General features: G+C 46.2%; 213 protein-coding genes, 2 tRNA genes, 2 rRNA genes, 3 pseudogenes and 3 riboswitches (1 of these 223 cut by a window edge). Of the genes and pseudogenes, 130 read left to right on the forward strand and 90 right to left on the reverse strand.

Annotation, left to right across the window (positions count from 1 at the left end; translation table 11 throughout):
* A 23S ribosomal RNA gene (locus BM358_RS14695) occupies positions 1–245 on the forward strand; the annotation flags it as partial.
* Positions 246–396: 151 nt separating this feature from the next.
* Positions 397–513, forward strand: a 5S ribosomal RNA gene (rrf, locus tag BM358_RS14700).
* Positions 514–692: 179 nt separating this feature from the next.
* Here the strand turns inward: rrf and BM358_RS26530 are convergent.
* Positions 693–851, reverse strand: a complete 159-nt coding sequence (locus BM358_RS26530; RefSeq protein ID WP_023986660.1) for a hypothetical protein — start codon at positions 849–851, stop codon at positions 693–695.
* A gap of 294 nt (positions 852–1,145) precedes the next feature.
* Here BM358_RS26530 and BM358_RS14705 point away from each other — a divergent pair, with 294 nt between their 5' ends.
* From BM358_RS14705 to BM358_RS14725, 5 genes are all read left to right on the forward strand, one after another.
* Positions 1,146–2,477: an extracellular solute-binding protein gene (locus tag BM358_RS14705; RefSeq protein WP_023986661.1), complete on the forward strand. Its 1,332-nt coding sequence runs from the start codon at positions 1,146–1,148 to the stop codon at positions 2,475–2,477.
* A 228-nt stretch (positions 2,478–2,705) separates the two neighbouring features.
* Entirely contained in the window at positions 2,706–3,596 is an 891-nt protein-coding gene (locus BM358_RS14710) for a carbohydrate ABC transporter permease (protein WP_023986662.1), read from the forward strand.
* A 5-nt stretch (positions 3,597–3,601) separates the two neighbouring features.
* Positions 3,602–4,435, forward strand: a complete 834-nt coding sequence (locus BM358_RS14715; protein ID WP_370671150.1) for a carbohydrate ABC transporter permease — start codon at positions 3,602–3,604, stop codon at positions 4,433–4,435.
* Between the two features lie 30 nt (positions 4,436–4,465).
* Positions 4,466–6,262, forward strand: coding sequence for a sensor histidine kinase (locus BM358_RS14720; RefSeq protein WP_028541243.1), 1,797 nt, complete (start codon positions 4,466–4,468; stop codon positions 6,260–6,262).
* Positions 6,243–7,427 carry a response regulator gene (locus BM358_RS14725; RefSeq protein WP_028541242.1) on the forward strand — a complete coding sequence of 395 codons (1,185 nt, stop codon included), beginning with the start codon at positions 6,243–6,245 and terminating at the stop codon, positions 7,425–7,427. The genes BM358_RS14720 and BM358_RS14725 overlap by 20 nt, the downstream gene beginning before the upstream one ends.
* A 72-nt stretch (positions 7,428–7,499) precedes the next feature.
* Here the strand turns inward: BM358_RS14725 and BM358_RS14730 are convergent, their stop codons facing one another.
* Positions 7,500–8,405: a LysR family transcriptional regulator gene (locus BM358_RS14730; RefSeq protein ID WP_028541241.1), complete on the reverse strand. Its 906-nt coding sequence runs from the start codon at positions 8,403–8,405 to the stop codon at positions 7,500–7,502.
* A gap of 160 nt (positions 8,406–8,565) precedes the next feature.
* Between BM358_RS14730 and BM358_RS14735 the strand changes: the two genes are divergently transcribed.
* The 6 genes from BM358_RS14735 (at position 8,566) to BM358_RS14760 (ending at position 15,279) form a co-directional block, all read left to right on the forward strand.
* A complete protein-coding gene (locus BM358_RS14735) occupies positions 8,566–9,156 on the forward strand; it encodes a flavin prenyltransferase UbiX (RefSeq protein ID WP_023986667.1) in 591 nt (196 codons plus the stop codon).
* 28 nt (positions 9,157–9,184) lie between these two features.
* Positions 9,185–10,603 (forward strand): non-oxidative hydroxyarylic acid decarboxylases subunit C, encoded by a 1,419-nt coding sequence (locus tag BM358_RS14740; protein ID WP_028541240.1) that lies wholly within the window; start codon positions 9,185–9,187, stop codon positions 10,601–10,603.
* Positions 10,604–10,644: 41 nt separating this feature from the next.
* Entirely contained in the window at positions 10,645–10,869 is a 225-nt protein-coding gene (locus BM358_RS14745; RefSeq protein WP_028541239.1) for a non-oxidative hydroxyarylic acid decarboxylases subunit D, read from the forward strand.
* Between the two features lie 71 nt (positions 10,870–10,940).
* Positions 10,941–11,402, forward strand: coding sequence for a pyridoxamine 5'-phosphate oxidase family protein (locus tag BM358_RS14750; RefSeq protein WP_028541238.1), 462 nt, complete (start codon positions 10,941–10,943; stop codon positions 11,400–11,402).
* Between the two features lie 164 nt (positions 11,403–11,566).
* Positions 11,567–12,727, forward strand: a complete 1,161-nt coding sequence (locus tag BM358_RS14755) for a serine hydrolase domain-containing protein (RefSeq protein ID WP_028541237.1) — start codon at positions 11,567–11,569, stop codon at positions 12,725–12,727.
* Positions 12,728–12,942: 215 nt separating this feature from the next.
* Complete coding sequence (locus tag BM358_RS14760) at positions 12,943–15,279, forward strand: Ig-like domain-containing protein (RefSeq protein WP_028541236.1); 2,337 nt, start codon at positions 12,943–12,945, stop codon at positions 15,277–15,279.
* A 70-nt stretch (positions 15,280–15,349) separates the two neighbouring features.
* Here BM358_RS14760 and sdaAA read toward each other — a convergent pair whose 3' ends face one another.
* Together sdaAA and sdaAB are read right to left on the reverse strand one after the other, a co-directional pair.
* Positions 15,350–16,249 carry an L-serine ammonia-lyase, iron-sulfur-dependent, subunit alpha gene (sdaAA, locus tag BM358_RS14765; RefSeq protein ID WP_013308429.1) on the reverse strand — a complete coding sequence of 300 codons (900 nt, stop codon included), beginning with the start codon at positions 16,247–16,249 and terminating at the stop codon, positions 15,350–15,352.
* Positions 16,239–16,928: an L-serine ammonia-lyase, iron-sulfur-dependent subunit beta gene (sdaAB, locus tag BM358_RS14770; protein WP_013308430.1), complete on the reverse strand. Its 690-nt coding sequence runs from the start codon at positions 16,926–16,928 to the stop codon at positions 16,239–16,241. The genes sdaAA and sdaAB overlap by 11 nt, the downstream gene beginning before the upstream one ends.
* Before the next feature lie 211 nt (positions 16,929–17,139).
* A riboswitch (glycine riboswitch) is annotated at positions 17,140–17,255 on the reverse strand.
* A 214-nt stretch (positions 17,256–17,469) separates the two neighbouring features.
* On the opposite strand from sdaAB, the gene BM358_RS14775 reads away from it, so the two are divergent.
* The 8 genes and pseudogenes from BM358_RS14775 (at position 17,470) to BM358_RS14805 (ending at position 26,105) form a co-directional block, all read left to right on the forward strand.
* Complete coding sequence (locus BM358_RS14775) at positions 17,470–19,059, forward strand: DUF6359 domain-containing protein (RefSeq protein ID WP_028541235.1); 1,590 nt, start codon at positions 17,470–17,472, stop codon at positions 19,057–19,059.
* A 325-nt stretch (positions 19,060–19,384) separates the two neighbouring features.
* Positions 19,385–20,416, forward strand: coding sequence for an ABC transporter ATP-binding protein (locus BM358_RS14780; protein WP_028541234.1), 1,032 nt, complete (start codon positions 19,385–19,387; stop codon positions 20,414–20,416).
* Positions 20,394–21,320, forward strand: a complete 927-nt coding sequence (locus BM358_RS14785; protein WP_028541233.1) for an ABC transporter ATP-binding protein — start codon at positions 20,394–20,396, stop codon at positions 21,318–21,320. The genes BM358_RS14780 and BM358_RS14785 overlap by 23 nt, the downstream gene beginning before the upstream one ends.
* Before the next feature lie 13 nt (positions 21,321–21,333).
* On the forward strand, positions 21,334–22,302 hold the full coding sequence (opp4B, locus tag BM358_RS14790) for an oligopeptide ABC transporter permease (RefSeq protein WP_023986675.1): 969 nt from the start codon (positions 21,334–21,336) through the stop codon (positions 22,300–22,302).
* 28 nt (positions 22,303–22,330) lie between these two features.
* On the forward strand, positions 22,331–23,239 hold the full coding sequence (locus tag BM358_RS14795; protein ID WP_023986676.1) for an ABC transporter permease: 909 nt from the start codon (positions 22,331–22,333) through the stop codon (positions 23,237–23,239).
* A 42-nt stretch (positions 23,240–23,281) separates the two neighbouring features.
* Positions 23,282–25,102, forward strand: coding sequence for an oligopeptide ABC transporter substrate-binding protein (opp4A, locus tag BM358_RS14800; RefSeq protein WP_028541232.1), 1,821 nt, complete (start codon positions 23,282–23,284; stop codon positions 25,100–25,102).
* Between the two features lie 160 nt (positions 25,103–25,262).
* A pseudogene (locus BM358_RS26895) lies at positions 25,263–25,343 on the forward strand (LysR family transcriptional regulator); the annotation flags it as partial.
* A 6-nt stretch (positions 25,344–25,349) separates the two neighbouring features.
* The gene (locus BM358_RS14805; RefSeq protein WP_231118728.1) at positions 25,350–26,105 is read left to right on the forward strand and encodes a LysR family transcriptional regulator substrate-binding protein; all 756 of its coding nucleotides are present in this window, start codon (positions 25,350–25,352) and stop codon (positions 26,103–26,105) included.
* A gap of 27 nt (positions 26,106–26,132) precedes the next feature.
* On the opposite strand, the gene BM358_RS14810 is transcribed toward BM358_RS14805, so the two are convergent.
* From BM358_RS14810 to BM358_RS14825, 4 genes are all read right to left on the reverse strand, one after another.
* Positions 26,133–26,783 (reverse strand): amino acid ABC transporter permease, encoded by a 651-nt coding sequence (locus BM358_RS14810; protein ID WP_028541230.1) that lies wholly within the window; start codon positions 26,781–26,783, stop codon positions 26,133–26,135.
* Positions 26,784–26,797: 14 nt separating this feature from the next.
* On the reverse strand, positions 26,798–27,457 hold the full coding sequence (locus BM358_RS14815; protein WP_023986681.1) for an amino acid ABC transporter permease: 660 nt from the start codon (positions 27,455–27,457) through the stop codon (positions 26,798–26,800).
* Positions 27,458–27,528: 71 nt separating this feature from the next.
* Complete coding sequence (locus BM358_RS14820) at positions 27,529–28,359, reverse strand: transporter substrate-binding domain-containing protein (protein WP_028541229.1); 831 nt, start codon at positions 28,357–28,359, stop codon at positions 27,529–27,531.
* A gap of 41 nt (positions 28,360–28,400) precedes the next feature.
* A complete protein-coding gene (locus tag BM358_RS14825; protein ID WP_028541228.1) occupies positions 28,401–29,138 on the reverse strand; it encodes an amino acid ABC transporter ATP-binding protein in 738 nt (245 codons plus the stop codon).
* 327 nt (positions 29,139–29,465) lie between these two features.
* On the opposite strand from BM358_RS14825, the gene BM358_RS14830 reads away from it, so the two are divergent.
* A complete protein-coding gene (locus BM358_RS14830; RefSeq protein ID WP_013308442.1) occupies positions 29,466–29,933 on the forward strand; it encodes a cupin domain-containing protein in 468 nt (155 codons plus the stop codon).
* A gap of 89 nt (positions 29,934–30,022) precedes the next feature.
* Here BM358_RS14830 and BM358_RS14835 read toward each other — a convergent pair whose 3' ends face one another.
* From BM358_RS14835 to BM358_RS14845, 3 genes are all read right to left on the reverse strand, one after another.
* Entirely contained in the window at positions 30,023–30,688 is a 666-nt protein-coding gene (locus BM358_RS14835; RefSeq protein WP_023986684.1) for a class D sortase, read from the reverse strand.
* 116 nt (positions 30,689–30,804) lie between these two features.
* Positions 30,805–34,320, reverse strand: coding sequence for a collagen binding domain-containing protein (locus BM358_RS14840; RefSeq protein WP_028541227.1), 3,516 nt, complete (start codon positions 34,318–34,320; stop codon positions 30,805–30,807).
* A 193-nt stretch (positions 34,321–34,513) separates the two neighbouring features.
* Positions 34,514–34,594: riboswitch (cyclic di-GMP riboswitch) on the reverse strand.
* A gap of 50 nt (positions 34,595–34,644) precedes the next feature.
* Positions 34,645–35,526 carry an AraC family transcriptional regulator gene (locus BM358_RS14845; RefSeq protein WP_028541226.1) on the reverse strand — a complete coding sequence of 294 codons (882 nt, stop codon included), beginning with the start codon at positions 35,524–35,526 and terminating at the stop codon, positions 34,645–34,647.
* 593 nt (positions 35,527–36,119) lie between these two features.
* Here BM358_RS14845 and BM358_RS14850 point away from each other — a divergent pair.
* Both BM358_RS14850 and BM358_RS14855 read left to right on the forward strand, forming a co-directional pair.
* Positions 36,120–37,376 carry a DUF445 domain-containing protein gene (locus tag BM358_RS14850; protein WP_028541225.1) on the forward strand — a complete coding sequence of 419 codons (1,257 nt, stop codon included), beginning with the start codon at positions 36,120–36,122 and terminating at the stop codon, positions 37,374–37,376.
* 33 nt (positions 37,377–37,409) lie between these two features.
* Positions 37,410–37,790 carry a TIGR02328 family protein gene (locus BM358_RS14855; RefSeq protein WP_023986688.1) on the forward strand — a complete coding sequence of 127 codons (381 nt, stop codon included), beginning with the start codon at positions 37,410–37,412 and terminating at the stop codon, positions 37,788–37,790.
* Between the two features lie 104 nt (positions 37,791–37,894).
* On the opposite strand, the gene BM358_RS14860 is transcribed toward BM358_RS14855, so the two are convergent.
* Positions 37,895–38,569, reverse strand: coding sequence for an NAD(P)H-dependent oxidoreductase (locus tag BM358_RS14860; protein WP_028541224.1), 675 nt, complete (start codon positions 38,567–38,569; stop codon positions 37,895–37,897).
* Positions 38,570–38,758: 189 nt separating this feature from the next.
* Between BM358_RS14860 and BM358_RS14865 the strand changes: the two genes are divergently transcribed.
* Positions 38,759–39,142, forward strand: coding sequence for a winged helix-turn-helix transcriptional regulator (locus BM358_RS14865; RefSeq protein ID WP_023986690.1), 384 nt, complete (start codon positions 38,759–38,761; stop codon positions 39,140–39,142).
* A gap of 98 nt (positions 39,143–39,240) precedes the next feature.
* Here the strand turns inward: BM358_RS14865 and BM358_RS14870 are convergent, their stop codons facing one another.
* The 5 genes from BM358_RS14870 to BM358_RS14890 form a co-directional block, all read right to left on the reverse strand.
* Positions 39,241–40,488 (reverse strand): stalk domain-containing protein, encoded by a 1,248-nt coding sequence (locus BM358_RS14870; RefSeq protein ID WP_028541223.1) that lies wholly within the window; start codon positions 40,486–40,488, stop codon positions 39,241–39,243.
* Between the two features lie 236 nt (positions 40,489–40,724).
* On the reverse strand, positions 40,725–41,468 hold the full coding sequence (locus tag BM358_RS14875; protein WP_028541222.1) for a YcnI family copper-binding membrane protein: 744 nt from the start codon (positions 41,466–41,468) through the stop codon (positions 40,725–40,727).
* 31 nt (positions 41,469–41,499) lie between these two features.
* Positions 41,500–43,218 (reverse strand): copper resistance CopC/CopD family protein, encoded by a 1,719-nt coding sequence (locus BM358_RS14880; protein WP_028541221.1) that lies wholly within the window; start codon positions 43,216–43,218, stop codon positions 41,500–41,502.
* Between the two features lie 254 nt (positions 43,219–43,472).
* Complete coding sequence (locus tag BM358_RS14885; protein WP_028541220.1) at positions 43,473–45,323, reverse strand: bifunctional diguanylate cyclase/phosphohydrolase; 1,851 nt, start codon at positions 45,321–45,323, stop codon at positions 43,473–43,475.
* A gap of 282 nt (positions 45,324–45,605) precedes the next feature.
* A complete protein-coding gene (locus BM358_RS14890) occupies positions 45,606–46,199 on the reverse strand; it encodes a DUF5317 domain-containing protein (protein WP_025723384.1) in 594 nt (197 codons plus the stop codon).
* A gap of 202 nt (positions 46,200–46,401) precedes the next feature.
* Here BM358_RS14890 and BM358_RS14895 point away from each other — a divergent pair, with 202 nt between their 5' ends.
* The 5 genes from BM358_RS14895 to nfsA all read left to right on the forward strand — a co-directional run bounded on the left by BM358_RS14895 (position 46,402) and on the right by nfsA (position 51,955).
* Positions 46,402–47,631 (forward strand): multidrug effflux MFS transporter, encoded by a 1,230-nt coding sequence (locus tag BM358_RS14895; protein ID WP_028541219.1) that lies wholly within the window; start codon positions 46,402–46,404, stop codon positions 47,629–47,631.
* Between the two features lie 116 nt (positions 47,632–47,747).
* Positions 47,748–48,098, forward strand: coding sequence for a metal-sensitive transcriptional regulator (locus tag BM358_RS14900; RefSeq protein ID WP_013308456.1), 351 nt, complete (start codon positions 47,748–47,750; stop codon positions 48,096–48,098).
* Between the two features lie 58 nt (positions 48,099–48,156).
* On the forward strand, positions 48,157–48,357 hold the full coding sequence (locus BM358_RS14905) for a copper ion binding protein (RefSeq protein ID WP_013308457.1): 201 nt from the start codon (positions 48,157–48,159) through the stop codon (positions 48,355–48,357).
* Positions 48,358–48,469: 112 nt separating this feature from the next.
* The gene (locus tag BM358_RS14910; protein WP_028541218.1) at positions 48,470–50,926 is read left to right on the forward strand and encodes a heavy metal translocating P-type ATPase; all 2,457 of its coding nucleotides are present in this window, start codon (positions 48,470–48,472) and stop codon (positions 50,924–50,926) included.
* A 285-nt stretch (positions 50,927–51,211) separates the two neighbouring features.
* The gene (gene nfsA, locus BM358_RS14920; protein ID WP_023986699.1) at positions 51,212–51,955 is read left to right on the forward strand and encodes an oxygen-insensitive NADPH nitroreductase; all 744 of its coding nucleotides are present in this window, start codon (positions 51,212–51,214) and stop codon (positions 51,953–51,955) included.
* A gap of 182 nt (positions 51,956–52,137) precedes the next feature.
* Here the strand turns inward: nfsA and BM358_RS14925 are convergent, their stop codons facing one another.
* Genes BM358_RS14925 through BM358_RS14940 form a run of 4 tightly spaced genes read right to left on the reverse strand, consistent with a single transcriptional unit; the run spans position 52,138 to position 55,064 of the window.
* Positions 52,138–53,010, reverse strand: a complete 873-nt coding sequence (locus BM358_RS14925) for a TatD family hydrolase (RefSeq protein WP_081819205.1) — start codon at positions 53,008–53,010, stop codon at positions 52,138–52,140.
* The gene (locus BM358_RS14930) at positions 53,003–53,953 is read right to left on the reverse strand and encodes an ABC transporter ATP-binding protein (protein ID WP_028541215.1); all 951 of its coding nucleotides are present in this window, start codon (positions 53,951–53,953) and stop codon (positions 53,003–53,005) included. Before BM358_RS14930 ends, BM358_RS14925 begins: the two co-directional genes overlap by 8 nt.
* 44 nt (positions 53,954–53,997) lie before the next feature.
* Positions 53,998–54,774, reverse strand: coding sequence for an ABC transporter permease (locus BM358_RS14935; protein ID WP_028541214.1), 777 nt, complete (start codon positions 54,772–54,774; stop codon positions 53,998–54,000).
* Complete coding sequence (locus BM358_RS14940; protein WP_028541213.1) at positions 54,771–55,064, reverse strand: MTH1187 family thiamine-binding protein; 294 nt, start codon at positions 55,062–55,064, stop codon at positions 54,771–54,773. Before BM358_RS14940 ends, BM358_RS14935 begins: the two co-directional genes overlap by 4 nt.
* 242 nt (positions 55,065–55,306) lie before the next feature.
* Between BM358_RS14940 and BM358_RS26280 the strand changes: the two genes are divergently transcribed.
* Positions 55,307–55,489 carry a hypothetical protein gene (locus BM358_RS26280; protein ID WP_143109560.1) on the forward strand — a complete coding sequence of 61 codons (183 nt, stop codon included), beginning with the start codon at positions 55,307–55,309 and terminating at the stop codon, positions 55,487–55,489.
* A gap of 7 nt (positions 55,490–55,496) precedes the next feature.
* On the opposite strand, the gene BM358_RS14950 is transcribed toward BM358_RS26280, so the two are convergent.
* Positions 55,497–56,540 carry an ABC transporter substrate-binding protein gene (locus tag BM358_RS14950; protein ID WP_023986704.1) on the reverse strand — a complete coding sequence of 348 codons (1,044 nt, stop codon included), beginning with the start codon at positions 56,538–56,540 and terminating at the stop codon, positions 55,497–55,499.
* A gap of 191 nt (positions 56,541–56,731) precedes the next feature.
* Positions 56,732–56,841, reverse strand: a riboswitch (TPP riboswitch).
* Positions 56,842–57,111: 270 nt separating this feature from the next.
* Here BM358_RS14950 and BM358_RS14955 point away from each other — a divergent pair.
* The 6 genes from BM358_RS14955 to BM358_RS14980 all read left to right on the forward strand — a co-directional run bounded on the left by BM358_RS14955 (position 57,112) and on the right by BM358_RS14980 (position 64,732).
* Positions 57,112–57,546 (forward strand): pyridoxamine 5'-phosphate oxidase family protein, encoded by a 435-nt coding sequence (locus tag BM358_RS14955; RefSeq protein ID WP_028541212.1) that lies wholly within the window; start codon positions 57,112–57,114, stop codon positions 57,544–57,546.
* Between the two features lie 219 nt (positions 57,547–57,765).
* Positions 57,766–59,868, forward strand: a complete 2,103-nt coding sequence (locus BM358_RS14960) for a bifunctional 2',3'-cyclic-nucleotide 2'-phosphodiesterase/3'-nucleotidase (protein WP_028541211.1) — start codon at positions 57,766–57,768, stop codon at positions 59,866–59,868.
* A 274-nt stretch (positions 59,869–60,142) separates the two neighbouring features.
* Complete coding sequence (locus BM358_RS14965; RefSeq protein ID WP_028541210.1) at positions 60,143–61,204, forward strand: EAL domain-containing protein; 1,062 nt, start codon at positions 60,143–60,145, stop codon at positions 61,202–61,204.
* A gap of 396 nt (positions 61,205–61,600) precedes the next feature.
* On the forward strand, positions 61,601–62,614 hold the full coding sequence (locus BM358_RS14970) for a zinc-dependent alcohol dehydrogenase family protein (RefSeq protein ID WP_028541209.1): 1,014 nt from the start codon (positions 61,601–61,603) through the stop codon (positions 62,612–62,614).
* Between the two features lie 153 nt (positions 62,615–62,767).
* Entirely contained in the window at positions 62,768–63,925 is a 1,158-nt protein-coding gene (locus BM358_RS14975; protein ID WP_023986709.1) for an SMP-30/gluconolactonase/LRE family protein, read from the forward strand.
* An 18-nt stretch (positions 63,926–63,943) separates the two neighbouring features.
* Positions 63,944–64,732: an SDR family oxidoreductase gene (locus BM358_RS14980; RefSeq protein WP_028541208.1), complete on the forward strand. Its 789-nt coding sequence runs from the start codon at positions 63,944–63,946 to the stop codon at positions 64,730–64,732.
* A gap of 309 nt (positions 64,733–65,041) precedes the next feature.
* On the opposite strand, the gene BM358_RS14985 is transcribed toward BM358_RS14980, so the two are convergent.
* Positions 65,042–66,133, reverse strand: a complete 1,092-nt coding sequence (locus tag BM358_RS14985) for a hypothetical protein (protein ID WP_028541207.1) — start codon at positions 66,131–66,133, stop codon at positions 65,042–65,044.
* 272 nt (positions 66,134–66,405) lie between these two features.
* Between BM358_RS14985 and BM358_RS14990 the strand changes: the two genes are divergently transcribed.
* Positions 66,406–68,103 (forward strand): glycoside hydrolase family 13 protein, encoded by a 1,698-nt coding sequence (locus BM358_RS14990; protein ID WP_028541206.1) that lies wholly within the window; start codon positions 66,406–66,408, stop codon positions 68,101–68,103.
* Between the two features lie 71 nt (positions 68,104–68,174).
* On the opposite strand, the gene BM358_RS14995 is transcribed toward BM358_RS14990, so the two are convergent.
* Positions 68,175–68,942, reverse strand: coding sequence for an HAD-IIB family hydrolase (locus BM358_RS14995; protein WP_028541205.1), 768 nt, complete (start codon positions 68,940–68,942; stop codon positions 68,175–68,177).
* Between the two features lie 162 nt (positions 68,943–69,104).
* Positions 69,105–69,902, reverse strand: a complete 798-nt coding sequence (pdaA, locus tag BM358_RS15000; protein WP_028541204.1) for a delta-lactam-biosynthetic de-N-acetylase — start codon at positions 69,900–69,902, stop codon at positions 69,105–69,107.
* 262 nt (positions 69,903–70,164) lie between these two features.
* On the opposite strand from pdaA, the gene BM358_RS15005 reads away from it, so the two are divergent.
* On the forward strand, positions 70,165–71,187 hold the full coding sequence (locus BM358_RS15005) for a methionine ABC transporter ATP-binding protein (RefSeq protein ID WP_023986715.1): 1,023 nt from the start codon (positions 70,165–70,167) through the stop codon (positions 71,185–71,187).
* Positions 71,184–71,849 carry a methionine ABC transporter permease gene (locus BM358_RS15010; RefSeq protein WP_023986716.1) on the forward strand — a complete coding sequence of 222 codons (666 nt, stop codon included), beginning with the start codon at positions 71,184–71,186 and terminating at the stop codon, positions 71,847–71,849. The genes BM358_RS15005 and BM358_RS15010 overlap by 4 nt, the downstream gene beginning before the upstream one ends.
* On the opposite strand, the gene BM358_RS15015 is transcribed toward BM358_RS15010, so the two are convergent.
* On the reverse strand, positions 71,846–72,220 hold the full coding sequence (locus BM358_RS15015) for a MerR family transcriptional regulator (protein ID WP_023986717.1): 375 nt from the start codon (positions 72,218–72,220) through the stop codon (positions 71,846–71,848). The two genes, BM358_RS15010 and BM358_RS15015, sit on opposite strands and share 4 nt — an antisense overlap.
* A 99-nt stretch (positions 72,221–72,319) precedes the next feature.
* On the reverse strand, positions 72,320–73,300 hold the full coding sequence (locus tag BM358_RS15020; RefSeq protein WP_028541203.1) for an aldo/keto reductase: 981 nt from the start codon (positions 73,298–73,300) through the stop codon (positions 72,320–72,322).
* A gap of 275 nt (positions 73,301–73,575) precedes the next feature.
* On the opposite strand from BM358_RS15020, the gene BM358_RS15025 reads away from it, so the two are divergent.
* The 5 genes from BM358_RS15025 (at position 73,576) to BM358_RS26535 (ending at position 81,998) form a co-directional block, all read left to right on the forward strand.
* A complete protein-coding gene (locus BM358_RS15025; RefSeq protein WP_028541202.1) occupies positions 73,576–76,992 on the forward strand; it encodes an S-layer homology domain-containing protein in 3,417 nt (1,138 codons plus the stop codon).
* 162 nt (positions 76,993–77,154) lie between these two features.
* Positions 77,155–79,929 carry an ATP-binding protein gene (locus BM358_RS15030; RefSeq protein WP_231517159.1) on the forward strand — a complete coding sequence of 925 codons (2,775 nt, stop codon included), beginning with the start codon at positions 77,155–77,157 and terminating at the stop codon, positions 79,927–79,929.
* Positions 79,887–80,297: a sensor histidine kinase gene (locus BM358_RS26900; protein ID WP_231517158.1), complete on the forward strand. Its 411-nt coding sequence runs from the start codon at positions 79,887–79,889 to the stop codon at positions 80,295–80,297. Before BM358_RS15030 ends, BM358_RS26900 begins: the two co-directional genes overlap by 43 nt.
* Before the next feature lie 156 nt (positions 80,298–80,453).
* A complete protein-coding gene (locus BM358_RS15035) occupies positions 80,454–81,605 on the forward strand; it encodes a response regulator (protein WP_023986721.1) in 1,152 nt (383 codons plus the stop codon).
* A 240-nt stretch (positions 81,606–81,845) separates the two neighbouring features.
* Positions 81,846–81,998, forward strand: coding sequence for a hypothetical protein (locus tag BM358_RS26535; protein ID WP_167348614.1), 153 nt, complete (start codon positions 81,846–81,848; stop codon positions 81,996–81,998).
* Between the two features lie 163 nt (positions 81,999–82,161).
* Here the strand turns inward: BM358_RS26535 and BM358_RS15040 are convergent, their stop codons facing one another.
* Positions 82,162–83,931 carry an alpha-glycosidase gene (locus tag BM358_RS15040; protein ID WP_028541201.1) on the reverse strand — a complete coding sequence of 590 codons (1,770 nt, stop codon included), beginning with the start codon at positions 83,929–83,931 and terminating at the stop codon, positions 82,162–82,164.
* Between the two features lie 151 nt (positions 83,932–84,082).
* Between BM358_RS15040 and BM358_RS15045 the strand changes: the two genes are divergently transcribed.
* From BM358_RS15045 to BM358_RS15065, 5 genes are read left to right on the forward strand one after another with little or no spacing between them, the layout of a single operon-like run.
* Positions 84,083–84,757: a response regulator transcription factor gene (locus tag BM358_RS15045; RefSeq protein ID WP_023986723.1), complete on the forward strand. Its 675-nt coding sequence runs from the start codon at positions 84,083–84,085 to the stop codon at positions 84,755–84,757.
* Complete coding sequence (locus BM358_RS15050; protein ID WP_028541200.1) at positions 84,757–86,187, forward strand: sensor histidine kinase; 1,431 nt, start codon at positions 84,757–84,759, stop codon at positions 86,185–86,187. Before BM358_RS15045 ends, BM358_RS15050 begins: the two co-directional genes overlap by 1 nt.
* Before the next feature lie 59 nt (positions 86,188–86,246).
* Complete coding sequence (locus BM358_RS15055) at positions 86,247–87,164, forward strand: ABC transporter ATP-binding protein (RefSeq protein WP_023986725.1); 918 nt, start codon at positions 86,247–86,249, stop codon at positions 87,162–87,164.
* Entirely contained in the window at positions 87,161–87,877 is a 717-nt protein-coding gene (locus BM358_RS15060) for an ABC transporter permease (protein WP_028541199.1), read from the forward strand. The genes BM358_RS15055 and BM358_RS15060 overlap by 4 nt, the downstream gene beginning before the upstream one ends.
* The gene (locus BM358_RS15065; protein ID WP_028541198.1) at positions 87,877–88,605 is read left to right on the forward strand and encodes an ABC transporter permease; all 729 of its coding nucleotides are present in this window, start codon (positions 87,877–87,879) and stop codon (positions 88,603–88,605) included. Before BM358_RS15060 ends, BM358_RS15065 begins: the two co-directional genes overlap by 1 nt.
* A gap of 72 nt (positions 88,606–88,677) precedes the next feature.
* Here BM358_RS15065 and BM358_RS15070 read toward each other — a convergent pair whose 3' ends face one another.
* A complete protein-coding gene (locus BM358_RS15070) occupies positions 88,678–89,634 on the reverse strand; it encodes an L-lactate dehydrogenase (RefSeq protein WP_028541197.1) in 957 nt (318 codons plus the stop codon).
* 536 nt (positions 89,635–90,170) lie between these two features.
* Between BM358_RS15070 and BM358_RS15075 the strand changes: the two genes are divergently transcribed.
* The 3 genes from BM358_RS15075 (at position 90,171) to BM358_RS26640 (ending at position 92,192) form a co-directional block, all read left to right on the forward strand.
* Positions 90,171–90,992, forward strand: coding sequence for a MerR family transcriptional regulator (locus BM358_RS15075; RefSeq protein ID WP_028541196.1), 822 nt, complete (start codon positions 90,171–90,173; stop codon positions 90,990–90,992).
* A gap of 144 nt (positions 90,993–91,136) precedes the next feature.
* Positions 91,137–91,958: a serine/threonine protein kinase gene (locus BM358_RS15080; protein WP_028541195.1), complete on the forward strand. Its 822-nt coding sequence runs from the start codon at positions 91,137–91,139 to the stop codon at positions 91,956–91,958.
* A 114-nt stretch (positions 91,959–92,072) separates the two neighbouring features.
* The gene (locus BM358_RS26640; protein ID WP_013369112.1) at positions 92,073–92,192 is read left to right on the forward strand and encodes a hypothetical protein; all 120 of its coding nucleotides are present in this window, start codon (positions 92,073–92,075) and stop codon (positions 92,190–92,192) included.
* A gap of 179 nt (positions 92,193–92,371) precedes the next feature.
* On the opposite strand, the gene BM358_RS15085 is transcribed toward BM358_RS26640, so the two are convergent.
* The 4 genes from BM358_RS15085 to BM358_RS15100 form a co-directional block, all read right to left on the reverse strand.
* Positions 92,372–92,557: a hypothetical protein gene (locus tag BM358_RS15085; protein ID WP_071559410.1), complete on the reverse strand. Its 186-nt coding sequence runs from the start codon at positions 92,555–92,557 to the stop codon at positions 92,372–92,374.
* Positions 92,558–92,649: 92 nt separating this feature from the next.
* Complete coding sequence (gene gntK / locus BM358_RS15090; protein WP_028541194.1) at positions 92,650–94,197, reverse strand: gluconokinase; 1,548 nt, start codon at positions 94,195–94,197, stop codon at positions 92,650–92,652.
* A gap of 41 nt (positions 94,198–94,238) precedes the next feature.
* Positions 94,239–95,600 carry a GntP family permease gene (locus BM358_RS15095; RefSeq protein ID WP_028541193.1) on the reverse strand — a complete coding sequence of 454 codons (1,362 nt, stop codon included), beginning with the start codon at positions 95,598–95,600 and terminating at the stop codon, positions 94,239–94,241.
* Between the two features lie 132 nt (positions 95,601–95,732).
* The gene (locus tag BM358_RS15100) at positions 95,733–96,428 is read right to left on the reverse strand and encodes a GntR family transcriptional regulator (protein WP_028541192.1); all 696 of its coding nucleotides are present in this window, start codon (positions 96,426–96,428) and stop codon (positions 95,733–95,735) included.
* A gap of 193 nt (positions 96,429–96,621) precedes the next feature.
* Between BM358_RS15100 and map (BM358_RS15105) the strand changes: the two genes are divergently transcribed.
* Positions 96,622–97,368 carry a type I methionyl aminopeptidase gene (map, locus tag BM358_RS15105; RefSeq protein WP_023986734.1) on the forward strand — a complete coding sequence of 249 codons (747 nt, stop codon included), beginning with the start codon at positions 96,622–96,624 and terminating at the stop codon, positions 97,366–97,368.
* Positions 97,369–97,685: 317 nt separating this feature from the next.
* Here the strand turns inward: map (BM358_RS15105) and BM358_RS15110 are convergent, their stop codons facing one another.
* The 3 genes from BM358_RS15110 to BM358_RS26540 form a co-directional block, all read right to left on the reverse strand.
* Positions 97,686–98,183 carry a CcdC family protein gene (locus BM358_RS15110; protein ID WP_023986735.1) on the reverse strand — a complete coding sequence of 166 codons (498 nt, stop codon included), beginning with the start codon at positions 98,181–98,183 and terminating at the stop codon, positions 97,686–97,688.
* 165 nt (positions 98,184–98,348) lie between these two features.
* Positions 98,349–98,825, reverse strand: coding sequence for a disulfide oxidoreductase (locus BM358_RS15115; RefSeq protein WP_023986736.1), 477 nt, complete (start codon positions 98,823–98,825; stop codon positions 98,349–98,351).
* Positions 98,809–98,961 (reverse strand): hypothetical protein, encoded by a 153-nt coding sequence (locus BM358_RS26540; protein ID WP_023986737.1) that lies wholly within the window; start codon positions 98,959–98,961, stop codon positions 98,809–98,811. The genes BM358_RS15115 and BM358_RS26540 overlap by 17 nt, the downstream gene beginning before the upstream one ends.
* 99 nt (positions 98,962–99,060) lie before the next feature.
* Here BM358_RS26540 and BM358_RS15120 point away from each other — a divergent pair, with 99 nt between their 5' ends.
* Positions 99,061–99,687, forward strand: coding sequence for a nitroreductase family protein (locus BM358_RS15120; protein ID WP_023986738.1), 627 nt, complete (start codon positions 99,061–99,063; stop codon positions 99,685–99,687).
* 105 nt (positions 99,688–99,792) lie between these two features.
* Here BM358_RS15120 and mprF read toward each other — a convergent pair whose 3' ends face one another.
* Positions 99,793–102,435 (reverse strand): bifunctional lysylphosphatidylglycerol flippase/synthetase MprF, encoded by a 2,643-nt coding sequence (gene mprF / locus BM358_RS15125; protein ID WP_023986739.1) that lies wholly within the window; start codon positions 102,433–102,435, stop codon positions 99,793–99,795.
* A 212-nt stretch (positions 102,436–102,647) separates the two neighbouring features.
* Between mprF and BM358_RS15130 the strand changes: the two genes are divergently transcribed.
* The 3 genes from BM358_RS15130 to BM358_RS15140 all read left to right on the forward strand — a co-directional run bounded on the left by BM358_RS15130 (position 102,648) and on the right by BM358_RS15140 (position 106,134).
* Entirely contained in the window at positions 102,648–103,409 is a 762-nt protein-coding gene (locus tag BM358_RS15130; protein WP_023986740.1) for an AAA family ATPase, read from the forward strand.
* A gap of 247 nt (positions 103,410–103,656) precedes the next feature.
* Positions 103,657–104,859, forward strand: coding sequence for an MFS transporter (locus BM358_RS15135; RefSeq protein ID WP_028541191.1), 1,203 nt, complete (start codon positions 103,657–103,659; stop codon positions 104,857–104,859).
* A gap of 222 nt (positions 104,860–105,081) precedes the next feature.
* Positions 105,082–106,134 (forward strand): lactonase family protein, encoded by a 1,053-nt coding sequence (locus tag BM358_RS15140; protein ID WP_023986742.1) that lies wholly within the window; start codon positions 105,082–105,084, stop codon positions 106,132–106,134.
* Between the two features lie 119 nt (positions 106,135–106,253).
* On the opposite strand, the gene BM358_RS15145 is transcribed toward BM358_RS15140, so the two are convergent.
* Positions 106,254–107,210, reverse strand: coding sequence for an ArsR/SmtB family transcription factor (locus BM358_RS15145; protein WP_023986743.1), 957 nt, complete (start codon positions 107,208–107,210; stop codon positions 106,254–106,256).
* Between the two features lie 271 nt (positions 107,211–107,481).
* Complete coding sequence (locus BM358_RS15150) at positions 107,482–108,447, reverse strand: hypothetical protein (RefSeq protein ID WP_028541190.1); 966 nt, start codon at positions 108,445–108,447, stop codon at positions 107,482–107,484.
* A gap of 273 nt (positions 108,448–108,720) precedes the next feature.
* On the opposite strand from BM358_RS15150, the gene BM358_RS15155 reads away from it, so the two are divergent.
* Both BM358_RS15155 and BM358_RS15160 read left to right on the forward strand, forming a co-directional pair.
* On the forward strand, positions 108,721–109,353 hold the full coding sequence (locus BM358_RS15155; RefSeq protein ID WP_023986745.1) for an NAD(P)-dependent oxidoreductase: 633 nt from the start codon (positions 108,721–108,723) through the stop codon (positions 109,351–109,353).
* 33 nt (positions 109,354–109,386) lie between these two features.
* Entirely contained in the window at positions 109,387–111,102 is a 1,716-nt protein-coding gene (locus BM358_RS15160) for a bifunctional ADP-dependent NAD(P)H-hydrate dehydratase/NAD(P)H-hydrate epimerase (RefSeq protein WP_028541189.1), read from the forward strand.
* On the opposite strand, the gene BM358_RS15165 is transcribed toward BM358_RS15160, so the two are convergent.
* Positions 111,086–111,580: a hypothetical protein gene (locus BM358_RS15165; protein ID WP_023986747.1), complete on the reverse strand. Its 495-nt coding sequence runs from the start codon at positions 111,578–111,580 to the stop codon at positions 111,086–111,088. The two genes, BM358_RS15160 and BM358_RS15165, sit on opposite strands and share 17 nt — an antisense overlap.
* A 170-nt stretch (positions 111,581–111,750) precedes the next feature.
* Here BM358_RS15165 and BM358_RS15170 point away from each other — a divergent pair, with 170 nt between their 5' ends.
* Complete coding sequence (locus tag BM358_RS15170; protein ID WP_023986748.1) at positions 111,751–112,587, forward strand: HAD hydrolase-like protein; 837 nt, start codon at positions 111,751–111,753, stop codon at positions 112,585–112,587.
* Between the two features lie 184 nt (positions 112,588–112,771).
* Here BM358_RS15170 and BM358_RS15175 read toward each other — a convergent pair whose 3' ends face one another.
* From BM358_RS15175 to BM358_RS15185, 3 genes are all read right to left on the reverse strand, one after another.
* Positions 112,772–114,523, reverse strand: a complete 1,752-nt coding sequence (locus tag BM358_RS15175) for a methyl-accepting chemotaxis protein (RefSeq protein WP_023986749.1) — start codon at positions 114,521–114,523, stop codon at positions 112,772–112,774.
* A gap of 166 nt (positions 114,524–114,689) precedes the next feature.
* Entirely contained in the window at positions 114,690–115,721 is a 1,032-nt protein-coding gene (locus BM358_RS15180) for a ribonucleotide-diphosphate reductase subunit beta (protein WP_023986750.1), read from the reverse strand.
* A gap of 20 nt (positions 115,722–115,741) precedes the next feature.
* Positions 115,742–118,075 carry a ribonucleoside-diphosphate reductase subunit alpha gene (locus tag BM358_RS15185; RefSeq protein ID WP_028541188.1) on the reverse strand — a complete coding sequence of 778 codons (2,334 nt, stop codon included), beginning with the start codon at positions 118,073–118,075 and terminating at the stop codon, positions 115,742–115,744.
* 525 nt (positions 118,076–118,600) lie between these two features.
* Here BM358_RS15185 and BM358_RS15190 point away from each other — a divergent pair.
* The 3 genes from BM358_RS15190 to BM358_RS15200 all read left to right on the forward strand — a co-directional run bounded on the left by BM358_RS15190 (position 118,601) and on the right by BM358_RS15200 (position 120,771).
* Positions 118,601–118,948, forward strand: coding sequence for an MTH1187 family thiamine-binding protein (locus BM358_RS15190; RefSeq protein WP_013308518.1), 348 nt, complete (start codon positions 118,601–118,603; stop codon positions 118,946–118,948).
* 73 nt (positions 118,949–119,021) lie between these two features.
* Positions 119,022–119,093, forward strand: a tRNA-Thr gene (locus tag BM358_RS15195).
* A 256-nt stretch (positions 119,094–119,349) separates the two neighbouring features.
* The gene (locus BM358_RS15200; protein ID WP_028541187.1) at positions 119,350–120,771 is read left to right on the forward strand and encodes a hypothetical protein; all 1,422 of its coding nucleotides are present in this window, start codon (positions 119,350–119,352) and stop codon (positions 120,769–120,771) included.
* A 318-nt stretch (positions 120,772–121,089) separates the two neighbouring features.
* Here the strand turns inward: BM358_RS15200 and BM358_RS15205 are convergent, their stop codons facing one another.
* Positions 121,090–122,265: an MFS transporter gene (locus BM358_RS15205; protein WP_028541186.1), complete on the reverse strand. Its 1,176-nt coding sequence runs from the start codon at positions 122,263–122,265 to the stop codon at positions 121,090–121,092.
* A 24-nt stretch (positions 122,266–122,289) separates the two neighbouring features.
* A complete protein-coding gene (locus BM358_RS15210) occupies positions 122,290–123,108 on the reverse strand; it encodes a MerR family transcriptional regulator (RefSeq protein WP_028541185.1) in 819 nt (272 codons plus the stop codon).
* Positions 123,109–123,519: 411 nt separating this feature from the next.
* Between BM358_RS15210 and BM358_RS26545 the strand changes: the two genes are divergently transcribed.
* Positions 123,520–123,580 (forward strand) — tRNA-Thr (locus tag BM358_RS26545).
* Between the two features lie 404 nt (positions 123,581–123,984).
* On the opposite strand, the gene BM358_RS15215 is transcribed toward BM358_RS26545, so the two are convergent.
* From BM358_RS15215 to BM358_RS15235, 5 genes are all read right to left on the reverse strand, one after another.
* Positions 123,985–125,448: an oligosaccharide flippase family protein gene (locus tag BM358_RS15215; protein ID WP_081819206.1), complete on the reverse strand. Its 1,464-nt coding sequence runs from the start codon at positions 125,446–125,448 to the stop codon at positions 123,985–123,987.
* 114 nt (positions 125,449–125,562) lie between these two features.
* Entirely contained in the window at positions 125,563–126,687 is a 1,125-nt protein-coding gene (locus BM358_RS15220) for an amidase domain-containing protein (RefSeq protein WP_028541183.1), read from the reverse strand.
* A gap of 24 nt (positions 126,688–126,711) precedes the next feature.
* Complete coding sequence (locus BM358_RS15225; protein ID WP_256253366.1) at positions 126,712–127,347, reverse strand: class F sortase; 636 nt, start codon at positions 127,345–127,347, stop codon at positions 126,712–126,714.
* A gap of 87 nt (positions 127,348–127,434) precedes the next feature.
* Positions 127,435–127,746: a hypothetical protein gene (locus BM358_RS15230; protein WP_028541181.1), complete on the reverse strand. Its 312-nt coding sequence runs from the start codon at positions 127,744–127,746 to the stop codon at positions 127,435–127,437.
* A gap of 113 nt (positions 127,747–127,859) precedes the next feature.
* A complete protein-coding gene (locus tag BM358_RS15235; RefSeq protein WP_028541180.1) occupies positions 127,860–128,642 on the reverse strand; it encodes a polysaccharide deacetylase family protein in 783 nt (260 codons plus the stop codon).
* A gap of 424 nt (positions 128,643–129,066) precedes the next feature.
* Between BM358_RS15235 and BM358_RS15240 the strand changes: the two genes are divergently transcribed.
* The 3 genes from BM358_RS15240 (at position 129,067) to BM358_RS26905 (ending at position 131,339) form a co-directional block, all read left to right on the forward strand.
* A complete protein-coding gene (locus BM358_RS15240; RefSeq protein WP_028541179.1) occupies positions 129,067–129,717 on the forward strand; it encodes a hypothetical protein in 651 nt (216 codons plus the stop codon).
* A 486-nt stretch (positions 129,718–130,203) separates the two neighbouring features.
* A complete protein-coding gene (locus BM358_RS15245) occupies positions 130,204–131,085 on the forward strand; it encodes a glycosyltransferase family 2 protein (protein ID WP_028541178.1) in 882 nt (293 codons plus the stop codon).
* A 146-nt stretch (positions 131,086–131,231) separates the two neighbouring features.
* Entirely contained in the window at positions 131,232–131,339 is a 108-nt protein-coding gene (locus BM358_RS26905; RefSeq protein ID WP_023986758.1) for a hypothetical protein, read from the forward strand.
* 277 nt (positions 131,340–131,616) lie between these two features.
* On the opposite strand, the gene BM358_RS15255 is transcribed toward BM358_RS26905, so the two are convergent.
* Together BM358_RS15255 and BM358_RS15260 are read right to left on the reverse strand one after the other, a co-directional pair.
* The gene (locus tag BM358_RS15255) at positions 131,617–132,738 is read right to left on the reverse strand and encodes an SPRY domain-containing protein (protein WP_028541177.1); all 1,122 of its coding nucleotides are present in this window, start codon (positions 132,736–132,738) and stop codon (positions 131,617–131,619) included.
* Positions 132,739–132,922: 184 nt separating this feature from the next.
* The gene (locus BM358_RS15260; RefSeq protein WP_023986760.1) at positions 132,923–133,564 is read right to left on the reverse strand and encodes a hypothetical protein; all 642 of its coding nucleotides are present in this window, start codon (positions 133,562–133,564) and stop codon (positions 132,923–132,925) included.
* Positions 133,565–133,987: 423 nt separating this feature from the next.
* Between BM358_RS15260 and BM358_RS15265 the strand changes: the two genes are divergently transcribed.
* A complete protein-coding gene (locus tag BM358_RS15265; protein ID WP_028541176.1) occupies positions 133,988–135,043 on the forward strand; it encodes an acyltransferase family protein in 1,056 nt (351 codons plus the stop codon).
* Between the two features lie 129 nt (positions 135,044–135,172).
* On the opposite strand, the gene BM358_RS15270 is transcribed toward BM358_RS15265, so the two are convergent.
* Positions 135,173–136,135 carry an SPRY domain-containing protein gene (locus BM358_RS15270; protein ID WP_028541175.1) on the reverse strand — a complete coding sequence of 321 codons (963 nt, stop codon included), beginning with the start codon at positions 136,133–136,135 and terminating at the stop codon, positions 135,173–135,175.
* 287 nt (positions 136,136–136,422) lie between these two features.
* Here BM358_RS15270 and BM358_RS15275 point away from each other — a divergent pair, with 287 nt between their 5' ends.
* A complete protein-coding gene (locus BM358_RS15275) occupies positions 136,423–136,656 on the forward strand; it encodes a hypothetical protein (RefSeq protein WP_028541174.1) in 234 nt (77 codons plus the stop codon).
* Between the two features lie 198 nt (positions 136,657–136,854).
* Positions 136,855–137,670, forward strand: coding sequence for a DUF2935 domain-containing protein (locus BM358_RS15280; RefSeq protein WP_028541173.1), 816 nt, complete (start codon positions 136,855–136,857; stop codon positions 137,668–137,670).
* 134 nt (positions 137,671–137,804) lie between these two features.
* On the opposite strand, the gene BM358_RS15285 is transcribed toward BM358_RS15280, so the two are convergent.
* The 3 genes from BM358_RS15285 to BM358_RS15295 all read right to left on the reverse strand — a co-directional run bounded on the left by BM358_RS15285 (position 137,805) and on the right by BM358_RS15295 (position 139,707).
* Complete coding sequence (locus BM358_RS15285; RefSeq protein WP_028541172.1) at positions 137,805–138,704, reverse strand: alpha/beta hydrolase family protein; 900 nt, start codon at positions 138,702–138,704, stop codon at positions 137,805–137,807.
* Positions 138,705–138,781: 77 nt separating this feature from the next.
* A complete protein-coding gene (locus BM358_RS15290; RefSeq protein WP_028541171.1) occupies positions 138,782–139,147 on the reverse strand; it encodes a cupin domain-containing protein in 366 nt (121 codons plus the stop codon).
* Between the two features lie 17 nt (positions 139,148–139,164).
* Positions 139,165–139,707, reverse strand: coding sequence for a GNAT family N-acetyltransferase (locus BM358_RS15295; RefSeq protein ID WP_028541170.1), 543 nt, complete (start codon positions 139,705–139,707; stop codon positions 139,165–139,167).
* Positions 139,708–139,868: 161 nt separating this feature from the next.
* On the opposite strand from BM358_RS15295, the gene BM358_RS15300 reads away from it, so the two are divergent.
* Genes BM358_RS15300 through BM358_RS15310 form a run of 3 tightly spaced genes read left to right on the forward strand, consistent with a single transcriptional unit; the run spans position 139,869 to position 142,513 of the window.
* A complete protein-coding gene (locus tag BM358_RS15300; protein WP_049828376.1) occupies positions 139,869–140,723 on the forward strand; it encodes an aminoglycoside 6-adenylyltransferase in 855 nt (284 codons plus the stop codon).
* Entirely contained in the window at positions 140,707–141,300 is a 594-nt protein-coding gene (locus BM358_RS15305) for a dienelactone hydrolase family protein (protein ID WP_028541168.1), read from the forward strand. Before BM358_RS15300 ends, BM358_RS15305 begins: the two co-directional genes overlap by 17 nt.
* A gap of 58 nt (positions 141,301–141,358) precedes the next feature.
* Positions 141,359–142,513, forward strand: coding sequence for a hypothetical protein (locus tag BM358_RS15310; protein ID WP_049828375.1), 1,155 nt, complete (start codon positions 141,359–141,361; stop codon positions 142,511–142,513).
* Between the two features lie 23 nt (positions 142,514–142,536).
* Here BM358_RS15310 and BM358_RS15315 read toward each other — a convergent pair whose 3' ends face one another.
* The gene (locus BM358_RS15315; RefSeq protein ID WP_028541166.1) at positions 142,537–143,226 is read right to left on the reverse strand and encodes an ArsR/SmtB family transcription factor; all 690 of its coding nucleotides are present in this window, start codon (positions 143,224–143,226) and stop codon (positions 142,537–142,539) included.
* Positions 143,227–143,324: 98 nt separating this feature from the next.
* Between BM358_RS15315 and BM358_RS15320 the strand changes: the two genes are divergently transcribed.
* The 4 genes from BM358_RS15320 to BM358_RS15330 all read left to right on the forward strand — a co-directional run bounded on the left by BM358_RS15320 (position 143,325) and on the right by BM358_RS15330 (position 145,681).
* Positions 143,325–143,954 carry a flavin reductase family protein gene (locus tag BM358_RS15320; protein WP_049828374.1) on the forward strand — a complete coding sequence of 210 codons (630 nt, stop codon included), beginning with the start codon at positions 143,325–143,327 and terminating at the stop codon, positions 143,952–143,954.
* Between the two features lie 651 nt (positions 143,955–144,605).
* Entirely contained in the window at positions 144,606–144,866 is a 261-nt protein-coding gene (locus tag BM358_RS27185; RefSeq protein WP_305953840.1) for a recombinase family protein, read from the forward strand.
* A gap of 108 nt (positions 144,867–144,974) precedes the next feature.
* The gene (locus tag BM358_RS27190; protein ID WP_305953841.1) at positions 144,975–145,127 is read left to right on the forward strand and encodes a hypothetical protein; all 153 of its coding nucleotides are present in this window, start codon (positions 144,975–144,977) and stop codon (positions 145,125–145,127) included.
* 194 nt (positions 145,128–145,321) lie between these two features.
* Entirely contained in the window at positions 145,322–145,681 is a 360-nt protein-coding gene (locus BM358_RS15330) for a hypothetical protein (RefSeq protein WP_028541164.1), read from the forward strand.
* Positions 145,682–145,706: 25 nt separating this feature from the next.
* Here the strand turns inward: BM358_RS15330 and BM358_RS15335 are convergent, their stop codons facing one another.
* The 3 genes from BM358_RS15335 to BM358_RS15345 form a co-directional block, all read right to left on the reverse strand.
* Complete coding sequence (locus BM358_RS15335; protein ID WP_028541163.1) at positions 145,707–146,105, reverse strand: hypothetical protein; 399 nt, start codon at positions 146,103–146,105, stop codon at positions 145,707–145,709.
* Between the two features lie 317 nt (positions 146,106–146,422).
* Positions 146,423–146,638, reverse strand: coding sequence for a helix-turn-helix domain-containing protein (locus BM358_RS15340; protein WP_237448909.1), 216 nt, complete (start codon positions 146,636–146,638; stop codon positions 146,423–146,425).
* A complete protein-coding gene (locus BM358_RS15345; protein ID WP_028541161.1) occupies positions 146,590–146,922 on the reverse strand; it encodes an RNA polymerase sigma factor in 333 nt (110 codons plus the stop codon). The genes BM358_RS15340 and BM358_RS15345 overlap by 49 nt, the downstream gene beginning before the upstream one ends.
* Before the next feature lie 256 nt (positions 146,923–147,178).
* Here BM358_RS15345 and BM358_RS15350 point away from each other — a divergent pair, with 256 nt between their 5' ends.
* Together BM358_RS15350 and BM358_RS15355 are read left to right on the forward strand one after the other, a co-directional pair.
* Positions 147,179–147,544, forward strand: coding sequence for a hypothetical protein (locus BM358_RS15350; protein WP_028541160.1), 366 nt, complete (start codon positions 147,179–147,181; stop codon positions 147,542–147,544).
* 277 nt (positions 147,545–147,821) lie between these two features.
* A complete protein-coding gene (locus tag BM358_RS15355; protein WP_028541159.1) occupies positions 147,822–148,280 on the forward strand; it encodes a DUF5301 domain-containing protein in 459 nt (152 codons plus the stop codon).
* Between the two features lie 66 nt (positions 148,281–148,346).
* Here the strand turns inward: BM358_RS15355 and BM358_RS15360 are convergent, their stop codons facing one another.
* On the reverse strand, positions 148,347–148,790 hold the full coding sequence (locus tag BM358_RS15360; RefSeq protein WP_049828373.1) for a hypothetical protein: 444 nt from the start codon (positions 148,788–148,790) through the stop codon (positions 148,347–148,349).
* 907 nt (positions 148,791–149,697) lie between these two features.
* A complete protein-coding gene (locus tag BM358_RS15370; RefSeq protein WP_028541157.1) occupies positions 149,698–149,949 on the reverse strand; it encodes an acetate and sugar kinases/Hsc70/actin family protein in 252 nt (83 codons plus the stop codon).
* A 201-nt stretch (positions 149,950–150,150) separates the two neighbouring features.
* Here BM358_RS15370 and BM358_RS15375 point away from each other — a divergent pair, with 201 nt between their 5' ends.
* The 8 genes from BM358_RS15375 to BM358_RS15405 all read left to right on the forward strand — a co-directional run bounded on the left by BM358_RS15375 (position 150,151) and on the right by BM358_RS15405 (position 159,296).
* Entirely contained in the window at positions 150,151–151,443 is a 1,293-nt protein-coding gene (locus tag BM358_RS15375; RefSeq protein WP_013308539.1) for a homocysteine synthase, read from the forward strand.
* 190 nt (positions 151,444–151,633) lie between these two features.
* On the forward strand, positions 151,634–153,286 hold the full coding sequence (locus tag BM358_RS15380) for a CoA-disulfide reductase (RefSeq protein WP_034094966.1): 1,653 nt from the start codon (positions 151,634–151,636) through the stop codon (positions 153,284–153,286).
* A gap of 137 nt (positions 153,287–153,423) precedes the next feature.
* Positions 153,424–153,753 carry a hypothetical protein gene (locus tag BM358_RS15385; protein ID WP_023986776.1) on the forward strand — a complete coding sequence of 110 codons (330 nt, stop codon included), beginning with the start codon at positions 153,424–153,426 and terminating at the stop codon, positions 153,751–153,753.
* Positions 153,754–154,092: 339 nt separating this feature from the next.
* Positions 154,093–154,215: a hypothetical protein gene (locus BM358_RS26910; protein WP_023986778.1), complete on the forward strand. Its 123-nt coding sequence runs from the start codon at positions 154,093–154,095 to the stop codon at positions 154,213–154,215.
* Between the two features lie 100 nt (positions 154,216–154,315).
* Positions 154,316–154,624, forward strand: coding sequence for a hypothetical protein (locus tag BM358_RS15390; RefSeq protein ID WP_023986779.1), 309 nt, complete (start codon positions 154,316–154,318; stop codon positions 154,622–154,624).
* 785 nt (positions 154,625–155,409) lie between these two features.
* Positions 155,410–156,912 (forward strand): HD-GYP domain-containing protein, encoded by a 1,503-nt coding sequence (locus BM358_RS15395; RefSeq protein ID WP_028541155.1) that lies wholly within the window; start codon positions 155,410–155,412, stop codon positions 156,910–156,912.
* Between the two features lie 172 nt (positions 156,913–157,084).
* Complete coding sequence (locus BM358_RS15400; protein ID WP_028541154.1) at positions 157,085–158,530, forward strand: ATP-binding protein; 1,446 nt, start codon at positions 157,085–157,087, stop codon at positions 158,528–158,530.
* A gap of 46 nt (positions 158,531–158,576) precedes the next feature.
* The gene (locus BM358_RS15405; protein WP_028541153.1) at positions 158,577–159,296 is read left to right on the forward strand and encodes an NAD(P)H-binding protein; all 720 of its coding nucleotides are present in this window, start codon (positions 158,577–158,579) and stop codon (positions 159,294–159,296) included.
* A gap of 75 nt (positions 159,297–159,371) precedes the next feature.
* Here the strand turns inward: BM358_RS15405 and BM358_RS15410 are convergent, their stop codons facing one another.
* Positions 159,372–160,646: a DUF4179 domain-containing protein gene (locus BM358_RS15410; RefSeq protein ID WP_028541152.1), complete on the reverse strand. Its 1,275-nt coding sequence runs from the start codon at positions 160,644–160,646 to the stop codon at positions 159,372–159,374.
* Positions 160,643–161,170 (reverse strand): sigma-70 family RNA polymerase sigma factor, encoded by a 528-nt coding sequence (locus BM358_RS15415; RefSeq protein WP_028541151.1) that lies wholly within the window; start codon positions 161,168–161,170, stop codon positions 160,643–160,645. The genes BM358_RS15410 and BM358_RS15415 overlap by 4 nt, the downstream gene beginning before the upstream one ends.
* A 261-nt stretch (positions 161,171–161,431) precedes the next feature.
* Here BM358_RS15415 and BM358_RS15420 point away from each other — a divergent pair, with 261 nt between their 5' ends.
* A complete protein-coding gene (locus BM358_RS15420; RefSeq protein ID WP_013308546.1) occupies positions 161,432–161,812 on the forward strand; it encodes a RidA family protein in 381 nt (126 codons plus the stop codon).
* Positions 161,813–161,936: 124 nt separating this feature from the next.
* Complete coding sequence (locus tag BM358_RS15425) at positions 161,937–163,001, forward strand: undecaprenyldiphospho-muramoylpentapeptide beta-N-acetylglucosaminyltransferase (RefSeq protein WP_023986783.1); 1,065 nt, start codon at positions 161,937–161,939, stop codon at positions 162,999–163,001.
* Between the two features lie 98 nt (positions 163,002–163,099).
* Here the strand turns inward: BM358_RS15425 and BM358_RS15430 are convergent, their stop codons facing one another.
* Positions 163,100–163,855: a tryptophan-rich sensory protein gene (locus BM358_RS15430; protein ID WP_028541150.1), complete on the reverse strand. Its 756-nt coding sequence runs from the start codon at positions 163,853–163,855 to the stop codon at positions 163,100–163,102.
* Between the two features lie 244 nt (positions 163,856–164,099).
* Between BM358_RS15430 and BM358_RS15435 the strand changes: the two genes are divergently transcribed.
* The 3 genes from BM358_RS15435 (at position 164,100) to BM358_RS15445 (ending at position 167,125) form a co-directional block, all read left to right on the forward strand.
* Positions 164,100–165,050, forward strand: a complete 951-nt coding sequence (locus BM358_RS15435) for a bile acid:sodium symporter family protein (protein WP_023986785.1) — start codon at positions 164,100–164,102, stop codon at positions 165,048–165,050.
* 250 nt (positions 165,051–165,300) lie between these two features.
* On the forward strand, positions 165,301–166,425 hold the full coding sequence (locus tag BM358_RS15440; RefSeq protein ID WP_023986786.1) for an NADH-dependent flavin oxidoreductase: 1,125 nt from the start codon (positions 165,301–165,303) through the stop codon (positions 166,423–166,425).
* 112 nt (positions 166,426–166,537) lie between these two features.
* Positions 166,538–167,125 (forward strand): GNAT family N-acetyltransferase, encoded by a 588-nt coding sequence (locus tag BM358_RS15445; protein ID WP_028541149.1) that lies wholly within the window; start codon positions 166,538–166,540, stop codon positions 167,123–167,125.
* Here the strand turns inward: BM358_RS15445 and BM358_RS15450 are convergent.
* Positions 167,055–168,725: a response regulator transcription factor gene (locus BM358_RS15450; protein WP_028541148.1), complete on the reverse strand. Its 1,671-nt coding sequence runs from the start codon at positions 168,723–168,725 to the stop codon at positions 167,055–167,057. The two genes, BM358_RS15445 and BM358_RS15450, sit on opposite strands and share 71 nt — an antisense overlap.
* Positions 168,726–168,732: 7 nt before the next feature.
* The gene (locus BM358_RS15455) at positions 168,733–170,547 is read right to left on the reverse strand and encodes a sensor histidine kinase (protein WP_028541147.1); all 1,815 of its coding nucleotides are present in this window, start codon (positions 170,545–170,547) and stop codon (positions 168,733–168,735) included.
* A 208-nt stretch (positions 170,548–170,755) separates the two neighbouring features.
* On the opposite strand from BM358_RS15455, the gene BM358_RS15460 reads away from it, so the two are divergent.
* From BM358_RS15460 to BM358_RS15470, 3 genes are all read left to right on the forward strand, one after another.
* A complete protein-coding gene (locus tag BM358_RS15460) occupies positions 170,756–171,637 on the forward strand; it encodes a carbohydrate ABC transporter permease (protein ID WP_028541146.1) in 882 nt (293 codons plus the stop codon).
* On the forward strand, positions 171,638–172,474 hold the full coding sequence (locus BM358_RS15465; protein ID WP_023986791.1) for a carbohydrate ABC transporter permease: 837 nt from the start codon (positions 171,638–171,640) through the stop codon (positions 172,472–172,474).
* A gap of 227 nt (positions 172,475–172,701) precedes the next feature.
* Positions 172,702–173,997: an ABC transporter substrate-binding protein gene (locus BM358_RS15470; protein ID WP_028541145.1), complete on the forward strand. Its 1,296-nt coding sequence runs from the start codon at positions 172,702–172,704 to the stop codon at positions 173,995–173,997.
* 82 nt (positions 173,998–174,079) lie between these two features.
* Here the strand turns inward: BM358_RS15470 and BM358_RS15475 are convergent, their stop codons facing one another.
* Entirely contained in the window at positions 174,080–174,619 is a 540-nt protein-coding gene (locus BM358_RS15475) for a dihydrofolate reductase family protein (protein WP_028541144.1), read from the reverse strand.
* Positions 174,620–174,725: 106 nt separating this feature from the next.
* Between BM358_RS15475 and BM358_RS15480 the strand changes: the two genes are divergently transcribed.
* The 9 genes from BM358_RS15480 (at position 174,726) to BM358_RS15520 (ending at position 185,000) form a co-directional block, all read left to right on the forward strand.
* Positions 174,726–175,658: a helix-turn-helix transcriptional regulator gene (locus tag BM358_RS15480; RefSeq protein ID WP_028541143.1), complete on the forward strand. Its 933-nt coding sequence runs from the start codon at positions 174,726–174,728 to the stop codon at positions 175,656–175,658.
* Between the two features lie 181 nt (positions 175,659–175,839).
* Positions 175,840–178,965, forward strand: a complete 3,126-nt coding sequence (locus BM358_RS15485) for a DEAD/DEAH box helicase (RefSeq protein WP_028541142.1) — start codon at positions 175,840–175,842, stop codon at positions 178,963–178,965.
* A gap of 20 nt (positions 178,966–178,985) precedes the next feature.
* Positions 178,986–179,711, forward strand: a complete 726-nt coding sequence (locus tag BM358_RS15490) for a hypothetical protein (protein WP_028541141.1) — start codon at positions 178,986–178,988, stop codon at positions 179,709–179,711.
* A gap of 151 nt (positions 179,712–179,862) precedes the next feature.
* Entirely contained in the window at positions 179,863–180,768 is a 906-nt protein-coding gene (locus tag BM358_RS15495; RefSeq protein ID WP_028541140.1) for a M15 family metallopeptidase, read from the forward strand.
* 90 nt (positions 180,769–180,858) lie between these two features.
* Positions 180,859–181,416: a hypothetical protein gene (locus tag BM358_RS26915; protein WP_226887799.1), complete on the forward strand. Its 558-nt coding sequence runs from the start codon at positions 180,859–180,861 to the stop codon at positions 181,414–181,416.
* Entirely contained in the window at positions 181,416–181,754 is a 339-nt protein-coding gene (locus tag BM358_RS15505) for a hypothetical protein (RefSeq protein ID WP_023986799.1), read from the forward strand. Before BM358_RS26915 ends, BM358_RS15505 begins: the two co-directional genes overlap by 1 nt.
* Before the next feature lies 1 nt (position 181,755).
* On the forward strand, positions 181,756–183,189 hold the full coding sequence (locus BM358_RS15510) for a glutathionylspermidine synthase family protein (RefSeq protein WP_028541139.1): 1,434 nt from the start codon (positions 181,756–181,758) through the stop codon (positions 183,187–183,189).
* 94 nt (positions 183,190–183,283) lie between these two features.
* Positions 183,284–183,697, forward strand: a complete 414-nt coding sequence (locus tag BM358_RS15515; RefSeq protein ID WP_023986801.1) for a DUF350 domain-containing protein — start codon at positions 183,284–183,286, stop codon at positions 183,695–183,697.
* Between the two features lie 226 nt (positions 183,698–183,923).
* Positions 183,924–185,000 (forward strand): Gfo/Idh/MocA family protein, encoded by a 1,077-nt coding sequence (locus BM358_RS15520; RefSeq protein ID WP_028541138.1) that lies wholly within the window; start codon positions 183,924–183,926, stop codon positions 184,998–185,000.
* Between the two features lie 168 nt (positions 185,001–185,168).
* On the opposite strand, the gene BM358_RS15525 is transcribed toward BM358_RS15520, so the two are convergent.
* Together BM358_RS15525 and BM358_RS15530 are read right to left on the reverse strand one after the other, a co-directional pair.
* Complete coding sequence (locus BM358_RS15525) at positions 185,169–185,669, reverse strand: NAD(+) diphosphatase (RefSeq protein WP_028541137.1); 501 nt, start codon at positions 185,667–185,669, stop codon at positions 185,169–185,171.
* A gap of 135 nt (positions 185,670–185,804) precedes the next feature.
* On the reverse strand, positions 185,805–187,274 hold the full coding sequence (locus tag BM358_RS15530) for an MFS transporter (RefSeq protein ID WP_028541136.1): 1,470 nt from the start codon (positions 187,272–187,274) through the stop codon (positions 185,805–185,807).
* 164 nt (positions 187,275–187,438) lie between these two features.
* Here BM358_RS15530 and BM358_RS15535 point away from each other — a divergent pair, with 164 nt between their 5' ends.
* Entirely contained in the window at positions 187,439–187,864 is a 426-nt protein-coding gene (locus BM358_RS15535) for a MarR family winged helix-turn-helix transcriptional regulator (RefSeq protein ID WP_023986805.1), read from the forward strand.
* A gap of 94 nt (positions 187,865–187,958) precedes the next feature.
* Here BM358_RS15535 and BM358_RS15540 read toward each other — a convergent pair whose 3' ends face one another.
* The gene (locus BM358_RS15540) at positions 187,959–188,537 is read right to left on the reverse strand and encodes a TetR/AcrR family transcriptional regulator (protein WP_028541135.1); all 579 of its coding nucleotides are present in this window, start codon (positions 188,535–188,537) and stop codon (positions 187,959–187,961) included.
* 188 nt (positions 188,538–188,725) lie between these two features.
* On the opposite strand from BM358_RS15540, the gene BM358_RS15545 reads away from it, so the two are divergent.
* On the forward strand, positions 188,726–189,949 hold the full coding sequence (locus tag BM358_RS15545) for an MFS transporter (RefSeq protein ID WP_023986807.1): 1,224 nt from the start codon (positions 188,726–188,728) through the stop codon (positions 189,947–189,949).
* A gap of 17 nt (positions 189,950–189,966) precedes the next feature.
* On the opposite strand, the gene BM358_RS15550 is transcribed toward BM358_RS15545, so the two are convergent.
* Positions 189,967–190,395, reverse strand: a complete 429-nt coding sequence (locus BM358_RS15550) for a DUF3995 domain-containing protein (protein WP_023986808.1) — start codon at positions 190,393–190,395, stop codon at positions 189,967–189,969.
* Positions 190,396–190,416: 21 nt separating this feature from the next.
* Complete coding sequence (locus tag BM358_RS15555; protein ID WP_028541134.1) at positions 190,417–190,971, reverse strand: TetR/AcrR family transcriptional regulator; 555 nt, start codon at positions 190,969–190,971, stop codon at positions 190,417–190,419.
* A 549-nt stretch (positions 190,972–191,520) separates the two neighbouring features.
* On the opposite strand from BM358_RS15555, the gene thrS reads away from it, so the two are divergent.
* The gene (gene thrS / locus BM358_RS15560; RefSeq protein ID WP_023986811.1) at positions 191,521–193,434 is read left to right on the forward strand and encodes a threonine--tRNA ligase; all 1,914 of its coding nucleotides are present in this window, start codon (positions 191,521–191,523) and stop codon (positions 193,432–193,434) included.
* A gap of 159 nt (positions 193,435–193,593) precedes the next feature.
* On the opposite strand, the gene BM358_RS15565 is transcribed toward thrS, so the two are convergent.
* Positions 193,594–194,394 (reverse strand): GTP pyrophosphokinase, encoded by an 801-nt coding sequence (locus BM358_RS15565; protein WP_023986812.1) that lies wholly within the window; start codon positions 194,392–194,394, stop codon positions 193,594–193,596.
* A 278-nt stretch (positions 194,395–194,672) separates the two neighbouring features.
* Between BM358_RS15565 and BM358_RS15570 the strand changes: the two genes are divergently transcribed.
* Genes BM358_RS15570 through BM358_RS15580 form a run of 3 tightly spaced genes read left to right on the forward strand, consistent with a single transcriptional unit; the run spans position 194,673 to position 196,824 of the window.
* Positions 194,673–195,134 (forward strand): S-ribosylhomocysteine lyase, encoded by a 462-nt coding sequence (locus BM358_RS15570; RefSeq protein ID WP_007428584.1) that lies wholly within the window; start codon positions 194,673–194,675, stop codon positions 195,132–195,134.
* 5 nt (positions 195,135–195,139) lie between these two features.
* The gene (locus BM358_RS15575) at positions 195,140–195,910 is read left to right on the forward strand and encodes an SDR family NAD(P)-dependent oxidoreductase (RefSeq protein WP_023986813.1); all 771 of its coding nucleotides are present in this window, start codon (positions 195,140–195,142) and stop codon (positions 195,908–195,910) included.
* Between the two features lie 29 nt (positions 195,911–195,939).
* On the forward strand, positions 195,940–196,824 hold the full coding sequence (locus tag BM358_RS15580; RefSeq protein WP_025719774.1) for a MetQ/NlpA family ABC transporter substrate-binding protein: 885 nt from the start codon (positions 195,940–195,942) through the stop codon (positions 196,822–196,824).
* Positions 196,825–196,992: 168 nt separating this feature from the next.
* On the opposite strand, the gene BM358_RS15585 is transcribed toward BM358_RS15580, so the two are convergent.
* Positions 196,993–197,832, reverse strand: coding sequence for an AraC family transcriptional regulator (locus tag BM358_RS15585; RefSeq protein ID WP_028541133.1), 840 nt, complete (start codon positions 197,830–197,832; stop codon positions 196,993–196,995).
* Between the two features lie 239 nt (positions 197,833–198,071).
* Between BM358_RS15585 and BM358_RS15590 the strand changes: the two genes are divergently transcribed.
* Complete coding sequence (locus tag BM358_RS15590) at positions 198,072–200,255, forward strand: alpha-galactosidase (protein WP_028541132.1); 2,184 nt, start codon at positions 198,072–198,074, stop codon at positions 200,253–200,255.
* Between the two features lie 240 nt (positions 200,256–200,495).
* On the opposite strand, the gene BM358_RS15595 is transcribed toward BM358_RS15590, so the two are convergent.
* Complete coding sequence (locus tag BM358_RS15595) at positions 200,496–201,389, reverse strand: AraC family transcriptional regulator (RefSeq protein WP_028541131.1); 894 nt, start codon at positions 201,387–201,389, stop codon at positions 200,496–200,498.
* 157 nt (positions 201,390–201,546) lie between these two features.
* Here BM358_RS15595 and BM358_RS15600 point away from each other — a divergent pair, with 157 nt between their 5' ends.
* Positions 201,547–202,452: a DMT family transporter gene (locus BM358_RS15600; RefSeq protein WP_049828372.1), complete on the forward strand. Its 906-nt coding sequence runs from the start codon at positions 201,547–201,549 to the stop codon at positions 202,450–202,452.
* 56 nt (positions 202,453–202,508) lie between these two features.
* The gene (gene csaA / locus BM358_RS15605) at positions 202,509–202,841 is read left to right on the forward strand and encodes a chaperone CsaA (protein ID WP_023986819.1); all 333 of its coding nucleotides are present in this window, start codon (positions 202,509–202,511) and stop codon (positions 202,839–202,841) included.
* Positions 202,842–203,109: 268 nt separating this feature from the next.
* Here csaA and BM358_RS15610 read toward each other — a convergent pair whose 3' ends face one another.
* The gene (locus BM358_RS15610) at positions 203,110–205,536 is read right to left on the reverse strand and encodes a UvrD-helicase domain-containing protein (RefSeq protein WP_028541129.1); all 2,427 of its coding nucleotides are present in this window, start codon (positions 205,534–205,536) and stop codon (positions 203,110–203,112) included.
* A gap of 311 nt (positions 205,537–205,847) precedes the next feature.
* Between BM358_RS15610 and BM358_RS15615 the strand changes: the two genes are divergently transcribed.
* Positions 205,848–206,699 (forward strand): zinc ribbon domain-containing protein, encoded by an 852-nt coding sequence (locus BM358_RS15615; RefSeq protein WP_028541128.1) that lies wholly within the window; start codon positions 205,848–205,850, stop codon positions 206,697–206,699.
* 65 nt (positions 206,700–206,764) lie between these two features.
* On the forward strand, positions 206,765–207,553 hold the full coding sequence (locus BM358_RS15620) for a TrmB family transcriptional regulator (RefSeq protein WP_028541127.1): 789 nt from the start codon (positions 206,765–206,767) through the stop codon (positions 207,551–207,553).
* Positions 207,554–207,560: 7 nt separating this feature from the next.
* On the opposite strand, the gene BM358_RS15625 is transcribed toward BM358_RS15620, so the two are convergent.
* Positions 207,561–208,193, reverse strand: coding sequence for an NUDIX hydrolase (locus tag BM358_RS15625; RefSeq protein ID WP_028541126.1), 633 nt, complete (start codon positions 208,191–208,193; stop codon positions 207,561–207,563).
* A gap of 172 nt (positions 208,194–208,365) precedes the next feature.
* Between BM358_RS15625 and BM358_RS15630 the strand changes: the two genes are divergently transcribed.
* Both BM358_RS15630 and BM358_RS15635 read left to right on the forward strand, forming a co-directional pair.
* Positions 208,366–208,659: a hypothetical protein gene (locus BM358_RS15630; RefSeq protein WP_023986824.1), complete on the forward strand. Its 294-nt coding sequence runs from the start codon at positions 208,366–208,368 to the stop codon at positions 208,657–208,659.
* Positions 208,660–208,731: 72 nt separating this feature from the next.
* On the forward strand, positions 208,732–209,433 hold the full coding sequence (locus BM358_RS15635) for a histidine phosphatase family protein (RefSeq protein ID WP_023986825.1): 702 nt from the start codon (positions 208,732–208,734) through the stop codon (positions 209,431–209,433).
* 85 nt (positions 209,434–209,518) lie between these two features.
* Here the strand turns inward: BM358_RS15635 and mscL are convergent, their stop codons facing one another.
* Positions 209,519–210,013 carry a large conductance mechanosensitive channel protein MscL gene (gene mscL / locus BM358_RS15640; protein WP_028541125.1) on the reverse strand — a complete coding sequence of 165 codons (495 nt, stop codon included), beginning with the start codon at positions 210,011–210,013 and terminating at the stop codon, positions 209,519–209,521.
* Between the two features lie 151 nt (positions 210,014–210,164).
* Between mscL and BM358_RS15645 the strand changes: the two genes are divergently transcribed.
* Together BM358_RS15645 and BM358_RS15650 are read left to right on the forward strand one after the other, a co-directional pair.
* Positions 210,165–210,608: a carboxymuconolactone decarboxylase family protein gene (locus tag BM358_RS15645; protein ID WP_023986827.1), complete on the forward strand. Its 444-nt coding sequence runs from the start codon at positions 210,165–210,167 to the stop codon at positions 210,606–210,608.
* 18 nt (positions 210,609–210,626) lie between these two features.
* Entirely contained in the window at positions 210,627–211,586 is a 960-nt protein-coding gene (locus BM358_RS15650; protein ID WP_028541124.1) for a sigma-70 family RNA polymerase sigma factor, read from the forward strand.
* A gap of 56 nt (positions 211,587–211,642) precedes the next feature.
* Here BM358_RS15650 and BM358_RS15655 read toward each other — a convergent pair whose 3' ends face one another.
* The 4 genes and pseudogenes from BM358_RS15655 to BM358_RS15670 form a co-directional block, all read right to left on the reverse strand.
* The gene (locus tag BM358_RS15655) at positions 211,643–211,981 is read right to left on the reverse strand and encodes a DUF4870 domain-containing protein (RefSeq protein ID WP_023986829.1); all 339 of its coding nucleotides are present in this window, start codon (positions 211,979–211,981) and stop codon (positions 211,643–211,645) included.
* A 348-nt stretch (positions 211,982–212,329) separates the two neighbouring features.
* Positions 212,330–212,611 carry a hypothetical protein gene (locus BM358_RS15660; protein WP_023986830.1) on the reverse strand — a complete coding sequence of 94 codons (282 nt, stop codon included), beginning with the start codon at positions 212,609–212,611 and terminating at the stop codon, positions 212,330–212,332.
* 31 nt (positions 212,612–212,642) lie between these two features.
* On the reverse strand, positions 212,643–213,794 hold the full coding sequence (locus BM358_RS15665; protein ID WP_028541123.1) for an MGDG synthase family glycosyltransferase: 1,152 nt from the start codon (positions 213,792–213,794) through the stop codon (positions 212,643–212,645).
* Between the two features lie 43 nt (positions 213,795–213,837).
* Positions 213,838–214,874, reverse strand: a pseudogene (locus BM358_RS15670) (serine hydrolase domain-containing protein).
* Positions 214,875–215,239: 365 nt separating this feature from the next.
* Here BM358_RS15670 and BM358_RS15675 point away from each other — a divergent pair.
* Both BM358_RS15675 and map (BM358_RS15680) read left to right on the forward strand, forming a co-directional pair.
* Positions 215,240–215,428 (forward strand): hypothetical protein, encoded by a 189-nt coding sequence (locus tag BM358_RS15675; RefSeq protein ID WP_007428354.1) that lies wholly within the window; start codon positions 215,240–215,242, stop codon positions 215,426–215,428.
* A gap of 105 nt (positions 215,429–215,533) precedes the next feature.
* The gene (gene map, locus BM358_RS15680; RefSeq protein WP_081365928.1) at positions 215,534–216,316 is read left to right on the forward strand and encodes a type I methionyl aminopeptidase; all 783 of its coding nucleotides are present in this window, start codon (positions 215,534–215,536) and stop codon (positions 216,314–216,316) included.
* A 66-nt stretch (positions 216,317–216,382) separates the two neighbouring features.
* Here the strand turns inward: map (BM358_RS15680) and BM358_RS15685 are convergent, their stop codons facing one another.
* Positions 216,383–217,669: a hypothetical protein gene (locus BM358_RS15685; protein ID WP_028541121.1), complete on the reverse strand. Its 1,287-nt coding sequence runs from the start codon at positions 217,667–217,669 to the stop codon at positions 216,383–216,385.
* Between the two features lie 147 nt (positions 217,670–217,816).
* Here BM358_RS15685 and BM358_RS15690 point away from each other — a divergent pair, with 147 nt between their 5' ends.
* Positions 217,817–218,329, forward strand: coding sequence for a GNAT family N-acetyltransferase (locus BM358_RS15690; protein ID WP_028541120.1), 513 nt, complete (start codon positions 217,817–217,819; stop codon positions 218,327–218,329).
* On the opposite strand, the gene BM358_RS15695 is transcribed toward BM358_RS15690, so the two are convergent.
* Complete coding sequence (locus tag BM358_RS15695; RefSeq protein WP_028541119.1) at positions 218,318–219,577, reverse strand: DUF438 domain-containing protein; 1,260 nt, start codon at positions 219,575–219,577, stop codon at positions 218,318–218,320. The genes BM358_RS15690 and BM358_RS15695 overlap by 12 nt on opposite strands.
* Before the next feature lie 14 nt (positions 219,578–219,591).
* Entirely contained in the window at positions 219,592–219,819 is a 228-nt protein-coding gene (locus BM358_RS15700; protein WP_028541118.1) for a DUF1858 domain-containing protein, read from the reverse strand.
* Positions 219,820–220,054: 235 nt separating this feature from the next.
* Here BM358_RS15700 and BM358_RS15705 point away from each other — a divergent pair, with 235 nt between their 5' ends.
* The 6 genes and pseudogenes from BM358_RS15705 to BM358_RS27195 form a co-directional block, all read left to right on the forward strand.
* Positions 220,055–220,774, forward strand: coding sequence for a hypothetical protein (locus BM358_RS15705; RefSeq protein ID WP_028541117.1), 720 nt, complete (start codon positions 220,055–220,057; stop codon positions 220,772–220,774).
* A 41-nt stretch (positions 220,775–220,815) separates the two neighbouring features.
* Entirely contained in the window at positions 220,816–221,217 is a 402-nt protein-coding gene (locus BM358_RS15710) for a GntR family transcriptional regulator (RefSeq protein ID WP_023986839.1), read from the forward strand.
* Between the two features lie 41 nt (positions 221,218–221,258).
* A complete protein-coding gene (locus BM358_RS15715) occupies positions 221,259–222,194 on the forward strand; it encodes an ATP-binding cassette domain-containing protein (protein ID WP_049828385.1) in 936 nt (311 codons plus the stop codon).
* A gap of 2 nt (positions 222,195–222,196) precedes the next feature.
* Positions 222,197–223,099: an ABC transporter ATP-binding protein gene (locus BM358_RS15720; RefSeq protein WP_023986841.1), complete on the forward strand. Its 903-nt coding sequence runs from the start codon at positions 222,197–222,199 to the stop codon at positions 223,097–223,099.
* The gene (locus BM358_RS15725; RefSeq protein WP_023986842.1) at positions 223,092–224,411 is read left to right on the forward strand and encodes an ABC transporter permease; all 1,320 of its coding nucleotides are present in this window, start codon (positions 223,092–223,094) and stop codon (positions 224,409–224,411) included. Before BM358_RS15720 ends, BM358_RS15725 begins: the two co-directional genes overlap by 8 nt.
* Before the next feature lie 185 nt (positions 224,412–224,596).
* Positions 224,597–225,060, forward strand: a pseudogene (locus tag BM358_RS27195) (recombinase family protein); the annotation flags it as partial.
* 260 nt (positions 225,061–225,320) lie between these two features.
* Here the strand turns inward: BM358_RS27195 and BM358_RS15735 are convergent.
* Genes BM358_RS15735 through BM358_RS15745 form a run of 3 tightly spaced genes read right to left on the reverse strand, consistent with a single transcriptional unit; the run spans position 225,321 to position 228,038 of the window.
* Positions 225,321–226,598: an MFS transporter gene (locus BM358_RS15735; RefSeq protein ID WP_028541115.1), complete on the reverse strand. Its 1,278-nt coding sequence runs from the start codon at positions 226,596–226,598 to the stop codon at positions 225,321–225,323.
* A 53-nt stretch (positions 226,599–226,651) separates the two neighbouring features.
* Positions 226,652–227,131: a GNAT family N-acetyltransferase gene (locus BM358_RS15740; RefSeq protein ID WP_028541114.1), complete on the reverse strand. Its 480-nt coding sequence runs from the start codon at positions 227,129–227,131 to the stop codon at positions 226,652–226,654.
* 55 nt (positions 227,132–227,186) lie between these two features.
* Positions 227,187–228,038 (reverse strand): MBL fold metallo-hydrolase, encoded by an 852-nt coding sequence (locus BM358_RS15745; protein WP_028541113.1) that lies wholly within the window; start codon positions 228,036–228,038, stop codon positions 227,187–227,189.
* A gap of 188 nt (positions 228,039–228,226) precedes the next feature.
* On the opposite strand from BM358_RS15745, the gene BM358_RS15750 reads away from it, so the two are divergent.
* Positions 228,227–229,156, forward strand: coding sequence for a LysR family transcriptional regulator (locus BM358_RS15750; RefSeq protein WP_231517152.1), 930 nt, complete (start codon positions 228,227–228,229; stop codon positions 229,154–229,156).
* A gap of 1,290 nt (positions 229,157–230,446) precedes the next feature.
* Here the strand turns inward: BM358_RS15750 and BM358_RS15755 are convergent.
* Positions 230,447–230,686: the final stretch of a helix-turn-helix domain-containing protein gene (locus BM358_RS15755; protein ID WP_028541111.1), read on the reverse strand. 2,289 nt of this gene lie beyond the right edge of the window; 240 of the gene's 2,529 nt are visible here — the last part of the coding sequence; the start codon falls outside the window, past its right edge; it ends in the stop codon at positions 230,447–230,449.

Genomic DNA, 230,686 nt, shown 5'->3' on the forward strand with positions numbered 1-230,686 from the left:
TGTCCTTAGTACGAGAGGACCGGGATGGACGTACCGCTGGTGTACCAGTTGTTCCGCCAGGAGCACCGCTGGGTAGCTATGTACGGAAGGGATAAGCGCTGAAAGCATCTAAGCGTGAAGCCCCCCTCAAGATGAGATTTCCCAATTAGTAAGACCCCTTGAAGACGACGAGGTAGATAGGTTGGGGGTGGAAGTGCAGTAATGCATGGAGCTGACCAATACTAATCGGTCGAGGGCTTATCCTAAGAATAAAACGCAATGAGTTTCGGATCCAGTTTTCAGGGTGTAACCTTGAAAGTATGTACAAGTGACATACAATAAGCGCATGGATATTCATTCACACGATAAGTGATGAACCGAATAACCGTACGGTAGAATTTGCACAGCAAATTCATGTTTGGTGGCGATAGCGGAGGGGTTCCACACGTACCCATCCCGAACACGACCGTTAAGCCCTCCAGCGCCGATGGTACTTGGACCGCAGGGTCCTGGGAGAGTAGGACGTCGCCAAGCAAGATAAAAGAGCACAGCCTTAACGGGCTGTGCTCTTTTTCCTATAACCGATTCATTTATCATTCACATGAAAGACCATTATCGTGGATTCGGTCAAAAGTTTTATGGTATTCTGGTTGTCCTTTGTATAGTGGTGCCTAGTCAGCTTTTTTAACTGAGGACAGTATTAACTGGGGAAATTAATCTATTTCAACCTGTTCTGTCTGAAGGACACTCAAGGTTTGAAGTTTACGGGTAATTTCTTTTTGCCACTTTGTATCTCCGACTTGTACGGCAAGATTGAGAAGATCCAAATAATCATCAATATGCAGGGAGGTTTTATTAAAAGTTTCTTTCACTGCGGTCCTGCCTCCTTTAAAGTCTATGTGTATTTATCATTTAATAATGATAATCATTATCAAACTATGATCTTATTCATATTATGCCTGTGTTCTAGATAAATTGCAAGTTATGATATGAATGAATTTTGAAGCACGCAAATGAGGGCTTGAAAAAACAAACCCTTCTCCTTAAGTTCACGCATTGTTCACGTCTTTTCTATGGAACATAATGAAAAGAACAAGCGGGCATTGAGTGTCCACCAATAAGGAGGGCAAATTGCGCAATGCTTCAACAAGAGGAGGAAAAAGACCATGAGCAGAACAAAAATGAAAGCGTTTGCCATTGTGATGGCGAGCGCCTTGGCATTGACGCTGGCAGCTTGTAATAACGGACAAAGCGCAAGTCCGGGAAATTCAGGAGAACCGAGCAGAGGCACCGCAACGAAAGATGTTACGATTACCTTTCAGAACATTAATCCTGATCCGAGCACCCCTTCGTACAAAATGATTAAGCAAATTGTAGGTCAATACGAGCAGGATCATCCTCATGTCAAAATTGAATTGGATTCGCTAAATACAGATCAACAAAAGCTTAAGCTGAAAACACAGGCAGCGGCGAAGGAAGTACCTGATATCACGATTGTAAACCCGGCTGCACAGATGAAGCCATTCGTAGATGCTGGGCTGCTGGCTCCATTAAACGATGTGGCTGATAAAGAGGGGTTAAAAGATACGTTTCAGAATGGACTTCTTAATTACTATAGCTTCGACGATAAGCTCTATGCTTTTCCGGACGGTAACAATATAGAAGTGGTGTTTTACAATAAAGAACTGTTCAAGCAGGCGGGAATCCAGAAGTTGCCGACCACCTTTGACGAGCTGATTACGACGGTCAAGACGTTGAAGGCGAAGGGAATTACTCCGATTGCCATTGGGGAAAAGGATTCATGGACGGGTTCCCTCCTTTTTATGAATATTTTGTTGCGTACAAATGAAGGGCCGAATTTTCTCAATGATGTACTGGACGGTAAAAAGACGTTTAACGACCCAGCTTTTGTGGAAGCGGTGGATGCATTTCAGGAATTGGTGCAGGCAGGAGCTTTCCCGGATGGAGCTACATCTATTGACTACAATGCAGGTGGTAATATTTTTAAAACAGGAAAAGCCGCGATGTATATCATGGGTACATGGGAAACGGGGTCTATTGATGCTTCTTCGGTAGCGGGTAAGGTAGGAGCGTTTCAATTCCCTACGGTGAATGGCAAGGGTGATGTGAATGAGTATGTAATTGCGCCGGGCAGCGCATTTGCGGTATCTGCGAACAGTGAACATTTACAGGAGACGAAGGATTTTCTGCACTATTTTATTACGGAGATGCCCAAAATTCAGTTTGATCTGAAAAATGCGATTGGCAGTGGTCAGAAAATGAAAGGTGATCTGAAGGAAGCGGGCTACTCCGAGTTAGCGATTAGTCTTAATGAGCTGTTCAAGAATGTAAAAGGGGGCGATCTCGCTTTTGATAATACGATGAATCCGGCTATTGCGCAGGCGCATCTGAGTAGCATTCAAAACCTGTTCGTGCAAAAAGAAGACTCTGCACAAGTTGCCAAGGAACATCAGAACACTTTTGAAGCGAATAAATAAGTGAGGATTTTGCAAAAATCCAATAAGCGACTCCCAATGAACAATATATAGATCGAAATGGCCTAGTTCGTCTAGATATTGCACTTTGGAGCGACTGGAATCGAATTTTGCAAAATCCTGAAGTAGCTGACACTAGGGAGGGGGCAGAGTGCTCCTTCCCTGATTGGAAATCATGTAGGTTGTGCATCCTCAGAAGATGTTCAGAATCAACACAAAGGAGATTAGAGCATGAATGTACTGAAGGTGCCAGCACGTACCATTGCCGTTTTCGTGCTACCCTGCCTGTTGTTGTATACCTGTATGGTATTTGTTCCGATTCTGGTGTCGGTGTATTGCGGATTGCTGGATTGGAACGGAATCGCCGAGGCAAAGTTCGTGGGGCTGGCTAATTTTGAACGGATTTTTACAGCAGATTCAGTGTTCTGGCCGTCCGTGAAACGGACTATGATGTTCGCTGTGTTTTCCATGCTGGAAATTCCGTTCTGTCTGTTGCTGGCGATCTTGCTTAATCGTTATGTGCGTAAGGCCAATACGCTGGTTACGATGTATTTTCTGCCGGTTATTCTATCGGTGGTCATTATCGGGCAGCTGTGGAAGACGATCTATAATCCAGCTTCGATGGGTGGAATGCTGAACGGTATTTTGCTGGCGATTGGGCTGGAAAGCTGGACGCGCTCATGGCTGACGGAACCGCAGATAGCGATGTACGCCCTCTATTTTGTATCGTTGTGGCAGTATTTTGGCTATCATTTGCTTATCCAGTTTACCGGGGTACAAAATATACCGAATGAGCTGTACGAAGCAGCTAAAATTGATGGAGCTGAAGGATTCAAAGCAGACCGCTATATTACGCTGCCGCTCATTGTACCTATTTTCAAGATATCAATTGTATTAGCATTTATCGGCTCCCTGCAATCGTTTGATTTGATCTGGGTGATGACGGGTGGAGGACCAGCTCATGCAACGGATACAGTATCTACGTATATGTACAATATGTCCTTTTTATCGATGAAATACGGATATGGCAGCGCATTAGCTTCAATTCTCGTAGTGATTTGCTTGTCATTTACAATTGTGATAAATTTTGTTTTCAAACGAATCGAAAATAAGGTAAGCTAAAGGAGATGGAACTGTTGAATGCCTTAAAAAAAACGGGAGTCTTTTCCTTATTGGCAATCTTAATTGTCACGCAGCTGTATCCACTCTTTTGGCTGCTGACCTATTCGTTGAAGACGAATGAAGAGATATTGAGCTCAAGCTTCTTTGCACTCCCTCAAGTGCCCCAGTGGCACAACTATCAGGAAGCCTATGAATCAGGGAGCTACTTGCGTTATTTAGGAAACAGTGTACTGGTGACTGGGGTTACGATGATTTTCGTCATTTTGTTAAGCTCAATGGCTGCTTATGCGATTACACGTTTTCGTTGGCGCTTCGGGGCTGTTGTGCTGACTTTGTTTCTGATCGGGATGATGATCCCGATGCAAGCTACGCTGCTGCCGCTGATGGTGATGTTTAAAAACGTCCATATTCTGAATACGTATTTCTCACTGATTTTACCCTACATTGCTTTTCAGACACCGATTGCGGTCTTCATCCTATCCGGCTTTATGCGGTCCATTCCCCACGAAATTGAAGAATCCGCTTACATTGACGGAGCAAGCATTTATCGTATTTTCCGCAGTGTAATCTTACCCATCTCGATTCCGCCTATCATGACGGTATGTATTTTAACTTTCATTAACATCTGGAATGAATACATTATGGCTGCCACCTTTATCTCGTCCGAGAAGCTCAAAACTCTCCCTTTCGGCGTATATACGTTCGTCAGCCAGTATTCTGTGAACTACGGTAATATTGGTGCTTTTCTAGTCATGGGTGCCTTACCGGTCATTATTATTTATTTTGTTCTGTCCGAAAATATCACCAAGGGCATGGTTGCGGGAGCGGTTAAAGGATAGGCGGCCGATGCGAAAGGAGCGCACGGAGGTATGCTGCGCCGTTTTCAATCCATTCAATACCGCTTGTTTGTTCTGTTCCTGTTGAGCATGTCCGGCATTGTGCTGGCGGTCAGTCTATTATTTTACAACCGTACTACGGTGCAGTTCCATGATAAGGTCAGCGAGCTGGCGCGTAAAAATGTATCCCAGACGGCAGGCCTGTTCGAATTGCTACTCGGCAGCTATAACAGTCTCTCCAAATCGATCAGCAACAATATGGATTTGGTTCGTCTGTTGACGACGGATAGTAGTGATTTACCTGCTGTCAATTACATCAACGAACGTACGATTACGAATATTCTGGGCGCTATCTATTATTCGCGTGAGGATCTGATTGGCATCCATGTCATCACAGACACAGGCAAGGTATATAACTATGGCAATTATATGAATGTCATTGATACTCATTACGAACATACGGAATGGTATAAGGAAATTCGAAAGTCGGCGGGCAAAATTGCATGGCTGGGCGTGTATCCTCACTCTGTCATTGATCAGGTGGAAACCAGACCCGTGTTTGCGTTTGGACGGCAGCTCTATGATCTGGATGAACACAAGCCGATTGGTATTGTCCTGTTTGAGGCTGAGCCGCGTTCTGTTTTGTCCGCTCTCCACAATTTGCGGTTAGGCACCAATAGTCAGGTATATTTGTTGGGTCATGAAAATCGAATTGTGTCGGCCACTTCCTCTGATCCGCCACCGGATTTGCAAAATCTAGAGCAGCAGGTACCGGAGGAGGATGTTATTGTAAATCGAAGTAATGAAAGAGTTGTAATCGCTTCCAAGTTGCCGTTTGCCGACTGGTCTGTGATTAGTGTGACACCTAGTGAGGATCTGAACGTGGAGTTGGTGCAAAATCAAAGGTACTTATTTATCGTGGCACCTATACTTATTATTGTGTCGGCGTTAATTGCATCTATCGTCTCCAGAGGCATTTCCCTTCCACTCAAGCGAGTCATTCGGGAAATGAAGCGGGTAGAGACAGGAAATTTCCGTCATACGGTAAACACCAAATCCTATGAAGAAATCAATCAACTAGCTACCTCTTTTAACCATATGGTAAGACGGATTGCAGAGCTAATCGAGCTGGTGCGTATATCATCGGTCAGTGAAAAAAATGCGGAGCTGCACGCGCTACAGACGCAGGTCAATCCACATTTTCTGTATAATACGCTGGATATGATCTATTGGATGCTGGATGAAAAGGGACAAGATCAGCTCGGAGAGGTGGTTCTCTCCTTATCCCATATGTTCCGTTACAGCAGCCATTGGGAAGAGGGGGCCGATGTAAGCCTTCGTGAAGAAGTGGAGCAGGTTGGGCACTATCTCACCATTATTCAAACTCGGCTGGAGGGTAGGGTATCTGTAGACATTAGCATTGATGAACGATGGATGGATATCCGCCTGCCGAAAATGACCTTACAGCCATTGATTGAAAATGCAGTGAAGCACGGACTGGAGCCTCTTCATGCGGATACAAGTGGCAAGCTGCTCGTCAGAGCGGAGGAATATGACGGTGTATTGAGCCTGCACATCATCGACAACGGTGCAGGGATGGAGTACGAACGATGGGAGGTGGTCCAGGTCGCTTTAGCAGAACCCGGCAAACAGGCGGGCAGCGGGCAGGCGGGAGGCATCGGCCTGCAAAACCTAAATTTACGGCTACGGCACATGTTCGGAGAAGAGTACGGCCTACGGATCTCTAGCGCACCTGGGGCCGGAACAACAGCCACTGTAAGTGTGCCTCTGCCACAGAAGGAGGAGAAACATGAATATTCTGATAGCTGACGATGAAAATATGATTCGGCAGGGGATTCGGCGTACCATTGGCCAAGCTCTACCAACCTGCGGCATTCATCTCGCTGCTTCCACCGAGGAGGCAGCAGGCATTCTGGCGGAGCATCCTGTAGATATTGTATTAACTGATATCCTGATGCCCGGTATGGATGGTCTGGAATTCATGCGTATTTCTAAGCGAAAGCATCCTCATCTGCAGTGGGTTGTCATCTCGGCCCATTCCGACTTCCAATATGCACAAAGAGCAGTAAAGCTGGGTGCCAAAGACTACCTGTTAAAGCCGATTGGTAAAAAAAAGCTGCTGGAGTGCATTGAAATACTGGCAGCCGAAGCGCTTGTGGCCTCGCAGCAGGCGAACGAGGGTAGACTTCTCAAATCCAATATGGTTTATTTGCGTGAAGCCGTTTTCCAACGCTATGCCCTTGGACTGGATACGGGCAAGCTGGATATACAGCCTTTTGTCGAAAATTATCCGGAATTCCATCTCTTCATGGTTCGCATGGAACCTGATCACAAGCAGACACATCTGGAGCATTTTATGATTGAAAATGTACTGTCCGAGCTCATTGAGGCAGGAGGCAGCGGCTTTGTCGTCAGTCTAGACCGCCATAGTCTGCTGGGCATTGCAAGGGTAAGAGATGAGGCAGAGGCCGCACGGCTAGAGACGTTGCTCGAATCCCATTTGAAGCGTTATGTGAAGGTGCCCCTACAAATTACACGTTCGGGTGTTCATCACAATTTTGCCTCCATACCTGAAGAGGTGGCGCGACTAAGACGTACGCCAGAGGAGATTGCAGCCGCAGCAGCGGATACAGGAGAATGTCTCCGCAAAGGAATGCATACGGTAGATGTGGCATTGCAATACATTCGGGCTCACTTTACAGAGGAGCTGTCGCTGGAGAAGGTGGCTTCAATCGTATTTTTGAATCCGGTGTATTTCAGCCAGTTATTCAAGCAAAAGACGGGACAAGGCTACAAGGATTACGTCATTTGCTTGCGTATGGAGGAGGCGAAGCGGCTGCTCAGTGATCCTCATCTGCGACTGGCTGATATTTCAGAGCGGATCGGCTATCAGGATATGAGGCATTTTACACAGGTATTCCGGCGCAAATGTGGAATGACTCCAACCGAGTATAGACATCAGGGAGTCAAATAAGGCGGTATCAACGACCGAATGAAGGAAGTTCTTCAAGCATCAGACTGTTTCAGGAGTAGAGCGGTAGAGCATCTACTCGGGAGCAGTCTTTTTCGTGTCTCCAGCTTGTAGCAGTTCAACAAATTTGCGAGCTGCATTGGATAAATAACGATCCTTGCGCCATACGACGGCAGGCCGTGTGAAGGGGAATGGCTCCTTAATGGAGAGTGTGCGAAATCTGTCCCCGTATTCTTGTCCCAAGCCAGCGTCTGGAATGATAGTAATTCCCATGCCTGTGGAAACGAGTGAGAGAATGGTCGATATTTCAGGACAGTCCAGTACGACGCGCGGAATAAGATGGTGTTCCTGAAATTTGCGGATGACGGTTTCGTATAGTCCGTGTCCTTCTGTTCGGCGTCCCAACAAGAGGTCATAGCTGGCAGCTTCCTGTAATGTAATTTCCCCACTGGGATGGCGATCTGCCCATTCACACGGAAGAACCGCAACAAAAGAAACGCCCTCCAGTTCAATCGTATGGTACGATTTGTCATCTACCGGAAGCAGCAGCAGGGCCAGATCCACTTTATTTTGGTGCAGCAGTTCTTCCAGATGATGTGTGTCTCCGTGTCCTATTTTAACGTATACCTCTGGAAAATCCTGATGAAAGCGGCTGAGTTGTTCAGTAATCAGAGACATACAGGCGGATGACGTGCCTATAGCAAGTGTGCCGGTTACTTTGTTTTCAAACTCCCCAATTTCTCTACAGGTGTCCTCCATTTCAGCCAATAATCGCTTGGCGCGTGTATACAGTGTATATCCGGCCTCGGTTACCTCCCACTTCTTTCCTTCACGGTAAATCAGCTTTACGCCAAGCTCGTCCTCCATATTTTTGAGTTGTTGACTCAGCGGAGGCTGGGCCATGTTGAGCGTTTTGGCGGCCTTGGTGATTTGCCCTTCCTCCACGATGACGCAAAAGTAATGCAGATGCTTCATGTCCATTGGGATTCCTCCTTATTTCTAAACAACGCTTCAATTTGAATACTTTTAAAGTATGTATTCCATATATTATATATATTTTTCGTGTGCAAGGAACGGGCGTATAATTTTTGACAGTAATGCATGGGTGAACATAAAACGATGGGATGGAAGGAGGGGACATATGAAGAAAATCATTGTAGGAATATCGGGAGCGACAGGGTCGATCTTTGGTATCCGTATATTACAACAATTACGAGAGGCTGGAGTCCAAAGCCATCTGGTGCTATCCCCGTGGGCTATTGCGAACATTCCCTATGAGACAGGCTACACGGTGAAGGAAGTGGAGGCAATGGCGGATGCAGTCTACTCGTATAAGGATCAGGCTGCGCGTATTTCCAGCGGCTCCTTTCGAGTAGACGGCATGGTCGTCGCTCCTTGCAGCATGAAGACCCTTGCCTCTATTCGTATAGGTATGGCGGACAACCTGCTTACCCGATCAGCGGATGTGATGCTGAAGGAGCGAAAGAAGCTGCTGCTCATGACCAGGGAAACACCATTAAGCAGTATCCATCTGGAAAATATGCTGGAGCTGTCACGTATGGGCGTGATGATCCTGCCGCCGATGCCTGCCTTTTATAATCATCCTGCAAGTATCGAGGAATTAGTGGATCATATTGTTTTTCGTGCATTGGATCAGTTCGGTATTGTCACAACCGCAGCCAAACGCTGGGATGGAATGAAGCAGAATGACTCCAGGCTGCACCAGAATTGAGAAATCGAAAGACGAAGGAGAATGAACAATGGCTTATAAAGACTTTCGCGATTTTCTACACACCTTGGAAAAGGAGGGACAATTACTCACGATCAGCGATGAGGTAAAGCCGGAGCCGGACCTCGCAGCAGCTAACAGAGCATTAAACAATCTTGGAGATAAGACGCCTGCTCTCTTTTTCAACAACATCTATGGATATACGGATGCTCGTATTGCAATGAATGTGATGGGCTCCTGGCCCAATCATGCCCTCATGATGGGAATGCCCAAAAACACGCCGCTCAAGGAGCAGTTTTTTGAATTTGCCAGACGCTATGAACAATTTCCGGTGCCCGTGAAGCGGGAAGAAACCGCTCCTTTTCATGAAGTCGAGATTACAGAGGATATTAATTTGTTTGATATTTTGCCGTTGTTTCGTTTGAATCAGGGGGACGGAGGGTTTTATCTGGATAAAGCAATTCTAGTTTCACGCGATCTGGATGACCCGGACACCTACGGTAAGCAAAATGTCGGTTTGTACCGGATGCAGGTAAAAGGCAAGAACCGTTTGGGCATCCAGCCTGTACCACAGCATGATATTGCGATCCATATCCGTCAGGCTGAGGAGCGCGGCGAAAATCTGAAGGTCGCTATTGCCCTCGGATGTGAGCCTGTGATTACAACGGCTGCTTCTACGCCGCTGCTGTACGATCAATCCGAATATGAGATGGCGGGCGCCATTCAGGGTGAGCCTTATCGTGTGGTCAAAGCGAAGAATGCAGATCTGGATCTGCCTTGGGGAGCCGAGGTCATTTTGGAAGGCGAAGTGTTAGCAGGTGAACGTGAGTATGAAGGTCCATTCGGTGAATTCACAGGTCACTATTCCGGCGGTCGCGCGATGCCAGTCATTCAGATTAATCGTGTATATCACCGCAAACAGCCTATCTTTGAGCATCTGTACATCGGGATGCCTTGGACGGAAACGGATTATATGATCGGTGTGAATACAAGTGTACCGTTGTTTCAGCAGCTTAAGGATGCTTTTCCTAATGAAATCGTAGCCGTTAATGCCATGTATACGCATGGGCTGGTCGCTATTATTTCCACGAAAACCCGGTATGGCGGCTTTGCAAAGGCTGTGGGAATGCGTGCGTTAACAACTCCGCATGGATTAGGGTATTGCAAGCTGGTCATTGTGGTGGATGAGGATGTCGATCCGTTCAATCTGCCGCAGGTCATGTGGGCTTTATCCACCAAGCTTCATCCAAAGCATGATGCTGTCATTGTTCCTGGCTTGTCTATTTTACCGCTTGACCCCGGCTCTGATCCGGCAGGTATGACGCACAAAATGATATTGGATGCGACGACACCTGTAGCACCGGATATTAGAGGACATTACTCGCAGTCGCTCGATTCCCCGTTGGGTGTAGCGGAATGGGAGAAAAAGTTGAGCCAAATGCTTCGCTGAATATTTTTAAAAATAAAGAAAGATTAAAGGAGTGCTGACAGATGCATATTTGTCCCCGTTGTGAATCTAATCGTTCAGAAGTTGTTACCCGCTCGCCAGTTAAAGGCGCCTGGGAGGTTTTGTTGTGCCCTGTATGCCTGTTCACATGGCGGACCTCAGAACCGGATAGCATTACTGATCCAGCAAAGTATAAATCGGCGTTCAAGGTAAACCCCCAAGATATTCCGAATGCTGCTCATGTTCCTCCTATTCCAGAGCGGATATAGGGTCGTTCGTAAGTAGCCGTAAATTATGGTACTTTGAAGTTATAGGCCAAAAGTAAAGGGGATTATACTTCATGCAGACACCAAGGATTGGTAAGGAACTGTTCACGCTACTGGACGGTAAGGGACTGGAGGACAAGCAGCATGAAGCAATGATGCTGCTGACGGTCACGGAAGATCAGTGGCCGCACATAGCGATGATTAGTGTGGGCGAGGTTGTAGCGCTGGACGAGGGGAATTTGCGTCTGGCACTATGGCCGGGTACGACCACGACAGGCAACATGATCCGTACTGGGAAGGCGACGCTTGCGGTGTTCACCGGGGGAAAGGCGCATTATGTGCGGTTGTCGCTGAAACATCTGCCTGCTTTGCCCGGAGCCAAGCACGTACGTGAGCGATTTGCGGCGCATGTTTTCTCAGCCAGAGAGGATTCGGCTCAATATGCGGATATTTTGACAGGTGTCACGGTTCGTCTCAAGGAACCGGAATCGGTGATCCATCGCTGGAAGGAAACGGTGGCTGAGCTGTTAATGTAATGCCATCTGATTATGACAAATAATCTATGTATTTACCAAGTTTACCGTTAAAATAAATGCGGGGAATAAGCGCTTACAAGGGATCGCGCTGAGCTTGTTGGAACAGGAAATTAGAGCGCGAGGGGAAGCCTGTTTCTTTTGAAGGAAAAATAGGAGGGATGAATATGTCTCGTTTTGACAAGGTAGATCAGCTATTGAAACATTTCGTAGCAAATGGACCGGCAGGTTGCGGTTGTGCCATTGCCCAGAATGGTCAAGTGTTGTATGAAGGGTATCATGGATATGCTGATCTGGAAGCCCGAAAACCAATCACTGAGGATACAGTGTATCGCTTGTTTTCCATGACAAAGGTTGTTGTCTGTGCGGCTGCACTTATGCTGTACGAACGTGGGCAATTTTTGTTGAATGAGCCCTTGTATGAATATTTCCCCGAATATCGTAATGCGCATGTATTCAAAACCGCTCCTAACGGATACACCTACGTGGATAAGGCGGAGAATCCCATTTTAATTAAGCATATATTCAATATGAGTGTGGGTCTTCCTTACGCTTCCGAGTCTTCAGAGACAGGACGGGCCATGCAAAAGGTCCTTAGAACGTTAAAGGAAAAGCAGGGGAAATATGATCTGCGCACAGAAATTAAAGCGCTTTCTGAGATTCCGCTTTCTTTTGAGCCGGGAACACGCTGGTTATACGGATATGGACATGACCTGGTTGCAGGTCTTATTGAAGTGATTTCAGGTAAATCAGTAGGGCAATTCCTAAAGGACGAAATATTTGATCCGCTTGGAATGAACAATACAGGTTACCGATATCGTGGAGATATTGAATCGCGAATGGCTTCCTTTTATCAACGGACAGACGCCGGAGAACTAGAGAAAATAGAGGGTTTCTTGGATGAATATCATCAGCCAGATGCTATATATGAAAGTGGAGGCGCAGGTCTGTATTCGACAGTTAAGGAGTACCTTACATTTTCACAAATGCTGTCAAATGGAGGTATGGTAGATGGTGTGAGGCTATTAGGGAGAAAAACCATTGATTTAATGCGCACCAATCATCTGAATACAGATCAATTATTGGATTTTACTAATTCTTATCATACAGGTTATGGTTACGGACTGGGCGTGCGCACGTTAATTGATAATGCGGCTGGGCATGCAAACAGTTCTATTGGAGAATTTGGCTGGACGGGAGCAGCGGGCACTTGGGTTTCTATAGATCCAAGTGAACAATTCTCTGTCGTTTATATGCACCAACTGGCTCCTAATATGGAAGAATACCATCATTTAAGAGTTCGCGCAGCAGCATATAGCTGTTTGTAAATGCGAGCTTGTGGATCTGTTGAGAAAACTCTTCACTATGGCTCTGAAGCTACACAAATTGTAATGTCTAATCTTTATCAGAAACGATCTAGTTAATAAGGACCAAATTTCCTTCGAAGCCTAAACTATTCTTTTCCATATGACGACATAAAACGTAGGTGTAAGGATTTTGCGAAATCCTTAATTTAAGTTTTGAAATGGGAGGGAATTAGATTTTGAAGAATAGATGGTCCGGTTTTCTGGCGTTGGTCATCCTGATTTCAAGTTTTACATCATATGCAGGATTTGCATCTGCTGCGGATGCGGTGCTTTCCAAGATTGTCCTTTCCTCTAACGAGGTAACTTTGCAGCAGGGAGATACGGCTGCGTTGACGGCTACTGCTGTTTTTAGTGATGGGACAACCTCGAATGTAACCGTAAGCACGGATTGGAAAAGTGATAATACAGCTATTGCTACTGTGTATAATGGTACAGTTTCGGCCAAGGGTGAAGGGGAAGCCACCGTGGTTGCGACCTATAAAGAGAAGGTGCAATCGGTTCAGGTACATGTAACGAAAAAGGTTAAGGCGCTGACATCCAGTGTACAAAGCCTGAACTTGCGTTCAAGCGGTACAGGACAGGTTGATCTGACAGCGACATACAGTGATAATACAACAGCTCAGGTTTCGGGTGATGCTACCTGGACCTCCGATAATCAAAAGGTAGCCACAGTAGTTAACGGATTGGTTACCGCTCAGGGAGCAGGTACAGCCAATATTAAGGCCGTATATGGTCAACAGACCGTAACCATTGCTGTGCAGGTGGAGCAGGTTAAACGTCTCGATGTCAGTTCATCAGAGGTTTCTCTTTTGCTGAAGGATACTGAGAAGGTTAAACTTACGGCGACGTTCCCGGATGGATCGGTACAGGACGTAACAGAGTCCGCTGAATGGAGCTCCAGCAATGCAGCTGTGGCGGATGTACTGAAAGGCACCATTACCGGCTACAGCGCGGGAAAGGCGACAATTACAGGTAAATATGGCACGATGTCCGCTACGATTTCGGTAGATGTCGATCAAACGAATAAGCTGAAAGCCAGCGAATCCAATATTTTTCTCCGTCTGGATGAATCTAAAAAAATACAAGTTTCTGCCGTTTATCCGGATGGGACGGTAACGGATATCACAGATAAAGCTACTTGGACATCAAGCGATGAAAAAATTGCGACTGTGAATAAGGGAACGATTATGGCCATTGGAGCGGGTTCGGCTACGGTGACCGCTAAGTATGGAGATAAGACTGTTTCGATCAAGACAGATGTCGAAACCTCCAGATATTTGGATTTGAGTGAGGACAAGCTGAGCCTGAATGCCAAGGAATCCAAAAAGCTCAAGCTGACCGCAACGTATGTAACAGGTACGGAAGAAGATATCACAAGTAAGGCAGAGTGGAAGTCCAGCAATGAAGATATCGCTTTTGTCAGTGCGGGAGAAGTCACGGGTTATAAAACAGGTGAGGCTACGATCACCGCTTCTTATGGTGGCAAAACAGTTACAGCTACGGTATCCGTAAATGTACCCGGTGATCTGTCTCTGTCCTCCAAAACGGCAACGATTGATATTGATGAGGACTATACTGCAACTTTGACGGCTACTTATGCGGATGGGCGTAAGGAAGATGTAACACAGGATGCAGAATGGGCTTCAAGCGCGGAAGATATTGCTTCTGTGTCCAAAGGAACGATTACGGGTAAATCCGCTGGTAAAGCGGTTATTACAGCGACCTATAATGGCAAAAAACTGACGATTAACGTACAAGTAGGCCTTGTAGATCGTCTGGAAACAGACTCGCGTGTAATTGCGCTTGGTGCTCAGGAAACGAAGCAGCTAAAAGTAACAGGAGTTAAGAGTGGCGGTACAAAAACAGATGTAACCAAGGACGCCACCTGGACAACTAGCAATGTAAAAGTGGTTGAAGTTAGCGAAGGTTTGATCAAAGCGAATGGTAGCGGTAAGGCAACGGTGACTGCTTCATATGGCAAGCAAAACATTACGTTTACGGTAGAAGTGGACGTAGCGCAAAAGATTGAAGCGGATGCAATCGCGCTATCGCTCAAATCTGGAGATCAAAAAACCATCGCGATTGTGGTTAAATCGAGTGATGGTAAAGAAAAGGACGTTACGACCCAAGCTGAATGGAAAACGTCTAATTATAAGGTAGCCACTGTTAAAAAGGGTCAGGTTACCGCGGTCAGCTACGGTAAAGCTAACATTCAGGCGAAGTTTGGCGGGAAGATAATCAGCGTACCCGTGGATGTTGATACGCTTAAATATCTGCAAACAGACGAAGTTGCTTTGAATTTGAAGGCAGGACAGCTGGCCAAGGTTACGGCTACAGCCACGTATAAGGATGAGTCGGAGAAGGATGTTTCCAAACCGGCTGTCTGGTCCTCGTCCAGAATTGTTGTTGCGACCGTCAAAGACGGTAACATTAAGGCACAGGGCAAGGGCAAAGCAGTAATTACTGTGAAATATGCAGGTAAAATGACGAAGATACAGGTAACCGTTCAGTAAAAAAGAGAGCAAGCATACGTCCAAGGACGACATGCTTGCTCTTTTTTTTAAGGAGGCTACCGCTTATAAATTATGACTTATCCTTCTTGGTCGGTGTGTTGCGTGTAAGTGATTCAGTCAAACGCTTGCCAGTCGGCGTCTGGGCCAAGCCGCCTTTGGCGGTCTCGCGGTGCTTCGACGGCATCGCACTGCCGACTTCAAGCATCACGTCAATGACTTCGTCAGACGGAATAGCGCTGCGCACACCCGCCAAAGCCATATCCGCTGCGGCAAGCGCAGTCACGGCTCCCAGCCCGTTGCGCACGATGCACGGAATCTCCACGAGTCCGGCGACGGGATCGCAAATCAGGCCGAGCGTGTTCTTAAGAGCGAGGCCCACGGCGTGAACAGCCTGTTCAGGCGTACCACCACGCAGCTCGACCATAGCGCCAGCAGCCATCCCGATAGCTGAACCAATCTCAGCCTGACAGCCTCCCTCCGCGCCAGAAATGAAGGAGTTGTTGGCGATCACGTAGCCAATGGCTCCAGCGGCGAACAGGCCGTTCACCATATGCTCATCATCCCAGCCGAACCGCTCCTGCGCACTGATGAACACACCAGGGATAACCCCACATGAGCCTGCGGTAGGCGTGGCGACAATGCGACCCATGGATGCATTAACCTCCGACACGGAGAGGGCATAAGCCATGGCGAGCGCGGAGGCATCACCGGAGCAGGTTTCCCCTGACCGCAGATACTCGGCTAGGCGCTTGCCGTCACCGCCTGTCAATCCACTGCGGGATACGGTGTCTTGTGTTTGACCGCGATGAACGGCTTCCTTCATGACTTCATAATAATCAGACATTTGGCGAAAGATTTCTTCCTCCGTTGTATTCGTCTCTTGTACCTGCTCTTGAATCATCAAGCGGCCAATTGTGGTGGATTCTTCAGCGCATAAAGCGCTGATTTCATGCAGATGGCTAAACCGCATCGGATTCAGCTCCTTTTTTCAAATTAATCATCTTAATTTCATACATATGAGGTAAAGAACGCAGTTCCGCAATCAGTTCAGCTGGAGCAGAACTGTCCGTTTCAATGGCGGTGAGTGCTTCACCATCCCGGCCTTTGCGATCTACGTGCATATAGGCAATGTTAATGTGGGCCGCGCCCAGCGCTGAAGTTATCGCGCCCAATGTACCGGGCTTATCCGAGTGGAGAAGCACCAGCGTAGGCAGCTCCCCGGTCAGATTGACCCGGAATTCGTTAAGCTGCTGGACATGGATGCTGCCGCCGCCGATGGAGGAGCCCAGCAGTGTGCGCTGATCCTCGCCCTTCCACAGCTCGAAACGGACAGTGTTCGGATGAGGCGCGGGGAGTCCGCTGACGGCGAATTCCACGGCCATCCCGGCTTGCTCTGCCCATTGCTCGGCATCCGGAATCCGGTGATCGTCCGTATCGTAATTAAGCAGCCCTGCGATGAGCGCCAGGTCTGTACCGTGTCCTTTATACGTGTCGGCAAAGGAGCCGTACAGCGTCATGCGGGCACGGTCAGGCTGCGTCCCGAGCCAGTGCCGGGCAACGCGTGCGAGCCGCACCGCGCCTGCGGTGTGTGAACTGGAAGGTCCGGTCATGGCCGGACCGATAATAGAAAATACATCTTTGAAACGCATGGTGTGGCCCCCTGTATGTTCTAATACCATACTATATGGTATTTCCGCGTCTTTGCGCGGTTATGACGGTTCCTAATGCTGACGCACAATGTGAGCACAAAAAAGGACAGGATAAGGAAGTTTCCCTTATCTCTGTCCTCGTTACCTGAGAGTTTCGTGCGGTGTTCTTACCGCCTTACCCCTTGGGTGGCTTGCGCTCTCTCCAGAGTTGCGTCAGATGACGATACATGGACCTGAGAGATTATCCGTCAGCCGGGTGCTGACGTCTTGCTCCTTCGGTGCCGCCAGAGTGTAGGCTCCCTGGACAGACTCTCCCGTCATCTTCATTCGCGTATACCGTTCTACATGTCTTCCTTAGCGTAATGTATGCCGTGCTCGGTGTCAATCACAGGTTTAATTTTTACATAAACAGGTGCGTTCCCAATAAAAAAGATTAAAATTTACATAATTATGGATGAAACCAGGAAGGAATTAGAAGATTGGCGGCTAATCTGATAAAGGACAAGTATATTTATGGAAATCATAGGAGGGATATTGACGTATGGTAAAAGGCTTGCGATTCACAGGTTCACGCTTAAAAGGGATGTTGCATCTAGCAGCGATCGTATCACTGCTGATTGGGATCTTCGTTCCATTCGGTCAGGTCAAGGCGGAGGGAGCATTGACAGTAGCCGAAGCACTTCAGCGCCAAAGCAGTGGAGGTACGGTGACGGTGGAAGGTTACATCGTCGGACATGCTACCGGATCGAAAACGGCTAACTTTTCTTCCCCGTTCGCGAATGATTTTAACGTACTGATTGCCGATCAGGCAAATGAACGTAATACGTCTAATCTGTTGGATGTACAGCTGACTTCAGCGTACAGAGGGCAATATGGGCTATCAGGCCATCCTGAGCTGATCGGCAGCAAAATTCGTGTGACGGGTACACTCGGCGCCTACAATAATTTTGGTGGAGTGAAAAGCCCAAGCGCTGTTGAACTGGTGAGCGGAAGCGAGCCGGGGGAACCAGGCGAACCTGGCAACCCGGGTCAACCCGGTACTACACTGCCGGATGGAAAAGGCAAAAAGGTGCTGTTCGATAATACGCACGCACAGACCGCTGGTGCAGCAGATTGGGTCATTGAAGGCGCCTTCTCCGACTTTGCCAATGGACTGCGTAATGTAGGCTTTACGGTAGACCAATTGAATCGTCCCATTCCTTTTACTTATGGAGAGCAGGCCATAACATATGACAAGCTGCGCCAATATGATGTGTTCATTATTGGTGAAGCGAATGTTGCCTTTAAGGCATCCGAGCAGGCTGCCCTGCTGCAATACGTGAATAGCGGGGGGAGCGTCTTCTTCATCTCCGATCATTATAATGCGGACCGTAACAAAAACCGTTGGGATTCCTCCGAGGTTATGAATGGTTACCGTCGTGGAGCCTATACTAATCCGGCCAAGGGCATGACTGCAGAAGAAGCTGCATCACCGGCGATGCAAGGATTAACAAGCTCCGATTGGCTGGCGGCCAACTTTGGCGTTCGTTTCCGTTACAATGCGCTGGGTGATGTGAATGCTACCGAAATTGTAGCCGCAGATCAATCTTTCGGCATTACCAAGGGTGTGCGCTCGATTGCAATGCATGCAGGATCTACGCTGGCTATTATTGATCCTACCAAGGCTAAAGGCATTGCTTATATCCCTTCAGGCACGAAAAAATGGGGTAATGCGGTAGACCAGGGAGTTTATAACGGCGGGGGCCGTGCGGAAGGACCTTATGCCGCTATCTCCAAGGTAGGTCAAGGCAAGGCAGCGTTCATCGGTGATTCTTCCCCTGTAGAAGATGCTACACCGAAATATGTGCGTGAGGAAAACGGACAGTCGAAGAAGACATATGATGGTTTTAAAGAAGTGGATGATTCCACCTTCCTGGTGCAGACGGTTCAATGGCTTGCATGGAAGCAGGACTACACGAAATTATCTGATGTGGCAGGTTTGACTCTGGATCAGCCAACGAAGCTTCTGCCATTTGAGGAGCCTGCGGCTTCCACAGAACCGCAGCCTGAGCCTTGGTCTGCTCCAGCAGCAGGCTACAAATGGTACGATCCTAGAACGTTCAAGTCTGGCTCCTATGGAGCGGCTTCGTAATTATCGCCAGAAGCTCAATGTGAGCTGGTATTAGTTAGTCGTTTGATCCCTGCAGAGGGATCAGGCGACTTTTTTTGTGATGAAAATTAACCTGTGGTTGGTTATTTCATTACATTTTGTGCCAGAAAGACCGCGCTACTGCTGGATCATTGATTTTTTAAATGATGTTGATAGCATAATCTTAATTGATATATCCATATACTGGTGATAGGATGTATTCAAATTATTCCGACAAAAACGGTATGTAATGTTCATGAGAGGTTTTAAACATCAAACATGGTGAGAATAAGCGGGACAAGACCATGGAGAATGGAGGAAGCGCGCATTGAATACCGGACCCGTGTTGGAAATTAAAGGATTATCCGTATCTTTTCGCATCAATGATCAATATCACCCCGCAGTCGACCATCTGGATCTGACGGTCAACCCCAATGAAGTGCTGGCTGTAGTCGGAGAATCCGGCTGTGGCAAAAGCGCGCTGGCGCTTTCGATCGCACAACTGCATGACATGGAACGCACGCGTGTAGAGGGAGAGGTCCTTTTTAAAGGCACGGACCTGAACCGTCTTTCTTCAGGGCAAATGAATAAAATCCGCGGAGCGGGCATTGGCATGATCTTTCAGGACCCGCTGACAGCACTCAACCCGTTAATGAGCATTGGTAAGCAGATTGAGGAAAATCTTGATTATCATACGTCACTATCTACGAAGCAAAAAAGGGAACGTGTGCTGGAGCTGCTGGAAAGCGTAGATATACCGAATCCTGTGCGTGTGTATGAGCAGTATCCGCATGAACTGTCAGGAGGGATGCGTCAGCGTGTGATGATCGCGATTGCCATAGCTTGCCGACCTTCTCTTATTATCGCAGATGAACCAACTACTGCGCTCGATGTAACGATCCAATCGCAAATTCTCGACTTGCTCAAACAGCTTCAACAGGAGAGTGGGAGCGGAATTATCTTGATTACGCATGATCTTGGTGTTGTGGCAGAAGTAGCCGACCGCGTGGTGGTCATGTATGCCGGAGAAATCGTGGAGAGCGCTGATGTTTTTGAATTATTCAGGCATCCACAGCATCCGTACACGCGTTCTTTGCTTGCTTCCATGCCGGGATCGCATACCAAGGGGGAATCACTGCATGTCATCGGCGGCATTGTTCCCTCATTACAAGATATTCCCCGCAATAGCTGTCGCTTTGCCCCGCGTATTCCCTGGATTCAGCAGGGAGTGCATGAAGACCATCCCCAACTAAATGAAATTTCCCCTGGACATTGGGTCCGTTGTACATGTTACCAGCATTTTCATTTTGAAGACGAGGCAAAGGGGGAAGCTGCTCATGGCACTACTGGAGTTAAATGATTTGAGGGTCCACTATCCGGTGCGCGGTGGTTTCTTCCAGCGTGTTATCGATCAGGTGAAAGCAGTGGATGGCGTGTCGATCAGCATTGAGGCAGGCCAGACATACGGGCTGGTGGGAGAATCCGGCTGTGGAAAAACGACGACAGGCAGGACGATCATCGGTCTAAATAAGCTGACGAGCGGACGGATTCTTTTTAAGGGAAAGGACCTTGCGGCTCTGAGCCGTAACAACCGTCATCCGCTGCGTAGAGACATTCAGATGATTTTTCAGGACCCCTACTCTTCGCTCAACCCGCGCAAGCGCGTATTGGATGTCATTGCTGAACCGCTGCGAAATTTTGAAAGGCTGAGCAGTGAGGAGGAACGGAGGAAAGTACAGACGTTGCTGGAAAAGGTCGGCTTGAACGCCGATGCAGCCTACAAATATCCGCATGAATTTTCCGGGGGGCAACGGCAACGGATCGGGATCGCGCGTGCGCTGACATTAAACCCCAAGCTGATCATTGCTGATGAGCCGGTGTCGGCACTGGACGTTTCCGTGCAGGCACAGGTGCTGAATTTTATGAAGGATGTGCAACGGGAATTTAATTTGACGTATTTGTTCATCAGTCATGACTTGGGTATTATCCGCCATATGTGCGACCAAATCGGTATTATGTATCGAGGCCGTCTAGTGGAGCAGGGGAGCGAGCAAGACATTTATGAGCGTCCACAGCATCTGTATACCCAGCGCCTCATTGCAACCATTCCCAATATTGATCCTACAAAACGGCTGGAAAATGCCCAAAAAAGGCGAATGCTCTTATCCTCCTACAAAACAGAGCTGCCCAAACATCTAGACGTGAGTGGAAAGCCGTTTGCACTAAAATCAGTAAGTCCATCCCATCAAGTCGCGCTACCATAAGGGGGGTACAGAAATGTGGAAATTTACACTGCGTCGGCTGCTGGTTATGATCCCTCAACTTTTTGCACTGAGCGTGCTTATATTTTTCCTGGCTAAGGCTATGCCGGGGGATGCACTGACAGGACTTATTACTTCGACACCCAATCTGAATCCGGCCGTACTGGAAGAACAGCGACAAAGACTGGGACTGAATGACCCGGTGTGGGTGCAGTATGGGAACTGGCTCGTCCAGCTTGCTCACGGGGATCTGGGCAAATCTTATGTACATAAAATTAGCGTTACCGATCTGATTGGCAGCCGTCTGGGAAACACGTTCTTTCTGGGCGTAGTAATTCTGGTTCTGACGTATCTGATCGCCATTCCGCTCGGCGTACTCAGCGGTCGTTATCAGCATAGTCTGCTGGACAAAACCGTAGTGGGCTATACCTATCTCAGCTTTGCCACACCTCTATTTATACTCGCGTTGTTGCTGCTGTACGTATTCGGATTCAGGCTCGGCTGGTTTCCAACCAGCGGCAGTGTGGATGTAGGCGTGGAGCCGGGGACATGGTCATATTACGTGAACAAGTCGTATCATCTCATTTTACCGGCGGTTACAGGCGCATTGCTCAGTACAACGGCTACGATTCAGTATTTGCGCAATGAGGTCATTGACACACGACTGAAGGATTTTGTGAAAACAGCGCGTTCCAAAGGGGTGCCCGAAGGTAAAATTTATTCCCGCCATATTTTCAAAAACTCTCTATTGCCGATTGCTGCCTTTTTGGGCTATGACCTGACGGGAGTAATTGCAGGTAACATTTTCCTTGAATCTATTTTTGGATACCCGGGGTTGGGCCAACTATTTCTCCAGTCCATCACTCAACGGGATTTTTCAGTCGTGAACGCACTGGTCATGGTCTCCGGCTTCTTGGCGCTATTAGGAACCCTTTTATCTGATGTCATCCTGAGCAAAGTCGATCCCCGCATTCGAATTGAATAGCGAACAAGTCTAGAGAAAGGGAGGGATTATGGTGTCTATACAGGTGGAGGAGGTCTTCACGCCGGAAATCATTCGTAAATCACCATCCAGTTGGTCTGTACTGCGTCGTGAGCTGGTGCGTGACAAAATGGCCTTGGTTTCCATTGGCTTTGTAATTCTGTTCTTGATCTTTATATATGCCTCTGTCCTGTTTGTAAATCAGGATGTAGTCACGACGGTGGATTTGGGCGCAATCCGTGAAGCTCCCGGCTCAGTGCATTGGCTGGGCACAGATCGAGCGGGCAGGGATATTTTTGGCCAGCTGGTCATTGGAGCCCGCAATTCCTTCACGATCGGCTTTACGATTACATTGTTATCTGCCGCTATTGGCTTAACGTTAGGTTTGCTGGCTGGTTTTTATGGGGGGCTGGTCGATAACATCATCATGCGGATCATTGATTTTATTCTGGTACTTCCATTTCTGATGTTGGTCATCGTATTTGTCAGCATTGTACCCAAAAGCGGCATAGGGTCCTTTATTTTTATCATGACCGCCTTTTTATGGATTGGAAAAGCACGTCTGATCCGGGCCAAGGTGTTGTCGGAGCGCGAACTGGATTATGTGCAGGCTTCCAAAACCCTTGGCACACCCAATTGGAAAATCATCTGGTTTGGCGTGCTGCCTAATCTTAGCTCGGTCGTGATCGTCAATCTGACCCTCAGCTTAGCGGGAAATATCGGGATTGAGACGGGGCTTTCTTATCTCGGTTTTGGCTTACCGGAATCTACGCCAAGCTTGGGTACACTGGTGAGTTATGCGAATGACCCGGATGTTTTGCAGAATAGTTGGTGGATGTGGTTGCCTGCCTCACTGCTTATTTTGGTGCTAATGTTGGCGATTAACTTTATTGGCCAGGCGCTCAAACGCGCCACGGATGCCAGACAACGATTGGGTTAACCGAAGTTCAAGGATAAGGACAATGACAAGGAGGGATTTACAATGGTTAAACACTGGAAAAAAGGAATTCTGCCTGTTCTATCTGCAATTTTGGTGCTTTCTCTGGCCGCATGCAGCGGTTCGCCTTCCGCTTCGAATGGAGGGAAATCGTCTGACGGTACAGGCGGCACAGGGTCCGACAGCAAGCAGGTGAATGCCACAGCGCTGGAGAAGGCGATCAAGAACGATAAGGCCCCGATTAAGGGTGGCATCATCAATTATGCACTCGTGTCTGATACCCCTTTTGAAGGTATTCTGAATCCTGTATTTTATGAAGGCAATCCTGATTTTGAAGTCTTCCAGTTTTTCTACCCTTCTATGTTTTCGATTGACTCCAATCTAAATATTGACAATAAAGGAGCGGCGACGATTTCCTTTTCCCCAGACAATAAGGCGGTGACTGTAAAAATTGATCCCAAACTGAACTGGACGGATGGTAATCCCGTAACGGCAGAGGACTATGCTTTTTCCTATGAAGTGATCGGTCATAAAGACTACGAAGGTCCGCGTTATGATAGCTTTATGACCAACATTGTGGGCATGGAGGATTATCACGCGGGTAAGGCCAAAACCATTTCTGGCATCAAGGTGCTGAATGAGAAAGAGGTTACCATTCACTTCAAGGAACCTAATCCTTCGGTGAAATCGGGACTTTGGTCTACACCACTGGAGAAAAAGGTATTTCAGAATATCCCCGTGAAAGATATGGCCGGATCTGATCCTGTCCGTAAAAATCCGATTGGCTATGGACCGTTCAAAATTAAATCAATGGTCACAGGTGAATCTGTGGAATTCGTCAAAAATGAAGATTATTTCCACGGTGAGCCCAAGTTGGATGGTCTTCATCTGAAGGTGGTGAACCCGAATGTCATTACCGAGGCGCTGAAAAGTGGAGAAGTCGATTGGGCCAGCTATCCAACCACCCGTTACAATGAGGCCAGCAATCCGAAAAATGTACAGTTTCTCGGTCAGGAGGAATTATCTTATAGCTATGTGGGCTTTAAGATGGGCAAATTCGATCAGGCCAAGAATCTAAATATCATGGACCCGAACGCCAAGCTGGCGAACAAGTCATTGCGTCAGGCCCTCGGCTATGCGCTGAATAATGAGCAGGTCGGCAAGCAGCTCTATCATGGACTTCGGATTCCAGCAACATCCCTGATTCCGCCTGCCTTTAAGGGATATCATGATATAAATGCAAAGGGCATCGCGTATGACCCGGACAAGGCGAAAAAGCTGCTGGACGAGGCAGGCTATGTGGACACCAATGGAGATGGATACCGTGAGGACCCTAAGGGCAAGGAACTGGTGCTCCATTATGCGGCAATGAGCGGAGATGCGACAGCTGAATCGCTGGCAAAGTTTTATTTGCAAAACTGGAAGGATGTCGGACTTCATGTCGAGCTGGTGGACGGTCGTCTGCTTGAGTTCAATTCTTTCTATGATCGTGTGCAGAAGGATGACCCCGGCATTGATATTTTTGGCGGCGCATGGAGTACAGGTACAGATGTAAACCCTAGTGGGCTGTATGGACGCGGAGCCAGCTTTAACTACTCGCGCTTTACCAGTGAAGAGAATGATAAGCTGTTGCAGGAAGGGGTGTCTGTGAAAGCCTTTGACGACAATTATCGTAAAGATATATACAATCAGTGGCAGGCGTATATGAGCGAGGAGGCGCCAATCGTGCCGACGTTATTCCGTTACTCGTTGGAGGCAGTGAATAATCGGGTAGCCAATTACGATATTACCCGTGGCAAGGAGTATGATGCAGACACGTTTGCGAATATTACGTTGACTGCGGAAAAAGCCGAAGTAGCCCAATAATCTAAAAAAGCGCAACAACCTGAAGAAGAAGCGCGAACCGGATTGATCCGATTTTGCGCTTCTTTTGACCTTTTAATGCAATCATTCTGGGGATTCTCGAAGGGAGAGAAGGAAGACGGAAATACGTCAGCTTCAATACTTCATTGCCGTATGCGAGGAACTGCATTTTACGAAAGCTTCGGAAAAGATCGGAATCTCCCAACCCACGCTTAGCTTGCAAATTAAGGCGTTGGAAGAGGAATTGGGCATGACGCTTTTTGACCGTGCAGGCAAGAAAATAAAAATGACAGATGCCGGGAAATTGTTGCTGCAACACAGTGCACATGCGCTCAAGGATTTACAGCAAGCGAAGGCTTCCATTGAGGAGTTGCGCACCGAGCAACGCGGGAGTTTGCGGATTGGCATTGCATTACCGGAGCTGGAGGAACCATTGCAAGAAATACTTATCCATTTTCATCAGTCATTTCCTAAAGTCAGCCTGCACATCCATCCATCATTTGATGTAACAGAACAGCTGCTGGATAACCGAGTGGATGTTGGCATTACGCTGCATTCGGGTACGGATGAAAGGCTTGTCCAGCTTCCTCTTCGTACGGAGAAATACTGTCTTGTTGTTCCGGTAGAGCATGTGTTTTCCAACCGTACTTCCATTACGCTGGACGAATTGAGGCATGTACCCTGGGCGATGCAGCCAGAGTGTCATCCCGGCAGGAAACTGATTGAGAAGTGCTTCCGTGATCGCGGGTATCCCTTTGCAACCGTCTTGGAGACAAATTCCATACCTTCAATCCTGCGCTGGGTACAGGAGGGACTTGCCGTAACCCTACAGACGGAGTCCCTTGCGGCAGAATTGGATCGCTCACAATTTTGCACTGTACCTATTTTGTGCGGCGTGCTCCAGGGTCAGCTAGAGTTGATTTATCAGTCTGGCCGTTATCAGGGAGAAGCGTTGAAGCGATTGATTGAAAAGATACAAGCTGTACTAACAGTGCGTTCCAACTAGTGGCAACCCTGATGAGTATCAGGAGCTTTAATGTGTACGAACTTCCAGCCTGCGTGCAATCAGTGACATACTGTAATTGACAGCAAAGTACAGGAAAGCTGCGAACAGCAGGGCTGGAATGACAAAAGATTGATTTTGCCCACCGACAATCTGAATGTTATGCGTCAGCTCCGGCAAACTGATAATGACAGCCAGTGAGGTATCCTTGAATAGGGAAATGAACTGGCTGACAATCGGGGGCACCATGCGACGAAGCGCTTGGGGCAGAATGATATGCCATAAGGTTTGAGAATAGCTTAAACCGGAGGAACGTGCGGCTTCCACCTGTCCTTTATGGACCGAATTCAGACCGCTGCGCACAATCTCGGCGATCATGGCTCCCTCGAAGATCGACAGGCCTGTAATGGCTGCCCACTTGAGGGAAATCGAAATTCCGATGGATGGTAAAACCATGCCGATGAAGAAAATAATGAGCAATAATGGAAGATTGCGAATGAGATCAATGATAAAGGCTGCAACCTGTGAAATAACAGGTAAGCGGGTATAGCGCAGAATGCCGAATAAGATACCAAGAACGAAGCTGAACACGATAGAGTAAATAGCAACCTCCAGTGTGAGCAGGAAGCCCTCCAGTATAAAACGCACATTAGGCCACACAAACAATCCACCGAAATCCATACGGGCTTCCCTCCTTAGGATGTTTTGGACAGACGCCGTTCCATATAAAGTACAAGAAAGCTAAGCGGAACCGTCAAGATAAGATACAACAGCGCCGTGATGGCGTAGACTGTGATGGGCAGGAAGGTATCCGAGTTAATGAGGTCCGAGTAATACATTAGGTCCAGTCCGGCCACAATAGCCAGCACGGAAGAGTTTTTGACCAGATTAATGAATTGGTTGCCGATCGCAGGCAGTACAATTTTGATGGCTTGCGGTAAAATAATGCTGATCATCGTCTGGTTGTAACTCAACCCGGAGGACCTTGCCGCTTCAAATTGCCCCTTGGGCACAGATTGAATGCCGGCACGTATGGCTTCAGCAATAAAGGAGGCTGTGTATACAGTCAATCCGAGCGTTCCAGATACGAATCCGTCCAAAGGGATGCCCAAAGTAGGAAGCCCGAGATAAAAAAACAGTACGACGATCAGCAATGGGATATTGCGGATGACCTCTACATAGACGGTACCAATCCAGTTCAGCCATTTAAAAGGCGCAATTCGGAGGATGGCAATAATAGCCCCCAGAATAAAGCTTCCGATCAAGGCAATGACACTAGCTTGAACGGTATGAAGCAAGCCTTCTCTGAAACGGTCGCTATGATCGAAAAGTACGTTGATATCAAAAGTAAGCATCTGCGAATTTACCTCCTTATCCAGACTTAAGAAAGGAAGGAGCTCGCAATCGCGGCTCCTTCACAAGAATACTATTCGGGTTTAACCCCAAGCCATTGCTCGTGGAGCTTATTGTATTCACCGTTGCTTTTCAGTTCCTTGAGCGTATCATTAATAGCCTGTAGCAGTTCGGTTTGCCCCTTCTTCACTGCAATGCCGTAAGGTTCCTCTGTGAAGTTCCCGCCTACAAGAGTATAATTCGGGTCTTGCTGCTGCATGCCGAGCAGAATAGAGTTATCCGTAGTCAAGGCTTCTCCTTTACCTGCTTTGAGGGCGTTGAAAGCATCCTGATAGTTTTCGAATTCCAATATCGTTGCTTCAGGTGCTTTTTCACGGATATTTTTGGCGGAAGTAGAGCCCTTCACGGCGAGTACCTTGGTATTCGGGGTCAGAGACTCCAGCCCGGTGATGGGGCTCCCCTTTTTCACAAGCAGAGATTGCCCGGCGTTAAAATAGACGTCGCTGAAATCAACCTGCTTTTTACGTTCATCCGAAATGGTCATCGTCGCGATAATGGCGTCAATGTCCCCGTTTTGCAATAAGGTGATTCGTGTTTTGGACGTGACTTCTTTTAGTTCAAGTTTGGTTTCATCGCCAAAAATATGTTTGGCTACAGCCTTAGCGATGTCGATATCAAAGCCCTCTACTTTTCCGCTAGCCGGGTCTTTCAGTCCGAACAGCTTGGTATCGTATTTCACACCAACGACCAGTTTGCCACGCTGTTTGATCGCTTCCAGCCCGTTGGCTGCTGCCGGCTCATTCCCCGACGTTGCCGCTCCTTCTTTGCCTCCACAGCCTGCCAAGACGAGCAGACAAGATAAAGCTACCAGCACCAAAGTACTCCATTGAAATCTTTTTCTCATCAGAACATTCCCCTTTCGATTTACGCTACATTGGTAGTCTATTAATGATGAATCAGACGGCTCAGGAACAGGCGAGCCCGTTCTTCACCCGGATTCTGAAAAAATTCGACAGGTTGGCTGTCTTCCAAAATTTGTCCTTTGTCCATAAAAATCACGCGGTCCGCCACTTCACGTGCAAAGCCCATTTCATGAGTGACAATGACCATTGTGATGCCCTGATGGGCGAGCGAGCGCATAACATCCAGTACCTCTCCGATCGTTTCGGGATCAAGTGCTGAAGTAGGCTCGTCAAACAACATAATTTTTGGATTCATCGCGAGCCCGCGGGCGATCGCGACCCGCTGCTGCTGTCCACCGGACAATTGGGCGGGGTAGCTCTGTGCCTTTTCTTCGATTCCGACGCGCTTTAGATAGGTGATGGCTGTTTGAGTAGCTTCTTCTTTCGAGATGCCCAGTACCTTCATAGGTGCCAGTACAATGTTTTCAATCACCTTTTTGTGGGGATACAGATTGAAATGTTGGAACACCATCCCGATATTGCGGCGGAAGGCATTAATATCAATCTTTTTGTCATGTACAGGGATCTCGTTAACGATCAGCTCCCCATCCGATATCGTTTCCAGACGATTGATGCAGCGAAGCAGGGTGCTTTTACCCGAGCCGGAGGGACCGATGATTACGACGACCTCGCCCTCCTTAATCTGAAGATTAATGTCTTTGAGTACATGGAAGTGACCGTAATGCTTGTTGACGTTGCGAAACTGGATCAGAGAGCTCACCCCTTTTTAGGCTTGGATACATAGCTTAGTAGACGGATTGACATGATCAAGCTCTATTAGAATTTAAAAATTTCTCTCATGATACTATAAGCTTACAATAAAAAACAAGATTTTATGTCACTAAACTTTACGTGTGATGTATTTTGGTGTGTTTTTTGCTAGTAAACTGTTATTTATATGTTGAAAACGAATAAAAATCCGTAATTTTATGTTATTAAATTTGACATAAACTATTGATCCTCGACATGCCAAGGGAGAAACGTGACAAAAGCAACGCTATGTTTTACAGTAGGGAAGAAGGAATTTAGGGTAAAGGAAGGTTAGACAATGACGAAAGCTATTTCACCGCTAGTAACGGCATTGGGCATGGAGCCCCATCCAGAAGGCGGCTGGTACAAAGAGATGTGGAAGGCCCATTTCCAAATTCCGAAGCCTGTACTGCCGGATGTGTATTCCGGTCCGCGCTTTGCAGCTTCGTCTACGTATTTCTTGCTGCATCCGGGTGAGTTCTCCGAGTGGCATGTGGTCCATTCTGATGAGCTGTGGTTATATCATAGCGGAAGCCCTGTAGAGTTGAAATTGGGTGGAAGTGGAGAAGAGCCTGGTGAAGAAACTGTGATTATCGTCGGTGCGGATGTGGAGGCAGGACAGCATCCACAAGCACTCGTTCCAGGAGCAGTATGGCAAACGGCACGTCCGCTTGGGGATGAGCCCGTGCTGGTAACCTGTGTGGTTGCACCAGGATTCCACTTTGATGATTTCAAGCTGATTGCCAAGAATCCAACTGAATCATGATGTGAGCATTGGCGGGTGTATTTCTGTAATGAACAGAAATGGCCCGCCTGATTTATGTTTACTCATAGAAATAGGGCTTTAAAATAGCTTTAGGTGCTTAGTTTCGCCTGAACAATGAGACGATGGGTGGGGTTTACGAGAGGGTCACATGTAATCAGTGTAAGCAGCTTTTGTTTTTTGAAGCTTTTCAGAACAGACACGTCCGTAGGATCGACCACCTTCAGGCTATAAACGCTATATACATATTGGTTACCCCGAGCGTTAACAACAATCTTATCCCCGATCTTCAATTCATTTAGACGATTAAATAAACGTCCAGAGGTACGGGCTCGATGAGCAGCAATGGCGGCATTCCCCGCTTGTCCCAGCGTCCCCGTTTCCGGCATATGTACAGCCGCGTGTCTCATATTTATCCTCGTTGCGCCTTCCAATACAGGGAGCTTTAAAGCAATACGACTTATACTAATAGTGGCTATGGGAGTTTGTTCATTAGCGCTTACCATGGGAGCAGGGGATGGGGAAGTATTTTGTCGTGCTTCACTAACCGGAACTTCTGTAAGACGAGTGGACAAGCGAGCATAGCTGTCTGTAAGACTGGGGGGCCATAGCGCGTCGCTTTTTCCAGATGGTAGCTCTGCTGCTTTTAATAGCTTGCTTTGTTCCTGATCCTCATTCCATTCTGTCGCTTTAGGAAACAAAATAAAAAGTAAGCCTAACACAATAAATACGTAGGAAAGTTTACGCAGACTCAGCAATCTCGCCTCCCCTAAGCAAAGTACGGATTATACATATTTTTTGAAAAAATGCCCCATTCCCGACTCATTCCAATCGGGAATGGAATGAGCCGGGAGATCAGGGCAGGTGATCGGTTTTATTTTTTGTTTGTTCGTGTGAATTTCAAAAATACGCCCCATATAACCATCGCTATGCCTGTCAAATAGAACGGAACGGGGCTGCCTTCACCTGTTTGGGGCAATTGGTGTACCGCAGGTGTATCCTCCGGATCTTCAGGTTCTTTTCCCGGAACCTTGAGACGGATCTTAGGTTCGGGATCGTCTTTCGAATCCACCGGAGGAGGAGGATCTTGATGAGGCATGACGGCTGGCGGCTCCGGCTCCGGCGGTATAGGCGCAGGTTCCTCCTGTGGAGGGACTATGTCCTCCGGAGACTTTGGCAATGACGGAGGAACGGTTATAGACGGAGTATCGGGTATTTCCGGATCTTTGTCATGTTTTTTACCTGAGCCTCCGGACGGGGGTGAAGGGTCTGGATGAGTAGGCGTTCCTGGTTCGTTTTTCTTTTCTTTACGATTGGTGATCACAACCCTCTTTACGCCAGAGCTTTGCCGCAGTGTTGCGTCTATTTTGATCTCGAGCTTGCCCTCGGTGATTTTATAGCCCTCCGGTGCTGCCAATTCTTCCAAGATATAATCGTCATGAAGCAAGGAGGAAAAGATGATTTTGCCTTCCGCATTGGTGGTCTGAATGAGCGGGGCTCTTTTTTGACCTTTATCATAGAGCGCAAACTGTGCGCCAGGCAGTACCTTGTCAGGCATATCCTGATCTACCTTGGTCAGCTCAAGACTTTCGGTCACACCCCCGCCAGAACCGGAGCCGGAAGACGTTCGTACGATGATTTCCTGGCTGGTTTCCCGCATCTCTGTCGTCAAGCGATCCCCCTCAAAGGCAACCTTATTACTCACCTTGGCTTTGTCTTCAGCATGAATGAACGATTGGTATTCAAGTATAAAAGCAGTGGAAATATCCTTGGCAAAAGTAACTTCAAAAGTTTGCTGGCCTTGAGCGTCTGTCTTGATATACAGCTTGTAATCTTGGTTTCTAATCAACTCGGTGCCTTTGGTGGTATTTCCGTTGGCAGCGATGATTGTAGAGTACAAATGAAAGGAATCCTCAATTAGGATTTGATTGTTGCTAGGCTGATCTATAATTTTAGCGTTGGATACATGGGACTGTCCTTCATTGATGCGGATGCTCCAATCGATCTTATTTCCATTTTGTGTACCGACTTTAGATACATATTCTCCGCCATGAGGTACCGCGACTTGCGCTGCCCATTCGGAGACTGTTTTTTGTCCATCCAGTAGAAGGGCTTGATTGTGAATTTCCTTTTCAATCAGTTCTCCTTCCAATGAAGTTTGAAAGGTAATCCAGTAGGGAGTCTGTATCTGCTCCTTGAACTGGATACGCAATTCATTACCATTTTGCTCGGAGGGAGGAATAATGGTGTATTGATCTGCCGGGATTTCAGCCCCTTTTTGTACGCCATCCCACCATCCCAGCAAGGTCATATCGTATACTTTTACGGAGGCGGGCAGTAACTTCTGACCTTGCAACAAGGGGTCTCTCACTTCCGCGTGATTCAGAATCTTGCGATTGTAGTTAGCTTTAATGTCCCAGGTAATGAGCTTGGAGGTTGCATTATAGCTTCCTTGCTTGGCACCGTTTCGTTGTGTCATAAAGTCCGGCCAGATCGGGCACTCCACTCCTTGCGATGATCTTTCTCCGTCTTCAAACTGGTATTCTATATGGGATTTATTACGAAACTCGGGCTTCGTCGTATCCGTTTTCCAGTCATTATTATAGGTGGTTGAATACTTGATTGTATAAGCCTTCTGAATGGCTTTATGAAAAATGAGCGTAAATCCTTGTTTATAGTCCTGTGATAGCGGAACCAGCTCATAATCCGTGGGCGCACGTAGCTCCGTTGTTCCGTCAACACTTTGAATTTTCAGGGTGTCCGGTAACAAAGCCAAGCCCCCGTTTGGAAACACATCCTGAATGACAATATTTTTCATGATGTACAAGTCTGTATTGATGGTAATCACCCAAGGTATGATTTTGGTGTTGTAATTGGGTGTGTCATACATTTTAGTCATAACTCCGCTTATGATTTCCGTCGATACAATCTTCTGCGTTCCATCCGAGGTTATGATGTTTATAACTTTTCCATTATCATAGACACGGCCTCTGGCTTGAGTCTGGTATCGGATGGTATAGGCTGAATCTACGTCGAAGTTGAATTGAAGTTTGAAGCCGTTGCGGTCCGGATAATCAACTGGGATGACAGTATACGCCCACGATGGGAGCTCCTCCAGTGTGTTTCCCTTAAATACTTTCAAAGAACCGGGCAGCAATTCTTGAGTTTTATTGAAATGATCAATTAAAAGAGCTTTGGCTTCGGGGATTTTTGTCTCGCTAAAGTTATATCTTATGGCCCACGAGAGTGTTTGTGTGGCATGATCATATTTTTCAACCTTTTTGGACAAAAATTCACCACGTTCCACCTGAACAGTAGCGGTAGCAACAACGTTCTCTATCGCATCTCCTGAAAGCGTTGCTGTGTTGGAGAAACGAGTTTTATCGCCAATAATACGCGTGGAATATTGAATCTGATAGGCCGTGTTAATGCTATCGTCTTGAAAACGAATCACAAACCCTGTCCCGGCTTGATCTGCTTCAATGGCATATTCACTTGCATTCACTAGGTCTCGAACAACGGTCGAGCCGTCGATATTGACTTGTAGATGATAGAGCCGGATAGAGTCTCTTCTGAGTTCCAGCCCTGAAGGAATGGGATCGGTGATGAGGGCATGCTTTACGGTGTTTAGTTGTTTGTTCACATCAATGGTCCAGTCGATCTGATTGGTGCCCTCTATTTTCCCTTGTTTGCTTAGGGTTGGCCCTGACTGGGGTTTTACATTCACGATGACCGTTTGTACCCCGCCTTTGATCGGAATCGCAATGATGATCTCTGTACTGCCTTTCACCGTTTCTTTCGTAAACTCGGTTTTAACTTGTAGTTTGCCGCTGACATTGGAGTGATTCTCTACATATTGGTTAAAGGTCATGATAACCTTGCCCTGACGATCTACTGTGAAGTATCCCACGGTTCCATCGGTAGTGACTAACGGAGATGAGATATCAGTGTAGATGACAAACTGTTCTGGTAAATGAAAGGTGAAGGTGTCCCCTGACTTATAGGTATTGTCAGGAAGCTCCCATTCATAGCCTAGTTGGATGGCTGATCCGATGTCGAATTGGCTGCCGGGACTATATACCGCATCAATGACACGCCCTGTTTCGTCGGTCAGGTTCAACTTCGTTAGTATGCTCTGCGGAGCTGCATCATGTTGAGACTTTGAACTGACTGCTCCTTGAACGAAGGGGACCGTGTTTGAAGGAATCTCCCCAGGAGGTTCAAGGTTTGGGACAACGTATACAGCATCTGTAACGGTAGGTGTAGGATCAGATACAGCACTCTGCGGCAGTTCTGGGGCTGGAGCATCTGCGTAAGCCAGCGTTGCGCTGAAAAAGCTTTGGACAATGAGCAATAACGCAATGATCATTACATTTATTTTTGTTCTCATGCTCCAAGTGATTCTCCTATTCATCGTAATATGGCAATGCTTCGTTCGAAATTAGTATATTCAGCATGCTAGGCAGACATGACTATCCCAATAGAAAAAAAGCCCTGATCATAGCGATCAGGGCTTTCTTCGAGAGAGGCATAGCAATTTGTGATGGATCTATGTAAAAAAGACATAATAAAAAGCTCGTTCATCTGGTAGCTGGCTGCCATCCGGATAGGAAGGCCCTATAGTTTTGCGTCACTGCCTTTCGACAGTTTTGCCATTAACTTGAATAGCTTGTGCGTCTATCATCTATCAAACTGATTTCATGTAACCTCTCATTTACAACTTGGAACGGTTCCCCCATTTTTTGCGGAAGGAATGAGGTGTTTCTCCTACATGCTCTTTGAATAGGTTAATAAAATGGCTCGTATTGGGAATCCCTACGTACCTTGCGATATCCACAATGGACATGTCACTGGTTTTAAGCCAGCTTTGAGCGGCTGTGATACGGACATTAATGAGATAATCAATCGGAGAGAAACCGATCTGCTTTTTGAAATTTTTAGCCAGATTAAACTTGTTTAATTCAAACATGTCTGCCAGCGAGTCCAGTGTTATTCGCTCACAGTAGGACTGATCCAAATATTGCTGTACCCGGCGTACTTCGCTGAGGGTTTCAGCATTCACATGCGGATGATCATAGGGATGTTGCAAAATGCACATTAGTATTTCACCAATGAGCCTGGACGTTAGCAGCTCAGCGGAAAGACTTCTGTCAGACTGCCCGCAAATCAGAGCATGGAGCTTATCCAATATAATATGCGGATTATGCATGGAAATGACCGGTTTATTATGCTTGGCAAATTGTTCGTAAAAATTTTCGATCAGGTTGCCATACAGGTACAGGCTGATATACTCCCAGGATTCATGACCGGAGGTGCTGTATTGAACATATTCCTCGCAATTAATAAAGAACAAATCTTGAGGTTTTATGATATATTTCTTGCCCCGGTACAGTAATTCTCCCTTACCAGACAACGTAAAGACAAGCAAAAAAGAGGCAAGTTCTTTCCTTTCCATCGTAAAAGCAGAAGTTTTTTGAAAGTAGCCTAATTCCTGGATATATAAAAGGGATTGCTTGGCAAAAGCGGAGGGAGTGCGTACAATTACGACCGGATCGCCATTCCAGAGGCCCACGTTGTTTTTTTGGTCTGTTGTCATATTCAATTCCTTTACAAAAAAGCAATTTTATCTAGCATATCTTGGTTTGATTTACCAATATATAATGGCTGATTAAACATGATTTCCTATTTATAAAAGTTTATTTTATCACAACAAATATGTCTATATATCAAATTATGTGTGTGAGCTTTATGGGAGTCTCGCTTTTTATGGATATTTAATCTGATAATCCATATGAAAAAGTCGAATGCTGTTGAAAGAATCTGGGGTTATCATGGATTCAAATCCTTTCTGAGGTCAAATACCAAAATGGTACTGAAAAAAGGTATCTTATGCCCATTCAACTTTCTTGTTCACTTCTCCTTTCGGTTTAAAAAAATTGGGACTTGGTTTTGTTAAAATGGTTCGTAAGGCTTATTATTGAAAATAAGAGTTTGGGCCCAGTACTGTGATTTTGTTCACAAACATGAATGTAAAAAAGAGAGATATATGCATAAAAAATTACGCAAAAAGTGCCCTTGCGCGTTTCATAAAAAGTGCTTTCAACTTTGGAAATGACACGGGCAATGATATGATGGGTAATACAGGTATAGTGCTTTACTTACTCGACAGTCAGTTTGGAGGATTACAGGATGGGAAAACCAAAAAGTACGAAAACCGCAGCGGCTTGGTCGCTCGTTATTCTAGGGGCAGGCTTTGCAGCCGCATTGCCCTTCCAGCAATATGGCTGGGCTCGTTTATTAGCCGGAGCTTTTGAGGCAGGACTTGTAGGGGGACTGGCAGACTGGTTCGCTGTCACTGCTTTGTTTCGTCATCCGCTAGGCATTCCGATACCACATACGGCGCTGCTTCCTAAAAATAGGGACAAGCTCACGAATGCATTGGTGAGTACCGTGGAAAATAACCTGCTAAACAAAGACAGCATTGCGTCTAAAATTGCAGATATTCGTTTGGCCGATTTGGTGCTGGGCGGTGTGGAAAAAGGAATGCGCACGCCGGAGGCGGCGGCATCCATAGATGTTCTTGCCAAGCGTCTCGTCCAGTCGCTCCCGCTCGCGGAATTGGCTCCGGTCATCGTGGCAGAGCTCAAGCGGCAGGTGACTGACTTTGACACCGGACCGCTGCTAGAGGCGCTTGCTCGTCAGACCAGCGAGAAGGGCTATGATCGCCGCGCACTGGATTACACGCTGGAGCAAGCAGAGTCCTGGCTTTTGCGACCCGAAACGGGTTATACGCTGGGCACCTTAGGGATGCAGGCTGTTAGTGGTTTGCAGGTGAGCGGGCTGATGCAGTTTGCCTTGAACGCATTCCTCGGCTATCTGAACGAAGAGCGTATGGGTGAAATGATTCGTCATTTCCTGCTGGATCAGGTAGCAGAACTGCAAAGGGAAGAGCACCCGCGCCGCCAGGCCGTGCTGGATGGTCTGAGAACACAGGTGACCCGATTGGCGACGAAAGATACGGTTCAGGAAGGGTTGAACGGCTGGAAGGATAGCCTTGTTGAAGCCTGGGAAGGCGATGCGTCAGTGCTGGGCAAAATGGAAGAACTGCGTATACGCTTATTGGACTACATGGAAGACGGAAGCTATGTGCAGACCTATATTTTACCGCTATTGGATCGGATGCTGACTGATTTAAGAGGGAATACCGAGCTGCTGGACAAGATCAATGTGCGAATTGTGGAAGGTATTACTGGACTGGTGGAAGCCAACCATAGTCGAATTGGTAACTTGGTACGCGAAAATGTAGACAAAATGGATAACAAATCCCTGATTGCACTGATGGAGGACAAACTGGGACAGGATTTGCAGTGGATACGTATTAACGGCGCAGTTACAGGCTTCCTGATCGGCATTGTGCTGACAGGTATCCGTATGCTAATCCAATAGACCAGAAAAAGCTACAGATAGGGTTGTGGAAGCATGAGGCTTTGGCATGAACATTTAATCGACAGGTTACCCCGTCCGCAACTGTTGGGGCAACATCGTGAGTGCTGTGCCCTGCGCGGGAATGGGTGGGGCAAGCCACACGCCACCGTGAATTATGTGTTCGATTATCACCCCATGCTGCTGGTGCGCTATCATAGGCTCATTATGGACGAAATGAAAAGCAGAGGGTACAATGTTGATCCACTATGGGAACAGCCGTTGTATCGCGGTAAGCAGTGTGAGCCTTGGGAGGCGGAGCTGGGTGAGGAACTGGCAGGCGCGGGTGCATATGTGGAGCATGACGATGAGTATATGAAGGAGTGCCTGGATAACCTGGCTTCCAAGGGTATTTTAATAGAGATTGAAGTGACCTAAAAAAGACGGGCTGCGGTATGTTCATCATTCAGATGAAGTGCCGCAAGCCCGCTTTTTTGATGCTTCAGTGTTCAGTGCTTGGGGGAGAGACTCGGGATATTAGATTACAGAATCCAGCGGGTGACCTTTTCCAGCGGTTGTCTGGATTTTTCCCGCTTGGGTTCATGAGCGCGATAACCGAAGGCAGCAATGACTGAAATATCGAGCAGCCCGTTTTCTAGCAGTCCTTCTTCCTCCAAAATGGCATGCACCTGATCGTAGTTAAAGCCCTCAATTGGACAGGAATCAATACCGATCTGAGCCGCCGCTGTCATCATATTGCCTAAGGCAATGTAGGTTTGCTTGGAAGCCCAGTCAAATAACGTACGTTCGTTTTCCAGTAAGCGTTGATTTTCACCCTGGAAAATCTTATAGCGGCCTGGCAGTGAGGCAAAGTCCTCCTCAGACATACCTTTAACCTCTTTATACATATACTCCACGTAAGGAGAATCATAACGAACATCCTTGCGCGCCAAAATCAGGACGACGTGGCTAGCCGCAGGAATCTGCTTTTGACCGCCGCTGGAAACTGCAGCCAGCTTTTCTCTCAATGCCTGATTTTGTACAACTACAAACTGCCATGGTTCAAAACCAACGGAGCTTGGAGAAAGTCGCCCGGTTTCGAGAATGAACTGAAAATCCTCTTCTGGTATGATGCGATTGGGATCGAATTCTTTCGTGGCGTGCCTGAACAGAAAGGCGTCCAGAATTTCCTGTTTTTTAGCTGATGTATTAGACATAAAATGTACTCCTTTTGATATGGGTTTAGTTGGTACTCTATGGGTTTTCTGCTACTATAATGAGAGCTGATATCGAATATATAGTTATCATATAGAAAGTTTTTGCAGGGAACAAGTACGCACATATTTGTTCCTTGTCATGCGTCTGGGGCTATTGGTTTACACATTCTACAGAAAGAAGGGGTATACATGGCACAGGAGATGGAACATGCAGTTAGCGTTAATTTTGGATGTCCGGTAGCGAAAACCGTCGGGGTTATAGGCGGCAAGTGGAAGGGAGTCATCTTGTATCATTTGACGACAGGACCGCGGCGCTATAACGAAATTCGACGGACCTTGCCTAATATTACACAGCGGATGCTAACCTTGCAGTTGCGTGAACTGGAGAGAGATGGCATTGTGCACCGTGAAATTTATAATGAGAACCCACCGCGTGTGGAATACTCGCTTACCCCGTTGGGAGATACGTTAAGGCCGTTGCTGGATTTTATGAGAGACTGGGGGATCTTCTATGGAGAACAGGGTTGCGAGCCTGTGACGACAACTTCCAAATCAGGCAAGCACTTTTGTTAAAGGGCATGAAGAAAGCCCGCCAAATGATTTCATAGAAGACGCATAAGAAATCATTAGCGGGCGGAATAAGGTCTGGGTTATTTAGATAAAATGTACACTTATTTAAACTCGATGGCTTCGTTCATCTGCGCCCAGGCCGTTTCTCCAATGATGCCCAAGCGCCAGATAGCGATTCCTTTGAGGTCATAACGTTTGGCTAAACCGATCTTGGCGTTAACGGTGCTATCTTTTTCACTACCCATCGAAATCCCCAAAATGAGCTTGTCCCGCGAGGCTTCCTTCAAGGCCAGTTGTATGGCTTCGTCCACTTTATCCAAAGGCTCAGGCGTAGCCTTTTGTCCGTAATCATAGGCCATGATGATCAGATCGTCCGCCAGATTGCCCAGCGTTTTGTAGTCATAGCCAGAGTAAGAGCTGTTCAGCGGATGTAGAACGACGGTGAGCTTGAGTCCAGCCTGATGCGCTTTGGCTGATAACTTTTGAATAAAGGCGTTGTAGTCTGAACGCGCTTTGGCTTTATCGCCGCTCCAGCCCAATCCTTCCAGATCTAGCGTAATGCCTTTAAATTGTTTGTCGGTGGCGGTACTGACGATTTGGGAAATGGTTTGTTCTTGAAGCTGCGCATTTTCCAAAACCTTGGTCAGTTCGTGATTGCCATCTCCGGAATAGACCATCAGGTAAGGGGAAGTCCCCTGGCTGTCTGCCTCCTGCACAATGGACTCCGGCGTTACGGTTCCAGCGGCTTGAGGCCATTTGTATTCCTTGCCGTTTGTCGTAAATTGTCCGTTCGTATCAATTCGACTCCAGCCGAAGGCAACTGCGTTAAAATCCGGTATTTTGGATTTTTGGTCAAAGGAAGACAGCGCATAGAAGCCTACTGTATACATAGCTTCACGTGGCGATGTAATGGAGACCGTCCGTGTTCCCTGGTTCCAGTTCACCGTGGCTCCAAACTGCTGCCCGAAAAAGCCCAGCGGAATCATGGTGCTGCCGTGCACGGTTTGCGGAGCGGCTGTTAGTTGAACCGTTTGTCCGTCCACTGTGGCATTGCGGCTACCCATCTTTAGAACCACCTGTTTGGTAGCAGAGCCTTGCGCTTTGGTAGCAGTGATGCTTTGGCTGGCTTGATCCCATTTCACTGTAATGCCGAGAGCCTCAGAAATAGCGCGAAAGGGAACCATGGTCGTGCCGTTCATCATGGCAGGTTGTACGGGGAACGGTAATGGATATCCGTCCAGCATAATGCTGATCTTGCCGGTCTCGGCTTGTGCCAAGGGGCTATAGATGCCCGCTGCGGTACTCAGGAAAATAGCGCTAGATAACAGAGCCTTATTTACGATTTTCATCCTATGATCTCCTATGCTCAATAGATTGCAATGCTATCATGTTAGAATCGTGAGGTATCTACCATTTTACCAAAAAAATGATAGAAAGGTGAATGTGAAATAATAGGATGAGATGAATTTGAATATGTATTAAAGCTGAATATTAATCGTGTTCTTTCATACAAAAAAGCTGACCCCTTTAACTAGGTGTCAGCTTTTTCTTTTTAAAACGATCTTAACTTCATTCGTAACCCAGATTACTTGCGGCGCTTGAGTGCAATGCCGACAGCTGCGGCACCAAGAACGACTGCAATGATCGAGAGGACGAGTGCTGTCGTTTGTGCAGTAGAGCTGGCAGGAGCAGAAGCAGCAGGGGCAGCTTCTACAGCATTGTTCGAAGCAGGTGCGGGACTGCTGCTATCTTTAGTCGTATCTGTGCTCGCGTGGCCTGCTGCCGTACCCGCTGAATCGTGTCCGCTGTCTGCGGCAGGGGTTGCGGACGTGGCTTCCGCCGTGATTTCGGTAATGGAATGAGGGTTGTTACTTCCTTCGTCGCCTGTCCATTCCACAATACTTCCGTCACTATAATATTGGAAGGCGTCCCAGGCTGCTGCGGTATTCTGGTCTGCATTTTGCGCTACAAAGCTGAAACGCTGATACTGACCCGCTTGAATGCCGTCTTTTTCAGTCGTCCAGGTCACGGTGGTTACTTTGCCAGAGCTGTCTTTTTCGGTGGCTACCTTCCAATTCGGTACAGGCTCGTATTGTTTGAAAACGACCTCTTTCGGAATTTTCAAGGCGACTTTGGTGGTTGGAATGTTTTTTTCCACGGGTACTTTCAATGTGTACGTTTCCCATGCATTAGGTTGTGAAATAGAAGGCTTAACTGTCACATGTGCACTGGCCATGCCTGCAAAAAGTAAGGCACCCGCCGCAATTAGACCCACAGAGGTTGCAAACCTGGAAAATCTGGATTTTGCTGTTTGAATCGTTGTATTCATATTCATTTCGCTCCTTTTAAGTATAAAATAATTATTTTTTACCGCCTACATACAGGGTAAATTCAGCATCAACCGCATCGAGTGATGCCGTCAGAGCATGTACTTTTACCGCCCATGTTCCTTCGGAGGTCATCAATTCCTGACTGCGGAATGGTTGTTGTTGCTTTACGGGCAGAACAAATTCCTGTTGATCTTGGTCAGGGTCTGCTGGAGTGAGCGTTAACGTGACCTGCTGGATTCCCGAAACGGCAGCACCCTTGCTATCCTGAACGGATACCTTAAATTCATTGCTGCCCACAGCATTGGGGCTGACTGCCAGTGTAACGTTATATTCGCCCGTAGTGCGAGTCTCCTCAAACGGTACAGCAGGTGCCTGGCCGGGTGACAGGTGAGTGAGCACCGCGGTCAACAGCATCACGAGCAGGCCGACGGACAACTCGGCACGCAATCCCCCAGCGGCTCGCTTACTCGCCGCCGCTTGCCGTGCGCTGCGGAACTGGCTGGCCGCGAAGACCAGCATGACTAGCAGCAGCGCTGCTTTGCCGAGCAGAACGAGTCCATAGGACGTGTTCAGCAGCATGGAGGGAGCCGGAATGTACAGCACGGCTCCATATATACCGGTGGCGAGTAACGCTGCCACCATCGCAATGCCCCAGCCGGCGAAGCGGCGCAAGGCGGCTTGTCGCAGAGTTGCCCGCTCGGATACGGGCAACTCTGCTCCGGCAACAGGCAGGCACACGACCATGACGGCAAGTGAGCCGATCCAAAAGGCTGCTGCCGCGAGATGGACGAAGTCCGCCGCAATGGCTGGAGCTGGATGCGTAGCCGCTGCCGGATGGCCGACAAAGGCTTTGGACAGCATGAGGCATAGCGTTAGGAGAGCTGAGCTGTAGCCCCAAAGACGGCGCTGGCGATTCGAAATGCTGTGATCCAGCGCGTAAATCAGCGTTACGCTTAGGAGTAGCACGAGAATCATCTGGATAAACCAAATTTGTCCGGCTCCAGTAAACTGGAGAGCTTCTCCCAGAATCGGGAATGAGAAGCCCTCCCTGATGGAAACCCCGGCATCCCATGAAGCCTGAAGTGGCAGGCTGATCAGAATGGCGGCAGACGTTATGCCGTAGCCGCTCCATAGCAGCTTAGTCCAGCGGGGCAATGTTTCAAAGGGCCGCTGATTTTGCTTATGCTGTTCACTTCGATTCTTGTCTTGGCTTATGCTCGGTAAGATGAACAGCCGGAAACAAATCGCTCCAAAAAGCAGCGATAGTCCTATGTAAAGAAACCAACGGACAGCGATTAAGTCGATTCGTGATGTCCCTGAGCCTTCAGGTGCGGTAGCTTGATGGGTAGGCGCATTGGAACTGCTGCCTACTTGAAATGGAATGACTCCATTAACCGGATGTCCGTCTGCGGATAAAGCTCTCCAATTGACGGAGTAAATTCCATTTTTCATCCCTGGAATCAATTGGATTTCCATGGTGGATTTGTGATTCGGGTCAAGCTGTGCTTTTCCTGTGTCGACCCGCTTGCCTGTTTCATCGGTCACTTTGATCGACATGAAGGCAGATTGCAAATCTTCATTGAAGGTGATGGTCACCTGAGAAGGCGACTTGTCCAAAACCTGATTTTCGGTCGGACTGGATTCAATGACAAATGCATGAGCCCACGAAGAGTGAGGAAACAGGATCAGAAGGGGGAGACACAGCAATAAAAGACAAGCCACACGGGCTGGTCTGGACAGGTACAACATGCCTGTGAAGTCACCTTCTCTCGATTACTTGAAGCGAGGATATCCCCATTTGTAACATTTTATACGGACAAACCCCTTCCTATCTTAATCATAGTGCATATAGCGTGAATAGATGGAGCGAATTATGACATTTATATGAAATTTGAAATAATAAGCATTATACAAAATGCCAATCATATGAAAACCCCTAGCGTGGTTGAATTCAGGACGATTTCAACCACGCTAGGGGCAAAGAGGAAGAGCCTATGAAGGAACTAGAGCTCTGTTTCCATGAGATCCGTGAAAGCAGATTGCTTATGTTGAATATAATGGATAAAAATAGCCGTTAGTTTGGGATCGAATTGGCTACCCGAGCAGGCACGTAGTTCTTCAATGGCCTCCTCGAACGTTTTGGTGGGTTGATAGGGGCGCTCGGTTGTCATCGCGTCAAAAGAGTCGATGATCGTCAGCATCCGACATAAACGTGGAATTTGCTCGCCCTTAAAGCCAAACGGATAGCCTCCTCCGTCATAACGTTCATGATGCAGCTCCACAAAAGGAACCAAATCTATGAATCGTTCGTTGGCTTCGACAATACGTTTGCCCCACATGACATGCGCTTGCACCATCTGCCATTCCTCACCGGACAGTTTCTCTTTTTTATTGAGGATATTCCAGGGAATCTCCAGTTTACCAATGTCATGAATGAGGGCACCTAGTATGAAACGCCGCTTATCCTCCGGTCCGAGCTGAAGTACATCGCTCATGTCTGCTGCATATCTGAAAACCCGCTTGGAATGCTTGAAAGTGTTAATATCCTTGTACAAGAACAAATTAAGCTGCTGCTCAAGATCGCGAATATCCTGCCCCAGATCGACCTCGCGCTCCACTTCATTTAAACTTCCGTGCGTATGAACGATGTTTTTGCCCTGTTTCTTGGCGTAGTACAGGGCTTTATCCGCCAGATCGACCAGCTGTGATTTGTCGTAGATGTCAATGCGGCTTTGTGCAATACCTGCGGAGAAGGACAGACAGCCATGCGGAAAAATTTCAACACCCTCATAACGAGAATCATTTAATCTTTTTCGAATAGCATTGACTGTTTCATAAGCTTGTTCAGCGGTATGATCGGGCATAAGCAGGGTAAATTCTTCTCCACCATAGCGGGATACGGTGATGTGGGTGCCGGAGGTTTCCTTCTTAAGAAACTCACCGAGAAATCCCAGTAGCTGATCGCCTTTAAGATGACCGAAATGATCATTGTATTTTTTGAAATCATCAATATCAATCAGCGCCAGACTGAGAGGAGTATTCTCGGATCGGGATATATTCAATTCAGCTTCAAGTGTATTTTCAAAGTAGCTGTGATTGTATAGCCCTGTTCTGCGATCCATGTTCGCTTTTTCTTCGATTTCCCGATACAGCGTGAACATTTGCTTGAATGCGTGAGACAGGAGCATGCTTAGCCCAAGGAACAGCAAAAGTCCTAAAATGCCGTTGTTATAAATCAGTGTAGTCAATACCAAAGACAGAATGAGTGTACATAAGTATACGAGCAGGGATTCAGCCAAAAAAGCCTGTTTAAGCTCATTGAAGGACCCTTTGTATGCGATATAAAAGTAGATGCCCAGTGTGATGGTGTTCACCGCAAAGTAGCAAATCAACGCCAGCAGGTAGGAAGCGAAATGATCTTGGTTTAAAGCTCCCTGCGTTCCGCCGCTTAGTTCAAATACTGTTGAAGACAGGAAAATGGAAAGGGCGTAAATGGAAAAATTGACGGTATGCTTCCACCAGGACAGCTCTGTGTGCCGGAACATGGCAATGATTACATTTAACAACAAAATCAGAATAGCAATTTCGGTGCCATGCACAAAAATACAAGCCAGATACACGGAGGAATCCATGGACTGCTTGTTACTGGCCGGTGGTAGCTGGAATGTAAAATGCTCCAGAATCAGAACTGCTCCCAATAGGGAATAGATCGTGACCCACTCTGTTGTCGTATAGTGCAAAAAGGACCATTGGTTCGTATACAGGAGGACGATCACGCCTGCCAAACATATGAAAAACACATATATTCCCGTCGCGGTAACCCGTTCTTGCAGCTTTTTTATTATACTCATCATTTCTTCTCCTGCCTTGTCGTATCTTGATGTCAAAGCTACCAGGGGTGAATGGGATAATTTACAATTTTGTAATCGAAAATTTCACATGAAAAAACAGGCCGGAATCCAGCCTGTTTTGTTGAGCCTGTGCTTCCTTTTTTTCTTATCGGTGACTAGCCCCCGATTTTGTAACCGGAAGTCAAAGCAATTATGACAGAAGCTACGATAATAGCATTGATAATCACACGGGAGTATTTCAAGTTTTTCATAGGGTTCCCTCCCTTCCTTGGAATAAGGTGTGCACTAGGCGTGGCGGGGATTGGTTTCTTGCTGCTTATCCTTAGTTCTCTTCACGACCATAATGCTTTGGATAAACAGGAACATCCCGAAATTCATGACAACATCTCCAATACTAATTACCTGCGTGCGGGGATAGGGCTTGGAGAGAGGAATAATGTCACCAAGCAATGATAGACGCGTGCTCGCATCCATCATGTAATGTTTCGAGATGACACTTCCGGATTTAAGCATATCTGTATAATAGGGACCCAGCACCTCCGAAGCGCTCAACGAGACCGGCATCCTGCCGCCATTCACCGCCATAACGATAAAATTCATCAATACGCCGATTATAATAAGCTTGAATCCCTTATGATGTCTGTTCAACCAGAGAAATATCAATCCAACCACGTAGACTCCCATAAATAGATACCCGTTAATGGCTGCCAGCCAAGCCCACTTTTCCTGGAAATAAAAAATAATGAATTGTACCAGCAGCAGCACGGGGAACATCCAGCCGGCTATAAGGCGAATTTGACTGAAACGGATCAGACCTTGCCGCCAGCCTCCTCTGAACAGACCTACAATGAGACCTAGTAGCACTCCATCATAGACCATTATCATTCTCCAGATTCCACAAATTTTTTGTTTTGGTTACCGTATAATTCGACCTGAAATTGGTAAATTCCTGCCTGATATATAGCAGTTTTGAAAAAAAATTGCGGATTAGCGTGTAATTATTCGAAGCCAGACGAAATGAGTGATATCATGATACATTGAAGTAATTATTTATATTTTTTTGAAAAGGATGATTATTATTATGAACCGGTTATCCAATACTGTTATGGTTGCCGCAGATATGACCAAATCGCGAATATTATGGATCGCCTTTGTCCTGGGTGCATTGAGTGCTTTCGGGCCGTTGTCCATAGATATGTATTTGCCGTCGCTGCCTACATTAGCCGACAATTTGCATACGACCACTTCGCTGGCGCAGCTTAGTTTAACCGCCTGTCTGTTGGGACTGGCCGTTGGCCAGATCGTTGCTGGTCCGCTTAGCGACGTAAGGGGTCGCAGAGGACCGCTGGTGATCTCGCTCATTCTGTACGCTGCTGCTTCGCTGTTATGTGTGTTTGCGCCGAATATCGGTATGCTCATTGTGCTTCGCTTTATTCAAGGGCTTACGGGGTCGGCGGGGATCGTGATTTCCAGAGCTGTAGCCCGTGATCTATACTCGGGCAAAGAGTTGACACGTTTTTTCTCACTACTTATGCTGGTGAACGGCGTGGCACCCATCGCTGCACCAGTACTGGGCGGTGTCATTTTGAACTTTGTTTCCTGGCGTGGTGTATTCATGGTGCTTTGTGTAGTCGGCGTGGCTATGCTGATTGCCGTCGTATTGGGTTTGCCTGAAACGTTGCCAACTAACCGCCGCTCATCCGGTGGCTTGAAGCAGACGCTAGGAACACTCGGTCACTTGTTTGCCGATCGACGCTTTATGGGCTATGCCTTCTCACAGGCGCTGATTACAGGAGCGATGTTCGCGTATATCGCTGGCTCACCATTCGTGCTTCAGGATATTTTCGGGGTTTCTCCTCAGACGTATAGCATCATTTTTGCAGTGAATGGTTTGGGGATTGTACTGTTTTCGCAGTTGACGGGTAGACTCGTGGGTCGCTTCAGCGAACGACAGTTACTCTTGTCAGGTCTGGTAATTGCGGCTGTAGCCGGAATTAGCTTGCTTACTGTAGCCTTTACCGGAGGCCAATTGTTTGCTGTTTTAGTTCCTCTGTTTTTTGTCGTTTCCTGCGTAGGGATTGTGAGTACAACGACGACTTCATTGGCAATGCAGAGTCAGCAGCGCTCCGCAGGCAGTGCGTCCGCCATGCTTGGTTTGTTGCCTCTATTGCTTGGTTCCATCGCTTCACCGCTAGTAGGCTTGGGGAGTGGAACAACCCCCGTACCGATGGCGGTCGTTATAGCTATAGCCGAGGTTGGCGCGCTATTAAGCTTTGTCGTACTTGCTAAGGAAGCACGCGCGAAGGCTTAAAATAGGGCGAAAAAGTGACATTTTTCTGGAATGTTGACATACCCCATGGGGGTATATTATGATAGGGATATAACAAATGCATAAATGCATATATACACCACACAGGAGGCTGATGTATGGCTGAGGAGCAACCTGTTTCCCACACTGAAGTCCATGAGAATCACTGTGGAACAGACGGGGAAAAGACAGTTAGAAAAAGTCATCATTCGGCAGAGTTCAAGAACAGCCTCGTATCCCGGTTGAACCGTATTGAAGGTCAGGTTCGCGGAATTAAGGGCTTGATTGAGAAGGATACCTACTGTGACGATGTACTGAACCAGATTGCGGCTGTCCAGTCCGCGCTGAATGGTGTTGGTAAGCTGCTGCTGGAAGGGCATATGAAAAGCTGTGTCATTGAGCGCATGCAGGCAGGAGAGCAGGAAGTGATTGACGAGCTGCTGGTTACGGTCAAGAAGCTAATCCGCTAAAAGTAATACCCATACACATAATCGGGTGCATAAAGTACCCCCTGAGGAGGAAAAGAAAATGGCACAAGTTACATTGAACGTAGAAGGCATGAGCTGCAATCATTGCGTGAAAGCAGTAGAAGGGGCTTTGGAGAAAGTTGGCGCTACCGGCAAGGTCAGCCTCGAAACGAAACAAGTGAATGTAGAGTATGACGAGTCCAAGCTGAACGTTGAAGCTCTGAAAACAGCCATTGAAGACCAAGGCTATGACGTTGTTTAAGCTGAAGATGCTTTATGTGTGACAGACTTGTTTCGAAGGAGAAGCTTCCATATTAGAAGCTTTTTCTTTTTGGATATGATATACCCCACTGGGGTATAGGAGGAGGGTTATCATGGAAAACCGTGCGACCGACGGTGACAAGCAGACAACGCTTCATATTACGGGGATGTCCTGTGCCGCCTGCGCAAGCCGTATTGAGAAAGGTTTAAATCGAATAGATGGTGTGGCACAGGCTAATGTGAATTTGGCTTTGGAGCAGGCGTCGATATCCTATGATCCCAAGCAGGTGGAGATCCCTGAGTTTCGCGATAAAATTGCTTCTCTTGGGTTTGGAACTGTAAGTGAAGAAGCCAATCTGAATGTGACGGGCATGACTTGCGCGGCCTGTGCAACCCGGATTGAAAAGGGATTGAATCGGATGCCTGGTGTAACAGGTGCCACGGTAAATTTGGCGATGGAAACAGCTCATGTGGAATATGCAGCGGGGAGTATTGCGGTTGGTGATCTGGTGAGCAAGATTGAACAGCTAGGCTACGGAGCGATTCCGCAGAGCGCTGAGGACAATATTGCGGATGTGCGCAGTAAGGATATCCATCGTAAAAAATGGAAGTGGATTGTGTCTGCAGTGCTGTCATTTCCGTTGTTGTGGGCAATGGTGGCTCATTTTTCCTTTACATCATGGATTTATGTGCCAGAACTGTTTTTGAATCCATGGTTCCAACTAGTGCTGACAACGCCGATTCAGTTCGTCATTGGTTGGCAGTTTTATGTGGGCGCGTACAAAGCGCTTCGTAACGGCAGTTCGAATATGGATGTGTTAGTTGCACTGGGTACGTCTGCGGCTTATTTTTACAGCTTGTACCTTACTCTGCGTCCGTCTGATGTCATGGAGGGAATGGCGGGAATGCCTGTCATGACCATGCCAGAGCTGTATTACGAGACAAGCGCGGTGCTAATTACGCTTATTTTGGTTGGTAAATGGTTTGAAGCGGTAGCCAAAGGGCGTTCGTCCGAGGCGATCAAGAGCCTGATGAGTCTACAGGCAACGACGGCACGTGTAGTACGTGATGGACAAGAGCTTGATATACCGATCGAACAGGTACGTGTGAAGGATATCTTTATTGTACGACCCGGCGAGAAAATTCCTGTCGATGGTGTGGTCGTGGACGGACGTTCGGCAGTGGACGAATCCATGTTAAGTGGTGAGAGTCTTCCGGTTGAAAAAGAAGCAGGTTCCGCAGTTACAGGGGCGACGCTCAATAAAAACGGGGTACTACGTATCCAGGCTGAGCGTGTGGGTGGTGATACGGCGTTGGCCCGTATTATTAAGGTCGTGGAAGATGCGCAAAACTCCAAGGCTCCGATTCAGCGGATTGCGGATCAGATTTCCGGTATTTTTGTCCCCATTGTTGTTGTTATCGCTGTGTTGGCCTTTATCGTCTGGTTTTTCCTTGTGACGCCGACTGATTTTGCAGGCTCACTGGAGAAAATGATTGCAGTTCTCGTCATTGCTTGCCCTTGTGCGCTCGGATTGGCTACTCCAACGTCCATTATGGCAGGATCGGGACGTGCCGCTGAATACGGTATTCTGTTCAAGGGCGGCGAGCATTTGGAGATGACCCGTTCAGTCAACGCAGTGGTATTGGATAAGACAGGTACAGTTACGAATGGCAAGCCAGAGCTGACGGATGTTATGGTTGGAGCAAGCGGCTTGGCTGAAAAGGATTTGCTGCGTTTGCTCGGTGCGGCAGAAAAAAGCTCGGAGCATCCGCTGGCGGAAGCCATTGTAAAGGGGATTGCAGATCGAGGCATTGAGCTAGTAGGACCGACAGATTTTGAAAATATTCCGGGTTATGGTGTGAAGGCGCATGTGGAAGGTAAGCAGGTATTGGCGGGTACACGCCGATTGATGAGCAGGGAAGGCATCGCGATAGATGACTCAGCTGAGCAGCATATGAATGAGCTGGAAAGCGCAGGGAAAACCGCGATGCTTGTTGCTGTGGATGGTGCCTATGCTGGATTGGTGGCCGTGGCGGATACGATTAAAGAAACGTCACGGGAGGCAGTTACCCGTCTGCGCGCGATGAACATTGAAGTGATCATGATTACGGGTGACAATGAACGGACTGCGCGGGCTGTTGCCGCCGAGGCTGGAATTGAACGAGTGCTGGCGGAGGTGCTGCCTGAAGGAAAGGCTGAAGAAGTGAAACGGCTTCAGGAGCAGGGCATGATCGTAGCTATGGTTGGGGATGGTATTAACGATGCGCCTGCGCTGGCTACTGCTAATATTGGGATGGCGATGGGCACGGGAACGGATGTGGCCATGGAGGCGGCGGATATTACCCTCATGCGTGGCAACCTGAACAGCATTCCTGATGCGATCGAAATGAGCCGCCGGACCATGACAAACATACGGCAAAATCTGTTTTGGGCGCTCGGTTATAACGTGATCGGTATTCCGATTGCCGCTTTGGGCTTCCTTGCCCCATGGTTGGCGGGAGCAGCCATGGCATTTAGCTCTGTTTCGGTCGTGCTGAATGCACTGCGTCTCCAACGGGTGAAGCTGTAAATGTATGGATGTATTAGCAGGATAGCGTACTGTCGGACATCTGTTGCGAGATAAAGTTATTATCAGAGTATAGAGCAAGTACGCACAATTGGTTTTCTGCGTGCTTGCTTTTTGTTGCGTTTGTTTTTTTAAACCATTCAACTTTCATCACGTCAGGTTGCTTATCATTCGCGAAAGTTCCATAATATTTGTAGGAGTGCCAAGCAAGCATGCAAGAACTTCTTCGTATACTCACAGCTTGAAGTAGATAAAGAGCTTATATTATGGATTAGGAGTGAAGCAGTCATGAATGATACGATTTCCTTGTTGATGAACCACCGGTCTGTGCGAAAATTCAAGTCAGACCCCATTACCGACGAGCAGCTCGCAGCTATTGTGGCAGCTGGCCAAATGGCTTCCTCGTCCAGTAATGTGCAGGCATATACCGTTATTGCCGTTACCGAGCCTTCTTTAAAAACAAAACTGGCCGAGTTGGCAGGAGGACAGGCTTACGTTGAGCAATGCCCCGCGTTTCTGGTATGGTGCGCAGATCTGTACCGTCTGAAGCAGGTCACACTACACCATCAGCCAGGTCAGCCTTCCTATGAAGGTTCCGTTGAAAATTATACGGTTGCGACCATTGATGCCGCGTTAGCCGCACAAAATGCAGCGGTAGCCGCTGAATCACTGGGCCTGGGCATCGTCTACATCGGCGGCATTCGTACTAAAATAGCAGAGGTATCTGAGTTGTTAGGGTTGCCAGAGCTGGTGTATCCAGTGTTCGGTATGTGTATTGGTGTACCGGATCAGGAAACGGGCTTGCGTCCACGTCTTCCACTGTCCGGTGTTTTGCATATGAACGGTTACGACAAAAATCAGACGATGAAAGCTGTAGAGGTATACGATCACACATCAGCGGAATATTTGAAGGAACGTACAGGCGGTCAACGCTCTACGCCATGGTCTGAGCAAATGGCTGCGAGACTGACCGAGCCAGCGCGCTTGCAGTTGAAGCCATTTTTGGAACAGAAGGGTTTCTTGAAGCAATAAAAGCTGAGTGGCGACAAAAAACTCTGCAAAATACAAGTAGTATTTGAGCTATATACGTTTGAAAATACAAGAACCTCCTTATTTACGCATGATGAAGTCCCGCGTAAATAAGGAGGTTCTTTGCTTTGGCTGCATGTTGTGGTTGTAAACCTTCCAGTCAGTAAATAGCTGGTATGCCTTTATCAATCAGATAGTGAGTAAAAGCGTCTCGTATTTTCATAAAATAATTGACGGACGGCAGATTCATCTTGATGGGTCAGCTTGCTGTACGCACGAATGACGTCGGCAGTCATCCGGGGATGTGTCTCTTGTCCAGTAAAAGGTCCCTCGAACGGCCAAGGACCATCTGTCTCTGCCATGATCTGATCAGACGGATACTGTCTTGCCAAACTGCGGATCTCTTCTTCGTACAGGAGATCCGGTGTGAAGGAGACATAATAGCCGTTCCGGGCCATACGTTCGGTCGTGGCGGCAGAGCCCTTGAACCAGTGAAAATGCGCCTGTGTGACGCCATGACGTTCCAAAAGGTCACAGGCGATGTCTGCGTCCTCATAAACGGCGTGCAGGACAATGGGCTTGTTATGCTTGCTTGCAAACTGGATAAAGCGCTCTAGTAGCACTATGTAGGGAGCGAGGTCAAAAGGTGAACCGCTCTGTGAGGCTTCCAGCCGATTGTAATAGGGCAAGCCGACTTCACCCACGGCGACCATCTGCTGTACATGTTCGTCCATCCAGTTGAACAAGAGTTCAAGCTCAGCTTGCGGTGGAAGAGCCTGTTCGGGATGAAAGCCAAAGGCTGGTCGTACCAGCCCGGGGTAACGCTTGGCTAACTGCAGATTGGCTCGGCTGGAGCCCAGATGCATCGACACGGCTATCACGGCTGGGACGCTGCTATTGGCAAGTGAAGCGAGCAATAATTCCTGTTGTTCGGGCGGGTAGCTGTCTACATGAATATGCGCGTCGATCAATGGAGCGGGTCCAATTGCGGTCAAATCCAAGCCTGGCTTTGTTTGGCTGTTCCATTTCAATGCACATCGAACTTTTACGTCACTCATGTCGATTCAATCCATCTTCCGGGATATTCTTGTGGACGCTCTGAGCATTGTCCATGTCGCCGTCCAGTTTATGTTTTTCCTCGCGCATCCAGCTGGTCATGGTCCGCTTCCATTCAATAAAGAGCGGATCGAGGGTGATTTCTTCCCTACGCGGGCGGGGAAAAGGGACATCTACGACATGCACCACTGAAGCAGGTCGCGCCGACAGCACATAGATGCGGTCGGAGAGCAGCAACGCTTCTTCAATGCTGTGGGTAATAAACAGCACAGAACGACGGTTCTTTTCCCACATCCGTAATAACCATTGCTGCATGTCTGCACGTGTCAGCGCATCGAGTGCGCTGAACGGCTCATCCAGCAGCATTAATTCCTGTGGGCTGAGCAGTGCGCGAAGAAAGGCTGCGCGCTGTTGCATTCCACCAGACAGCGTATGTGGATACGCCTTGGCGAATTTACCAAGTCCAACCTGTTCGAGCCATTGCAAGGCTTCTTTGCGACGCTCGCGTTCACTGGCGTACTGAGGGGGTACTGCTGTATTTTTACGTGGAGCATTTTCCTGCCCAAGCAGTACGTTGTCCAGCGTGGTACGCCACGGGAAAAGGGCGGGCTGCTGCGGCATATAGCTGATATGCCCACGTTCACCAGTCATGTCCCGTCCGTGCATACGGATACGTCCCTGCTGTGGTTTGAGTAGCCCGCCGATGATGTGAAACAGCGTGCTTTTGCCGCTGCCTGACGGACCGATGAGGGAAACGAATTCTCCTGGCTTGACTGTGAGGGATACATCCTGCAGTACGGGCAGTAGGCTTCGCTTTTCGCGGAAGGCGAGGCTGATCCCGTCCAATTCTAAAGCAGGAGGAGCAGTTGATCGTCTCTGCTGTTCCCCGGTTCGTTGTTCATTAGCCACGTTGTATGATGATAAGTCAGTCGGATGCAGACTCATACGCGCCACGTCCTTTCTTTGCTGTATGTAATTCAAGGAGGAAGCTACTCTCGATCGGGTTTCCAGCGAACCAGCCATTTCTCCAGTAGTAAAATAACCACAAACATGAGTAAGCTGAGTGCAACAATAATGCCGATGGCGGCAAAAATGAGGTCCGTGCGATAGGCTGATTTTTGCAGCAGCATATAATATCCAATTCCTTCACTAGCTCCGATCCATTCCGCAATGATCGCACCCATCACACTATAGGTAGCAGCAATTTTAACGCCAGAAAAGACTTGCGGCAGGGAATGTGGCAGCTCCAGCTTCATAAAAATAGCCATGCGGCTTGCACCCGACATCTGCATATAGTTCATCATCGTACGGTCTGTTCGAGTCAGCCCGTCCATGGCCGCTACAGCCACGGGAAAAAAGCATACTAGGGTAATGACCATCAGCTTGGGCAGCACGCCAAAACCAAACCACACCATGAGCAGCGGTCCCAGGGCGATGATTGGAATGTTTTGGCTCAGAATAAGCAGCGGATACAGGGCGGATTTGAGAAAAGGGATTGTATGAAGAACGATGGCGATCAACAGTCCCGTTGCTGTCCCTATCGCGAATCCCGCAAGTGTCAGACGAATCGTAGCCCATGTATGGGCACCAAGCAGCGCCGTCTGGGCCATGCCCTCTTGTACGATGAGGGATGGAGCAGGCAGCAGCCAGGATTCAACATGCAAATAGGAAACCGCCCCCTGCCAGGCCGCTAAAAAGAAGAGGACCGCCACAAAGGGCGGCCATACGCTTTTCCACCAGGATGCGTTCTTGCCTTTCGGATTCATGGGCGATATTTCTCGGTCAGCTTGTTCATGCTGATGCCTTGTAGGTTATGTGCGATTTTGATCTGTGAAATGACGCTGGGACTGCCCGCTTCCGTCAAAGCCTCGTGCATTTCTTTAACCACTTTCAGCAACTCGTCGAGCTCGCCCTCCATGGTCGTATCCAATGGATTCACCTGATGTTTGACACCGGAGCGCTGAATGACCTCGATCGCCTTATCTACATACGTGTAAGAGTCCTCGTTATTAGGAGTTTTAGGGATTACTTGAATACTGAGCAGTGTGTTAGCCATGCAAATTCACCTGTCCTTTATTTGGAGTGTTATTAAAAAAATATGGTGGTTTAAGGCGGGGAGACCGCTTCGCGTTTCATTTGATCTTACGATCGCTGCGCTTCTCCAGATTCAAATGAACCACTACGCTGCCAACCGCCTTAAAAACACCCTATTTTTAAAGCTGGTTTGTGTGGCATTTTTAACACACAAGCGCACCTACTTAGCGCTTAGATAATATGAGAAACTAAAGAATAAACCAAGTGGAACGAGAACGAAGTGGGCGGAATGGTGCTGTACAAGCGTTAGCGTTCGCCTTTGTACCCAGATTTCAACCTCTGGATATTCATAAAAGAAATCTGGGTACAACAGCGATGGGAAGCACCATCCGACTGCGTAGTGGCGCTTCGTTCACTTCTCTAGTTCAGTCTTATTTAGCGTTTTAACAAATGATCAACGCTTGGGCAGGAAACCGTTTGTGAAGGCTTTATCGACTTCCAAAGGCTTGCTGAGCAGCTTGCGTTCGTACATCCAGTCCGAATAGTTTTGCCATACCTCCGGTTTTTGCACACCCCATTGCGCGGCATCGTCCTGATAACGCGGGCTTAGCCATTTTTGGCTGGCAAGTACCAGTTTTTTATCCAGCTCCGGTACAGCTTTGCTTAAGATGTCTGCGGCTTCTTCCGGATGAGCGATAGTGTATTCATAGCCTTGTGCGGTAGCGTCCATGAACGCTTTGACCAGCTCGGGATCATTTTTTATTGTCTGTTCGTTGCTCACAATTACAGGTGTATAGTAATCGAGGCTTTTGGAATAATCTTTTACATACAGCATATCCAATGGCTCACCTCGAAGCTGGGCCTCGATTCCGGTCCATGCGTAGAAAATCCAGGCAAAGTCGATATCCCGCTTCACGGCTGTAAAATAGTCTGCATTGCCCATGTTGATGATCTTCACTTTGCTCACATCGCCTTTGTCTGAATCCATGATGGATTTCATGACCGCTTCTTCTACGGGAGAGCCCCAACCGCCGTATTTTTTACCTTCAAAATCTTTCGGGCTCTTAATTCCACGATCTACCGGGGCTGCGAAGCCTGAGGTATTATGCTGAATCACCGCAGCGATGGATACAAGCGGCACGCCTTGCGTACGAGCCTGTGTGACGCCTTCTTGGTAGCTGATACCAAAAGGTGCAGCATTAGAAGCAACCATTTGATCAGCTCCGCCTGAGCCAGGTTGAACAATTTGGACATTCAAACCCGCTTTTTCGTAAAATCCTTTGTCCTTAGCGACATAGAGTCCCGTATGATTCGTATTGGGTGTCCAGTCGAGCACGACTTTAACATCTTTGAGCCCCTTTGCCGGAGTAGACGTTTGAGTGTCGGTAGCGGGAGCCGCTTCTTGGGATGTGGGGGGACTTCCACCGCAAGCGGTCAGGGTCAGGGCCATGAGCCACAGACTGATCAGTCCCAGGCTTAATATTTTCATGCGCTTCATCGTTGTGTTCTCTCCTTTAATTACCCGTTATCCGTCCAATCAGACAGCTTAAGTTCCCCATTTTCTAAAAATAACATCTGCCGGATGCGATCTTTCCAACAACTTAATCTTCAACAAAAAAAGCGCCCCGAGTTTCCGGGACGCTTGCGCTTGTATATACCAAAGTAAGGGATGGTCCTATGTAAAAAAGGCACATCTTGCTTAAGCATTCCTACGCTGGCATTACCCAGATCAGGTTGTAAGGGTCAGTGTCTTGGGACACACTCTCAGCCGGCCGATTCCAGCACCCCTGGCATTGTATGGTTTAATGGGTTCATTTATTCGGGTTTACTACGACGATTATATGCCTTGAATGCGGGTCTGTCCAGCATGAAGGGAGAGATGACGGTTCATTTGCCGAACCACAGGGTACACTTTTACTGTGAGCTTTGATCTGAAAATGAGCATGAATCAATTCGATTCGATCCGGTCATGTTATTTTCAGAACAGCTACGCAGGTAGGTTCAGATGGGCTGGTGCCCAATGGCGTGGCCGTAGAGAATTCAAATTCGTGAAAAGGAGTTGTTGTACTGTGGGTAAAACGGAAACATTGGATCGCAACCAACTGGAACAAGCCATTGTGAAGGCTTTGGATAACAACAAATTTTGCTCGTTAGGTACGGTAGAGGGTGGCAAACCGAAAGTACGCTATATGGCCCTTTTTAACGATGGAATGAACATTCATCTGGCGACAGATCGCAAAACTCATAAAGTGGATGAGCTAAAGGACAATCCGAATGCTTATCTGCTGCTGGGTTATGAAGTTGGCGGTACGAAGGAAGTCGTAGAAGTGGAGGCTACCGTCCAGATCACAGCTGATGAGGGGCTGCGCAAACAAGTGTGGAACGATTCCTTGAAGGAATGGTTTTCCGGACCGGATGATCCCGATTATGTCATTCTGGACGTGAATCCGACACGCATTGAGTATGTGGGTCAGCAAACTGAGCGCCAAGTGTGGAATAAATAATAAGAATATAAATGGACAAACCAGTAAATCTCCGAGTTTTTTAGGAGGTTTGCTGGTTTTTATTTTTGAGAAAATTAATTATTTTTTCATAAATAATTTAAGTAAATGACTACTCTTTTATCTGGCGTTGGATTAAAATAGAAATGGTGGGTTCAAGGCTTACATATATGTGCAAAAGTATGTATATGAGGCATACACCTTAATGAGGAGGGGTATATTTTGTTATTTCGTAAAAATTGGTTTAAAGGGTTTACAGCAGCAGTTGTGGCTTGTAGCATGCTGGTGTTTTCGGCCGCTCCATCCTGGGCAGCTAGCGATTCTCGCGATAGCGCTACGGTGAATTTGCGGATCATGGAAACAACGGATATTCATGCGTCGCTGATGAACTATGATTACTATTCAGACAAAGAAACCAACGAATATGGCTTGATTAGCACAGCTGGTTTGATCCAACAGGCGCGTAGTGAAACAAGAAACAGCATGCTGTTCGATAACGGTGATTTGTTACAGGGCAATCCATTAGGCGATTATATGGCCAGAAACAAAACCTATGAAAAAGAAGGCGGTGTCCATCCAGTCTACAAGATGATGAACTTGATGGGCTATGATGCGGCGACAGTGGGTAACCACGAATTCAACTACGGTCTCGATTTTCTGGAGAAATCGCTCAAGGGAGCCGATTTTCCTTACGTAAATGCGAATGTTTATGTTGACAAGGGGGGGCAAGCTACTAAAAATTATTTTACCCCTTATCGAATTCTTGATAAAACGGTAACGGACGAGAAGGGCCAAGAGCACATCCTTAGAGTGGGCGTCATCGGTTTGGTCACACCACAAATTATGCAGTGGGATGAAGCCAATTTGAAGGATAAAGTCGTTACGAAGGATATTGTGGAAACGGCGAAAAAGTTTATTCCTCAAATGAAGACGGAAGGTGCTGACATTATTGTCGTGCTTGCGCACACAGGTTATGAGGATGTGCCGCAAACGCCAATGATGGAGAATGCCGTTAAATATTTAAGCCAGGTGGACGGAATTAACGCTATTCTGTTTGGGCATGCTCATAAATCTTTCCCCGGCCCTGATTTTAAAGAAATGAAGGGTGTAGATCTAGATAAAGGAACCATTAACGGTGTACCGGCTGTGGAGGCTTCCTCATGGGGCAAGGAGCTGGGGATTATTGACCTGAGCCTGGAAAAGAGAAACCGCGAGTGGAACGTAACTAACTCTCAGTCTGAAGTACGTCCGGTTGTGAGTACCACTAACCAGGCTGTGCAGTTTACTCCTGACTACAAACTGACAGATTCGATCAAGGAAGAGCATCAAGGAACGCTGGATTATGTTCGCCAACCTGTTGGAACAACGACTGCACCGATTAACAGTTATTTTGCATTAGTGCAGGATGACCCTTCCATTCAAATTGTGACGAATGCACAGAAATGGTATGTTCAAAACCATCTTAAAGGGACCGAATACGAAAATCTTCCCGTATTGTCGGCAGGCGCTCCATTCAAGGCCGGTGGTCGAAACGGAGCCGAGTATTACACCAACATTCCTGAAGGTACGATAGCGATTAAAAACGTGTCCGACCTGTATGTGTATCCGAACACGGTTCATGCTGTAGAAGTGACCGGTGCTGAAATTCAGGAGTGGCTGGAGTGGTCTGCAGGTCAGTTCAACCGCATTGATCCAAAGCAAACTGAGGAGCAATCGCTGATCAACAAAGATTTCCCAACCTACAATTTTGATGTCATTGACGGTGTGAATTACCAGATTGATGTAACTCAGCCTGCACGATATGATGCCAAGGGAACTATTATTGATTCTTCAGCTCATCGTATCATTGATCTGCAATACAATGGGAAGGCTATTGATCCTGCGCAGAAATTTATCGTAGCCACCAATAACTATCGTGCTTCCTCATCCAAACTGGCCAACCCAGATGGCAAACGAATTGTGATGGCAGCACCGGATGAAAGTCGCCAGGTCATTATTGACTATATCCGTACGAACGGAACGATTAATCCATCGGCGGATGGCAATTGGTCTATAGCTCCTTTTGGTCAGGCAAAGGTTACTTTCGAGTCCTCTCCTGATGCCAAAGACGTGCTGGCAGGAAATCAACAAATTTCATACTTGAGCAGCGCGGCAGACGGCTTTGCCAAATACAGCTTAAAAGCTGGCGCTAAGCCTAGTGCAGCAACGACTCCTGTAAAGGAAGCTGTGGCTCCCGCGAAAGCAACAGCAAAACCAGCTGTTAAAACGACCAAACCTGCAGCTGTTAAACCAGCTAAAACAACGAAGCCGAAGGCGTCCAAATAACTTCGGATTTTAGTTTCCACTCAATATCAGAATGAAGCAGCAAGTCTCTTTAACCAAGAGATTTGCTGCTTTTTTGATACCAAAAACAACAGCTCCGAATTTATCATGATTGCAAAAAGTTTTCTGATTTTTGTCGAATATATACTTAAGTCCTAAGTTGTCGTTAAGAATAAGCTACTTTTTTGTAAAAACACGTAATTATATAGTGCTTTTGTTCTAGTTATTTGTGATATAATGGTGAAAAAACCGGAAAATTGTTCCGAGGAGGACCATTATGACATGCAGCAATTGCAGCATCATATTACCTATTAAGGATCAAGGATTGCTCAGAATTAGGCATTCCAGGGTGTCGCTTACTCCAGCATTAGATGGTTTGGGTATGCTATCGGAACAACTGAAGCAGGAACATGGGCGTGAGGGCAGCATAGAGTTTCGCTTTGACAGCCGTTCAGAGCTGGAACAGTTGGTTAACGGACTGGCTCATCTGCCGCAGGAATACCTGAACCATATGCAAGTTGTGGTAACGGGCTTGCATTATATCGAAGGATATGAGGACTGGCTTTTATTTAGTCAATTGCAAGCCAGACTGCAACATCCAGATATCGTGAGTATTATTAAGGATCAAAGTTTTTCCAGCCATATGCAGCCTATTGTTGATCACAAGCTGGATATTATCGGGTTTGAGTTTTTGCTGCGTCCGTCACATGCAGAGAGACCTTTTCAGCCTTTCCGGCTGTTTGAAATCGCCCGTGAAGCTGGCTTGCATGCTCATCTGGATCGCTCGGCTCGTATTTCCGCTATTGAAAAAAGTGCAACATGCCTTCCGGCGGGAATTAAACGTTTTATTAACTTTCTCCCTTCCACCATTTATAATCCGGCTTATTGCTTGAATCACACCTTTGAGACGATTGATCGGTTATCCATGAGTACGAAGGATTTTGTATTTGAGGTCGTAGAAACGGAAGAGATAGACGACCTTAATTTTTTACATCATATCTTTGATCAATATCGAAATCGAGGAGTTTCGGTAGCCCTGGACGATGTGGGGGCAGGTTATTCTACGACAGAGCTTATGAATTGCCTTCAGCCGGATTATGTTAAAATTGACCGCAGTATAATTGACGGCTGTCATAGTAACAGTGATCAGAAGCGGCAAATTACAGGGATTGTAGAATCGGCTTTTCGTTTTGGAGGCCAAGTGTTGGCTGAAGGCGTAGAGCAGATGGAGGATTTTGAATTTTGTCGTGAAGCAGGTGTGTCACTGGCTCAGGGTTATTTGTTTGGCAAGCCGGAGCCTGGTCCGCCCTCCAATTTTATGCTTAGTAGCGTAATATAGTCAGGAACAAATTTAAGTAGACGTAGTTTATAAAAATTGGAGCTTAAATAAGGCTGTGGCATAAGCAAATTCCAATTCTATTGGACAGCGCTTTATCACCATTAATGTAAAAAACGCGAGTTGCAGAGGTTATTTCACCCCTGCAACTCGCGTTTTTTGGTCTGCTTGCCCACCTGAGTAAGTTCTGGACAAGCGAAGCCACTTAGTCTCCAATTTTACTTGGTAAGGAACGTTAAAAGCCCGGAGGCAGTTTACGACCGTTTTTATTTTTAAAGTAAAGATTGACGTCTTGAAGACAATTGGATACAGTGTATTGTATAAGAAACAGTGTTTCTTTCGTAATACACCGTATCCATACTAGGCAAAAAGTTTAACATTACAGGGAGGACAACCAAAATGAAAGCAGTGCAACTGAAAGACGGTTTTGGCTTTGAAGAGTTAACCTTGACGGAACTTGACATACCGGTGCCGGGACGGCTGGAAGTTCTGATCCGCATAAGGGCAGCGTCCCTGAATTACCGGGATTTGGTGATTATCAACGGGCTAATGCCGATCGGCATTCAATTTCCCTTCATTCCGTTATCCGATGGAGCGGGTGAAATTGTAGCTGTGGGCGAAGGGGTGACAAAATTTCAGATTGGACAAAGGGTAGCGGCAAATTTACAACAGAAATTCATTGGCGGGAGCACGAGAGCGGAGGTCTTAAAGGACAGTCTGGGAGGCCCGCTCAGTGGAGTGGCGTCTGAATATATCGTTCTGCATGAAGAAGGGGTCGTCGCCATTCCGGATCACCTTTCTTGGGAGGAGGCTTCCACCTTGCCGATTGCAGCATTAACCGCATGGAGCATGCTGATGGAATCCGGTGGGCTGCGAGCGGGGGATACGGTGCTCTTGCAAGGAACAGGCGGTGTTTCCATCTTTGGGCTTCAATTCTCTCTGATGGCGGGAGCAAGGGTAATTATCACATCGAGCAGCAATGACAAGCTGGAACGGGCAAAGGATCTCGGCGCATGGCAGACAATCAACTATTCGGAAGTTCCCGAGTGGGATAAGGTGGTTGTGGAGCTGACAGACGGCGGAGTCGACCATGTCCTGGATGTAGGGGGAGCGGCAACAATGGCGCAATCCATCAATGCACTTCGTACCGGAGGGACTGTGAACATGGTCGGCTTCTTATCGGGCTTGACTATTCCTGAGTTTGATGTCACCAGCATTTTGCAGAAGGCTGCGACGATTCGCGGCAGCCAAGTCGGTAACCGGGAACATTTCGAAAACATGAATCGTGCCATTTCCCGCCATCGTTTACATCCTGTCATTGACCGGGTATTCCCGCTCAGCCGAATCGGCGAAGCCTTCGCACTTTTGGCTGAAGGAAAACAGTATTTCGGTAAAATCGTCGTTCAAATATAAATGAGCATTTTGCATAAATCCCAAGAGCGATTTCAAATCAGCAATATATAGATCGAAACGGTTTAGTTCGTCTATATAGTGTACTTTCGAGCGTTGGGAATCGAATTATGCAAAATGCTGAAATATTATTCACATCACATAGGAGGCACTCTAATGCCCAGTAAACCCGATTTATCTGTCAAAGATTCTCAAGGAAGAAAGACTAAGAAACCGCGTAAATGGGTACGCAGAACCGGATTATCGCTGTTGGCGGTAATCCTTCTGGGAATGGTTATTCTTATGCTCATCCCTTCCCCTGTCCAGCCTGCAAAATGGCTTGCACCTTCGGCCCCCTCTTTTGAACAAGCGGGTCCATGGCAACAAAACAACAAACTCAGCTCCGCAGAGCTCGTTACAATTGCCCCTAAGTTTCCGGAATTTATCACCTTTGACAAGGAAGGAAATTTATATACGGGAGACTCCGACGGGAAAATTTATAAGGTTGCCTTTGATACAAAGGGCAATCCGCAAAAGGCCCAGCTATATGCAGATACCAAAGGAACGCCCAATGGACTTATGTTTGACGCAAGTGGAAATCTGATCGTTACGGATGTTAAGAAGGGGCTGCTGTCGGTAGATCCTTCCGGAAACGTGACGGTGTTGGCCAATCAAGTCGACGGCACACCGATCTATTTGGCCAACGAGCTGGATATTGCCAAAGATGGTACCATTTATTTTTCTGACACCTCCAATTATGGCAGTGTAGTCTTCAAAGAAATCGCCGAGAACAAGCCACATGGACGTTTGCTGAAATATGATCCGGCGACCAAGCAGACGACAGTTCTGTTGGAAGGCCTTTATTTTGCGAACGGGGTTGCCTTGTCTGCGGACGAAGATTTTGTGCTTGTGGCAGAGTCGTATCACTACCAATTGACCCGATATTGGCTCAAAGGGCCGAAGAAGGGAACTTCGGATATTTTTGCGGATAATCTCGCCGGTTTTCCGGATAACATTACGCGTGATGATCAAGGCCATTTCTGGGTCGGTCTCTTCACAACACGTATTCCCTTTGTAGATCAGATGCATGGAAGCCCGTGGCTGGCTGGAATGATGGCCAAATTGCCTCAATCGCTGCTCAGCGGTGCAAGCGCACCTGTGAAGCATGGGCTTGCTATAGAGCTTAATCCGCAGGGTAAACTTATCGGAAGCTGGCATGATCCTGAAGGCTCGCTTTATGGGGTAACCACGGCTGTAAACCATGACGGATATTTATATATAGGTACAGCTCCTGGAGGCAGCCAGGGTGTTCATCGTGTGCTTTTAACCAAATAAGCTTGGGGAGGGTATAACATGATATTGGATGAATTGAGATTATCCTGGAAAGCGAAGGAAAGCCTTGCCGGGAAAGTAGCTTTGGTAACAGGCGCAAGCAGCGGCATTGGGGCATCGATTGCCAAAAAACTGGCAAAGCGAGGCGCGTATGTAGCTGTATTGGCACGCCGTCAGGAACGATTGGATGAATTGGTTCGCGACTTGCACCAAGAGGAATTGTACGAGGTCATGGCAATACCTGCCGATATCCAAAAAGCTGAAGACGTACAGCAGGCGGTCCACGCCATTCTTGAACGCTGGGGACGGCTTGACATTATCGTTGCCAATGCTGGCTTCGGGTATCGAAGCCCACTGGCAGAAGTGGAACTGGAAAGGTGGGAGGAGCTTTACAAGACGAATGTGCACGGTCTTGTCCTGACACTGAAGTACGGACTTCAGCCAATGAGGGAACAGGCCAAGGGGGATGTTGTCATTGTCTCCTCTATTGCAGCGAAGGAAGTGGTTGCCGGAGGAGGACTATACAGCGCTACCAAGTACGGCGTTAGTGCCATAGCCTCTGCATTGCGTTTGGAGACCAGTACGCAAGGAATTCGTGTAACTGCGATTCACCCCGGGGCGGTGGCGACGGAATTTTCGCAGGTGGCCGGATATCCCGAGCAGGAAATTCGGGCGTTTGCTTCGAGCGTTTTGCCGCTGCATCCCGATGATGTTGCAGAAGCTGCCCTTTATGCACTAGAGCAACCGGAGCATGTCAATATTCCAGAGTTGACCATTATGCCTTCGAGGCAGGTACAGCGGTTCAAATAGAGCGATATTTATTCTGACACAAACCGGGTAACCGGGTATGGTCATCGCCGATGCCGGGTATGGCGGAGAAGAGGACTACGTGCCTTCGTTTGACCATAACCTGCTCAAATGGGTGAGCATGAACCAAAAAGCGCGAGCTACAGGGGGATAATAACCCTTGCACTCGCGCTTTTTTTATACTAATGACGAAGCGTGACTGTCCAATAAAGTTTAAAACCAGCTTTGGGACAGCTCCATTTACTATAGAGCAGACCATATTCTGTGAAAATTTTGGCTCCACGTTCGCTCATTCAGTCATCGTGAGCACAGCTATAGTGTAATGACGTATAGCCCCAAGGGTGTGGTTGCGCTCCCTGCAACCATGAAGCTGAGATCATAGCTAGATCTGCCGGGAGGGACGCTGATATCAGCCAATCGGCATACCTTGGTATTATCTCGTAGCAGAGGGATACCATATACACGATCATCTACACGTACAGATCCGGCGAACGCGCCCCCACGTGGATTGGCATAGATTCGTACGATACGTACCTCGTCACTGTCATTAACGATGGGAATCGTCGCGTTGTATATGGTTCCGAATTGTCCGCGATTATCTAGCGCAGGCCCCAGCTCGCTGCGTGCCCCGGTAAACAGCAGATCGGCAGGAGTCTCGCCGTTCAGCTTTTTGGTGGCACACGCCCGGTAGTTGGCGCTTTGCCCGACCACGTACTCTGGCATCCGCGCATTCGTTTCGGAAAAGGACCACACCCCTCGTGGATGCGCCTGTGGTGGAGGTACGGGAGGAAGCGCATCCATATGAATCTGGCGCAGATCCGTCTGCGTATCCTTGCTGATCACGGTGCGAATCACATAATCCAGCGTACCGTGGCCTTCAGCAAATTCTACTGTGAGGTCATAGATGAATCCGGCCAGTGATCCTTCGGGCAGCTCAAATTCCTCCAGCAGGGCGGTGCCTTTGCCGAATTTATGACGGTCTGCTGGCTTCAGACGTTCCATCGTACCCGCCAAACAGCTTTTGGCAATAGACTGCCCGACATCTATAATCCAGTTGCCATCCTCAGGCACAATCTTAAGGGCACGTTCAATATGACGTACTTCTAGTTTAGCAGCGCTTCTGTTCTCTACGGTGATGCCCAGTTTAACAGCGCTGCCGATTTTGTTATAATGCCAGCCGAAAATGCGATGCTTGACCGTCCGCGTTGTGGTGCGAACCACATCATGCCACAGGGTGGCTTGCTCGGTAGGTACCGTCACATGGGTAAGCGTCTCCGGGTTATCGCTAAGCATCAGGCGGCGTGTTCCCCCCTCAGTGGCTGACTCCACGTCCACATGGATATTGGGCGGGATCACAGCAGTTTCCACAATTAGATCCTTTGGCTCCTTGGGTCGATGGTTCATGTAAATTCCTCCTTTTATTCAAAAGTGGCACCGCTTTGAGTACATGTATATGGGTAGTTCATAAATATAGGTAACGCCAGGTCCACTTTTACAACCTGTTTTGCAAAATATTTTTTTAAAATAAATCTCCGTAGGTTATAGCGGCTCTGCTAATGCGTCGAAGCAAGCTTACAAGACTCTTGTTCCCCTACACCAACGATTCGCAGACAGGTATTGCGTGTATGTTAAGAGCATAAGCTATTGGATGTACAGAGAAGCTACAGGAGGGAAACATGCCTAGAAAAATATGGTGGAAGGAAGCCGTTGTATATCAGATTTACCCGATCAGTTTTCAGGATTCTGACGGAGACGGTAAAGGAGACTTGCGAGGCATTTTGTCCAGGCTGGATTATTTGTGTGAGCTGGGTATTGATGTAATCTGGATTTGTCCGGTATATAAATCGCCTAATCACGATAACGGATATGATATTAGCGATTATTATGCCATTATGGATGAGTTTGGAACAATGGAGGATTTTGACGAACTGCTTCACCAGGCGCATGAACGAGGCATCAAAATCATGATGGATTTGGTATTAAACCATACATCGGATGAGCATCCGTGGTTTACGGAGTCACGCTCGTCCAAGGATAATCCGAAGCGGGACTACTACATATGGCGAACAGGCAAAAATGGCGGATATCCGAACAACTGGGAATCGTATTTTTCCGGTTCAGTGTGGAAATATGACAAGCTTACAGACGAATATTACATGCATCTATATTCCGAGCATCAGCCAGATCTGAACTGGGAAAATGAAGAGATGGTGAGCGAACTCTACCGCATGGTGGAATGGTGGCTGAAAAAGGGAGTCGATGGCTTCCGTTTTGACGCCATTGCCCATATTGTCAAAGCGGAGGGACTGCCGGATGCCGATAATCCTGACAAACGAACCTTGGTACGTGCCTATCAGCTCTTTTCCAATCTGGAACAGGTACATGTACTTCTACGGATGCTGAATGAAAAATTACTGGAGCGTTATCCCTTAATGACAGTTGGCGAAACGTCTGGTTTAGGACCGGAACAGGCGCTTGATTATGTGGGGGACCAGCGGCATGAGCTGAATATGGTTTTCCAGTTTGAACACATGTTTATTGATGCACAAGGGCTAGGGACGGAAAAATGGAAACCCAAGCCGTGGACACTGGTGGAGCTGAAAAAAATAATGAGCAGCTGGCAGACAGTGCTTCATGAGGAAGGATGGAATGCCAATTATCTGAACAATCATGATCAGCCGCGGGCCCTCTCGCGATTTGCTAATGATGGACAATATCGCGTAGAGTCAGCCAAAATGCTGGCAACCTTCACACATATGTTAGAGGGTACGCCTTATATTTATCAAGGTGAGGAAATTGGCATGACGAATATCGCATTCCCGTCAATTGATGATTATCGGGATGTGGAAACGTTGAATTATTATGAGCAGCAACGGAAGATCGGTGAGTCTGAGGAACAGATTATGGCAGAGATCTGGCGGAAAAGTCGGGATAATGCGCGTACTCCCATGCAATGGAATGCTGGACCTTCAGCCGGATTTACCGATGGAGAGCCTTGGATGAAGATTAATGATAACTACACACACATTAATGCAGAGGCAGAAAGAAATAATCCGGACTCGATTTTCCACTATTATCGCAAGTTGATTGCTCTGCGCAAACAACATGAGGTCATAGTCTATGGCCAATACAAGCTGCTGTTGCCGCTAGATACGGAGCTGTATGTATTCACTCGTTTGCTGGGAGAAGAGCGTTTGCTGGTCATTTTGAATTTCTTTGATCGTGATCCGGTGTACCACTGGCCCGAGGAGGACTTTCCTGTCGCTAAGGCGGAGTTGCTGTTGTCCAACTACGAGCCGGTACAAGGGGAACAACTGCACGCCTTGAAGCTGCGCCCCTATGAAGCCCGAGTGTATATGCTAAGCGTGCAATAGGCGTTGCTATCTGTAGAATGGTAAAAGGAAGGGAAGGTTCATAGAGAGACCTTCCCTTTCTTGGCGTTTGGCTAAATGGTAACTGTTTCAGCCAACTCACGTATTTTGGCGATAATCAGGTCTTCTTGATTTTCCCCCTCATTAGGGATCGATTCAGTCGCGAAGGCAGCCAGTTCAGCATGTTGATGAATCATGACAGCATGGTGTGCCTCCCTGAACATCGGTATATCATTCGCATCATTGCCGAAGGCGATAAATTGACGGGGCTGCACACCAAGCTTCTGAAGTGCGTTCCATTTATGGATATTTTGCGGGCTGATGTCCAGCACTTGTTCATTACGGTGTTGATGGATGACCACGCCGAGCGGCGAAAGCTTGGCGGCCAGCTCATCCATATCGTCAGCAGTTAAAATGAGCATTTTTACGATGGATTTCAGGGAAGCCAAAGGCAGCTTTTGCGCCAACTTGCTGATATCCACATTGTTGAGTATAGGATGATCAGCTGCACCCGTATATGCATAATCCCACTCGCTGTCAATCAGGTAGGTGGTTTGGTGTTCCTCCAGTAGTGCCAGCAGGGCATTCTTCACTTCCGGTAAAAAGGATTCCACGTGAGTTATATTGCCTTGTTGGGAGATCATAGAGCCGTTGCCACCAATCAGAGCATAGGTGTGAAAGCGTTTAGGAAGTACGGGTAACATGTCGCGAATCGGCCGTGCCGAGGCAAAAATGACTTCATGTCCCGATCGGGACAATTGTTCCAGACAGCTTGCGATCTTATCCGACACACACTGACCCTTAAAGCAAATCGTTCCATCCAGATCAAATACAAAATGCATGATGTACCTCCAAAAAAATAGTGCTTTTCAATTCATTTCTTACAGTCATTATATCCATTACCTTCCTTGGTCGTAAACTAAAAAGCCCGATTCACACTGGCTGCCATGGGCAGGTGTAGATCGGGCTCATTATGATATCGACTCATTAAATTCAATTACTATTTAGTGATAATGTTTCACCTTAAGGTCGTCTAGACTTTTAAACTCATACCCTTGCTTGCGAGCCTCGTCGATGATAGAAGCAAGCGCCTCGGCATTGTCCTTGGATACGGAATGGAGCAGAATGACCGCACCAGGGTGGAGCTGACGCATGACTTGACGATAGGCATAGTCCGTTCCTTGCTGAATATTTGTGTCCCAGTCCTTGTAAGCTACAGACCAGAATACGCTCGTATATCCGGCTTCTCGACAGGAAGCCAATGCTTTTTCACTAAAAATGCCGCGAGGCGGTCGGACATATTTCATTTCTTTTTGCCCGGTTAGCTCTGCCGATGCATTTCGTACCCGATCCAGCTCAGACCGGATCTCTGCCGAAGAAATGGTGCTCATATCAGGATGGCTCCATGAATGGTTTCCGATAATATGACCCTCACTTGCCATGCGTCGCATCAAAGCAGGCTGGTCTTTTACAAAATGCCCTGTCACAAAGAAGGCGGCTGGGACCTTTTTGGCCTTCAATACATCCAGCACTTTCGGAGTATACCCATTCTCATAGCCGTTGTCGAAAGTGAGAAATAATTCTTTTTTAGTCGTATCCCCCAGAAAGATGCCACCTTGTCTTTTGATCAGGTGCATAAAGCCTTCTTGTGCGATAGAAGGCAGCTCCCCTCCCTTACTTTTTTTAAATCCAAAATGATAAGGCTGTCCGTCAACAGTCTGAGTAGCCCATGCGGGTTCCGCCGTAACTGCCAACATCCCCATAACTGCAACGCATAGCCACAAGGTAAATATTCGCTTCATCTATGTTCCTCCGCTTCCGTCCCGTACGGGTAAGGTGTGTATGCTTCGGCATATTCCATACCATCTGCAATACCATGCTGATTTATGCAAGGACATGGACTAACCAGACTCAAAACACATATTGACATGAATATTAAATCGAAGTAGTATACTTTATAAAACTTACTAGAATACTCGGATTTAATTCGATCGTTCATGCCAAAGAAAAGCAATCAGCTCAGAACATTTTACATACTTGTGAGAACGGAAGGAGTTAGGACTCATGATTGAACTTAGGAATGTATCCAAAACCTACGTGAGAAAAGGCCTAAGTATTGAAGCGTTAAAAAATATAAATATCAAAGTGGATAAAGGAGATATCTTCGGGTTTATCGGATTCAGTGGCGCAGGGAAAAGTACGCTGATCCGTTTGGTCAATCGTCTCGAGAAAGTAACCAGCGGAGAGGTTCTTGTTGAGGGGGAGCAGTTAAATACCTACTCGACCTCTGGGCTTCGGAAGGTAAGGAAGAAGATCGGAATGATTTTTCAGCATTTTAATCTGCTGGAATCGAAAACAGTGTTCGACAACATTGCAATTCCGTTGGTGCTGCTTAAGCGCAACAAACGGGAAATAGAGGGGCGTGTAAAAGAGCTCTTGGCGTTCATAGGATTGTCCGACAAGGCGAATAGCTATCCCAACGAGCTTTCCGGCGGACAAAAGCAGCGTGTAGGGATTGCACGGGCGCTTGCGAGCAACCCGTCCATTTTGCTCTGTGATGAGGCAACCTCGGCACTTGATCCGCAGACCACACAGTCAATTCTCGACTTGCTTCGCAAAATCAATAAGGAATACAAGATCACCATTTTGATCATCACCCATGAGATGTCGGTGATTCAGCGAATTTGCAATAAGGTAGCCGTAATGGAAAAGGGGGAAATCATCGAGCAGGGCAATGTCCTGGAGGTATTCGGGCAGCCGCAGCACCCAACGACACAGAGCTTTGTACGCACGGTCATTCACGATACGGTACCCGAGAGTGTGCTGCAAACGTTCGAACAGCAAGAATCGCAGCGAATATACAAGCTGGAATTTATAGGGCAGGTTGCTTCTGATCCGGTGGTTCATGAATTGATTCGGCAGCATGATATCCACGTGAACATTTTGTTTGCCAACATGACGGAGATTCAAGAAACGACAATTGGCTATATGACGATCCAACTGCGCGGCGGACAGCATGCCGTTCAGCAGGCTGTTGATTTTCTCAAGAGCAAAGGAGTCCATATTCAGGAGGTAGAGAGTCTATGATGATTACAGGAACTACGATCACCTGGGATCAACTGTGGGAAGCTTTGTATGAATCCGTGCTTATGGTCAGCATATCATTATTCATTGGTGCCCTGATCGGTATCCCTATCGGTATTTTACTCGTCATCACCCGTCCGGGCGGAATTCTCGAGAACAAATGGCTGCACAATATTTTGAATCCAATCATAAACATTGTTCGCTCCTTACCCTTTATTATCTTGCTGATTGCAATCATTCCGTTAACCCGTCTGATTGTGAATACATCCATTGGGACCAGTGCGGCAATTGTCCCCTTGATTGTATATATTGCGCCATATATCGGCAGGCTGGTCGAAAACTCGCTGTTGGAGGTGAATCCGGGGATACTGGAGGCAGCAGATGCGATGGGGGCGACTCCATTCCAGGTCATTCGATACTTTTTGCTTCCTGAGGCATTCAGTTCTCTGATTTTGTCGTTAACGACAGCATCCATTGGTCTGATTGGTGCTACTGCTATGGCTGGTGCGGTCGGTGGAGGCGGAATTGGCGATCTGGCGATCGCGTATGGCTATCAACGTTTTGATACGCTGGTTATGCTGATTACCGTCATCATTCTAGTCTTGTTTGTTCAAGGTGTTCAGTCCTTGGGGAACCTGCTCTCCCGCAAAGCACGTAGGGGTTAAATTAGATGTTTTTCTTTTTTACCTATTGTCTGTTCATAGCTTGTAATTTTATAATCCATGCGTTCCAATACGTTGTTCATATCTGCCATTTTTGCAATGAGCTGCTTACGCTGCTCCATTAGGAGTTCTTTTCTAGCATTTATCGTTTCATCACCCTGCTGGAACAACCTAACGTACTCAATCAAAATTTCAATGGGAAGCCCTACGCCTCGCATGCATTTGATATATTCAACCCATCTGCAGTCTTCTTCCGTGTAATCCCTGATTCCACTTTTATTACGGTTCACACGCGGAATAAGTCCGATGCGTTCATAATAGCGGAGTGTATCCTGAGATAGTTCGAATTTTTTGCTTACTTCTGCGATCAACATGCAGACTTCACCTCCTGATTTCTGATCAAGAAACGCCCTATGTAAATGGATAGGGCGTTCTTGTTGTTTCTTATTTCGAAACTTTCATTTCATCCATATTTACTGAGCGCCAACTACCGGATGAGGAACATATGGCTCTTCCAGCAATGCAATTTCTTCAGGTGTTAACGTAATCGAAAGAGCAGCTACTGCATCTTCGAGATGAGACGTTTTCGTAGCACCGATAATGGGAGCTGTTACCGGTTCTTTCTGTAGCAACCAGGCAAGTGCGATTTGAACGCGAGGAACTCCACGTTTTTCTGCGATGGCCGCAACCTGCTCCACGATCAATCGATCGGTATCGGCAGTCGCATCGTATTTAGATTTCGCAACCTGATCGGTTTCGGAACGATGTGTTGTTTCCTGCACATCACGCGTCAATCTTCCACCTGCAAGCGGGCTGTATGGAATCACACCGATTTTTTCTTCTTTACAAAGCGGCAGCATCTCTCTTTCCTCTTCACGATATAAGAGATTTAAATGATTCTGCATTGATACAAATCGGGTCCATCCATTCTTTTCAGCAACATGTAACGCCTTCAGAAACTGCCATGCGTACATGGCAGAAGCACCAATATATCTTGCCTTCCCGGCCTTCACAACATCATGTAATGCTTCCATCGTCTCTTCAATAGGGGTATTGTAATCCCAGCGATGGATTTGGTACAGATCCACATAATCTGTCCCCAGTCGCTTAAGGCTCTTATCTATTTCACTCATGATAGCCTTTCGGGAAAGTCCCGCACCATTCGGGCCTTGATGCATACGGAAATGAACCTTTGTCGCGAGGACAATTTCATCTCGATTCGCATAATCCTTTAAAGCCCGTCCAACAATTTCTTCGCTAGTTCCATCTGAATATACATTCGCGGTATCAAAAAAATTAATACCTAGCTCCAGGGCATTTTTTATAATTGGACGACTGCGCTCTTCATCTAGTATCCATGGGTGAATCCACCGTTCTGCAACCCCAAAGCCCATACACCCAAGACAAAGGCGGGATACATCCAAGCCGGTATTTCCAAGTTTCACATAGTCCATTTAATTATACCTCGCTTTCCTAGATATTGTTTTCTTCAAATGTAGTCTACTCCAGCTACTTACACCGGATATTATTACATTTGGAGTTCACTCCAAGTCAAGCGATTTTGTTGCGTGATGCCATCATATAGGTCTTATTGTTCAGAATTGGTTCAGTGGGACTTCGTATAATTCTCTTAGCATAGTTCCTTGGTTGCATAATCCGTAGAACTAAACATGACTAAAGACTTTGATAAAGCAGGATATATGCCAATAAATAGCGTCTAGGAGTGGAAATGTTGAAACTTGTAAATCGAAATAAATGGATTGCATCTGCGATGGTATTGGGTATTGCTTCAGGTTCAATCGTATCTCTGCCTTGGGTGGGCGGCGTCCAGACTGCTTATGCAGCGACAGCAGATTCGCAAAGCGAAACTGGATTTGTAGCACAAGCTCGCACCTTGGGTTTGATGACAGGCGGTAAGCAGGGCGATTTTATGGCGCAAAAGAATTTGACCCGCGCAGAGGCGGCTAAAATTTTGTGCAGTCTGTTCCAGTTGGAAGTTAACAATCAGCCGCAAACTTCTTTTATGGATGTATCGTCCGATGCATGGGGCGCTCCCTATATTGAGGCTGTACGTGCAGCCGGGTATATGACAGGCAACGGGGAACTGTTCCGTCCGGGGGATGCCATTACCAAGGAAGAACTGATCGTATCGCTAGTACGTGCAATGGACTTACAGGATGCCAGCACAGCGAATGTACAGCAAAATGCAGTTCAGGTTGCCCGCTCTTACGGTCTGTTATCAGAGGATGCTTCTGCAACGGATTTGAAAAATCCATTGAACCGGGAGAGTGGTGCAGAAGTATTCGTCAGCCTGCTGGATCATCCGGTAGGAGAAGTGAAATCAGAGGGCAATACCGTTCGCATCGGAAATATCCCTTACCAGTTGGAAGGGTCTTTGCAAGGTTTGTTCGGTGAAAATAACAAAGCTGTATTAAAAGGGGCGAAATTCGACCTTAACCGTAACTTGCGTACGCTGACAGGTGTGAATAAGCTGGAAATTAACGCAGACGGTGGCGTTTTTGATGGCAAGGGTGTGTCTTTTAAGGGGCGCCTGATCGTTAATGGCTCGGTAACCTTGAAGAACATGTCCTCCACAGGGGTATTGGAAATCAAAGGTACAGGGAATCAGCCTGTATCGGCCATTTTAGAAAATACGGCATGGTCCGGTGTGGAACTGGGCTCTAAGGATGCCAAGCTGACAGCAACCGGGACAACGAAGATTGACAACCTGACGCTGAAAGATGATGCATCGATCGTGACCGAAGGAAATGCCGCGATTAGCCGCGTTTCTTTGCAACAGGGACTGGGCAAGCTGTTGGTTAGCGGTAGTATTGGTTTGCTGGATGCATCACAATATGTGGGCGTTCCTTTTATTACGCTGGCTAAGGGAGCTACAATCAACCAGCTTAACCTGCCGGAACAAAAACAGCCGCAGGATGTTATCATTAACTATGATGCGATGAAAGAAGCTGTTAGTCTCGTAAATGGTACGAAGAACTCATCCTCTGCTGGATCGGTTGTCACGGACACAGATAGCAAAGATAAGAAAAAACACGATAGTGACATTATCAGCGTAGACCGCAGTCAGCTGGAGACAGAAGTCCATGCAGCCAAAGAACTACTGGAGCGTGCAGGTGAGGGTGGAACGGATCAGGCGCTTTACACGGCCGCAGCGAAGGAAAGCCTGTCCATAGCAATCAATCAAGCTATGCTGGTACTGAACAATACAGCAGCTACACAGGCAGAGGTAGATCAAGCGCTCAGCACATTGAAGCAGGATGTTTCTGTGTACACAGCCTCAGCCACAGAACCAGTGATTGGGACACAGGAATTAACTAGACTGATTCAGGTAGCTTCGACTACCCTTGAACAAAACCGAATGGTTGGCGACGAATTCCCGCCTCTTTGGGATGAATCACTAAGTCAAGCTATTCAATTTGGCAACAATGTGTTGGAAGGGAATGCTCCTCAAAATATTGTGGATCGGGAAGTAGTAAGCTTGCGTCGAGTAATTGAAGTCTACAATGCATCAGTAAAACTCAGAGATACCTATCTGCATTTTCTCGATGTAACGGATCGTGTGGAGAATATGAAAACTGACAAAGCGCGTTACAAGTCCTTAGTGAGGGAAGGATTAAGTGTATATGTGAACCCATTAGCTACAACTGAGCAGTTGGACGAATGGACACGAAAAATAAAAGATACGACAGAAGCATTTCTGGCATTGCAAGCAGCAGACTTTTCAGTGCTTAAAAATACTTTACAAGAAGCGCAGGTTATCTACGATCAGAGTGGCTCTCAAAATGTTGAACTGGGCAACCTCATTCAGGAATATACAGAGAAGATGCACACCGCTATGACGCAGCAGGACGTATTGACCTTGAACATGGAGCTGAGTCAAAGACTTGCGGAATTCACTGCTCCAGTGCCTGCTACAATTCGGGAAAAACTGCAGCAGCTGGTTCAAGACATTCATCTAAAACTGCTGTCTAACCCTGTAGCTCGTAATTACTTGAATACGGAAATGCTGTCTTTAGAGCAACAAACAGCACAAGCCAACTTTGCACTCATTATGCCGTTTACTCCTGAGGAGCAATTGGTGATCTCTTATAATCAATTAAGTCAGGCTAAAGGGACCTATATTGAAAAATATAACGAGAAAAGACTACAATTGAGAGCGGAAATCATTGAAATGCAGGCATCGATCAATGGAATTTTGGTGCAAAATTCAGGCGCATTAAGCGCTGAAGCCCAGCAAGCCTTGTCTTCTGCATCAGAGCATGCCTCCATCTTCTTGGGTTTGTCCAGCTTTGAATTACAAGACGTTGTTCCTGTATACGAGGAGTTGCAACAGGTACAGAGCCAGTATGCCGTACCAATAGCGGTGGATACCACATTGTTGAATTACAACATAAATTTAGCTAATAATGAAGTTCAGACGTTCGGCCGTCATTATACCGAACAAGATAACGAAGAACTTCAAGGGCAAATTAATCAGGCAAGCCTTGTGCTTAATACTCCGGATAGCACACAGCTGCAGGTAGACCAGGCTAACACGGATTTGATTACAGCGTTTTCGAACTACCAGTCCAAATGGATAGTAACTGATTATGATATCAATGAGCTCAAGACAGTTGCGAACAATCTGCTCACAGCAAATGGTACAGATCCTACGACGGTCTACTTTCACAGAGTAGTGGATGCATTCAATCGTCTGGACCAGTATTATCCTATGCCGGAAATTAAGAAAAATTATATGAATCTGGAAGATGCGATTCAGGAGTATAAAGATTTTGTAGCCAGCCAGCAACAAAGCAGCGGAACAGGAAGCGGCGACAGTAGTGGTGGAGCAACGCCACCAAGCGACAACAGCGGAACAGGAAGCGGCGACAGCAACGGTGGAGCAACGCCACCAAGCGACAACAGCGGAACAGGAAGCAGTGACAGTAGTGGTGGAGCAACACCGCCAAGCGACAGCAGCGGAACAGGAAGTGGCGACAGCAGTGGTGGAGCAACGCCACCAAGCGATAGCAACGGAACAGGAAGCAGTGACAGTAGTGGTGGAGCAACGCCACCAAGTGATAACAGCGGAGACGATTCAGGCTCGATTCCTGGCGGTGGTAATGATGAAGGCATGATTCCTTAATAAGGGGAATATAGGGAGTAAAAGGATGTATAGAAGGGGACGATTCCGCACAGATTTTTGTCTGCGGCGGGCGTCCCTTTTTGCATGGGGAGCGCTTCTAATACAGCTGGTTAGAATAACCGATACTAAAAGATAGACGATATTGAAAAGAGCGGGGGATTTATGAAAAAACAGGGTGTTTTATTTTTTATTATACTTCTGCTTGCGGTTGCGTTGCCGGTGTATCCGTTAGTGTCGGGTGTTTTATCCGGGAACAGTCATTGGAAAGCTCACAACGGTGTTATTGATTTGCGTAATTGGCACCCCGAAAAGGAAGGCCCTGTACAGCTGGGAGGGGAGTGGGAATTTTACCCCAATCAGCTTGTGCAACCTTCAGCCTTTCATGAAATGCAAGATAAGGATTGGGGAAATCATCAGAGTTCTTCAGAGTTGAAGCTGGAAACGAGATCTTCTGCCAAGATTGTGGATGTGCCTGGTAGATGGAATCAGTGGATGCCTGAGGGACAGGCGACCGGATATGGAACCTATCATATTCGTATCCTGTTGCCTGAAAAAGCGGAAAATCTGTACGGCATCTATATGCAAAACATTCGGAGTTCCAGCCGAGTATGGATTGACGGAGCAGAGGTAGGAGCGAGTGGTATTCCCTCTGTTTCTGCCGACAAAGGCAAGCAGGGCAATGCTCCTTATGTTGGATTTGCAGCGGTAGATGGACAATCGGTAGATATTACCGTGCATGTGGCTAATTATAGTTATTCCTCCGGTGGGATCGTTTACCCATTGTTATTTGGGGATTACGAGAGTATTACGCATAGCCGGGAAGTTGCAATGGCAGAGGACACCGTACTGATAGCGGGTTTTTTTATGCCTACCGTATTTTTTATCATGCTGTATCTTTTACGTAAAAAGGAGAAGGCATTGCTTTACTTAGGATGCTTTTGCATCGCGGCTTTATTTTACATTCTGACACATGGAGAAAAGCTGCTGGTCTGGGGAATACCGGACTTACCTTATGAATGGATACTGAAAATACAGTCGTTCTCTTCAACGCTGTTCTACTATTTTTTGATCCGGTATGTTCATCTTTCGACGCAGATTGTTATGAATCGGATCGTGCTGCGCCTCTATAATTTTACAACCGCACTGATGCTAGGTATGGGGCTAATATTGCCTACACTGATACTCTCATCCTTTGAAGCGTTTATTCTTCTTTTTGGTGTAGTCAGTGTGGGATATGTATTACTGATCTTGATTCGTGGACTTCTTCAACGGACGGATGACGCTGCACTGCTAGTCATTAGTATTATGAGCATTCTTATGATTGTAGTGACTAGTTTTGTGTATATTTTGGGCTGGGGCGATGTGCGTGGGGTGACAGCCTATGAAATGCTCATATTCGTATTGGCTCAAACGCTTCTGCTGGCCAAACGTTTTGTACATTCGTTTATGGAGGTTGAGAACCTGTCACGACGGTTGCTAACACTGGATGGGTTAAAGGACGAATTCCTGGCGAACACGTCACATGAGTTGCGCACTCCTCTACATGGAATTATTAATATCGCTCAATCCATGCTAGACCGTTACGGGGCACAGTTCAATGAGCCGCAAAAGCACAACTTGTCCTTGATTGCGAATGTAGGACGCAGACTTTCTTATTTAATTAACGATATTCTGGATTTTTCTAATTTGAAAAATGGCAGATTAGCCTTAAATCGTCGGCCTGTTAATGTACAGGCAGCTGTAAATTCCGTGCTGGAGGTATTGGGTCATACGGTGGGTAAGAAAAAGCTGCAATTCGTCAAAGAATGGCCCAATTCGTTACCCAAGGTGGATGCGGATGAGGATCGGCTGATTCAGATTTTGTACAATTTGTTGGGTAATGCGGTGAAATTTACGGAGGAAGGCGAAATCGTAATCTCTGCCAAAGCGGGGAACCGCGAAATGGAAATCAGTGTGAAGGATACCGGGTCCGGTATTGCCCAGGAGCATCTTTCGCATATATTTGAACCTTTTAACCGAGGGGCGAATGCTGAGGATGAAGGATACAGTGGAACAGGGCTTGGATTAGGCATAGTCCGTCGTCTAGTGGAGCTGCATGGTGGTCATATCCGGGTAGAATCTAGATTGGGCAAGGGTTCGACCTTTTATTTTACACTACCCTTGGCGCAGACCGGAACGTTGGCACATGAAGCTCAAAAAGATGTTTCGTCTGCGGTTATATTGCAGCCTGGCGTGACGTCGGGTCAGAATGTGATTCCGCATGAAGAGGATGCCCAAGAGCAAGTTCAGACTGTTCCCTACAAAGTGCTGGCTGTGGATGATGATGAGGTTAATCTTCGGGTGCTGGAGGAGCTATTATATACCACAGGTTGTAGCGTGGTGGCAGTGGATCATGCCGAGGAGGCACTTCACATGCTGAATGGCCGTACCCGATTTGACCTAGTCATTACGGATTGGATGATGCCGGAAATGTCCGGTATTGAGCTGTGCCGACGGATACGGGAACGGTATTCCCTGTCCGAGCTACCAGTGTTGCTGCTGACGGCACGCGACCTGCCCGGCGATATCCGCGCGGGTTTTATGGCGGGAGCTAATGATTTTCTACGTAAGCCTGTTGATGCTGAGGAATTAAAGGCGCGTGTGCGCACGCTGTTGAACATGCGTCATTCGGCGGAGGAAGCGGTGCGTTCGGAAATGGCCTTTTTACAGGCACAAATCAAGCCGCATTTTCTGTACAATGCATTGAATGTTATTGTATCGACCGTAGCCGTAGACCCGGATAAAGCAGCGGAGCTGCTCATGGAGCTGAGTCAGTATTTGCGGGGCAGTTTTGATTTTCAGAACAGGGAGAATACGGTACCGTTATCCAAGGAGCTGGAATTGGTGAATCGTATGTGGCACTGGAAAAAGCACGATTTGAAGAACGTTTGCAGGTGACCGTAGAGGTAGGAAGGAACATCCGGTCGCTTATCCCGCCATTAAGCATTCAGCCCATCGTGGAAAATGCGATACGACATGGTGTGATGCAACGGGCAACAGGTGGAACCGTGCGAGTGGTTGTGCAGGAGGATGGAACCGATTTTGTAGTCAGCGTGACCGATGACGGCGTAGGGATTCCGTCCGAGCGACTGGAACAGCTGTTGTCGGAGGATCATGTATCTTCCAGCGTGGGACTGCGGAATATCCATCGCCGTCTTATCCATATGTATGGAGAAGGATTGCGGATTGAAAGTAATTCAATGCAAGGGACGACGGTAAGCTTCCGTGTGCCGGAAACGATCTCGCCCCGGAATACCGATGAATAAAAAAAGTACAGTACATTTGTCGGAAAAGCTAATGTCGCGTCCGCGATGATACGATATATAAAATATAAGGAATTAAAAATTGTAAGGATAAAGCAGATAGCATGTAAATAGAGCATCATGATGGATGGTTGCAGCAGGAAGGGAGTACAGACACAAATGAAGGCGATTTTGATTGATGATGAGCGGTCGGCATTAACCTACTTGGAACGGTTGCTGGAGGCGGACGGACGGTTAACGGTAATGGGCAAATATACGTCTGCACAAGCGGGGCTGGATCATCTGGCGGTAGAACGTGCGGATATTGTTTTTATAGATATCGGAATGCCAGAGATGAATGGTCTGGAGGCCGCCGAGTGGATTCAACAGCTGGATTCCCATATTCATATCGTCTTTGTGACCGCGTACTCGGAATATGCTATTGAAGCGTTCGAACTGCAAGCACTGGATTACTTGTTAAAGCCCGTTCATGCCCGGCGGCTATCCAAAACGTTAGATCGGATTGCAGCCACGCTGGCTGATCCTCGTTCTTCCAGCTTGGGAGTTGCAGCAGAGCAATCCCCCAAGGTACGTTGTTTTCAAAAGCTTGAAATTTTGGAGGATGGACAGGAAGCCGTAGGAGCGAAACCCTTCAAATGGCGCACATTAAAGTCACAGGAGCTATTTTCCTTTTTACTACACCATGAAGGGGAATGGGTGAGCAAAGAACAATTGCTGGATGCGCTATGGCCTGAATATCATTTGGACAAGGCTGTTGTTCACCTGCACACGTCCATTTACCAAATCCGCAAGGCATTGAAAGAACGGATGCAAGATACGAAGCTGGAATACAATCTGGATCGCTACCGCTTGAACCGCAATGGCTGGATTACAGATGTGGAGCTATTCGAGCGGGGAATATCCGAATGGGCTGCATCCGGTAGCGGCGGTACGCCGCGTATTGAGAGCCTGTTGGCTCTATACCGTGGCAACTATCTGGAGGAGTACGATTACCCGTGGGCGTATGCAAAAAGGGAGAAGCTGCGCAGTATGTATCTGGCATGTGCTTCTGAGCTGGCGAGAGACGAGCTTCGCTCAGGTCGTACCCGGCAGTCTGTTCAGCGCTTACTCAGCCTCCAGCAACGGGAGCCGTACTCAGACGATATCTGTGGTCTGCTGCTGACCGCCTATGCCCAACTGGGCGATTATACCGCTGCTCAAAAGCATTATGAAAGCTTCGTCAGAATACTGGAAGATGAGTTGGGTATTGAGCCGCAGCAGGTGACGCACCAGTTGTACGTGCAATTGAAAACACAGACGCTACCTGCGTAAACTGCTCTACTGGCTCAGGTAGCGCTAAAAAAACGCTTCAAGGTATCTCCTTGGAGCGGTTTTTTGCATGGATGGAAATTTCGTTTTTTTGTGTGAATCACCGAGCCTCTTTTCTCTATGATCCGCTATTCGCCGCTACCTGTTTTCTACAGTGGCATATTCATATAGCATATCTCTTCACGGTTGAGTCGTAATTGAGAGGTTTAAGGAACTCACGTATATATTTAAGGAGGTATTGCATTGGGGAGAACGAGACGAACTGGATTTAAGAATAAAAGAGTTTCGGTGGTCGTCAGACAATCTTCTTCAGCTCAGACAGGACAAGGCGGTAACCCCATTTCGATCAATGCTTCGGATGTTGGGGTAGTAAGAACAGATGTTAAAAATAAATAAACGGCTTGGATAGAAGTTCTTATTCGACGTAAAGAGACCATCAGGAACAAGTAAACATCTTGTTCCCGGTGGTCTCGCTTTTTTTGCCGTTATTCGGCAGGTACCTTCATCAGCATCCGCCTATATAGGCGGATGCCTTGCTTCCCGCCTTGACATCGTCCTCTTAAGCAGGATTTACTGACCGAGCAGGTGCTGCCTTCAGTACAGCGTATCCGTAGGGTGGAAGCTTGGCGTGCAACCCCTTCGCTCCTTTGGACAACTGGCTTTCGCCAAAAGCTAATTGCCATTCCTGCTCAGGAATGTCCAGTTCAAAAACGTGATCCTCATCGGAACGATTGAGCAGCACGAGCATTACTTCTTCCTCGCTGCGGCGCTCGTAGGCAAGTGAGGTACCCTCTGGCTGTGCCTCCAAAAAGGTGATGCTTCCCTGATCACGGAGGACCGGGTGCCCCTTACGAAGCGCAATCAGTTCGCGGTAAAAGTCGAACAGCTCGCGGTCCTGCTTGTCGGTGTCCCACTCCATGCACTTGCGGCAGCCTGGATCGGCATCTCCATCCAGACCGATCTCATCGCCGTAATAGATGCAGGGTGCGCCCATGTACGTGAACTGGAACAGGGCGGCCAGTCGCATCAGCCGCTTGTCATCCCCGCACAGTGTCAGCAGGCGTGGTGTGTCGTGGCTATCCAGCAGATTGAAGGCAACCTCGGATGCTTGCTGCGGATAGCGGGCCAGCTGTCGTCCGATGGCGAAGGCAAAGCTTTGGGCATCGGTCACTTTTTTGACGAAAAAATCATTTACCGCGTAGGTGAACGGATAATTCATCGTTGCATCGAATTGGTCCCCCTGAAGCCATTCAGATGATTCATTCCACATTTCACCCAAAATGTACGCATCTGGATTGGCCTGCTTGACCGTAGTACGGAATTCCCGCCAAAAGGCGTGATCCACCTCGTCTGCCACATCCAACCGCCAACCATCGATGCCGATTTCTTCGATCCAATGTTTTGCTACATCCAGCAGGTACTTTTTCACCTCAGGATGTTCGGTGTTCAGCTTGGGCATCATTGGTTCCAGCCCGAATGTATCGTACGTCGGTGTGCCATCCACCACTTCCAAGGGAAAGCTATGTACATGGAACCAGTCCTTGTAAGGCGAGGCTTCGCCTTTTTCCTGCACGTCAACGAACGGTTTAAACGTACGCCCTGAATGGTTGAATACCGCATCAAGCAGCACACGAATTCCTCGTTCGTGGCAGGCATCGACCAGTTTTTTTAATGTCTTTTTGTCCCCGAAATGCGGGTCCACCTCCATATAATCCTCTGTATCATATTTATGATTGGTCGTTGCCTTGAAGACAGGGGTCATATATATGGCGTTAATCCCTAGCTCGTTCAAGTGATCCAGGTGATCCAGAATCCCCTGTAGATCGCCACCGAAAAAATTGTCCCTTTGTGGCGTTCCGCCCCATGTCTCTGCACCTTCTGGGCTGATGGAGGGGTCACCGTTCGCAAAACGTTCCGGGAAAATCTGATAAAATACAGCATCCTTCACCCATACAGGTGGCTTCAGAATATCAATCGGGTTCAAAAACGGATATTGGAACAGTTTATCTGCATTTTGGGGTTCCTGGGTAGTAAAGTCGTCCTCGTTCATCCAAATACGTTCCTCACCGTCTTCTAGCAAAAATCCATATTTCAGCCGACGGTGAGTAGGTTTTACGCTGCATTCATAGTAATCAAACCTGCCATCGGTAGCGAATTTGGACATCGGGACAAGCTGTCGGGTGCGGTCCCAATCGTATTTATCTCCGGTGAGAGCATGAACGGTATTCAGGTCATTTTTCTTCGCACGTAGCCGTAGAAATATCGTTTCATCATTATAACCAAAAGCCCAATTGCGTTTCGGGTGATGGTATATCGCTTCCAGCAGCATCGGGTAGGCCTCCTTTTTTCACGAGCATTCAAATTTGAAAATGTGAAGCGTATGTCGTATAAGGTAGTTATTAACCTTTTTAAGTGGGTCATGTACCATAAATGCTATAATGCCCATTACATAAAAGAAAAACGATAAGTAGGTGCCCATGATGAAAACAAATGTGTTATACATCGAAGATGACCAGGATATTGGTGCTTGGACGCATCAGTATTTGGAAGAGCGGAATTACGCTGTAGTATGGCTTCGCAGCGGGGAGGGGGCTGTGGAAGCAGCCCGTACGTGCCAACTCGTGATTTTGGATGTGATGTTACCCGGTCTGGACGGATTCACCATGGGGAAGCGGCTCAAGAAAGAGTACCCGGAGCTTCCCATTCTCATGTTGTCTGCCCGTACATCCATTGACGATAAGCTGCAAGGACTGGATTTCGCCGACGATTATGTAACCAAGCCCTTTCACCCGGACGAGCTCATAGCACGTATGGAGATTTTGCTGCGCCGATCGGGAACCGTGCCGGAAGAATCCTTACAACTGGGGCATCTCTCTGTCTTCTCTCCTGATAACCGTATTGTGAACCGTGATACCGGGGAGGAAATTACACTGACAGGTAAGCAATATCACATCTTTGCTTATTTGCTGCGGCATTTGGGCCAAATTATGACAAAAGAGCAAATGTATGAAGCGGTGTGGGGAGATCCATATATTGACGGAGACAAAACTTTAATGGTCCACATCCGACACCTTCGCGAAAAGCTGGAGATTGATCCTGCGACACCCCGCATCATTGAGACGATCCGTGGTGTAGGATATCGGGTGAAAGCATAATGAGCAGGACGCGCAAAAATTGGAGGAGGCTGTACCCCAGCTCTAGGCCAGGTCAGGGAGGTCGGTTTCGCAGTTCACTGTTGTTCCGTTATCTGGTCATTATTGTGGTTGCTATGATGCTGTTGCCCATTGTGTTGCCTGCTACAGCCTTGATATATAGCGTGTTATTGAATTGGGGGGCGGAGCTCAAGCCTAAAAATGCTTACTATCCCTCTACTACCCATACCGAAAATAGCTGGCATCGCGAAGCTGTAGCTTTGAAGGGAGCCACACCAGAGCAAATCTCAGCCCATCTGCGCAAAATACAACAAGATATGTTCCCTAACTCACAAATATTTTGGGTGGATCCCGCAGGTAAAACAAGGTTGGAGTTACCGACACAACCTAACATGCCAAAACAATGGAACGCTGCGCAGGCTATAGAATTTATGAAGCAAGCAAGCTATGAGGGGCCGTTTACGGTAGTAGCCTTTATTGGCGGGGGCAAGAATGATGTGAATCAGGGCTATATGGTGTTAAAAGTGCCTCGTTCGTTCTTTGAACAGCCACCTACAGATAGTAGCATGTTGATGTACTATCTCTTTTTTATCGTATTGATTCTGGGCACTTTTATATTCGTATCTCTTCTGTTTTTTGGAGGCATTCGGCGAAGACTGTTGCAGCTTCAGGCCGCCATGTCGCAGCGAGGAGAGGATGGCTTGCCTATTCTTGTTACCACTGGACGCCCGGATGAAATCGGCAAGCTGGAGGAAGCATTTAATCAGATGGTCGAGCAGTTGGCCGAGAGTCGGGGACGTGAGCGTCAGGAGGAAGAGCTGCGGAAGAGACTGGTCGCGGATCTGTCACACGATATTCGAACGCCGCTTACGGTCGTGCGTAGCCATCTGTATACACTAGATGGTGAAAATCTGAGCAGCAGAGGGAAACAGTCGATTACACTGATGGAAAACAAGCTAAAAGACCTTGGGAGTCTGATCGACAATCTGCTCACCTATAATCTGCTAGCTAGTGGAAAATACACTATGAATAACACACCACGTGATATCCTGCGGCTAGTGCGGGAGTGTGTAGCCAGCTGGTATCCGGTGTGGGAAAAGGAGGGCTTTGAAGTGGATATCGACCTGCCCGAACATAGCATGGTGTGGAATGTCGATGAGCAAGGCTTCCGTCGTCTGCTGGACAATCTCTTTCAAAATGTAGTTCGCCATGCTGCCTCAGGCCGATATATCGGTGTTCAAGTACAGAAAGATAATGGGACAGAGGCATTGGTTATCACAGATAAAGGGCCCGGTATGGAGCAACAGTCCAGTGAAAAAGGGGCAGGGATTGGTTTGGCGATTACAGAACTGCTGGCTCGCGAAATGAATTTGGAGAGGGAGATTTTCAGTTCATCAGCCGGGACAAGAATTCGGTTTTTAAACAAAACTTAAACTCAGAGTTCCCTTGGCTTTAAACTTGGCACGTTACGATAGGTGTCGAGGTGAGGAACTTGAACGAATACATTATTGAAACGAACAGTCTCAGCAAAATATACAAAGGCCGCGCGGCGGTTAATCAGCTGGACCTGAAAATAGCTCGAGGAGATATTTACGGATTTCTGGGTCCCAATGGAGCGGGGAAAACGACAACGATCCGCATGCTGCTTGGACTTATTCGCCCAACTCGAGGAACGATCCGTATATTCGGCAAAGATATTCGCAGACATAAGCTCGATATCTTGCGTAAAGTCGGCTCGTTGGTGGAGTATCCTTCGTATTATGGTCATTTGAACGCAATTGAAAATCTGGAGGCCATTCGCCGTATTTTGAATGTACCCAAGCAAAACATTGCGGAAGTGTTGGAGGTCGTCCGACTGACCAAGCATGCCAAACGTCCAGTCAAAGGCTACTCCCTGGGCATGAAGCAGAGACTGGGTATTGCAGCAGCCCTGCTTGGGAATCCCGAAGTGCTCATTTTGGATGAGCCTACGAATGGTTTGGACCCGGAGGGTATTCAGGAAATGCGCACATTGATTCAGGCGATGCCCAAGCAACGGGGGATCACCGTGCTGGTGTCCAGCCATCTGTTGAGCGAGGTAGAGCATATGGCGAATACCGTGGGTATTATCCGTGAAGGAGAGCTGGTCTTTCAAAACACAATTCATAATCTCCGTCAGGAATCCGCAGGCGGAATTCGGATTGTAGTGTCGGAACCGGAAGCAGCCCAATTGATTGCGCGTGAGCAGGGGTATCATTCGGTGAAGGACGGCTCGGCGCTGGATTTCGAGAACATGAATGATGCGGCTGTTGCGCTGCTGGTCAGAAGATTGGTCGAAAATACGCATGCCGTATACCGTGTGGAGGAACGCCGCAAATCGCTGGAGGATATGTTCATGCAAGTGGTGGGCAAAGGAGGAACTTCCTTATGATGCTGCGGGCGCTCACGGCGGATCTGCTCAAAGCACGCAAAAAGGGAATCTGGTTCCTGGTGTTTCTCGGTCCCCTTGGGCTGGTGGCGATGCAGGCGCTGAACTTTGGACTCCGCTATGACTATCTGATTCCGCGATACAAGGGCCATTTGTGGGAATCCTTGATGGATAACATCGCTATGTTTGTCCCCCTTGCGCTGGTGTTAGGAGCCACTATGGTCGCTTCCATGTTGGCGAATGTGGAGCATATGTCTAATTCCTGGAAGCAGCTACTGGCCTTGCCGATTTCCAAATTCAGCGTCTATATGGCCAAGCTGACGCTGGCGATCGGGATGCTGTGTGTGTCCTGTGTACTCCTGACGGTAGGGACGTGGGTGTTGGGCATGCTACTCGGCTTCGGAGGAGAGCCGGCGCCGATTGGAGAATTACTGCGGCTTGGATTTTGGCCTTTAGGCGGCACGCTGCCTATGCTCGTATTATTGTTGTGGTTAACGGTCACGTTCCATAATCAGGCTCTGCCTGTAACACTGGGCATTACGTTAGGCATCGGCAGCTTGTTTGCTTCACAGCTGTCCGAATGGTTTCCGTTGGCCTGGCCTCAATTCGCATGGGTTGCACCTCAAGCGTGGATGTTTGCGTCCGTCGGGTGCGGAACGGGTGTGCTTCTCAGCCTGCTGACAGCGGCCCATTTTAGCCGAAAGGATGTGGCGTAATGTTCGGAGGATATGTACGGCTGCTTTCTGTTGAACGTATGAAAATGGCGAAATCGCCCGTCTGGCTCCTTGCGCTCGTCAGCCCGGCTATTGCCGTCCTGATTGGTTTGCTGGCAAACCCGGGAGGGAATTGGCAGGTGTTGTTGTCTGCCATGCTTACAGTTCATGCGCTGCTGTTCATGCCGATGCTGACCGCCGTATTTGCATCTCTGGTCTGCCGATTCGAGCATGGGGGCGGCGGTTGGAAGCAGCTGATGTCATTGCCATTGTCCCGCACGAGTCTGTATGCGGCCAAGCTGACCATCATTATGGCCTTGGTCGGATTGACCCAGCTACTGTTCGGAGGAGCGTTGCTGGGTGTTGGAGTTGTGCAGGGTATGAACGGACCGATTCCATGGGCCGTGATCGCTCAAAGTTTGCTCGCCGGCTGGGTAGCCTGCCTGCCGTTGGCTGCGTTGCAGTTGATGGTGTCCTTCCTGTGGTCCAGCTTTGCCGCACCGCTTGCGTTGAATTTCGTCTTCACCGTGCCGAATATTCTGGTCGCCAATTCTCAAACCTACGGTCCGTACTATCCATGGACACAGCCTTTATTGGCGATGATGCCGAGTGGAAGAGACAACTTCGGGGCGTTCATGGTGCCAACTGACACACTGTTGTCGGTTATAATGGGTAGCTTTGTCGTATTTACGTTAGCGGGACTGACGGTATTTCGTTATAAAGAGATATAGGGCGAAATACGGGGACTGTAAAAACTCCTTATCCTCAATGAGGGTAAGGAGTTTTTTTACTGTGCTATTGGTTTACACTAAGCCTGAAATGGCACGGATATTATTGCTGATAAAGTGGCAAGAGGCGTCGAACTTCGCTTGTTCTTCCGGACTTAGCTCCAGCTCGATGACCTCTTGAATTCCTCTGCTGCCGATAATCGCCGGAACGCCCGTGCAGACATCGGTGTGTCCATACTCGCCGTCCAATACAGCAGAGACCGCTATAATTTTACCATCATCATTTAAAATGGAACGAGTAATGTACGCCAGCGCATTGGCAATACCAAAATAAGTGGCGCCTTTGCGGGTGAAGATCTCCCAGCCTGCATCCCGAGTTTTACGGGCAATGTCGTCCAGATCGACGTGGCTGAATCGTTCCTTATGCTGACGCAAAATGTGTAAAAGCGGCTTGCCGCCAATCGTGACGTGTGACCAGGCAACGAATTGGGATTCGCCATGCTCGCCAAGCGCATATCCTTGTACGCTGCGCGGATCTATGGAAAACACCTCAGAAAGCAACGTCTTGAGTCGGGATGAGTCAATGGAGGTGCCCGTGCCAATCACCTTGTTGCGCGGCAGACCGGATATACTTTGTACCATATACGTTACAATGTCGACAGGATTAGCAGCAATGACGAATATACCGTCGAAGCCACCCTCCATAATCGCTGTTACAATCTCTCTGGTAATAAGCACTGCGTCATCCAGCACAGATAGGCGGTCTTGACCCGGTTTAGGGTTGGCTCCAGCCGTTATAATCACAACGTCCATATCCGTGCAGTCTGCATACGTGCCGGCACGCACCTTGGTACGTGTGGACGTAAAATCCATACAATGGGACAGATCCAGTGCATGGGCCAAAGCCCGATCATACGTGCGGTCAATCATCATGATCTCATCACAAATGGACTGATTAACCATTGAGTAGGCACAGCTCGAACCGACCATTCCCGCGCCGACAATAGCTACTTTCCTTGCCTTCCCCTTCATCTATGTTGCCTCCTCGTTCCAGCGAACGTTAATATGCTACAAATTATGCCTGAAATCCATTTTACGTTACATAACATAACATATTGCTGATCTTTTGAAAATATCCATTTTTTTGTCTCCATTCTGGAAAATTAAAAATGAACTGTGAATAGAGGGGTTCTTCTAGGATTAATTGTAGAATGAACGTAAATTATCAATACTTTTACTGGAAGGTAGGAGAGGACGTTTCAATTTATATTTAAGGTGACCGCTGTATAAATTATAACATGGACTATATTGATGGAAGGAATGGTGCCATAGAAATCATAAAAGTGTGACATTTATGTGACGCTCTTTAAAGAGTCTGAAGGGTACATAAAACAGAAGTATTCTCTGCAATGTCGTTTCTTGTATTTCTACAAATATTCCGTTATGACAAAGGTTCTTAGCAGTCTGCAATATTAGAACATTTTTGCCAAAGGGTTTCCAATGGATTTCGCGAATTCTACATATACAAGCTAATTTCTTTCCATACCATCCGGGGAGGTAATGATTAAATGGAAGAAAGCAAATCGACGACGGAAGCAGCAAAGCAGTTGGGAATCGGGGCGAGTACCCTTCGTAAATATGCAGCGGCGCTGGAGGAGCAGGGGTATGTGTTTCAGCGTTCCGCGAATCAATCGAGAATGTTCAGTGCTGAGGATGTTGAGTGCTTGAAGGTGATGCGGAGGGCATTGCGTGAACAGCATATGACGATGGAGCAGGCTGTTCAGGTGGTGCTTGAGAGAGTGACCGCTCCCTTTCAAATGGAGGATGAAGAATTCCGCTTGCCACCCATCTCGGATGCTGAGTCACTGACCGCAACTTGGGAAGAAATAATGGCGGCAGCTGAGGGCAGGGAAGAGACGGTCATGCAGGCGCAAACTGCTGCTACGGTTGAACTGACAGAGTTACAGGATGAAATGAATGCTCAGGAACTGTCAGAGGAACCCATGCAGCTACAGTCGCAGGAGGAGTTCCAGACTTTGGCATCTACCATTGAGTATAGATTGGAACGAGCACCTGTATCCGTACCAACGCAGGAGTCCGTAGAGCCGCAAGAACTGGCGCAGATGCAGGACATGGTGCAAACCGCATTGTTGGAAATGCGGAGCCGTTTGGAAGAGCTGGAAGCAGAGCACAGCCGTTTGGTGGAAAAGAATATCAGCCTGTCTAACCAACTGGAGGATCAAAAACGCTGGATGAAAGAAAAGGTTGACGAGGAACGAGATCGGCAGTTAATTACGAATTTGCGTACCTACCAGGGCAGGCAACGCAAATCGCGCGGTTCGTTGTTGTCCTGGCTTGGTCTGACACCGCGCAGACGCAGAGAGGCATAACCAGCATCTTTTCTGATAAAGACCATCAGACCTTCCCGGTTCTGATGGTCTTTTATTGTGGATGGTATAATAACGGAATACAAGAATACGAGAACAAGCCGCATAAGAAACGTTGCTGCGGCATGTAGAGGAAAGGATATAAGTATGTTTGCTTGGTTGCGGAACGCATATGAATCATGGATGGATTATCCGAAACAGCCTGGTGACTTGCTGAGCGGACGTTATGATGTTTGTTCGCTTTTAGGCATGGGGAGCTATGGTCTGACCTATCTCTGTTTGGATCGGCACAGCGGACAAGAGGTGGCGGTGAAATTGCCCAGACCGAGCAAACGGGCAAAGGCAGTTCAGCTATTGCAGCGAGAGGCTCATATTATGCGGCAGATGGAACACCCCAATATTCCGAAGCTACTCGAAAGTGTCGAGCATTCGAACGGAATAGTTGTGGTCATGGAATACATCTCTGGCATGACGCTAGAGGAGCTTATATTTGAACAGGAGCGTTCCTTTACAGAACAGGAATGCGTTGTCTACATTTTGGAGTTAATGGAGCGAGTTCTGTATGTGCATGAACGGGGCTATATCCATCGGGATATCCGCATTCCCAATGTGATTCACCGCGAGGGGAAGCCTTACCTGATCGACTTTGGTCTTGCTCTGGCGGTGGGAGAGCGACAGGAGGATGTATTTACCGAATCCACGCTGGAAAAGCGCGCACCCGAGCGACAGGATGTCGCCGTCTACAGCGATTTGTACGATGTCGGACATTTAATGCTTTTTATGCTGTATAGCAGTTACGAGCCTCAGCCGGATCAACCGCCAGCAAGCTGGCAGGAAGAATTGAAACTGAGTTCACCTGTGCGTCATATGCTGGAGCGTCTTTTTCAGATTCGGCCACGTTATGAGAATAGCCGACAGTTTATGCAAGAGCTGGAGGAAGCATTGTTGCTGCTTGAGATTAACCCATAGATAGTCCCTAAAAATAAACAGGCATTCGCCGCAAAAATGGGGGAATGCCCCCCTTACGCATTTGACCAGGTCTACATACAATGATTCTGTAAATGAGCGAAGGGAGTGTTGTAAATGAGTCATATGTGTGGAGTAGGCGGTATGGGTTGCGGCGTAGGAGCATGGACCTCTGTAGGAGCGATTCTTGTTCTGTTTATTTTGCTGGTGATCATCTCTAAAACCCTGTTTCTGTAATTTCGGTCATAACCGATTTCCTGTAAAATGCACAGATGTTGCCCTGCATAACGAAGGGCGCACAACAATAAAGCGAAGGCCCTTGAGATGAGAAGGGTCTTCGCTTTATAGGGTTTGAAGGAGCCTGTGGCATGCTTCTTGTGGTACGCTCTATTCCGTCGCTACTTCTTGTTGTTTGGCTAAGAACTGGAGTAATGACGGCGTTTATCTTTGTAATATCGGTGCCCATTGTGGCTATTCTTGTAACCGTCTGAAGAAGAATGGTGTTTACGTTCACGTTCGTAATAACGGTCTGAGCTGCTGTATCGCCGCTTATGAGAATGAGAGGTGGAATGTAGCAGGCGGTGCAGTAATTGTTTAAGCATCGTCTAATCCTCCTTCTTACCCTGCCCAACTGACATAGACAGGTTTTTATAAAAAGGTAATACGCAGCAGCGTTAGAACAGGTTCCACTAATTTAAGATTGTAGGGACTTGGCCTGAAATTCCGCAATATCCTTGAACTCTTCTTCGAATTTACGTGAAATGCGGATATAAATCGGTAGTAAATCGCGATAAATATCCACGTGTTCTGCTACAGGTTTGTGCTGGTGAGTGGTACCGATCATACCGGACACAGCATCCAGCGAATCAATCCGTCCCAGCGCGTACAAGCCCAGAATAGCTGCGCCCAGACATGAGCTTTCCAGACTTTCGGGGATAATGACTTCCTGATCGAAAATATCCGCCATGAGCTGTCTCCATAGCTCCGAGCGTGCAAATCCACCAGTGGCGTGAATGACTGACGGTCTGTCGATGACTTCTTCCATGGCGAGCATGACGGTATACAAATTGAACAGCACACCCTCCAGAGCGGCGCGAATCATATGCTCTTTTTTGTGACGCAGGGACAGACCGAAGAAGGAGCCGCGAGCATTTGGGTCCCACAGGGGCGCACGTTCACCGGATAAGTACGGAAGAAAGAGCAGACCGTCGGAGCCAGGACGTACCTGTTCCGCAATTTGGGTCAGCACATGATATGGATCAAGTCCCAGTCGTTTGGCCGTTTCCACCTCGGAGGCTGCAAATTCATCCCGGATCCAGCGGAAGACTATACCTCCATTGTTCACTGGGCCGCCGATGACCCACAGCTTTTCGGTTAAGGCGTAACAGAAAAAGCGCCCTTTGGCATCCGTGAGCGGCTTATCAACTACGGTACGGATGGCTCCGCTGGTGCCGATGGTAACCGCGACAACTCCAGGTTTGATCGCATTCACACCGAGGTTGGACAAGACACCGTCGCTGGCCCCGATCACAAAAGGAGTCGTCTTCAGTAGACCCATGTCATGCGCATAGGTCTCATCCAGCCCTTTGAGCACATGAGTTGTCGGCACCAGCTCGGATAGTTGCTCCTTTGTCACACCTGCAATGTGCAGTGCTTCCTCATCCCAGTCCAGCTGCTGCAAATTCATAAGTCCGGTTGCAGAGGCAATCGAGTGGTCCACGACATATTGGTGGAATAACCGGGCAAAGACGTACTCCTTAATGGAAATGAATTTGTACGTCTGGGCCGCAATATCCGGTAAATCCCGTGTAATCCACATCAGTTTCGTTAGTGGTGACATGGGATGAATGGGCGTTCCGGTACGTAAGTAAATGTCGTGTCCGTTGTATTCATGTTTGAGCGCTTCGGCCCATTTGGCGCTACGGTTATCTGCCCAAGTGATGGAGGCGGTCAGCGGTTTGCCGTTCTTATCCACCGCCAGTACGCTGTGCATGGCCGAACTAAAGGAGACGAACAGCACATGCTCGGCTGACACTCCGCTTTGTTTCATGATCTCTTGCACCGTCGTTACGACAGCTTTGAAAATATCTTCCGGGTCCTGTTCTGCCGCATCCGGCTCAGGTGTATGGAGCGGATAGCCCACATGGTGCTGGGCGGCAATATTGCCGTTTTCTTCGAAAAGCACCGCTTTGGTACTGGTTGTGCCGATATCGACGCCGATCATATATCGGGTGTCTGTCATATTCAATCTCCCCTTCACTTACCGTTATTAGCTCATTATCGTTAAATTAACACACTCAGCAGCATAATCAAACCGAAAGCGACCAAGGAGAGGATGGTTTCCATAACGGTCCATGATTTTAGAGTCTGCGGAACCGTCATATTGAAAAACTCTTTAATCATCCAAAAACCGGCGTCATTCACATGAGACAAGATCAGCGACCCGGCTCCTGTAGCAAGGACGACCAGTTCGACATTCGCGCCGGGAGTAAGTGCCAGCACAGGTGCGACAATACCGGAGCCTGTCGTCATCGCGACTGTCGCTGATCCAGTGGCTACACGAATGAGCGCAGCGACCAGAAAAGCAAATACAATCACATTCATATGGGCTCCTGTAGCGACCGCTGCAATGGCCTGACCTACACCGCTGTCGATCAATACCGTTTTAAATGCACCGCCGCTCCCGATAATTAAGATAATAGAGGCTGTTGGTGCCAGACATTCACTGGTAAAACGGGACAAGTCCTCTTTCTTTAGACCACGTGCATAGCCTAGCGAGAAAAAAGAGAACACAGCCGCAATCAGCAATGCCATAACCTCATCACCAATGAATTTGAAAAATACAGTGAGCGGATGTGTATTGGCCGGGTCTACGATTTCAGCGACTGATCCGCTAAGCATTAGAATAACAGGCAACAAAATGGTGAACAGAGTAATCCAAAAAGGAGGCAACGACCGTCCCGTCGTATTTCTGAACTGCTCGTCCAGCCTCTCGGAAGGTCTGACCATGATTCTTTTGCCAATCCAAGCGCCGAAGACCGGGCCTGCAATAATGGCGGATGGAATGCCCACGATGAGTGCATATCCTATCGTGCGTCCAATATTGGCGTTAAAGGCTTCAATTGCGATCATCGGAGCCGGGTGGGGTGGTAAAAGGCCGTGTACCGTCGATAGTCCTGCCAGCATTGGAATACCGATTTTCAGCAGAGACATATTCATTTTACGGGCAACCGTGAACAGGATGGGAATTAATAAAATAATACCAACCTCAAAAAATACCGGAATACCCACGATAAAGCCTACGATCATCATCGCCCAATGAACGCGTTTTTCACCAAAACGATCCATCAGTGTGGTCGCGATGCGTTCGGCACCCCCGGATTCTGCCATCATTTTACCGAGCATGGTGCCTAAACCGATCACGATGGCGATGGAGCCTAGCGTACTGCCGAGCCCCTTGGTAATGGAGGCAGTAACTTCATGTCCCGGCATCCCGTTAACCAGTCCGAGAAATACCGACGAAAGCAGCAGTGAAACGAAGGGATTCCATTTGAATTTGGCAATCAGCAAAATCAAAAGAATGACGGTAACTAGCGCCCATATGAGCAGGGACGCGTTATGGCTTAAGCCGAATAATGTGTTCATGAAGGTATGCCTCCTTATTCTTATATGTGTAGTTAAATGTATACTTGTCGACAACTTTAATGTAAAAGAGAACCGCGCCAGCAAGAAACGCATGAAGCGCGGTACATCGGCTCTTTGTCACGCATGTTGCGGCTAGGACGATGTCTTTCTGTAGGGAGACAGGACGCTGTCGTTAACCGCGTTGCGGGTATCTCGGTAATGATCCTCAATAAATCCCGACAACTCCTGAGCATTCCCTTGATTTAAAGCGTTTGCAAAGGTTCGATGTTTGTGAATCGTGACTTGTGATTCTTCGATGTTGGACGCAAATCGTTGTTCTGTCGCAGCTAACATGACCGTCAGGATTAACTGTCTCATACCGTTCCAGGTATGAAGAATACGGGTATGGCCTGCTTCCAGAACCAGAGCCTCATGAAAATTAAAATCCTGAAGAGAAAATTCAACAACATCTCTGTACTTGAGAGCGACTTCCATTTTGTCAATCATCTGATTCAGAACAGTCACCAATGTGGCATTATCACTATGTACATACCTTTGTACAACAAAATGCTCAATCAGCATTCGCACATCGAATAGCTCCTCCATATCACCGGGTGTCATGCCGACGACAACCGCCCCCATGCGCTCCAAACGGATCAGTCCTTCGCCCGAGAGTGCCTTCAAGGCTTCACGCACCGGAGAACGACTGGTACCAAAATCGGCACCAATCTGATTCTCAGATAGCACAGTACCTGGCGTCTGAATGCCCCGTATAATCTGAAGCCGGAGTTCACAAGCAATCCTTTCCCCAAGCGATGCGCCCTGTAACCAGGTTGTTGGATATTTCATAGGATACTCCTATCTTGGAAATAATTTTGCATACTGGTATACAAGTTATGGAGTATTATATACCCCGTTTAAGATCCTTGTAAACGGTGTCAGTTGACATCGGTTCCATTTCGCTGCTTTTAGCGTTACAATAGAAGCAGAAAAAAGAAGCAGTGAAAAGTGGAACGAACACGGAAAAGAAGGAGACCGTTTAATGATTATCATTAAAACCAAAGAACAAATTGAAAATATGAAAAAAGCTGGAGACATTTTGGCTGCTTGCCACCGGGAAATTGCCAAAATGATCAAGCCAGGCATTACGACACTGGAAATCGACGCTTTCGCAGAATCCTTTATGAAGAAGCATGGCGCAACACCGGAGCAAAAGGGCTATAACGGCTACCAGTTTGCAACATGTGGCTCACCTAACGATGTGATTTGCCACGGCTTTCCGAATAAGACACCGTTGAAGGACGGGGACATCGTGACGATCGACATGGTTGTGAACCTGAATGGCTGGCTGGCAGATTCCGCTTGGTCGTATGCGGTAGGTAATGTGTCTGAGCAGGCGCAAAAGCTGCTGGACGTTACCAAGGAATCACTGTATAAAGGGATTGAGCAAGCTGTTATCGGTAACCGGATCGGAGATATTTCCCATGCGATACAAACCTATGCGGAAGCGGAAGGCTTCTCGGTCGTACGCGAATTTATTGGGCACGGCATCGGGGAAGAGATGCATGAGCAACCGCAGGTTCCACATTACGGACCGCCGCACCGTGGACCACGCTTAAAAGAGGGCATGGTCATTACAATTGAGCCGATGCTCAACACAGGCACATACCGCAGTAAAATTGATGCCGACGGCTGGACCGCACGCACGTTGGACGGCGGCTTGTCTGCGCAATACGAGCATACGCTGGCCATTACAGCAGATGGTCCGATTATTTTGACCCAGCAATAAAGCAGGCATCCATCGGTAGCATACAGACTAACGGGTTGAATGAGCTAGACATGTTACAGAAAAAGGGGCTGTCCAGAGGACGGTCTCTTTTGCTATAAGCATCCGCTGCATGTCCGTTCCAGTCCCAGGCATGTTCAGGCAGATCGAATGCTGTACACTGCGAAGACAGAGGGACGCAATCGAGTAGCTCCTTTTTCCGGAATGCATAATGTAGACCTGATAGACTAAAAGACCAAAAAGACACGGCTCCTGTTAGGAGAACGTGTCTTTTTGGTCTATACAGCAACATGCGAGCATGCATGTTAAAAACCTGTTTGTCAGATGCGAACTTCCGCCTCGTTCGGAACGAACTGACGATATTGGAAATACATACGAAGCCGCCAGTGTAACAAGGTCCCGAAGGCTAGGATGAAAAATAGCCCTGCTGTCTGCGGAATGGTAATGTAATGCTGAATAAATTCATGCAACAGCAATCGGATGATCAGCAGGCTAATCAGGATAAAAAAGAAGGTACGTGAGCGTTGCACGAAAACCAGCCCTTCTTGCAATTCAAATTTGGTGCTGCGGATCAACGGGTAAGAAAAAATAAACCAGCCGACCAGAAAAGCGCCCAGCGCCCAAAGCCAGGGAACCCGTACCTCTGGCACCACAAACATCATAAACCCGGTGCTCATGCCGAGCGGAGGAATGATGATTTTTTTGGCATTAATCGGGCGATGACCTGTCTTCATACGGATGAAAATAGCCGATATAGCGATTAAGATCATACCGAAGGTTGCGCCATATTGCAGCAATGGGGTGCTAATATGAAACATGGACTGGCCCCCTCTATAAGGAATATAAGCGTTATTGGACAGACTGCAAACCTTTTACATTATAGCACATATGCAATGGATATATTTAGTTACAGTCTTTCCTTGGGCAAGCGGATTATACGCCTCTTGGTGGTAACGGGTCCTATAATTAGGTCTCTTTCATACTTATGCGAGTTCCTTTGCTTGTACCTCTCCTTGAGCTGATTTTTTCTCCTGACGCATGATATAACCCATGGCTGCAATAATAAGGATAAAGGCGATCAGTGCGAGAAAAGGAATGGTGATAAAATCGAACCAGTTCAGGTAATCCTGTTCACAGGATACTCTGCCGCAGGAAGTTGAAGTTTGCGCAGCTGCTTTGGCGGCTGCATGGATGCGCTGAATGATAAAATGATAGGCCGCAATCGCGCCTCCAATGATAGCCAACGGCATGACGTAACGACGTATCCCCGAATCTCCTCGAAAATATGCAATTCCGAGCAGAAGGGTCAGGGGATACATCAGAATGCGCTGAAACCAGCACAGCTTACAAGGCTCATACCCCAAAATCTCGCTGAGATACAGACTGCCCAAAGTTGCCACACAAGCTACAACCCAGGCGGCAAACAAAGCAATATCCGTTTTTTTAAACGATCCAATCATAGTAACGCTCCTTTTTTAATTCAAATGAGAACAAAATGAACTCACCCGTGTCTTGTCCCATCGGCAGGCATATGCCGATATGCATGTCTTTATCCGTATTGTACTGTATTTTGAGTGCAGGGTCATACTTAAACATATTGACATCATTCACTATCATTTTTATAATTGCAGTAGTTTGGGAAGTTAATGAGGATTCAAGTTAGATATATATTAAGAAATTAGGAGAGTGCCTAGAATGTCGAGCAGTCCAAAAAATGAAACTCTATCTACTATTAGTGAAAGACACGCGGTAAAGAGCTATGTTAAGGATTTTAAATTGCCAGAGGAAGATTTGGAGGCTATTTTGACTGCCGCGATAGAAGCTCCTTCCGCTTGGAACCTTCAACATTGGAAATTCCTTGTCATCGAAAGCGAAGCGGACAAGCAAAAATTGCTACCTATCGCCTACAATCAGGGCCAAGTAGTGGAAAGTTCCGTTACGATTGCTGTATTGGGTGATTTGGAAGCAAACCGTAACACCGTCATTTATGATCAAGCGGTAGAAGCAGGCGCACTGCCAGCGGAAATCCGTGACGCATTGGTAGGTCAAATCAACGGCGCGTACCAAAACCCGCAAGTAGCTCGCGATGCCGCCATCCTGAACTCTGCTTTTGCAGCACAAAACATTATGCTGGCTGCTAAATCTCTGGGCTACGACACTTGCGCAATGGGCGGTTTCATTCCAGCACAATTGATCGAGCAATTCAATATTCCGGCACGTTACCTGCCAACCCTGCTTATTAGCGTAGGTAAGGCACAAGTACCAGCACGTCCATCAGGACGTTTCCCACTGTCTGAAGTTGTTGTAAAAGGTAGCTTCTAAGAAGATTTGTGAATGTAAAAGGGTGTTCCTGCAACCGTTCGTGGTTGGGGAACACCCTTTTTTACGTCGTGTTAGGTGTCAAAAGCCTTTTGGTTAGCCCTTTGTTTAGTCCGAGCGTTTGGACACGAGATATACCAGCTCCAGCGTCAGGATCGGTAGAAAGACAGAAGCCGGATAGGCCAGATAACGCGGCTCCCATTGCGGCTTGAACTTATCCTTAAAGCGCCGAAGCCCCTGAAAGCCGTAAAAATGTCCCCCGTATTGAAAAACAAGTCGAGCCAGCTTTTCCTCGCGCAATGCCTTTTCGCTTTGCCCTACCTGGGACAGCGGTGCCATTCCCAGATTAAATGTCGTATATCCACTCTCCTTGGCCCACTCAATGACCCGTGTGAATAAATAATCCATCGTGCCATTTGGCGTGTCAGGCAAGTGGCGCATTAGGTCAATGGAGACCGTCCGTCCATGATCATAGGCAGGGGCCATCGTAGCGAAAGCGATGACCTTCCCTTCAGAGTCCTTTAGCAATGCAATCGGAGCCAACTGAAGATAGGGCTCTTTGAACCAGCCGAGTGAATATCCCTTCTCCTTGCGCCCGTCCAGCCAAATATTCGAAACATGTCGCATCTCCTCAATCAGTGACGCCTCTAGAGGAGGTTGGATGATTTCGAACGAGTAGCCATCGCGGTCAAAGCGGTTTTTGGCGCTGCGTAGCGCTTGATTGCTTTTGCCCGTCAGTGTAAAGGATTCCAGCGGCACCAGTGCTTCCTCGCCCAGTTTGAAAAAGCGATAGCCGTTCTCGTGATAGATGGACAAATACTCCGGTGATGCCTGATAAAATACAGCCGTTAACGCATACCGATCTGCGAACCGCTGAAATTCCTGAATCGCTTCACTCACGCGTTCTTTTGGACCGAGTGGGTCACCTAATACAATCAGTTTGTCCCGACTGCGAGCATAGGGAATGACGACCTGTTCATTTTTGGTCCAATACAGATATTTATCGCCCAGAAAAAGCATGTGGGAAACGAGATTACCACCCTGTCGTTCCAAAAATTCTTTTAGCTTATCGAGCTCCTGTGCGTCGGGTAGATTGCTGATACCACGCTGAGGTCGAAGAAAGAAATACACCGTCAGGAAAACCCATGCCAAAATCAGACTAAACACGGCAGTAACTCCGTAATCGCTGCGGTTCATAAAAAAGTCCAGATGGACCTTGGCGTGCAAATGGCGCATAAACGGAGTATTGGAGCCTGCCCCAATGATAAAATAAGCCCCGGTTACAAGTAGAGATAATCCGCCCCATATTAAAATATTGTGCCGATTCAGTGGTGCACTGACCCGATAAAACCGCGAGCGCGAGATCCATAGCATTAACGCTACGAACAGTAGGAATAAGGCTTCTTCAAAATCCAGACCTTTAATGAAGGTGAAAATGGCGCCGGCCAGCAGCAATATCAATGTCAGTCGTAATGCTCTGCGAATACGCAGAGAGATTCCGTGGGACAGGACGACAAGCATAATCCCGATGATGACTGAGATTTCATGCGACAAGCGCATGACGGGCAGGCTGAGCAAATGCTCAGCAAAACGGAGCCGATATAACAGACCTGGCGTAGCTGCCGACAAAAGAAGCACCACGCCGGAGATGAGTACCAGCTTACCAAGCGCCCATACTCCTAGATCTGCCAAAAACCGGAATTGACCAGGCCAGCCCCATACCTTCTGCCACGCATTAAGGGAGTAGTCCCAGCCCGTCTCAGCTAGCTGATTCAGGCGCTCGTTACGCGGAATCATTTCCAGCGCGGCTAATACCAAGCCGATGAGCCACGGGATGATGTAATAAAAGACACGAAAGACCAGCAGCACAGCCAGTGCCCGATCTGAGTTGGCTCCCGCCATTTGCAGCCCGAGCAGGGCAATGATGTCGAATGCACCGACCCCTCCGGGTGCAAGACTGATCAACCCGGCAATCGCGGCTATTACATAAATGCCGAACACAGCATGCATCGGCAGTTCATGGAGCAAGTGCGAGCCGATCCATGCAAAGGTAAGGCCAGCCAGCAGCCATTCCAGCAGGGAAGCACTGATGGAAGCGGAGATGGTGGACCAGGAAAGCTGTCCTTCTCCCTTGTTGAACCATGTGGAGTACCGTTTGGAGCGCTGCATGATCAGAAATAGCGGCAAGTACAATGCCATTCCCCACAGCGCCCAATGAAGCCACGGATGAGCATCCAGTACAGGCTGTACCGGATACAGATGGACAATGGCTCCCCAAGCCAGCAAAGATAGTCCGGTAATGACGACTGGCGAAAGAAACACGACCGCAGAGGTGATGACACCCAACGGCACCCCGCTTTTTTTATAGAGCACTGTGCGAAGGCCCGCTCCTGTAAAGCCTGCAAACCCAAAGACATTATTGAAGGTATTGGAGATCCAGGCATAGCGAAATGTCGTTCCAGGCTTGACCTGAAGCTTGAAATGATGCCTGATTACGTAATCGTATGCGCTCATAGCCGCCACGGCAGCTAGTGAGAACAAGCCAATCTCGATCAGAAAGGTGGCATCCATTCGCCGCAGCTCATGAAGCATACGCGCCAGATTAAAGTCTTTTAGTTCTCGTCCGGCCTCCCATATAATAAAAGCCAGTACAGCCAGTGGTAGCAGAATACGTGTCAATCGTTGCCTGTAGACGGTCATCACGAACTGTACGATTTTAAAGGATTGAATCGGTTTGTGATTAGATTTCATAGATTCACCTGCTTGGAAAAGAATGAGATGTACACGGAATGAAGTGCTTAGATTTCATGCCCGATGAACATTACTATATATTATACCTGTAATAATCGTTTGAATAACAACAGAAGGGTTACGAAATGGGGTTTCAGTTTGATTGCTGTAAATAATTCCAATATAATAATGGAAAACCTAGTGAATTGCTTGGCAATGGAGCTGAACTGGACATGAGTATATGGGATCGTAATCTTTTTATACGTCGCCTGGAGCTGATATGGCCTCCAGATGCTGACAAGAGCCAATATCCGTTTAACTTAAAAGCCTTACACCAGTGGAATGAACTTAAATTCCATCCTTCCGTTACCTATATTATTGGAGAAAACGGTGTAGGTAAATCGACGCTTATGGAGGCAATCGCGGTCGCGTGGGGATTTAATCCAGAGGGCGGTACTAAAAATTTTAATTTTTCTACACAAGCCACGCATTCCTCACTGCATGAGCATATCCGGCTGGTGAGAGGGATAGAAAAGCCGAGGGATGGCTTCTTTTTCCGGGCGGAAAGCTACTATAATGTGGCGACTCATATCGACGAGCTGGATCGCGAAGGTGGAGGCCCACCTATTCGAAACTCCTACGGAGGCAAATCGCTGCATGAGCAGTCGCATGGCGAGTCTTTTTTTGCTGCCTTTGTGCATCGGTTTGGAGGACAAGGATTGTATATTTTGGATGAACCGGAGGCTGCGTTATCGCCTTTGCGCCAGATGGCCATGCTTGCACGGATTCACGAGCTGGTGCAGCAGGGCTCACAGTTTATCATTTCTACTCATTCCCCCATTTTGATGGCTTATCCAGATTCGATCTTGTATCATTTGACACATGAAGGGATCGACATCCGGACACTGGAGGAAACCGATCATTTTATAATCACGAAGCAATTTCTGAATAACAAGGAAAAGATGATACAGGAGCTATTCGAAGATCCACAATAGGGATCGTAGGGACCGCCAGACCGTTCCAGAAATTCACCCTGGTCGTTCGTATGAGAGGGACAACATCGCCATTTCAGGTTGTTCCTTTTTGCTGTCCTGTCAAAGGAAAGATTCAGGGTTATCGGAAGTATTTTATGATTGTTATTTGTCTCTCGCTCTATTAATATAATGAAGAGTTTTGCTGAAATGGTTGCAAAATAAGATTTTCGTATACGAAATAAAGAACCTGAGGAGGACAAAACGCAACATGTCAGATTCACAACAGTTGAAAATGGGACCGCTGGTCATTTTGATGATTAATATGTTTATTGCCATGCTGGGAATTGGCCTCATTATTCCGATCCTCCCTAAGTTTATGAGCTCCTTGGGAGGCAGTGGTGAAACGGGTGGTTATTTGGTTGCCGTGTTTGGCTTAACCCAATTCCTGTTTTCGCCGCTAGCGGGAGAATGGTCCGATAAATACGGACGTAAAAAAATGATTATTATCGGTTTGGTAATCATGACGGCTTCTTCTGTATTGTTTGCTATTGGGGAATCGTTGACCACATTGTATATCTCCCGTTTACTGGGTGGTGCAGGGGCAGCCTTTATGATTCCTCCGATGATGGCCTATATTGCTGACATTACAACGGTCCACAATCGCGGTAGAGGAATGGGGCTGTTGGGTGCCGCCATGTCTCTTGGCTTTGTGATCGGTCCTGGTGTGGGCGGTTTGCTGGCAGATATCTCGATTCGTACGCCCTTGTATGTTTCGGCGGCCGTATCGGGCGTAGCTGCACTGATTTCCTTGATTATGCTACCCGAAACCTTATCACTGGAAAAACAGTTGAAGTTTCGGAATGTCAAGGCCAAACGGGACAATGTGATTAAACAGTTTGCCCTTTCTTTCCGCAAGCCTTACTTTATGCTGCTGATTATGATATTCACCTTAACCTTTGGACTGACACATTTTGAAACGATGTTTCCTTTCTTTGTGACGGGGAAGTTTCATTATAATGAGCGTGATATTGCTATCATTATTACCGTAGGTGCACTGGTCGGAACCGTGATTCAAGCTGTGGTAATCAGTCCGATGTTAAACCGTTTTGGCGAAAAAGGTGTCATCATCGGTTCCTTTCTGTTTTCGGCGATTTCCCTTGTGCTTATGCTGCTCTCTGGCAACTTTTATTATGTACTCGGGGTATCGCTCATCTTCTTTACCGCTACGTCGTTGCTTCGGCCAGCCATTAATACTGCTTTATCCAAAATGGCGGGGGATGAGCAGGGAGTTGCAGCTGGCATGAACAATGCTTATATGAGTATTGGTAATATTCTAGGACCTGCGCTTGCGGGTACATTGTTCGAGGTGCATATCAATTTGCCATACATTTTTGGGGCAGCCATTCTCATTCTTAGTTTGGGTCTGGCTGTAAAATGGAAAAGCAGAGATACGCAAACCACAGCGGTTTAATGTTGTTCTTTTCGTGAAATTAGTCTCTTTTGGTGTGAACTGTGACGTTCTTGTGAACCGCAGATGGCGCCGAAGGAGGCTATTTTTTTTGCATACATCGCGAAACGTTAATGAAACGACAGAATCTTGGGTAATAATGCATGATGAGTTTACAACAAGACAAATAGTAGAGCTAAAAGCCAGATAATATGTAAAAAAACAGCTAGAAGGAGATGAGAGCCGATGGAAGAGCGGAATGAGCAGTTATTTTATACAGGAACTTATGCGTCTCGTCAGGAAAGAGGAATATATGTATGTGCTTTGTGTGTGACCAATGGTGATCTGCGCATTGTTGGAGGTGTGGAAGGAATGGAGAGGCCTTCTTTTCTCGCTCTACACCCGGATGGGACGAAGCTGTATGCTACCAGTGAAACAGAAGGAGGCGAGCTGTATGCGTATCAGGTGAATGCCCAGACGGGGGAATTACATCCTTTGGATCGAAAAGGGACGGAGGGAGCGCATACTTGCTATGTTTCCGTAACAACCGATGGACGATATGTGCTGGCTTCTAACTATTCAGGCGGCAATGCCGTTGTGTTCCCTGCGACGGAAGCAGGAGGATTAGGAGACATGTCGGGGCAAGTTCAGCATACCGGCTCAGGTATTCGCCAGGACCGCCAGGATGCGGCACATCCGCATTCGATTATTCCAGATCCTTCAGGACAGTATGCCATGGTATGTGATCTGGGACTGGACCAGATTGTGGTATACCGTTTGACAGAGGATGGAAAACTGGTGACCCATCGTGAGACAGATTTGCCACCCGGTTCTGGACCGCGTCATCTGGTTTTTCATCCTTCGCGTCCATATGCTTTTGTCGCCAATGAGTTGAACAATACAGTCGCTGTGTTTAGTTATAACGAACGTAATGGTGAGCTTACATTGCTGCAAAGCCTGTCCACACTGCCAGAAGGCATTATAGATGTAGAAAATACAGCAGCCGATATTCGGATTACGCCCTGTGGACGCTTTTTGTATGTGTCAAACCGCGGCCATGATAGCATCGTGCTATACCATGTCGATCTGGACAGCGGCAAGCTGAAGGTGGTTGAATGGGTGGAAACCTTCGGCAGCACACCGCGTAACTTCAACATCTTGTCCGGTTATCTGGTAGTAGCGAATCAGGATGGAAACAACATCGTATCTTTTGCCATCCATAGTGAGGATGGACGGCTGACCCGAACGGGATATGTGCTGGAGGTTCCTTCACCTGTATGTATTGAACCTGTTCGCTAATCGGATAGCATGTGGCAAAAGAGTACGATATAAGTGGATGAAAAATAAAACACGGCGCTTTGTTTCCCATGAAAGGCATGGGCCAAACGCCGTGTTCAGGTCTTGAAGTGGTCTAAAAGCTATTTGCTGCTATCGCCAGCTTCTACCGCTACTGTTTTGGCATGATTTTCTGTATGTTTGTAGTACAAACGGAACAGGATGTCCTGATTGTAGTTACCGAATCCGGTACCGAACAGGGTAACCCCTCCAACATGCTGGGCATCATCCAATATGGCAATGCGGAATTTCCATTGCTTCTGATCAATTAGCACTTGGCTTAAAGTCACGTCGGATATCTGTTTGCCATCCATAAAGGTGCCTTCAGAGGTAACGCGAAGTCTTTTAAGGAGACCATATTGATTAATAAAATCAGGCCACCATGCAGGTGTGTATTTACCACGGTTATCCCCGAAATCCCCTGGGCTGGTCCATGTACCCAAATTCACATCATTTAGGAAAAAAGTGATATCTGAAGGCCAATTATCATTGGTAAAAGGGGCCTCGGACGATAGTTCCATCGAAATTTCCAGTTCCTCAGCTTTTTGGCTGGACAGTAGGAAATTCGGCACCTTATAATCCATATAACCTTGGCTGAACCATAGAATTTTGGAATTGAAGCGCTCAGGGTCCAAGAATGAACGAGGCTCATCGAATTCACCAATGATTTTTTCGACGGTAGCCAGTCCGCAGGTCGCCTGTATTTCAAAATCTGTAAAGTGTCCGACAGAAATCTCCGTCTGATGGAATTGTCGTACATCCTGCTGATAGCGTGGCATGGCGATTTCAATTTTGTCTGTAGCCAGTGAGCACACTTTCTGTACCCCGCCTCGTCCAGGCAGCATTTTGGTCGAAATAATGGACGCTCTCTCCAGTTTCTTGACATGCATCGTCATAATCGCACTGCTGAGCCCCAACGCTTCCGCCAGCTCACGTATATTCATAGGCTTCTCCGCAAGCAGAACAATCATGTTTAGCCGAACCTCACTGGCCAGCGCTTCATAAACGGGAAGTGATTTTTCAGAAATGTCCAGTTGCATAGTTCCTCCAATTCTAACGCACATCATAAATTGATGGTAGTTTAACATATATGGATTTTTTTCAATAATCATACATAAAAAACGATATGATTTACATTTATATAAACAATATACCCTTTCCTTGATCACTGGCACAAGCCTAACCCCTCAAAAAGCCGGAAATTGTTCAAAAAACAGGACACCCCATGAACTCTTTCTTTGTTGTTGGGATGTCCTGTGATGGTATGTGATTTGCAGGGTGGATACGGGATAGAGTCATGTGCCATTGGTGTTAGGACCGGATATGTTCTTCTGCCAAAGAAGAGTCAGCTGTTTTATCTTTATCTGCTGCGTGTAAATCCTGATGTTGAGAAGCATCTGCCTTGATCAAGCCGGGGTGACCAACATAAGGACGATCACTGCGCGAGCGGCCTCGGGTAAGTCGGAAGCCAATCAAGAACAGCACAAGCTGCACAGCCAGTATGTAGGGAGACGCTTCCGGTCCGATCCATTGAAACAGAGCGACAGCGGCGATTACCATGCACAACAGGCTTGTTGGAAAATGGGATGCCGTCACGTCCAGATCATTTTGCCTGCGCAGGGTCATCAGCCGGTATACATACAGTAGGGCGATCAAGCCGGAAACGAACCTCATCCATGCATACCCTATGAGCCATGAGGCAGATTGTGCAGTGTCGGGCAGACTAACATCGACATGGCTGGAGGCTATCAGTTCCACAACCAGCCTTGAGACCAACCAGACGATTCCTGCCAGCGCCAACGGACCAGCTGCTGGACGTAATAGCTTCCACAATGCTGTTCCCCAGCCCGGAGCATGAGATTCCAGCAGAACCAGACGCCGTTCCTCGATGAGTTTGTTCATTTCACGCTCCAGTGATTTGAGAAGCAATTCTCTACGGAACGTATCACATTCCCGAAGGGATGCTTGAACCTGCTCTTGAAGGTGAGGAGTCAAATAGGGAGCAGCTTTGGCTTCCTGAAGAGCGTGGATGAGTCCATTCTGGTACTGCTTTTCGTTGTTATTGAACCCGTTCTGGGTAGCGGTTTGGAGACAACCAGCTAATCGTCCATAGATACGCAGCGATTCCTGTAATTCTTCCAGCCGCTGCTGACGCGAATTTCGAAGCTGGGCTGCACTGTGAACATACAGCCATACCAGCAAAGACAACGCCAGCAGGAAGGCAATCAGACCGGGTGAGATATATGCGGCTAACGCCGCGAAGTCCGTCGGGGACACCCGCAATCCCTCCTTCCATTGTTCTTTCTACACTATTGCACAGACTACACAGGCATTTCAAGGGCTTGTATACCTTTGACCAGGATATATGAAGTATTTTTTGGTAAAATAGACAAGATACAAGCAGGAGGGTAGATTCGGTATGGATAAAAATATAGAAATTGAAACAGAACATCATGAGACATCGAATCGATATCTTGCACGGGTTTAAGCTGGAGATAAAACGGATAAATAACAGTAAGTAAATTATAGACAGGAAGAAGGCACATTTATATGAAAGTTATTATTTTTGGAGCAACTGGAACCATTGGTCAAGCGTTAGTAAAGGAAGCAATCAAGCGCAAGTATGAAGTGACAGCAGCGGTCCGCGACCCCCAACGTGTGACGGAGCGAAGTGAATACTTGACGGTGGTTCAAGCAGATATTCTAAATCCGAATTCCGTTACGGAAGTGGCCAAAGGGCACGATGCTATCATTAGCGCGTACGGTCCCAAGTTTGGAGAAGAGGAAGAACTGCTCGAAGCGACTCGTTCTTTGCTGGAAGGAACCCGGCGTTCCGGCGCGGAGCGCATACTTGTCGTTGGCGGAGCGGGAAGTCTGAAAACAGAAAACGGTGAACGCCTCATGGATACCGCCGAGTTTCCGGAGGAAGTGAAGCCGCTGGCGGCTGCCCATGCAGATGCACTGGAGCTGTACCGCGCTGCGGATGTAGACTGGACCTATTGTAGTCCTGCCGGAATGATTGAATCGGGAAAACGTACAGGACAGTTCCGTATTGGCTTGGATCATTTGGTGGTTGACGAATTAGGCCATAGCCGTATCTCGGTCGAAGATTATGCGGTAGCCCTGATTGATGAGTTAGTAGAAGGGGAATTTGTCAATTCCCGTTTTACAGTCGGGTATTAATAAGCAGGGATAGCCATATGGGAGGCGAAAAGCATGTATATGGTGACCGCCGAAGAAATGCGGCAATTGGATCGGTACACAATTGACAGGCTGGGTATCCCGGCCCTTACGTTGATGGAAAATGCCGGGTGCGCGGTAGCTGACGAGGTATTGAAGCTACGTGCCGAGAGAAGTGGGAAGAGCAATGGCGGCTTCTCAGTAGGCACTTCTGATTTAACACGTGGGATTGAGCGTGCTGAAGTGTTAGGGCCGCAGTGGGCAGAAGAGGTTACACACACAGGGCCGGGGGATATACCGGGACATGGCGGTGTTATACGGACAGAGTCGTGGAGTCAAGGACGACATGACTTACGGGAACGAGAACACTGGTATATCCTCGTAGGTAAAGGCAACAACGGTGGTGACGGACTGGTAGTAGCCCGCCATCTAACGGATGCAGGGCTGCGCGTCACCGTTGTGTACGTCGAGCCGCCAGAAACGCTACGTGGTGAAGCGGCTGCGCAGCGCGACATCATCGCGGCTCTGGGTATCCCGGTGATCCTCTATGGCCGGGATACCCTCGATCTGCGCGGCGCCTCCGGCATCGTCGATGCCCTGCTGGGCACGGGCACGCAAGGCCCGCCGCGCGAACCCTACGCCTCGCTGATCCGCGAGGCCAATGCCAGCGGCGTGCCGCTCGTGTCGGTAGACGTGCCTAGCGGCCTCGACGCCGACACAGGTACGCTGCACGAGCCGTGCATTCGTGCGCGCGTCACCGTATGCCTCGCCTACTTGAAGCGTGGGCTCGTCCAATATCCGGGCGCCGGGACTGCAGGCGATGTGGTGGTACGCTACATCGGTATTCCACCCGGCCTTGCACGTGAGTGTGGCGTGCAGCTGCGGCTCTTGACCCGTGACACGCTGCGCGCTGCAATGGATGTGGATGTAAGCCGCAGCCGCGTGCCGGACGGGCACAAGGGCACCTACGGCCATGTTCTCGTCGCGGCCGGAAGCCTGCGCATGAGCGGCGCGGGCTTGCTGGCCGCACGTGCCGCTCTGCGCATCGGCAGCGGCCTTGTCACGTGGGCGGTGCCCGAGGCGTTGTTGCCGCGCGTCATTGGCGCCGCGCCGGAACTGATGCTCGCTGCCGCAGCAGCAGGCGGAGACGGCGAATGGAATGCCGACTCCGCAGACGAGCTGCTACAGCTCGCGCAGGCACGTGATGTGCTGGCCGTCGGCCCCGGCCTCGGCCGCTTTGCAGGGGACACCGGCTGGCTGCGCCGCCTGTGGGAAGAATACGGCGGTCCGCTCGTGCTTGATGCGGACGCCTTGAACATCCTCGCCTCGGCGGGGCCTGAGCTGGAGGCTTGGAAGCCGAGAAGTGCGGCGGTCGTACTAACGCCGCACCCCGGTGAAATGGCTCGTCTGCTGGGCATACCGACAGCAGAGGTGCAGCGTGACCGCATCACCCATGCCCGGGAGTACGCCCGAACACGTGGGGTCACGCTGGTGCTCAAAGGAGCGCGCACTGTCATCGCTTGTCCCGACGGAACAGCCTACGTCAATACCACAGGCCATGCTGGGATGGCGACAGGCGGTGCGGGCGATGTGCTGACAGGCATCATCGCAGGTTTGCTGGCCCAGGGTCTGAATGCTGCGCAGGCAGCAGCCTTTGGCGTGTATCTGCATGGTGCGGCTGGAGAAACAGCCGCACGTCATCGCCAGCATCCTGCCTCTGTGATAGCTGGCGACATTATTGAAGCCCTATAGGCCATAGCAGCAGTGGCAGGAGGAAGGCCAGCATGATCTGTAATCCATATTCACGGTTCAGCCAGTACCTTCCTCCATAATACAGGAGTGTAATCCCTGCACCTGCTATGCCGTTGCTCCATGAAATGCCCGTTCCGGCAGGCGACATCAAAGAACCTAGCAGGAGAAAGACACTGAATCCTGCAGCGAGGTATAGGGTGAGCTGCTCGGGCTTACGAAGCCAGGGTAAAAGATCGCGTAGCGCATCAGCGGCAAGAGCGGCAGGAAGGGCAAAACCATAGGCCCACAGCTGCGCGGTCAGTTCACCACTATTGCCTGCTATAGTCAGAGGAATTCCTGTTATTTCCTCTGTCAGATAGCAGTAGACCCATAAGAGACCAAAAACCAATCCTCCACAGGCCAGTTTATTCAGCGCATAACAACCAAGCTCCATCCGCCAAGGCATTTTGGAATTAAATTCATTCCAAGGCTGTCTCATGTTGCGACTCCTCCTCTTATCACACTCGGTATTCATAACCAATCAAGGAATTTATTTTCAATTACAATCCGCTTACCGTTTACGACACTTCAGTTTACGTTAGCTGTGTATCATGTTCCTAAGCAAAATAAAGATTGCGGATAGCCGCGGTACGGAAAGGCGGGGATTGCATGATACAGGCGGTTATTTTTAATCTCGAAAGTACATTGTTAGACCCCGGAGGACGAGGCTTAACCCAGGGAATGCGTGACATTTTCAGATGGAAAGGTATACAGGTAACTGAAGAACAGGTATCTCATGGGCGAGGAATGCCGATCCGGGATCATATTGCGAATGTGCTGGGACTTTCAGAGGTTCGGAAAAAATGGCTGGAGTGCTTTGGTGCGCATCCTGGCAGAGCGGATATTGAGCATATTTATCTTGAGCTTGTCCCTGTTCTCCGCTCCTTGATCCAAGGGGCTGAGCCTGCTATCGGTATAGACAGGGCGCTGCAGGAGTTGCAGGATCGTCGCATTCAGTCAGGCGCCACTGCATCCTGTCCGATGGAAATGCTCAGTCACAAGTTTACGCCTGCACAGTCACCCTATACGTTGGATTGTATGGTAGCCCCTTGTGAAGTTTCGCAGGGGAGGCCTTATCCGTGGATGATCTATGAAATTGCACATCGCTTGCAGGTATTCCCACTTAGCGATATTGTGAAAGTAGGAGATACAGTAGCCGATATGCAAGAGGGACGGAACGCCGGTGTATGGACGATTGGTGTGTTGAACCATAACGAAAGCGTGACGACCGCAGCTCAAACGACCAGCCATGAAGCGGATGACAGAGTGGCTGAGGAACGGCGCAGACAGAGTGTATATGGTTTGAAAAGGGCAGGAGCCCACATCGTGATGAACTCGGTCGCTGACTTGCCGCGTATTTTGCGTGAAATCGAAATGCTCCAGCATACGGGAGGCTATCCTTCTTATACGAAACAGGTGAAAACAGCCGCGCTACCTCCATCATAAGAACAGGTATGAGTCTGGAGTGCTTGAATACACACTTCTAGGTTATATGTATGCACCTACTCGGATAAAGGTGAACTCTGCTTGGCTTTCAAAACATAAAAATGGAGCACTCGCTACGTTTGCGAATGCTCCATTTTAGTTTACTTCTTTTCGTTTAGTTGAACTGAACCCAACGTAATATTTATTATTCAGCGTTTTTTACCCGGAACTGGTCAGCATGACGCTGCAGATTGTTTGATAGTGTGGTCAGATTGCGTGCTACTTCGGATAGTTCTTTTACCGCTAGGGCCTGCTTCTGAGCGCTTGCTGATACATCTTCTGTCATTCCGGCAGTCTGCTGTGCCGCGCTGGCTGTGTGATTTAAATGTTGATCTACGCTGTGACGTACCTCTTGCATCTCTGCCGTCAATTGAGCCAGATGTGCAGCTAACTCCTGAACTTCCTGTGAAACCTGGGTGACTTTGTCAACAGACTGTAGACATACCGAAATTTGTACTTCTTGTTCATTGACGGTCTTTATGTTTTCATCAAATTGATCACCCATTTGCTCAATTTGCTCAACAAAGCTTCTTAAGATTTCATCGATTTCACGAATCGATATGGCGGATTGCTGGGCAAGTTGTCCCATTTCATGAGCGACCACAGAAAAACCCTTGCCAGCTTCGCCTGCACGTGAGGCTTCAATAGAGGCATTAAAGGACAAAATCTGCGTCTGCTTTACGATGCCCTGTACCTGCTGACCGATGTTAGCCGCCTCGCGGGATTTTTCGGTTAACGCGTGTGACATGCGCTGCATCTGCTTGATACGCAAGGCGCTTTCTCGTCCTTTCTCTAATAACAGTTCATGCTCACTAGCTACCTGATTACGAACCTCATTGAGATGATGGGCCGTATCCGTAAATTGTTGCACATGGCTTCCGACTTCATCCAGCGTTTGTCCTAATCGATCAGATTGTTGAACCGATTCCACCGCTTGATCCGCTTGGTTAATAGAGACATCGGCAATTTGCTGGAGTGTACGGGACAGTTCCTCAGTCTGGTGGAGTGTTCCTTCCGTTGTCACGACGATATTCTCCGATGCGTGCTGGAGTGTGCTTGAACTGCTTTGAATATCCACAATCATATTCGACATGGCTTCCACCATTTTGTTCGTCAATTTGCTGATTTCGCCTAACTGATCATATGTTACTTGCGACGATGTAACCGTAAGGTTGCCGTCGGCTACTTGCTCCAGTGTATTTTTAATAAATCTCACCTGACGCAGTATCCGTCGGGTTACCAGCATCATAGCCGCAATTGAGATGATCAGAATGATGGAGATAACAGGGATAACTAATCGGTAGGCCTCGGGCAAGGTATGTTCGTATACTTCAGTCACAGAGGACAGGGATCTGTCGATTCCCAAATATCCAATGATGGTTCCATCGGTATCCTTAATGGGAGTAAAGGAGGAAAACATCGTCCCCCACTCAGGGTCCGTTGTAATATCTGTAGTTACCGTTTCCCCTTGTTTTAATTTCTCTTCCGTTTCTTTAAGGGTAAAACTTACAGGAGTTCCGAATGGACTGTAGTCTTTGTCGTCCCATGCGGCTCCATCCACTGTAATTTTCCACTCATTTCCAACCCGGTTGTACATATAGATGTACAGGATTCCAGTTTGCAACCTGAGCGTATTTAACTCGTTCCGAAGCTGCTTATACTCGCTGCTTTGCTCAGATGAATTAGTGTTTAAGCTCTTGACTGCGGACTTGTCCAGTAACTGGGCCGTGTTCTTTGCCAGCGTTTCATTGTTTAGCTGCATGGTTGATAGAGAAGCATTTTGGATAGATTGATTGGTCGTCCACAGAACAATGACGCCAATCACTATTAAAGGAATGAGCAAGATGAAGTAGAGTTTGGATTGTAATCCCATTCTTTTTTTAACGCTGCTTTTCATAATATGCTCCTTACTATATTTTTTTCACCTTCATATATATCGTGTACAAATAGGAAAATATGAATAGTAATTCAGATGTTTCATGATTTTTTTTGCGTATTTGCGTAAATTCTCATGAAAAAAGCCTTAGCCCGGTAAGTACCGAGTTAAGGCTGTATCTTATGACTTACAAATCGTCAAATCCGTTGTCATCTCCGACCTTGCCATAATTGCGTGATTTTGCTTCAAAAAAGTCTGTTTTTGTCGCATTCAGCGCTTCGTCTGAGAATGGTTTAATCCAAGGCATACAGTTTACATCTACGCCTTCGTATGCTTTGTCCATACCAAGCAATCTCAGGCGCATATTTGCCATGTATTTGATATAATCGCTCAGCTCGTTCAAGTCGATGCCGCGAACCTCTTTGAGCGTATAATGCGCCCAATTCGTTTCCAGCTCCACAGCGCGGTTAATCATACGATAGACATAGTCCGTATTTTCCTTGGTGTTCAGCTCAGGGAAATCGGACAATAGCTGCTTGAACACTTCGGCAAAGAAGTAGCAATGCTGATTTTCATCACGCTGAATATACGAGATCATTTGGCTGGTTGCCATCATTTTCTGATCACGGGCCAAATTGTAGAAGAAAGCAAATGTGCTGTAAAAGAAAATGCCCTCCAAAATCAAATCGGCTACCATCGCTTGGAAAAAGGTTTGCGGGTTCTGCTCATCGCGGAACTCCTGGTAAATATCCGAGATGAATGTGTTACGCTCCAGCAGGACAGGATCGTTTTTCCAGTATTCAAAAATTTCCTTCTGTTCCTGATCTGACACCAAAGAAGACAGAACGTAGGAGTAGGACTGGTTATGCACCACTTCCTGCTGCCCGATAATCGCCGAAATAGCTTCCAGCGAGGAATCGGTAAAATAGCGTTTTACATCCCCGACAAACATCGTTTGCATGGAATCCAGCACAGCCAGCAGGCCGATGTTAATTTTGAAGGTGCGCTGTTCTTCGGCATCCAGCACAGGGAACTGGGACGCGTCCTTGGACATCGGAATTTCATCTGGAATCCAGTGGTTCAGCAGCAGTACTTTATACAGTTTGTACATATGCGGCATCCGAATATCGTTCCAATTCAAAATACCGGAGCTTTCGCCTTCAATAATACGGGTAGAGCGATTTGGCGCTTCCGTGTTAAAAATCTTCTGTAACTGCATGAGAGCTTCTCTCCTTTAGTTTAGGATGCGCAGCTATCACATTCTTCAATCGTCAGTGCGCGGCTGCGTACATAATAGGTCGATTTCATACCTGATTTCCAGGCATGGATGTGCAGCTCTAAAAATTCAGTTGCTTTAATATCAGGCCGTACATACAGGTTAAAGCTTTGGCCTTGGTCAATATGACGCTGACGTGCAGAAGCCATGTTGATCGAAGCGTGTTGATCCAGCAAGAAAGCTGTCTTGTAGTACCAGATGGTTTTCTCGTTCAAGTCCGGTGCTGGGTTAGCGATCTTGTAAGTTGTTTTCTCTTCATAGGAAAGCAACTCATACAATGGATCAATGCTGGCGGTAGAGCCTGCGATGATAGACGTGGAACCGTTAGGCGCGATGGCGAACAGCCATGCGTTGCGGACACCATTTTGTTTGACTTCTTCTGCAAGCTCGCTCCACTCGGACGTAGTGACAAATTTGCCTTCACGTGTACCGTCCGTATAGCCACGGGAAGTGAAATAGTGCCCGCTAGACCAGTCAGAACCCTCGAATTTCGCATAACGGCCTTTTTCTTTCGCTAGCTCCATGCTGGATTTGACTGCCAGGTAGTTAATCTTTTCATACAAATGATCGTTATAGGTTACCGCTTCATCGGATTCCCAACGGATACCTTCCAGTGCGAGTAGATGATGCAGTCCAAATGTACCTAGACCGACAGCGCGATATTGGCTGTTCGTATATTGTGCTTGCAGCACTTCAATGTTGTTGATATCAATAACATTATCCAGCATACGTACCTGAATCGGTACGAGGCGATCCAGCACACCTGCCGGAACCGCACGAGCCAGATGGATGGAGTTCAGGTTGCAAACAACAAAGTCGCCAGGAATTTTGGAAATAACAATGCGTGTTTGTCCGTCCTTGGTGACCAGTTCTTCTTTTTCCACTACAGTTGCAGATTGGTTTTGCATAATTTCCGTACACAGGTTGGAGGAATATACCATACCATGGGCGCGGTTCGGGTTGGCCCGGTTTACCGTATCACGATAGAACATGTACGGTGTACCTGTTTCCAGTTGTGATTTCATCAGGCGCTTCATGATGTCGATGGCAGGCACTGTAATACGAGAGAGAATGGGATGCTGTGACGCCTCCTCATACTTTTCGCGGAAGGTACCTGAACCGAAGGTTTCATCATAAAAATCTTCCAGGCCCAGTGGACGACCCTTGTCATCTTTCCAGCCCATCACCTTCTTCACTTCATGCGGACAGAACAGATTCCATTCGCCCCGTGCTTCGACCCGCTCCATGAACAGATCGGGTAGACATACGCCGTGGAACACGTCATGTGCACGCATCCGCTCGTCACCGTTGTTCAGCTTCAGGTCAAGGAACGCGAGGATGTCCTTATGGAATACGTCCAGATATACGGCAATTGCACCTTTGCGAGTACCCAATTGGTCTACGCTAACAGCTGTATTGTTCAGCTGACGAATCCACGGAATGACGCCAGAACTTGTATTTTTATGTCCACGGATATCGGACCCGCGCGCCCGTACTTTACCGAGGTACACGCCGATGCCGCCGCCCATTTTGCTAAGACGGGCTACATCCGTATTGGAGTCGAAAATACCTTCCAGGGAGTCGTCTACGGTGTCGATAAAGCAGCTGGAGAGCTGTCCGGCCACCTTTTTTCCGGCATTGGACATGGTTGGTGTAGCTGCCGTCATGTACATGTTGCTCATCGCCCAGTATGCTTCCTTGACCAGCTCCATACGCTTGTCGGCAGGCTCTTGGTGCATCAGGTACATCGCGATGATCATGTAGCGTTCTTGCGGCAGTTCCATTACGCGTCCATCAAAATCATTGGCCAAATAGCGCTCAGACAGCGTTAATAGCCCGATATAATCGAACAGCAGGTCATTTTTCGGCAATATGGAATCGCCCAGCTCATCAATCTGCTCCTTGGTATAGTAGTCGAGCAGTTCTTGACGGTAAATTCCTTTTTGGACCAAATCGGTAATCAGCGGATAAAAAGCGCCGTAAGGCTCGTCCGCATAGGATTTGTAACGTCGGTGAGTAGCAGCTTTTTTATACAAGGAAGTGAGCAAAGCACGTGCAGCGGCAAATTTCCAGTCCGGTTCTTCCTTACTAACCAATTCAAGGGCAGCCATCGCAAACGCGTTGCTGATGTCATCCCCCGTGACTTCGTCCCGGCGCAGCTTGCTAGTTACACCGCGAATGAGACGATCTTTATCCAGCTTGTCCAGCCCGCTGAGTACACGGTCGGCATATACGGAAATGCGTATTTCATCAAAAGCCAACTGGCGATTGTTTGGTTTGGTTACGAGTTGTGGCATAGGATTAATTCCTCGCTTTCCTGATTTGGAATCATACTTGGGAATAGCATGAAAATGATCATGATGAGAAGATAATGGCGAAAAAAGCGATGGTCAGACAGCATTTGGGGGCTGTATGTAATCCAATAACATAGAAATAGCGATGCACCTGCCAATGAAGGGGGAAAAGATGGTTCCCGTACGATTTATCGGCTACATCACTATATTTAGACGTGTTATGAATATTTAACCCAACATATTGTGTGTATAAACTTAAAATTTCAAATAAGTGCAAGGAGTATTATAGCAACATTCGAAGCCATACGTAAAGGAAAAGGAATGGAAAATCAAAATATGCAGAGAAGTCGCGGGCTGTATTTGAATTGAGGCAGTTTGAACGGTACAATGAATGATAAAGATGTTTCCTACAGAAACAAGCAGCATACATATGAACTTTTTTTGTGAAATAAGGTTCTCGTTCTATCGGACTGAGGTTTTAGATTTTTAAAGAAGTGACGATTTTAAATTAAAAGGAGGAACTTGGCGATGGCTATTGCAGAAGTGACAGTGATCCCGATTGGAACGGGGAGTACAAGCCTGAGCGACTACGTTGCCCAGATGCAAAAAGTGTTGAAGACTCAAAAAGGAATTACCTATGAGCTTACCTCCATGAGTACGATTATTGAAGGTTCGTTGGACGATGTGTTCACCGCCATTGCTGCGCTGCACGAAGCGCCATTCCTGTCTGGAGCTAAGCGTGTTTCCACCTCGGTCAAAATTGATGATCGCCGTGACAAGCCTTCCTCCAGCCACCAAAAGCTCCGTTCCGTCGCAGAGAAACTATCGGGCACCGCGACAGGAAATGTTACCGAACTAAATCCAAATCCTAGTTGAAAAAGTTGATGTAAGTGATTGATTTTTATGTAACTAAGAGTATAATAGTTTTTGTTGTCAGTTACACTGACCTGCTGGTGTAGCTCAGGGGTAGAGCAACGCACTCGTAATGCGTAGGCCGGGGGTTCAATTCCCTTCACCAGCATAGCTATAAACTCAAGCACAGCGCGGCTTCCAAGCTTTTGGAGGGCGCGCTTTTTTGTGGTTTTGGACAATCTTCTACGCTGAGGTCTTTTTAGTAGGATTATTATGCTATATATAATTAGTTCTTTGTTTTGTTTCATGCTAAAAATCGAATTCTTACATTAGTTGCATAGTATATTGACAGGTGGTTAATTTTGGTGAAAAATGAAGTATGTTTTTAAAAATTATGGAAAGTTTATGCGAAGGGTGGCTATGGCATGAAGCATACACCTACGATACGAGCAGAATTAGACAGATACTTAAAACAAGAGAGCATGAGTCTAACGCAATTCGGGCATATAGCAGGCATGAATAGGGGAATAGTAAGTGCTATTGTGACGGGGAATAAGTCTATGTCTGTTAACCAGCTTGACCTAATTACTGAAGCTATGGATTTACCGGAGGGCTACTTTTACGACTTATTTATAGAAAACTACATCATCGACACTCCCCCGAATATGAGACGAATCGAGCCGTTTTTGTTTCGCTGTGCGGAGTTGGACAAGCTGGATGCGATCCGTCGAGTGGTGGGAAGTATTATGGACAACGTACTCTATTCGCCTAAACTATTTGATATAGCAGAAGTACTATTAGCACAGGGACGACATGATGCTGCATTGCTGCTCTATGAGGGCGTAGCTGAAGCGGAGAAGTACCAACATTCTGAACGTTTAGCCATCTGTCAATATCGTATATTCACGATTCAAGTTGGAGACGATCAAAGTCGCAATCTCAGTGCAGCTACGATATTTGAAGCTTTTGTTGAACGCCTAGATGAAATAGACCAGCTTGATGCATTGAAGGACTTGGCTAATGTGTACAGGTCTTTGCGTAAATGGAACAAGGTAGATGAAGCGGCGAAAAAAATGAAGCAGAAGGCGAAAGCTCAATATTCGTTAAAACATCAACAAGAGAGTCGAGAGCGTGATGAGTCTGCCAAGAAGCTAAGTCGCCCGTTGTTTGTATATATTTCATATGCCGATTTATTGTGTGCAAGTGTCTGTGAAGCCCAAGGCGACTATCAACAAGCTCTAGATTATACATACACCTACGCTAATCTAGATTGGGTCAAAGAGACTGACGACGACACTCAACACTGGGTTAGCTTGTTTAAAAGTTGGGCAGAAGGTAATACTTACGTATATAAACTGTTGTCAGGAGATATAAGTGTGCTTCAAGATTATGTTGAATATATTGCAGTGACATCAGCCACTAACGAGAATGAGAAAATCTCAAAACTGTTGAATGTTATAATTTCAGCAAACCAATATAACATAGATGTGGAAGGTATACTTCAACAATTTGAAGCCGAAATAAACGCTTTTGCACAACAGCAACCATCATCAGATGATATGTATACCCAACAGGTGATACCGGATTATATCGCGTGGTTTGGTTACGAGTTAGCTTATTATTATTTACATCGAGGCTCTTACATTGATGGTTTTAAACATTTGATGTATGCAATGGTAAGTTATCATACATTAAATAATGAGACTAATTTTATAAACTGTATGGGTTTGTTTTTACATTTTCGGGATTATGCAGTTTCAGAAACTAAAGCAGCATTTTTAAATTTCATTGAAAAGGTGTGGATGACCAATGTTAAAAAAAATGGTACTGCTGATCATCGCGGCTAGCTTTTTGTTTATTGTTACTGTGCCGGATCAAGCCCTTAACCACCACAATAGTATTCAGCCTTACGTTACCATTGGAGGTGCTTAAACGTAAGCAAAGCAAATCCCCGCTAACCTTAACTGGTCGGCGGGGATTTTTGTTGAAGGAATTACTACATCGTTCACCGAATGAATTATCAAGGTGATCAGCATGAATCATACATATAAAGTGTCAAAATCGGATATAGAACTGTTTGCAGCTACATTAAGCTAGGATCTGTATTTTAAGACGATATATACCATCTTTGAAATTGCACTGGATGTGGGTGTCCAGTCCATTTCTTATTTAGTAACAATAGGGGTTCCAGTCCTACTGCTCATTTTTTTAAATAGTAAGATGGCAAGAAGTAAAGCTATGCTTACAGCGGCAAAACCCAGCCAATTCAAATATAGGACAGATGTACGACTGATGACTAGCCCACCTAATCCAGATCCCAGTGCAAAACCAAATTGGATGAACGAAGTATTTACGCTAAGAGCAATGTCCGGATTTCGAGGCGCCAGAGTAACCAGATAAAGTTGCTGGGCCGGGGAAATACTCCAAGTTGCTAACATAAAAATCATTAAAACCAAGATTAATACCAAGAGATTGACTCCGGCTAGAGCGAATAAAAGAAGAGTCGCCCCTTGTAAGATGAGCCCGAGACAAATGGTAAATTTCGATCCCTTTGCATCTGCCAATTGTCCGCCCACTCTTGATCCGACAAAGCTGCAAATGCCCGCCAGGAACAGAACACCGCTAATTTCTGTCATGGAAAGAGAGGACGTGGCTTGCAAGAAAGGCGTAATATAAGTAAACAGTGTAGAATAGCCGCCGACATAAAATAACGTAATAACCAAGGCCATCAGAATGGTTGGATTTCTTAAAATAGAGAGCTGCATTCTTAGGGTAACCTTTTCTTCTTCTTTGATTGCCGGAACTTTTTTATAGATGATAAGTAATGGAAGAACACTTAATAATCCGATTAAAACAAATAGCACTCTCCATCCAAACATCTCACTAAAAAATGTGCCCATGGGAACACCAAGCACGAGCGAACTGCTAAGCCCCATCAAAATGATACCGATGGCATTGCCCCTTTTTTCTTTTTCAACGAGTCGTGTCGCTACTGCCATGGCTACAACGGTAGCGATTCCTCCGCTAGCCCCTTGGATAATTCGTATCCATAGTACTGTTTCATAAGCAAGATCTACAAACATAAGTCCGTTGCTGGCAATAAACACACCAAGGGTGGTCATTAGTAGTTTCTTGCGATCTGCATTGATCGTTAATGCAATCAAAATCGGAGCGACAATGGCCGCGGCGAGAGCAAACACAGTCACCAATAACCCAGCTTCTGAAGTAGATACTCCCAAGTCCACAGCGATCATCTCAATGACTCCCGTAATAATATATTCAATGGTTCCAATCAGAAAAACAGCCAGTGCCAGGACATAGATGATCCGTTTATTTTTCAATTTACCCCACTCCACCTTCTTCAGTTATCTATTTATAATGGGAATTTGTATTTCTATGAATTGTGCATCTCGTTCTGGAGTTAACGGTAAATATAGTTCCCTACCTAATTCGTTTTCCTTGATCTGATAGTTATTTTTCTCAATCCATTTAGCTAAATGAACACAGGCCGCACCATCAAATTTTGAATTTGAATGAAAAGCCATTGTAGCCATCATCGGTTCAGGAGGAAGAGTCCGTAGCCGAAACGGTTCTGGAAATGACCGCAGCTCACAGGTTAAAAAATAACCGACTTCAAACTCAAACTCATCCTCTTTTCCGTCGATGTCTTTCCACAAAACAACCTGAGGGCCTTGGATCAGCTGGCGAATTTCCGTTGTTAATAACTGATCAAATTGACGAAACAAATCCGGAATGTCCTCTTCTTTCCCGCATGTTTTCTGATAAAAAAACGATTGAGCACCATCTGCTTTGACTCTGACTTCTTGACCCGTTTCGAATTGCCCCTCTTTTTCTATAAGCTGCATACGCTCCTCAATCCTGACGAGTTTGGCTTGTTCCGTATCGATGATATGCTGGATTTCGCTTCTTTTCAGCTTAAACATGCCTTGAATATTCTCTGATGAAATATCTTCCTGAAGCAGCTGTTTAATTTGGGGCAATGTAAAACCCAATTCCTTATAGATTAAGATTCGGTTGAGCTCAAGAAGCTGATCTGCGGAATAGTAACGGTAGCCCGTATCGTAATCCACTTTTCTCGGCTTAAGTATGCCAATCTGGTCGTAATAACGCAGTGTTTTTAAGGAGACCTTGCTTAGCCTGGAAAATGCACTGATTTTGAACAAAATATCATCTCCAATCTATAACATAATGTGAGTATACAGTTTCCCGTGCAGGGGAAAGTCAAGGATGTGAATGCTTTTCCTTTTTATAGCTAAGATCGACTGCCATCTTTGTCACCACTCTATGTTGGTGTTATTGGTAAGTCAAAGAAATGTTTCTGAATAAAACGTTCATTTTTTTTTAATTTGTCAGTATTCTGTCTGACAATTAACATCGCCCTTTTTTAGGATTCTGTTGGTTCAAGCTTTAGTAATTGAGTTAATCTATCTATTGAAAAATCCTTCTAAAAGATGCTTTTATTTATTTGAGAAATTTCTCTCATGCCGATTGTAGCACTAGCTATGGCCTAACTGTCCTTTAGCGAACAAAAGGATGCCACTTATCACGGCATCCTCTAGATATTCATTAATCTATCCTGAACTGTACCGGAACGCACTCGTAATGCGTAGGGCGGGGGTTCAATTCCCTTCACCAGCATAGCTAAAAACTCAAGCACAGCGCGGCTTCCAAACTTTTGGAGGACGCGCTTTTTTGTGATTTTGGACAATCTTCTACCATTTTAGTTTGAATCTATTGAAAGGTCAGTTGGAAATGAAGTACCGCAAATAAATAACATAGTCCTTACTCGTTCATCTGGCTTTACATATTTATAATCTAAAACTAAGTCTACTTCAGAAGGATTTACTGACAGTTGAGTTAGTAAAGAACCGATATTATTCCATTTTGATCTTGGTGATGGGCCGGTCACACTGCGGCTTGGTATGCGACATCACGATTAGTACTTGTTACTGGAATTGCATTTTAATCCGGGAACATAGAACTGAGCCCTATTTGTCTATATTGGGGTTAGTCCCTATAAACTACTCAACAGCTTTTCTTTATTCGTTAATGAATCTTTTTAATCGTACTTTCAAATACAGGACACTCCAAAAACAGTAATGAACTATTTCTAAACCAATAAGGATTTCTTCTGACCAGCTAAGAAGAGATAAGACTTTGGAACACAATGTGCAAACAATAAGAATAGCTTCAAGAATCAGAATATCCAGAATTGACAAAATAACTGTTCGGGATATGGTGAATTGGAAAAATCGTAAAGATTTTAAATTCCAGGCAGTTGCGATTAGCTCCAGCATGATGATTCCCAGTGACATACCGACATATCCCAATCCAGGAATGGCAACTAAGGAATAAAGAATTATGAAGTTAAAAAGGACTCCTGTGACAAGACCAATAAAGGGAGTTTTCTTCCGATTTTGCGCCCATAGAATACTTGTTGTGATTTCGCGCAATCCGACGAGCAGTGGTAACATTGCCAAGGATTTAATAGGAACCTCGGCATCATGTATACGAAAAACAAATAGAGAGATTTCAGGTGCATATTTAAAAATGAAAAATCCTGAGACTAATCCCCAAATCCAAGCTACCTGAAGGGCCGTATTACTTTTTTTATAAAATGAATTAAAATCATTATTTTTCCAATCGGCGGTTATTTTCATTGTGAGCGTATGGGTTAACGAGCCTGTAATCAAAGTAGGCATATAAGCAACGACTAGAGCGATGCCGGTAACAATACCGAACATCTCCGCTGCTTCTTTGGGCGAAACCCCGGCAATTTGTAATCGTTGAGGGATGATGATCGCATCCATAAAGTCGGAAGCCGGGATGAGCAATCGTGTTAGCGCAATAGCAAAGGAAGCTTGTACTACCAAAGGTAAATCTGTTCGAGTTGATGGGGAAGGCAAATCTGTAGAGTGACGATTGGACGTGAAAAAATAAGCAGCAAGCATAGCAAAGGCTAACAACGCGCCTGTAGAGGTTCCCAGTACCGCTCCACCTACGGCATACTCAATGCCGGATCTAATAAAAAGGGGCACTAGCCATATTAAAGTACCAATCCTAACAGTTTGTTCTATTATTTCCGAAAGGGCAATCGTGGTGTATTTTTCGAGCCCTTGCAAATATCCGCGCAGCAGACTCAGTAAGGGAACGGTAAATAGGGCAGGAGAGAGGTATCGAATCACAACATCAAGCTGTGGATAGCCAAGCAAAAAAGCGATCGACTTGGATTGCCAAAAGGTTAAGACACTGCATGCCAAACCTATGAGCATCAAGAATATCGAAAAAATTTTGAACAGTCGCCAGCCTTTTACTGAATTTTTGGCTGTAAACATCCCCAAAGCTGTGGGCAATCCACCTGAAATTATCATCAATATTAAGCTGTAGAAGGAGTAGGCTAGCTGATAGAGACCCATTCCTTCAGCTCCAACAAGTCGCGTCATAAATATTTTTCCAACTAAACCAATGGCCTTCACAACAATCATTGCATTTGCTCTCACCATGGTTTGTTTTAATATAAGAGGTAGTTTCAGATTTTTCACCCCATTAGAAGCTGTCCATATTATTCCTATGACAGAAACCTCCGGGATATGAATAAGTCTTAAGGATCACGAGACTTAGTCCTGTATATGAATTAACAAATATTTGGTATGTTTATCCCACCCCAAGTCAAAGGGAACTCTGAAACGGTCAGCGGTGTGGGAGTTGACTAAAGGATAGCCACTCTGATCAAATCCGACTACAACTGAGAAGTGGTCTACATCGCCTTTTAAGACGTAAGCAATTAAATCACCTGGAAGTAACTGGGTTTTGTCAAGATGCAGCTGCCGTTCATTGACGGATTGAACAATATCTGAGAAGCTGCCTTGTCCAATAATTCTTCCATAGCCGGAGCGTATAAGAAAATTTCTAAATGCGTCTGTCTGAACCCAGGCCTGGCTTCCACCATTGCCATACAAGTAATGCCAGCCTGATTTCATAGGCAGCCCTCCGCCTTCTTCCGCATCCCCGATGACTTGTGAGGAGAAGTTGGTACAGTCGCCTCCCTTGGAGTTATAATCCAAGTATTTTTGATTATATCGTTGACCATTCCCTGCCCCCCATGTCGTCCCTGCATATTTATTCGCATAGTCAATGGCGCGGGCTCTGTTATATTTATGAATAGCTCTCTCTGTTGTTGCCGGATCCTTATGGGGAGAAAAAAATAAGTCGGATTTTTGAATCTTTTTTGAATTCTCTTCCAGAGGATCTGAATACCATTCTCGTTCCACGTACCAACGTTTATCCTTTTTTCTTAGTGTAATACCATGACGTGTTCCAATTCCAAAATCATGCCGACCGGGATAGCTGTGAATATACTCATAACTCAATTTCAAGGACTGAACAAGGGAAATTTTGGCCGTATCACCCAATACTTCTGTACGGGCTACCCGAATTGTGCTTTCCGCATTCACAAATTTCATTTTACGATGCCTAGCCCATTCATGAATATATTCGGCTCTGTTCATTTCACGATGGTACGCATAGTTGCTTCGTTTATCTGTTATCAAGTAATGGTTCTCGATGTGCTTTTTGTCCTGATCCATCAATAACCGAGTACGATCATCAAACAATTCTTGAAGAAATGGGATAACATTATCTTGTTCAGCTGGCTCGGCTTGTGCACGAAATAAAAAAAGGCTGTATACAGGGATTAATATTAAAATCATGCACAGCAGTTTCAATTTTTCTATCCTAGGCACATTTATTCATTCTCCTTGAAATGGTTAATTGTTTTTGAAATTGTCCTTGTTCTGAACCTTAAGTTTTTCACAGGCTGAATTCATGTGTGCTAATTTGGTAAATACAACCAGTCGCCCTTCATGTTCCTTCTTGCTTCGACTGTAGCGCCCGGCACAGGTAATTAAGTTTAAACGGCGCTCTTCTGTAGGACCAAAAATCATTTGAATCGGTGCTTCGGGTGTTAGGTAAAATTTTACGGACTCCACTACAAATTGAAGCTTGCAACCATTATCGCCAGTTACATACACGTGATCCCCTCTTTTCAATTTTTTAAGGGGATAAAAAACTGCCGGACCCGTATATGTATCGACATGCCCGTCCATAATTGCATTACCTACTGCCCCTGGCAATACAGCGGTAGATAAATAACCTACTCGATCCGTGTTACCTGGAACGCCCATTTGACCATTTTCTAAGTAGGTTACCGGTTCTATAATCGAATGAATACGAACCGCAGGAATATCGATTTTATGTGGAATGATCCCTAAAAAAGGTTTATTTATAACCTGTATGGGCTTTGCCTTTTGAGTTTGTTGAATTTCAGACTTATGCGAGGCACGAGTAGAGTTACCACGATGTTCAGCTGAAGATGAACAGCTTGCAGTAATCAGCAGAATCAATAGTATTGTGACGCGACTGAACCACTTATTTGTCATATGAAGAAGGAAAGAGGGGATATAAACGCCCTCTCTCCCTTTTAGCCTCCTTTAATTCATTTGCTCGCTTGCGCCACCAAATCCAGTTTTCGGTAGTTTAGTAGCTTTTGCTTTTAAACTCTTCGCATGAATGCTCTTTTCTCCAATGATTTTGGCTGGTGCAGCTTCACGTGCATGGAGCTTGTGAGCTTTCTCATGTTTGCTCTTCGCATGCAGCTTGTGTTCGTGTTTCGCATGAGCTTTAACCTTATGCTGGTGCATTTTGTGTTCATGCTTTTCCGTTGCGGGTGTAGATGCAGATACCATCGATCCTGCTGACAGAAATACAGCCAGGGATGCTACAGCCAATATTGCTTTTTTCATGTTATTGCCTCCTTTAGATAGTTGGTAATTCGCAGATATATTCTCCGTACATAGAACGTTTTATGTAGCCATTAATTTCATAGGGAAGAATTGGTTTGGTTATTCCTCCCCTTTCATTTATTGACCTCAATCAGTCCTTCGGGTGTGGCACGATTGTCAAGCAGTTCGGATACGGTAACGAAGGTAAATCCTCTTTTTTTCAGCTCAGGCAAAATGATTTTCAAAGCCTCAACGGTTTGCGTACTTTTATATACATAATCGTGCATAAGGACAATATCGCCGTTACGAGCATTACGAAGTACTTTGTTGACGATGCGGTGCACACCTGGTTTTCGCCAATCCAAGGTATCCTGATGCCAGGACCATAAAATCATTTTTAGCCCTTTTTCTTTAGAAAGTTTGACGAGCGAGTCGGTGTAGGAACCACCAGGTGGACGGAAAAAGTGGGTTTCTGTACCCGTTGCATTAATGATGCTGGCTTGGCCCTGATCAATTTCAGACAGGGCTTTGTTGGGGGAAATACGATGGAAAGATGGATGATGGAAGGTATGGTTGCCGACATCATGTCCTTCTTTTCGTTCCCGTTTCACAATTTCAGGGAGTTTTTCTACACGGCTGCCGACAACAAAGAAGGTCGCTTTGGCATCATATTGCTTGAGCAAATCTAGAATGGCAACTGTTTTGCTTTCGTCCGGTCCGTCGTCGAAGGTGAGGGCAATAAGCTTGCGATGTGTAGGAACTTCCCATACAATATCACCTCGTTCTTCGTAATAGGTTCTTCCTTTTGTATGTGCAGGAGATGAGGTGGATTGTGCAGTTGTATATGGAGCAGCGAAGAAGCTGATGCACAGCAAAGAAGTTGCGATCACAGAAGACATCAATCGAATGTTTTTCATCGAGTTTATTCTCCGTTCTAGGTTTTTCAGTTTAGCTTGCCATGAAGAAGTGTACGCCATTCCTCGCTCGAATAAGTTATTTTCACAAATAGTATTTTCAATTTATTTCGATGTACATGGTTTCGCATATACTGGGAATTTTTTCGCATAAATTAGAGGTTGCTATTCTTAAGAAGGAACCAAGATCAAAAGATCATCGTTCTGATGAGAGACGACGAGGGGTATTTTGGAGACCATTGAGGCATTTGTCTCGTTTTTTGTTTCCTTCTAACAAAACGTCTAACGGCTTTGGAATATGATCGTGCATGGCTTCGCACAATGGTGGAAAGCTGTAAATAATCAATAATCCTCTGTATAAAAACGGATATTTCAACCATAATAAGACAGCCTGTTTTATTCCAAAAGTACAGAGGGGTAGATGAAATTGAAAAACAAATGGCTGTTGGCATTGTCGTTAACCTTGGCGCTCGTTTTTAGCATGACTCCGTTAGTAGTCGCGCAAGCGAAGGTAGGGGAGGAGAAGGATTCTACTTGCCTAAGTTCCAAAATGGTGCAACTGAAAGGCGATATGCAGAAGGTATGGATCGACCATACGATATGGACGAGGAACTATATTGTCAGCGCCATATCTAATCTTCAAGATCAGAAGGACGTATTGGACCGGCTTTTACGGAACCAGCAAGATATAGGCAATGTGATCAAGCCTTATTATGGGGAAGCCGCTGGTAATAAGCTGGCTGATCTTCTGAGGGAGCATATTCTAATCGCAGGGAAAATTGTAGCGGCTGCTAAAGCGGGTAATCAGGCGGATGTGAAAAAGCTAGAGGCGGATTGGCGTACAAACGCCGATGATATCGCTAAATTTTTAAGTGCAGCGAATCCGAACTGGCAGTTTAAAACACTACGAGATATGCTGTATACGCACCTTCAGTTGATTACGGAATTAGTCCTTGACTATATCAAAGGAGATTGGAAAGCGGGTATTGCATCAACCGATAAAAACGAGATCCATATGATTCATTTAGCGGACATCCTGACAGAAGGCATTGTCAAACAGTTCCCTGGAAAATTTTAAGTGAGCGCTATAGCTGCAAAGCAGATTAGCTTTCTATAATCACCCCAAAGGGTGGTATAGAAAGCTTTTTTATCGGTTTAATGAATCGTTAATACAACTATGAATGCAGTCGGTATGTCGAACCGAAATACGTTCTCCCACAAGCTCAGTTCTCTATTACGAAGCACTCGTAATGCGTAGGCCGGGGGTTGAATTTCCTTCACCAGTATACTATGAAACTCAAGCACAGCGCGGCTTCCAAGCTTTTGAGACCGCGCTTTTTTGTTCGAGTAAGGATTATTAAACGATAAATCGAACCAGAGTAAGAGTTTGAAGATTTCACTTTATTAGGCCCTTTTTTACCAAGAAGCCGCCTCGAAACGTATTCCAATACATATACTTAGAACATGAATATATGAAGAACTAGTTTTCGAGAAAAATAGGGAAGTTGCTTTTATGTAAAATAATATTTTCTTAATTTAAAATGTAGAATGGAGGGAACTTCTTGTGCCACGAGCTTCAGTTATACTGCCAGTTTATAATACTGTTGCTTTTGTGTGGGAAGCAATCCACAGTATTTTAGTTCAAACCTACTCCGATTTTGAATTAATTATTATTGATGATGGCTCAACAGATGGATCTGCTTTCCTTATTTCACAGATAACAGATCCTAGAGTGGTTAAAATCTTTCATAGTACCAATCAAGGTTTGGTCGCTACTTTAAACGAGGGATTCAATAGGGCAACTGGTGAATATATCGTTCGTATGGATAGCGATGATATTTCTACGCCTGATCGATTGGATGTGCAAATATCATTTATGGATCAAAATCCCTTAATTGATGTATGCGGTGCTGCTTTTACTACTTCTAGTGGAGGAGTACTTAAGGTGAATCCGGCCAGTCATGAAGAAATTAAAACATGGTTGTTATTTCATTGCTGTATCTGCCATCCTGTCACAATAATACGCAATAGCATGATACATCGGCTAAACATTCAATATGATAGTAATTATCCTCATGCCGAAGACTACGAAATGTGGAACCGATTAGCTTCACAGGTACAAATAGCGAACCTCCCCATAAACTTATTGTATTATCGTCAACATAAAGGACAAGTGTCCAATCAACACAAAGCAATACAAGACGCCACTGCTCGGAGAATTCGACAAAGACAGTTTAGCCAGTTGGGTTTGGAATTATCAGATGAAGAGAATCAGATTATGCTGGATATTCTTGAGTTTAAAATTAATCCCTATGATTATAATTGCTACACTAAAGCTGTAGGATTTGCGAATTGGGTGTTGGATCAAAACTGTAAGTATCAGATTTACAATCAGGAACTATTAAGCATGGCTTTTTCACGGTGTATATCCCATCTCCCATATTAACAAAGATATCAGCAAGCGATTGGAAAGTATCCTAATATTCCGCGGGCATACGTAAATGGGGTGTTTTATGTTTACCTGAATGCCCGGTCATAAAACATATTTACACATATATTAAAATGACGACAAAATAAAGGAGGGCTAAAGCTATGAGCGGATGTGCAGGTGCAGCTGTTTGCGGTGTGTGGACTTCTACAGCGGCCATTTTGGTGCTCTATATCCTCTTGGTTATCATCCTTAAATCATGTTGGGTTTAATTTTGTGAAAAGAATTGTATGATAATGACCCATCAATCAAATTCAACGACTTCTTTCTTTCATAACCTACCCGAAATTAGATTAGATAAAAAGCTCTGCTAACCTTATGGGTCGGCAGAGCTTTTTTCTTTTGAACAATTCCACTAATCACTTTAAATATATCAAACATGCTGCGATTGTACACCTTATTGTAAGCAACCTTGCGTGGGTTTCTGATCCACTTAAGCCGCGAGGCATCTTGAGTCCTGCACAGTGGACAGTCTACCTCTCTTGTTGTTTATTTCGTTGAATACTCGCTTACTTCAAATGTAAGGATTTTATTGAATATTACGTAGTCCTTACGGATACTGAATGGACCTTTGTTATTATTATGCTTATCAATGGCAAAGAAAGAAGCACCTCTACCGGCATCTTTAGCATCATACCAAGCGACAAAGGCATTCAGTTCTTTTTTACTCAGATCGAATTCCTTATCCAATCCATTGTCCATCGTTACAATCAAGATGGCACGGTCACCACTAGGTTGTTCTGGTTCGGTTGGATCAGACGGATCGGGCGTGGATTTCTTTACAATAGCATTTGCTTCATTGGATACAACTTGATCCATGGAGATATTCGCAGAAACTACGTAATAATAGGTAGTGTTTTCTTCAACTTTATTATCAGTATAAGAAGTACCAGAAATATCTGAGGCAATTTCTTCATACGGACCCCCAGGGGCTAGTGCTCTTTCAATTTTATAAGTAGTGACTCCTGTTATTTCATTCCACTGCAATTGAATATTTTCTTCATTCCCTGTTGCATTAAGAGTTAATGAATTTTCAGGTTGTTGGTAGGGGAGGAACCCTTCGGGAATACTGTGCGTGAATGGAGTCGCACCAAAATTTGTGTCAAACGAAAAGCTGCCAGCTGAACCACCTGTGATCGAAGGAGTCACAATCTCTCCTGGAAGATCGCTTGGTTTAAAGGTACTTGTATAAACGAATACACCATTCTTATACCAGCTTATCTTGTCATCATCCATATTCAAAGCCACACCAATAACGTCCTTTAATGTGTAGGTCTTTCCAGAAGAAACGATCCCCGGAAAAGTGTTTCCGTTTGCAGCATAATACATCCAGTTCTGAAGAGCTCCTGCACCTGGTCCATTGTATTGCTTACCTTCACCGACGATACCAATGCCAGTTGTGGTACTTGCTTGAGCTGTTACTGTGACTTCCCAATACCATTTTCCTTTGGTTTTTCCCACACTTGCTTTAGTTCCACTTGAATCTACGGTGGCCGAAACAGACTGGCTCTTTTCCCACACTACGTTTTTTGTAGCAGCGTATGTCGAGGAACTAAAACATATTAGAGTAATAAATCCCAGTAGCAATAATGACGAAATAACTCGTTTCAAAATAATCTCTCCTTATTTATGTATTATTTATGCGAGTTTAGCAGTTTCAATATGTATCGTCTAAACATTTTAATGCATATATTAAATAATAAGTAAAATAATAACTTTTTAACAATGAAACGTAACAGTTTAATTCTGTTTTTGCTTAAAAGAAAAAGCCCCGAAGGGCTTACATGATTAACATTTATTGATTTTCTTTCGCGAGAAAGGAAGCTGCTAACAGTGTAGTATTCGTATAGCCACCTGAAACATTTTCATATGAAAAATTAGCGATAGGAACTCCAATAACTGTAGCAACGTCTCCTTCAAAAATTTCTCCACTTGCTCCCGGATAAACTGCCATTACTGTATTATCATTTTCATCACTAATATAAACGATAGCCGTTGTCCCTATAGGAATGTTATCTTCTTCTATATCTATTACATCCCCGCTTATTTTTACAAATTTGTTTAAGTATAAGTTCAAATTTTTATTTAAGTGTTTTGTTGTTACGGATTTGTCTACTAGATTAATGACTTTGCTTTTATCTGTGGAAGGAAATAAGTCACTGTTTTTAGCAATGAAGTCATAAGAGGTTTGTTCCATAGAAGCTTGATCTTCTGTTAACACGGGTGTTCCATCTTTCAAGAATTCAGCAAATAAATATTGTTTATCTGTGACCTCATTTGTAGAAGCTTGCTGAGCAGTATTTTCATTGCTTACTGTTTGTTCAGTAGCAAAGGACGTGCTTGAAGCCCCAGACCTTGTCGTTGTTTCTTTAAAATTGCTTCCACAAGCTGTTAGAGCTACAGAAAGTAGAGCAATGGATAGAATTTTTTTTAACATGATGAATTCTCCTGTGAGTGTCCTCATCGGTTGAGGTAGTTGCTCATTTTATCTTGTTACCTTTATTATCGAATATTAATGTTGAATACATAATACTTTTAAGTTTTAACAACAAGGATAATAAACAGTGGCTTTTTTTATTCTAGAGGCCTTTTATTAGTATATGATATCGGACGCACTGAATTGATAAAAATTGTATAAATTACTCATTCTATCAAATTAGGCAATGTCGCAAAGGCGGGGGGTTATCCCTTCACCAATAACTTACAAACTCAGGCACAGCGTGGTTCCTAGGCTTTTGGAGACCGCTTTTTTTTGTATAAAAATGGAGGGTGTAAGGGTATTAAAAAAAATAAATATTCTATATTTTTTGTTTGTGCTAATATATCTCTATTCAAGTACAACTAGAAATGAGGATATTGTGTGCACAATGATAAGGAATTAAAACTTGAAGAAACAAATATTGCAAAAGGTATTGCTGTAATACTCCTTTTGATTCATCATCTTTTTGCTTTTCCTGACAGATTAAAGTACGACTATGTTTCATTATTTAGTTTATTTCATGAAAGAGGGGAATTTTATGTAGGACATTTTGGGCAAATAGCAATATCCATTTTTCTGTTTTTAAGTGGCTATGGTTTATATAAGAGCAATGTTCAAAATCCACATCATTTAATGCAGAAGAGCTTTACAAGATTAAGCAAAATAATGATAAATTACTGGGTTGTTTTTTTGCTTTTTATTCCAGCTGGTCTATACTTTTTTGGAAATTCTGATAGATTTCAAAATAATTCAATAATGGATTTTCTGCGGAATTTTATAGCCCTATCCAGTTCATATAATGGTGAGTGGTGGTTTTTATATGATTATATTCTGCTGCTATTAATTTTTCCGGTCACCTTTCAAGCCTTTCAACGTAACGCATGGGTAACTCTACTCATTTCCGGTCTTGTTTTTTATAATTCATATTCACAAGGAAATTATTACAGTATTATGTATTGGCAGTTGCCGTTTATGATAGGGTTGTTCTTTGCTAAATATAATTTGTATTCATGGATGAGTAAGATTTATAATTCCATCATATTTAATAACATACTTTTTGATATTATAATAATTGTAGTGCTATTTCACTTTCGTACCACGAGTCAATTATTTGAGAAGACAACGATTGATATGATAATAGCTCCTGTACTTATCCTCGTTAGTATTCATTTAATGAATAAATTAAAACTAGCCAGACCTTTCGCTTACTTAGGTAAAAATTCAATGAATATTTGGTTAACTCACACCTTTTTTTGTTATTATTATTTTCAGAGTATTGTTTTCTTTCCCAAGGTATCTATCTTGATCTTGTTGTGGCTAACGTTGTTAACGGTACTTACTTCAATTGTAGTTAACAGCATCATTAGTCTTATTAATAACAAAGTGTACACTAAAAATATTGATCTAAGTACAAACAAGGTCGGGGACCAAGTGTAGGGTTGCAAAGCTTTAGTCTAGGAAAAATGTATCATCCAGTATAGCAATGTAGGCGTGATTTCGAGATTAGGGTAACGGTAAAAAAGGACTTCATTGGCATATTAGCCGATATGAAGTCCTTCGTCATGTTTATTTAGTTGAATATTCGCTTACTTCAAATGTGAGAATTTTGTTGAAGATTACGTAGTCTTTGCGATTGCTGAATGGACCTTTGTTGTTATTGTGCTTGTCAATGGCAAAGAAAGAAGCACCTCTACCAGCATCTTTAGCGTCATACCACGCGATGAAGGCATTCAGTTCTTTTTTACTCAGATCGAACTCTTTATCAAATCCATTGTCCATGGTTACAGTCAGAATAGCGCGGTCACCAGTTGGTTGGGAGGCCCCATCTGTATCCGACGGATCCGGTGTAGTAGATGGATCAGGCTTTGTAGAAGGATCCGGTGTTGTAGAAGGATCAGGCTTTGTAGATGGGTCTGGTGTAGTAGACGGGTCTGGTGTTGTAGATGTACCCGATTCTTGATAAGGCAAAAATCCTTCAGGAATAGGATATTTAAAATCACTTGCTCCAAAATTAGCTTCAAAACCTATTTTCTGAGAAGTTCCACTTAAAATCACAGGGAAAATCTGGGACCCCTCAAGTTCAGATGGTTTAATGGAATTAGCTCCGAGGGAAACCCCATTCTTGTACCAAACAATTTTATCGTTATCTAAGTCCAATGCAATACCGATAGTGGTATTAACTCCAAAACCAGAACTGTAACCTATCTTTACTGGTGAGGTAATGTTATTGATGATTTCACCACTATTTCCATAAATAGCTTGATATTGTCGGTCTGATTCACCTGTTATCCCTACGAATGAGGCAACATGGTTTACCTTTACTTCCCAATACCATTTCCCATTTGTTTTCCCCACTGTCGCTCTATCGCTTGTTCCTCCCCCGTCAAGAGTAGTTACTATAGACCCGTTTTTCCAAGTCACATTTGTAGTCTCAGCTTTTGTAACGGTAGGGAACAATGAGAACATCGAAGCTCCAATGAGAAGGGCTAACACTATTGTTCCTAGTTTTTTGAATATAACATTGTTCATGACTTCCTCCTAAATATATGTAATAACAAGTGAATTATAGAACTAGATTGGGAGAATTGTCCAAACATTAAATGATATATATTCAAATATGAGTATTATTATGGAATTTAATTTTTTTTAGGGGAACGTAGGTCGTCGAAAGTATAAAGGCACTAGTCATTAGATTGGAGGTTTCGAAGAAACATCCGGTTAAACACCATAACAAACAATGGATACATACACAGAAATGTTTAAAGCAGAAGGAATCCATATATGGTTCACCGAATGGAATATTTGAGGTGATCATCGTGAAACGCACATATAAAGTATTGAGGACAGACATGGAGTTGTTTGGAGCTGCTTTGGTCCAGGCACATGTATACGTTGTATCCGTTGATGAGGAATTGCGTGTGACATTTGAGGATTACGGGGGAATAGTAGCGGAGATTAAGCCAGAATCAGTTAAGATAGCGGGTAAAATTTTTATGCGAGACCAGCTTGAATTTCGAATACACCTAGTATCAGGAGAGCGCCCGGAATGATTAATAACTCCGACGGTCAATAGCTAGTACAGAGAAATATTTCACGTACATAAATAAGGTAACAGAGTTACGAGTCTCAATAGCTCAACTTCAGAATTAGATTAGTATGAGGCGTGGGATTCGATATTCATAATGACAAGGCATATCCCATATGACTAAGTAAGTGCTTTTTTGCTCACACATAGAGGAGGGATATGATTGGATGCATTCGTTTCACGCTCATTAGATGAAATACGATTTTGGTCCAGGATCATGAAGGAGCATTCCTTTTTTCTGGGGTTAGGTTTTAGAGCGGAAGATACTCAACTTAAAACAGAAGCCAATCAGTTTTACACTATTTTTGAGGATATCGAGAAAAGGTCGCATGAATTTAATATCGAGACAGATCCTTATACAATCAAAGAGTTTAATACAGAGGTTCAGAATGCGGCGACGAATATTTGGGCATTTAAGAGAATGGTATTGGGCCTTATATTACAATGCAAGCTTCCTGGACAAACCAATTTTCCTTTACTGGTAGATCACATAAGCCGGGAAGCCAATTATTTCAGAAACCGTTTAGGAGAACTCAATTCAGGAAAGCTCGAACCATTACCCGATGCAATTATTGATGAAAATGTATTTTTCTTAAAAATCATGGCCGATCACGCAAAATTTATAGGCCATTTACTTGATCCATCCGAACGTAAACTGGTTGAACAAGCTAGGGAGTTTAGTAATGATTTTGATACGCTGATGTTTCAAGCGATTGATTTAAGTCATATGCGGCCACAGTCACAAACCGTTCCACTCCTGAGTCAATTTGTTGATGAAAACCGTGTCTCTGTGAAGTCCTTGCGTGACTTTAAGAAAACAGCGCGTGATTTAATCGACGAGTGCCGAATAAAAAGCATTATCCATCCTTTATTAGCCGATCATGTATTTCGTGAAGCGGAGAGGTTCCTTTTTATTCTCGATATGTTTGATCAATCCTTATCAGGTGTTAAGGTAAATAAGAAAGAAATTATGCACTGAGAGAGCCCTGCAAAAAGAATACAATTTCTGTAAAATATCCAGTGAAAATAAAGCTTTAGACTGAACAAAAATCAAACAGCGGCAGACCAAGACTTGAAAAATAAAGTTCTTAGACAGCCGCTGTTGTCATCCAACTAACGTGTATGAGTACATAGAAAATCCAATATGTCAGCATTAAGCATCCTATGGAAATGTTCGCGATCAAAGCCGGGAGGGTCTTGCGATGGGAGAAAGGCCGGAGTCCTCATCGATTCCGGGAAAGGACTCAGAAAGGAGAAATGCCCGGCGTTTTTTACTGTTTTGTATTGTACCTTCTTAGGATCTGGCACGCCATCCAATATTAAACGAGCGTGTAAAGAAGGAGTGTACTGATCCTTCTCTGCATCCACCATTAAGATAGGTAGATTAACTGCACGCAAGCTACCTTCAGCTCGAAACCAGACCGACGCTGGCGCTAGTAAAACGAGACATTTTACTCGGTAATTTGGTGTAACCTCTATAAGCTGGGGCTTTCCGTCCGAGGTCTCGTGAGGCAAAGAAGTCGGCACGCCACCCGCCGCCGTTAATGCCGTGTAACCGCCCATGGAATGTCCGATGAGAGACACAGCATTCTGTATTAATTTGTCCTTGAACAGCATACTATCGAAAAACCAGTCGGTGACCATATTAAGGTGTCTAGGTCTATAGGTAAGATTCTGTGCTGTTCCTTCCAAACTATTGTCATTTCGATTGTTAAATGGATGCTCTGGAATGCCGACAATAAAACCATTGCGTGCTAAATGCTGCGCCAAAATCCGATACACAAGCGGCGTACTGCCAGTACCGTGAGAGATGATAACCAAAGGGAATCTTCCTTCTGATAGATCTGCCTCTCTCGCCAACTCTAACTGGTATGGACCCAATCGCTCTATTTGTTCGGGTTCGTCCGCTGGATACATTACCATCATGGGAAATGTAATGCCTAGGGAGGAATCCTTTATTTCTACTTCTCGCCATCCTGCATAACTATTCTTAAATTCTGCGTTTCTTATCATCCACCATACCTTTTCTTTCTCGAATTAGCACAAAATACGTATGTTTATTCTGTATTAAAGCTCGTCATTATTGCATTTTAAATCCAAATATCATTGACTGCCGTTAATTCTGACTCTGCTCCTCCAGTATTTACTACACCTCTCGGCTCTACTAGCATGATATGGCACTCCTGATGTGCGAATGGCTTGTGTTCGACCCCCTTAGGTACAATAAACATTTCTCCCTGAGAAACCTGTACCCGTCCATCTCTAAAATCAATGAACATCTCGCCCTCAAGTACAATAAAGACCTCGTCGGTATCTTGATGATCGTGCCATACAAAATCCCCAACTATTTTCACCAATTTAAATTGATAGTCATTCATTTCACCAATAACTTTCGGAGACCAATGATCACTAAACTTAGATAACTTTTCATGTAGTTTGATTGATTGATACTTCATAATACCCTCCTTTTAAACTAGATATCCTCAGACGGATTTATAATCGCCAGTACCTGGTGATCCTCCCACTTTCCGTTGATCTTTACGTTACTTCGAGAGATGCCTTCTTTGTGAAAGCCAGCCTTCTCAAGCACACGGATGGATCCTGGATTACGAGGAGAGGCTTCCCCGAAGATCCGGTGAAACTTTAGCTCATCGAAAGCATAGCGAACCACCTGCTTCACCGCCTCCGTCGTATAACCCTTGCCGTTATATGCTTGGTCTAGGCTGTATCCGATCATACAGCTCTGAAGCGGTCCCCTCACCACAAAAGATAGGTCTATGCTGCCTATAATCCGGTCGTCCTCCTTGTGACATACCACAAAGGAATATTTCCGGTCCTCCATCATGTCGGCCTTGCTCTTAATAATCGTCTGGAGCTGGTGCTCCTCCGTATAGTACTTCTCTTGGGTGTTTGGCGAAAACTCCTCAAAGAATTCCCGATTGCGCTTGTACATTGCTGTCAATTCTGCGGCGTCCGTCTCCTCAGAGAACCGGATGTATACTCGCTGCTCCGACATCTGCACCATCCTTCCAAACTGTAATATTGAAAGAATTATATCACAGGCTGAAGATTGGGAAATTGATTTGATGAATGGTGTATATCAATGTTAACTAAAAAATATATACCGTAATTATTGGATTGGATATAATGTTTTCTAAAAAAGGAGGATATATTGTAATGAATAATGCTTACGAAGTGCTTGAGGAGCGTATATCCGAATGGGGAATCTCTAATGAGGAAATTATTGCGGTTTATATCGTTGGGTCCCGGGCAAGAGAGGACAAACCTTTTGATGAGTTTTCTGACTTGGATGTAGTCGTCTTTTCAACGAATCCAGATTACTATCTTCAAAATGATCAATGGTTACTAAACATTGGCAAGGTTTGGACCAGCTTTATGTTTCGAACGGCAAAAGGAGATCCAGAAAAACTAGTTCTCTTTGACCAAGGGGCTGAGGTTGATTTTCTATTCCGTCATACTTCTGATCTGGATCATATAATCAAAAATGGGCATATTCCTGAAGGATTTCAGCGTGGGGTTAGGATGCTGCTCGATAAGACGGGAAATGGAAACCAAATCATCCCTCAAACCACTACGATCCCGGGTACTCCTCCGATATCTGAAGGTGCTTATCTACAGGTTGTTAATATGTATTGCTTCGCCTCTCTATATGTGGCTAAACAAATTTTGCGCAATGATCTGTGGGTAGCTAAGCAAAGAGATACGGACTGTAAACAATTATTGCTGCAAATGATAGAGTGGCATGCAAAAGCTGTGCATGGATCGGAATATGATACTTGGCATGCAGGGAAATTCATAAATGAATGGGCTGATCAAGATGTCGTTGCTGATTTGAAAAAATCTTTTGGGGAATACGACCCCAATCATAGTTGGGAAGCACTGATCGTATCCTTGGAGTTGTTCAAACGGTTATCCTCGGAAGTGGCAGCTAAGTATAAATACGCGCATCCGAATGAATTATTTTCCCATATTCAAGCCTGGTTAGGGGGACAATATGATAAGCATAGATAAAAAGTCAGACATCCTAATCGTCGTGCTGCATGAGATTTATGGGATTAACCAGCATATACAAAATTTTTGCAGCCTATTATCGGATCAGGGTTATGACGTCATTTGTCCAAATTTACTAGGCAAGGAAACACCTTATGACTATTCGCAAGAGGAAACTGCCTACACCAATTTTATGGATAATATAGGATTTGACCGCGCTTTCTATCATATCGAAAGTTTATTATTAAGTATTCGAGCTCGTTATAAAAAGGTATTTATCGTCGGCTTTAGCATAGGGGCAACGATTGCCTGGCTGTGTAGTAAAGAAAAGTATGTTGATGGAATCGTAGGATACTATGGCTCTCGTATTCGAAATTATTTAGAAATAGCTCCACATTGTCCAACATTGCTTTTTTTCCCACAGGAAGAATCATCATTTAATGTGGATGAGCTCATTTCAATTTTAGACAACCGTAATATCCAGGTACATAAATTCAGTGGACAGCACGGATTCAGTGACCCGTACTCTCCCCGATATAACGTACACTCAGCTCAGCAATCATTTAAAGAAATGGTAGAGTTTTTCAAGGAAGGTTGATCAATGAACAGTTCATCTAGCCCACACCTTTTTCATTGTTCTGGGGAAACGCACAGTCATGATATGCCGATTAGTCATATGTATATACATCATTGACTATGAAAAGGGGATGTATGTGGCTGTGGCTACCTTTTATCAAGCCTTCAAGTTGAAGAGTCGGATTTGGCGAACGATGCTAAAGCGGAACGGAGTAACAGGAATTGGCGTAGGTTATGCTGATCCCAATAGACCAGCAAAGGGCGCGGCGATTGTGTTATACACCTTGAGAAATCTTTCGGCTGTGACACAAACCAAATTGCAGGCAGTAACAAAAGATATAAGTCGAGCTTCTGCGATTCCTATCCGAATTCTAGGTGCAGGCTCCTTCAAGATGGAAGCGGCGGCTCCTACCCAAACGAACCCTCGCCAAAGATGGCGCCCTGTGCCCGGTGCGGTCAGTGTAGGAACGACGGTTCCCACCACTGCAGGAGGAACCGGAGGACTCATTGTTATTAAGAATAATACTTTGTTTATTTTGAGTAATGCCCATGTTCTAGTCCCGACGAATACAAACCAATTTCACAATACCATTCAGCCTTCTCCGGCAGATGGGGGCAGAACGGCGGATCAGATCGGGAGAGCTTTTCAATTTGTCCCGCTTACTACGACAGGGGTTAACTTTCAGGACTCCGCCATCGCTATTGCCAATTCAAACAGTCTGCTTAACCCAAGGTATCTGATTAACCAAAGTGGTGGCCTCATTACCGTACCCGGGCACTTATTAAGCTACCGTCTGGGAATGACGTTTAAAAGAATGGCTAAAACCAACGGCTTCGCCAGAGGAGTCGTGGAGGCGATTGGTGTGGAACAAAGGGTGAGAGGCGATTCGGGAATCAAGATTTTCCGTGATCAAACCGTCATTCGTTTTACCCAGGGACGAACTGGGCCTGGAGATTCGGGTTCCGTATGGCTGAATGACAGTAACGATCGGTTGAATAACTATGCGGCCGCGGTCCATTTTGCCGGATCTACCGACGGAACGCGTTCCGTATCTTTCCCGATTGAACGTGCGATGAGAACGTACGGAACCTTGGTCGCCGTCCCGGCTGGAGCTGGAAGATATAAAGCAGGTGTGACAAAAGGAAAGGCTCCAAAAAACAATTATGCCTATGTCCGTCCGATGACGAGAAAACAACTGGCCTTGTCTCCAATCATAAAATCCGACGCGGATTAAGAAAAGATTAGAACTATGATGATCTAGTCGACTTCTATCGAAAATATCTCTTTAAAACCTCTTTTACCATCGGTTGTAATACGTATCGCGCGGGTTGTGGGCAGACGCTCGATCCAATTTAATTCGAATAATCTGTCCAGAACAGCACTTCCTAAAGCACCTGCAAGGTGATGGCGTCGTTCACTCCAATCCAGGCATTTATGTGAGAAGGAGCGGCGCTTTTGTCTTGTTTTTTTAAGGTCAATCTGAAAGTCAGTGAAGAAAGTCTCTCCTTGTTCCGTGATATGAAGCCCATCCTGATCTTCGGAAAGAATCCCCTTTTGAATGAAAAAACTCATGAGCTGCACGCCTAGTTGACCCGCAACATGATCGTAGCAAGTTCTTGCCAACCGTAGGGCCTCGTTTTCGGAGGCATGTTTGAATGAATGGATAGGGACAGACGGAGCTATGGATAAAAATGATTCCATCACCCGGGCAACTTCGGGGTCTTGAATGCCATAGTAACGGTGACGCCCTTGTTTTTCCACAGTAACGACTTGTGCCTCGGTCATTTTAGCCAGATGGAAGCTGGCCGTTTGCGGTTTGATGCCTGCCATATGGGCCAATTCACTTGCCGTGTGGAACCTGCCGTCTAATAAAGCGGTGAGTATAGCTGCACGGGAAGGCTCGCTAACAAGAGAAGCAATCATGGCTACATTTGACTTAGTGCTCATGGCACGGTTATCCCCCTTTGTAATCCATACTTCGATGAAGGTTGAAATATTTATATTTTACAATAGAGAGGCGGATCTGAATAGAAGGAGAAAAGATAATGAACCCAATAAATCAGATGAATGAGATGAATTATAGCCCAGACGTTAAAACGATTAACCCTAGCATTTTATATTACGGAACCCCTGTGATTTTACTCAATACGCTGAATGAGGATGGAACGACCAATATTAGCCCCATTTCCTCTTCGTGGGCATTAGGAGATTTTGTGGTATTAGGCATTGGAATAGGTGGCAAAGCATTTGAAAATATGAAACGGCATCTCGAATGCGTAATTAACGTTCCGGGACCTTCAATGTGGGAAAATGTAGAACGTTTGGCTCCTTATACAGGCAAGAATCCTGTTCCAGCGGAAAAGAAGGAACATGGATTTATGTACCATAAAGATAAGTATGAGATCAGCGGACTAACTTCGATTGAGTCGAATAGGGTCAAGCCCGCCCGAATCAGGGAGTGCCCTATTCAAATTGAAGCTAAGGTGAAGGATGTGAGAATCCCTAACCATTCTCCTTATTTTGCGATCGTCGAAACTCAAGCCATACAGGTGCATGTTCATCAGGATATCATCCTCGGTGAGAACCATATTGATCCGACAAAGTGGAGCCCACTCATCTATAATTTCCGTCATTATTTTGGTTTGGGGGAGCATTTAGGTAAAACATTCCGATAATGAGTGGGACAAGGTAACTGGTGGGGAATGACACGGCGAAGCTACCCGAAAGGGGGGGCTGCCGTGTCTCTTGATTTGTATCTGAAGCTTTTGGACGTTGTGCGGAAGCTGGTTGGTATTATTATTGGCATAAGTATGATAGTAAACGTCTATAAGCGAGCGTGAGACAGGAGAAAACCACCGGGAATAGGTATGGAGCATATTGGCGCGGTCAATCTTCCGCTGCTGCTTCAACTACTTTATCAAGCGTTTTTAAGGAGCCAAGCAAGGCGAATATGCGGAGTGGCTTGGCATGTCATAAGCCCGAATATCTCAGATAAAAAAATATTATAGTCATGGCCTGTATATAAAAAAGCCTAAGAAACAACTAAAGAAGCTCCAGCCTTCGCCATCGGTATGGAGCTTCTTTGATTTGTTCAGCCATTATTTCGCGTCCGAATGCAACGAACCGGCTACGCCCCATACTTCTACATTAACTTTGTTTGAACCGTGTATATCTTCCGGAAAATTTGTGAATGGATTCCTAAAAGCATGCTTTTAGGAACGGTTCTAAATCAGTCTACATCATGTTCCGAAATGTGTATAAATCACTATTGGAACGTTCCTATATTAATGGTGCACTTTTTTGGAACTGAAAGGACGATGCATCACATGGTAAAAATGGCTTATGCCCGGGTGTCGGCCAAAGACCGAAATCCAGAACGGCAGCTCCTAAAATTCCGGGAGTTGGGCATTGAGGAACGGTTTACTTTTATAGACAAGCAAAGTGGAAAATACTTTAACCGGATAAGATATAACGCCATGCGGCTGATGCTTCGGGAAGGGGATCTGTTATACCTGTATGCACTTGATCGACTTGGCCAAGATATAATGGCATTTTGTACGAGTGGAAATATATTACCCCTGAGCTGAAGGCCGACATTTTATGCATAAGAATGAGAGCTTATTTGATAGTCACCGTTTCAAGGCCCTGGGTGATATAGGCAAGCTACTGGAAGACCAGTTTCTTAGTATGCTGGCATGGGGAGCCGAACAGAGGACCGGAAAAAGAATCGTGTCAGGCAAGCAGAAGGGATTGCTGTTGCTAAAAAGGAAGGTGGGGAGTTTGGTACGGCCCAAGAAACAGATGGGTTCGATATTTACTCAGGTGTACGAAAAATGGAAAGCCAATGATTTTACTAGAGTCGCGGCCATGAATGAATTGGGCGTGTCGAAGAGAATCTTCTACCGATACGTAGCCGAGTATGAAATACAATTATTAAAACGGATAAAACCGATCTTGTGGTTACAAGTATATTTATTTTATGGAATCTTCATACACATACTGTATAATAATTGTAAAAGAAGTAAGGGGAGAAACTGAAACTATGCTAAAGAAACCCTATTATTCAATTGTCCTTATTTTGATTGCTTTCTTGGCCACCTTAACATTGCGTATTGTTTATCATCCATCTCATTTTATTTATGATTGGTTGATGGCTACTTACGCTATTCGTTTGATTGGTCGAGCTTTGTACGAAAAATACCAGGCTAATCAGAGAAGCAGGATTAAAAGTGATACAATTGTAGAAGTGATTATGATTATAATTTCATTCGGAGTTATCATATTTTTATTTCTGTCACAAGAAACATGGATGCATAAGCTGCTTTTTCTAATCGCAGAATTATATTTCCTCATTTACAGTAGTGTAACTTTTACTGAGATTATAAAAAAAGGGCGGAATTGATCCGCCCCTTTTTTATGTTTACTGCTTAGACTGCTTCATAGGAGACTGTCGTATAATAGGTGTAATAACCCATTGTCGGACCTTCATGCCATTCCATCCAAATGGTCGATACTACTTTGAATCGGGTGTACTGTCTAGGATTATCGACTAGATTTTGCAACAAACCTACAAAATTCTGTCTTTCAGTATAGGTGCTAATATCCTTAAGAAGGGCTGCCCCAGCTACAACAGTAGTAATTGCCCCCAGCCATGCTACAATCACAGGTGGGATTTTTGCTTTAAGGGCGTTAGAACAAAGTTTATAACCGAATGCACCAATTGCATATCCTAATGTCGAAGCGGATTTTCCAGTATATTGTTCGATCATTTCCTTTAATTGATCTTTTGAAAGATAGGTTGCGTGTTGAGAATGAATTTGTGCCATAATTTATTACCTCCCGAATTTTTATGAGAGAATTGATGGAGTCGCTGACATCTAAATGGCTCCACATTTTTTGACGTCAGTCTTCAATTCCCTCTCACTTATGTAGGTGATTTAAGGCTGTGAATTACAACCAAATCGTGAAAATTGCGAAGTCATGAATTTTTGTGATTCATGTTCTTTACTCGATTATCCCTACACTTATGTAGGAGTTAGGGACTGAAACTACACAACCTGAATATGAAATTTTTTCTGGATCAAGAAGACTAAATAAGCTGCTCACGGTAGGGCACCGGAAGCAGCTTATTGCCAAGGGCTCTTTATTTTTTCATGATAAACTCAAGAAGTTCGGTTTTCATACTCTGGATCGCATCCTCTTTTGGCATACGGATAAATTCACTTAATCGTTTAATATCTGGATCGAAGTATTGAAAAATTGCATTCATTGCCTCTACATCGGATTTGGTTTGGGCAAGTTCTACTAGTTTCATAAACTCATCATCTGACATAAATCGTGTAGCGCCTTCTTTTTCCATTTGTTCACCGCCTGTTGTGTAATATGGAGTTCCTTGGCAACTTGGGCTTCTGTTTTATCGTTTATGTAAATTTCATAGATGACTTTTTTACCTATCTCAGACCTTAATCTATTAATATACGATTGTATCATTATTTTGTTATCAGACTCTTCCGAAAAAGAGGATTGAAAGAGATTAGGCTTGAATTCTAAAGAAATTTCACGTTTACGATTGCGTTTTGTATGATATTGAATTCTCCAAGCAATTCTATATAACTCGCGTCGGTAATCTTCAATAGCACCCATAGAAAAATTTCCTCCCTTATGTTCATATACGTACATATAAGGTAGGAGTTCTCAAAATTAATATAACAACCAATTTATAGAATGAATTTTCTTTTTTAGCGAATATAATAAAATTTTGAATTATTTTGGAACTATTTGAAATTTCCTTTAAGAAGACGATATAGCGAAGCCAACTGCTACGTTTAGAGTTGTTAATTCGTATGGGGAGCTGAAGGAATCTATTTTTGCTTACGACTGGGAAAAGGAAGCAAAGTAGGTGCTCACGCTCACCATTGTGATTGAAGAAGCCATATGTGCTCTGACTACAATTGATGAAGTCGGTCATGCGAATTATGATTTAAAGAACGGTGAAGGTGCAGGCAACCCACAAGAAGCAGAGGAACAGAAGGAAATAGCCCGTAAGGAAATGCGCCTGATCCGAGCCTTTATACGTAAACACATTTATTGGTTCGGCGGTGGAGCGAAAAGACAATATACCTGGCTTTGGGCAAGCCCAAGAGCAGGGCGGCCAGAATTATTAATACTGGGCGAGAAAGGTGTGGACAATAGAAAATATTCTGCGGGAGTGTGCCGGATTTTATCCGGTCAAAATTACACCGAATTATTTAAACCTGATCCGTGAGCAGGCCATAAATCTAATGAAGTTTCGATGCTTATACGATTGGATTCTGTGTGTAAGTGATTTTATTCCAAGTATCCTGCTCACAGCGTTTTTTTATTATTTTTTTGAAAAACATTCTGGCGGCTTTACCGTCGATAGGACATATATGAAGACAAATTGCATACAAAGATGTTCGACAATCATCAGTTCTCTTTTTTACAAACACAACAATAGTGCCATGGAAATATTTTTATATTAATGGTACATTATGTATAATTCGATTTATAAGGAGGGCTTTATGAAAATACAAAAAAAGTATGCTCTAAGTATCATAATACTTTTCGTAGTAATCATCGTCGTGGGAGGCATTTTTGTATCTAAATCGACTATTTCTTTTAAAGAAGCAGCTTTAGAGCAAGTGAATCTGAAAGAAATTGATACCATTGAAATCATTAAATCAGAGGACAATTCTGCCAATGAAAAAAAGATAACTGTGTCAAATGCTAAAGAAATTCATCAAATCATAGAAGAACTTTCGAAAGTACAGCTAAAAAAATCTGATTCAAGCGCTCCTTCGTCCGGCTTGTATTGGATTACTATACGATCAAAACAAGAAAGAAGCGTTGGATTAACCATTTTTGGAGAAAAAAGTTTAGTGGTTTATAAATACAACACGCCCGTTCCTAAAAGTAATGTTGTTTCATATGAAATCATCAGTGGATATAATGGGAAGCTAATAGAAAACTTGTTCAAATAAATTTTGAAGAAACAAACGACCGCTTGTCTTAGCTAGGCAAGCGGTCGTTTGTTCTATAACTGACTATTACATAAGCATCCATCCACCGCTGGTGGAATGCACTCGTGTTACTACACCTTTACCAGTAATGAATCTGATCCCCTGTGTTTCATATTCAATAAATGGAAATTTGACATCAATCAAATCATATTTCCCTTGATTGTCCTCCAAAAAGTCTTGAAGATATCCCATCTCCCAGTAACCATTAATAACCATACTTTTGAGAGCATCTTTTTCATTAGGAACCATACCTAACAGGAGAGAGGCAATGCCTGCTGCCAAACTAGGTGCAGTGTACTTAAAAAATATAGCCCCTAGTATAGAAAGCGAAGAACTCAACCCAGCGGCCAAAGCATTAGTATTCTGCTCTACAAGGCCCTTATCATAAACAGTTCGTTGTGCTCTTTGCAGTTGTCTAACCTGGTCCAAATTCAAAACAACATTAGCAGTGTATTCTTTTGTAAATGCCATAATTAATTAGCTCCTTTTACTTAAAGTTTTTTTGTCTAATCAGACTAGAGAGCTGCGCGCTTTATTTGCTTCTCGTTATATAGGGAAAAAAAGGAGCCATTTTTACAACACATTAATACTTTTTATTTGGAGGTTTCTATTTTGGGCCGGGTGGACATCCAGAGAGTAGTAAGTTTCTTGATGTATACGTGGAGAATGGCCTTCTAGGGATCGTTTCAAAGAAAAGGCTTAAAGGATGCTTGAAAGGCCATCAGAGCTTTTGCGGCCTAATGGGGACGCTGGAATGGGTGTTAATATAGCCCGAAAGGCACCGCCCAATTGGTCTAAAATCCAAACTTACAAACAAAGAAAGCCCCTGCCAGCCGCAGGGGCTTTGTTTATTCGAGTCGTGAGGAAATGGCTTGACCGCCAATCCCTGGGGGAAGTTCTACGTGTTTCTTGAAACGGTTGGTTGGCTGATGTTCCGCTGGAGTCTTGCTTATCTCTGGGTTAGGGGGCAGAATAGCATTGGGATTATTGCCCCCTGTTGTATTCAAATAGTGGACTGCTGCGATTTAAGGAAACCAGCCTGGCTTCCAAATTTCTTCATAGCAGCTAAAATGTCTGCATGTTTGTCTGTGTTGAAAGTGACTTCTATTCTTACTTTATCGCCCATTTGTTTCACTCTGATCTAGCGGCTACCATAGCTTTTGCTTATTTGTAAAAACCGAGCACATTAGCGATTTCCGAATCCTCTACAAACCGGGCAAATTTGTAATGTGCTTTAACTTCCTTCTGACCGATTAGATTGGACCGGCCACCAGTAAATAGCACGGTATCATTTCTTAATGTTGTACTAATCGTATTCAGGATTTCTCTTGTATACTTTATAACAGCTCTTACCACAAAAATGGTAATAGGGAAAGTTTTATTTTTTATTAGGTTGTAAGAAGTATCTTTCCTTTGTGGAAACAATTACTTCGAGTATAGAAGTTTTCGCTTCTTCATAGTCACGTGCTAGTTCAGCCAGAGCAAAATCGGTAAGGAGTTTGAATTCTTGTCGTTTGTAACGATCTTCAAACCCAATTGTATTTATAATCCGGTCTTTGGCATGTACCAAATGAAGATCGGTGCCCCATGTATATGAAAATCCTTTATCTATTCCAGAAACAAAATTCATCAATATGTAGCTTATTGCCTGTAATTGCTGTTTGTTGGTAGAAAACTGATATTTTAATAAAATTATAATATCCTACCTGAATAATGAGAATTATCTTCCCAAATCGTTCTTTTTGTGCGAGAATGATTGAAAAATCATCCATGAGTACGCATACAGGAAGAGACGATTCATACAGCACGTATAACAAGGGAGGAAATAACCATGTCAGAAGAACGCAAGCTGTCATTCGAAACTCTCGCTGTCCATGCCGGACAACAAATTGATCCTACTACCTTTGCCCGCGCCGTTCCGTTGTATCAAACCACTTCATATGGATTTCGGGATGCGGAGCATGCGGCTGATTTATTCTCGCTGAAAGAATTCGGCAACATTTATACGCGTCTGATGAATCCGACCACGGATGTGTTCGAGCAACGGATCGCTGCGTTGGAAGGCGGGGCTGGCGCGTTGGCAACGGCTTCGGGAGCGGCGGCGATTTCCTTCTCCATCCTGAACATTGCAGGAGCCGGGGATGAAATTGTGTCGGCCTCCAGTCTGTATGGCGGTACATATAATCTATTTTCTACAACACTGCCGAAATTGGGCATTAAAGTACATTTTGTCGATTCGGATGATCCAGAGAACTTCCGTAATGCCATTACGGATAAGACGAAGGCATTATTTGCCGAAACGATTGGCAACCCACAGGGCAATGTGCTGGATGTGGAAGCTGTAGCGGCGATTGCGCACGAATATGGTATTCCGCTGATTGTGGATAACACGTTCCCAAGTCCTTACTTGTTGCGTCCTATTGAATACGGAGCGGACATTGTCGTGCATTCTGCAACGAAGTTTATTGGCGGACACGGTACGTCTATTGGTGGGGTGATCGTGGACAGCGGCAAGTTTGACTGGAAAGCGAGTGGTCGTTTCCCAGGACTGACTGAGCCGGACCCGAGCTACCACGGAGTTGTTTACACCGAGGCGGTGGGACCTATCGCATATATTATCAAGGCACGGGTCCAATTGCTGCGGGACTTGGGAGCTGCCATTTCTCCGTTTAATTCATGGCTGCTGCTTCAGGGCTTGGAGACACTTCATCTGCGGTTGGAAAGACATAGTCAAAATGCCTTGAAGGTAGCGCAATATCTCGAAGGCCACAAGGATGTGGAGTGGGTCAGCTACACCGGGTTGCCGAGCCATCCGTCCTATGAATTAGCTCAAAAGTATTTGCCGAAAGGACAAGGAGCAATCCTGACCTTTGGTATTAAAGGTGGAAGCCAGGCGGGAAGCAAGCTAATTGCGAATGTAAAGCTATTTTCTCATTTGGCGAATGTAGGTGATTCCAAGTCTTTGATTATTCACCCGGCAAGCACAACGCACCAGCAGTTGAATGTGGAAGAACAGGTTGCTGCAGGAGTCAAACCAGAGCTGTTACGCCTATCTGTCGGGACAGAAGCGATAGACGATATATTGTACGATCTGGAGCAGGCGATCGCGGCCAGCCAGCAGTAGTAGCAGTAGATCCTTCTTAGACTAAGTGTGACAGAGCATTCGTGTAGCATTCGCAAGTGATTTTTCGACCCAGATCAGTATTCGTTCAATGTTTATCAGGCGGGGGGCAACCTCCGTCTTTTTTGCGTATTGACAACATACCCCCATAGGTATATATTATACCCCGTAGGGTATATAAGGAGGGGAAGAAATGGGTAGGAAAATAGTTATTATTGGCGGGGTAGCAGGTGGAGCTTCTGCTGCTGCGAGATTACGTAGATGGAATGAGGAAGACGAGATTATTTTGTTTGAACGCGGAGAGCATGTTTCTTTTGCAAACTGTGGCCTTCCTTACTATATTGGCGGGGCAATCCATGCGCGGGAGAAGCTGTTTCTTCAGACACCTCAAGGGATAAGAGACCGCTTTAATATAGATGTACGGGTACTGAAAGAAGTGATACAAATAGACCGCGAGCAGAAGCTCGTCCATTTCCGCGATATGATTACAGGGGAAACAGATGAGCAGCCGTACGATATTGTGGTATTGTCGCCGGGAGCCAAACCGATGATACCGGACATTCCTGGATTACATGAAGCTATGAATTTATTTACATTAAGAAATATTCATGACACGGACGTTATTAAGGCATATGTAGATGAAAGGCATCCAAAGCACGTCACGGTGATCGGGGCCGGATTTATTGGGCTGGAGATGGCCGAGAATTTGCGGGAGCGTGGACTTGCAGTAACCATTATTGATATGGGGCAACAATTATTGAATCCACTGGACCCTGAAATGGCAAAATGGGTAGAACAGCATATGAGGCTGAACGGGGTGGAGGTGCGTTTAGAGGAAGGAGTCACAGCTTTTGAAGAGCAGGGTACACAACTTCGATTGACCTCCGGGGGTGTGCTTCAGACGGACATGGTTATTCTGGCGATCGGTGTTGTTCCTGAAAATGAGTTGGCCAAGCAAAGCGGATTGGAACTTGGTTTTCGCGGCGCTATTCAGGTGAACGCCCAACTGCAAACCAGCGATCCGGCCATTTATGCGGTGGGGGATGCCATTCAGGTCAAAGACCGCAATCATGGGTTTGCAACGATGGTATCGCTAGCCTGGGGAGCCAATCGTCAGGGGCGTTTGGTAGCGGATCATATTAACGGTCAAGCAATTTCTTATGATGGGGCGCTTGGAACATCCGTAATTAAGACCTTTGCATTGACTTCAGCTTCTACAGGTAATAATGAAAAAACATTACAGCGGCTGGGCGTTCCTTATCAGGCTGTTCATATTCATCCTGGTTCACATGCCGGCTATTACCCTGGCGCATCACCCATTGCTATGAAGCTGCTCTTTAATCCCGAAAACGGGATGATCTATGGGGCGCAGGCTGTTGGAGCTGATGGAGCAGACAAAAGGATTGATGTCATTGCGACGGCTATTCGTGGCCATTTGAACGTCCGTGAACTGGCTGATATTGAACTTGCTTATGCACCTCCTTATTCTTCAGCAAAAGACCCTGTGAATATGGCGGGTTACGTGGCTTCGAATATCATGGATGGGCTGGTCCAAACGATACAGTGGCATGAAGTTGATGATTTTCACCGCAATGGTGGTCTTATTATTGATGTTAGGGATGCGGTGGAGCTACAGGCAGGGGCCATTCCAGGTTCGATTCATATTCCTCTGGCCGAAATTAGAGAGCGGATGGCAGAAATCCCTAGTGATCTAGAGATCGCGGTATCCTGCCAAGTCGGTCTGCGAGGCTATATTGCTGCCCGAATTTTGACTCAATACGGTTATCGGGTGAGGAACGTTGATGGTGGCTATAAGACGTATTCGGTTATGGCTGAACGTGAGTGAACATTTCCTTTCATGTCTTTGGTGTAGGATCGCTACTGTACATTATTTACGTTATCCGCAGGGTTTACCCCTTTTCTGATCAAATTATGGCTTGGTTCACTGTGTGACGTCTGTTACAATAGAAGAGGCATATACGAATGGATAGAAAAGAGGTTGAGCAGGTGGGCACTTCAGTGATTTGGGAAGCAGTTATATATTGGGTGATCTTGGTGATTTCCGCTCTGTGCGTGATCGCAGTATCTGGTACTCGGAAGACAGCAAGCACGATTATTTTAGCGCCCGTTGTTTTGTTCTGTACCATATTTATGATGCAGGGATCAGTGTTTACTGCCATGAATCACCCGACGATGGGGTCTAATGTCGGTTTGGGTATGGCATTTCTGACAACATGGGTGGTCAGCGGAATATTGTTTGCTGTAGCGCTTGTAATTGCTTTTATTAAATATAACAAGAAGAACAAGGCGTAAATTAGCCTTAACCTCAGATGGATAAAGGCTTTCGGTGATGTACCGAAAGCCCTTTTTGTATTCCTTTTTAACCATGCAGGATGTCTCCGCTTATCTGCGTCTTCTCATAAGCAACACAACGATCAGCACGACGATGATCACGATCAATAGGAATTTCATATTCGATAACCTCCTTGGTCTGTCTCATATTTGGTATTAACCACTTTTAGTTAGTATGCACCGATGGATCTCAAGCAAGTATCTATTGTCGAGTTTTTGGGGAAATTTAGAATGTGGGACTAAAAAGAGGTTTACAGGCTTAGCTGGAAAGTGTATACATAAAGTAAGGAGGCGATTGCCATGAGTGATCGTGCATTTCATTTGTTCTATATTATTTTCTTAACGGTTCTGGCACTTGGAAGTGTGGGTGGAATCGCTTGGTGGCTGCGCTCTGTCGGTCGTCAGGAGAAGGAAAAAAACTAAATTCAACATGGGCATACAAGCCCGAATGCATCTTCCAGTAGGAGGGTGCATTTTTATATGTTATAATGGGAACATATGTTCTTTGTAGGGGGGGAAGACGATGTTGCCAGATTTGGAACGAAAGCTGTTACGTATTTTGTATAATTATTTCGCCCAGCATCGCCACATGCCCACAATGGCGGAATTGACCGTAAAAACGGGCAAGCGAGATGCTGAAATTACAGTCGCCTTGCGACATATGGAACAGGAGCGCTACATCACTTGGGAAAACAATTCGGGTACCCAGCATGTTGTTTTACTGGAAGGGTGGGAGCGTCCCTCGACCCAAAGGCGCACCCAAGCGGAAACAAGACGTTCCACTACGCAAACGATGCCGCCCGATGGTACAGAATACTGGACGAATTATTAGAAGGTATATAAAACTGGAAAATTAATGAGTTTTTAAGGTGCATATCATTTAGTTTTAAGAAAGCGAGACTATAATGACCCTATTAACCCCTTTTTGATCAAGCTATAGGCCCTGCCGATGTATCGGCAGGGCCACTTTTTTGTTCATAGATACGCTTTCCGTATATGAAAAATCCCCCGGGGATCATCCGGAGGATGGTGCAGTTTGCATATACTGCACGGCCTGCTCAAACTTCATCGTTTGATGGCAAAATATATATTCAACCCCTGCTACCTTGCATTATATGGTCAGCATGTTCATAAGGGGCAGTGTGATTCCACTGTTCATTTTCCAAACGACAAAAGCCCTACCTCTCTTTCGTCCTTGCGGCTCCGATGACCGCGCCAGTGTGAATGTGAAAATCTTCGGCAAAAGCTCAAAATTCTACATTAGGGTTATACATAAAATTAGGAGAAGCTCCATACGGTGATTAGGAGTAATAGCTTGTTGCGTGGAATCTTATGGGGTTAATACATACTTCAATAGTATAGCAAGAATGATTGTAAAACACAAGTCATTTTTGGCTTTTTGATTATAGACTGGAAAAAATGTTGGCTAAAATGCTCTTCCCTCGAGAGTTTCTTAGTTAAGAATAAGATGATTTCCCATCTATAAATTGCAGTTTAAAAGCCATCCTCGTATTTATGTAAAATGCTCGAGCAAGAAGGTAAACTTTTGATGGTTGGACTCCGATATTGAATACACAAGATATTTTAGAGTGTACGGATGAAAAGAGGGGTAGCAATTTGCCGACCTATAAGCGCTTTATTCAGCATGTTATCCTGAACTATATTATAGGTTCGTTTATCGCTGTATTGTTGGTAGGTATGATTTTTGTATTTTCCACGTTAAATGTAGCCCACTATGAAATTCTGGGTCTTGTTAAAATTATTGCATTTTCCAGCGTCATTATGATTGCTTGTGAAACCATAGTGTTTCGAATGCATTTGAGACCGGTTCATCGCTTTTTTTACGGCAATCAGGAAACACTCAAGGATGTAGAAGCGGTGTATATCCGGGTTCATCATCTGCCTAATTTGTCAGTTTTACGTATTGTTGGACCGCATTTGTTGGGTTTCTCTATCCCGGCAGCCGTCATTGCCTTATGGATGATACATACTGGACAACTTACCTTTCCCTTGTATTATGTAGGAATCGCCTGTATAGGAGCTTGTCTGGTTGCTTCGATGCACGCACTGGTTGAATTTTTCCTGACAATGAGAGCAATCAAGCCGCTGCTGGAGGAAATCCGTGATCGAACCTATCAGCAATTTGGATTAAACCTGTCCCTGCGAGGACGAGTCCTACTATCGCTTCGGCATAAATTTCAGTTAAGCGCGACGCTCATTGGTGCTTTTCCTCTGTTTTTATTTTGTTTAGCTACACAGATTCGCCTGGAACGTTTGGAGGCGACGGATTCGAGTTCCTATTGGGCATGGGCGGGTACGATTTTAATTTTTGGTGTAGCCTTTGCTTATCTCGGAGGAAGGTTGTTGACCCGTGAGATCGAACAGCCGATCCACCACCTGCTGGAAAAAATGAATGCAGTGAGGGAAGGCCGCCTGAACAGTAATGCCAGCGACTTGTACTCCGACGAATTTGCCGAGCTGGTTGAAGGCTTTAACATGATGATCGAGGGCCTGAAGGAACGGGAAGAAAAGAACGGTCAGCTATTGGACAGTTACTTCGCCACCTTGGCGGCAGCGCTGGATGCGCGAGATGCCTATACCGCAGGACATTCTTTGCGTGTGGCTGAATACTCCGTACTCATTGGGCGCAAGGGCGGTTTGAATGAGACAGACCTCGACTTGCTGCGCAAAACAGCTTTGCTGCATGATATCGGTAAAATCGGCGTGGCTGACGCTGTTCTGCTCAAGGACGGCAAGCTGACGGACGAGGAGTTTGATCAGATTAAAATGCACCCGGTTATGGGAGAGAGCATTCTCCGGCAAGTTGAACCAGCTTATGCTATGGCCCCTTATTTGCCCGGCGTGCGATCGCACCATGAACGTTATGATGGCAAGGGATACCCTGACCAGCTCGCTGGGGAAGATATCCCCTTATTTGGGCGAATCATTGCTGTAGCGGATGCTTATGATGCGATGACGTCTGATCGTCCCTATCGGCAAGGTATGAAGGAAGAGAAGGCGGTTATGATATTGGAAGAGGGAAAGGGAACCCAATGGGACCCTTATTTTGCCGAATTATTTGTCAAAGAGTGGCGCCGGAACAAAGGCATCACAAGCTGACTCTGTATATATCAGCACAACAGGGCGAGCCATTGAGGTTCGCTTTTTTATATAGGAATGTAAGCATCTTTTATGTCGAAAGATGGGGCTTCATGTTATGATGTACAAGAAAGGCAAACACGGTTAACATAGGCCTGGCATCCAATTTTTTGCGCTATGGGAGTGTGAGTCCATGCAATTTTCAATGATGTTTTTAATGAATTTAGGGATGCTGATTGCCGTTGCCTATGTGGCGAACGTGATTTATAAATATGGTTTGAGTCGTACCTCTTCGCGGTTCAAATATGTCAGCTCGGTGCTGCTAGTGATATTTGGCGGATGGGTCAGCTCTTGTTTTGGTTTTAACTTTAGTGAAACGGTTATTTTTGATTTGCGTTTTGTACCGCTGATTATCGCGGCATTGGTGTATCCCCGCTCCTATACGCTTATTATTATTGGGGTCGCAATCGGACTAACGAGATTTACCTTCGGTCTGCATATGGCGGCGTGGGTCGGCTTTTTGAATATGAGCATTCTGGGCGTCCTGTGCGCCGGATTGAACTACTGGATGCGCCGTTCCACCTGGCGTTTGATTATTAAGGCATCGGTGACCATTTTAGCGGTTAATATCGTAAATACGTTAAATATTGCCTGTCTGGGCGTCATTCCCTGGCGCTATTATGTAGCGGAGGTTGTCCCTCTTACACTGCCAATCGGCATCGTCCTCAGTTTCTTATTTGCTCTGATTTTAAGGGACTTTCAGATGGAACAACAGCGGAATCATCAGATTAAGCAGGCGAATGAGTTGTTATCAGAGCAGCGAGATGAGTTGCAGAAGGCAAAGGTCATTCTAGAGGAACGTGCCAAGCAACTGATGATGGCTTCCCAATATAAATCGGATTTTATGGCAACGATGTCGCATGAGTTACGTACACCTCTTAACAGCATCATTAATCTGGCGCAGATTATCAACGAGCAGGGAAAAGAACTGGATGAGGACGAGTTATACCAATACAGCGATCTCATCTATGCCTCGGGGCATGATTTGCTCCAAATGATTAACGACATTTTGGACTTGTCCAAGGTCGAGGCTGGGCACATGGAAATCGTAAGTGAGCCAGTCAATGTGCGTGAGATTGCGCAGGTGATGATGATGCATTTTGAAGTCACTGCGAAGGATAAAAACCTGGAATTCAGCTTAAAGGAGCATGAGCCTATACCGAATGAAATTCGGTCCGATTCTAAACGTGTACAGCAAATTTTGCGTAATTTATTGTCCAATGCCTTTAAGTTCACTCATGAAGGACGTGTATTGCTAGAAATGAGTACACAGCATCTGGATCGAAAGGGACAGGAGGGAGATTGGGTTGTATTTGCTGTAAAAGATACGGGCATCGGTATTTCCAAGCTTCAGCAACACGTTATTTTTGAGGCATTCCAGCAGGCGAACGGTTCCATTAATCGTAAATATGGAGGAACCGGGTTGGGATTGTCCATCAGCCGTGATTTTTCCCGCTTGTTGGGCGGGTTTATCCGTTTAGAAAGTGAGGAGGGTAAGGGAAGTACGTTTTCCTTGTACCTACCCATGTGTCCGTCCGTAAGCAAGGAGGCGGACGAACAACCCTTTAAATTAACCTAATCGCTATTGTAGGAGCAGGAGCGTTATGGCACAAAGGAGGTCTATCATGGAACGTAAAGCGGTCGTTGTGGGTGCAACAGGGCTCGTCGGGGGTTATGTTGTACGAGAGCTGCTGGTGCAAAAGGAATACAACCGCGTCATGGTTATGGGCAGACGTCCGTTGGACATCAAGCATCCCAAGCTGGAGCAGGCGCTCATCGATTGGGAACAGCCACAGAAAGCGGCGTTCGCCTTCGAAGGGGTGGATGATGTTTTTTGCTGCCTTGGGACAACAATGAAAAAAGCTGGCACCAAGGAGCAGTTTCGTCAGGTGGATCTGGACTATCCGGTGCTGGCTGCCCAGTTGGGCAAAGAGGCTGGTGCTGTACAGATGCTAGCTATCTCAGCGATGGGGGCCGATCCAGATTCACGCGTGTTTTATAACCGCACCAAGGGTGAGGCTGAAGAGGCGCTTGCCGCTATCGGGCTGCCTGCGCTGCATTTGTTCCGTCCGTCGCTGATTTTGGGCGCGAGACCTGAACGACGTTTGGGCGAAGCCGCTGCAGCTGTTGTCATGAAAGCGCTGGACGGTCTGATGACGGGCAAGCTCGCTTCCTACCGCGCTATCCCGGCCTCGGTCATCGCACGAGCCATGGTACGAATTGCTCTTGCGCAGGCGAGCGGCGTACATATTTATCCGAACGACATCATTCGGGTCATTGGTGCAGAGCTAACATCCGAAGATGAGGAACCTGTTACAGGAACGGCTCCTGATGAGAACGTGTAAAACCACGGCAGGATTAAAATGACAATAACGCCGCTGCTGCCCAATGATTCGGACAACAGCGGCGTTATTTGTGTTTTATTGGTGGTTTGTTTTTTGCGGCACATCTATCGTAATCTCTAATTCATCAATGTAATGGCGTGTCCAGTTGCCATTAGCATCGAGTAGGGCACTGCCTCTTGGTTGTGTTGGCAATATATAAGGCTTGAAAATGATCTTCTGGGGAGTATCTACAAAAGGAGTAAACAGGGTGATCATTTTGCTGTCACGTTCTTTGGTAAGGGGAACTCCAGAGCCGCTCAGGAGCTGGAGTTCTCTTCCCTGCTCGTCGAATATAGCATACTCAAGCATATCCAATTCCTTTTTGGTGTACTGGATCGTGTGGCCGTTTTTGATGTACTTGTATTCTCGCTCCACGGTATAATCATCCGGCATATGTGCAATATCGGTCAGCATTTTGAACGACGTTGTGATCTTGGTCGTGATGGGTGTAATTTCTACCTTTTCTGCCGTAAATGCAAGATACGGATTAGACTTGCTCATTTGCAGCTGAAGTATCTTGTTATTTATTTTAGTTTTGTGAACCGTGGTTTGTATGCGAAACGGCTCGGCTATACCTTTTAACTTTGCATATACCTCTAGCTCAAACTGATCCGATAAGGCGGGTTTACCACTGGCAGGGTCACGCATATACGCAATCAGCATAGAATTACTGTCTTTGCCTGGGCGGCCATACATGAAATTAAAGGCGCCATTATTGCTATTGACCGATGTCCCATTGATGAACAGGTCCACTTTCTCCAGAATGTCCTCCTCGGGCTGTCCTTGCGTTTGGATGGCCGGATATAGGGTTTGATGTTGTGAATCTCCGCCGCTCTTTTCCAACGCCACGACCAAGCGTGTCCCGTCAAATATGATTTGTGGTACCTTTAATGTAATACCGCTATGGGTAACACTGAGATTCGAGGAAGTTGCGAACCCTTTCTGATCAGCGGTTTGCAGCCCGAGATCCCCAGCAAGCTTGAACACGCTGTCTACAAGGGGAACCTGTTTCAGTGATTCTGCCATTGTAGGCGAAACAAAGGCGCTACCAATGATCATAATGCCAATGGCAGCCGCAGAAGCAGCGACAATTGCGGTTCCCCGAAGAAATCTTTTGACTGGTCCATGTAAGGAAGAGGAAGGAGACTTGGATAACGGCTCCACATCCGATTCCATTTGTGTGTAAAATACATCTAAGCGTTCTCTTACCAAATCGGGAATCATTACCGTGTCTGCTTCCAAGTTTTCTTTTTCTGATTGTAATTTCTGGTCCAGCTCTTTATTCTGTTTCTCAAACTCTGAAGGGCTCATTGAAAGGTCACCTTCCTTTCTCCGCGATTTTGTAGCAGGTCCATTAATGTTCTGCGAGCACGGTGTAATCGTGTTTTGACGGCCCCCTCTGATACATCCAGTACCTCTGATATTTCTCTGATCGGCATATCCCGCAAATAGTGCAGGGAAATCACAGTTCGCATGGACTCCTCCAAGTGGTCGATGGCCTCGCGCAGTTCGATTTTTTCATATCCGCCCGAAATGGAGGGTTCCTTTATAAATTCCGCCACGGGTACGATCCGTTTTTGCTTGCGGATAATGAGATGGCACTCATTAATGAGGATGCGAAGCAGCCATGTTTTAAAATAGCGAGGTTCACGCAGCTCACCCAGAGACTGGTATGCCTTGAGCATCGCCTCTTGCATCGCGTCCGCGCAATCTTCATTGCTGCGAAGAATGGAACGCGCCATGCCATACATATCGGATTCCATATGTTTCATCAAGGCGACGAATGCCTTGCGGTCCCCCTGCCTTGCTTGGTGTAAGTTTGTTTCGAGATTCAAAGGATGGTGCTCCTTTCCCGTCTATACTGGCTATGATCATTGTACCTGTATCTGGATTTGTGGAATTTATTTTGTAGCAGGTTATAGGAGTTAGATGATACATAGGCGCTAAAGGTTACAGCGGATATAAAAAATATAGCACCGTCGCAAGGGATGGCTTAAAAGAAGCCCAGTGCGTTAATCCGTCGCACGGAATAGTGGCTTTGGACTTCACATGCTATAATACGGTGAACCAGTATCAGGAAGGAGAATCCAACCCATATGAAAAAAACAATTGCTACTGAAAAAGCACCCGGTGCTATCGGCCCTTATAGCCAAGCGGTAGAGGCAGGCGGGTTTATTTACACCTCGGGACAGCTTGGACTGAATCCGGCAACAGGTGAGTTCGGTAAGGATGTACAGGAGCAGGCACGCCTGTCCTTGAGCAACGTACAAGCCATTCTGGAAGCGGCAGGCAGCAACATGAACCAGGTTGTGAAAGCGACTGTATTCCTGAAGGACATGAACGATTTTGTCAGCGTCAATGAGGTGTACAGTTCTTTCTTTGAACAACCCTATCCAGCACGCAGTGCGGTGGAGGTAGCTCGTCTGCCTAAGGATGCACTGGTGGAGATTGAAGTCATTGCATTGAAGGGCGAATAGTCTGAAAGGTCCGTTCATAAAATAAAAAGTTTGTATGGCAACCGGGTGTCCCTATTAAATAGAGGCACCCGGTTGCTCAAATTTAATGTGTTTTGTTTTTTTTGAATACAGAGTGGAGGTGGAGATGATTAAAAAAATAATTTTCACTGGTGGAGGCTCTTCAGGACATGTAGCAGTAAACCTAGCTTTGATTCCTCACTTACTGGAACAACATTGGAGTGTCCAATACATAGGCTCTGAACAAGGGATTGAAAGAAAATTGATTTCTGGACTGGAAGATGTGCGTTATTTTAGTATCTCAACTGGGAAATTGCGCAGATATTTTGATTGGAATAATTTTAAGGACCCTTTTAAAGTGCTGAAGGGGATTTCTCAAGCGTACCGGATTATAAGAAAAGAAAAACCGGATATTATTTTTTCAAAAGGCGGGTTTGTTTCGGTTCCTGTGGTATTGGCTGGGTGGTTGAATAAAGTCCCTGTAATCATTCATGAATCAGATATTACCCCTGGATTAGCTAATAAGATTTCCAGCATATTTGCTACAGAAATTTGTACTACCTTTCCTGAAACCACTCAGTACTTTCGCTCTAAGCATACCCGGTATGTAGGTGCTATTGTGAGAGATGAACTAAAAGATGGGGAGGCAGCCAAAGGTTTGACCTATTGCGGATTTACTCGAAATAAGCCGATCATTCTGATCATGGGTGGGAGTTTAGGTTCCAAGAAGATCAATGAGATGGTCTGGATGAATTTAGAGGCTTTGCTCGTTCATTTTCAAATCGTCCATATTTGTGGTAAAGACCAAGTGAATCATTCCATTCATATGCATGGCTACAAGCAGTTTGAATACATAAACGATGAACTGGCGGATGTTATGGCGATGGCAGATATGGTTGTTTCTAGGGCGGGTTCAAATTCCATTTTTGAATTCTTAACGCTGCGGAAGCCTATGCTATTGATCCCTCTTTCAAAGGCAGTCAGCCGGGGAGATCAAATTCTAAATGCCAAATCATTTAAAGCGCAAGGCTTTTGTGAGTTTTTAGAAGAAGAAGAGTTGGAATCTGAACGATTTGTTGACATGATTCTTGGTTTGTATGAAAAAAGGTCGGATTATATTATCAATATGAAGAAAATGAATGCAGATCACTCGACAAGCAAGCTTATAGATTTGATTAAAGTCTATACCTAATCACATGGTTAAAATGAATAAACAAAGCAAGCGAGCTTGGGCTAGATGATTCAGACCCAAGCTCGCTTGTTCTGGCTAGGAGATCATATTCGTTTTCTTTAATCCCGTTCTCGATTACGGGCAAAGAATAGCCATAGCGCGTACACCAGAATGATTGCCGCCAAGATCAATGAAGCCAGCCGTACATTTTCATTGTTCGGATGCTCGACGGCGATGGCGACATAGGCCCATACAAATACGAGAGGATAAATGCTGTCGCGATAAGGGAAGCTGACCATGATGGCCAATACGGTGCCGATGAGCAGGATAATGATCGCCCATGTCGTATCGCTGAGTCCCCAGCCACTCCATTCATTCTTTTCCAGTGCCACTGCAATATTGATAATAGTAGCAACAGATACCCAACCGAGGTTCAGGCTGAACGGTAGCTTGACGAACCACATTTCTCCGCGGGTTGGCTGCGGCGTGCGGGTACGTACATACACGACGCTCAAGGAAAGCAAGTATAGAATAATGACGATGACGCACAGCTCTACGTATACATACTGCCAGAGGAAAATCCAGATGATATTGAAGAGACAGCTTAGAATAAAAAAAATACCGATGGACTGAACGCTTGTCTTGGCTTGCCCTGTAGGTGTAGCTTGGTACACGACAAAGCAGGCGAGCAGTACGTAGATGACCGACCAGATGGAAAAAGCGTAACCCGCTGGGGTGATCAAGGTTGGGTACATGTTGGATACAGCAGCAGTGCTTCTGCCACCGATAGGAAGTGTAGAAGCCAGAACGTTAACGAGAACGACAGCGATAAATGCAATAATATTCCACCATTTATACGGATGGCTTCGTGACATAGGGATATCTCCTCCACAACGAATGATGATCCAAAAATGACCGACTGGTCACAAGCTTCTATTATGAATATACCCACTTTGCTTTCGAATATGTCCTAACCGGAAAAAGTTTCTTGATCCCGGTAAAATCATAAAAAGTTGTATGTATATGCAGTCATATGTAGTACAATGGTGAAAATTTTAAGCACTATATAAGCTGAATTTCCTCAAATTCAAATTATATAGAAGTAAGGAGATAAGTGGAATGAATGGCTTGGAGAAAGTAGGGAAATTTGTAGGAGGAACCTTTTCCATCTGGGTACTTTTATTTGCATGCTTGGGATTTTTCTTTCCTGCGGCGTTTACAGGGTTGAAAGGATACATACAGTTATTTTTGGGCATTGTCATGTTCGGGATGGGGCTGACTTTATCTGCGGCTGACTTTCGTGAAGTATTTCGGCGTCCAGTGGATGTGGCTATTGGTGTGGTCGGGCATTATCTGATTATGCCATTTCTGGCCTTTGGATTGGCATTAGTATTGCAGCTGCCACCGGATATTGCGGTAGGTGTCATTTTGGTAGGCTGTTGCCCGAGTGGAACCGCGTCCAACGTAATGACGCTCTTATCCAAAGGCGATGTGGCGTTGGGCGTGTCGATTGCTTCAGTATCGACGCTGATTGCTCCACTAGCTACCCCGGCCATGATTAACCTGCTTGCTGGACGTTGGATGAATATTGATGCGAAGTCGCTGATCATGGATATTCTCATCGTGGTTATTGTCCCCATTGTGTTGGGTGTTATCGTCAAATCGCTATTTCGCAAACAGGCAGAAGCCAGTGTCCAGGCGCTGCCGCTCATATCAACACTGGTGATTATGCTCATCGTGGCTATTGTGATTGCAGGCAGCAAAGGCAAGATTTTGGAGACAGGTCCGATTATTTTTGGTGTGGTTATTTTGCATAACGGTATCGGGTTCCTGCTCGGATATTGGTTTGCCAAGCTATTCGGTATGAATCTTTCCAAGCGTAAAGCTGTTACTCTGGAAACGGGAATGCAGAATTCCGGACTGGGCGCTGCGCTGGCAGCAGCTCATTTTAATCCGATTGCTGCTGTACCGAGTGCGATTTTTAGCGTGTGGCATAATATTTCCGGCTCGTTGCTCGCGACCTGGTTTTCCCGCCGGGAGGAGAAGAACAGCACATCCGGCAACCATTAAGCTTTGTCAGTGGCTTGTGACAAGTGGCTGCGGTTCAGCTTTTTCGAACAGTTTGGGGAAGGTCAGAAAGGATAGATTTGACTTTATAGTTGCGGATCATTATACTGTGGTTGTTACAACCACTGTATTTAAGTAAGCAACAGTAGTTTGAGTTCGTTATGGAAGGAAAACTGCATCCAATTCATATTCGGCTTCATGCTTAACAGCCTTATATTATCTGATCTGATTTAAACTGAAGGAGAGAGAACGAATGAACCCAAAATATAATTCTCTATTTGAAGCTTTTACCCTGCCATCCGGTGTTACGTTGAAGAACCGTATTACCATGGCACCTATGACTAACTTTGCTTCCCACGAAAATGGTGAAGTCAGTGACGAGGAACTGGCATACTACCGTGAACGCTCCGGTGGTGTGGGCGCGGTTATTACCGCTTGTGTGTATGTAACTCCAGATGGCAAAGGATTTGTTAATGAGTTCGGTGCGGACAAGGATGAAATGATTCCTAGCCTGCGCCGTCTGGCAGATACGATTCATCAGGAGGGCGCGAAAGCGATCCTGCAAATTTATCATGGTGGCCGCCTGTGTCCACCGGATCAAATTCCAGATGGACAGCCGATCAGTGCAAGCGCAGTAGCCGAGGAAAAAGAAGGCGCGCCTGTGCCGCGTGAAATGACATCCGACGATATCCACCGCGTCATTCGTGCCTATGGCGAAGCGACTCGCCGCGCGATTGAAGCAGGCTATGATGGTGTGGAGCTTCACGGAGCGAACGGTTACCTGGTGCAGCAGTTCTTCTCCCCGCATTCCAACATTCGTACTGATGAATGGGGAGGAAGCCTTGAGAAACGCTTGGCCTTTCCGCTGGCGATTGTTCACGAAGTGAAGAAAGTGATCGCAGAGCATGCGAAGCGTCCATTCATATTCGGCTACCGCTTGTCTCCTGAGGAAGGACACACGCCAGGCATTACGCTGGATGATACGATGGTGCTTGTAGACCGTCTGGCGGATCAAGGGTTGGATTACCTGCACATTTCCGTAAATCATTTCTTTGGTGGTTCGTTCCGTGACCGTAGTGACGAACGGTCACGTACCGTTCTCATCCATGAGAAGGTAGGTAACCGTGTGCCGATTATGGGAGTCGGGTCGCTGAATACACCGGACGAGGCGCTTGCAGCACTGGAGACAGGTGTACCGCTTGTATCGCTGGGACGTCCGCTTTTGATGGAGCCGCAATGGGTTCAGAAGGTGCAAAACGGCACAGAAGATACCATTCGCACGACATTATCCAAACAAGCTCAGCAGGAGCTAGTCATTCCTGACTATTTGTGGAATGTATTGACGACCCTTCCAGGCTGGATGCCTGTTACGGACTAAATTTTGAATGATGGAGATACCCTAGGCTGCTCTCATGCACCTGGGGTATTTTCCTGTCTCATGACCATGAACACAATATTATAGGAATAACGGAGAAAGAAGGAAACTGACAATGTTGCATGAAGCTAATGGCGTAATTTTGATTAAGTCTACCCATCCGGGGCTACAGATTCGACTGTTACAAGTAAATGATGCAGAACGTTTATTAGAGATCAGACGTGAAAATTTTGATTTCTTCAAACCGTTCGAACCAGAACGACCTGAAATTTACTTTACGCTGGAAGAACAGGCGCGTCTGATTTCCAACGGTTTGGAAGCGGCACAAGCCGGACAGGGATATACGTTTGGACTTTTTTTGCTGGAAAATAATAAGCTGATTGGCAGAATGGAGCTGTCGGGTATCGCTAGAGGCCCCTTTCAAAATGCCAATCTGGGCTACTTTGTAGATCCTGCATACCACGGACAAGGCTATGCGACTTCCGCAGTGAAGGATATTGTACGCTACGCCTTGAACGAGTTGGAATTACACCGTATTCAAGCTGGAGTGATGCCAAGAAATACGCCTTCCAATCGAGTGATGGAAAAGGCAGGATTTCGCCGCGAAGGGCTGGCTCTCAACTATTTGAAGATTAATGGTGTGTGGGAAGATCACGTGCTGTATGCGGTAACGGCTGAGGATTTGCAGAATGGCGTCTTCTGAATTCGCCAGGCGTGACCCCCTCCAGTTTTTTGAACACCTTGCCAAAATATTTTTCATCCTGATACCCGACCATACCGGCAATATGATGAAGGCGCAGCTTGTCATTTAGCAGCAATAGCTTTGCCTTGCTCATCCTGATCTGACACAAATAGTCTGACAGATTAACCCCGTACTCCTGCTTGAATTTACGAGAAATATATTCCCGACTGAGATAAAAGCGGCTCGCCATATCCTGTAGAGAAATGTCCTCGTTATAGTGTGCATCCAGATAGCGGGCAATATCACGGATGGTCGGGTTGTTTGGGCTATGGCTTGGTGTAAGCGCCTGACCGGCTGCCAGCAGTCGGTTTTCAACCTGTCTTTGCCATAAGGGCAGGGAAAGCGTGCCACGGTTGTCGACCGGCAATGCATGAATGGAGCCGGACTCATCTGCCAGTTCCTCGCCATCGATATCTCCAGGTCTGTCATTCAGCCAGCGGGCCAGCATCCAGTCCAACTCCTGATTCCAACTGGCTAGCTGCTCTGCTGTCACCGAAGGCAGCTCGGCTACGGCTGCTATCCAATGGCCTACCGCTATCGACACACGATTGGCATTACAGCTGAGCGCACTAAGCCGCAGTTCCTCTTCCATCTCAGGCAACTGGGGAAGACGAATGCTCTGCCGTGTCTGGGAACTCTGGTGCATCCAGTCGGCGGTTTGCAACACATCCCGTTTCCACAACGCTTGCCGTGCCTCTTGGTAGGCAGTGGCTGCCGCTATGGGAAAAGCGCCAAAAGAGCCAAAAGAGCCAACCCCGATGTGCATGTAACACCGCAAAGCCGTTTTGATCCCTGTGTGAATATCCTGCAAGAGCAGCGGCCAACGAGATGGCTCGCCCCAATACAGCAGAATAATTTCGTCCATACGCTCCAGATGACGGAATGCAACTCCGGTTTGAGAAGTTCCGAGAAATTCGTTACAGATGTTAATGAGGGAAAAGCTCAAAAGCGCACGGCGCGTTTTATATTTGTCCAGTATATCGGCATCCAGCTGAGTGGTACTCATCACAGCTGCATTACATATCTGAATAGCTGCAGGAAGACGTAGCTCCTCACGTAAGGGCGTAATGGATAGAGGGGTATTCGCTATACCGGAAACGATTTCAGTCAGGAGCTTATCAGCATAGTGCGGCCTCATCCGATTGACCTCCATGGCCTGCATCGTCTGCCTATTCCGGTCTTGCTCCGCCGTCCGCCAGGCTTGAGTGGCTTTATTTAGAGCCTCGTTAATCTCCACTGGATCCACGGGCTTAAGAATATAGTCCATGCCTCCCCGGCGGATGACCTGTCGAACCAAGTCAAAATCATCATAGCCACTGACCACCACGACTCGGGTTGCTGGGGAATTGACTTGAATCCACTCCATCAGTGCTACTCCATCCTTGCCGGGCATCCGCATATCCGTGAGTACAACAGGTGGGGAAAGGGCGGTAATGACCTCAATCGCCTGATCGCCCGACTCAGCCTCAATCACCTCGCTCACACCGCAAGCTTCCCAATGTACGAGCATCCGTATGGCATGGCGTACATGCTTCTCATCATCTACAATCAGGACTTTCATTGACAGATCACTCTCCCTTAATATGAATTTCCATAGGGACTTCAGTACGAATTTCGAGTGTATAACGGACGCCATGAGGCAGAATGTTGTCTACGCACAGGGTGTTAGAACCATCCTCCGAGTGAAGCTGAATACGCAATAGAACATTACGAAGGCCAATGGAGTCCTGCTCGCTAGTGTCCGGCTCCTCGTAGGCTTTCAGCGGACGTTTTAACATATGCTGGAGCTGCTCCAAATCGGCCTGTGGAATGGAAATTCCGTTATTTTCCACTGTTATTTTCACAATGCCTTCCTGGATTCGGCTGCCTGTAATGCGAATTTCACCGGGCCCCAGCCGGGGATCGGCACCGTGTTTAAAGTAGTTTTCCACCAACGGTTGGAGAATCATTTTTGGCACCCGATCATTTAGCACCTCATCTTCCCACTGGTAAGTGACCTCTAATTGCTCACCGAAGCGTTCCTTTTGTAAATCAAGATATTGTTTTACATGTTCGGCTTCTTCCTTGAGTGTAACTACCGTATGGTCCCGCATGTTATAACGCAGCATTTTGGCAAGGGAAGAGAGCAGAGAATAAATTCGCGGCACCTCATGCTGTAGGGCCAGGGTTCCAATAGACTGTAGCGTATTATATAAAAAGTGAGGATTAATCTGTGCTTGAAGCGCTTTCAATTGATGTGTCTTGTTAGCCAGCTCCAGCTTGTATTCCCGCAAAATGAGGTTATTGATAGTATCCATCATCTGTCTGAAACGGCGCGACAGTACTCCGATCTCATCGTTACTCATGGCCCGAATGTCTACATCCAGTTGACCGGATTGAATCTGGTTTATGTAGCGAGTCAGTCGCTTAATAGGTTCCGTGATTTTTATCGAAATCCATAACGTGGCAACAATGACAAGTAGCAACGCTGCGCCTGTAATGACCGCATTAATCTGAGTCAGGCGGGTAGCCCGTAAATACAGCGTACGATGTGGAATTTTCTTGACGAGCGTCCAGCCTGACAGATTGGCATCCAGCTTGCCGTACACGTGCAGTGCTGTATCATCCTCAATCACTCCGTGCTCGCCTTCTTTAAAAATTCGATTGAGCAGGCCAGATTCCTTCCAGTGTGTTCCAATCGATGCTTCTTTTCCGCTATATACGATCGTTCCGTTCCGATCGATCAAAAACAGCTCCTCTGTATCCGCATCATACAATTGACGGCAAATACTGCGCAGCGGCTCCAGATCAACATCTATAGCCAGTACCCCAAGCGTCTCTGAGGCAGGAATGTTCCGAATCGCCCGGTGAAGTGTAAATACCTGCCGCTCTGTGCTGTGCTCCGCATAGGAGACCGCCGAAAAGCCGTACAAATGCTTCATGTGCGAAGGCTGTATGAATAGTCCAGAAGGGCCGTAATGAATAGAACCGGTAAAGGGCTCCAGTCGGAATTCCCGTAGCGGGACTGTACTGGTAATCAATGTGGATTGCCCCGCGTCAAAAGAATGCAAATACACTTGGTCAATGCCTGACGAAGCATTCATCATCGTTTGCAGCGTGGTGTAAATTTCAGCGACGGCCCGGTAATCATCCGGGATTTTGGCCAGATTACGCAGAAAATGAGGGTCATTATAGACTCCGATGGACGCGCGATTCAGTCCCTGTAAATAGTTATCCAGATTCGTAATTCCCTGAAAAATAAGCCGTTCATTTTCTTGTGTGGCCTGCTCCCGCAAGGATTGCTTGGTGAGAACAAAGGTCATAGTCATCGACAGCAGCAGCGGCAGAGTGACCGCAATGAGCAAAAACCAGATCAGGCGGGAACGAATACTGTGAAATTTCATGCAGTGAGCTCCTTTCACAATTCAAGGCGAGCCAGAGGTCAATATTTTCCCCCCTAATGGTTCACGATCCTACGTGTTCTCCAGAGCGCTTATTCGACATAATGAACATGTGAATCGCATATCCGTACGGACCAAGCATCATGCTGCTGAAAGAAAGCCGTAAGGGAGCGTTCCAGACACCAACAGACAACAAAAGGGGGGGATCGGATTGAATCGCGCCAAGTCGTCGCAATGGCTCCAGCAATGGATTTTTGTAGGGCCGTCGACGTTATTTTTCGTTATCATTATTGTAATCCCTTTCATGCTCGGAATGTACTATTCTTTTACAGAGTGGAATGGGGTAGCCAATCAGGCAAAGTGGGTCGGGCTGGATAATTTCAGTCACATTTTATGGAATGATGACAAATTTGGGACAGCGTTCTGGTTTACGGTCCGTTTTACGGTGGTAGGAGTGGTGGCTGCGAATATTTTTGGCTTTCTACTGGCGTATTTTCTAACCAAACCGCTGAAAACAAAAAATGTACTCAGGACCATCTTTTTTATGCCTAATGTGATCGGAGGTCTGTTGCTGGGCTTTATCTGGCAGTTTATTTTCGTCAAGGGATTTGCAGCAATCGGAGAGAGCACGAACTGGTCCTTCTTCAACCTGTCCTGGTTGGGAGATGAGATCACGGCCTTCTGGGGCATTGTCATCGTGTTTATCTGGCAAACTGCCGGGTATTTGATGGTTATTTATATCTCTTCCCTGACCAATGTGCCCCGCGATATGCTGGAAGCAGCTGAAATTGACGGAGCAAGCCGGATGCAAATTTTGCGGTCGATTATACTTCCTTTGATCATGCCTGCCGTTACGGTTTGTCTTTTCCTGGCGATATCATGGTCATTCAAAATGTTCGATCTCAATTTGTCACTGACCAAAGGCGGTCCCTTCGGGTCCACAGAGTCGGTTGCACTCAATATTTACAATGAAGCGTTTGTGAATAATCGTTATGGGCTGGGAACAGCTAAAGCACTCATTTTCTTTATCATTGTTGCTCTGGTTACGAGCCTTCAGGTACGACTGACGAAAAGTCGGGAGGTGGAAGCGTAAATGGAAACAAGCAAGCGCTACCGCTTTGGAACATGGGCGACCGAGATGGTGATGATCCTCGTCGCATTGTTATTCCTCGTCCCGTTTTACTTTTTATTCGTGAATTCGGTCAAAAGCTTTGGTGACCTGCTCACCGATTCTGCGGCCTGGCCACAAACCTTTGTATGGAGCAACTACGCTAGAGCGTGGAGCATCACGCGTTTTCCCGAAGCTTTATGGAATTCACTCGTGGTTACGGTAATTAGTAATCTGCTGCTCGTACTGATCAGCTCAATGGCTGCTTACCGAATGGTCCGGCGTCCGACGCGTTATAATCGGGTGTTGTTCAGCCTGTTCGTAGCTGCCATGGTCATTCCTTTTCAATCGGTGATGATTCCTTTGGTCAAGGTTGTAAGTACACTGGATTTAATGAACAGTATAAGTGGTCTGGTAATCTGTTATCTGGGATTCGGAGCTCCAATGTCGATCTTTCTCTTTCATGGATTCGTCAAAGGTGTGCCAGTCGAGGTGGAAGAAGCAGCTACGGTGGACGGCTGTACGCCTTACGGAGTGTTTTTCCGAATTGTGTATCCGTTGATGCTACCGATGATGGTAACTGTTATTATTTTAAATACGCTCTGGATTTGGAATGATTATCTCCTGCCTTCTCTGGTACTGCAAAAGGCTGAACTGCGCACGATTCCGATTGCTACCTATGCCTTTTTTGGACAATACACGAAGCAGTGGGATTTGGCTTTGCCTGCTCTGGTGCTGGGCATCTTGCCTGTCATTGTATTCTTTCTGGCCATGCAAAAATATATTATACAAGGTATTATGGCTGGTTCGGTCAAAGGTTGAGTGTGGGATGAGCTGAAAATGTACACGGTGGCCACTCCGCAAACGGATGGTGCTTACCATCGCTGTTGCCTCCAGATTCCCCTGAATAAACGAATAAAGGTGGGAATCTAGAGACAAAGGCGAGCGCTATCGCTTGTTCAGCACCATTCCGTTTTCCGTTTACTCCGTTTCCACATGAATTTTTCGAGTTCATCTGATATGAATTTAGAATAGAAAGGAACATGAAAATGAAAACGCATACTTTTAAAAAGAAAGCTCAAGCACTCATCTTGCTCCTCGCGGCCTTTGCTCTGGTTTTGGCAGGTTGTAACAGCAGTGGCGGACAAAACGCAGGCAAAGAGGAAGTGAAGGAAAAAACAATTCACATTTTTCAGTTTAAGGTAGAGATTGCAGAAGCGCTGAATCGCATGAAGGCAGAATATGAAGCGTCTCATCCAGGCATCAAGCTCGATATTCAGACCGTGGGCGGGGGCAGTGACTATGGTGCGGCGTTAAAGGCGAAGTTCGCCTCCGGGGAGCAACCGGATATTTTTAACGTAGGAGGTTACCGTGAGCTGGATACGTGGCTGGAATATTTGGAGGACCTGTCTGACCAGCCTTGGGTTGGCGATGTGGTGGATGTCGCCAAAGAGCCGATGACCAAAGACGGCAAGCTGTATGGCCAGCCGATGAATCTGGAGGGTTACGGCTTTATTTATAACAAGGATTTGTTCAAGAAGGCGGGGATTACGGAGACCCCTAAAACATTGTCCGAACTGGAGGGAGCTGCGCAAAAGCTCCAAGCTGCAGGGATTACTCCATTTTCTAATGGATATCAGGAGTTTTGGGTGTTAGGCAATCATTTGCTGAACGTGGCATTTGCCAATCAGCCGGACCCTTCGGCCTTCGTCAAAGGACTAAATGATGGAACAGCAAAGATTCCGGGCAACGCTGTATTCGCCGAGTGGGTTAAACTGTTCGATCTGACACTGAAGTATGGCAATTCGAAGCCACTCACGACCGATTACAACACGCAGGTAACGAATTTCGCCACTGGAAAGGCTGCCATGATGCAGCAAGGGAACTGGACTCAGGTCCAAATTGATGGTATTAATCCGAAGCTGAATTTGGGGATTTTGCCTATGCCGATTGGTGAAGACGCAACAGCCGGAGATAAGCTGTTTGTAGGTGTCGCTAACAACTGGGTGGTTAATAAAAATTCGACTGTCAAACCCGAGGCGAAGGAGTTCTTAAACTGGATGGTGACATCCGAGCAGGGGAAAAAGTATATCACCAAGGAATTCAAGTTTATTCCAGCATTCAAGAGCATCGAAGGAGCAGAGGCTGATATGGGCCAATTGGGTGCGGAAGTGGTGAAATACAGTAAGGAAAACAAACTGTTGGGCTGGTTCTTTAGCCGCTATCCTGAAGGAGCACAGCAAGAATTCGGAAGTCAGATGCAAGCTTATGTGGCAGGTAAATCGGATGCTGGGAAGCTATTCGAGGATTTCCAGAGAACATGGGATAATTTGAAGACCAAATAATGAACAAAAGCACGCGATAAAGCCTTCATATTTCAGGGAGATTACGTGATCCTGAAATATGAAGGCTTTTCTGTAAACAAAATTATAAATGGTAATGGAGCAGAGCGATATCCCCGCGGCGTTCTATTTCTTTGAGCTTAAACGTGCTTGGTAGCGTTCCTTCTGGAAATAACGGTATTCCTTGTCCAAGCACCTTGGGAATGATCGCAATGATAGCCTTCTCCAGCAGTCCAGCTTGTAAGAAGGCCCGGACTAACTGGCCTCCACCGACTAGCCATACCGCACCTTCCGATTGTTCTTGTAGACGTGGAACCAGTTCAGTCAGAGCTTCGTCCGTAAATGTAACATGTGGCGCTTGCTGTTGCTCCGTTAATGCTCGTGTGAGCACATAGCATGGCTTGCCAGCATAAGGGAAATCATCTGAGAGCTTCAACACTTCCTCATACGTCAGCCTGCCCATCAGCACTGTACCTACGGTGTCGTAAAAGTCGGCATATCCATTGTCCCCGCCATCCCCTTTAACATCATACAGCCAGTCCACCGAACCGTCCGGCAAAGCGATATACCCGTCGAGACTCATGGCAATATACAGCACAACTGCGTTTGATTTCAAATCCCCCATAGTTCATTCACTCCTTTCTATTTCCTAATGTTACAATGTATTTATGACATAGTATGTCGTAGTTAAACGGTCATTTTAAATTAATTTTTGAATCGAGGGGTACCTTATGAACGAACGCAGGATTGCTCTTATGAGGATACTGGATTCCCGAAAAAAATATACGGCGCGTGAGCTGGCTGAACGTTTTGGTGTCTCCGTCAGGACGATACAAAGAGATCTCGACTATTTGCAGCAGACCGGGTTACCCCTTTATACCGAAATGGGCCCCCATGGCGGGTATCGGGCACTTCCCAATCGGCTTCTTCCTCCTCTTCATCTTGCCCGCGACGAGGCTCTGGGTCTTTTTCTCATGCTGCAACTGTTGGAGAACATTCCAGATATCCCTTTTGGCTCGGTTCGTGGACATTTATCCGAGCATTATTATGCCGAGCTTCCACAGGATGTGCAGGACAGTATTGATCAATTAAAGGAGTACATTTCTTTTCGTATGCTACCCACTCACGCAGAGTCACCCTACACCTCAATCATTTTGGAGGCTGCGCTGAATAAGCGCCGGGTGAACATGCATTACCGCTCCGCTTCCGGTGAAAAGTGGACTGAAGTATATCCGATTGGACTGTATTTTGATCACGGATATTGGTACATGCCAGCGCATAGCAGAGACCGCATCATTCTGTACCGTTCAGATCGGGTGATTACAATAACGATGCTGGACGAAACCTTGGACAGCCTTCCCACACTTCAGGAATGGTTGGCTTCGGAGGATTCCCGTATAGGAATTCCGTCTAAAATAAAATTTACCGCATTGGGTGCCAGGCTGGCCGGATCAGATGCCCTCTTCCAAAATGTTTCCCATCAGGAAGGGCAGGGTCAGGAATGGCAGGGATATATTCCGGTCGAAGAGTTTAGATATGTGTCACGACTTTTGCTAAAATATGGGCCAGAGGCCGAGGTAATATATCCGAAAGAGCTGCGGATGAGGGTCAAGGAATTGCTGCAAGACAGCCTGAATCCTTATCTGAAGGAGGATGACGAATAGGAGAGAGTATCCATAGCCATTTCCATGGCTTTTCGGACTCCCCCTTATATAGTTAACCACATGAATATTTAAGGTTATTAACTTATGACTTTCCATTTATTTTTGTGATAAAGTTTTGAAAAGAGCCCGTTTTCGTATATGATGAAGAGTAATAATTCAAAAGGCTGGACGGGAGACAGATATGAATCAACCGCTTTATGGAATATGGCTCGGAGATGTGTTTTTTTGCTTTTCTGGTGAGACGTCGGAACCACGTATCGATGCGTGGAGCAGTGTAATCCGCAGGCTGACGCTAAAGGGAGACCTTCGGCCGTTTCGGCAGGCTGCGTTGCGTCTTGCTGAGGTACGGATACCGAACACTGCTCGTGTGGAAACCGCGGGCAGAGGTGGCAAAAGACGTTCCATGCTGGGGCGTACATTGGAGGGTCTGGCGCTGGAACCGCGCGAGACGATGGCACTGTTGACCCGCATGGACGAGAAGGGCTGTGCGGCATCGGGCATTACGCTGGGCGAGGAAATGCAATATTGGCAAAAAGCTGCTTATTTCGCGCTAGAGCTGATGCAGCGGGGCGAAATTGCGCCATCGCTTACAGAGGCGCGTCCATCGGGACCGCGCCGTCGTGGTCCGGAAGCGGCTGTCGGGGTGTGGATTCCTCGACTGTGTCAAGAGGAGGATATACGCCGCTTTTATGAGCTGGCTGCTGCAATGCCGGCTGTTTGTATGGCGGCTCCGGCTGTTTTTGCGGGCAAGGAGCCTGAAACACGTGAGGATGCAGCCGGAATCGTGCTGTACTCCTTCTTGTGTGCGGTCATCCATGCGGAAACGACCGCGGTGCTGGCAGCATCAGACCGTGAGCTGGGCCGATATCGCGCAGAGTATCGGCGCGGAGGATCGCCGCTGGCAGAGCTGTGGTGGAACAGTCTGCTGACAGGTTCCCGGCCGGTGGCGATTCAGGGAACGCCCGCGGAGATGGAGGAGCTGGTGATTCAAGCGTCCTCTCTTGAGGGAAGCGCAATGCCTGTTACGGAACGGGAAGACAAGGAGCCTATAGAAGGGCAACTGCGGTTGTGCCTTCGTTTGGAGCCTTCGCTGGAAGAGAGTGTGAAGGAATGGCGCATTACCTTTTGGGCAGAAAGCGATGCTGAGCCGGGGTTGCGACTGCCTGCTCTGGCACTGTGGGCGCATCCTGAACGTGATCTGGTTCGAGGCGGAATTGTATATCGTCAAGTGCAGGCGCAACTGTTAATGAGGCTCGGACAGGCGGCTGAAGCGGCACCTATATTGCAAGAAGCATTGAATCGTCCTTATCCCGAGGGGCTGACACTGGAGCCAGAGTTGTTCTTCCGCTTCCTGACGGAAGCCGTTCCTGCACTACAAAAGAACGGTATCACCGTGCAAATGCCTTCACGCTGGAGCCGGGAGGGCCGAAGACGTGCAGGCTTGCGGCTCAAAATGCGTTCGACAGAGCAGGGTGCCAAGCCAGATGGTGTGATTGCCGATACATCGTCTGTCGGCATTAACCGCATGATTTCGTTTGATGCCGAGGCTGTGCTGGGTGATACGATTTTGACGATGGAGGAACTGGAAAGCATCGTCGCGGCCAATTTGCCGTATGTACGTCTCGGAGGGGAATGGATCGAGGTCGATCCCAAGGAAATCCGTCAGGTGCTGCGCTTTATCAAGCGCGGGGAAAACGGTGAGATGAGCTTGTCCGAATGGATGCATCTAGCTGCAGAAAATGAAAGTGCAGGCGAGGCCTCATGGAAGGGCTTGTCCATCTTTGGCGCGGAATCCGCCGGATTGCTTGCGTCCTTGGCTGAGGGCGGCGTACTCCGTTCGGTAGAGCCACGGCCTGTGCCGGAGACGCTGCATGGCGCATTACGGCCCTATCAAGAGCGCGGCTTTCAATGGCTGGCTGCGATGCGTGGATTGGGCTTTGGCGTCTGCCTTGCGGACGACATGGGACTTGGTAAAACGATTCAAGTCATCACCTGCCTGCTCGACGGTGGCATCGGCGCAGATGATCAACGTCCGGCGTTGATCATCTGTCCGACGTCCTTGCTTGGCAACTGGCAGCGCGAGTTGAAGCGCTTTTCACCGGATTTGTCACTGTATATTCACCATGGCAACCAGCGACTCCACGGCGAGCTGTTTCAGGAAAGTGTACGTGAGTATGATATCGTCCTCACTACCTATCATTTGGCGGGCCGGGACGGCAGCGATTTATCTGCGGTATACTGGTCGTCCATCGTGTTGGATGAGGCGCAATATATAAAAAATGCACGAACAAAGCAAGCACAAAGCGTCATGAAGCTGTCTGCTCCACATCGGATTGCCATGACGGGTACCCCGGTAGAGAATCGGCTGAGCGAGCTGTGGTCTATTTTTCAATTTCTGAATCCAGGTTACCTCGGTACGGCTTCTTCATTCCGCCAGCGTTACAGTCTGGCAGGAGAGGAGCGGGGGTCCGCGTTGCGTGAGCTTCATCGCCTCGTCTCCCCGTTCATGCTGCGTCGTCTCAAAAGCGACCCAGATATACGCAAGGATTTGCCAGAGAAGCTGGAGTTGAAATCCTACTGTGTACTGACACCAGAGCAGGCCGGATTGTATCGGGGCGTGGTGGATCAATTATTGGGAACACTGGATGGGCAGATCGGTATGGCTCGCAAAGGGCTTGTTCTATCTTCGCTGACCAAGTTGAAGCAGATTTGTGACCATCCGGGTCTGATCATTCCGGGCCGGGCTGATAGTGGTAAAACTGAAAACTCGGGCAAAATGGAGCGACTGCTGGAATTGGTAGAGACGATTCGCGAGAACGGCGAATCGGCGCTGATATTCACCCAATATGTGTCGATGGGAGAATTGCTGGTCTCTCGTTTGGCCAAAATCTTCGGGGAAGAGCCGTATTTTCTGCATGGAGGACTGGCGAAAACCAGACGTGATGAAATTGTTCACAACTTCCAGCAGGGAGAAGGACCGAATATATTCGTACTTTCCCTGCGTGCAGGTGGCGTGGGCCTGAACCTGACACGCGCCAGCCATGTCATTCACTATGACCGCTGGTGGAATCCTGCAGTGGAAAACCAGGCGACGGACCGCGTATTCCGTATTGGTCAAAGCCGCAATGTACAAGTGCACAAGCTGATTTGCCAAGGTACACTGGAGGAGCGGATCGACGAGCTGATCGAGAGCAAAAAGGCACTTTCCGAGCAGGTTGTCGGCTCCGGTGAACATTGGCTCACCGAAATGTCTGATGATGAATTGCGCGGTCTGATTGCGTTGCAAAATGATGTATGGATTGAGTGAGCAGAGAAAGGATGAAGGCGATGACGAGGCCGCGAGTGAAGCTAAAAGTAACTGACGGTCAATGGATAGCGGAATTAGACGGAAATGGGTTGGGAGGCGAATCAACGGGTGTACCTTCCACACATGCTGTCCAATGGACTGGCCCAGCGCCTGTACTTAACCCCGAACAGCGGAAGGCATGGTTGGAGCAGCTAAAAGCAGATCCTTTGGATATCTACCATTTTTTGCAAGGGAAAACCTGTCTATCGCTGGATGAGATCGTTCAGCTAGCAGCTGAGACAGCCACTTCTAGCATGGAGGATGGCGTGGGTGTAGTCGACGATGTGAAGAAAGTTCTTCAAGCTGGTCTGGAAAGCGAGCCGCAGACCTGTCTGGAACTGATAGGAATGTCGTGGGAAGAGTTGCTGGAGTACGTATTTAGTGCTTGGGCCGGAGAGTTATCCCATGTGCAGGGGACATCCCCCGCGCTTGAGTCTACCTCGCGGCCGGAGGGCGGACGCAGCGGATCGGCAGCGATTAGCGAATGGATTGCAGAGTCTGCGGCAGAAGGAGCATTGCATCGTCCCGGTGCAGGCTTTCACGCGATTGAGATTCGTCTGCCGCAGAAGCTTGCTCCTAAGAAGGAAGCGGATATTACGGCTTTGCTGCCGGGTTTACCCCGTGCGGAAGAGGCATTGAAACTCATACGTGAACGGGTAGCCGAGCGGGCCCGAGCTGCAATCCCGCAAAAACGTCATACTCCGTAACAATTCGGGTATATACTTCCTTTTTCGAGTCTATTCGCCCTCATCGAACAGGATAACGGCTTCGAAGAGTGCCAAAAGTTCAGTTACAATGGGGAAACGGAAAAGTGACGGCAAGTCATGCATCAATTGCAATATTGGAGGAGATACCAGCATGAAACGACATATACAACAGACGCGAGCATCTAAGCGCTGGACCAAAGCGCTCATTCCAGGGCTGATCCTGCCAGGGCTATTACTGGCAGCCTGCCAGCAGGGAGGATCAGGTGGACAGGAAAGCGAGCCGTTGAAGTCATCTACAGCGGTACAGGAGAATGTACAGCCTTCCGCCCAGCCGGATACGGGCAATGGCAGCACTAGCGCTGGACAAGCCTCTGCGGGTACAGAAGGCGGACAAGCCGACCCTGTGATGGCGTTGCGGAGCCAGAGTGCGCTGCAAGCCACGGTTAAGGAAGAGGATGGAACCGCGATCGTCACCAATGCGACTTCTGATACAGTCGTTGTGAACAAAAAGCGCAGCTTGCCTGTAGGCTATGTCCCCGATGATCTGGTGGAGCCGCAGGTACCATTTTCCTTCGAGGGACCGCATGAAAAGCGGCATTTGCGTAAGGAAGCGGCAGAGGCACTGGAGAAGCTGTTCGACGGGGCGGAAAAAGACGGCATTGAGCTGCGTGCGGTATCGGGATACCGTTCCTATAAGCGTCAGGTATCTATTTTCAACAACAATGTAAAGACAAAGGGGCAGGAATATGCCTCTAAAGTTAGCGCTGTACCGGGTACGAGTGAGCATCAGACAGGTTTGTCCATTGATGTATCCAGCCCAAGCGTAGGTAATGTGCTGGAGCAATCCTTCGGAGCTTCCAAGGAAGGCGAATGGCTGGAAAAACATGCACCGGAATACGGATTTATTATTCGTTATATGAAGGGGAAGGAAGATGTAACCGGCTATGTGTACGAGCCTTGGCATATCCGTTATGTGGGAATAGACATTGCGGAGGATGTAGCCAAGCAGGGGATGACGCTGGAGGAATATTTCGACGAGAACAATATCAAGCTGTAGCAGTGAAAATCAAGCCGTAATCCTAGGGATTGCGGCTTTTTGTCGTGTTTTTCTTCCAAATTGAACCTTTTCAAGGTAGAATCTCGTATAGTGAACGACGACAGAAGCGCTTTGATTTGTTGCAAACCTCATGACAGAAGCGTACAGGAAGGGAAGGGAATCATCATTTATTATTCATTAACGTATCGCGAATGGTCGGAAGACACTCAAAAGGAACTGCGCAGCCTGACACGGGAATCCGTATCGGGAGATGAGCTGTTTCTACGCAAGCTTGTAGACGCTACGCGTCTCCATGACAAACTATGGTCGCATATATCGAATGAAAGTGAGGAACATACGGATCATTCCGTCTATGTGACTGAATTTACAGGGGAACGTGCAAAGCCTTACGGTGCCTCCATCACAGACCTCGTGCTTGCCAGTGAGGGAGGTTACACTTCCACATTCAGTGCAATGTACTGGATATGGCATGAACCTGCATTCCGTAGTATGGATCAGCGGGAAGGTTCAGTATTTACTTTGGAGTTGGCCCAACGACTATTAGATCACTATACAGTACTGGGTGGCAAAACATATGAATTTATATATTCGGTACTGGACCCTCAGCTGAAAAAGGTACATCTGTTTGTGAAGGAGGTCGATCTGTGATGGAGCATTCTTGGGAAAAAATGAAATCCAAGCCCGGCTCTCGTACACGGATGGCGGCCTTTGCCCTGATGTTGGCTGTCCCGGCTGCTCTGACGGGTTGCGGTGACGACGAGTATTATGACTGCGATGAGCTTCCTGTATCGGAACAAACGGCGTGTCGGGATTCAGGCAGCAGCGGGTATTACTATGGTGGATCGACATATTATAGTGGAGGCTCCTCCTACCATAGTAGTCGTTCATCTTCCAGTTCTTACCGAAAAAGTTCATCCTCATCTTCCAGCTCACACAGCGGTTTTGGCAGCAGCGGTTCACGCAGTGGCTTTTTCTCTGGGGGTTAAGATGAGCATGCGCACGATTCGGCAATTGCCTTATGAACATAATGAGCTTTTTAAGGGTGAAATCAGCCGTAGAATTCCGTATCATCGCATGTATGGTAAATCCTATTGCGTGCCGGCCTTAACGGTATATCGGGAAAGCGAGCTGGCAGAGCTTCAGACTGCTTCTGAGGCGGTACATCGTATTTATCGCAAGGTTCAGCAATTCGTCCAGCGCTATATGCCGGATGAATACCTGGTGGAACGGTTGGGGATTCATCCAGGCTTGCTGCGTGCTGCACGAATGGAGGCCGAGCCGGATGGGATAACCCGCCAGGACTGGATTGTGGGGGAAGCGGGTATCAAGTGCATAGAGAATAACACCGATACCCCAACCGGGATTCCCGAGGTGGCTTATCTCGAAGGAAAGCTGCTGGAGGTGCTGAGTAAGGGAGTAATGTCGGAAGATGACAATGCATTACATGGACCCTCATCTGGAATGGACGAGGCGATTCAGTCTGCCTTGACGGAGTTCATTCATTTTTATAGCAATAAGGGATTAGGAACAAAGGTGTATTTCACTTGCTATGACTGGCACATCGAGGATCAGACGAACACCAAATATATTATGCATTTATGTGAACAAGCCGGGTTTGAAGTGGTTTATGCGCCTTTGGAAGAACTGGAGATTATCCCGAATGAAGGATTGTATCACCGGGGAGAGCAGATCCACATTCTCTATCGCCTGTATCCGCTGGAATATCTAATTGATGACCGGGAGGAGGATACGGGGCTTGAGGTGGGGCAGGCGCTAATGGATATGGTGGCAGACGGGAAAATAGGATTAATCAACCCGCCGCAGCATATCATTACCCAGAGCAAAGGGTTCACCGCAACCGTGTGGTCGCTATATGAGCGCAATGAGCAGACACCAGAGTTCTGTGGTTTTCGTTTGTTTGACGATCGCGAGCTGGAGGTGATACGAACCTACCTGCTACCTACGTATTTTGAACCCTCGGTGTTTATGCAAAATAAAGAGCCTTATGTGGCCAAAGGTATATGGGGGCGGGAGGGTAAAGGGACGCACTTGATTGAACATCCTCAATCCGAGGAGATGCTGAAAGGCGCCTTGGGAGAGGTTGAACCTGCGCAGACTGACAACCCTGATCTGCTTCACCAAGCTGATGGTCCACGAACGCCTGAGCAGGAGGAAGCCGCACATATTGCCGCTTATTACGAGGGACAGCCTAAGATTTATCAGCGGCTGTGGCCGATGCAGAGTGCAGAGGTACAGACCGAGGAAGGGCTATTCCACGGCTATGTGCTGACAGGTATATTCGTGATCGGGGGGCGTTTTGCGGGTGTCCTGCCGCGAATCGGTGAAAAGGTAACAGGTGATATGGCCTATTATTGCGCCGCCGCCGTTGCCACCGTACCTCCTAATCCGCCCGTTATATAAGCTGAATTAAAAAATGTACCATATTCGAACATATCTGTTATTTTCACAAGTGAGGATTTTGCAAAATCCTGAAGTATCATAAGGAGGAAGAAAATTGGACTCTCATATCAGTTTGGGCAACGCATTGGGCAATGTAGGTATCGGCCTGCTTATCCTGTTTGCCATCTTAATCGTAGGTTATTTTGTGTTCAGCCTGCTGACACGTTATAACGATAATCAAGAAATCGCACGCGGCAATGAGGCGGCAGGCATCTATATGGGTGCAAAGCTGCTAGGTCTGTGTATCATCGTGGGAATGGTGTCGTACAGCAGTCATTCATGGCTAGATATGCTGACCTGGTCGGCTGTGGGCATTGTAGTGCTGTGTCTGGTCTATGTGATTTTTGATCTGGTGACGCCGCGTACCAAAGTGTGCGAGGAAATTGCCAACGGCAATGTGGCTCTGGCACAGCTGCTGCGCTCGGTCATCGTCGGGGTGTCTTTTGTGGTAGGTACATTTTTGATGTAGTCGATATAGAGAAGGAATACCAAGGATCTGCAACACCGGACAACGGATCTGCAGATCCTTTTTTATGGACATTGTATTCACTGCCCAGCATCAGACTGTTGAATTGAAGGTTGTGACGATCACTTCCTGTGGGGACTATTCTACAAAGCAACGGGTGATACTGCATAGCAAAAAGGAATTTGCTACAGAGTTCAAACCAAATTGAAGAGAAGGGAATTCTGAACATATGAGTACCTCCACCTCCCCAACCAAACAAATTCGGATGGGTATCATTGGCCTGGGTCTGATCGCTGAATATCACATGAGATCACTGCACACCATCTCGGGGGTATCTATTGTGGCCGTTAGTGATGTGAATCCCAATCGCCTTCAAGCCATCGGAGAACAATTGCAACTGCCTGCTTCCAAGCGGTACGCCCATTATGAAGCATTAATCCGTGACTCAGAGGTAGATGCGATTCTGTCGCTGACACCCAATGATGTGCATTTTGACATTATTCGTATTGCGCTGGAAGAACACAAAGCTGTACTGGCAGAAAAACCATTGACTCTCACATGGGAAGAAGCGGATCAGTTGAAAAAGCTATATACAGCGAATCCGGTGCCTTTGCTGGTTCACTATAAGCATCGCTACGGGGCGGCCTTCCAATATACCAAGCAACTGCTGGATGAGCAAAAGCTGGGTAAAATCTATAACATTCAATTTCGTTATCTAATGGATGCATTTGCGCCATATCGTCAGCATCCATATACATGGCGTCACAATTTAGCCAAGGCTGGTTCTGGAGTAGTGGGGGATACAGCCTCACATATCATTGATCTGGCCCGTTTTTTGGTGGGTGAATTTAAAAGTGTCGCAGCGCTGTTACATACCATTACACCTGAGCGGTTCGATCCGATCACGGGTCTGCCTGTAAAAGTAGATGTGGAAGATCTTGCTGCCTTTCATGGCATCGTAGGCGACAATACCGTGGGAACCTTTATCACTCATAAAAATGCCATCGGCATACGGCACGATATCGAAGTCGATATCTATGGAGAACTTGGCACACTGCACGCCAGCCTCAATAACCCGGAAAGTATCCGCATCGTGCTGCGTGACCTGGAACACCCGGGTGCCGAATACGAGACTTGGTCTGTCCCTGTAATCTATAATCATACGGCTTATGAAGATTTTGTTGAGCTGGCAAGGGGAAAGTCTGTGGATCGTGCTCCCATATTCGAGGACGGCTACAAAAATCAGTGGGTACTTGAGAAAATACTGCAATCATGGAAAGAGAATGGACGTTTAGTAGAAATGTAGGGGATGTGAGGGGAGTCGCTGAAATTCCAGCAATGACAAAGAGTATAAACATGCTGTGACCCGCAAGAGGGTTCCTTTGAAGAGCAGCCATCTTGCGGTTTAGAGCAATTCAATATATCTGTAAAGCCATCTTTTTCATCATTTTTGCATTGCCACGCTTGTATCACTTCAAAATAAGCCTGCCTCAATCTTTTCAATAATGGTCAGCAAGAAGGATTCCGCTAAGCTGTTTTTCAAAATAGCTTGCTTGGCTTCCTCCAGTGTAAACCAACGTGCTTGATCTACCTCCGTACTAAGAACATCCAACTGATCGTCATTCACAATGGATACAAAATTCAGCATCAGTGTATTGCTTCGTTCAAAATACTCACTGCGCATATATTGATACTCATCGACTTGTAATCCTACTTCTTCCTTAACTTCACGCACCAATGTCTGCTCGGCGGATTCACCCTTGCTCACATAACCTGCCAATAAAATGAAGCCCTGAATATTGTACTGCTGTATGAGCAGCACCTTATTTCTCTGACTATTCAATACAGCGGTACTGATCGCAGTGCTGAATATCGGGAAACGAAAGACCTGGCATGTATGACAAAAGGGGATAGGGCCCTCGCCTTCACACTCCTTCACCATCAATTTTGTTCCGCATTCATAGCAATATTTCATGTAAGCGCCACCCTTGTATCACATTTTTAAAATTGTAAATGTTGCTTTTAATGCCGTGTTTGTACTGCAATACTCATCATCTTAATCCTACGATTATTGTTCTGTCTACGGACGCTTTATTTCTTCTCTTGGTCTTTATCCCTTTTCTTGCTGCGTTTTTGCCCGTCTAGCCCCAATCAGCCGCCAGCCTGTTAACAATGCCGCCACAAGACAGATGGACGCGGACGTCATAAAGACTACATGCATGCCTGCCAGAAAAATTTCTGGATGACCCGGGACCAAGCCGGTGACCCGATAACCAGCCTCTTTACTCATAATATAAAAGAGGATCGATGTGGCCAAAGTGATCCCCACAACCATGCCGACGTTGCGAACCAGCGAATTGACACTCCCGGCTGAGCCGAGCTGTGTGCGGGGTACCGTGGACATAATCAGCGAGTTGTTCGGCGATTGGAATAAACCACTGCCAATGCCCAGCATGGCAATCCACAGACCCACAAGCGGGATGGAGCTGCCTGCATGCAGTTGGGCCAATCCAATCTGGGCAATGACCATAACGACCAGCCCGGCGAATGTAAGCAGTTCAGATCCGATTTTATCGGAAAGCGCACCGCTGAGAGGGGCCACAATAACCATCGAGATGGGGAGCAGCATCAGCAGGAACCCGGCATGAAAAGGCGACAAGTTCAGCATATTCTGCGCATAGAAAGGCGAAATGATGTTAAAGCAAAAATTAGCGACGAACACCAGAAAAGCACACAAAATACTGAGCGAAAATAACGGATTTTTGAATAGTGCGAGCTGTAACAGCGGCCCTGGACGACGAAGTTCCAACCTGATGAATATGGCAAAAGCAACTACAGCCACCACCAGCGAAGCAACAATACGTTTGTCTCCATACCCGACCTGCTGTCCCAGCAACAATCCGACGAACAAAGTGAGAATAAAAATAGCAAACACTAAGCTACCGGGAACGTCAATTTTATCTTTCACCTTGATCAGATCCTTCGGCAAAAGCTTCCAGCCAAGAAAGACAGCGACCAGCCCTACCGGTACATTGACCCAGAAAATATACTGCCAGCCCAGCGACGAGACAATAATACCGCCCAAGCTTGGCCCGGCGATACTACCCAGAGAAACGAAGGTTCCAATGAGGCCAAGCGCTTTGCCCCGTTCATTGGACGGGAAGATATCTGTCACGATCCCCTGGCTGTTCGCCATGGTCATGGACGCTCCAAACGCCTGAATAATACGGGAAATCAGCAGCATAGAGAGCGAAGAGCTAAGACCGCACAATAGGGAGCCAAGAATGAATACGATTGTGCCGATTTTGAATATTTTGATTTTACCAACGATATCTCCAAGCTTGCCAAAAAATAAGATAGCGGTACATATCGCCATTAAATAGGCGGTTGTCACCCATTCAATCTGTGCCACGGGTAAATGTAACGTGCGAGACAACACAGGAAGAGCGATATTGACGATGCTTCCATCCAATGTGGACATAAATGTAAACAGATTCAAAACAATTAAAATCAGCCAACGTTTCTTCTGGACGTCGATATTCTCTTGATAGGTTGTAGCCGTTATAGCAGTTGAACTCATCATTACACCTCGTTATCGTTAACAATTTCTATTTAGTTGCACGCGCAACTAAATGAACGGTTCTAGTGTACAGCAAATTAGTTGCGTGTGCAACAATATTATTGTAAACTTTGCTTTGGTCCCAACTGGGGATGTGTCATTTTTAAGCCAATGAGGTGTATTTGATGAGAAAAAAACAACCGATTGGAAAGCTAATTTCCCACCTGTACCGTCGTAATCAAAAAATATTGTCCAAAAAACTGACTCCTTACGGAATCGGCAGTGGAGGACAACACAGCTTTTTAAAGCTCATTTTGCAGCGGCCGGGCATTACACAAGAGCAGTTGACGAATGAACTTAAATTTGACAAGGCAACCACGGCACGCTCTGTGAAACAATTGGAGGAATCAGGCTACATTGAACGGAAAACAGACCCAAATGACCGCCGTTCCCATCTTTTGTCTCCTACGGCCAAGGCGCTAGAATTTTCCCCTGTCCTACAAGGAATATTGGACGAGTCCAATGTCAGCCTTGTCTACAATCTATCCGAAGAGGAAGAGGAGCTTCTTATCGATTTACTGCAAAAAATTAGTATAGACCCTGACGAATAAACAAATCAGGAGTTAGCCAGAGGATCGTGGCAGGTAAAAGAAAAAGCAGCCCTCACAGAGGATACTCTGTGAGAACTGCTTAATGCCACGTCATTCAGTCCAAGCCAATTCCTTTGAACGCATTTATGACTAACTGTCGCACATAGGAATCGTCTAATGGATAACCGGTTACCAACAATCGATAAAAAACCGGCCCGTAAATGAGATCGATACATAATTCAATATCGAGATTTTCCTTCAATTCTCCGCGCTCTATTCCGCGCTCAATAAGAAGCCTAGCCTCAAGTCGCCGAGGGTGGAAATATCGGGTCCGGTATGCCTCTGACAATCCTGAATCAAGTTGCCCTTCGCCTATTAACTCTGTAATGATTTTACCCTCTCGGCTTATTAAGAACCGCACTAAATTCGTGGCATGAATGAGAATGTCATCTAATACACAACCCGTGTCGGGCACGGGCAATCTTGCTATGGTGGCTGACAGGAAGCCATCCATCACTACTGCAGCTTTGTTAGGCCACCATTTATAAATGGTGGCTTTGCTAACTTTCGCTCGCTCAGCAATTTTTTCTACCGTAACCGCCCCAAAGCCTTGCTCCAACAGTAGATCATAGGAAGCGTTAAGGATAGATTTTTGCGTCTCGACATTACGTGGACGTCCTCTTTTGCTCTGCACTGGAATGCTCACCTTCTTAACGGATATAAGTAAACGCGAAAAATAAACTATACGTTCAGTATATCAAATATTATGTGAAATAAAAAAGTTGATTTCGCCTATTTACAAAACGAAACGTTCAGTATATTATTTGATTATCGAATTAATGAACTATACGTTTAGTATTTAAATTAATGAGGAGGATTATCATGCAAAGAGAACAACAAGCCTTAGAAAGTAACCGTATCTCAAATTGGATGATGTTTTTGTTGGCAGCCGCATGCGGCCTTATTGTTGCCAACCTGTACTATGCTCAAACCCTTGTAGGACCTATTCACATTGCTATGGGTCTTTCTTCTACAGCAGCGGGCTTCATTGTCACCTTGACTCAAATCGGTTATGTGGTGGGATTGCTATTTATCGTACCGCTCAGCGACATTATTGAAAATCGACGGCTCATGGTCATATCGCTAATCATCACAGTCTGTGCATTGGTTGTTGCCGCTTTTGCCACCAATGCCCCGTTGTTCCTGACCGCATCCTTATTCATTGGAATTGGATCTGTGGTAGCCCAAATACTGGTGCCGTACGCCACCTATTTAGCATCCGAAGAGCAGCGCGGCCGCGTTGTTGGGAATGTCATGAGCGGACTCTTGCTAGGCATTATGTTCGCACGGCCAGTAGCAAGCTTTATCACCAGCATCTGGGGATGGCAAGCCGTATTTATTTTGTCAGCCATTGTCTTGACGCTGTTGACGATTCTGCTCTCGCGAGCTCTTCCAGAGCGCAAGCCTGTGCCTACGGTATCTTACAGTAAATTGATTTTCTCGTTAGGCACTCTTTTAAAACAAACGCCTGCATTGCGTCGCCGTGCCCTCTATCAAGCCTGCCTATTTGGGGCCTTCAGCCTATTTTGGACTGTTGTTCCTTTACGATTGGCGGATGATTTCGGAATGTCTCAACAAGGGATTGCATTGTTTGCTTTGGTAGGCGTAGGCGGTGCAGTAGCTGCTCCGATTGCCGGGAGATTGGCTGATAAAGGCTGGAGCAAAGGTTTAACCGGGTTAGCTATGATCATTGCAGCCTTGTCTTTTTTGCTCATCTATCTTTTTCAAAGTCATTCGACCGTTGCGCTCGTACTTCTCTTTATTTCAGCGATTACACTGGATATGGCTGTATCGGGAAACCTTGTACTTGGACAACGTGTGATTTACTCCTTGGGAAGTGAAGCGAGAGGGCGTTTGAACGGATTATTCATGTCTATTTTTTTCATAGGCGGAGCGATTGGATCATCATTAGGGGGTTGGTCGTATGCGTTAGGAGGTTGGAATTTCAGTTCTCTGATTGGAGTCGTCCTGCCTGTGCTGGCTTTGCTGTACTTTTTCACTGAGAAAGAAACGAGTGGAGACGTGCGAAAGAAACAAACCACCTGATAGAGGTCAGCTTTAAGCTATGCCGTACGCAAAAACATAATGATTAAAATGGCTGTTCCCAAGAGAAAACAAAGGGGCGAGTAGAGCACAGTGTCCCACTTTGCAAAAACAGTTCCTTTTTTTCTCTTGAAAAGCCCTACCCATTTGAAATCTCCTATAGAACGTAAAATAAATATGCACGATAACAAGCCTGCACCGTAGGAATGAAAGGAACTGAAAAACAGGAATTGTGTAACTCCACCTAGTTCTAGTACGAACCAAGCGGCTAAAGCTAGTAGAATAGCTACAATTGATGTCCCTATCTTGGAGGGCTCAAAGAGCAAAGCTGTTCCTGTGCTTGGGATCGCTGCCTTTGCACCTTTTTGTCCGCCGAATACCCAATATAGATGCATGCCGCTCAGTACCCATAGAATTCCGCCAACTGCCCATGTAAGTAACTCCAACATGTGGCACCCTCCTTAATTGAATTAATTCGAAATCCACTCTGTCCAAATCATGTGAATATGCCGTTGAATGGCTTCGTCACTTAATGTCTCTTGCTTGTGACGCTCATACCAGCCTAAGTAGTAATGGTACAACATCCATGATCTCTGAAAGGCTTTCTCTGGTTGCATTCCCTTCTGTATTAAAAGCTGCTTCATAAACTCCATTCTCATCTGTTCGACTTCATTGAGCAGGGAATGGTAACTATCATCCTTCAATGACAGTTTTCGCAGATAAAACAGAAAATCTCCTCGTTTCGTCTTCCCGAACATCTGGGTTAACAACTCTCTGATCCGCTCATCTGCGGCAGCATGGATGATGGACGCTGCAATAATCTGTTGTGTCGTCTGTTCCTTCCATGTCTCCACAATCTGTCTAATGTAGCTGCTGCGATTGTTAAAATACCAATAAAAACTACTCTTACTGCACCCTAAAGCAACGGCCATTTTCTCAACTACGAGTTGATCAATCCCACCCTGTTCAAAACGTTCGATTCCTTTCTGAATCCATTGTTCTTCTGTGACAATAATTTTAGGCATCTCTCCCTCTCCCTTTCTGTACGGTATCGTCTAGATAAGTATATATTATAGTGTTTTTAGAGCTGTGTAAATATGGGCACATGAGCTCCCTTAGCTAGCTGATGCATAGGAGGCATGAAATTACATAATCGCCCACTTGAAATACCTGCGAATTTGATCTATAATGCTGTAGCATATAGTGATATTCAAGGCATTGACCAAAGACATGATTTCCTTGAAGGGCCGTTCAGAGAGAAAAGACGAGGCTGAGAGCTTTTCCGGCAACCGCATGTGAAGTTACCCCTTTGTAGCCGTGACGTTGAACATGTAGCTGTGCAATCTGGCAGTAACATTAGTAAGCGCCTACCGCTTTATCCCCGTTAACGGATACCAATGGAGGGTCACGCATGTCGTGCATGAAGCATGTTCCGATGAACATAAATGTACGCACAGGAGCGGGCCGAACTAGGGTGGAACCACGAGCTGAACGCACTCGTCCCTTGAGGGAGAGAGGCGTTTTTTTGCGTTCAATTTTGATATAGCACACAATTTGAAATGGAGGCTTTAATCGTGAGTATTCAAGTGAAATTGCCGGATGGAGCCGTACGCGAGTACGAGCAGGGCGTAACGATCGCCGACGTGGCGGGTTCGATCAGCTCCGGGCTGAAAAAGAACGCAGTAGCAGGTAAAGTGAACGGGAAGGCTGTAGATCTGAACACCGTTTTGGATCAGAACGTTGACCTTGAAATTATTACGCTGGACGGTGCAGACGGTCTGGAAATTTATCGCCACAGTACAGCGCATTTGCTCGCTCAGGCGCTCAAACGCATTTACGGTGAGAAAAACGTGAAGCTGGGTATCGGCCCGGTCATCGACAGCGGCTTCTACTATGACATTGATATCGAAAACCCATTGTCCGTTGACGACTTGGCCAAGATCGAGAAGGAAATGACGAAGATCGCACAGGAAAATCTGCCGATTACACGTCGTGTGGTCAGCCGTGAGGAAGCCACTCGCATTTTTGGAGAGTTGGAAGATCCACTGAAGCTGGAACTGATTCGTGATTTGCCGGAAGAAGCGGAAATTACAATCTATGATCAAGGCGAATTTTTTGACCTGTGTCGTGGCCCGCATTTGCCATCTACTGGCCGCATCAAAGCTTTTAAACTGTTGAGTGTAGCGGGCGCATACTGGAGAGGTGATTCCAACAACAAGATGCTGCAACGTATCTACGGAACAGCATTCCCGAAAAAAGCACAACTGGATGAGCACCTGCATTTGCTGGAAGAAGCGAAAAAACGCGACCATCGCAAGCTGGGTAAAGAGCTGGAACTGTTCATGTTCTCCGAAGAAGCACCGGGCATGCCGTTCTACCTGCCTAAAGGTATGGTTGTCCGCACTGCATTGGAAGATTACTCCCGTGACATTCAACGTCTGCATGGCTATGAGGAAGTACGTACACCGCTGATGATGAACAATCGTCTGTGGGAACAATCGGGACACTATGAGCATTACAAGGAAAACATGTACTTCTCCGAAGTGGATGAAACTACATTTGCTCTGAAACCGATGAACTGTCCAGGGCATATGCTTGTGTTTAAAAATGAGCTTCACTCCTACCGCGATCTGCCAATTCGTATAGCCGAATTTGGACAAGTGCATCGCCATGAGCTGTCCGGCGCGTTGAACGGTATGATGCGTGTTCGTACATTCTGTCAGGATGATGCGCATATTTTCGTCACACCAGGTCAGATTGAACAAGAAATTACAGACGTAATTAAGCTGATTAACGAAATGTATAGTGTGTTTGGCTTTGACTTCACAGTGGAATTGTCCACACGTCCAGATGACTTTATGGGCGAGCCAGTGCTGTGGGATCAAGCGGAACAAGCTTTGCAAAACGTGCTGGATCACCTGGGCATCAACTACCGTATTAATGCGGGAGATGGAGCATTTTACGGTCCAAAAATTGACTTCCACATTCTCGATGCGCTCAGACGCAGCTGGCAGTGCGGAACGATCCAATTGGACTTCCAAATGCCTGAAAAATTCGACCTCACTTATGTGGGCGAGGACAACCAGAAGCACCGTCCAGTCGTTATTCACCGTGCCATCTACGGTTCGATTGACCGCTTCATGGGCATCCTGACTGAGCATTTTACAGGTGCATTCCCATTGTGGTTGGCTCCTGTTCATGCGAAGCTGCTGCCAGTATCCGAGAACTATATCGAGACTGCTAATGAGATACAGGATGCGTTGCTGAAAGCAGGTCTGCGCGTCGAAGTGGATACTCGCAATGAGAAGCTTGGTTATAAAATCCGCGAGGCGCAATTGGAGAAGGTTCCATATATGTTCGTTATCGGGGAAAATGAAAAAACAACCGGTACTGTAGCGGTTCGTAAACGCGGCGAAGGCGATCTGGGATCACTCAGCATTGCGGACATCGTAGAGAAAATCAGCACAGAGATTCGCGAGAAGCAGTAATATTTGATCGAAAAAATGTGTAAAAGAGCCATCAAAACCATGATGAACGTGGTTTTGATGGCTCTTTATTTATACCTAATACATAAGAATCCAGCGTAAGAATGAACCATAGTTGTTGCAGCCTCGACTGAATTCTTAAGTTATCTTGTGCACAAAAACTTAGCAGGTTTGTGGCCGTGAAGTGGCGTGATCTGCAGGGAGGGAGAGTGTCTTCAAGGACGACTCTTCGGATTGTTTCGCCGGGGATTCTTCCGCATCCTGTTCCTCGCTAAGCGATAAAATTTCGCCGCGCAACTTCAGCATTTTCTGATCCAGCTCGTAGGTTGCACGTGCGGCTTCGGTCAATCCATTAACGACATGTTCAGGCACTTTCTTATCGAACTTATAGTACAAAATATGCTCCATACTGGCCCAGAAATCCATAGCCAATGTGCGCAATTGAATTTCAACCTTGATCCAGCGTGTGCCCTCAAACAGGATCAGCGGAATTTCCACAATGACATGCAGGCTCTGATAGCCGTTGGGCTTAGGATGGGCTATATAGTCCTTGACCTCCAGAATACGAATGTCTTCCCGTGTGTGAAGATGATCCATCAGACGATAAATATCTTTCACAAAAGCGCATACCACGCGCATTCCCGCGATATCATGAATTTCACGCAATATATTGTCCAAGGTGACTTCATGCCCTTTGCGCCGAACCTTTTCCACGATGCTGTGGGGCTCTTTGATCCGGGTTTTAATATGCTCAATCGGGCTAAAACCGTCTAACAGCTTCCATTCCGTCTGAATCAGCTTAATTTTATTCTTTAATTCCTCCAGAGCCAGCTGATAAAGGACGGGAATCTTTCTCCACTCCTCTAGTTGCTTGGCGTTAACACTGTTTTGATCCAGCTGTAGCTGAAATTCCTGCAAGGGTAATGGGACAGCATTCAGGTGCTTCCAATCCGGTTCATTCACAGAGCATTCTCCTAAATGAGGCTTATGATGTCCTCGATCTTTTTCGTAAAAATGCATTATCGTATACATTGTACACTATGTCAAAACCTACAGGCAAAGGAGAGACGGTCAAAGAAAAAAGAAATGCGACAAGAATTATGGTGGTAAAACCGAGTAATCCGATGTATAATTACAAAAATGCTGAATTGGAGCATTTAATTCTTTATTAAAAAAATCACAAATGTAGAGTATCCATCATTAGATTAAAAATATAAATTACAGAAAAGAGGAAAAGAAAAATGGCAAAAGTAGAAAGTTTTCAATTAGATCACACGATTGTAAAGGCTCCTTATGTAAGAGCAGCGGGAGTAGAGCATGACGAAAAAGGAAGCACAGTACAAAAGTATGACTTGAGATTTTTACAACCTAATGAAGACGCACTTCCGACAGCAGCTGTACATACGCTGGAGCACTTATTAGCGACGTACCTGAGAGATGAAATCAAAGGAATTATTGATATCTCTCCTATGGGATGCAGAACGGGGTTCTACTTGATTTTGTGGAATGAACATGAGCCAGAGGAAATTGCACTCGCTTTGGAAAAAACCTTGAAAAGAATTCTGGAAACGACAGAGGTTCCGGCTGTTACTGCTTTGGAATGCGGGAACTACAAGGACCACTCTCTTTTTTCAGCGCAGGAATATGTGAAGATTGTATTAGAGGCGGGTATTAGCCGCGATCCTTTCGAAAGAGTATTTTAAAATCTATGATTTCGATTGACCTATCTCATCAGACAGCGGTAGTGACAGGCGGCAAGTCAGGCATAGGCAAGGGAATTGTAGAGCTTTTCATTAAAAGCGGAGCTAAAGTGATTTCTGCTGATATTTCTTATGAAGAGCCGTATAGAGTGGTCAATCCACAGTTGGTTGAAACGCAATTGGACATATCCAAACCGGATGATATCGAAAGATGGTGCGATCTACTAATCAGCGAAGCGGGAGTGCCTGATATATTGGTGAACTGCGCTGGTACTTCTACGATGGATTATGTCATTGATAGTGAGTTGGCTGATTGGGAGAAAGTATTTTCGATCAATTCAACCGGATTATATGTAACGTCCAAACGTTTTGCAAAAGAAATGGTGGCCGCTCGTAAATCAGGCCGAATTATTCAAATTGCTTCGCAGGCTGGAAAAAATGGATATCGGGCCATGGGCGGATATTGTGCTTCCAAACATGCGGTTCTCGGCTTGACCAAGGTAATGGCCATTGAGCTTGCCCGGCAAAATATTTTGGTAAATGCGGTCTGCCCCGGCATTGTAGAAACGCCGATGAAGCATCGTGAACGGATTGAAGGGGGCGTCATTCGCGGAATGACCGCTCAAGAAATATACGAAGAAGATTGTTCACAGGTACCTTTGGGGAGAACGGCTGAGGTGGAGGATGTCGCCAATGTGGTGCTATTTCTGGCAAGTCCGCTCTCTGCATATATGACAGGACAAGCGATTAATGTTACAGGTGGAATGACGATGCACTAGCATACTAGCATGATCTGGGGGAAAACAACATGAGGAAATCGTTCGTTTTACTATTAGGGATTAGTTTATTATTAGTTGCTGCAGGATGCGGTAATAAAAGTTCAGACAGCAATGGCTCCAGCGCCGCTTCCGGTTCGGAAACGCAAAAAGTAGTCATCGGCTCCATGGGCTCTGACGCCCAGATATGGAAGCATATTGCCCAGTCCCAGGCCGCCAAGGATGCCAAGCTGGACATTGAAGTGAAAGAAATTAACGGCGGAATCGAAACGAACAATGCGACCAAAGAAGGCGAAGTAGACGTGAATGCATTCCAATCGTGGGCGTACCTGGTTAGCTATAACAAAGAGAGCAAAGCCGATTTGAAGGCTATAGCCACAACCTACCTGGAGCCTATGGGGATTTATTCGCAAAAATTCAAAAGCATCGATGAAGTGACCGACGGGGCTCTGGTAGCTTTGGCAGATAACCCGGCCAATACAGCAAGAGGTTTAAAGTTATTGGAAGCATCCGGTTTGATTAAGCTTAAGGCTGACTTTAATGATGCCTTGGGTACAGTCAATGATATTACTAGCAATCCTAAAAACCTGAAATTTGAACTAATTGATGACAAAACAGGGCCACGAGTAATTCAAGATGTAGGCTTGGTGCTGATTGGGAATACGATTGCTTTAGAAGGGGGTCTGAATGTATTGAAAGATTCCTTGTTCCATGAGGAAATCAGTCAGGCAACCAAAAATAATATTAACGTCCTGGTTACTTCATCTGATAAGGCGAATGACAAAGGGCTGCAAAAGTTAGCGGATCTCTATCATAACGAGGATACTCAAAAATACATTAAAGATGAATTTGGCGGTACCAAAGTAGAGGTTAAAGAGCCGGTTTCTTATTTGGAAGGACAAACTACAACAAAATAAACTTATGAGATCAGCCAGTTTTTCTGGCTGATCTTTTTTGTTCGTGTAAGAGGCCTCTTACCAGTAGTCGGGTAGAACGTCATCTCTGCTCTTGGAGTCCACGCCGAATAGGTGACAAACGTTGAGTTGATGTTGCCCCATCCTCCAAATGAGTCAGCGATTGTATTTTTAGTAGTCGGCTTGAGTTTGGGCATGGGTTTCAGTTCGATAATGTTTGGGGGAGAATCCCTTTACCTTTTTAAAAATTTTCGAGAAGAGTAAAGGGTCGTTATAGCCGACTGAACGGGAAATATCACCTATCGAAAGTTCAGCGTTTCCCATCATTTCACATGCTTTGTTGATCCTATAGCGAACCAAATAATCCTGAATGCTTGTGTTCACTTGTTGTTTGAATAACGAACACAAATAGCTTCGATTGAGTCCGATAAAATTGGCAATGTGCTCAATGGTAATTTTCTGAGCATAATTCATTTCAATAAAATCCTTCACTTTTTCCACGTAAATTTCCGCCCGGCTTTCCTTTTGTTCGGGGGGCGTTACCGGGCCGAACTCTATAAGCTCCGATAACATTAAGCATAGCAGACCGGTTAGTCTGGTTTCCCGAGCTTTATGGCATCCACTTGATTCGTTCATGAGCTGCAAATATTGATAAATCAAATGGTCTCCTTCAAAGTAGAGGATTGGATGCGTCATCGTTAGGCCTGATTGCTTGAGGAGCGTTTCTGCCAGTGCTCCGTTAAAACCAAACCAGCAATAAGACCAAGGATTCACTGCATCGGCTTGATAAAAAGTGATGACCTGGGGGCAGATTAGAAACCACTGACCTTTCCGCAAGCGATAATTGGACCCACCGACCTCGAAGGTGCCTTCTCCGTCCAAAATATAATGGAGCAGATAGTGATCTCTTATCGCAGGTCCAAAAAAGTGCCCCGGTATGCATTCCTCCATGCCAAACTGAGTTAGATACAATTCAGAGTGCTGCTTACTACGTGGCAAATATTCTATCACGCTAAATCTCCTTATGTAAATTATCAAGCATTATAACATAAATAGTGAGTACCATGCCATGTACTTCATATCTTAGTTTAATATATCATTTCTGTAGAACCTATTGCGACTAACGAGGAGCTTATCAAGCTTTACACCATGTGAACTTAGTTGGTGGTGTTACAAAAAGGTTCTTCTATGTCCTTTTTTAGGTGCGGATTTCCGAGGGGTATGATCTAGAGGGAGGGGTTGTTTTTCCAATGGGTATCATTGTTCAAGAGCAAACGGGGCTGTTTCATCTACAGTCGTCGGGCATGAGTTATATTATTCAGATTGTGGATGGATTTCCTGTGCATGTATATTGGGGAGATAGGCTGAAGCACCGCGAATCAATGACCGATCTATTGCTTCACACTTCTGCGACGGCTGGATTGGATCGGCTACCGCAAGAGTACCCGCAGTATGGGAGTGGGGACTTCCGTAACCCTGCGTATCAAGTAGAACTTGAAGATGGAACTCGTATCACGGAGTTAAAGTACGACGGTTACCGGATCATCAAGGGAAAGCCATCATTAACCGGACTTCCGGCCGTATATACCGAAAATGAAGACGAAGCGGATACGTTGGAACTGGAGTTAAAAGATGACTTTTCAGGTCTTAAAGTTGTTCTTCTTTACACCGTCTTCGCGGATCGAAACGTAATCGCTCGTTCGGCTCGTTTGAGTAATACGGGAGCCAAGAATCTTCGACTTCTCCGTGCTCTAAGTGCTTGTGTCGATTTTTCGGGTAAAAGCGATTTAGAGTTCATGTATCTTTCGGGAGCATGGGCTCGGGAGGGGAATATTACCCGCAAACCGATTCTTCAAGGTGAAACCCGAATTGATAGTAAAAGGGGCATGAGCAGCCATCAACTCAATCCTTTTACTGCATTGGTCACTCGGGAGACAACGGAATGCTATGGAGAGGCATTCGGCTTTAGCCTCGTCTACAGCGGGGGTTTTGAGGCGGGAGCGGAAATGGATGCATTTGGCTCTACACGGTTTAGCATCGGCGTGAACTCCTTTGACTTTTCGTGGTTACTGAGCCCAGAGGAGAGCTTCCAAACGCCAGAAGTAGTTATGGTTTACTCCGGTCAGGGACTGGGAGATATGTCGCGGACGTATCATCGCTTGTATCGGACCCGACTTTGCCGAGGGAAATATCGGGACGAAGAACGACCTATTCTGGTCAATAACTGGGAAGCTACCTATTTTGACTTCAATGCAGATAAGTTGGTATCGATAGCAAAAGAGGGGGCTGAGCTAGGCATCGAACTATTTGTCTTAGATGACGGTTGGTTCGGAAAACGGGATTCCGACAATTCATCTCTCGGCGATTGGTACGAGGATCGTCGGAAGCTGCCAGACGGACTCGCAGATGTCGCGAACCGTATCAATAGGCTGGGTCTTAAATTTGGGCTCTGGTTTGAGCCAGAGATGATCTCTCCAGACAGCGAGTTGTACCGGGAGCATCCGGACTGGTGCCTTCACGTTCCGGGACGGAGGCGCAGCGAAGCCAGATGGCAGCTGGTGCTGGACTATACTCGCAAGGAAGTGCGCGATTTCATCTACGATTCGCTTTCGGCCATTTTCTCCAGCGTGCCAGTCTCTTATGTGAAATGGGATATGAACCGCTGTCTGACGGAAATCGGTTCCGCTGCTCTGCCGCCGGAACGACAATCCGAGACTGCTCATCGCTATGTTCTTGGATTGTATGAGCTGTTGGAGCGCATCACCACCGAATTTCCACATATTCTTTTCGAGAGCTGTTCAAGTGGCGGAGGACGCTTTGATCCAGGCATGCTTTACTACATGCCTCAAGTCTGGACTAGTGATAATACCGATGCGGTGGAACGCCTGAAGATTCAATATGGAACTAGCCTTGTCTATCCTGTAAGCGCAACCGGGGCGCATGTCTCGGCAGTTCCGAACCATCAAGTTGGACGCATAACGCCCCTTGATTTTCGAGGTGATGTCGCCATGTCCGGAAATTTTGGATATGAGCTTGATCTCACGAAATTCACCGATGAGGAAAAAGAGACGGTCAAACGCCAAATCGCAGTATACAAGCAGATACGTGGCTTAGTACAGAAAGGTGACTTGTATCGCTTAAAGAACCCGTTTGAAGATAACGAATCGGCTTGGATGTTTGTTTCTGAAGACCAAGAGGATGCCATCGTCTACTATTTCCAAGTGATGGCTGTCCCGAACGCGCCCTGGCGGGTTCTGCGCCTTGACGGACTAAATCCAGAGCTCGAATATGAAGTTAAGTCAGGAAATAGCGGGCAAAAGTCTATCCATGGGGGGGATCGGCTTATGAAGTTGGGCCTCCCTCTTCTCTACAGACAGAAAGACTATGAAAGTGGATGGTTCAGGCTCCGGGCAATAAGGTCCGGTAAGGCTTAAAGGATCAGTACAACAGTACAACTGCCGAAAGAGAAAAAAACAATTGAGTTATGCCCCTTTTTGTATGAAAAGGGGCATTTTGCGTACAGCAGCTGTACTGATTGAGGAGGGGGAAGCCATGTTTTTCATACGATGATGAATGACATGAAACTGAGGAAGATGTAGGAGTTACATTTGAATGTTGATCGAAAACAGGATCATCAACAGAGTAAGTCGTTACGCTGACGGCTGTTTCATTCCTTAATTAATGAATTCATTTCTAAATTTCCGGAATTCTTTAGGTGTTTTTTTATGATGTTTCTTAAAAGACTGAATGAAGTGATTTACATGATTGAACCCCACTCTGTGGGCTATTTCAGTTATTGTAGAATCTGTTGAAATTAATAACTCGCTGCTTTTCTTGATACGGTACTTAATTAAGTAGTCGTAAGGTGTCATATGAATGGTTCTCTTAAAACTACGAGTGCATTCCGAAATACTTAAATGTGCTATAGCAGCAATTTCTTGCAGTGTTATATTATCTGAGTAGTTTTGATGGATAAAGCTGAGCATCAATTGAAGTCGCTCCTGTTGCAATTTCATGTATTTAGGTGCTTCCTCAGAAGACAGCGAAATATTAGATATTAAGACTAACCATAATTGTGCCGTTTTGATGGAAACCTCGTATTCCCAGCCCCATTTTTTTTTCATATCAAATTTCTGTTTCATATCCCAAAGCATTTGCAGTATTTGAATTTGCCATTCAGCATCTCCTTTGATTACTAATGACAATAAGAGAGAGTTTGTATAAGGCAGTACATAGTTTTTTTCCATCGCACTATCTGCATAAAAGGCCAGCAGCTTCTCAGGGAAATTAAAACTGACATATTGACCGTTATGTGTAAGGTGTGTAGTAACGTGAAGAACACCTTTATTAATTAAAATGGCCTGACCTGTTTCTAATTCATGATCAATGCCGTTAACTTGTATCACTAGCTTTCCTTTGGTAACCAAAGTGATTTGTAGTTCCTCATGCCAATGTAAATCGTTGAATCCTCTACCTTCAGGACTACTTGCATGAATAGTATGGGTGTACATGATGTATGGAAATGAAACATCGGGATATAGAATGGTCTCATGCAATTGTTTTTCCATTTTAGCGAGGTCCTTTCTGATGACGATATTTCTATATAAATTAAAGATATAGTTACACAAATAAAATAAAAGTGGTGATATTATTATACCAGATCTTCGGCTTATCATTACAATCCTGTGCACAGGCGATTGGATAAGACATCTTGGAGGCGTATATGTGAAAATAAATCAATCGTCGTTACTGTTTCATCCGTATATTTTGCTTTTAATCAGCATACTGTCTGTTTCTATCTCATCCATCATGATAAAATCCTCAGATACTCCAACCTCTGTGGCTGGGATGTACAGATTGTATATGTCAGTACTCATAATGCTTCCCTTTGTACCTTGGAAAATGTTTCGTTCCTTAGAAATGAACAAAAAAGATTGGAGTACTGTTTTCATAGCTGGTCTTTTTCTCGGGTTATATTTCTTATTCTGGATGGAATCTTTAGTATATACCTCAGTTGCGAGTTCCATGGTCATCTTATCCTTACAGCCTTTATTTGTAATGATGGGTTCATACTTTATGTTCAGAGAACGAGCAAATATATTGACCATTCTTTGTTTGATCGCCGCTCTTGTCGGTTCAATCGTTATAGCTTGGGGTGACATAGGGATTTCGAGAGAGGCATTAATCGGAGATGGATTATCTTTAGTAGGAACAATCTTGGTTTCAGCATATATGTTGGCAGGACAGAAAGTAAGCCACAAAATAAATGCAAATTTATATAGTGTTATTGTTTTTTTTATTGGTGGCAGCGTCATGCTGGTCTACAATTTGTTGAATCATTATTCCTTGATCGAATATGACTCGTCGGATTGGATGTATTTCTTGTTACTTGCAGTAATCCCAACTATTTTCGGACAATATATATTTAATTTGTTGTTGAAATCAATGGGTGCAACTACGGTCTCAGTTGGTATTATTGGAGAGCCTGTTCTTGCCATAATTCTCGCCTACTTATTCTTGGGAGAAATAATCTCTGCATTTCAATTCATAGGTGGACTCATGACTTTATTCGGTATGGGGATGTATTTTTGGGCAAAATCTTTTAAGTATACTACGGTTGCAAAATATTAAATTTGAAATTCATTATCGCGAAATTGAAGAAAACAATCGATGAGGAGAATGTTTAGATGGCAACGATTGATGATTTTTTGAAACTAGATATTCGAGTTGGAACCATAATTAAAGCTGAGTTTTTTGCAGAAGCAAAAGTACCTGCTATTAAACTTGAAATTGATTTTGGACAAGATATCGGAATAAAAGCTTCGAGTGCACAAATCACAAAAAGGTATGTGGCTGAAGATATTATAGGGGAACAAATCATAGGTGTAGTCAACTTTCCACCTCGACGGATAGCAGGCTTTAATTCAGAGGTATTGGTCCTTGGAGGAATTCCCGAAAAGGGGGATGTGGTTCTATTGAAACCAGATATCAAACTACCTGATGGAACACCTATTGGATGATTGATCGGCTGTTTAATCCGTAAAATATATAACTTCACAACAGGCAGGACATTGAACCTAACGGGATACGATCCTTCAATAGCAAGTTGAAACAGATAGCGGCAGACTAGGACTTTATTTTCACGTCCTAGTCTGCCGCTTTTTCTTTTATTGGTCTGTCTAAAGCTTATTTGATTCATTAAAATCTGCAACAGTTTAGGCTGGAAATCACGAGTGTCACCAATCCAGTAAAAGCACAGTTCTCCAATACCAGCTATACGCCTTATACCTATCTGGCTGGGATGCTGCGTGTCCCCTCTGTCATCGGGGAGGCGCAGAGCGGGCATACCGGCGGCGTGCCTGTGCTAGCCGCGCTTGTACGGCGTCCGCTTGTTGTGTCGCGCCGCATCCACGCCTTGCAGGCGCCGTCGGTGCATTTCCACACGGGCACGTTGATACGTGGCTCTGCCGAAGACCCTGCCACCGACGAGGTCGTCCGTGCCGTAGCGCTGCTTGGTCCCGGCCTGCTGCTCACGCGGGTCGCTGTGCCAGACGCTGGCGATCCAGCGCCAGCACGGCTGCTATACCCGGAAGCACCCTTCGGTTGGCCGAAGCTGCTGCGGCGTGCTTCTGGCTTGGAAGCCTCAGGGGTGACCCCATAGGCTTCCAGCAGGAAGCGTGACACGGCGGCAGGCTTGCCATGATTAGAGGCGGGAGAGGTGATGTACAGCAACTCCTTCGCCCGGGTGACGGCCACATAAGCGAGGCGGCGCTCTTCTTCAAGCGCTGCATCGTTATCCACAGCGGTAGTCGGGGCGGCGCCTGCCCGCCGATCCTCCGGCAGCTCGCTGTGCAGCGCCGAGCTGTGCGGCAGAATGCCTTCGCTGGCTCCGATCCAATATACGCAAGGGAATTCCAGCCCCTTGGCGCGGTGGATCGTCATGAGCCGAACAGCATCGCTGTCTTCCTCTCTGCGCAGCGATTCCATTTGGCGGTGACGCTCGGAAAGCTCGTCCGCAAAGCTGACGAACGCCTCCACGGTGTCAAACCGCTTGGCTGCCGTTTCGAGCTCCTCCAGACTTTCTTGCATCGTTTCCTTATAATGAGTCCACGCGCCTGTATCTCCGCTCTCCAAATATTTGTCATAAAAGATGCGCCGCATTTCTTGAATGGCATAGGCAGGCTTCATTGTAGTGAGACTGCGAATCAAACGAATACGTTCTTTTACCTGCTCACGCTGAAAATCACGTAGTCGATCCCAGCGGCTGAGATGAATCAACGGGTATTTTTTAGCCTGCTGTTTCTCCTCGCGCATAATCCATTCCATACCCGCCTCACGGGAGACGTACAGCGGCCCAAGAGTGCTCGGAATGGATTCCATACGCCGGGGATTCAGCGACAAGCGCAGGTGATCCATTAAGGGACGAATCAGGGACTGATCATAAAATACAGCTCCTGCTCCGTACTGAATAAATGGGACATCTCGCATAATTAATTGCTCAAAAATAGATCGGCTTCCGCTGGCTGTCCGGTGCAAAATAGCGATATCCCGGTAGCGCAGCCGACCTTCCTCTACCTGTCCGAGTAGATGGGTAACAATATGCCCCGCTTCCTCCTCGGGTCCGGATGGGGTGGCAAACTGCGGCGGCAAGCCTTCACGCCCGGCAGCTGAAAGACGTTTGGAGCGTCGATGAACATTTTTGGCGACAATGTTAGAGCCCAGCCCCAAAATCCGCGCATCGCTGCGATAATTAATATCCAGGGTAATGACCTTTGCATCCTTATAGACTTTGTCAAACTCTAGAATGGATTCCTGGCGTGCCCCATTAAAGGTATAGATCGTCTGGTCATCATCCCCCACGACCATCAGATTGCGATGTCGGGCAGCCAATCGCTGCACCATCTCATATTGCAGGGCATTCGTATCCTGAAATTCATCGACCATGATATGTGAAAAACGCTGCTGAAGCGGCTTAAGCACATCCGGGTCACGCAGCAGTGCGGAGGCACGCAACAGAATATCGTCAAAATCCATTTTATTGCGTTCCTGTTTCCACGCTTCATAAGCGAGCATGGCACGCTTGGCATCCGATTCCTCACGCACGGTTTCCGGCAGCTCGTCCGCGCTGCGGCCTTCCGCTTTCCAGGCGGAGAGGGCAGACAGCAGGCTTTCTGGCTGGAAAGCCTCGCTGAGCCCAAGCTGCCGCAGCATCATTTTCATGACAGTATGCTGGGCCTGCGTTTCACCGAACACTTCATCTTGCACGCCGCGATGACGCAGCATCGCCAAAGCGAATGAGTGAAACGTGCGAGCCTGAACTGCACGTGCAGCGGCAGGGCGCACACCGGGTAATCCCGCGATGCGCAGTTTCATTTCGGCAGCTGCCTTGCTGGTGAAGGTCACCAGCAGAATGGACGATGCAGGGACATCCCGCATCGCCATCAGGTAGCCTGCGCGGGCAGCCAGCACTGTGGTTTTGCCGCAGCCAGCCCCAGCAAGGGTCAGAAGGGGGCCTTTGCCGTGGCGGACGGCCTGGATCTGCGGGCGGTTCAGGTGAATGCCGGCGTTCTCTAAAGCACGAAAATAGGCCGAGTCTTGGTCGGTGTCGGGCACCAGCGTTATACTGGTATCCATGGAAGCACGACGTGCCTGAGGGCTCGACGTTGAATAAGGAACCCCGATGGGTCGGGGGTAAAAAGAAGGATTTGGGTCCATAATCCTGAAACCCCTTTCGTTCTTAAAATCTTCCATTTTCACAAATGGGGGTAGTTTTTGGTATGATAGAGTTCTAGTCAGCTTTAGCTGACGATAAGAACAAGGCGATGGACTAAAATAATGCTGAAATTCATGCGGATCTTGCCGGAGCGACAGAACGTCAATACGTTGACGCTAATGCCAATAGCCTTCAAACAGGCAATATGACCGCATTCCATTATACAGGAGTTCGAGGTTTGCCAACAGAAAAAAACTTTGGGATATACGGACGGTATAGTGAAATCCGGCTGGATAATGGGGAGGAAATAACGATGAAGCTGATTCAACGTATAAAGGAAGGCGCTAATCGCGCAACAGAAAAGGCGCAGCATGCTGTCGAGATTAGTAAGATCAATTCACAAATTACAACGATTCAGCAGGAAATGGATGTTCATTTCTTACGAATGGGTCAGATCTTTTACGAAGGTTACCGTGCATCCGACATGTCGGTGGCAGAAACCGAGATGACACAGCTATCCACTGCATGTGATGAGCTTCAGGATGAAATTGACGAGCTGCGCAGTAGAATTGCAGAATTAAAAAACGCTCATTTATGCACCTGTGGAGCGGTTGTGCCTCTGGATGCGAACTTTTGCCCCAAATGCGGACGCAAGCTCAATGAAGGACAGGCTGCTTCCAAACAAGTAGCTGCTGTGCGTGAAGAGGTGCCAACGGACGTCTATTCTTTTGATCTGCGCAAGCCAGAGGTAGTGAAGGATGCTGCGCCTGCTTACACGGAGTATGCAGAACAGGAAGTAGTCGATCGGCATGAACAGGAACAGGATGAGCGGTATGAAACACACGAACCAGCGGGACTAGACCGCGATTACACAGTATCTGATTTTACACCGGAAGAAAAAGCGGCATTCGACGCTGAGTGGGAGCGCCGTCGTCAGGAAGAACTGGAAAAAGAACACCGTCGTCTTGAAGAACTGGAACGCGAGCGTGAGCGCCAGGAGGAGCTGGACGAGCGAATCCGATATTGGAAGGCCAACAACTCCGGGGCCGAGAAGCCGGCAACGCCGTCTGCACAAGTACGTGAAAATGTAAAATGCCAAATCTGTACTGCAGAACTACCTAAAGGGTCCAAATGGTGCCCGCGTTGCGGAGCTGAACAGATTTGACGCAGCCGAACAGGCTGCTGCAGGACACAGACATAACGCCGGGCAGCATAGGGGGAACAGAATATATGGAGCGTTTGCTGCATCATCTGCGGAATCTGGGTTTTACGGAAATGGAAGCCAAGGTTATGGTCGAGCTTTCGAGGCAAAATGCGGCTTCCGGCTATGAAGTGGCTAAGCGTCTGGGTGCATCGCGCTCCAACGTGTACGCGGCTTTACAGCGTTTGGCCGGGCAGGGATACCTCAGAACCAGTGCTGGAGAGCCTGTACGTTACAGCATGCTGCCACCGGGTGAACTGACCCGGATGATCGAAGGACAAATGCAGGAGTCCCTACGCGCAGTGGAGAAAGAAATGCCACGAACAGAACCAACCAAGCCGACCTTTTATAATGCGGAAGGCGATCGGAAGGTGCTGGAAAGTCTGACACGTGAATTGGAACGGGCAGAGCATGAGATTGTGTTGGATTTGTGGCGCGAGGAAGCTGAGCTGCTGCGGACAGAGTTGGAGAAAGCTGAGGGTCGAGGTGTGCGTCTGCTCTGGTCCTGCGATAACGGAGAAAGCATGATGGGACCGTGGTTACCGTCTGGGTCTGGTACAGACGGACAGGAACCAGCAGGGCGGAAGTTTTCTTTTGTTATTGATCGGCGTTGGTGCATGCTGGGTATGCGGGGAGAGAATTGCCCGACACAGGCGCTTATTACCGAGCATCCGGTAATGACAGGCCTGCTGCTTAATCATTTTGCTCAGGATCTTATTCTGTATGAGCTGGAGCATGATATGGGCAGAGAACTGTCGACCCGGTATGGCTGGCGGTATGAAGGCATTATCGGCAAATATATGTCAGCTGGAGAATAGCTAAAGATTACCGGGTAGGAAGTTCCATCAGTGCCCGGCATATAGATGTAATATAGCCCGCCTTATGAGGCACGAATTGATCCGATGTAATCAGGCGGCGGTTTTTTTCTGGATTTGGCCCCGACGTAATGCCATGGGCTTCGATAAAGGGAATATGGCCTTCAAAAAGGGCCAGTGCTTGGTCAAGATCTGCTTCGTACAGTCCGGCTACTTCTTCTTGCTGGAGGTAATAAGCTTCCAATGGCTGGTTCGATAGCAGTCCAAACACCGAGCTAACCTCCCGATCCCAAAAAGAGGTGCCCTGTGCGGTACCTTTGCTTTCATACCGAACGGTCATCAGCGGTGTTAATGAGGTAAAGGGAACATGAATGCCCAGTTCTTCCTCCAGCTCACGAGCCGCCTGAGACATATCTTCGCCTGCCGTCAAGTGACCGGCTGCTGTAATATCGTAGCATCCGGGGAAGGTGTCCTTCGTATCCTGACGCTGTTGGAACAGCAAGCGACGGCCTGTCGAAGTGTCTCGTGCTAGCCAGCAGTGAAAGGTATGGTGCCAGTATCCCTTGGCATGTGCGTCTTGTCGCGAGGCTGTGCCAAGAGGGTTGTCTTCATCATCGTAGATATCCAGAAGCTCGCTAGTCATCGTGGTTCCTCCTATAGTAAGCAGAAATCAAAGGTCTACTTTACAGTATAACGTGTTTTCTGTCCTGACGATATGAAGGCGGGTGTGGAATGTGGAGTGGCATTTGGGGTATGCTGGGAACATGAGGATTTGCAACATCACACAGATTTACGATTGAAAGGAGCGATTTTACATGGAATGTATAGTACATTTTCGAGTCATGCATCCGGAGGAACCCAAGGAACTGCGCGGGTTGATTATGCTGGAAAGCGGAGGCAAGCCGGGGATTGATCAAATCACGGATATGTTCAAAAATATGGGCTATGATGTCCGCCCAGACAATCCGGAGGAATTGATTTTTAAACCAGTCGATGTCAGAGCCAATTATACATATATCCGGGTTATTGAACTGGATACAGGTGAGGAAGTCTACCAGGAAGACAGGGATTTGCGCGCGATTTTGGAAAATTTGCTGAATAAACGTTAAAGATCAGGAGAACTAATCGATGGAATGAGATAAAGTGATCCTGTCGCCATTCATAGGAACGGAGAACCAATAATGAGATTGTATATTATCCGACACGCAGACCCCGATTACCCCAATAACACCATCACGCCGGAGGGGCATTTGGAAGCCCAGGCACTGGCCAAACGGCTTTCCAGTCACGGACTGGATCGAATTTATGCCTCTCCTTTGGGGCGGGCTTTGGATACAATGCGCTACACCGCCGACTCTCTGGGTATGACTCATGAAGTGGAACACTGGACACAGGAGCTGGCTCTAAAGCTGGAGGAAACTCCATACGGCCGTCTTTCCCATTGGGATTTGCCAGGTGAAGTGATCCGTTCCGAAATGCCCCTGCCGACTCATGACTCTTGGCAGGAGATTTCCTATTATCAGGGAACGCAGAGTCCCGAAACCTTCGAGCGGCTGAAGCTTCATTCCGATGAATTCCTGAAACGGCAAGGCTTTGAGCGGGTGGAGGGCAGGTACCGGATTCTGAAGCACACCGAAGATCAGGTGGCCGTATTTTGTCATGGCGGCTTCGGGCTGACCTGGCTTGCCCATCTGTTGGAGTTGCCATTGGCCTTGGTCTGGTCCGGCTTTTGGATGCCGCCTAGCTCCGTAACCACGATCTTGTTTGATGAGCGCTCTCAGGAATGGGCAGTTCCCCGTTGCATCGGCTTCGGTGATGTTTCCCATCTGTACGCTGAGGGCTTGCCCGTCAGACCCCGTGGCATTATCACCAATTTCAACTAATCAGATCTCTCACACCATACCAAAACGGCTTAAGACGGTACATCGTCTTAAGCCGTTTGTTGTAGTCATATAGGTGTGGGTTGAGTCAGCGTGCTTCGACGTACCCCTCCAGCTTGGAAGTGCAATGTGCGCAACGGGTAGCGGCTACAGGAATTTCGGATAGGCAATGTGGACATTCCTTGATCGTCTTTTCCTGAGGAGGTTTTTCTTCCTCTTTGCGTTTCAGCATGTTAATCCCTTTGACCAGCATGAACACACAGAAGGCCACGATCAGGAAGTCCAGCAGGACGTTAATGAACTGACCATAGGCGAGGACTGCAATCCCTGCTTCTTTGGCCTGTGCCAAAGTCATGCGTGTACCGTCAGCATTTAAAGGATCGGCATTTTGTAAAGCTACATACAAGTCTGGAAAATTCATGCCGCCCAGAAGTTTACCAATCGGAGGCATGATAATATCGTTTACCACAGAAGTGACAATCTTGCCAAACGCTCCACCGATGATAACACCGACCGCGAGGTCAATCACGTTACCCCGTACAGCGAATTCTTTAAACTCTTTTATAATACCTTTTCCGCTCATGTGAGTGCGCACCTTCTTTACATAAAATCATTTATCTATAATACATGCTATGTCAATGGAGGGCAATTCCCAATTGATGTATTACACATTGTCACAAAATCACATGTTCATTTGTCTTCTATATGTAAACCAATAATGGAGGCGATGTATCGTGAGTTTGAGATTCAATCACAGAGCAGTGAGTCCTAGCACATTCAAGGTAATGATGGAGATGGAAAAATACATTTCCGGTCGTTTTACAGACAAAGTATTGTACGAACTACTGAAAATTAGAGTATCCCAAATCAATGGATGTTCCTATTGTCTGGATATGCATGCGAAGGATTTGCTCAAGCTGGGGGATTATGCTGACCACATTTTGCAGCTAGCCTTATGGCGGGAGGTTCCTTTGTTCACGGAAAAAGAACGTGTTATGCTTGAATTAGCTGAAGCGGTTACCCGTATCTCTGAACAAGGGGTACCTACGGATTTGTACAATAGGGTCAGAGAACATTTTACAGAGGAAGAATACGTAGATTTGATAACCGCGGTTAACGTGATTAACAGTTGGAACCGGATTGCAATTGCAACGGGAATGTATCCGGGCATTCTTTAATGAACAGGGGGCTATGCTTTGTCTGGCAAAGAACACAGAATTGAACAAGAATCGGTGGATTTAAATCTGGAGGAGCTGTATCAAAGATATCGCAAATATTCTTTTGCCATTGCTTATCGCATGCTTGGAACGGTTACGGATGCCGAGGATGTAGTTCAAGACTGCTTTGTCGAGCTGAAGAATAAGCCCTTGGATGATATACACAATCCCAAAGCCTATGTAGCCAAAATGACGATGAACCGGTGTCTGAATCTGCTGAACTCTGCGCGCAAGCAAAGAGAGACATATGTAGGACAGTGGCTGCCGGAGCCGTTGGGTGAAAGCGCAGATCTCCCTGCGGATTGGTTAGAGCGTAAAGACATGATATCTTACGCTTTTCTGGTTTTGCTGGAGCAGCTAAAGCCGATAGAGCGGGCTGTTTTTGTGCTGAGGGAAGCTTTTCAATATGATTACAAAGATATTGCGGAATTGCTGGGGAAGACTGAGAGCAACTGTCGTCAGTTGTTCAGTCGCTCCCGTCGTATTCTATCTTCAGGAGAATCTGCTCTTGAGGCTCAGTCCAGTCGTAATATGAATAACTCATCCCGAATAAAACTACTAGAACGTTTTACAACCGCCTTTCTTGCCTACGATGTGACTGCTATGCTGGAACTACTGGCTGAACAACCTGTATTCGTGTCAGATGGCGGAGGTAATGTGCATACGGTGATGAGACCGATGGTTGTGCGCAAAGGCGTTCTTGCCCTGTTGACTTCTCGACGGGTATTAACCGTTTTACGAGAAAGAGATGTGTTCCACACCGTCATCAATGGCGAGGTCCAGCTGGCATTTCTGGAAGATGGAAAAGTGAGAGAAACCTTATGCCTCAGACTGACACCAGACGGGGAGCATATTCAGAGTTTTTATTTAATGGTCAACCCAGATAAGCTGGGATACATTCATATAGGACAGAAGAAGCGAACATGCGATAAAAAGTAATCATCGAAACAGCAAAAACCTTGAATCCTGCTAAGGATCAAGGTTTTTTGTTGTCTTCACAACTGCCGGGCTTGATGAAGAGCCAGATCACCTACCCAGGGAAGCTTGAGCCACTTGCCTTGTCCCGCGCGAATTAACAGGATGACCCACAATACAAGGCCTGCCAGCGTTAGCAGGGAAGCGAGCAGAGGACCGAGCAGCGGAATGAATCCAACAAGCACATGCCCGATCATGAGGGTGACAAACAGAAATATGGATTGCAGCGCGTGAAATAATACAAATCGACTTTTCTTTTCCAGCATGACAAAGGCCAGTGCGCCAATAAATGCGAACAGATAGCACAGGACAGCTGCTATATTTTCATCCAATCCCGTGGAAGACTTATAGACTGACATGTCAGGCAAATCCCCCTTTATAAGTTATCCGTACTATACAAGCTATGAGGACAGGAATTAAAGATATACCCGAAACGCCAGAAAAAGTTCAATCAGGGAATGTGTATAAAAACACGAAAAAGACTGAACGAAAAGGATTCGCTCAGTCATTCACAGGGTTATACACAGGTTTTGCACATGTTGTATGCATTTTATCCACTATACGCTACTACTTGTCCACAAAATAAGCATGGGTTATGCACAAATTGTGCACAAACTGTAGACAATATAGCGATTAAGCTCATTTTGCACACAGATTGTCCACAAAATATCAACAGATTGGTATTAACCGTGGATAAGTTGTCTTATTTAGCGATCTCCGCGTTGTAAACGACGGCGTGGATGTGTGATTTTACCCTTTTTATCCTCATCGTCCTCTTTGGGGATAAGTCGTTCATCAGTACGTCCTTCATGATGATTATCAAAGGCGTATTCGGTCATTTTCCACTCGGAAGTACCCAGAACAACATCAGCGGGAAAATGCTGACCTCTGTGCAAATGCTGCTCATGTCCATCCTCATCAATATAAACACCATCCACTTCTACCTTTTCTCCTGTTAGTGGGAGCAAATCCTTCCCTTTGTGTTCCATAGGTATCCCCTCCGTCTGACTTTATTCTTCGTTAATTTGTCCGGACGGAAGGTCTTTTATCCACAAGCTGATGCAAAATATCCTCGGCAATCTGGTCTGCGGGATGAGGTTTACGAAGCAGCTCAATCGCCTGCATCATCTCTTCGGCAAGAGAGGGGGTGGAAATCAGGTCGAGACAATGCTGAATCAGCTCCTCCGTAGTGCGAGCAATACGGGCAGCTCCTTTTTGCTGCAAATACAGAGCATTATTTAGCTCCTGACCGGGTACGGGCTTGAACACAAGAATAGGTAAACCGGATGCAATGCTTTCCGAGAGTGTGATGCCGCCGGGCTTCGTAATCACCAGATTGCTCGCACGCATAAGTGCTGGGACAAAGTCCACGAATCCATAGGTGTAAATGTTTGGGTGGTCTGCATACAGCGCATCCACTTCTGCTTTCAGTTGCTGGTTACGTCCGCAGACGATCAGTAGCCGCAACTGAGGAAGCTGGCTTAATTGCCGACAGATATCCAGTATGCCGGATAGCACACCATAGGCGCCAGCCATAATGAGTAGCGTAGTAGTCTCAGACTGTAGTGATGGAATTACCTGTTCCTGAACAGGAATTTCGTCGGCAGACATGTTATAAAAAGAAGCGTGAATCGGAATACCCGTAGCGATAATGCGTTCAATAGGTATTCCCCGCTGGGCGGCTTCCTGCTGGATATCCTCAGTGGCTACATAGTAGCGGTCAATATCGGGATGCAGCCAGCGCCCATGCAGATCGAAATCTGTAACCACGTTGACAATAGGCAAACTCATTCCCATTTTGCGGCGTAACGCCGGGAGCGCGAGCTGCGGGAACGTATGTATCACGAGATCCGGCAACTCCTTTTTCAGAGTGAGCGTAAGTTGACGCATTCCGAATGAATGCAATACATGGCCGAAGGCCGATTTAGCCTGCATACCGCGCGTGATGTTATAGACCCAGCCGTAAAGCTGAGGAATGGTTTTGAAGCTTTGCATATATACAAATTTGGTCAGACCGTTCAACCAGGGATGAGATTCAGCCATCAGGTCGAGAAGTTGTACCTCGCAGCGTCCGAGTCTTCGCAAACTGTCCATAATTGCCCGAGCGGCCTGCACATGGCCTTCCCCGTAACTGGCGTATAATATTAGAATTTTTGGTGCTGAGACTTCCATGATTGTTTAGCCCCCTATATTCAATAAGCACATGAAGCTCATATCAGGAACGTTCTAAGTTGAGGGAGGATACGGCTGGCAAAACGTAGCGCTCCAGCAGTGTTCGCGGATTTTTCCAACGGCTCACCTTGCTGTCTGCTGTAAATACCACGACTGCGTTCGCTTCTGGCACAAGATAAATTTGCTGTCCTCCATGTCCGTGCGCACACGCGTAGTTGATGCCGTGGAGTCGTCCTGTCCACCATTGGAATCCGTAATCTCCGAATTCTGGATAGCCTCAACCTGTCGCTGTGTCGCCTGATGCAGCCAATCGGCCGGAATCAATTCTTTTCCGTTCCAGCTGCCTTGATGAAGGCAGCAATCGCCGAATTTAGCCATGTCACGCGATGTCAGATATAGCCCGATGTGTCCCATGGTGTAGCCCTCTGGATCTTGTGCCCAACCACTTCTTCCAAAACCTAAGGGTTCGAACAGATGCTGGAGAGCGTACGTATAGGCGTCAATCCCACAGCATTGGGTCAGCAGCACGGACAACAGGTGAGAATCAACACTACGATATTGGAATACACCGAGTTGGTCCTCCTGTACAGGTAAACGTAGGGCAAAGGACGGCCAGCTTTTGCTGCGATGAAAACGGTGGATAAAAGCTTCTCCGAGCTTTTTGCCCGTCTGCCAATACAAGCCGGATGTCATGGTCAACAGATGGCGAATCGTAATCTGCTCTAGCAGTGTTTCCTTCCGCCTAGGTAAATACTCAGACAACAGCTTATGCACAGCCGTCTCTGGCCCGGGCATATCACCGCGAGCCATAGCTATGCCGATGAGCGTGGAAGTAAAGCTTTTGGTTGCGGATCGCAAATCGTTCAGAGAGCTTACTTCATGCCCATTATAATAGCGTTCCCAGATCAGTTTGCCGTGGCGCAGCAGCAGGAAGCTGTGCATTTTAGGAAACTTGGCTTGGATTTCACGGTCTGCCTGATCAAGTAGGGAGACATTGATGCCCTCCTCTTCACAAGTTCCTATGTTCAGGGCAGACATACGGGCAACAGGTGCAGTGAACAGCGGAGCATAGCGGCGCATCCTTTTCCCTCCTTGTTATGTTTATTTATTTTACCCCAAACACATACACTCCAAAAACCGATAAATAAGGTATACCTCCTGTGCAACAGCTGATTGAGTACCCCAAATGACATGATGCGTAAAAGATAGGTAAAATCAATGTAAATTTACTGGAAAGCTGAAAGCTGTATCTGAATATGTTATAATGGGGTAGTGATTCAGCCAAAAGAAAATCGGTTAATAATAGTGTCAGGTACATGCCTTGTATAAGGTGTTCCCGACCTAAGCTGCAATTAGACATACTACTTCACTGCATAAGGACATCAATACTTTTCGGCATTCTCTTCAACGGAGCACTTATTTTCAACGTTTTGGGAGGGAGTTACATGGCAACGAAAGGTCACAATGAAGTTAAGGAAAGTCTGCGGGAAATGACTCGAATTTTCCGGCCTAAGGATCCCAAAAAATTTGTAAAGGAATATGTGCGAAAATACCGGATTACAGGAGGGTATGAGGAAGAGTTGACCATGGTGGTGGAAAACGAACTCGGTCGCATAAATTCTTCAGTATCTTAAAGGGTTCGATTACCCGAAAAACTAGAAATACGACTTTTATAAACCGTCTATCCACAGAGGAGACGGTTTTTTTGTGTCCGCCGTGCATACAATGGGATAGGTTTAGTGAATTTGTATGCTCAAAGGAGGCGGATTCCAATAGAGATAGCGATACGAACACCGGAGGAAATCGGCTACATGAGGGAGGCCGGACGTATTTTGGCAGATTGCCATCGTGCGCTGGAAAGTCGTATTCTTCCGGGAATTACAACGCTTGAAATCGATGCTTGGGTGGAGCAGTTTTTAAGCAAGCGTGGAGCCACGCCTGAACAAAAGGGCTATAAAGGTTTCCCTTATGCCACCTGTGCTTCGGTCAACGAGGTGGTATGTCACGGTTTTCCCTCGGAGCGGGTGCTTCATGATGGGGATATTGTGACCATCGACATTGTGGTTAACAAAGATGGTTGGCTGGCTGACCGAGGATGGACTTATGCGGTAGGTAACATTAGCCGCCCGGTAGCACGACTGTTGCGGCAGACCCATAAGGCATTGGTACGGGGTATCGAGGTTGCCCGCCCGGGGAGGACGTTGGGGGATATCGGGCATGCTGTGGAAAAAACGGCAGGCTGGCGGCGGTTCGGCAACGTCAAGCCTCTGATCGGGCATGGCATTGGTCGCGAAATGCATGAGCCGCCAGAGGTTCTGCACTACGGTCGTCCCAAAACGGGATTACCACTGCGCGAAGGGATGGTGATTACCATTGAGCCGGTATTTACCCTCGGAACCGAGGGGGCCGTGCTCTGGGGGGACGATGGCTGGACCATCAGCACAGCAGATGGCAGTTGGGGGGCTCAATACGAGCACACGATTGCGATTACAAAGAACGGCCCTTATATTTTGACCTCATAAAAGAGAGTTGTGCCATAGGGAGTCAATGTGCGGGGCGTTTGCATAAGGCTCTCTAGGTAAGTTTTTTCAGGATGACACATTCATCGTGGTTGTAGAGATTTTTCGGTAAAGCAACAGATAAATACCCAGCTCGACAGGGGAGGAAACAGCCATCACAATTCCCGCCACTTTGCCGTCCAGTCCTGAAAAAAAGCAGATACACAGAATAAGCGCGAGAATCGCAAAGCTTACAGAAAACAGCCTGCCGATAAAGATAGGTTTGGTATTGCCGATCAATATCGAACGCCCAATAAAATATTCCACCCAAGGATAAAATGCGACATAGACAGCCAGTATGCGAAGCAATCCTCTGGTTTCTAGCAACAATTCTCCTTCCAATCCCAATACATTCCGTAACACAGGATCGCCAGCAAATCCGAAGGAAAGTAACAGTAGTAGCAGCGGCGACAGGATAGACAAAAAGCTCAAAAATATCAGCACTTCCCTGCGCTTGGACGTATAAAATTGAATCACAATTTGATGCAAAGAGCTGCAAAACCAGACCAATAGATTTAGGATTTGCAGTGCTACAGAAAAGGATGCCACGGCCAAAAGTGGATCAGTTGTATTGTTCAGCGCAGCTTGGATGGAAGGATTCAGGATAACCAGCACCAGCGCCGAATATAGCAAAGGAAGATAAAAAGGTAGAAGATGCTTCGCATGATGGATGGTTTGCTCCGCGTTGTCAGGAGGCAGCTTTCTTTTGAGAACCCGGCCTTCTAAAAAAGTAACGACCAGCTCTATGAGAATACCTGCAATAAAAATGGCGGCACCGACTCGTCCGTCATTCGTCCAGCCAGCACGGATCAAAAACCAGGAAGCAATTAGCATCACGATAATACGTATGGACGAGCTGAATGTCATCCATGCCGTTCGGTGCTTGTTAATAATAAGTCCCTGATATATGTTACGGACAGCTACCAATATGTATAGTAAAGTAAGAACCTGAAATACGTTCTTGGTGGGTTCGATCAATACTGGGGACACACCAAATACATATTGAAAGACCAGATTGCCTACGGGCGTCAACCCGATGCTCCAGCCTATGATCAATACAGCCACAGCGACGAACGTACATAAAATACCGATAGAATGAACGGACTTGCGATCATAACCGAATTTCGTGGTCATTTGCCGTACAGCGGTTAACGGAGTTTCCAACAGTAGGCACAGGCTGACGGCGACCGCATAGCTGCTTAATGTAAACGAAGGATGTTCCGAACGAGCAAGCACGGCATTGACGATGACATGCGTTAGTGCAGCAATTAATGACGAAATGCCAAGCGGCACATAAAATGAAACGATTTTATTCAAGTCGAATCCTCCAGTAATGAACGAGTAGTGTAGTGAACGGTTATCCTATCCAACTTCACTAAACAATGAATATTCTTATTATAGATCAAGATTTGGATCGTCGATATAATAGAGTGCATAATATTGGAAACTAGGAGTGGAACTTACATGAACATCAGGGAAGCAACGATATCAGATGCCGAGGGCATCGCCAAGGTGCACGTAGATTGCTGGAGGACGACGTACAAAGATATAATGCCTGCCCAGGTTCTGGAACAGCTTTCCTATGAGCAAAGAACAGAACTGTGGAATGCGAATCTATCCAGTGAAGACGGTCATCGGGTATATGTTGCTGAAAATGAGAAGGGGGAAATCATCGGATTTGTGAGTGGGGGTCCAGAAAAGTCAGGTGAATATCCCCCGTATGGGGGAGAAATAACGGCTATTTACGTTTTGAGTGAATACCATAGTTTAGGCTTGGGAAAGAGACTATTTTTACGTCTGCTTCAACATTTTAATAGTATGGATATTCACTCTGTAATCGTATGGGTGCTAGCAGATAATCCAGCATGTACTTTTTATGAAAAGCTGGGGGCCAAACTTATAGTAGAACAACATATTATAAGTTTGGGTGGCAAAAACCTGAACATGGTGGCTTACGGTTGGATACTATTCGGATAGAATACGCTTTTGTCCTTCCAAGGCACGAATTGGTGCAATATTTTGCGTAAATTCCAACGTTCCCAGATAGTGGCCCTCAGCATCACGGATGGCAAAATAACGGATGTAGACAAATTTGTCCTTGATTGGAATCCAAAAATCTTCAACATCCTTGCGGCCTGCTTTAAAATCTTCCAGTAGCTTCTCAACGACATGCACGCTTTGGGGCGGATGGCAATTCTGTACGGTACGACCAATGACGGCTTTCGTGCGCGCGAAGATTCGTTCCTTACCATGGGAAAAATAGCGAACAACATCATTTTCATCGATAAAAGTCAGGTCAACGGGTAGATGATTCAACAGCAATTCCAATTGTTGTACGGATATAATCCCCGTCTCGAATCTCACGAAGCCTTGCGGTGTTCCGGATGTGCCTTCCGTTTGCTCAAGGGCTTCTGCAGGTTCCTCTGCCCGTTCGGGTATCCATTCACGTTCGGGAGCGGTCAGGCAGAACCCGATTTCCTCGCTTTCCCGGGCTATTTTCAGCCACTCATCCTCTGTCAGCTTACTGAGTGCCATCGGTAGCAAAATATTTTCTTCCTTGAATATCATTTCATTCACTTCGCTCATGATATGGGCAAGTGCCTTCCCAATCTGTTCACGATCTCCGTTATATTCGGTGAGCAGACTCTTTGCCTCCTTAATCGCGGCACGAATGCTGTCGTCCACACCCCACATAACTTTAGTTGGACCAAAAATCCCATAGCGTTCTAGATAAGGAAAGACCAGATTTTCTTTGCGGCTATAGTGCTTGTCGAGATCGAGCAGCAGACTTAAATCTTCCAGTAACTTGTAGATGATTTTGGGGCTGTCGTCCTTTTGAAATTGGTCCGCGTGCAATGACAACTTGAAGTTGACCAATTGTTCGATCTCTCGATTTTCCAGCTTGAAGGTATGAACGGGATGTCCCGGTTGTTCTTCTGGTCCTGAAGGACGGTGGATATCCTCAATGGAACCCTTGAATATCGATGTATGCACGGAACAAAGACGCTGCACTTCCGATACGGGAATTCCCTCCTCAGTCATCAATGCATGCTCCATAGCCGAAATTTCGGCTACGCTTACTCCGCCAACAGCCTCTGCGAAACGCGCTTTGACTTCCTCCACGCTTTTCCCGGCATGTAATTCTTTTATAATTTCCTTTAGCGTTTGTTGGCGTTCAGTTAATTCCTGTGCTGTATGTTCACGGTTGTTAATTAGCTCGCTCATGATCGTTAGCTCCTTTATTTTTGAATGGTAAAACCATGTTGCAAAAACGTGCGTTCCACGGTTTCCATAGCTACTTTTTTTAATGCAATACCTTTGGACAGTGTCATAAAACGACCTGCGGTTTGTAACATGCCAGGCTTGGCGATATCGTGAAAACCCAGCTCTACCATAATGTCCTTCACTTCGGGGTGACGGTTAACAAGGTTAAATATCGGCTCATCCCAGTGCAGTAGCTTATCCATTTGTTCATCCCCTTGATTGAGAACGTTTATCATTTACAGAGTAGCATAGGTCCTGGCGAGCTTTTGTGATTGTACGCACAATTTACATTCAGGTGTTGACAGTTGTAATTCATGGTTTATATACTGTGTATAAGGATATATACAGTAATAACACTGGTTACTGTAATAACAACTTCGTATGAAGAGAGAATGAGGTCGTCATTACAGGCAGTGCAGAAGGGATCAGGATAAGAAAATGACAATCATCAAGCAGGCATGGAAGATTACCCGGCACGATTTTCGCAACAATCCATATGTCATGCTGTGGACATTGCTGTTTATTGCGTATTTGGGATTTACCATGAGTTTTGCTGTAAGTGTGCATTGGGATGAACGTGGAAACTTGAGTCCAGTAGCCGATTTTATCATGCTGGTGTTGATTCCGTTTCTCGGATTCATTTATAACCGTCGTGCATTTAAATATCTTCAGGAAGATTCCTATACGCATATGCTAGCCTTTTTCCGCACCTTGCCTATACCGATGAATGCGGTGATTATGAGTCGAATTCAACAGGCACTTTTGGCGTTTGTTGTGAATAGTGTGATATTTTTCACTCACTTGTTTACTTTGTCAGCTACGTTTCGGGTATATGCCAGTACAGGTTTCTTTGTATCGTTTGCACTTACCTGGATAGGCTACGGAATGCTGATTCAAGCCATTTATATTCATTTAGAATTTCTTAAAAAAGGAAAATCCTACTTTTGGATATCCATTGTCATCATGCTTATTTGTGGGATAGTTACGATTATAGTTCGAGTATGTGGGGCCAATCTGGTATCGATAACGGCATTTTATAGCAAGGAATGGCAGCTGTTGTCTCCGGTAATGTGGGGAGCGCTGCTGGCAGGAGTTCTGGGTATGTGCGTGTCCTATAGGGTGACACAGCGTAGGCTTATGAAACGGGACTTAACTTAGCGGTATGTGTACAAAGATAGATAAAAAGGGGGGAGAAGCAGGTGAATATACCAGTGCAAATTGATGAGAATAGCGCGGAACCACTGTATGCGCAGATTGAAAAGCAACTTCGTTCACTCATCGTAACCGGACAGATTGCAGCGGGAACGCTGCTTCCCTCCATTCGGGAGTTTGCAGGGACGCTCCGCTGCAGCGTCATCACTGTCCGGCGGGTCTATCAGGATTTGGAGAACGAGGGCTTGCTTCGTACCCGGCAGGGGACGGGCACCTTCGTAGCTCTGGTTGAGGACGATAAGCGCTCAGGTTACCGCCTTAAAGCAGTGACCGAGGCGTTGGAAACGGCGATTGACACAGGCATCGCTGTGCAGATGACAGAACAGGAATTGTGGGAGCTTTTCGCAGAAATGGTGAAGAGAAGGTATGAAGTCCAAGTGAAGGAGTGACGCCCGTGAAGAACGATGTAAATCATCATGTGGAAGTTCCTATGGGGATACAGATAAAAACACCCATTATTGAGATGAGCGAGGTCTATAAAACCCGGGGTAACCGGGAAATTGGACCGATTAATCTAACCATTGAACCGGGATATGTAGTCGCTTTGGCTGGACATAACGGATCGGGCAAAAGTACATTGATTCACCTGCTGACTCAGCTTATCCACCCGGATTCCGGTGAAATCCGTTGGTTCGGTCAAGCATATCCAGACGGCATGCCAGCAGATACACGACAATGGGTTGGGTATGTGTCAGAGCAGCCGACGCATGAGGAAGATCGACTCACAGCAGAAGCAGCAGCGGCTTTTCGAGCCTTGTGGTATCCCGGCTGGGATGAAACACGTTTTCAGCGTCTGATGGAACGATTTCAGGTTCCTCAGCATACGAAATTATCGCGTATGTCCAAGGGAGAGCGCCGTAAGTTTGAGCTGGCTGCAGCCTTGGCGCCTCACCCCCGTTTGTTGCTGCTGGATGAGCCTTCGTCGGGTTTAGACCCTTTTGCCTGGAAAATCATGCTGGAAGAACTGCGGGATTGTATGGAGAACGGCAAAACGACGGTCATTATTGCTACTCATATTATAGACGAGATTAAGCGTTTGGCGGATTATATTGTTCTGATGCATGATGGCAGGCTGCTCGGCAAGCTGGAAAAAGACCATTTGCTCGAAAATAGCAAGGAAATGTGGTTTGAAGGCACGCCAGAGGAGGCATCGGAGCTTCCGGGAGTGGTAGAGACGGAGAGCGAAGGCGGATTGCAACGAATTGTAACGTTGGCAGCCGGAGAGACCAGCGCCATATTGGAACAAGCGGGCATTCGCCCCATCCGTGTGCGGCGTTTGGAACTGGATGATATTTTAGTACATTGGTCTGCGGGACAACTATCAGAAGATGTGGAGATATATACGCAGAAAAAAGGAGCGGAGTAATCATGAGCATGCTGCAATTGAAAGAGGTCGTGAAGCAATATGGGAACCACACGGCGGTGAACGGAATTTCGCTGAATGTGAACGGCGGGGAGATTTACGGACTACTGGGAGGCAATGGAGCAGGCAAAACGACAACGATGCGCATGGTGCTCGGCCTGATTTACCCTGATGGAGGAAACATTCAATATGAGGGCAAGCCCTACAGCAAGGAGCTCCAACGGACGATGGGTTATTTGCCTGAGGAGCGAGGGTTGTACCCCAAGGTGAAGGTGAGCGAGCAAATTAACTATTTGGGCAGGCTGCGCGGCATGTCGGCCAAGGAGGCGGACAAAAGTCTACGCTACTGGCTGGAGCGCTTTGGGGTGCCGGAATATTACGACAAGCGGATTGAGGAGCTATCCAAGGGGAATCAGCAGAAAATGGGTTTTATTGCTGCTGTAGTGCATCGCCCGACGCTGCTTATTTTGGATGAGGCCTTCAGTGGGCTTGATCCGGTGAACGTTGAATTGCTTAAGGATACGGTGAAAGAGCTGCGGGATGATGGGGCTGCGATTTTATTCTCGACCCACCGCATGGAGCATGTGGAGGAACTATGCCGCCATATTACGATTTTGCATCGCTCAAATACAGTTGTGCAGGGAAGTGTGCAGGAGATTAAGGGCCGTTACCCACGTGAAAAGGTTCGTCTCATTACTACAGGTGAAGTGAACGGACTGGAGCAGCTGCCCGGCGTGCGCCGTGCAGAGCCTATGGATCGCGGCTGGATGCTGCATATTGAGCAGCCGGATGCGGCGAAGTTGATTTTACAAACGGCGTTGGAGCAAACGGATGTGGAGCATTTTGAGATCAAGGAACCTACGCTGAACGAGATTTTCATAAGAGAGGTGGGTGATTCCCATGAATAGACTGGGTACGGTGATCGGCTTTACGTTTCGTCAGAAGGCGAGAACCAAATCTTTTATCATTACAACGCTGGTACTGGCCTTGCTCATTACAATTGGTATGAATCTGCCGTATATGATTTCTTTGTTTAAAGGAGATGGGGCAGGAGGTTCGGGCACAACGGCAGCCGAGCATCATCGCTTGGGACTGATTGCTGGGAGCCGGATAGAAGTGGCGAATCAGCTGGAGCAATTTACAAAGAAGCAATCCAACCCGGCAGCCATCTGGGTGCGTTATGACAACGTACAAACGCCGGCCATGCAGCAAGCCTTGAAAAACGGGGAGCTGCAAGGTTACGTGCAGTTCACGGAGCCTGACGCCAAGGGAGACACGTTTCCTAAAGTGGAGTACGTCTCTGTAGAAAAAGAGCCATCTCCTGCTGTAATTACATTGTTGCAGACGGGACTTCAGGAAGCTAAGGTCAAAGCCATTATGGGCGGCAATGCATTGACCAGCGATCAAATTCGTGAAATTAGCACACCTGTAATGGTGGATAGCAGGGAAGTAGACGGTCCATCTGAGGCAGGAGGAGCTGTGGGGACAGAGGAAAAAGAAACCTCTATGATTAACTATGGTTTGGTCTATGTACTGATGATTTTATTCTTCACCTCCTCCATGATGACGGGGAATATGATTGCTGCAGAGGTGACATCGGAAAAAAGCTCACGTATCATGGAGATTCTTATCACAAGCGTTTCACCGCTGACCCAGATGTTCGGAAAAATTATCGGCATCTTCCTGGTCGGTCTACTGCAAATTGCTGTTTTTGCAGCCGTTGTATGTGCCAACCTTATGCTGCCGCATAATAATGTCATTCTTAGCTCAGCCGGGCTGGATCTGTCGCAACTGAATATCGCGGTGTTGGGTTATGGTCTGGTATTCTACATCCTCGGCTACTTTCTGTACGCAGTATTGTTCGCTGCGGTGGGCTCCATCGTTAGCCGTACCGAGGAGTTGGGACAGGCGATCATGCCGATTACCGTGCTGTCACTAGCAGCCTTTTATATCGGTATCTTCAATATCGCCGCACCTGATACGATTTTCGTAAAAGTGGCCGGGTACATCCCATTTTTCTCGCCAACCGTCATGCTGCTGCGGATTGGTCTGGAGCGGGCGAGCCTGCTGGAAATCTGGCTGTCCCTTGGTATTCTGGTCGCCTCCATTTTGTTGTTCGGTTGGCTGGCTGCCAAGATCTACCGTACGGGTGTCTTAATGTATGGTAAACGTCCTTCATTCAAAGAGTTAAGAAAAGCTATGAAGGCTTACAAGATTTAAGAAGCTGTTGTCGATGTGTGATGTGTGGTGTCATAATTAATGAGAATTTTTTTCATAATTAGTGAGAAATGTAATTAATAAATGAAATTTTATTTAATATATGTTTTGGACAGAGTGGGGGCCTTGACTCATCAGAAGTACCGATGGATCAAGGCATTTCTACTTTAAATGGTGATGATTAATAATTTGGAGTGAACGAAATTGTAAAAGGAGAAAATTAGTGGTGTTTCTAAACAGAAGCATCAATTGGGTGAACTTCTTTCCAAGATAGCTGCCGATGATACCTTAGTTGTGACTAGAATGGAAGGTCTTGATCGAAATACTGACAGTTGTTGCAGCTGGTTGAACAACTTCGTGAAAGAAACATACATTTTATTATCTAAAACTTAGGAATTGATACAAGAACACCTACTGGTAAATTCTTTTTAACTGTTATGGCAGTATTCAGTGAGCTAGATCGAGAAATGATTAAAGAAAAGCAACGTTCGGGGATAAAATTGGCTAAGCAAAAGGGAAAATATCGAGGAAGGGTAAAAAAAATACAGATAAACACCCAGGAATGAACCATGCAATTGAATTACGAAAAACAACAGATAAAACTGTAAAGGAAATTTGTACTATTACAGGGGTTAGTCAGGCAGCGTTTTAAAGGAAATAGAGGAAAAAGGGGTATAATAACTGGGGATTATTTTATATGTGGCCTCTCAATCCCCGAATCGTTTCCGTACCCCTCTTAGGAACTAACTACAGGTATTGAACGAATATATTTCATATCCAGTTATCTCCTTACCATTGTTAAATATTATTTTACTATCCAAAGGAATAATATAAATGGGTATGTTGGAAAGCTGATTAACTAACCAGCCAATGACCGATCTTTCTGAAAAATCCCTTCAGTTTCACTCAGTACTAGTTTCCTTTTGCTGTATTAATATTGTTTGACATGAATCCTTTTGTAATCACAGTCGCTAATAAAAAAATAAAACAAATATTTATATTAAATATAATAACTAATTTACTAAATAATGCTACACCAATACTCATACCGATAAAATTGCATAAATTATAAACACCAATACTTATTTTCTTGGATTCTTTCAGTTCCAAATCTAATAAATTATTTAAAGCAACTTGTACAACAGAAAAGGCAATGAAGCAACAAACACTTGTTAAAATGTATACTATGCCTATTTTTGAGTTAAAAATACTAATTAAATAACCTATGAAAAAAATATATAATCCTATTCTATAGAATTTTTTCACATTTTTATTAGTCATATTCTTCCCAATCCCTATACTTGCAAACCCTCCTATTAAAGCACTTATAAAAAATAGGATTCCAGACTGTATGGGATTAAAAGTATAAGAAAAAATATAAGAGAGAAGAAAAACATTTGCTCCTAGCAAAAAAAATAACAAAAAACTAAGACTAGTTATTCTAACAAAAATTGTATTATTAAATATTTTTTTATCAATAATTGGGTAAGAAACGGTATTGATATGGCGAATGAATACTAGGGAAAATAAACTACAAAAAACAATAAAAAGAAAATTAATGTTCAAGGCACATAATAAAAAGAGAATACATAATAATAAATAAAACGTCCCTAACCAATCAAATGGAGTCTTATTTTCTACCTTATTTTCTGGAAAAGTAAAATATAAAATTGGTATAAAAATTATTGCACAACTCATAAATAAAAATAACATGTGCCAATCCGTTATGGATAGAATAATACCACTCAGTAAAGGTCCTAAACCTGATCCTAAAGCCATAGCAAAGCTTATAAAAGCAAGACCTATCGGTAATAATGCTCGATCAAGTACATCTATAATTGCAACCATTGTCAGTGAAATAAAGGCTGCCCCTCCGACTCCTTGTGCCATTCTAGATAATACAAGTAAATAAAAATGATCCATAAAAAAGCCCAAGATAGAGAAAAGAACAAAGATAACTAAAGCAAATAGATATAGTTTTTTTAATTGAATGCTTTCAGCAAGCTTACTGTATATTATTGAACCTACTGTAACCATAATTGAATACCCTAAGATAAACCAACTGCTAAAAGATATAGAAATATTTAAGTCTTTAGCAATTGGTACGAGAGCTAAATTAAAAAAGAAACTATTCATTACTCCGAGTAATACAGTACTTAGTAAACAAAACAATATAATCTTATTCTTCAAAGACAAACCCTCCGTTTAACTATTCCATAAAAATAAGACCTTCTTTCCTTTTGTTATAGTTCTAATAGAAATATAATTGAATTGCGGTCAGGATAATCATATTTAATTGGCAAATCTTCTTTATCAATCTCTTTAAATCCAGCCTTTTTATAGAAACCGTGTGACCTAGTGGCTTTAGATGGGGTATCTAAAATTATCTTAGAAAAACCTTGTTTCTTAGCAAAATCAAGCAGTGCTTCATAAAGCTTTTTTCCTGTCCCAAATTCTTTACCACGGTAGTCTTTATAAACAAAAAATTTCTTTAATACAGCAACCTCCTTATTTTTCTTTTGCAAACCAATTGAACCTACGACCTCTCCGTTATCATTTAACGCTATCCAAAAATTACCGCCATCATTTATATAATTTGAATGAATGTCCAGAATGTCCGGTTGTTCTTTAAGACTAATACCCACTTCATATTCGACATTCTGTACATGCAATATTAATTTAATGACTTCTTCTTTATAACTATCATCGTAAACCGTAATCATTTATTAACTCCTCCAACCGTGTTTATTAAAAGAATGCTATTATATATACCTTTTATTAAGATTTCGCTGCTTTTGCTGCTCCCCAAAGTGCACCTGGATTAGCTCTATTTGGATAGAGTTCTAACATCTTATGGTAGAGCTCCTGTGCTGTTTCCGTTATTTCATTCAATCGGTTAAAATCTCGGATGTAATTTTGTGTCTCGGCGATAATTTTGGGATTATCTTCATTTTCGGGTTTCTTATGTCCAGCAACCACTGCACGTGGTTTTAGTACCTCAAGTTTGTCGAGCACAGCTATCCACTCAATTCGAGTTTCGTTAGTGGTTTCAGCCAAGTAAAGATGAATGTCGTTATAAGTTGCATCCCCTGAAACGATTAAATCAATTGATGGGACGTGTAGAGACGTTGTATCTCCAGTATCAGTAAACCCAGTATTCACCACGATAAGTTTTTGTCCTTCTAGCTCGAACTCACTTCCTTCAAGTTCCTGAGCGACGACTAGATCCTCAGGTATCTCACCAGGAAAGAGTTTATGCCAGAAAGATTCAAGAGATATTTGTTCTTGCATGGCTTTGACAGCACCTGGAGTTGCTATCGCTCTTGCATCAGGGAAACGATCTAAAAGCATCTTTATACCAAAGAAATGATCACCATGACCATGAGTGATATAGATTGTGGTTAAGTTTTTACCACTTTTGACAACCCAATCTACCAATGCTTGATTTTCTTTAATAGTAAGAAATGTATCAATGAGGACTGCGTCTTGTTCACCATAGATAAGCGTGACCGTATTTGCCACCCACTTCAGCAATTCTTGTCCTTCTGGTAAATCTCTACTGAGACCTTGACGCTTTGACACTAACACATCCCAGTTTAGGGGATTTTTTTTGATTTTAACTTCCGTCATGTCATTTCTCCTCCCTGACTATTTAGCGTTGTAAATACCTTAATTAAAAGGTACGTCCAGAATGGTTTTCACATAATATCCTTCTGTTTTCAAATTTCCTTAAGATTAACCCGGAACTAATTGTTAGTAAAATTGAAATTCGAGAAGTTATCCATTGATTTTTTTGATACTATAGAAGTGAGATTAAATTGAAAGTTGGTGAACTGATGGAAATACGTCATTTTATTACATTTAAAAAAGTTATTCAATTTGGTAGCTTTACACAAGCAGCAGAACATTTAGGTTACACTCAATCCACGGTCACTTCTCATATTCAAGCACTTGAAGAACATTTGGGTGCACCTCTATTTGATCGGATGGGTCGAAAGGTAAGATTGACTGATATAGGCAAGAAATTATTGCACTATACTCAAGAAATTTTGGATACTTACGGGAAAATCGAAAGCATTGTAAATGATGGTGATGAAATAAGAGGCGAGTTAAGGATTGCTGCTCCTGAATCTTTAACGGTTTATCGACTTGAACCTATATTAAGAGAATATAGAAATAAGTTTCCCCATGTAAGCATCATTCTAAGTAACGCTACTTGCGGAGATAACAAGAGAGCAATACTTAATGGTAGTGCAGATATTGCATTTCTTATGATGCCAACGTTTCAGGATTCAGATTTAATCGTACATTCTTTATTGGACGAGCCTATTGTCCTTGTTGGAAGTCATGACAACCCGCTGAATGTTTTAGATCAAAGCTATGAAAACCAAAAGTTAAACGAGTGTTTGATCACGAATGAGAAAGAATGCAGTTATCGAACCATGTTTGAAGAATATCTTCGAGAAAGAGGAATCTTACTTTCCAACACGATGGAACTTTGGAGTATTGAGGCGATAAAACGTTGCGTAATGAGTGGGCTGGGTATTGCTTGTTTACCATTAATAACTGTAAATAATGAAATCAAGGATGGAAGGTTAAAGGTTATTCCTTGCAAAGGTGATCTTAAACAGATCTCAGCCCAAGTTGTTTATCATAAAAACAAGTGGATTTCCCCCGCTCTATCAAAGTTTATCGATATTACATTGAAACACACAAGAGACTGGTCACGAGAGGAAATTATTTGTTAAGGCAACCGGAGGCCTTAGTTACATTTTCTCCTCCATAATAGCAGCTTAAAGCATGAAAAATAGGCAAATGATTCAGACTCAAGCGACCCTCATTTTGAAATCTTAATACCTATAGCTAAACCATAAACGGTTTTTCTTGAAACGGGCGCTGTAATGGAGTAACGAAAAAAGTCTTATTTCCCAGCATTTATTGAAAAATCAGGCTTTTAATATGAGGATTTCCTTAACGTTGTAATTCCGCATTTTCCTGACGTTACCCCGTAAAGAAATATTAGAAAAGGTAAAGACGGGCACACAACTTTATTGTATACCGCACAGGGGGAAATAATTGTAGTTGACTCGCTAGTACACAACTTTATTGTTCGAAGAAAGTGGTGTCATATTAAATAAGAAAATTTTTAGATTAAACGAGAAAATTATCATAATTGATGTTCGAAGAAAATAAAGTTGTAGACTGGAGTTGCTGATTTTACGCGATTGTCCATTTCAAAGGTCGTCAGCTTTTGAGAAATATGTTTTTCGACTGATCCGACAAATGCAACAGCGGCAGATAAGGAAGCGAAAATAAAATCCTAGACTGGCCGCTGTTGTGGTCAACATTCAACATCGTGTCCCGTTAGCCAAATAACACTGCAGTTTGTAAGAGAGCGTCCAGCCGCCCTGGGTCTATGTTCTGCAGCGACGCCCCAATCTCATGCATGTGGCGCCTTGCTTCCTCCAGCTTGGCGACAAGCTGCTTCTTGCTCTCTGGCTGAGGAGGCGTATATTGTAGGTCGGGGTAGTACCAGCGAAGCTGTCACAGCCCGTAAAGTAAACCAGTGAAAAGTCCGGTTTTTGTTGGTATCGTAACCATAGTTCTGCTGTGCACTCGTTATTCTGGTTCAACGTGGTTTCCAAGGCGCAAATTGAATTACTTTCATCATATGAGAGGGCTCAAGAAAAAAGATTATTCGAAGTTTATATCTTTAATGCTTTATTTTCCAGTGAATCAGGATTATTAACAATTTTAGTGCGAGGTAATGACCCGTCTGTACTTCTGAAAAAACTGTTAGCGAGGGTGCACCTTCAGTGATTCCGACCTGGATCAGTTCTGGTTACCTGACTTGCGGAAACAGAATCTTTTTCAACACAACATAGGTATGCTCGTTTTGCTTAATGTTGTGTTATGGCGACTTTTGTTGTTATCAAAAAATCCCTTTGGCCACAAGCAAATGAATTTCATCACTTTGTAGTTCAAGGGGGACAGCGTATGGTTCGTCTAGTTTATCTATTCATTCGATTGGCAACCCTCTATATCTCCAAAGCGTAGGCAAGCGCTTGAGCTTGGGTCATCTCTTTCCCTTTGTTCCACCATCTATACCATTCCTGTTCCTGCAAACCCTGCTGAATGGCGCTTACACTCTTACGATGTTCGTCAGGAAAATTGGGTATGCTACCCTCATCATAGGCTTGACGACCTTTCTCGGCTGCTCCAAGAAGGATCGCTGCATCGGTCAGCGCTCCCTGAGCGCATAAGGTAATCCCTAACCC

This window comes from Paenibacillus sp. cl130 (assembly GCF_900116035.1).
GTDB lineage: Bacteria > Bacillota > Bacilli > Paenibacillales > Paenibacillaceae > Paenibacillus > Paenibacillus polymyxa_B.

Bases quoted from the DNA above. Each gene is read 5' to 3' on its own strand.
- BM358_RS15235 (WP_028541180.1), bottom strand. From the start codon at position 128,642: ATGAAAAACATTCGATTGATGTCTTCTGTGATCGCAACTTCTTTGCTG.
- BM358_RS15305 (WP_028541168.1), top strand. From the start codon at position 140,707: ATGATAAGCATAGATAAAAAGTCAGACATCCTAATCGTCGTGCTGCAT.
- BM358_RS15440 (WP_023986786.1), top strand. From the start codon at position 165,301: ATGAACCCAAAATATAATTCTCTATTTGAAGCTTTTACCCTGCCATCC.
- BM358_RS15715 (WP_049828385.1), top strand. From the start codon at position 221,259: ATGGGGATACAGATAAAAACACCCATTATTGAGATGAGCGAGGTCTAT.
- BM358_RS15175 (WP_023986749.1), bottom strand. From the start codon at position 114,523: ATGAAAAGCAGCGTTAAAAAAAGAATGGGATTACAATCCAAACTCTAC.
- BM358_RS15655 (WP_023986829.1), bottom strand. From the start codon at position 211,981: ATGTCAGTCTATAAGTCTTCCACGGGATTGGATGAAAATATAGCAGCT.
- BM358_RS27190 (WP_305953841.1), top strand. From the start codon at position 144,975: ATGGGGAGCCGAACAGAGGACCGGAAAAAGAATCGTGTCAGGCAAGCA.
- BM358_RS15070 (WP_028541197.1), bottom strand. From the start codon at position 89,634: ATGAAGGGGAAGGCAAGGAAAGTAGCTATTGTCGGCGCGGGAATGGTC.
- BM358_RS15045 (WP_023986723.1), top strand. From the start codon at position 84,083: ATGAAAACAAATGTGTTATACATCGAAGATGACCAGGATATTGGTGCT.
- BM358_RS15015 (WP_023986717.1), bottom strand. From the start codon at position 72,220: ATGTTGATCGCAGAAGTAAGCAAAAAATTCGAACTATCTCAGGATACA.
- BM358_RS15315 (WP_028541166.1), bottom strand. From the start codon at position 143,226: ATGAGCACTAAGTCAAATGTAGCCATGATTGCTTCTCTTGTTAGCGAG.
- BM358_RS15745 (WP_028541113.1), bottom strand. From the start codon at position 228,038: ATGACGGAAGTTAAAATCAAAAAAAATCCCCTAAACTGGGATGTGTTA.
- BM358_RS15405 (WP_028541153.1), top strand. From the start codon at position 158,577: ATGGAACGTAAAGCGGTCGTTGTGGGTGCAACAGGGCTCGTCGGGGGT.
- BM358_RS15360 (WP_049828373.1), bottom strand. From the start codon at position 148,790: ATGGCATTTACAAAAGAATACACTGCTAATGTTGTTTTGAATTTGGAC.
- BM358_RS15065 (WP_028541198.1), top strand. From the start codon at position 87,877: ATGTTCGGAGGATATGTACGGCTGCTTTCTGTTGAACGTATGAAAATG.
- BM358_RS15695 (WP_028541119.1), bottom strand. From the start codon at position 219,577: ATGAGCGAGCTAATTAACAACCGTGAACATACAGCACAGGAATTAACT.
- BM358_RS14885 (WP_028541220.1), bottom strand. From the start codon at position 45,323: ATGATGAGTATAATAAAAAAGCTGCAAGAACGGGTTACCGCGACGGGA.
- BM358_RS15550 (WP_023986808.1), bottom strand. From the start codon at position 190,395: ATGTTGGAGTTACTTACATGGGCAGTTGGCGGAATTCTATGGGTACTG.
- BM358_RS14880 (WP_028541221.1), bottom strand. From the start codon at position 43,218: ATGTTGTACCTGTCCAGACCAGCCCGTGTGGCTTGTCTTTTATTGCTG.
- BM358_RS15355 (WP_028541159.1), top strand. From the start codon at position 147,822: ATGAAAATACAAAAAAAGTATGCTCTAAGTATCATAATACTTTTCGTA.
- pdaA (WP_028541204.1), bottom strand. From the start codon at position 69,902: ATGAAGCGAATATTTACCTTGTGGCTATGCGTTGCAGTTATGGGGATG.
- mscL (WP_028541125.1), bottom strand. From the start codon at position 210,013: ATGAGCGGAAAAGGTATTATAAAAGAGTTTAAAGAATTCGCTGTACGG.
- opp4B (WP_023986675.1), top strand. From the start codon at position 21,334: ATGTGGAAATTTACACTGCGTCGGCTGCTGGTTATGATCCCTCAACTT.
- BM358_RS15380 (WP_034094966.1), top strand. From the start codon at position 151,634: ATGGGTAGGAAAATAGTTATTATTGGCGGGGTAGCAGGTGGAGCTTCT.
- BM358_RS15135 (WP_028541191.1), top strand. From the start codon at position 103,657: ATGTCAGATTCACAACAGTTGAAAATGGGACCGCTGGTCATTTTGATG.
- BM358_RS14830 (WP_013308442.1), top strand. From the start codon at position 29,466: ATGACGAAAGCTATTTCACCGCTAGTAACGGCATTGGGCATGGAGCCC.
- BM358_RS14865 (WP_023986690.1), top strand. From the start codon at position 38,759: ATGGCACAGGAGATGGAACATGCAGTTAGCGTTAATTTTGGATGTCCG.
- BM358_RS14940 (WP_028541213.1), bottom strand. From the start codon at position 55,064: ATGGCTAACACACTGCTCAGTATTCAAGTAATCCCTAAAACTCCTAAT.
- BM358_RS14785 (WP_028541233.1), top strand. From the start codon at position 20,394: ATGGCACTACTGGAGTTAAATGATTTGAGGGTCCACTATCCGGTGCGC.
- BM358_RS15675 (WP_007428354.1), top strand. From the start codon at position 215,240: ATGGCAACGAAAGGTCACAATGAAGTTAAGGAAAGTCTGCGGGAAATG.
- BM358_RS14855 (WP_023986688.1), top strand. From the start codon at position 37,410: ATGAGGCTTTGGCATGAACATTTAATCGACAGGTTACCCCGTCCGCAA.
- BM358_RS15455 (WP_028541147.1), bottom strand. From the start codon at position 170,547: ATGAAATTTCACAGTATTCGTTCCCGCCTGATCTGGTTTTTGCTCATT.
- BM358_RS15130 (WP_023986740.1), top strand. From the start codon at position 102,648: ATGAGTATATGGGATCGTAATCTTTTTATACGTCGCCTGGAGCTGATA.
- BM358_RS14935 (WP_028541214.1), bottom strand. From the start codon at position 54,774: ATGAATCCGAAAGGCAAGAACGCATCCTGGTGGAAAAGCGTATGGCCG.
- BM358_RS15490 (WP_028541141.1), top strand. From the start codon at position 178,986: ATGACGAGGCCGCGAGTGAAGCTAAAAGTAACTGACGGTCAATGGATA.
- BM358_RS15445 (WP_028541149.1), top strand. From the start codon at position 166,538: ATGTTGCATGAAGCTAATGGCGTAATTTTGATTAAGTCTACCCATCCG.
- BM358_RS15430 (WP_028541150.1), bottom strand. From the start codon at position 163,855: ATGTCACGAAGCCATCCGTATAAATGGTGGAATATTATTGCATTTATC.
- BM358_RS14985 (WP_028541207.1), bottom strand. From the start codon at position 66,133: ATGAACCATCGACCCAAGGAGCCAAAGGATCTAATTGTGGAAACTGCT.
- BM358_RS14845 (WP_028541226.1), bottom strand. From the start codon at position 35,526: ATGACAACAGACCAAAAAAACAACGTGGGCCTCTGGAATGGCGATCCG.
- BM358_RS15545 (WP_023986807.1), top strand. From the start codon at position 188,726: ATGCAAAGAGAACAACAAGCCTTAGAAAGTAACCGTATCTCAAATTGG.
- BM358_RS14930 (WP_028541215.1), bottom strand. From the start codon at position 53,953: ATGAGTCTGCATCCGACTGACTTATCATCATACAACGTGGCTAATGAA.
- BM358_RS15400 (WP_028541154.1), top strand. From the start codon at position 157,085: ATGCAATTTTCAATGATGTTTTTAATGAATTTAGGGATGCTGATTGCC.
- BM358_RS15720 (WP_023986841.1), top strand. From the start codon at position 222,197: ATGAGCATGCTGCAATTGAAAGAGGTCGTGAAGCAATATGGGAACCAC.
- BM358_RS15115 (WP_023986736.1), bottom strand. From the start codon at position 98,825: ATGATTGGATCGTTTAAAAAAACGGATATTGCTTTGTTTGCCGCCTGG.
- BM358_RS15040 (WP_028541201.1), bottom strand. From the start codon at position 83,931: ATGCTGCTGGAAGCGATATACCATCACCCGAAACGCAATTGGGCTTTT.
- BM358_RS15615 (WP_028541128.1), top strand. From the start codon at position 205,848: ATGAAGCTGATTCAACGTATAAAGGAAGGCGCTAATCGCGCAACAGAA.
- BM358_RS14710 (WP_023986662.1), top strand. From the start codon at position 2,706: ATGAATGTACTGAAGGTGCCAGCACGTACCATTGCCGTTTTCGTGCTA.
- BM358_RS15740 (WP_028541114.1), bottom strand. From the start codon at position 227,131: ATGATTACGGTTTACGATGATAGTTATAAAGAAGAAGTCATTAAATTA.
- BM358_RS15470 (WP_028541145.1), top strand. From the start codon at position 172,702: ATGAAAACGCATACTTTTAAAAAGAAAGCTCAAGCACTCATCTTGCTC.
- BM358_RS15535 (WP_023986805.1), top strand. From the start codon at position 187,439: ATGAGAAAAAAACAACCGATTGGAAAGCTAATTTCCCACCTGTACCGT.
- BM358_RS15420 (WP_013308546.1), top strand. From the start codon at position 161,432: ATGAAAAAAACAATTGCTACTGAAAAAGCACCCGGTGCTATCGGCCCT.
- BM358_RS15345 (WP_028541161.1), bottom strand. From the start codon at position 146,922: ATGGGTGCTATTGAAGATTACCGACGCGAGTTATATAGAATTGCTTGG.
- BM358_RS14735 (WP_023986667.1), top strand. From the start codon at position 8,566: ATGAAGAAAATCATTGTAGGAATATCGGGAGCGACAGGGTCGATCTTT.
- BM358_RS15335 (WP_028541163.1), bottom strand. From the start codon at position 146,105: ATGGCACAAATTCATTCTCAACACGCAACCTATCTTTCAAAAGATCAA.
- BM358_RS15610 (WP_028541129.1), bottom strand. From the start codon at position 205,536: ATGGACCCAAATCCTTCTTTTTACCCCCGACCCATCGGGGTTCCTTAT.
- BM358_RS15555 (WP_028541134.1), bottom strand. From the start codon at position 190,971: ATGCCTAAAATTATTGTCACAGAAGAACAATGGATTCAGAAAGGAATC.
- BM358_RS15620 (WP_028541127.1), top strand. From the start codon at position 206,765: ATGGAGCGTTTGCTGCATCATCTGCGGAATCTGGGTTTTACGGAAATG.
- BM358_RS14750 (WP_028541238.1), top strand. From the start codon at position 10,941: ATGCAGACACCAAGGATTGGTAAGGAACTGTTCACGCTACTGGACGGT.
- BM358_RS14925 (WP_081819205.1), bottom strand. From the start codon at position 53,010: ATGAGTGACGTAAAAGTTCGATGTGCATTGAAATGGAACAGCCAAACA.
- BM358_RS14995 (WP_028541205.1), bottom strand. From the start codon at position 68,942: ATGCATTTTGTATTTGATCTGGATGGAACGATTTGCTTTAAGGGTCAG.
- BM358_RS14840 (WP_028541227.1), bottom strand. From the start codon at position 34,320: ATGAGAACAAAAATAAATGTAATGATCATTGCGTTATTGCTCATTGTC.
- BM358_RS15465 (WP_023986791.1), top strand. From the start codon at position 171,638: ATGGAAACAAGCAAGCGCTACCGCTTTGGAACATGGGCGACCGAGATG.
- sdaAA (WP_013308429.1), bottom strand. From the start codon at position 16,249: ATGCGGTTTAGCCATCTGCATGAAATCAGCGCTTTATGCGCTGAAGAA.
- BM358_RS14990 (WP_028541206.1), top strand. From the start codon at position 66,406: ATGCCTAGAAAAATATGGTGGAAGGAAGCCGTTGTATATCAGATTTAC.
- BM358_RS15475 (WP_028541144.1), bottom strand. From the start codon at position 174,619: ATGGGGGATTTGAAATCAAACGCAGTTGTGCTGTATATTGCCATGAGT.
- BM358_RS15580 (WP_025719774.1), top strand. From the start codon at position 195,940: ATGAGGAAATCGTTCGTTTTACTATTAGGGATTAGTTTATTATTAGTT.
- BM358_RS14890 (WP_025723384.1), bottom strand. From the start codon at position 46,199: ATGGTCTATGATGGAGTGCTACTAGGTCTCATTGTAGGTCTGTTCAGA.
- BM358_RS15625 (WP_028541126.1), bottom strand. From the start codon at position 208,193: ATGACTAGCGAGCTTCTGGATATCTACGATGATGAAGACAACCCTCTT.
- csaA (WP_023986819.1), top strand. From the start codon at position 202,509: ATGGCAACGATTGATGATTTTTTGAAACTAGATATTCGAGTTGGAACC.
- BM358_RS14900 (WP_013308456.1), top strand. From the start codon at position 47,748: ATGGCTGAGGAGCAACCTGTTTCCCACACTGAAGTCCATGAGAATCAC.
- BM358_RS14775 (WP_028541235.1), top strand. From the start codon at position 17,470: ATGGTAAAAGGCTTGCGATTCACAGGTTCACGCTTAAAAGGGATGTTG.
- BM358_RS14980 (WP_028541208.1), top strand. From the start codon at position 63,944: ATGATATTGGATGAATTGAGATTATCCTGGAAAGCGAAGGAAAGCCTT.
- BM358_RS15010 (WP_023986716.1), top strand. From the start codon at position 71,184: ATGATGATTACAGGAACTACGATCACCTGGGATCAACTGTGGGAAGCT.
- BM358_RS14725 (WP_028541242.1), top strand. From the start codon at position 6,243: ATGAATATTCTGATAGCTGACGATGAAAATATGATTCGGCAGGGGATT.
- BM358_RS15700 (WP_028541118.1), bottom strand. From the start codon at position 219,819: ATGGATAAGCTACTGCACTGGGATGAGCCGATATTTAACCTTGTTAAC.
- BM358_RS15270 (WP_028541175.1), bottom strand. From the start codon at position 136,135: ATGAACAATGTTATATTCAAAAAACTAGGAACAATAGTGTTAGCCCTT.
- BM358_RS15060 (WP_028541199.1), top strand. From the start codon at position 87,161: ATGATGCTGCGGGCGCTCACGGCGGATCTGCTCAAAGCACGCAAAAAG.
- BM358_RS15495 (WP_028541140.1), top strand. From the start codon at position 179,863: ATGAAACGACATATACAACAGACGCGAGCATCTAAGCGCTGGACCAAA.
- BM358_RS15155 (WP_023986745.1), top strand. From the start codon at position 108,721: ATGAAAGTTATTATTTTTGGAGCAACTGGAACCATTGGTCAAGCGTTA.
- BM358_RS15575 (WP_023986813.1), top strand. From the start codon at position 195,140: ATGATTTCGATTGACCTATCTCATCAGACAGCGGTAGTGACAGGCGGC.
- mprF (WP_023986739.1), bottom strand. From the start codon at position 102,435: ATGAAATCTAATCACAAACCGATTCAATCCTTTAAAATCGTACAGTTC.
- BM358_RS15290 (WP_028541171.1), bottom strand. From the start codon at position 139,147: ATGAAGTATCAATCAATCAAACTACATGAAAAGTTATCTAAGTTTAGT.
- BM358_RS15705 (WP_028541117.1), top strand. From the start codon at position 220,055: ATGACAATCATCAAGCAGGCATGGAAGATTACCCGGCACGATTTTCGC.
- BM358_RS15425 (WP_023986783.1), top strand. From the start codon at position 161,937: ATGATTAAAAAAATAATTTTCACTGGTGGAGGCTCTTCAGGACATGTA.
- BM358_RS14975 (WP_023986709.1), top strand. From the start codon at position 62,768: ATGCCCAGTAAACCCGATTTATCTGTCAAAGATTCTCAAGGAAGAAAG.
- BM358_RS15635 (WP_023986825.1), top strand. From the start codon at position 208,732: ATGAGATTGTATATTATCCGACACGCAGACCCCGATTACCCCAATAAC.
- gntK (WP_028541194.1), bottom strand. From the start codon at position 94,197: ATGACAGACACCCGATATATGATCGGCGTCGATATCGGCACAACCAGT.
- BM358_RS15035 (WP_023986721.1), top strand. From the start codon at position 80,454: ATGAAGGCGATTTTGATTGATGATGAGCGGTCGGCATTAACCTACTTG.
- BM358_RS14810 (WP_028541230.1), bottom strand. From the start codon at position 26,783: ATGGATTTCGGTGGATTGTTTGTGTGGCCTAATGTGCGTTTTATACTG.
- BM358_RS15630 (WP_023986824.1), top strand. From the start codon at position 208,366: ATGGAATGTATAGTACATTTTCGAGTCATGCATCCGGAGGAACCCAAG.
- BM358_RS15665 (WP_028541123.1), bottom strand. From the start codon at position 213,794: ATGGAAGTCTCAGCACCAAAAATTCTAATATTATACGCCAGTTACGGG.
- BM358_RS14970 (WP_028541209.1), top strand. From the start codon at position 61,601: ATGAAAGCAGTGCAACTGAAAGACGGTTTTGGCTTTGAAGAGTTAACC.
- BM358_RS15340 (WP_237448909.1), bottom strand. From the start codon at position 146,638: ATGGAAAAAGAAGGCGCTACACGATTTATGTCAGATGATGAGTTTATG.
- BM358_RS15525 (WP_028541137.1), bottom strand. From the start codon at position 185,669: ATGAAATATTGCTATGAATGCGGAACAAAATTGATGGTGAAGGAGTGT.
- BM358_RS15050 (WP_028541200.1), top strand. From the start codon at position 84,757: ATGAGCAGGACGCGCAAAAATTGGAGGAGGCTGTACCCCAGCTCTAGG.
- BM358_RS15190 (WP_013308518.1), top strand. From the start codon at position 118,601: ATGGCTATTGCAGAAGTGACAGTGATCCCGATTGGAACGGGGAGTACA.
- BM358_RS14905 (WP_013308457.1), top strand. From the start codon at position 48,157: ATGGCACAAGTTACATTGAACGTAGAAGGCATGAGCTGCAATCATTGC.
- opp4A (WP_028541232.1), top strand. From the start codon at position 23,282: ATGGTTAAACACTGGAAAAAAGGAATTCTGCCTGTTCTATCTGCAATT.
- BM358_RS15530 (WP_028541136.1), bottom strand. From the start codon at position 187,274: ATGAGTTCAACTGCTATAACGGCTACAACCTATCAAGAGAATATCGAC.
- BM358_RS14850 (WP_028541225.1), top strand. From the start codon at position 36,120: ATGGGAAAACCAAAAAGTACGAAAACCGCAGCGGCTTGGTCGCTCGTT.
- BM358_RS26640 (WP_013369112.1), top strand. From the start codon at position 92,073: ATGAGTCATATGTGTGGAGTAGGCGGTATGGGTTGCGGCGTAGGAGCA.
- sdaAB (WP_013308430.1), bottom strand. From the start codon at position 16,928: ATGCGTTTCAAAGATGTATTTTCTATTATCGGTCCGGCCATGACCGGA.
- BM358_RS14740 (WP_028541240.1), top strand. From the start codon at position 9,185: ATGGCTTATAAAGACTTTCGCGATTTTCTACACACCTTGGAAAAGGAG.
- BM358_RS15165 (WP_023986747.1), bottom strand. From the start codon at position 111,580: ATGAGACAGCCTTGGAATGAATTTAATTCCAAAATGCCTTGGCGGATG.
- BM358_RS15300 (WP_049828376.1), top strand. From the start codon at position 139,869: ATGAATAATGCTTACGAAGTGCTTGAGGAGCGTATATCCGAATGGGGA.
- BM358_RS15075 (WP_028541196.1), top strand. From the start codon at position 90,171: ATGGAAGAAAGCAAATCGACGACGGAAGCAGCAAAGCAGTTGGGAATC.
- nfsA (WP_023986699.1), top strand. From the start codon at position 51,212: ATGAATGATACGATTTCCTTGTTGATGAACCACCGGTCTGTGCGAAAA.
- BM358_RS15385 (WP_023986776.1), top strand. From the start codon at position 153,424: ATGGATAGAAAAGAGGTTGAGCAGGTGGGCACTTCAGTGATTTGGGAA.
- BM358_RS14720 (WP_028541243.1), top strand. From the start codon at position 4,466: ATGCTGCGCCGTTTTCAATCCATTCAATACCGCTTGTTTGTTCTGTTC.
- BM358_RS15110 (WP_023986735.1), bottom strand. From the start codon at position 98,183: ATGTTTCATATTAGCACCCCATTGCTGCAATATGGCGCAACCTTCGGT.
- BM358_RS14815 (WP_023986681.1), bottom strand. From the start codon at position 27,457: ATGCTTACTTTTGATATCAACGTACTTTTCGATCATAGCGACCGTTTC.
- BM358_RS15295 (WP_028541170.1), bottom strand. From the start codon at position 139,707: ATGTCGGAGCAGCGAGTATACATCCGGTTCTCTGAGGAGACGGACGCC.
- BM358_RS15030 (WP_231517159.1), top strand. From the start codon at position 77,155: ATGAAAAAACAGGGTGTTTTATTTTTTATTATACTTCTGCTTGCGGTT.
- BM358_RS15095 (WP_028541193.1), bottom strand. From the start codon at position 95,600: ATGAACACATTATTCGGCTTAAGCCATAACGCGTCCCTGCTCATATGG.
- BM358_RS15310 (WP_049828375.1), top strand. From the start codon at position 141,359: ATGATATGCCGATTAGTCATATGTATATACATCATTGACTATGAAAAG.
- BM358_RS14950 (WP_023986704.1), bottom strand. From the start codon at position 56,540: ATGAAGCGCATGAAAATATTAAGCCTGGGACTGATCAGTCTGTGGCTC.
- BM358_RS14805 (WP_231118728.1), top strand. From the start codon at position 25,350: ATGACGCTTTTTGACCGTGCAGGCAAGAAAATAAAAATGACAGATGCC.
- BM358_RS14730 (WP_028541241.1), bottom strand. From the start codon at position 8,405: ATGGACATGAAGCATCTGCATTACTTTTGCGTCATCGTGGAGGAAGGG.
- BM358_RS15200 (WP_028541187.1), top strand. From the start codon at position 119,350: ATGAAGCATACACCTACGATACGAGCAGAATTAGACAGATACTTAAAA.
- BM358_RS26910 (WP_023986778.1), top strand. From the start codon at position 154,093: ATGAGTGATCGTGCATTTCATTTGTTCTATATTATTTTCTTAACGGTT.
- BM358_RS15085 (WP_071559410.1), bottom strand. From the start codon at position 92,557: ATGCTTAAACAATTACTGCACCGCCTGCTACATTCCACCTCTCATTCT.
- BM358_RS14820 (WP_028541229.1), bottom strand. From the start codon at position 28,359: ATGAGAAAAAGATTTCAATGGAGTACTTTGGTGCTGGTAGCTTTATCT.
- BM358_RS15140 (WP_023986742.1), top strand. From the start codon at position 105,082: ATGGAAGAGCGGAATGAGCAGTTATTTTATACAGGAACTTATGCGTCT.
- BM358_RS14715 (WP_370671150.1), top strand. From the start codon at position 3,602: ATGGAACTGTTGAATGCCTTAAAAAAAACGGGAGTCTTTTCCTTATTG.
- BM358_RS15370 (WP_028541157.1), bottom strand. From the start codon at position 149,949: ATGAATTTTGTTTCTGGAATAGATAAAGGATTTTCATATACATGGGGC.
- BM358_RS15185 (WP_028541188.1), bottom strand. From the start codon at position 118,075: ATGCCACAACTCGTAACCAAACCAAACAATCGCCAGTTGGCTTTTGAT.
- BM358_RS15595 (WP_028541131.1), bottom strand. From the start codon at position 201,389: ATGGAAAAACAATTGCATGAGACCATTCTATATCCCGATGTTTCATTT.
- BM358_RS14705 (WP_023986661.1), top strand. From the start codon at position 1,146: ATGAGCAGAACAAAAATGAAAGCGTTTGCCATTGTGATGGCGAGCGCC.
- BM358_RS15485 (WP_028541142.1), top strand. From the start codon at position 175,840: ATGAATCAACCGCTTTATGGAATATGGCTCGGAGATGTGTTTTTTTGC.
- BM358_RS15590 (WP_028541132.1), top strand. From the start codon at position 198,072: ATGGGTATCATTGTTCAAGAGCAAACGGGGCTGTTTCATCTACAGTCG.
- map (WP_023986734.1), top strand. From the start codon at position 96,622: ATGATTATCATTAAAACCAAAGAACAAATTGAAAATATGAAAAAAGCT.
- BM358_RS15690 (WP_028541120.1), top strand. From the start codon at position 217,817: ATGAACATCAGGGAAGCAACGATATCAGATGCCGAGGGCATCGCCAAG.
- BM358_RS15330 (WP_028541164.1), top strand. From the start codon at position 145,322: ATGCTAAAGAAACCCTATTATTCAATTGTCCTTATTTTGATTGCTTTC.
- BM358_RS14965 (WP_028541210.1), top strand. From the start codon at position 60,143: ATGACATGCAGCAATTGCAGCATCATATTACCTATTAAGGATCAAGGA.
- BM358_RS15570 (WP_007428584.1), top strand. From the start codon at position 194,673: ATGGCAAAAGTAGAAAGTTTTCAATTAGATCACACGATTGTAAAGGCT.
- BM358_RS15520 (WP_028541138.1), top strand. From the start codon at position 183,924: ATGAGTACCTCCACCTCCCCAACCAAACAAATTCGGATGGGTATCATT.
- BM358_RS15410 (WP_028541152.1), bottom strand. From the start codon at position 160,646: ATGAGCCCTTCAGAGTTTGAGAAACAGAATAAAGAGCTGGACCAGAAA.
- BM358_RS14755 (WP_028541237.1), top strand. From the start codon at position 11,567: ATGTCTCGTTTTGACAAGGTAGATCAGCTATTGAAACATTTCGTAGCA.
- BM358_RS14895 (WP_028541219.1), top strand. From the start codon at position 46,402: ATGAACCGGTTATCCAATACTGTTATGGTTGCCGCAGATATGACCAAA.
- BM358_RS15480 (WP_028541143.1), top strand. From the start codon at position 174,726: ATGAACGAACGCAGGATTGCTCTTATGAGGATACTGGATTCCCGAAAA.
- BM358_RS15100 (WP_028541192.1), bottom strand. From the start codon at position 96,428: ATGAAATATCCAACAACCTGGTTACAGGGCGCATCGCTTGGGGAAAGG.
- BM358_RS15435 (WP_023986785.1), top strand. From the start codon at position 164,100: ATGAATGGCTTGGAGAAAGTAGGGAAATTTGTAGGAGGAACCTTTTCC.
- BM358_RS14795 (WP_023986676.1), top strand. From the start codon at position 22,331: ATGGTGTCTATACAGGTGGAGGAGGTCTTCACGCCGGAAATCATTCGT.
- BM358_RS15170 (WP_023986748.1), top strand. From the start codon at position 111,751: ATGATACAGGCGGTTATTTTTAATCTCGAAAGTACATTGTTAGACCCC.
- BM358_RS15025 (WP_028541202.1), top strand. From the start codon at position 73,576: ATGTTGAAACTTGTAAATCGAAATAAATGGATTGCATCTGCGATGGTA.
- BM358_RS14910 (WP_028541218.1), top strand. From the start codon at position 48,470: ATGGAAAACCGTGCGACCGACGGTGACAAGCAGACAACGCTTCATATT.
- BM358_RS15505 (WP_023986799.1), top strand. From the start codon at position 181,416: ATGGAGCATTCTTGGGAAAAAATGAAATCCAAGCCCGGCTCTCGTACA.
- BM358_RS15120 (WP_023986738.1), top strand. From the start codon at position 99,061: ATGTCGAGCAGTCCAAAAAATGAAACTCTATCTACTATTAGTGAAAGA.
- BM358_RS15510 (WP_028541139.1), top strand. From the start codon at position 181,756: ATGAGCATGCGCACGATTCGGCAATTGCCTTATGAACATAATGAGCTT.
- BM358_RS15285 (WP_028541172.1), bottom strand. From the start codon at position 138,704: ATGATAAGAAACGCAGAATTTAAGAATAGTTATGCAGGATGGCGAGAA.
- BM358_RS15375 (WP_013308539.1), top strand. From the start codon at position 150,151: ATGTCAGAAGAACGCAAGCTGTCATTCGAAACTCTCGCTGTCCATGCC.
- BM358_RS15320 (WP_049828374.1), top strand. From the start codon at position 143,325: ATGAACCCAATAAATCAGATGAATGAGATGAATTATAGCCCAGACGTT.
- BM358_RS15080 (WP_028541195.1), top strand. From the start codon at position 91,137: ATGTTTGCTTGGTTGCGGAACGCATATGAATCATGGATGGATTATCCG.
- BM358_RS14875 (WP_028541222.1), bottom strand. From the start codon at position 41,468: ATGAATACAACGATTCAAACAGCAAAATCCAGATTTTCCAGGTTTGCA.
- BM358_RS15725 (WP_023986842.1), top strand. From the start codon at position 223,092: ATGAATAGACTGGGTACGGTGATCGGCTTTACGTTTCGTCAGAAGGCG.
- BM358_RS15260 (WP_023986760.1), bottom strand. From the start codon at position 133,564: ATGTTAAAAAAAATTCTATCCATTGCTCTACTTTCTGTAGCTCTAACA.
- BM358_RS15660 (WP_023986830.1), bottom strand. From the start codon at position 212,611: ATGGAACACAAAGGGAAGGATTTGCTCCCACTAACAGGAGAAAAGGTA.
- BM358_RS26540 (WP_023986737.1), bottom strand. From the start codon at position 98,961: ATGTTTAAGTATGACCCTGCACTCAAAATACAGTACAATACGGATAAA.
- BM358_RS26905 (WP_023986758.1), top strand. From the start codon at position 131,232: ATGAGCGGATGTGCAGGTGCAGCTGTTTGCGGTGTGTGGACTTCTACA.
- BM358_RS15450 (WP_028541148.1), bottom strand. From the start codon at position 168,725: ATGAAAGTCCTGATTGTAGATGATGAGAAGCATGTACGCCATGCCATA.
- BM358_RS15160 (WP_028541189.1), top strand. From the start codon at position 109,387: ATGTATATGGTGACCGCCGAAGAAATGCGGCAATTGGATCGGTACACA.
- BM358_RS15180 (WP_023986750.1), bottom strand. From the start codon at position 115,721: ATGCAGTTACAGAAGATTTTTAACACGGAAGCGCCAAATCGCTCTACC.
- BM358_RS15020 (WP_028541203.1), bottom strand. From the start codon at position 73,300: ATGGACTATGTGAAACTTGGAAATACCGGCTTGGATGTATCCCGCCTT.
- BM358_RS14860 (WP_028541224.1), bottom strand. From the start codon at position 38,569: ATGTCTAATACATCAGCTAAAAAACAGGAAATTCTGGACGCCTTTCTG.
- BM358_RS27185 (WP_305953840.1), top strand. From the start codon at position 144,606: ATGGTAAAAATGGCTTATGCCCGGGTGTCGGCCAAAGACCGAAATCCA.
- BM358_RS15215 (WP_081819206.1), bottom strand. From the start codon at position 125,448: ATGGTGAGAGCAAATGCAATGATTGTTGTGAAGGCCATTGGTTTAGTT.
- BM358_RS14870 (WP_028541223.1), bottom strand. From the start codon at position 40,488: ATGAAAATCGTAAATAAGGCTCTGTTATCTAGCGCTATTTTCCTGAGT.
- BM358_RS15390 (WP_023986779.1), top strand. From the start codon at position 154,316: ATGTTGCCAGATTTGGAACGAAAGCTGTTACGTATTTTGTATAATTAT.
- BM358_RS15005 (WP_023986715.1), top strand. From the start codon at position 70,165: ATGATTGAACTTAGGAATGTATCCAAAACCTACGTGAGAAAAGGCCTA.
- BM358_RS15145 (WP_023986743.1), bottom strand. From the start codon at position 107,210: ATGCAACTGGACATTTCTGAAAAATCACTTCCCGTTTATGAAGCGCTG.
- BM358_RS14745 (WP_028541239.1), top strand. From the start codon at position 10,645: ATGCATATTTGTCCCCGTTGTGAATCTAATCGTTCAGAAGTTGTTACC.
- BM358_RS15230 (WP_028541181.1), bottom strand. From the start codon at position 127,746: ATGAAAAAAGCAATATTGGCTGTAGCATCCCTGGCTGTATTTCTGTCA.